The following is a 186,051-nucleotide window of genomic DNA, read 5'->3' as shown; positions in this document are numbered from 1 at the left end:
AGAAACAAGTCCGTATGGACTTACGTCGATAATCTGAAGATGGCACAACTTGGGCCAGCCTTCTAAGAAGGCTGGCTTCACAGCCCCCTTATAGGGGGCTAAAAGCAAGTCTGCGTTCTAAGAACGCAGATGTTTACTCGACCAAAAGCGGCGGAATGAATTCCGCCCTACAGGGGAAGCGCCAGTCCGGTGTAGGGTCGAATTCATTCGACCAAAAGCGGCGGAATGAATTCCGCCCTACAGGGGAAGCGCCAATCCGGTGTAGGGTCGAATTCATTCGACCAAAAGCGGCGGAATGAATTCCGCCCTACAGGGGAAGCGCCAGTCCGGTGTAGGGTCGAATTTATTCGACCAAAAGCGGCGGAATGAATTCCGCCCTACAGGGGGAGCGCCAATCCAGTGTAGGGTCGAATTTATTCGACCAAAAGCGGCGGAATGAATCCCGCCCCACAGGAACACGCCGCGAGGAACATGTAGGGTCGAATTCATTCGACCGCCCCTGAGGAAAACCCGCCGTCCCGATCCGGACGCAACCGCCAAGCCCGGTATCACGCACTATCCCGAAATTGCAACGAAGCCAGCCGCGCATACAGCGGACAGGAGCGCAGCACGCTTTCGTGAGTACCGGTCGCCACCAGCTCCCCGCGATCCATCACCGCGATCTGGTCCGCGTGCAGGATGGTCGACAGGCGGTGGGCGATGATCACCGTGGTGCGGTTGCGCATCAATTTCCGCAGGGCCTGCTGCACCTGGTATTCGCTCTCGGTGTCCAGGGCGCTGGTGGCCTCGTCCAGCAGCAGGATTTCCGGGTCGTTGAGGATCGCCCGGGCCAGGGCGAGGCGCTGGCGCTGGCCGCCGGACAGGCGCACGCCCTGTTCGCCCAGGTGGCTGGCGTAGCCCTCGGGCAGGGCCTCGATAAAGTCGTGGGCGTGGGCCGCCTTGGCGGCGGCGATGATTTCGGTGTCCGAGGCCTCGGGGCGGCCGTAGGCGATGTTGTAGCGCACGTCGGCGGTGAACAGCGCCGGCTGCTGCGGTACCAGGGCGATGTGCGAGCGCAACGCGTGCAGGGAGAGGTCGCGGATATCGCGGCCGTCGAGGCTGACGCGCCCGGACTGGGGATCGTAGAAGCGCTGCAGCAGTTCGAACACGGTGGACTTGCCGGCGCCGGAGGGGCCGACCAGCGCCAGGCTCTTGCCGGCCGGGATATCGAGGGAAAAGTCTTTCAGCGCCGGCTGCCGGGGTCGGGCGGGGTAGGTAAAACTCACTCTTTCGAGAGCCATGCGGGCCTCGCCCAGGGGAGTGTCGGGGGCGGTGCCGCCGGTGATGGCGCTGCGGGTGGCCAGCAGCTCCAGCAGGCGATCGGCGGCGCCGGCGGCGCGCTGCAACTCGCCCCAGACTTCGGAGATGGTGCCGAAGCCGGTGCCCACCATGATCGCGTAGAACACGAAGGCGCCCAGCTCGCCGGGGCTCATGCGGCCGGTGATCACGTCCTGGCCGCCGGTCCACAGCATTGCCGAGAGGCCGGTGAACATCAGCGTGATGGCGGCGCAAATCAGCAGTGCGCGCTGGCGGACGCGCTGGCGCGCGATGGCGAAGGCGCGCTCCACCTCGCCGCCGAAGGCCCGCGACTCGAAGGGCTCCTGGGTATGGCTCTGCACCACTTTGATGTGCTGGATAATCTCGCCGGCGTAGCTGCCCACGCTGGCGATACTGTCCTGGCTGCGGTTGGACAGGCGGCGTACCCGGCGGCCGTAGACCAGCATCGGCAGCAGCACCAGGGGCACGCTGGCGGTGATGATCAGGCTCAGCTTGAGGTTGGTGATAAACATCATCACCAGGGCTCCCGCCAGGGTCAGGCTGCTGCGCAGGGCCATGCTCAGGGATGAGCCGATGATGGTCTGCAGCAGGCTGGTGTCGGTGGTGAGGCGCGACATGATCTCGCCGGAACGGTTGGTCTCGAAGAAGCCGGGGTGCAGCGTGACGAGGTTGTCGAACACCGCCTTGCGCAAATCGGCGCTGACCCGCTCCCCGAGCCAGGACACCAGGTAGAAGCGCACGAAGGTGCCGACGGCCATGGCGCCGGCGATGGCCAGCAACAGGGTGATCGCCGCCTTGAGATCGGCGCTGGTGCCGCCGGCGAAGCCCCGGTCGATCATCACCTGGATGCCGCGGCCCAGCATCAATGTGGCGGCGGCGGTGAACACCAGGGCGCAGCCAGCGGCCGCCAGCCGCAGGCGGTAGGGCTTGAGAAAGGTGGCGATGGCCAGCAGTGGCGACAGGGCTCGGACCGGAGATGACATAATCGTCTTAGTCTTCGCTCTCGGGGACGTGCTGCACGGCGCTCTCTTCGATCTGCGCCACCTGCATCATTTGTCCCGGCCCGGTGAAGCGGCTGTCGGAGGCTTCTATGCAGTCCACGATCTGCAGGTTGAGCTCTTCCGCGACCGCAAGGAATTCCTGGAAGTCGGTGGTGGCGATGCCGGCGTCGATGCGCAGCACGGCGGTGGCGTCCTCGATGCGCGCGAAGCGCAGGCTCAGGGTGTCCGGCACGACCTTCTCATGCCGCTTGAAAATGTCGTTCATGCTCGCGAGCAGCGCCTCCATCGCCGGGCGCGAGATCAGTTGCAGGCGCAACTCGTTGTAGTAGCGAATGCGGTCCCGGGCGCTGATATTCTCGATCTCGGTGGAGGAGAACATGGAATTGGGCACCACCATGAGGCTGCGGTCGAGGGTGCGGATCGTGGTCGAGCGCAGGCCGATCTCCTCCACCCGCCCGACAATGTTGCCGAAGCGGCACAGGTCTCCCGGGTTGACCGGGCGCGCGGTATACAGCGTTACCGCGCCGATGATGTTCTCCATGGTTTTCTGGGCCGCCAGGGCCACCGCCAGGCTGCCCACGCCGAGGCCGGCGAGAATGGTGGTCATGTCGTAGCCCGCGTTCTCCGCCCAGACCAGGGCGATGATGACGACCGCGACCACCTTGAGCATGGTGGTCAGCGGCCGCAGCAGGGCGACGTACTGGGTGTGGCCGAGATGCTCGAGGCGGCGCATGTTGTAGTCGCGCACCAGCGACATCAGGCCCAGCAGCAGGACGGTAAAGGCGAAGTAATCCAGCCCGCTGGACTCCAGCATGATGCGCGCCGTGAGGGACAGTCCCAACTGGCCAATCAGCCAGCGGGTGATGAAGATAAACAGGAAAATGCGGAACGAGACCCGGAAAAACCGCTTGATGCCCAGGGGAAAGCGGTTGGGAATCAACAGCGCCACCCGGGACAGGAGGCCGCTGGCGAGGGTCGCCAGGGGCCAGGCCAGCAACACGATCAGTACGGTGGCGATCAGCTGCCAGTTGTCCATGCCCAGAAAGTGGAAGTCGGGCAAATGGGTGGCGAGGAATACGGCGACCGGGCTGTAGCCCAGCTCGTCCCAGAGCATGGGAATCTGCGCGACGCTCGCGTTGGATATTTTCCACACGCGCTTGCCACTGTCGTCGGGGACCCGCTGCAGGTAGATCGGTACGTCCCCGGTGGAGGTGGTCACATGGCCCAGCAGGTCGCGGTAGCGCGGCAGGCCGTCGTTGAGATTGCCCTCCGGCGAATCGCTGAGCGCGGACAGGTCGACAATGTTCTGTTGGCGCCACACGTTCGACAGGGCGCGGACCAGCGTGGCGGGCTCGTAGGCCTCGACCGCTTCCGGGAGATAGCGCATATCGAGAAACTGGCCCGCCCGCTGGAAGTCGTTGGCGAGCAGGGCTTCCCTGAGGCCGAGAATCGAATCCAGCGGCGTCGACATGGACTCCAGGCTGCCCGGCGCCTCGTCGGTTTTTTCCTCGGCGAGTTTTCGCGCCTGGTGCTCCGCCTCGATGATCTCCCGAATGTTTCTGTCTTCACCCTCCTGGGCGGCGGCGGGAAGGCAGGCCAGCAGGCTGGCGAGCAGCAGGTGGCGCAGGGCGGCGTGGAAAAGGCTCATGCGGCTGTCCGTGTCGTTGGGCACGGAGGGTAGTGTATTACCTGGCCCCGGGCGGGGGAAATAGGCGACTGTTCAGTCCTGTGCCTGCTCTGCGGCATCCCTGCGCCGCTGCACCAGGCGGCCGAAGAACACGCCGAATTCGAACAGAATCCACATCGGGATGGCCAGCAGCGATTGGGAGATGATATCCGGCGGTGTCAGCAGCATGCCGAAAACGAAGCAGCCCACGATAATGTAGGGGCGCTTGCGCACCAGGGCCTCGGGGGTGGTGATGCCGGCCCAGATCAACAGCACCGCGGCAATGGGGATTTCGAAGGCAATGCCGAAGGCGAAGAACAGCTTCAGCACGAAGTCGAGGTAGCGGTTGATGTCGGTCATGATGGTGATGCCCTCGGGACCGACGCTGGTGAAGAAGGCGAAGATCAGCGGGAACACCACGAAGTAGGCGAAGGCCGCTCCGGCGTAGAACAGCACCACGCTGGAGGCCAGCAGCGGGATCGCCAGGCGCTTCTCGTGGCGGTACATGCCCGGGGCGATAAAGCTCCAGACCTGGTACAGCACATAGGGAATCGCCAGGAAGATCGCGGCGACCAGGGTCAGCTTGAAGGGCGTGAGAAAGGGCGACGCCACCTCGGTGGCGATCATGCTGGCGCCTTCCGGGAGAATGGCCCGCAGGGGCTCGGAGACGTAGGCGTAAATCTCGTTGGCGAAGGGAAACAGCCCGATGAACACCACCAGCACCGCGAGCAGGGCCCGCAGCAGGCGGTCGCGGAGTTCGGTGAGGTGGGCCACCAGCGGCATCGGCTGGTCGGTGTGGTCGTCGGTCATTCCCGGGGTTTCTCTGGGGGCTCGGCAGGCGGCGGGGCGGGCGTGTCGTCCTCGAGGCGAAGGTCGCGCTCGAATTGCTCACCGGCCCGGCTGATGTCGTCGCGCCATTGACCGGTCTGGTCGCTGACCTGGTCGCGGGTCTTTTTCAGTTCCTGCATGACCGCATCGTTGTGCAGTTCCTGCTCCACTTCCTGGCGGATGTCGTTGAAACCGCGCTTGATGCGCCGAAAGTACAGCGCGCCCGTGCGCACCGCGCCGGGCAGTCGTTCCGGCCCGATCACCAGCAGCGCGACCGCGGCGATGATGACCAGCTCGAGGAAGCCGATGTCGAACACGCCCGGGCCCTACTGCTCTTTGTTGCGGTCCTGTTCGGGTTGCTCGCGCATGGCGGCGGGATCTTCCTCGCCGGCATCACCTTTCTTGGCGTTGTCGTCGCCCTCGTCCTGGATGCTCTTGCGAAAGCCCTTGACCGCGCTGCCCAGGTCGCTACCGAGGTTGCGCAGGCGCTTGGTGCCGAACAGCATGATCACGATTGCCAGAATGATCAGCAGTTGCCAGATACTGATACCGCCTAAACCCATGTTTGTCTCCCGCTATTAATCCGGCAAGCCGACAGGCATTGCCGCCTACCTGCTTGCGCGTCTGTTATCCATTGTCCGATTGCGCGCCCCCGCGGGCCGCTTTCTCCGCCAGTCCCGACAGGCCGAAGCGCTGCCGCAGGCATTCCAGCACCGCGTCGCTGTCCAGGTCGAGGTGCGAGAGCATGACCATGCAGTGGAACCACAGGTCGGCCACCTCGCCAACCAGTGCATCGCGCTCGCCGTCACCGCCCGCTGCGGCGTCCTTGGCGGCGAGTATGACCTCGGTCGCTTCCTCGCCCACCTTTTCGAGTATCTTATTCAGCCCCTTGTGGTGCAGGCTGGCGACATAGGAGTCCGCGGGGTCGGCCGCGCGGCGCGCGGCGAGTGTGGCATCCAATTGTTGCAGTAGTTCGTTCATGCCTTGCCCGGGTAAATGCTGTCGGGGTCCTTCAGCACCGGCTCCACCGCGCGCCACTCGCCCGCCTCCCGCCGCTGGTAAAAGCAGCTGCGGCGGCCGGTGTGGCAGGCGATATCGCCCACCTGCTCCACTTTCATCAACACGGTGTCGGCGTCGCAGTCCAGCCGCAGTTCCTTCAGGTGCTGAACGTGGCCGGAGGACTCGCCCTTGCGCCACAGCGCCCCGCGCGAGCGGGACCAGTAGACGGCGCGGCCCTCGCGCAGGGTGAGTTCCAGGGCTTCCCGGTTCATCCAGGCCAGCATCAGCACTTCGCCGCTGCGCCAGTCCTGGGCGATCGCCGGCACCAGACCCTGGTCGTTCCAGTTCACCTGTTCCACGGCTTTTGCAATGTCGTCAAATTCACTCATACAGGTCGCGCATTATGGCACAGGGCGGGCAGGCTGTCTTAGCCAGTTGGGCTGTTCAGTCACTGTGGGCAGGCCCTTTAGCTCTCCGGGTCCCGGGGCCACACCAAGACCAATGCCGCGCCACCGAGCACCCAGCTGAGAACCGGTGCCTGGGACAGCAGCGCCAGGCCGCCGGGGTAGGCCACCGCGGCGGCGCCCACGCAGGCCATCGCGGCGATCAGGTGGCGCTTGCGGCGCGCGGTTTCCCGTTGCTGTTGCCGCTGTAGTTCCACCACCCGCTGTCGTTGGTTGACCAGTTGGCGGTCGGCGTCCCGGGCGTGCTGCAGGTTCTCCAGCACCGCGTCCGGCAGCGCCGGCAGTTGCTCCAGCCAGGACGGGGCGTGGCGCTGCAGGCGGCGGAACAGGGACTGGGGCGAGTAGCGCTCCTGGATCCAGCGCTCCAGGTAGGGCTGGGCGGTGTCCCAGAGGTTGAGGTCGGGGTATAGCTGGCGGCCCAGGCCCTCGATATTGAGCAGGGTTTTCTGCAGCAGTACCAGGGAGGGCTGCACTTCCATGTCGAAGCGGCGCGCGGTGCGGAACAGGTAGATGAGCAGCTGGCCGAAGGAAATCTCGCTCAGGGGGCGCTCGAAGACCGGCTCGCACACCGCGCGCATGGCCGACTCGAAGTCCTGCACCCGGGTCTGGGGCGGCACCCAGCCGCACTCCACGTGCAGTTGCGCGCACTCGTGGTAGTCGCGGTGGAAAATGGCCAGCAGGTTGCGCGCCAGGTAGTACTGGTCGGAATCCGACAGGCTGCCGATGATGGCGCAGTCCACCGCGATGTAGGTGGGGTCGGAGGGCACGGTGGCGTCGACGAAGATGTTGCCCGGGTGCATGTCGGCGTGAAAGAAGCTGTCGCGGAATACCTGGGTGAAGAAAATCTCCACACCCCTTTCCGCCAGCAACTTGAGGTCGGTGCCGCGGGCCTTGAGGGCCTCGATATCGGTGACCGGAATGCCGCTGATGCGCTCCATGACGAAGACGTTGTGCCGGGTGTAATCCCAGTGCACCTGGGGAATGTACACCAGCGGGCTGTCCTCGAAGTTACGCCGCAGCTGGGAGGCATTGGCGGCTTCACGCGACAGGTCCAGTTCGTCGAGGATGGTGATCTCGTAGTCCGACACCACTTCCACCGGGCGCAGGCGGCGTCCGTCGGGCAGGTAGCGTTCAACCAGCCGCGCGAGGGTGTAGAGCAGGGCGAGGTCCTGGCGAATGATCGGCTCGATGCCCGGTCGCACCACCTTGACCACGACCTGCTCGCCGCTCTTCAGGGTGGCGCCGTGAACCTGGGCCACCGAGGCGGAAGCCAGCGGCTTGGCCTCGAAGCTGGCGAACAGCTCGGCCACCGGCTTGCCCAGCGCGCGCTCGATGATCGCCACCGATTCCTGCTCGGGGAAGGGCGGCACCTTGTCCTGCAGTTTGGCCAGCTCCTCGGCCAGTTCCGGGGGCAGCAGGTCGCGCCGGGTGGACAGGATTTGGCCGAATTTGATGAACACCGGCCCCAGTTCCTCCAGCGACATGCGCAGCCGCACCCCCGGGGACTGTGACGGCGCCGGGCCCAGGCGCCAGGGGGACAGGCGGAAGGCCAGCCGCAGCCAGCCGGGCAGCTGCTCGCTCTCGAAAAAGGTGTCCAGGCGGTGGCGGCCGGCCACCCGCAGGATTTTTACCGCCCGCCGGGCACGTGAAAACGAGAAGTTCATTGCGATAGGCGCCGGATGCGTGCCTTCAGGCGTTCGATGCGCGAGGCCAGGCGCTCGCTGCGTTCGGCCAGCGTGCCGACGTCGCGGTAGAAGTCCTCCAGCTCCAGCCGCGGCGGACTGAGTCGCGCCTCTTCGTGGATGAACTCCTCCAGCTGTCGTTCGAGGCTGGCGTGGGCCTGGCGGGAAAAGGAAAACAGCCCGCGGAAGGCCTCGGCCAGTTGGTGGCCGGCCACGTCGCCCAGGTTGTCCACCAGCGGCGCCTCCCAGTCGAGCTCCAGGCCGGCGAGCGCTTTCTGCAGCTCGATCAGCGGGGCGCTGTCACCCTCCAGGGTGAGATTGCCGTTGATCAGCGCGGCGGCGGGGTCCGTGGCGGTGGCCAGCTCGGCGAAATCGGCGGCTTCGCCGCGCACCCGCGTGGTGACCTCGCCCTCCCAGTGGCCCGCCAGCTGCAGGCCGTCGGTGGAAGGCAGCAGGTAGACCTGGAAATGCGGCGCGGTACAGTCCAGGGCAAACACGCGGCCATCCAGGGCGGCGAGGGCGCGGCCGCTTTCCGGGTCCAGGGCCAGGGCGCGGTTGAGCAGGCCCTCGAGGCCGGCGAGCGCCGCGGTATGCAGGGTCGGGGAGGGGCCCATGTCAGGCCTTGACGCCCCGGTGCAGGGCGACGATGCCGCCGGTCATGTTGTGGTATTCGACGCGCGCGAAGCCCGCGTCCTCCATCATCTGCTTGAGGGTTTCCTGATCCGGGTGCATGCGGATCGATTCCGCCAGGTACTGGTAGCTGTCGCTGTCGCCCACCACCAGCCGGCCCATCAGCGGCAGCACCCGGAAGGAGTAGCCGTCGTAGGCCCTGCCCAGCAGTTCGCTCTCGGGCTTGGAAAACTCCAGCACCAGCAGCCGGCCCCCGGGCTTGAGGACGCGCAGCATGGAGCGCAGGGCGCGGTCCTTGTCGGTGACGTTGCGCAGGCCGAAGGCGATGGTCACGCAGTCGAAGCTGTCGTCGGGGAAGGGCAGGTCCTGGGCGTCCGCCTGCACGAACTCGATGTTGCCCTGATGAGCGGTGTCGATGAGCTTGTCGCGTCCCACCCGCAGCATGGAGTCGTTGATGTCCGCCAGCACCACCCGGCCCTGGTCGCCGACAATGCGGCTGAAGCGCGCCGCGAGGTCGCCGGTGCCGCCGGCGATGTCCAGTACCGCATTGCCCTTGCGCACCCCCGACAGCTCGATGGCGAAGCGTTTCCAGATGCGGTGGATGCCCCCGGACATCAAATCGTTCATCAGGTCGTAGCGGGAGGCCACCGAGTGGAAGACGTTGGCCACCAGGTCCGCCTTGGCGTCGTTGTCGACTTCCCGATAGCCGAAATGGGTGCTTTGCTTGTCGCTCATGGGGCCTCCGCCCGGTTCGTCCGAGCGCGCATTGTAGCGCGTTGTAGGTGAGTGTCGTAATGGGCCGTGACCGGGCGGATGAATGACCTGTAAATAGGGGCTGCTGTATTCCGGAAAGAGGGGGGCTCCCGGCCCTGCGGGGGAGTGAAAATGGTCGCTTGGGGTTGGCCGAATGAATTCGGCCCTGCAGGGGGGATGCCGGGCGTTGGCCGAATGAATTCGGCCCTACAGAGAGTGGGCGCCGGGTGTTGGCCGAATGAATTCGGCCCTACAGCGGGGATGCCGGGTGTTGGGTGAATGAATTCGGTTCTACAGAGGGGGGGCGCCGGGTGTTGGCCGAATGAATTCGGTCCTACAGGGGGGATGCCGGGTGTTGGGCGAATGAATTCGGTTCTACAGAGGGGGCGCTGGGTGTTGGCCGAATGAATTCGGCCCTTGTATGTTGCATACCAACGAAGTGGTAGGGTTTTTCACCAGTTACCGGGGAGGCCGTTCGGCCCTGGAGGCAGCACTGACTGACCTCGTCTGTAGAGTGGCTCCCCGCCTCATTGCCTACCTCGAGGAGTATCAGGAAGCCGGCGAGGCCGGACTTCGCATCACAAGGATGAGGCAGCATCAAGTGCGAGGTCGGGGAACCGGTGGCTATTGTGAGCCAACATCAGCCGTGAGAGGAAGAGCATGAGCGTGTTTTCGGGGATCGATGTCGCCGCCCGAACCTTTGATCTGGTCAGCCGGCAAGCCGGCAAGACCAGCAAGGCGGAGCGTTTCCAGCAGACCCCTGAGGGGCATGCCAAGGCGGTGCAGCGGCTCCAGGCCCTCCAGCCCGCGCTGATTGTCCTGGAGGCAACCGGGATTTACTACCTGGACTTGGCGGTGGCCTTGGCCCAGGCCGGCTTGCCGGTTGCGGTAATCAACCCGAAGAGCTTCCACCACTTTGCGGAGCTGACCCTGTCAGGCAGCAAGACCGATCCTGTGGATGCTGCCCTGCTGGCGGAGTACGGCGAGCGGATGCAGCCCCGGCGCTGGACACCACCGGACGAGACGCGCCTGGCGTTGCGGGATATCGGGCGGCAGATCAACCGTCTGACCGGTACCCGAACACAAGCCAAGAACCGACTACATGCCCTGCGTTCCAAGCGTGCCACTCTGGCGCTGCTGATCGAGGACGAGCAGGATGGGATCGCCGTGCTGGAGCGGCGCATCGAACGGCTGAGCCAGGCGGCCTTGGCCCTGATTGCCGAGCATCAGTCCTTGTCACGGCAACTAACACACCTGCGTGCCGCCAAGGGCGTCGGAGAGGCAACGGCCATCGCTGTCCTGGCGGAGCTGAGCGTACTGCCCCAGGATCTCAAGGCCCCCCAGGTGAGCCGTTATGCCGGCTTGGATGTGCGACTGACGCAGTCGGGAACCAGCGTCAACCGGCCGGCGCGACTCAGCAAAGCTGGCAATGCCTACCTGCGGGCCGCCCTGTACATGCCAGCCCTGAGTGCGGTGCGTCACGATCCGAGGGCGAAGGCTTTCTACGAAGCCCTGGTGGCTCGGGGCAAAAAGAAGGTCCAGGCCCTGTGCGCGGTGATGCGGAAGTACCTCACCGGGCTGTGGGCCTGCCTGCAGACGGACACAGCCTTCGATTCGTCGCTGCTGTTCAGCGACAAGCACATGAAAGCTTGACTTGAAACAGAGTATCTACAGGGTGGTTCCGCCCGGCCTCTGTAGGGTCGAATTCATTCGACCAGATACCCCGAAATCACGACGGGTCGAATTTCACCACCTGCACCTCCGGGTCGCGGCTGGCGCCGGCCTCGCGCAGGCGCTCCAGGTAGGCCTGCCAGCGTTGCTCCTGCTCGGTGGCCAGCTGGTACAGGTAATCCCAGGCGTAGAGCCCGGTATCGTGACCGTCGTCGAAAATCAGCTGCAGGGCGTAGTGCCCCACCGGCTTGATGCCGGTGATGTTCACATTGAGCTTGCCGGTTTGCAGGACCTCCTCGCCGGGGCCGTGGCCGCGCACCTCGGCGGAGGGGGAATATACCCGCAGGTACTCGCAGGGCAGGCGGTAGCTGTCTCCACCGGGGTAGGCCAGCTCCAGTTCGCGTGAGCGGCGGTGGAGCTTGACGTCCCGGGGCCTAGGCGCTCTGTCGGTCATGCCGCGGCCCTAGAGGATGAACCTCGACAGGTCCTCATTGGAGGACAGGGCCTGCAGTTGCCGGTCGACGTACTCGGCGTCGATGGTCATGTCCTGGCCGCTGAGGCCGGTGTCGGCGGCGCTGTAGGAGGCTTCCTCCAGCAGTCGCTCCATGACCGTGTGCAGGCGGCGGGCGCCGATGTTCTCGGTTTTCTCGTTCACCTGCCAGGCGGTCTCCGCGATGCGGCGAATACCGTCCTCGGTAAAGCGGATCTGCAGGCCCTCGGTGGCCAGCAGCGCCTGGTACTGCTCGGTCAGGGACGCGCTGGGTTCGGTGAGGATGCGCTCGAAGTCCTCCGGGGTCAGGGCTTCCAGCTCCACGCGGATGGGCAGGCGCCCCTGCAGCTCGGGGATCAGGTCCGAGGGCTTGGACAGGTGGAAGGCGCCGGAGGCGATGAACAGGATGTGGTCGGTCTTGATCATGCCGTGCTTGGTGCTCACGGTGGAGCCCTCGATCAGCGGCAGCAGGTCGCGCTGCACGCCCTCGCGGGACACGTCGGCGCCGCCGCCCTCGGCGCGCTTGGCGACCTTGTCCAGCTCGTCGATGAATACAATGCCGTTCTGCTCCGCCGACTCGATGGCTTTCTGCTTGAGCTCCTCTTCATTGACCAGTTTGGCGGCCTCTTCCTCGGTCAGCGCCTCGAAGGCCGCTTTCACCGTCATCCGCCGGGTTTTGCTCTGCTGCCGGGACATGTTGGAGAACATGCTTTGCAGCTGGTTGGTCATCTCCTCCATGCCGGGGGGCGCCATGATTTCCACGCCGGGGGCGGCCGCCGACAGCTGTACCTCGATCTCCTTGTCGTCGAGATCGCCCTCGCGCAGCTTCTTGCGCAGCAGTTGGCGGGTATTGGCGCCGGAGGCCTCGGCCTCGCCGGTGTCCCGGGCCGGCGGCAGCAGAATGTCCAGTACCCGTTCCTCCGCCGCCTCTTCGGCACGGGAGCGGACCCGGGTCATGGCCTGTTCGCGGTACATCTTGATGGCCACGTCCGCGAGGTCGCGCACGATCGATTCCACGTCGCGGCCCACGTAGCCCACCTCGGTGAACTTGGTGGCCTCCACCTTGACGAAGGGCGCGTTGGCCAGTTTCGCCAGGCGGCGGGCGATCTCGGTTTTGCCCACGCCGGTGGGACCGATCATCAAAATGTTCTTGGGGGTGATCTCGGCGCGCAGGTCGTCCGCCAGTTGCATGCGGCGCCAGCGGTTGCGCAGGGCGATGGCCACCGCGCGCTTGGCTTCCTGCTGGCCGATGATGAAATTGTCGAGTTCGTGAACGATCTCGCGGGGTGTCATGTTGGACATTAGCTAGTGCTCCTGCAAGGCGATATTGTCATGTTCAGTCAGCCCCACGGCTGCCCAGTGTGAGGCATTTTCTCGAAGGCATAGTGGGTCTATGTCGAGAGGAAATAACGAAGCAATGGGCAGCCGTGGGGCTGACCCTTCGGGCGCCAAGCAGGCCGCCCTCTGCCGCGTTGCAGCGGCTTGACATGGCACCACCATGCCGGCGCCACTGCGCCTTGCAGAGAACGGCCTGCTTGGCGCTGAATACGACAATATCACCTTGAAGGAGCACTATAGTCGAGTTGTTCGATGGTCTGGTTGTGGTTGGTGTAGATGCAGATGTCGCCGGCGATGGACAGGCCTTTTTCCACGATCTCACGGGCGCCCAGGTCGGTGTTGTCGAGCAGGGCGCGGGCGGCGGACTGGGCGAAGGGGCCGCCGGAGCCGATGGCGATGAGGTTGTCCTCGGGCTCGATCACGTCGCCGTTGCCGGTGATGATCAGCGAGGTCTGTTTGTCGGCCACGGCGAGCAGGGCCTCGAGGCGGCGCAGCGCGCGCTCGGTGCGCCAGGCCTTGGCCAGCTCCACCGCGGCGCGCACCAGGTGTCCCTGGTGCTTGTCGAGCTGGGCCTCGAACAGCTCGAACAGGGTAAAGGCGTCCGCGGTACCACCGGCGAAGCCCGCCAGCACTTCGTTCTTGTACAGGCGGCGGACCTTGCGGGCATTGCCCTTCATGACGGTATTGCCCATCGATACCTGGCCGTCCCCGCCGATCACCACCGAGTTGCCCCGGCGCACCGAGAGGATGGTTGTGCCTCTGTATTGTTCCACGTTACTTCTCCTGCATGCGTGGGTGTGATGTGGGGGCGGGGCAGGGGATTTTCAACCGGCCTGTCATCCCTGATTCCCGCGATGGCGTTGTGCGTCACAGCGGGGATCACAAGGGAAAACCAGCCCTAGCCCTCGCGTTTGAGTAGGAGGGTGTCGATATCCTGCCCGGCGGTCAGGCTGCGGGCCTTGGCCATGCGCGAGCGGGAGTCGAAGGGGCCGAGGAAAACGCGGAACCAGCGGCCGTTGTCGCCGTTGGACTCCTCGACGCGGGGCTCCAGGCCCAGCAGCAGCAATTCCGCCCGGCGCCGGTCGGCGTCTTCTCTCTGGCGGAAGGAGCCCGCCTGCAGCAGGTAGACTTCGTTGCGCGTCGCCCTGGGCTTCGCCACCTCCGCGGGGTCGACCTCCACGTCAATGCTTTGCTCCGGCAGCATGGTGTAGAAGTCAAAGCGTGGCTTTGGCGGCTGCTTGGCCTCGGCTTTGGCCGCCTCGGGCGGGGCCTCGTCGCCGGGTTTGCCGGATTCGCCGGGCGCGGGCGGCAGGGTCACCAGGTACAGCGTCAGGCTGAGCAGGATACCGCTCAACAGACCCGAGGCGTACCAGCGCCATACCCGGGGGGCGGGCTTGCTGGCGGATTTGCGCGCGACGGTCTTCGCCGCGGGCTTGCGGGTGGCGGACTTGCGCGCGCCGCCCTTGCCCCCGCCGCGGCGACCGCCCTTGGCGTAGTCGCGTGCCACGTTTACATGCTCTCCGGCGCGGACACCCCGAGCAGGCCGAGGCCGTTGGCGATCACCTGCCGCACCGCGGCGCTGAGGGCCAGGCGGGCGTCGCGCAGGTCGGTGTCGTCCACCAGTACCTTGTGGGCGTTGTAGTAGGTGTGGAAGTCGCCGGCCAGTTCACGCAGGTAGGTGGCCACTGTGTGCGGCTCGCTGTTGCGGGCGGCATTGGCCACCACTTCCGGGTACTTGTCGAGCTGTTTCAGCAGCGCGGCCTCGTGGTCCTCGGTCAGGCGCTCGAGTTTGGCCAGGCCGCTTTCGGCGCGCCATTCGCCGCCGGCCTCCGCCAGCTTGCGCAATACGCTGCACACCCGGGCGTGGGCGTACTGGATGTAGTACACCGGATTGTCGTTGCTTTGCGACAGGGCCAGGTCGATGTCGAAGGTGAGCTGTGAGCTGGGCCCCCGGGCCACCAGGAAGTAGCGGGTGGCGTCCCGGCCCACCTCGTCGATCAAATCGCGCAGGGTGACATAGCTGCCGGCGCGCTTGGAGAGCTTCACCTCGGCGCCGTCGCGCATGACCGTCACCATCTGGTGCAGGACGTAGTCCGGCCAGCCCTCGGGAATATCCTGGTGCAGGGCCTGCAGGCCGGCGCGCACCCGGGTCACGGTGCTGTGGTGGTCGGCGCCCTGCTCGTTGATCACCCGCTCGAAGCCGCGCCGCCATTTGTTCAGGTGGTAGGCGACGTCCGGCAGGAAGTAGGTGTAACCCCCTTCCCGCTTGCGCATCACGCGATCCTTGTCGTCGCCGAAGTCGGTGGTGCGCAGCCACAGCGCGCCGTCCTGTTCATAGGTGTGGCCGTTGGCCACCAGGGCCTCGACGGTTTCCTCCACCGCGCCGGAGTCGTAGAGGGAGGACTCCAGGAAATACACGTCGAAGTGCACGGCGAAGGCCTTCAGGTCGAGGTCCTGCTCCCGGCGCAGGTAGGCCACGGCAAAGGCGCGGATCGACTCCAGGTTGTCGGCATCGGCGGCGCCGATCACGTGCTGGTCCTCGGCGTCGATTTTCTCGCCCGCCATGTAGGCCGCGGCGACGTCTTTTATATAGTCGCCGCGATAGCCGTCCTCCGGCCAGCCGGCGTCCTCGGGGCCGAGGTCCCGGCAGCGGGCCTGCACCGACAGTGCCAGGTTGGTGATCTGGGCGCCGGCGTCGTTGTAGTAGAACTCGCTGGTCACGTCCCAGCCGGTGGCGGCCAGCAGCCGGCACAGGCTATCGCCCACCGCGGCGCCGCGACCGTGACCCACGTGCAGCGGGCCGGTGGGATTGGCGGAGACAAACTCCACCTGCACCTTGCGGCCGGCCCCCTCGTCGCTGGCGCCGAAGCGCTCGCCCTGCTCCAGCACCCGGGCGACCACGGCCTGGCTGCTGCTGTCGGAGAGGAAGAAATTGATAAAGCCCGGGCCCGCCACCTCGGTGGCCTTGAGGAAGGGCGCCGCGGGCAGGGCGTCGCAGACCAGGCCGGCCAGTTCCCGCGGATTCTTGCCCGCGGGCTTGGCCAGGGTCAGGGCGATATTGCTGGCCAGGTCGCCGTGACTGGGGTCGCGGGTGCGATCGATCTGGATGCGCGGGGCGATATCGGCGGGCAGGACGCCCTGGTCGATCAGCGCGTTCAGCGCCTGTTGGATCAGCTCGGAGAGTGCTTGCTTCATGCGTCGAGGGTTAACTGCGTTGTCGGTTGAGGGCCGCGGCCGCGGCGAAAGGCGCCCATTATCCCTGCAACGGCGGGCGTTGGCCACCCGCTGTTGCAGGGATAACGGGCGGCAAACGTTCGCCGGCGCCGCTACATTTCCGTGGGATCCACATCCACGAACCAGTTGAGGTCGCGGGGGCGTCGCAGGTTCTCCGCCAGCTGCACCAGCCGGGCGGCCGCGGCGCGGGCGGCGGGCCGGCCGCGGGTGCTGACCAGCAGCTGGCTCCGGTAGCGGCCCTGGCGGCGCTGCATGGGCGAGGGCAGGGGGCCGATCAGCTGGCAGCCGGCGGCGCCACTGTCTTCAAATTGCCCGCGCAGCTGGTCGAGAAAAGCCTCCCCGGCGGCGGCGTCGGCGCTGTCGGCGCGTACCATCAGCAGTTGGCCCCAGGGGGGCAGGCCGGCGCCCCGGCGCTGGGCCAGCAGCCCCTCGGCCTGTTCCGCGTAGCTCTGGCACAGCATGGCCTGCAGCGCGGGGTGGTCGGGGTGGTGGGTCTGCAGGATAACCCGCCCCGGAGTTTCCGCCCGTCCCGCGCGTCCCGCCACCTGGGTCAGCAGCTGGGCCATGCGCTCCTCGCCGCGAAAATCGGCGCTGAACAGCAGGGCGTCGGCGTCCACCACGGCCACCAGGCTGACCGCGGGGAAGTGGTGCCCCTTGGTCAGCATCTGGGTGCCCAGCAGAATGCAGGGGTCGCCCCGGTTCACCTGTTGCGCCAGGGCCTGCATGGCGTGGCGGCCGCGCATCGAGTCGCTGTCCACGCGGTAGACGGGGTGCCGGGGGAATTCCTCCCGCAGCCGCTGCTCGGCCTGCTCGGTGCCCACGCCCGAGGTGAGTAATTGTCGGCTGTGGCATTGCGGGCACTGCGCGGGCAGTGCGGTGACCGCGCTGCAGTGGTGGCAGCGCAGCTGGCGCCGGCGCAGGTGCACGGTCAGCCGGGCGTCGCAGTGCTCGCATTCGCCCAGCCAGCCGCAATCGTGGCACTGCAGCGACGGCGCGTAGCCGCGGCGGTTGAGAAACAGCAACGCCTGGTTACCGGCCGCCAGGGTATCGCCCACGGCCTGCAACAGGGGCGGCGCGAAGCCCGCCTGCAGCGGTTGCTGGCGAATATCGAGGGCCTGCATCGCCGGCAGCCGGGCGCTGCCCGCGCGGCGCGGCAGCAGGTGGTGGTGGTAGCGGCCCTGGCGGGCGTTGTGTACCGATTCCAGCGCCGGGGTGGCGCTGCCCAGGACCACCGGGCAGCCTTCCAGCTGGGCCCGTTTCACCGCCACATCCCGCGCCGAATAGCGGAAGCCGTCCTGCTGTTTATAGGAGCCGTCGTGCTCCTCGTCGACCACGATCAGCCCGGGCCGCGCCAGCGGGGTGAACACCGCCGAGCGGGTGCCGATCACGATATGCGCCCGGCCCGCGGCGGCGGCTTCCCAGGCCCGGTAGCGCTCGCCCTCCGACAGGCCCGAGTGCAGCACCACGATCTCCGCGTCGAAGCGGGCCTTGAAGCGGTCCAGGGTCTGGGGGCTCAGGCCGATTTCCGGCACCAGCACCAGGGCCTGGCGTCCGGCTTCGAGTTCGCGCGCGATCAATTGCAGGTAGACCTCGGTCTTGCCGCTCCCGGTGACGCCCTCCAGCAGGTGGCAGGCAAATCCGCCGGCGGTGATTGCGATGCCGTCCAGGGCGAGCTGCTGGTCGGCGTTGAGGCCGAGGCCGGGGTGGCAGTGGGGGGCGGTGAAGCCGGGTTCGTCCAGGCAGCGCTCCGCCAGCCCTTTTTCTGCGAGGGCCCGCAGCGCGGCGGCGCCGATGTCGCGCGACTTGAGCGCATCGACGGGTACCGCCGCCTCGGTCTGCTGCAGCGCGGCCAGCGCCTCGGCCTGGCGCGGGGAGCGAGACAGCGCGCCCTCGGGCAGTCCCATGCCGCGCCGGGTCAGGCGCCAGCATTTGATGGTGCCCCGCTGCCGCGGATGGCCCTTGCGCAGGTGCTGGGGCAGGGCGGCGGACAGCACCTCGCCGATGGGATGCTGGTAGTAGTCGGCGGCCCAGTGACACAGCGCGAGGAGCTGTCCGGGCAGGATCGGCCGTTCATCGAGCAGTTCCTGCGCGGGTTTGAGCTGGCCGCGCGGCAGCTCGGAGTCGGCGGCGCGCTCCACCAGTACGGCGCTGACCCGCCGCCGGCCGAAGGGCACCTGCAGCCGCACGCCGGGCTCGAGCGCGGTGGCCTGGTCGGCGCTCATGTCGGCGGGTGGCAGGTAGTCGAAGAGGCGGCGCAGGGGGGTGGGAACGGCCAGGCGGAGTACGGTCATTGCGCCCCTTGACGGCGGGTGGGTTGGCGGCGAATCGGCGATTGTAGCAAATCCTGCCGGGGGCTTGCTTATCCAGGTGCGTCTGGTAAGATGCCCGCCTATTTTTTGACCGGTCCGTCCCCTGCGAGGGCGTCAATCGGCCAATTTCAGGTACGGTGCCCGGCGCGGGATCGGGTGGCGGTACCGTTATCCAGGAGAGAACGATGAAAGCAGATATCCATCCGAAGTACGAGTCGGTGACCGCAACCTGTAGCTGCGGCAACCAGATCCAGACACGCTCTACGCTGTGTGAGGATTTCCACGTGGACGTGTGCTCCAACTGCCACCCCTTCTTCACCGGCAAGCAGAAGATTGTAGACAGCGGCGGCCGTGTCGACCGCTTCAAGAAGCGCTTCGGCAGCCGCGGCGCGAACAAGCGCTAGGCCCGACCGGGTTCGTCAAAAAACGCTGGCCTCTTTTGGGGGCCGGCGTTTTTTTTGCCTGGCGGTTTTTCGCTTTTGGTTTGGGCTGGGTGATTTGCTGCTTGCGGGTTGGTTTGTTTCTCCTTGTGGCTTGGCTTTCGACCCTCGATCCTCGACCCTCCGGTTTCCGGTTTCCGGTTTCCGGTTTCCGGTTTCCGGTTCCTGCTTCGGGCTTTGAGGCGGCCTGCGGCCGCTGCGTCGCTCCGGCGCAGGCCAGGTGCTTTTTGGCCCTCTGCTACGGGGCATGCGGTGCGTTTGCCTTTTTGCTTCTTGCAGGGGGTGTTGCTTGGGGGGCGGTTGGTCGACCCGGGTGATACTGATGATTGGGCGCGGTTGTTTGGGGGGTGTCCGGGCGAGCGGGCTGTGGGGCTACTGCCACTAAGCGGATGTGGTGTTCGCACCGACCCCTGCGCGCCGGGCCAAAAAGACCTGACCTACCCCGGATCAACGCGGGGTGCCAATCGGTGGGTGAGGGTGCAAATGTCCGGCCTGGGGTTGGTCGAATGAATTCGACCCTACAGGGGGGCTGCCTGTCCTTGTAGGGCGGAATTCATTCCGCCGCTTTTTTGGTCGAATGAATTCGACCCTACAGGGGGGGGCTGCTTGTCCTTGTAGGGCGGAATTCATTCCGCCGCTTTTCGGTCGAATAAATTCGACCCTACAGGGGGGCTGCCTGCCCTTGTAGGGCGGACAGCGGGCCCCTCTTTTCGGGTCATTTATTCCGCCGCTTTTTGGTCGAATAAATTCGACCCTACACGAAAGGCAGCAACGATCGCACTGAACGGCTCGTCAACGTTCCCCGCGTTGGGACGCGGTGGGTGGTGCCTCTTTTGTGCAGCGCAGGGGAGTCGGTGCGAGTACCGCATCGGCTTAGTGGCAACGCGGCTGCAGCACCCTCCAGCGGACTACTGAAGTTACGAAGCCCTCCAGCCCTGGTCGGCAATCAGGCCATTCGAAGTTAGGAGCAACTCGCCACATTAAGAAGTAAGGAGGCAGACGCGCCGCATGCTCCCCGGAGCGGAACAAAAGAGGCACCGCCTGCCGGGGCACGACGCAGCGGCCGCAGGCCGCCTCCCTGGAAGATGACAACAACATAGCCTGGTCTTGTGCCGCATGCTCCCCGGAGCGGAATAAAAGAGGCGCCACCTGCCGGGGCGCGACGCAGCGGCCGTCAGGCCGCCTCTCCAAAAGAAGCCAAATACCCGGCCGTGTAAAGTCTGGAAACACACGCTAAATTGGCGGAGATACCGGTCAGGTGTGCCACGAGCACCGCTTGGGCCGGAAGGCCAGCTGGAAAATAGCCGCCTCGATACGTGCGGCGGCGGGGTGGGGTCGGCCGCTCGCCACGCCCCGCGGTTTCACCAATAAAAATCCAGTAAACAGGCAAAGTTGGTGAATTTCTCACCTTGTCGCTCATCGGGCTTTTCTATATTCTCTTGTGCCTTTTTCGAGCGCCACGAAATCGGGACCCCGCCATGACCCAAGACTTCCGCCAAGCTGCACTGGATTACCACGCCGAGCCCACCCCGGGCAAAATCAGTGTCGAACTTACCAAGCCCGCGGAAACCCAGCTCGACCTCTCCCTCGCCTACAGCCCCGGCGTCGCCGAGCCCTGCAGGGAGATCGCCGAGTCCGTGGACAATGCCTACCGCTACACCGGCAAGGGCAACCTCGTGGCGGTGATCAGCAACGGTACCGCGGTACTCGGCCTGGGCAACCTCGGCGCGCTGGCCAGCAAGCCGGTGATGGAGGGCAAGGCCCTGCTGTTCAAGCGTTTCGCCGGGATCAACGCCGTCGATATCGAAGTCGACACCGAAAACGCCGATGAATTCGTCGACACCGTGGCGCGCATTGCCGATACCTTTGGCGGTATCAACCTCGAGGACATCAAGGCGCCGGAGTGTTTCGAGATCGAGTCCCGCCTGATCGAGAGTTGTAATATCCCGGTCTTCCACGACGACCAGCACGGCACCGCCATCGTCACCGCGGCGGGCATGGTCAATGCGCTGGAGATCCAGGGCAAGCGGCTCGAAGACGCCGTAATCACCTGCCTGGGGGCGGGCGCCGCGGCCATCGCCTGCATGCGCCTGCTGGTCAGCCTGGGCGCGCGGCGCGAGAATATCTTCATGCTCGACCGGCGCGGCGTGATCTACGCCGGGCGCGAGGGCGTCAACGCCTACAAGCGGGAATTTGCCAACCACACCGACAAGCGCAGCCTCTCGGACGCCATCAGCGGCGCCGACGTGTTTGTGGGGCTGTCCGGCGCCAACCTGTTGAGCCGTGAAATGCTGCTGTCGATGGCCGACCGCCCGGTGGTTTTCGCCTGCTCCAACCCGGATCCGGAAATCAAGCCGGAAATGGCCCTGGAGGCCCGGGACGATCTGATTATCGCCACCGGCCGCTCCGACTATCCCAACCAGGTCAACAACGTGCTGGGTTTCCCCTTTATTTTCCGCGGCGCCCTGGACGTGCGTGCCAGCGAAATCAACGAGGAAATGAAAGTGGCGGCGGTGCGTGCCCTGTGTGAACTGGCCAAGGAGCCGGTGACCGAGGAAGTGTTGCGGGCCTGCGGCCTGGACAGCCTGTCATTCGGATCCCAGTACATCATTCCCAAGCCTATGGATTCCCGCCTGTTGACCCGCATCGCCCCCGCCGTGGCCCGCGCCGCGGTGGACACCGGCGTGGCCCGGTGCGAGTTGGCCGACGACTACGCGTCGCAGCTCGGGGCCTGACCCCGCTCTTGAGGCGGTCCGGGCCAGCCCGGCCCGGGCTCAGAAAATATCCTTGATCAGGTCGTCGGTGCCCAGGGTGCCGGGGCCCTGTTCGGTGCCCGAGGCTCCGCGCCGGGGCACGTGTTCCTCGCGGAAGTATTCGAAGATGGCGTTTTTCTGTCCCGGTTCGGCCAGCAGGCCGGAGTCCGGGTCGATGCGCACGCGCACGATGCCCGGCGGCAGGGGGCGGGGGACGTCGGGGCTGTCCCTGAGTGCCTCGCGCATATAGTCGATCCAGATGGGCAGGGCGGCGGTGCCGCCGAATTCGCGGCGCCCCAGTGGCGTGTACTCGTCAAAGCCCACCCAGGTGGTGGTCACCACATCGCGGTTGAAGCCGGAGAACCAGGCGTCCATCGGGCCGTTGGTGGTGCCGGTCTTGCCGCCGAGATCCTTGCGCTCCAGGACGAGTGCGCGGCGCCCGGTGCCGCGGGTGATCACATCCTGCAGGATGCTGTTGACGATGAAGTTCACGCGCTCGTCCATGACCCGCTCCGCCGGGGGCAGGGTGGGCTCGGCGGGTGATTCCTGGTTGAGGATTTCCTCCATGCTCAGCTCTTTGCCCGAGCCCGGCCGGTTTTCCCCGGGGGCGTTGCAGCCGCGGCACACGGTGGGTGGCCGGGCCTCGAATACGGTGTTGCCATCGATGTCGTCGATGCGCTGGATCAGGAAGGGTTCCACCCGGTAGCCGCCGTTGGCCAGCACCGCGTAGCCCGCCGCCACCTGCAGGGGGCTGGCGGTCTGGGTGCCCAGGGCCAGTGACAGGTTGGGGGTGTACTCGCTGGCGTCGAAACCGAAGCGGCCGATGTAGTTGAGCAATTGCTCCACCCCCAGCTGTTGCAGCAGGCGTATGGAGACCAGGTTGCGCGACTTGGTCAGGGCCCAGCGCAGGCGCGTGGGGCCGTAGAACCTGCCGCCGTCGTTCTCCGGGCGCCACATGCCCTCCAGGGAGCTGTCCTCCACCACCACGGGGGCGTCGTTGATCAGGCTGGCGGCGGTGAAGCCGCCGTCCAGGGCGGCGCTGTAAAGGAAGGGTTTGAAGTTGGAGCCGGGTTGGCGCTGGGCCTGGGTGGCGCGATTGAACTTGCTGTCCTCGAAGCCCATGCCCCCGACCATGCTGACGATGGCGCCGTTGTTCGGGTCGAGGGACACCAGTGCTCCCTGGACCGCGGGCACCTGTACCAGGTGCCACTGGTCCTGCTCGTCCCGGCGCACCCGGATCAGGTCGCCCACCGACAGCAGGCTGGCGGGGGATTCCGGACCGTGGCCGCGGGAGTTCTCGGTAAGGTAGGGGCTGGCCTGGCGCAGGCCGTTTTGCCACAGGACTTCCCCGGTGCCTCCCATGCCCAGCAGCAGGGCGACCCGGTCCTCGCCGACCTCGGTGACGATGGCCGGCGACATGCCCGCCACCACGGGGGTGTCCGCCAGGGCGGCGAGCCAGGCTTCGCGCATGGACGCGGGGTGCTGCCCCTCGGCGGGTGGTAGCTGGCGCTCCGGGCCGCGGTAGCCGTGGCGTTTGTCGTAGGTAACGAGGCCCTCGATCAGCGCCCGCTGGGCGACTTTCTGCAGGTCGGAGCTGACCGTGGTGTAAACCTGGTAGCCGTCGTTGTAGGCCGCCATGCCGTAGCGCTCCAGCATTTGCTGGCGCGCCATTTCCGCGGCGTAGTCCGCCGCGAAGGCCAGCTGGGCGCCGTGGTGGCGGGCGCTGACGGGGTCCTTGGTGGCGGCAGTATAGGTGGCGCTGTCGATATAGTTCAGGTCGCGCATGCGCCCCAGGATCCAGTTGCGCCGCTCCTTGCCTGCCTCGGGGCCGCTGATCGGGTTGTTGCGCGAGGGGGCCTTGGGAATGCCCGCCAGCATGGCGTGCTGGGCCAGGCTCAGCTCGGTGATGCTCTTGCCGTAGTACACCTGGGCCGCGGCCTCGAAGCCGTAGGCGCGGTGGCCGAGAAACACGCGGTTGAAGTAGAGCTCGAAGATCTCTTCTTTATTAAGGGTGCGTTCGATCTCGATGGCCAGGAGGATTTCGTTGAATTTGCGCAGGAAGGTGCGTTCGAGGCTGAGGAAGTAGTTGCGCGCCACCTGCATGGTCAGGGTGCTGCCGCCGGAGCCCTTTTCCCCGGTGAGCACCAACTCCGACACCGCCCGCAGCAGGCCCATGAAGTCGATACCCTGGTGGCGGAAAAAGTTGTCGTCCTCCGCCGCCAGTAGGGCGTGGATGAACTGCTCGGGGATGGCGTCGAAGGGCAGGGGGCTGCGCTTTTGCTCGCCAAACTGGCCGATCAGGTCGCCGTCGCGGGTGTAGACGCGCATGGGTGTTTGCAGCTGCACATCGCGCAGCGTTTCCACATCCGGCAGCTTGGGGCTCAGGTAGAGATAGACCCCCGCCAGCAGCCACATCGAGGCCAGTGAGGACAGCAGGGCCGCGCGCAATAAAAAACCGAGGAAATTCATTTATTCCTTTACAAAACAGTGCCGTGTATTACTGTAGACAAGGGTCGGGGGACGCCGTTTGGTAATTATAAGCTTTTTTTGGCTTTTGATTACACAAGGCGCTATGTTATACCTAAGTATTAATGTATCGGTGCATAAAAAAAAGCTAAGTTATTAATACTGATAGGAAAATAAATTGTTCGGTATTTTGGGGAAGAAGAAGGCAACGCCGGTTTTGGGGCTGGACATTAGTTCAACGACCGTCAAGTTGCTAGAGCTGAGCCACTCCGGGGGGCGTTACCGGGTGGAAAGCTATGCGGTGAGCTCCCTACCCCTTGATGCGGTTATCGAGAAGAACGTCAACGACGTCGACGGCGTGGCCAATGCCATCCGCAGTGTCGTCGCCCAGTCCCGTACCAAGCTCAAGACCGTGGCCGCCGCGGTGGCCGGGTCTTCGGTCATCACCAAGGTGATTGACATGCCGGATGGCCTGAGCGAGGACGACATGGAGACCCAGCTCACACTGGAGGCGGACCAGTACATTCCCTACCCCCTGGAAGAGGTCGCCATCGACTTCGAGGTGCAGGGGCCCTCGCCGGATCGTCCCAACCAGGTGGAAGTGCTGCTCGCGGCCTGTCGCCGCGAGACCATTGATTCGCGGGTGCAGGCCATCGAGGGCGCCGACCTCGGCGCCAAGATCATGGACGTGGAAGCATACGCCATGGAGCGCGCCTATTCGCTGATCCGCGACCAGCTCGAGCTGGACGAGGACAGCACCGTGGCGGTGGTGGATATCGGCGCCACCATGACCACCCTGAGCGTGCTCAATAGCGGCCAGACCATCTACACCCGCGAACAGCTGTTCGGCGGCAAGCAGCTCACCGACGAGATCATGCGCCGCTACGGCCTGCCCCTGGAAGAGGCCGGGCTGGCCAAGAAACAGGGCGGGCTGCCCGACGACTACGAGCCGGAAGTGCTGGAGCCCTTCAAGGACGCCGTGGTCCAGCAGGTCGCCCGCTCGCTGCAGTTCTTCTTTTCCTCGAGCCAGTACAACGACGTGGATCACATCATTCTCGCCGGTGGGGTCGCCTCGATGGAGGGGCTGGCGGAAGTGGTCCAGGACAAGCTCGGTACGCCGGCGTCGGTGGCCAATCCCTTCGCCGACATGACCATCTCCTCGCGGGTCAACGCGGTGGCGCTCAGTAGCGACGCGCCGGCGATGATGATCGCCTGCGGGCTGGCACTGCGGAGCTTTGACTGATGGCGCAGATCAACCTCCTGCCCTGGCGCGACGAGCGCCGCCAGGAGCTGAAAAAAGAGTTTCTCGTGGTACTGGGGGTGGTGCTTGCGATCGGTGTGGGCCTGCTGGTGCTGGGGGATCGCATTGTCAACGGGCAGATCGATGACCAGCGCGCGCGCAACAGCTACCTCGGCAAGCACATCAAGGAGCTCGACAAGCAGGTGGCCGAGATCAAGGAGCTGGAGCGCAAGAAGAACCAGCTCATCGAGCGCATGCGCGTGATCCAGGAGTTGCAGGGCAACCGGCCGATTATCGTGCGCATCCTCGACCAGCTGGTGCGCACGGTGCCGGACGGCGTGTTCTACAACCGGGTGGTATCGAAGGACAAAACCATCACCATTAGCGGCGTGGCGGAATCCAACAACCGTGTTTCCAGCCTGATGCGGCGACTGGATGCCTCCGACTGGCTGGCCAATCCGAACCTCGACGCGGTGCGCGCGGCGCCCAACTACGGCGAACAGGCGAACACCTTCGAGTTGAAGGTCCAGGTGCAATTGCCGGAAGCGGATCAGGGGAAGGGGGGCTAGGTCGTGGCGATGGAAGACAGCCTGCGCTCGCTGCGCGAATTCGATATCAATGACCTCGACTTCGACAATGTCGGCACCTGGCCGGGGCCGATCAAGGTCATCGTCTGTCTGCTGTTGCTGGTGCTGGTGCTGGTCGGCGGTTATTACTACCACATCAAGGACCTGCAGGCGCAGCTCGCCAGCGAGGAGTCCAAGGAAACCAAGCTCAAGCAGGAGTTCGAGGAAAAGGCCTTCAAGGCGGCCAATCTCGATGCCTATCGCAAGCAGATGGTCGAGATGGAAGAGTCCTTCGGCGCCCTGGTCAGCCAGTTGCCCAGCGATACCGAAGTCCCGGGGCTGTTGGAGGACATCACCAACAAGGGGCTGCAGAACGGCCTGGCGATCAACCAGATCGACCTGCAGAACGAGGTGGCCCGTGAGTTCTATGTGGAGCTGCCGATTTCCATTGTCGCCAGGGGCTCCTACCACGACCTGGGGGCTTTCGTCAGCGGCATGGCCGGCCTGCCGCGTATCGTAACCCTGCACGATTTCACCATCAGCGCCCCCTCCACCAACACCAACGAATTGTCGATGAGCATCACCGCCAAGACCTACCGGTATAAAGACGGGGGGGCCTAGGATGATTCGAGCGCTGGAGCTGGTCGCTGTGTCCCTGGGCTGCGCGGTATTGCTCGCGGGCTGCGGCGGCAACAATTATTCAGACCTCGACGCCTTCATGGAAGAAAAGCGCGCCCGCCCGGGCGGGGTCATCGCGCCGATACCGACCTTCAAGGCCTATGAGGCCTTTGCCTACAGCGCCACCGCCTTGCGCAGTCCCTTCGACCGGCCGATCGAGGTGCGCGATATCCAGCGGCTGCAGGCGATCAGCGCGGTAAAACCGGATGAGAGCCGGCCCAAGGAATTCCTGGAGCAGTTCACTTTCGACTCGCTGCAGATGGTGGGCACGCTGGAGCGCGGCGGGGACGAGTGGACCCTGATCAAGGATCCCGAGGGCGGCATACACCGGGTGAGTGTCGGCAACTACCTGGGGCGCAACCACGGCAAGGTCGTGGAAATGACCGATACCTACCTGGCGGTGGTGGAGATCGTCAGCGACGGCACCACCGACGGGTGGGTGGAGCGCCCCAGAACCATAGAACTAAGCGGCATATAATGTTGGGGCGATTGGTGATAGCCATGTGGATAACAACAGCGAATTTGGGGAAGAGCGCCGTGAAGAAGGGAAGTGACCGAACCGCCTTCGGATTGCGGGGCGTCCTCGCCACGCTCGTGCTGGGACTGCTGGCCCAGGCCGCGCAGGCCGCCCCGACCGTAACTGATATCGAGTTCAGCTCCCGTCCCGGCAGCAAGTTCGAAGTGCGGCTCGACTTCGACCAGGCGCCGCCGGAGATGAAGGCCTACACCATCGAGAAGCCCGCCCGCATCGCCATGGACTTTCCGGGCACCAAGAGCGCGCTCGACCGCAAGCGCTATACCCTGAATTACGGCAACGCCACCGGGGTGGTGGTGCTCGAGTCCAGCGATCGCACCCGCATGGTGCTCAATCTGGTGACGCTGGTCCCCTACCAGACCCGGGTCGAAGGCAACAGCCTCTACGTGGTCGTGGGCCAGGACGCCGGCGAGGAATACGTCAAGGCCGGCGCCGATCCGACCCAGGTGCCGACCGCGGTGGAGGCGGTGACCAAGGTGGCGTCGGAAATTACCGACCTGCAGTTCCGCCGCACCGAGGAGGGCGAGGGCCGCCTGACCCTGCAATTGACCAACCCGGGTGTGGACGTGAACGTGTTCAGCGAGCGCGGCGATATCAAGGTCGAGTTCCTCGACACCACCGTGCCCGACCGCCTGATCCGCCGCTACGATGTCACCGACTTCGCAACGCCGGTGAACAGCGTGGCGGTGAAAACCTCCGAGCGCGGCGCCAGCCTGACCCTGAAGACCCAGGGCGACTCGGATTACCTCGCCTACCAGACCGATAACGAGTACGTGCTCAGCGTGAAGCCCCTCTCCAAGAAAGAGCTGGAGGAGCGCCGCGACGAGTTCAACTACGTCGGTGAGCGCATCTCGCTGAACTTCCAGGACATCGAAGTGCGGGCGGTGCTGCAGCTGATCGCCGACTTCACCGAATTGAACCTGGTGGCCAGCGACACCGTGAGCGGCCGCATCACCCTGCGCCTGCAGAACGTGCCCTGGGACCAGGCCCTGGAGCTGGTGCTCAAAACCAAGGGCCTCGACAAGCGCCAGGTGGGCAACGTATTGATGGTGGCGCCGGCGGCGGAGATCGCCGAGCGCGAGCGCCAGGAAATCGAGGCCAACAAGCAGATTGCCGAGCTGGCGCCGCTGCAGAGCGAGTTCATCCGCATCCGCTACGCCGATGCCGCGCAAATCGTCAGCCTGTTCAAGGCGGGCACCGAGGAGGGCGGCACCCTGGTGTCCGAGCGCGGGTCGGTGGTGGTGGAGCCGCGCACCAACTCCCTGATCATTACCGAAACCGCCGCCAAGCTGGCGGAAATCCGCGACCTGATCGAACTGGTGGATATCCCCATCCGCCAGGTGATGATCGAGGCGCGCATCGTCATCGCCCAGTCCGACCTGCAGGAGGAGCTGGGTATCGAGTGGGGCGGGGCCTACCTGGACCCGGACCACAACGGCAACGTGATCTCCATCGCCGGCGACAGCTCCAATGTCATCGACCTCAACAACGCGGTGGCCAACGGCACCCAGCCGACGGTGACCTTCCCGCAGGCCCTCGCGGTGGATCTGGGCGTGGCCAGCCCCACCGGCAGCTTCGCCGTGGGCTTTACCAGCGAGGACCTGTTCCTGTCCGCGGAGCTGTCCGCCCTGGAATCCTCCGGCCGGGGCGAGGTGGTATCCCAGCCCAAGGTGATCACCGGCGACAAGCAGCAGGCGACGATCCTCTCGGGTACCGAAATCCCCTATCAGCAGGCCTCCGCCAGCGGCGCCACCAACGTGCAGTTCAAGGAGGCGGTGCTCAAGCTGGATGTCACCCCGAATATCACCCCGGACGACCGCGTCCTGCTGGACCTGGTGATCAACCAGGACTCCCTGGGAGAGCTGGTGCCGAGCGGCGAGTTTGGCGGGCAGATTCCCTCCATTGACACCACCGAGCTGACCAGCCAGGTGCTGGTGGGTAACGGTGAAACCGTGGTCCTTGGCGGTGTGTTCCGCACCGAGGACGTGGAAACCGTGAGCAAGGTGCCCTTCTTCGGCGACCTGCCCTATGTCGGCGCGCTGTTCCGCAACGAGTCCTCCACCCGGACCAAGACCGAAACCCTGATCTTTATTACGCCCCGCATCCTGGCGGATACTTTGCTGGATTGATCGATATGGGCACAGTTGTTTAATGCCGGTACCCCCACGCGTTTTCCTGGTCGGCCCCATGGGGGCCGGCAAATCCACCATAGGCAAGTACCTGGCCCAGCACCTCAAGCTGGGTTTTGCCGATACCGACAGCGAGATCGAGGCGCGCACCGGCGCCGACATCCCGTGGATTTTCGACGTGGAGGGCGAGGAGGGTTTTCGCGACCGCGAGCAGCAGGTGGTGGAGGAAATGACCCTGTGGGACAACATGGTGCTGGCCACTGGCGGCGGCGTGGTGAAACGCGCCGCGAACCGGCGCGCCCTGGGGGCGCGGGGCTTTGTCGTCTACCTGCACGCCACGGTGGATGAGCAGGTGCGGCGCACCCGCCGCGATCGCCGCCGGCCCCTGCTGCAGGCCGGCGATCCCGAGAAGGTGCTGCGCGACTTGATGGCCGAGCGCGACCCGTTGTACCGCGAGATCGCCGACTACATCATCGACACCGACGGCTGCAGTCCGCGCACCGTGGCCCAGCGCCTGGTCCGGGAGCTGCAGTAAAGACAAGCTCCCGCGGCGGCGCTATGATGGGCGCCCTTCGCCGTTTCGAGGAGTTTGCCCGTGATTGCCCATACCCTCCATGTCGACCTGGGAGAGAGAAGCTACCCGATCTATATCGGCCGTGGCCTGTTGGGCAACGCGGAGCTGCTGTGCCGCCATATCGGCGGCAAGCAGGTCGTGCTGGTCAGCAATGACACGGTGGCCCCCCTCTATGCCCAGCGGGTGCTGGACGCCCTGGGGCCGCGCGAGCGGGTGACCGAGGTGGTGCTGCCCGACGGCGAGCAGCACAAGACCCTGGATACCCTGGGGCGTATCTTCGACCGGGTGCTGGCCGACGGCCACAACCGCACTACCACCTTTGTCGCCCTGGGCGGCGGCGTGGTGGGCGATGTCACCGGCTTTGCCGCCGCCTGTTACCAGCGCGGTGTCGACTTCGTCCAGCTCCCCACCACCCTGCTGTCCCAGGTGGACTCCTCGGTCGGCGGCAAGACCGGCGTCAACCACGCCCTGGGCAAGAACATGATCGGCGCCTTCCACCAGCCCCGGGCGGTGCTGATCGACATCGACACCCTGCATACCCTGCCCGGGCGCGAACTCTCCGCGGGCCTGGCGGAGGTGATCAAATACGGCCTGATCTGCGACGCCGGTTTCCACGCCTGGTTGCTGGACAACCTGCCGCGCCTGATGGCGATGGAGGAGGCGGCGCTGGCGGAGGCCATCGAGCGCAGTTGTGCCAGTAAGGCCGCGGTAGTGGCGGCGGACGAACGCGAGGGCGGGGTGCGCGCCATCCTCAATCTGGGGCATACCTTCGGTCACGCCATCGAGACCCACCAGGGCTACGGCGAGTGGCTGCACGGCGAGGCGGTGGCGGCGGGCATGGTACTCGCGGCGCGGCTATCGGCCGCGCGCGGCTGGATCGCAGGGGATGATGTGGAGGCGCTGATCGCGCTGTTGCGGCAGGCGAAACTGCCGGTGGCGCCGCCGACCGGGATGAGCGTGGCGGACTTCCGCACCCTGATGGCCCGCGATAAAAAAGTGCTGGACGGCCGCTTGCGGTTGGTGTTGCTGCGTGAAATTGGCGCCGCGACGGTGGTCGACGATGTCAGTGACGACGAGCTGGCGCAGCTGTTCAGCGCCGCTTAGCGGCGCGCCGAAAACCCCTCTGTCAGGCTATTTGAGGCCGTTTTTGCGGCATATGTCCGCAAAAATTGGCCGGTGAAATCCCCGTCGGCATGCTAGATTTCGTCCTCGTTTTTTGGCGGGGCCATGGTCCAGACTGTTATTCAATGGCCCATTAAGGGCGTTTGTCGGCTACCGGGCATCTGTGTAAAATGGCTTCCCCCTTTTGCCCGAGCCCTGCGAAGGCGCTGGGCGCGCCACAGATAAGTATCTGTATTTATTCATTATTTTGGATCTAATATGAGCGCAGGCCTGTACAGACCTGAAGAATTCCGTGACAACTGCGGATTCGGATTGATCGCCCATACCTCGGGGGATGCGAGCCATCGCCTGCTGCAAACCGCGATTGAGTCCCTTACCTGCATGACGCACCGGGGCGGCATCGCCGCCGATGGCAAGACCGGTGACGGCTGTGGTCTGCTGATGCAGATGCCGGCGTCCTTCATGCGTACCCTGGCCGCGGAACAGTTCGGCCGCGAGCCGGGCGACCACTTCGCGGTGGGGCAGATTTTCCTCAGCACCGACAGTGACCGCGCCGCCGCCGCGCGCGCGGCGCTGGAGCAGGCTGTCACCGACCAGGGCCTGGTGGTCATGGGTTGGCGCGAGGTGCCCACCGACAGCAGCGTCTGCGGCGAGATCGCCCTGGACACCCTGCCGGTGATCGAGCAGATCTTCATCGACGCCCCCGGCCTGGCCGACGACGAACTGTCCACGCGCCTGTTCGTGGCCCGGCGCAAGGCGGAAATCGCCACCGCGGACGACCCGGATTTCTACATCTGCAGCCTGTCCGGACGGGTCATCGCCTACAAGGGCCTGGTGATGCCGGTGGACCTGCCGCGTTTCTACCGCGATCTCGACGACGAGCGCCTGGAAACCGCCATCTGCGTGTTCCACCAGCGTTTCTCCACCAACACCATGCCCCGGTGGCCGCTGGCCCAGCCCTTCCGCCTGCTGGCCCACAACGGCGAGATCAACACCATCGAGGGCAACCGCAACTGGGCCTACGCCCGCACTGCCCTGTTCGAAACCGAGAAGCTGCCCAATATCCGCGAGATCGCGCCGCTGGTGAACCGCAGCGGCTCCGACTCCTCCAGCCTCGACAACATGCTGGACGTGCTGCTCACCGGCGGCGTCGACATGGCCCGGGCCCTGCGCATGCTGATCCCGCCGGCCTGGCAGAACATCGAGTCCATGGATCCGGAGCTCAAGGCCTTCTATGAGTACCACTCCATGCACATGGAGCCCTGGGACGGCCCCGCCGGCATCGTACTGACCGACGGCCGCTACGCGGTGTGCCTGCTCGACCGCAACGGCCTGCGCCCGGCGCGCTGGGTCAAGACCGCGGACGGCTTCATCACCCTGGCCTCCGAAGTGGGCACCCACGACTACCGCAGCGAGGACGTGGTGGCCAAGGGCCGGGTCGGCCCCGGCCAGATCCTGATGGTCGATACCCACACCGGCGAGCTGCTGCAGTCGGATGAAATCGACAACCGGCTGAAGACCCGCGCGCCCTACAAGAAGTGGCTGAAGGAACACTCCTACCGCATCGAGGGCACCTTCGGCGGCGAGTTGACCCCGGGCATCGAGCCCGAGAAGCTCGACAGCTACATGAAGATGTTCCAGGTCAGCTTCGAGGAGCGCGACCAGGTGCTGCGGCCGCTGGCGGAGTCCGGCAACGAGGCGGTGGGCTCGATGGGCGACGACACCCCGATGGCGGTGCTGTCGCGCCAGCAGCGCTCGCTCTACGATTATTTCCGGCAGAAGTTCGCCCAGGTCACCAACCCGCCGATCGATCCCCTGCGCGAAGCCATCGTGATGTCCCTGGAGACCGACCTCGGCTCGGAGAAGAACATCTTCCACGAGGGCCCCGAGCACGCCGACCGCATCATCCTCTCCTCGCCGGTGCTGTCCCAGGGCAAGTTCAATACCGTGCTGAAGCTGGACCGCCCGGGCTTCGAGGTGGCGGATATCGACTGCACCTACAATCCCGGCGAGAAGAGCCTGGCGCAGGCGGTCACCGAGCTCAACGCCGCCGCCGAGCAGGCGGTGCGCGACGGCAAGACCGTGCTGATCCTCTCCGATCGCGGTATCGGCCCGGACCGGCTGCCCATTCACAGCCTGATGGCCACCGGCGCGGTGCACCACCACCTGATCGGCTGCGGCCTGCGCTGTGACGCCAACCTGGTGGTGGAAACCGCCAGCGCCCGGGACTCGCACCAGATCGCCTGCCTGCTGGGCTTCGGCGCCACCGCGGTCTACCCCTACATGGCCTACACCGTGCTGGAGGACTTGATCCGCAACGGCGAGCTGCTGGGCGAGCCCAGCGCCTGCTTCAAGAACTACCGCAAGGGCGTGAACAAGGGCCTGCTGAAGATCATGTCCAAGATGGGCATCTCGGCGGTCAGCTCCTACCGCGGCGCCCAGCTGTTCGAGGCCGTGGGCCTGGCCGGCGAGGTGGTGGACATGGCTTTCTGCGGCGTGGCCTCGCGCATCCAGGGCGCCGGCTTCGCCGAGCTGGAGGCGGACCAGGCGGCCCTGGCGAAACTGGCCTGGAACCAGCGCAAGCCCCTGAACCAGGGCGGCCTGCTCAAGTACGTGCACGGCCAGGAGTACCACGCCTTCAACCCGGACGTGGTGACCACCCTGCAGCAGGCGGTGGCCAGCGGCGATTACGCCACCTATCAACGCTACGCGCAGCTGGTCAACGAGCGCCCCGTGGCCACGATCCGCGACCTGCTCAAGCCGGTGGTCTCGGCCAGCCCGCTGACACTGGACGATGTGGAGCCGGTGGAGAGCATCCTGCCGCGCTTCGATTCGGCGGGTATGTCCCTGGGCGCCCTGAGCCCCGAGGCCCACGAGGCCCTGGCGGCGGCGATGAACCGCATCGGCGCCCGCTCCAACTCCGGCGAGGGTGGCGAAGACCCGGCCCGCTACGGCACCGAGCGCGTGTCCAAGATCAAGCAGATCGCCTCCGGCCGCTTCGGCGTCACGCCCCACTACCTGGTCAACGCCGAAGTGCTGCAAATCAAGGTGGCCCAGGGCGCCAAGCCCGGCGAGGGCGGCCAGCTGCCGGGCGGCAAGGTCAACGGCTTGATCGCGCGGCTGCGCTACTCGGTGCCCGGCGTGACCCTGATCTCGCCGCCGCCGCATCACGATATCTACTCCATCGAGGATTTGGCGCAGCTGATCTTTGACCTCAAGCAGGTCAATCCCCAGGCCCTGGTGTCGGTGAAGCTGGTGTCCGAGCCGGGGGTGGGCACCATCGCCGCCGGCGTGGCCAAGGCCTACGCCGACCTGATCACCATCAGCGGCTACGACGGCGGCACCGCGGCCAGCCCGCTGACCTCCATCCGCTACGCCGGTTCTCCCTGGGAGCTGGGCCTGGCGGAGGTGCAGCAGACCCTGCGCGGCAACAACCTGCGCGGCAACATCCGCCTGCAAACCGACGGCGGCCTGAAGACCGGCCTCGACGTGATCAAGGCGGCGATCCTGGGCGCCGAGAGTTTTGGTTTCGGCACCGCGCCGATGGTGGCCCTGGGCTGCAAATACCTGCGCATCTGCCACCTGAACAACTGCGCTACCGGCGTCGCCACCCAGAACGAAAAGCTGCGCGACGACCACTTTAACGGCACCGTGGACATGGTGGTGAACTTCTTCACCTTCATCGCCCTGGAAACCCGCGAGTGGCTGGCGAAGTTGGGCGTGCCCTCCCTGGAGGCCCTGATCGGCCGCACCGACCTGCTCGAGTGCCTGCCCGGCGAGACCGCCAAGCACGCGCGCCTGGACCTGTCGCCCATCCTGTACAAGGACCCGGGGGCCGACAGCCAGCCCGAGTTCTGCCGGGTCGCCTCCAACGACCCCTTCGACAAGGGCGAGAAGGCGGAGAAGATGGTCGCGGCCACCCTGGCCTCCATCGAGGCGAAGACCGGCGGCGAGTTCGAGTTCGAGGTCACCAACTGCGACCGCTCCATCGGCGCGCGCCTGTCGGGTGAGATCGCCCGGCGCTACGGCAACACCGAGATGGAAGCCAATCCCGTCGTGCTGCGCCTCAAGGGCACCGCGGGCCAGAGCTTCGGCGTGTGGAACGCCGGCGGCCTGCACATGTACCTGGAGGGGGACTCCAACGACTACGTGGGCAAGGGCATGGCCGGCGGCAAGCTGGTGGTCTACCCGCCCCGCGACGCGCGCTTCAAGTCCCAGGAGTCGGTGATCATCGGCAACACCTGCCTCTACGGCGCCACCGGCGGCAAGTTGTTCGCCGCGGGCATCGCCGGCGAGCGCTTCGCGGTGCGCAACAGCGGCGCCCACGCGGTGGTGGAAGGGGCCGGCGATCACTGCTGCGAGTACATGACCGGCGGCAACATCACCGTGCTCGGCACCACCGGCGTCAACTTTGGCGCGGGCATGACCGGCGGTTTTGCCTACGTGCTGGACATGGACCGCAGCTTCATCGACAAGTACAACAGCGAGCTGGTGGAAATCCACCGCGTCAACGGCGAGCACATGGAGGCCTACCGCTACCACCTGCGCGCCAATATCCAGGAATTCACCCGCGAGACCGGCTCCCTCTGGGGGGCGGAACTGGTGGAGAACTTCGAGGATTACGTGGGTAAGTTCTGGCTGGTCAAGCCCAAGGCGGCCGACCTGGATCGCCTGCTGTCGCGCCTGCGCAATACGGATTGAGTCTATGAGTAACCGATTGGCGAATAACTTCCAGTTCATCGATGTCGGGCGCAACGACCCGGACAAGAAAACCCTGGAAGCGCGCAAGACCGAGTACGTCGAGATCTACCAGCCCTTCACTGGCGAACAGGCGGCGGAGCAGTCCCACCGCTGCCTGGAGTGCGGTAACCCCTACTGCGAGTGGAAGTGCCCGGTACACAACTTCATTCCCAACTGGCTGAAGCTGGTGTCGGAGGGCAACCTGTTCGAGGCGGCGGAATTGAGCCACCAGACCAATACCCTGCCGGAGGTTTGCGGCCGGGTGTGCCCCCAGGACCGCCTCTGCGAGGGTGCCTGCACCCTGAACGACGGCTTTGGCGCGGTCACCATCGGCTCCTCCGAGAAGTACATCACCGACACCGCCCTGGCCATGGGCTGGCGCCCGGACCTGTCCGAGGTGGTGCCCACCGGCAAGAAGGTCGCGATCATCGGCGCCGGCCCGGCGGGCCTGGGCTGCGCCGACGTGCTGACCCGCGCCGGCGTCAAGGCGGTGGTCTACGACCGCTACCCGGAAATCGGCGGCCTGCTGACCTTCGGCATTCCCGAGTTCAAGCTGGAAAAACAGGTGATGACCCGGCGCCGCGAGGTGTTCGAGGGCATGGGCATTGAGTTCCGCCTGAACTGCGAGGTGGGCTCGGATGTCACCGTGGCGCAGCTGATGGACGAGTACGACGCGGTGTTCCTGGGCATGGGCACCTACACCTACATGCGCGGCGGCTTCCCCGGCGAAGACCTGCCCGGTGTCTACGAGGCCCTGCCCTACCTGGTGGGCAACGTAAACAACAACCTGGGTTTCGAGCAGGCCCCCGAGGCCTTTGTGAACCTCAAGGGCAAGCGCGTGGTGGTCCTCGGCGGTGGCGATACCGCGATGGACTGCGTGCGCACCGCGGTGCGCCAGCAGGCGGAGCACGTGATCTGCGCCTACCGCCGCGACGAGGACAACATGCCCGGCTCCCGCCGCGAGGTGAAGAACGCCCGCGAGGAGGGCGTGGAGTTCCTGTTCAACCGCCAGCCGATCGAGGTGGTGGAGTACTTCGGCCAGGCCTGCGGCGTGAAGATGGTGGAGACCCGCCTGGGCGAGCCCGACGAGGGCGGCCGCCGCCGTCCGGAGCCGATTCCGGGCAGCGAGCAGGTGCTGGAGGCGGACGCGGTGATCATCGCCTTCGGTTTCCAGCCGAGCCCGCCGGACTGGCTGGTGGAGCTGGGCGTGGAGCTCAATGACTGGCGCGGTGTGGTGGCGCCGGAAGAGCAGGAGTTCCGCTTCCAGACCACCAACCCGAAGGTCTTCGCCGGCGGCGACATGGTGCGCGGCTCCGACCTGGTGGTGACCGCCATTTGGGAGGGGCGGCAGGCGGCCGAGGGGATTCTCGACTTCCTGGAGGTCTGACAGCCTTTTGAGTTTCCGTTTATTGGCACGTTGTAGCTCGGTGCCGGTGAACGGAGGGGGCTTTCGCGACACGCCGTGAACCCATCCATGGGGGCTTGTGTTCGACATCCATGTCTCACACAGTCGCTACAGCCCCCTCCGTCCACCGGCACCTCAGTCTGTGCGTGGCGAATGGATAGCACCTTGTAGTACGCTCCAGCCCTGCTATGGGTGGTTGTATGTTCTCCAGCGGCGTAAATTACACGGTACCCGGTATTACGCTCGGGTAGAGGTGCAGCGTTCGGGGGGGCGCCATACGAGACCGTGGGCAGCATGGATGCTGCCGACGAGCCTACAGGGACGTATTCACGGCGAGTCTCGTATGGCGCCCCCCCGAATGCGGCGCCGGGCGACGAAGTCCCCGACCAAGCCAAAGCAAATCCAGACAAGACCAAACATAGCCAGCCAAATAGCAGTCCCGCAGGTTGGAAAGACAAAGGGAGTCCCCCGTGACCGAACTGAAAAACGACCGCTTCCTCCGCGCCCTGCAGCGTGAACCGGTGGACCGCACCCCCATCTGGATGATGCGCCAGGCCGGGCGCTACCTGCCCGAGTACCGCGCCACCCGCGAGCAGGCGGGCTCCTTCCTCGACTTGTGCAAAAACGCCGAGCTCGCCTGCGAAGTGACCCTGCAGCCCCTGCGCCGCTACCCCATGGACGCCGCGATCCTGTTTTCCGACATTCTCACCATTCCCGACGCCCTCGGCCTGGGCCTGTACTTCGAGGAGGGCGAGGGCCCGCGCTTCCGCAAGACCGTGCGCAGCGAGGCCGACCTCGCGGGGCTCAACAGCATCGCCGCCGCCGACGATCTCGGTTACGTGATGAACGCCGTCAGCACCATCCGCCGGGAACTGAACGGCAGCGTGCCGCTGATCGGCTTCTCCGGCAGCCCCTGGACCCTGGCCACCTACATGGTCGAGGGCGGTTCTTCCAAGGACTTCCGCCGGGTCAAGGCCATGGCCTACGACCAGCCCGAGCTGATGCACCAGCTGCTGTCGCTGCTGGCGGACGCGGTGGCCGACTACCTGTCCGAGCAGGTCAAGGCCGGCGCCCAGGCCCTGCAGATCTTCGATACCTGGGGCGGCGCCTTAAGTGCCGCGGGCTACAAGGAGTTCTCGCTCAAATACATGCAGCGGGTGATCGCGCGCCTGCCCCGGGAGGCCGACGGCCGGCCGGTGCCGGTGATCGTGTTCACCAAGGGCGGTGGCCAGTGGCTGCCCGCCATTGCCGGCTGCGGCGCCCAGGCGGTGGGTATCGACTGGACCACCGATATCGCCAGCGCCCGCGAACAGGTGGGTGACCGCGTCGCGCTGCAGGGCAATATGGACCCGGCGATGCTCTACGCCTCGCCGACGCGCATCCGAGAAGAGGTCGCGACGATCCTGGCGGGCTACGGCCACGGCTCGGGGCACGTCTTCAACCTGGGCCACGGCATCACCCCGGAGGTCAACCCCGACCACGTCACCGCCTTCGTCGACGCGGTACAGGAGCTCTCCCCCCAGTACCACCAGACCTAAAAAGGGGTCAGAGCCCTTTTTGCAGAGTTGGATTGATTCGATTTTAAAAGGGTTCTGACCCCTTTTTTCGGTTACACGGCCACCGACGAAATCGATTTCGAGTGGATGGACATCTCGGGTACCGGTACCAACCTGTTCCTGTCTGACGACAGCTACGGTCGCGCCAGTATCGGCTTCAATTTCTCCCTGTACGGTGAAACCGCCTCGGAAATCTCCGTCAGCTCCAATGGCAATCTGGCGTTCGCCGACGGCTACCTGGGCCTTAGTAACACGTCGATTCCGGCGGGCAACTCCTACGGCATCAACGACAGTTTCATTGCCGTTTACTGGGATGACCTCAATCCTGGTGCCGGGGGTGGTGTGTTTTACCAGACTTTCGGCAGTGCCGGGTCACGGTATTTTGTATCCCAGTGGAATCTGGTGCCCCATTTCGGTTCATCATCCAACCTTGTGAGCGCCCAGGCGATCCTATTTGAAGGCTCTAATGACATCCTGTTGCAGTACCTCTTTGCGAGCGGCGAGCAGGGTGGTGGTGCAACTGTCGGCATCCAGGACTCTCCGGGCCTGGGTTTGCAGTGGTCCTTCAACGAGGCAGTGATTACGGATGGCACGGCGATCTGCTTCTCCGCCGACGGTAATTACTGCAATGCCCAGTCCACGGCCGTGCCCGTACCGGGGTCGATGGCGCTGCTGGGACTGGGGTTGTTGGTTCTGCGCCGCTTCACTAAACGATAAGCAAAAGGGAAAAAGGGGTCAGAGCCCTTTCTCGCTAGCCAAGCCACCGCGGCGGAATAAATGACCCGAAAAGAAGGGCCCGCTGTGTCCGAAAAGAGGGGCAGGCCCTCCGCTCTACAGGGAGTTTTCCCGCGAATGGAGTAAGGGGCCTTCCGACCCTGTAGGGTCGAATTCATTCGACCGGTTTACCGCACAACCGTCCGAACAAACGACCCGTAAAGAAGGGGCCGCTGTCGGCCCTGCACGGGCCTACATTGGTTACCCCGCTTTCTTCTGCGGTTTGGCGACCTCCTCGTCGCAGCAGAAATCGTGGTCCATCTCCAGCGCGGGCGCCTCGGAGGAGGGGCGGCCGACGATTTTCGCCGGGACGCCGGCCACGGTGGTGTGGGGCGGCACCTCGTCCAGCACCACGCTGCCCGCGCCCACCTTGGCGCCGTCGCCCACCCGGATATTGCCCAGGATCTTGGCGCCGGCGCTGATCAGTACGCCGTTGCCGATCTTCGGGTGGCGATCGCCGTCTTCCTTGCCGGTACCGCCGAGGGTGACCGATTGCAGGATGGAGACGTTGTCGCCCACCACGGCAGTTTCGCCGATCACCAGGCCGGTGGCGTGGTCGAGCAGGAGGCCGTGGCCCAGTTTCGCCGCGGGGTGGATATCCACCCCGAACTCCGAGGACATGCGGTTCTGGAAGAACAGCGCCAGGGAGTGGCGGCCCTTGTTCCACAGCCAGTGTGCCACGCGGTGGGTCTGCAAGGCGTGGAAGCCCTTGAAGTACAGGAAGGGGATGTACAGCTCGTGGCAGGCGGAGTCGCGGTCCAGTACCGCCAGCAGGTCGGCGCGCACCGTTTTGCGCAGGCAGCAGTCGTCCCGCAGCGCCTCTTCCATGACCTCCCGCAGCAGCAGCGCCGAGGCCGCCGGGCTGTCGAGCTGGTTGGCCAGGTGGAAGCTCAGGGCGTGCTCCAGCTTGGCGTGATTGAGGATGGTGGCGTGCAGGTAGCTCGCCAGGATGGGCTCGATGGCGGCCTGCTTGCGGGTTTCCTCGCAGATTCGTTGCCAGACCGGATCTTCAACTTTTGGGGACATGGACAATACCTCGCATTGGACTTTTCACTGTAGCCGATTCGCCCCTTGGCGTCACGGCGCCGGCCGGGCGTTCTCGTCGTCGCTTTCGTAGTACCACAGGCTCTGTCCGCTGGACTGGTACTTGCGTTCGAACAGTGTCAGCGGCGTTGGTTCCATCGGGCGGCGGCCGATGCGTCCGCGCCTGCCGGCCAGCGACAGGGCCACGCCGAACTCCTCGGCGTACAGCTGCCAGTTGCTGCGCAGCTCGATACGTCCGCCCAATTGCAGCAGCAGCGGGAAACTGGCGTGCCCGTGGACCCGGCGCTGCAGGTGCGCCGCCTTGGGCCAGGGATTGGGGTAGAGGATGTAGTGGTAATCGACGATCCACCGCCGTGCCGCCACGAGCTGCCAGATATCCTCGCACTCCGCCCGGAGCAGCAGGTAGTTGCCCGCCCCGCTCCCCACATGGCGTTGCAGGCGGTGCGCGGACTTGTCGATACCCACCACCAGGTGGCCCGGATGGCGACCGGCGAGCGCGGCGGTGCTTTGGCCGGTGCCACAGAAAGAGTCCAGCACCAGCGGGCGCGGCTCATCCGCCATGCGCTGCGCCAATGCCGCGAAGGCCTCCCGGTTGTGGCGCGCGATCGGTTTGCGCGATGGCTGCTGTAAATGCCGCCGCACCACCTGCGAGAGTTTGGGGTGGACAAAACGCTGGTTGCTGCTGACCGCGCGGGAGTTGGCTTGCAAAACCCTGGGGCTCCTGTAACAGTGGGTGGAAGTAGGGGGACGGATACCGAATTCAATGCCGTGGGATTAGGTATCCGTCCCTTCTGGCAAATACGTAACGGTTGTAGGGCCGAATTTATTCGGCCATTGCTGCCGTGAGCAGCTCTTTTGGTCGAATAAATTCGACCCTACAGCGGTTGAATTACCCCGTATTTGACTGGAGAAAGTGTCATTCGTATCTTTCTCCCTTTTTCGACATAATAATCAGGCTTCACTTCCGGTTCCATCAGCAAAAGACCAAGCCCATGCGCAAGGACCTGCGTCCCTACTGGCTGAAGAAGGCCTACCTGTCGTTCCGCCGCTGGTACACCGATTACTTCCTGCGCCCCGAGTGCGCGTACCTCGGCCCCCATGAGACGGTGATGAAGCCCTGGTACGTGCACATCTCCGGCCCCAATATCCACATCGGCCACAGCTTCACCGCCATCGGCGAGCCCATGCACCGGGTACAGATCGGCGTATGGGGACGGGAAGACGGCGCCGGCCGCGTCGAGATTGGCGACTGCGTGCTGATGAGCCCCGGCTCGCGCATCAGCGCCTCCGACGAGGTGGTGGTGGGCGACGGCAGCATGTTCGCTCACGGCGCCTACGTTACCGACTCCGACTGGCACACGATCTATGACCGCACCGTCCGCGATGAACGCGTCACCCCGGTGCATATCGGCCGCAACGTATGGCTGGGGGACCACGCCACCGTACTCAAGGGCGTGACCATCGGCGACAATACGGTGGTGGCCGCCCGCGCCGTGGTCACCCGCGATGTGCCCGCCAACGTGGTGGTGGCGGGTAATCCGGCGAAAGTGGTGAAAGAGCTGGACCCCGAGCGGGGCTTCACCACCCGCATGGATTACTTCGCCGACCCGGAGGGGCTGGAGCGCTTCTTCGACGAGGTGGATCGGCAGGTGCTGGCGGGAAACAGTTTCTGGCGGTGGTTGTTGGGTCGGATCAACCCGTGTTTAAGGTCTCGGTAGTAGCGGGTTCCGCGTGCTCTAATTGCCTGTTCCAATTTTGGTGGGCGAAATTGAAAAGCTAGTCGTCAATGTGCTGAGCGACCGGAGATGGGGTGTGCCTCGACGGACTGTGAGAGGCAGGGATGCCGAACACAAGCCCCCATGGATGGGTTCACGGCGTGTCCGGCGAGGCACACCCCATCTGTGGGCGCGGCCCCAAGGGCAAAGTCGCCGGTATTGCCAGAAGACCTATAGCAACCGCAGCGGTTCTTCCTGAAGTGCCCCCAACTGCTCCCGCAACTCCAGCACATGGTCCGCCCAGTAGCGCTCGGTGTTGAACCAGGTGAAACTGCGGGGAAAGGCCGGGTCCTCCCAGCGCCGCGCGAGCCAGGCGGCGTAGTACACCAGGCGCATGCTGCGCAGGGCCTCCACCCAGCGCAGTTGGCGCGGGTGAAAGTCGCAGAATTCGCTGTAGCCCTCGATAAGCTCCGACAGCTGCAGCTCCCGCTCGTGGCGCTCGCCGCTGAGGAACATCCACAGGTCCTGAATCGCCGGCGCCGTGCAGCAGTCGTCGAGGTCGACAAAATGCGCCGTGTCGTCCCGCCACAGGATATTGCCCACGTGGCAGTCGCCGTGGACCCGGATCAGGTCCTCCTGTGCCACCTCGCCGAACAGCGTATCGACAATGCCCCCCAGGTCCGCAGTGATCGTCTCGTAGGCCGGTCGCAGCTCCCGCGGGATGAACTTCTCCAGCAGGAATTCGCGGTTGTCCCACAGCATGCCCTGCGCGGTCATCGTCGGCCGGTGCTCAAAATGGCTGGCGCGGCCCACATTGTGGATGCGGCCCAGGGTGCGGCCCAGTACCAGCAGGTTGTCGGGGTTGTCGAGCTCCGGCGGGTGGCCGCCGCGGCGTTCGAACAGGGCGAAGCGGAAGCCGGCGTGGCGGTGCAGGGTGGCGCCGTCGGCATCGGTTAACGGCGCCACCACCGAGATTTCCGCCTCCTGCAGTTCCAGGCTGAAGCTGTGTTCCTCCAGGATCTGCGCGTCGCTCCAGCGCTCGGGGCGGTAGAACTTGGCGATCAAGGGGGTGCCGTCCTCGATACCCACCTGGTAGACGCGGTTCTCGTAGCTGTTGAGAGCCAGCAGGCGGGCGTCGCTCAGGTAGCCGGCGGATTCCACCGCGTCGATCACGACATCCGGCGACAGGGCTTCGTAGGGGTGTTGGTTCATGCAATATCCGATAACAGCGCGGCGCTTTTGATCTGGGCGTAGATGGTATCACCCACAGCCAGTTCGAGGGCGGCGGCGGACTTGCGGGTGATGCGCGCCAGCAGGTACTGCTCGCCCAGGGCCAGGCGCAGCAGCACCCGGGTTTCGCCGGTGGCTTCGATCTCGGCCACGGTGACCGGCAGGATGTTGAGGATGCTGCTGTCCTCCGGGCGGCTGCGGCACACGCTCACATCCCGCGCCGGCACCCGGATGCGCCGAGCCGCGCCGGCCTCCCCCGGCAGGCGGTTGACCCACAGGCGGCCGCCGTCCACCGCCAGTTCGCTGAGGCCGAAGGCCTCGTCGTGGCCCACCACGTTGGCGCGCAGGATGGCGGCGGCCTGTTCCTCGTGGGCCAGGCGGGTGTCGATGCGGCTGCTGAGTTCCAGCATCGGGCCGCGGTCGCGCACCCGTCCCGCCTCCAGCACCAGCATGCGGTCGGCGAACTGGCTGACCTCCTCGATGTCGTGGCTTACGTAGATCATGGGGATGCCGGTGGCGGCGATCACCCGCCGCAGCGAGTCCAGGCACTGTTGGCGGCTGGCGCCGTCGAGGTTGGCCAGGGGTTCGTCCAGCAGCATTAGGCGCGGCGCGCTGAGCAGCGCCCGGGCGATGGCCACGCGCTGCTGCTGGCCCGCCGACAGGGTGTCGGGCCGGCGGTGTAGCAGCGTATCCAGGCCCAGCCAGCGGCTCACCCGCTCGGGCTCCAGGCCCTCGTGCCCGCCGCGCCGGCGGCGGCCGAAGTCGAGGTTGCCGGCCACGTCCAGGTGGGGAAACAGGCGCGCGTCCTGGAATACGTAGCCCACCCGGCGCTGCCAGGGCGGCAGGTGGCGGGCGCCGTCTTGCCAGGCCTCGCCGGCAAAGTGGATGCGGCTGCCGGCGTCGCCGCGGCGCAGGCCGGCGATGCATTCCAGCAGGGTGGTCTTGCCGCTGCCGCTGGCGCCGTAGATGGCGGTCACGCCAGACAGTGGCAGGCTTTCGTCGAGCCGCAGCCGGAAGTCGTCGGCGCCGCGGCAGTCCAGGTTCAGCGCCAGCTCGCTCACCGGCCCAGCTCCAGTGCCCGCCGGTCACCGCGGTACAGCAGGAACAGCAGCGCCAGGGAAAACACCACCAGCAGCGCGGCGAGGCGGTGGGCCTCGGCAAACTGCAGGGATTCCACGTGGTCGTACAGGGCCACCGACACCACCCGGGTCTCGCCCGGGATATTGCCGCCGATCATCAGGATCACCCCGAACTCCCCCACCGTGTGCGCGAAGCCCAGGCTCGCCGCCACCAGGAAGCTGCGCCGGGTCAGCGGCAGCACCACCGCGCGGAACTGGTCCAGGGGGCTGGCGCCGAGAGTGGCCGCGGCCTGCAGCAGGGTGCCGGGCACCCGGGAGAAGGCCGCCTGCAGGGGTTGCACCACGAAGGGCAGGGAATAGATGACCGAGCCGATCACCAGGGCCTCGAAACTGAAGGCCAGCTGGCTGCCTGTGAGCTGCTGCCACAGGCGGCCGACGGGGGTGTCCGGCGCCAGCAACAACAGGAGGTAGAAGCCCAGCACCGTGGGCGGCAGCACCAGGGGCATGGCCACCACCGCCTCCAGCAGCGCGGGAATCGTGCCGCGTCGCCGCGACAGCCACCAGGCCAGCGGCGTGCCCAGTAGCAACAGCAGCACGGTGGTGGTGCCGGCAAGCATCAGGGTGAGGGCGATGGCCTCGAGTTCCGCGTCGCTCATGGCGTCGCCGGCCCCCTGCCAGGTGCGTCCGTGTCCAACCCCGTCCCTTGCCCCACGTTGTTTCCTGTTCAGTCGGGTGGCGCCGGCGTGCGCGCCAGGCACCACAGGTGGACCTCGCGGGCGCCACCGGATTTCAGGCACCGGGCGACTTCGCCGGCGGTGGCCCCGGTGGTCATCACGTCGTCCACCAGGGCGATTCGCAAATTGTCACAGCGCTCCCGCAAAGTAAAGGCGCCGCGCAGGTTGCCGCGGCGCTGGCGCGCATCGAGCCCGGCCTGCACCGCGGTGGCGCGGCGCCGGCGCAGCAATCCCGGGCGCGGGGGCAGCCCGGCCAGGGCCGGGTGGCCGGCGCAGAGCCCCGCGCACAACTGCCCGGCCTGGTTGAAACCCCGTTGCAGCAGCTTGCGCCAGTGCAGGGGCACCGGCAGCACCAGGTCCACCTCGGGCAGGGGCCGTCGCGCCACCCCGTCCAGCCACAGCGCCGCCATCAGCCGGGCGAGCCGCGGGTCCGGGTGGTATTTCCAGCGCTGCACCAGCAGGGCCAGCTGTTCGTCGTAGAGGTAGGGGGCCAGCGCGCTGTCGAAGGGCGGCGGCGCGGCCAGGCAGCGGCCGCAGAGAACGCCCGCACCCCGGGGCAGCGCGCACTGTGGGCAGCAGAGCGTATTGCGCGGCAGTTCGTCCCGGCAGGGGCCGCACAGGGGCAGGCGGTGGTGGCTGGCCAGGCCGCAGAGCAGGCAGTATTGGGGGAAGAGCCCGTTAAGTACCTCGTTCATCCAGTTGTTAACCTGTAGCCTCATGAGCGGTTGACAGGGGTGGCGCCTGCACTATCATGGCGGCTCTCGCTGCCACGTTCACTGTCACAGTCACAAGGGATGCTCGATATGCCGGTTTCCGAATTCACGCCTTCTCCCGTTGAGCCCGCCGCCGAGCGGGGCGACATTCGCCACGACTGGAGCCGCGCTGAAGTCCAGGCGCTGTTCGACCTGCCCTTCAACGACCTGTTGTTCCGCGCCCACGGCCTGCACCGACAGTATTTTGACCCCAATCAGGTCCAGGTGAGCACACTGCTTTCCATCAAAACCGGCGCCTGCCCGGAGGACTGCGCCTACTGCCCCCAGAGCACCCGCTACGACACCGGCCTGGAGCCGGAAAAACTGATGGAGGTGGAGAAGGTGCTGGAACAGGCCCGGGCGGCCAAAACCAGCGGCGCCACCCGCTTTTGCATGGGCGCCGCCTGGCGCTCGCCGAAAAAACGCGACATGCCCTACGTGGTGGCCATGGTCAAAGGTGTGCGCGAGCTGGGCCTGGAAAGCTGCATGACCCTGGGTATGCTCAGCGAAGAGCAGGCCGCGGAGCTGGCCGAGGCCGGGCTGGACTACTACAACCACAACCTGGACACCTCGCCGGAGTACTACGGCGACATCATCACCACCCGCACCTACCAGGACCGCCTGGACACCCTGGGCCACGTGCGCAAGGCGGGCATGAAGGTCTGCAGCGGCGGCATCGTGGGCATGGGCGAGGCGGCGGGTGACCGCGCGGGCCTGTTGCAGCAACTGGCCAATATGCCCCAGCACCCGGAGAGTGTGCCCATCAATATGCTGGTACGGGTGGAGGGCACGCCCCTGGCGCAGGAGGCGGACATGGACCCCTTCGATTTCATCCGCACCATCGCCGTGGCCCGCATCCTGATGCCGGCCTCCCACGTGCGCCTGTCCGCCGGCCGCGAGGAGATGAACGAGCAGATGCACGCCCTGGCCTACTTCGCCGGCGCCAACTCCATCTTCTACGGCGAGAAGCTGCTGACCACCCCCAACCCCCAGGCCAACGAAGACATGGCCCTGTTCGCGCGGCTGGGCATCGCGCCGGAGCAGCGCACCGTGGAGGCGCCCCCGGCGGCCACCGACCCCCGCTTCTACGACGCGGCGGCCGGCGCCTGAGCCCGGCGCCGTGTCGGTATTTTCCCGGCGCCTGGCCGCGACCCTCGAGGAGCGCCGGGCCAGCGGCCTGTACCGCGAACGCCTGAACCTGGCGTCCGCCCAGGGCGCGCGGGTGCGCGTGGCGGGGCGCGAACTGCTCAACTTCTGCAGTAACGACTACCTGGGTCTGGCGGCCCACCCCAAGGTGGTGGAGAGCCTGCGCCGCGCCGCCGCCGAGTACGGCGTGGGCAGCGGCGCCTCGCACCTGGTGTGCGGCCACAGCGCGCCCCATCACGCCCTGGAAGAGGCCCTGGCGGACTTTACCGGCCGCCCGCGGGCGCTGCTGTTCGGCAGCGGCTTCGCCGCCAACACCGGCACCCTGGCGGCGCTGCTGCGGGCGGGGGACACCGTGCTGCAGGACCGCCTCAACCACGCCTCGCTGCTGGACGGCGGCCTGCACAGCGGCGCCCGCCTGCGGCGCTTCGCCCACAACGACCTGGACGACCTGGCGCGCAAGCTCGAGCGCGCCCCCGAACAGGCCGATGGCGCCACCCTGGTGGTGGTGGATGGCGTGTTCAGCATGGACGGCGACGTCGCTCCCCTCGCCGAGCTGGCCGCCCTCACCCGGGAGCGGGACGCCTGGCTGATGGTCGACGACGCCCACGGCTTCGGCGTGCTGGGCGCCACCGGCGCCGGCAGCACCGAGGCCGCGGGGCTCGGCGAGGCCGAGGTGCCGGTATTGATGGCCACCCTGGGCAAGGCCCTGGGCACCGCCGGGGCCTTCGTGGCCGGTAGCGAGGACCTGGTCGAGGCCCTGCTGCAACTGGCCCGCAATTACATCTATTCCACCGCCATGCCGCCGGCCATCGCCGCCGCGGCGCTCACCGCGCTGCAACTGCTGCGCGAGGAAGCCTGGCGCCGGGACCACCTGCGGGACCTGGTCGAGCGCTTCCGCCGGGGGGCGGCGCAGCTCGGCCTGCCCCTGGCGGAGGTGCACGGCCCCATCCAGCCGCTGCATGTCGGCGAGCCCGATGTGGCCATGGCCCTCAGCGCGGCCCTGCGCGAGCGCGGCGCCCTGGTCGGCGCCATTCGCCCGCCCACGGTGCCCGCCGGCACCGCCCGCCTGCGGGTGACCCTGAGCGCGGCCCACAGCGAGGCCGATGTCGACTGCCTGCTGGACACCCTGGGCGCGTGCTGGAGCCGCCATGCCGCCTGAAGCCCTCGCCTCCGAGCCTCCGGCCACCGGCAGGCTACCCGCCGAGCGCCTGCTGGCGAGCGGTGAAGCGCGCCAGGAGCTGGTGTTGTTACACGGCTGGGGCAGCAGTAGGGCCTGCTGGCGGGCGCTGCTGCCGGCCCTGCGGCCCTGGGCCAATGTCACCCTGGTGGACCTGCCCGGGCTGGGCGGGGCCGGGCCGCCGCTGGCCCTGGATGAGCTGCTGGCGGCGATCGTGGCGCGCGCACCGCAAGAGGCGGTGTATGTGGGCTGGTCCCTGGGCGGGCAGCTGGCGGCGCTGCTGGCCGCGCGCTACCCCCAGCGGGTCAACGGCCTGGTGACCCTGGCCAGCAACCCGCATTTCGCCGCCGCGGACGGCTGGCCGGGGGTGGTGCCGCGGCAGCTGGAGCTGGTGCGGGAGGGCTACATCGCCAACCCCGAGCGCGCCCTGAAACGTTTCGAGGCCCTGCAGGCCTTGCAACTGGATGGCGCGCCCGCCATTCGCCACGCCCTCTGCGCCTGCCGCGAGGCCGGCGCCGCCGGCATGGTGCGGGGCCTTAACTGGCTGTCGCAGCTCGATACCCGGCAGGTACTCGCCGCCTTGCCCGTACCCCAGCTGCACCTGCTGGGGGAGCGGGACCAGCTGGTGCCCCGGGGTCTGGTTCCGGCGCTGGAGAACCTGTTGCGCGAGCGCGCGCAGGCCGAGGTTTGCCTGTTGCCGGGTGCGGGCCACGCCCTGCCCTTGCAGGCCCCGGAGGCGGTGGCCGCGGCCCTGGCGGATTTCCTGGAACGCAGCGGGCTGCGGCGGCCAGTCGCCGCCGCAGCCCCGGCCCGCCTGGACAAGGCCGATATCGCCGGCTCGTTCAGCCGCGCCGCGCAGACCTACGACAGCGTGGCCAAGCTGCAGCGGGACGTGGGCGAGGGTTTGCTGCGGCGCCTGGGCCGGGTGCGCGGCGAGGTCCGCACCGTGCTCGATCTGGGCTGCGGCACCGGTTACTTCCAGCCGGCCCTGCACGAGCGCTTCCCCGACGCGCGCTACATCGGCCTGGATCTCGCCACCGGCATGCTCGATTACGCCCGCCGCGAGCGCGGTGTCGAGGGCTGCTGGGTGGCCGGCGACGCCGAGCAGTTGCCCCTGGCGACGGACTCGGTGGACCTGGTATTCAGCAGCCTGGCGATCCAGTGGTGCCAGCAGCCGGCGGCCCTGTTCGCGGAGCTGGCGCGGGTGCTGCGCCCCGGCGGCGCCTGCGTGTTCAGCACCCTGGGTCCGGCCACGCTCCACCAGCTGCGCAGCGCCTGGGCGGCGGTGGATGCGCACCCCCACGTCAATGAGTTCCTGCCCGCCAGTGCATTGGAGCGGGCCTGCGCCGGTACCGGCAGCCTGGCCCTCACGCTGGAGCGGGAGGACTTTTGCCTCCACTACGGACACGTGCGCGAACTGTTCGCCGAACTCAAGACCCTCGGCGCCCACAACATGCAGCGCGGGCGCCCCGCCGGGCTGGGCGGGCGCAAGGTGCTGGGCGGCATGATGCAGGCCTACGAGCAGTTCCGCGAAGCGGGCCGCCTGCCGGCCAGTTACGAGGTGCTCTACGGGCACGTTGTTAAGGATGAACAGGGTTAGGAATTGCAGCGGATATGAGTCGACTCAATGCGTTCGTCACCGGCACCGACACCGAGGTGGGCAAGACCGCCATCAGCTGCGCGCTGCTGCACGCCGCCGCCGCCCGCGGCCTGCGCACCGCGGCGGTGAAACCGCTGGCGGCGGGCTGCGATGCCGAGGGCCACAACGAGGACGCCCTGGCATTGCAGGCGGCGATGACCGAGGAGTTGCCCTACGCCCAGGTCAACCCGGTGGCCCTGGCGCCGTCGGTGGCGCCCCACATTGCCGCGCGGCAGGCGGGCAAGCGCCTGCAGGTGGGCCGCCTGGCCGGGCTGTGCCGGGGGGTGACCAGCGGTCCGGCGGATTTCGTGCTGATCGAGGGCGCCGGCGGCTGGCGGGTGCCGGTGAACGAGCGCGAGACCCTGGCGGACCTGGCCCGGGAGCTCGGTTTCGGCGTGATCCTGGTGGTGGGCATGCGCCTGGGCTGCATCAACCACGCCCTGCTCACCGCCGAGGCCATCCGCCGCGACGGCCTGCCCCTGCTGGGCTGGGTGGCCAACCAGGTGGGTGAACCCATGGCCTGCCACGCGGAAAACGTGGACACATTGCGGCGCTGGCTGCCGGCGCCGCTGTTGGGGGAGGTGCCCCGATTGACGCCTTTTGACCCGAAAAAGGCCTCCGACCTGCTTGATTTATCATTGATTTACGGTATGTAAGCGCTTACATCAAGCATTTCCGATCGCGCGCTTTATAACCGCGCTGCCCACGCGGCCACCCCGTTTCGCCTGAAAAAGATATTTGACTTCGGGTGTTTTTTCCGCAGAATGTGAACGCCGAACACATAGGCCCCTGCCCACGTCACGGCGCGCCACAAGTCACGCCCCGGTCACGCCAGAGCGGCCCAGCATTCAACCAGAGGTACCTACCATGCCCGAGTACAAAGCCCCCCTGCGGGACATGCAATTCGTGATGCACGAGCTGCTCGAATCCGAGAAGCTCTACCAGACCCTGCCCGGCTATGAAGACGCCACCGCCGACCTGATGAACGCCATCGTGGACGAGGGCGCCAAATTCGCCGAGAACGTGCTCTCGCCCCTGAACCAGAGCGGTGACGAAGAGGGCTGCACCTGGTCCCCCGAGGGCGTGAAGACCCCCGAGGGTTTCGCCGCCGCCTACCAGCAGTACGTGGAGGGCGGCTGGCCCGCGCTACCCGCCGACCCCACCTACGGCGGCCAGGGCATGCCCAGCTTCCTGGGCAGCATCATGAGCGAGATGATCGGCACCGCCAACTGGTCCTGGGGCATGTACCCGGGCCTGTCCCACGGCGCCGTCAACACCCTGGAGGCCCACGGCGACGAGGAGCAGAAACGCAAGTACCTCACCAAGCTGATTGAAGGCAGCTGGACCGGCACCATGTGCCTCACCGAGTCTCACTGCGGCTCCGACCTGGGCCTGCTGCGCACCAAGGCCGAGCCCCAGGCCGACGGCAGCTACGCCATCACCGGCAACAAGATCTTCATCAGCGCCGGCGAGCACGACATGGCGGAAAACATCGTGCACATCGTGCTGGCCCGCCTGCCCGACGCCCCCGAGGGCACCAAGGGCATCTCCCTGTTCATCGTGCCCAAGTTCAATGTGAACGACGACGGCAGCCTCGGCGAGCGCAACGCGGTGGACTGCGCTTCCATCGAGCACAAGATGGGCATCAAGGCCTCCGCCACCTGCGTGATGACCTTCGACGGCGCCAAAGGCTACCTGATCGGCCCGCCCAACAAGGGCCTGGCCTGCATGTTCACCTTTATGAACACCGCCCGTATCGGCACCGCCATCCAGGGCCTGGCCCACGGCGAGCTGTCCTACCAGGGCGCCCTGGCCTACGCCCGCGACCGCCTGGCCATGCGCAGCCTGAGCGGCCCCAAGAACCCCGACGGCCCCGCCGACCCGATCATCGTGCACGCCGACGTGCGCCGCATGCTGCTGACCCAGAAGGCCCTGGCCGAGGGCAGCCGCGCCTTTATCTACTTCCTGGCGCAGCAGGGCGATATCGTGCACGCCGGCGACGAGGAGCGCGCCAAAGCCGCCGACGACCTGCTGGCCTTCCTGACCCCGATCGCCAAGGCGTTTATCACCGAGACCGGCTTCGAGTCCGCCAACCTGGGCCTGCAGGTCTTCGGTGGCCACGGCTTCATCCGCGAGTGGGGCATGGAGCAGATCGTGCGCGACGCGCGCATCTCCACCCTCTACGAGGGCACCACCGGCATCCAGGCACTGGACCTGCTCGGCCGCAAGGTGCTGGGCTCCGGCGGCCAGTTGCTGATGAGCTTCACCGGCCTGATGGATGAATTCTGCGCCGCCCACACCGATGCCGCCGACGCGCCCTATATCGACGCGCTCAAGCAGTACAAGGACGAGTGGCTGGAGATGTCGATGAAGATCGGCGAGGCCGCGATGCAGAACCCCGACGAGGCCGGCGCCGCCGCGGTGGACTACCTGATGTACAGCGGCTACGTGACCCTGGCCTACTTCTGGGCGCGCATGGCCGTGCTGGCGCGGCAGAAGATCGCCGCCGCCGAGGGCGACACCTCGTTCTACGAGGCCAAGCTGATGACCGCGCGCTTCTACTTCGACCGCCTGCTGCCGCGCACCCAGGCCCACAAGCAGGTGCTGCTGTCCGGCGCCGACAACCTGATGCAGATGCCGGAGGAACTGTTCGCCATCTGACCGGGGCCGTCACCGCAGGTGACTTGCGAGCGCCGAAGGGGGACAATACCGGGGAGGTATTGTCCCTTTTTTTATCGCTATGGCAGAGAAACCCGTGAAAGCCGAAACCGCCAACGTCGATGTCGACGACGAAAACCGCCTCTACCCCGAGGACCAGGCCAAGGTAGATGCCTACCTCAAGCGCGGCGTGAACTCGGTGGAGCGCAAGCCCTTCAGGCCCCTGCGGCTGTTGATCATGCTGGTGGTGGTGGTCATGGGCCTGAGCCTGTTTAGCCAGGTGCTGGCCCGCTGGGCGGGAGTGTACTGAGTCGGGGTTCCGCCCGGGATTCCCGGGCGGACGCTGGCCATCAGGCCCGCCGCGCTAGGCGGCGGGTTTGGCGAAGCAGTACAGCCCACCGGTCAGCCACTCGCCGCGCTCCTTGCGCAGCTGGGTGGTTTCGAAGTGCAGCAGCTCCAGGCCCGCCGCGGTGGCCGCGGCGGCCACATAGTCGCGGCTGTGGGCGTAGCGCCCCGAGGGCAGCAGGTCGAAGTCGCCCTGCTCCAGGTGCTCCGTGGTGAGCAGCACGCGGCCGTTGGCCGCCATCCGCGGGGCGAGGTTGCGGAACAGGGGATGCAGGTCGCCGAGATACACCAGGGTGTCGCAACTCACGGCGAGGTCCCAGGACTCGTCGCGTTCCTTCAGCACCTTGAGAATGTCACCGGTCACCAACTCGGCGTATACGTCCTTTTTCTTAGCCTCGCGCAGCATGCGCGGCGAGAGGTCCACGCCGACAATGGACTCCGCCAGGTCGCCAAAGGCCTGGCCGGCCAGGCCGGTGCCACAACCGAGGTCGATTGCCCGCCCACCTGGTGCGGCGCCCATGTCGAGTTGCTCGCAGAGACGGCGTAATTGTGCGGGGGCCCCGTAGCCGAGACCCTCGGTGAGGTGCTGTTCAAAGCCGGCGGCGTAGTTGTCGAACATGCCGCGCACGTATTCCTCCGGCGCGCGGTCGCTGCGTTTGTGCCGCAGGGCATTGAAATGGTGGCGCGCCGTGGCGCAGCCGGGATCGAGCTCCAGTGCCCGTTTATAGTTTTCCGCCGCGGCGGTGACCTGGCCGATGGCATTCTCGGCGTTGGCCAGGCCGAGCAGGGCGTCGATGTCCCTGGGGTTGTCGTCCGCCAGGCGCTTGAAGCAGGCCGCGGCGCGGGTGTGGCGGCCCATGCTCAGGTAGGCGTTGCCCAGGCTGTGGCGGCAGCGGTGGAAGTCGTCGCGAATACCGAGGGCGTCCTGGTAGCACTCCAGCGCCTGGTCTGGCTGGCCCAGGTCGACATGGGTATTGCCCAGATTGTAGTGGGCCTCGGCGAAAAAGGGCCGCAGTTGCACGGCGTTGCGGTAGCTTTTGAGGGCGTTGTCGAACTGCCCCAGCTTGCGCTGGTTGTTGCCCAGGTTGTACCAGGCCTCGGGGTCCCGGGGGGTCATTTGCAGCAGGTGCTGGTAGCAGGCCTCGGCCTCGCGTGTGTGCCCCAGGTCGTTGTACACCGCCGCGAGATTGTTGAGCGCATCGCTAAAGTCCGGCTGCAACGCCAGGGCCCGGCGGTAGTGTTCCACCGCCTGCTCCGGCTTGCCCTGGCGCGTGCGCAGCACGCCCAGCAGGTTGAGCAGGGCCGGCTGGTCCGGGTGCCGCTTGGCGAGCTTGGTGGCCTCGGCGCAGGCGGCGTCCAGCTTGCCGCCGGAGGCCAGGCGCAGGACCCGTTCGAAATCCTGCCGGGTGAGCGCCGCGCCGTCGCGGGCCTGCAGGGCGCTGAGCGCCTTGCGAGCCTTTTTGTTCTGCGGGTAGCGGGCGATGATCTGCTCGTAGAGCCGTTTGGCGGTATCGACCTGCCCGCCCTTCGCCAATGCTTCCGCCCGCGCGAGGTCGCGATCGGCGGCGGGGTTGTGTTGTCTTGCCATGGGTACAGTTGCGCTGGGTAATTGGAACGCTACTGTACTTGCGAGCGCTCCACTAGTACAGCCCGAGGGGTGGGATGTGGCGGTCACCGCGCAGCGGTGACCGCCAGGGTCACGTGGTCGCTCAGAAATTGAAGCCCACGCCGAATACGTAGGCCCAGGCGCCGTCGTCGAAGGCGTCCTCGGCCTCGTCGCCGCTGTCGAAGAAGAACTGGTACTCCGCGCGGCCGAGGATGTAGGTGGAGTCGAGCACATAGTACTTCAGCCCGAATTCCAGGCCGGCAAAACCGCCGTCGTTCACCCCGTCGCCGTACACCGCGCCGAGGCTGCCGCCCACGAAGGGCCGCGCATTGCCGCCGCCGAAGTGGTAGTCCAGGTAGCCGCGAGTGCTGCCGTTCCAGAAGTCGTCGGACAGATCCTCCCCCGAGACGTCGGCGAAGGCCACGCTTTGCCGGATCCCCCACACCATATGGGATGAGGTGTACCAGCCCAGGTCGCCGGAGATGCCGAAGCTGCTGTTGTCGAAGTCTTTGTCGCTGGTGCCGGTGCCGGCGAGGGCAAATTCCCGGTCGCCGCTGTCTGGCTGTGCCAAACTCACGGGTGCCAGCAGGGCGGCACTCAGGCCCAGGGCGATGGTTCCTTGTTTGAGCTTCACCATGTTGTAACTCCTTACAACTGTCGGTTACATCGGCGTTGCGTACGGGAGTGCCGGGCCGGCACCCGCTTGGGTCGTGCTGGGGGAGGGAAGAGGGGGCGTTACCGATGTAACCGGAAAATTAGACGCATTTCCTCCTCCCCCTCAAGAACTGAGGTTAGCAGGCCCCCGGCGCTTCGCCAGCGCCATAATTCACACTGTCCGGACGGAATATCGACGCCGCTGGGACGTGCCAAAAGACCATAACAAAGCCCCGGCGCGGGGCGGGCTAGACGGGTATTTGTAAAACCGGGGCGGTCTGGTATAGTAGCGCCCCCTCGAAATCCTCGGTGTGTAGCGCAGCCTGGTAGCGCACTTCCTTCGGGAGGAAGGGGTCGGAGGTTCGAATCCTCTCACACCGACCAATAAAATCAATGACTTACGCCGCTTTGCGGTTTTCGGCGACAACCGGCGAAAACGTGGAATTCCAGCCGGGATTCCATGACGTACAGTGATTGTCTGTGCCCACCTCCCGGGTGGGCAGCAGGTTCCTCTTGCCCACTGCCGGCGTCTCCACACTCTAGCTCAAGCCAATTTCCCGATCTGCCTCACACCCTGCACCCGCAAGGCCCCAAATCGATCCCGTCATGGGATATAGTTCAGTCCACTTTTGTGAACGTAGAAAAGGCCGGCTGAGCGAGCGCATTGGCCGGAAACGTCAATACCAATGAGGGGTCGATGAACAACACCGAGCAACAATTCCTGAAGGCACTCGACGACAAACTCTGGAAGGCCGCCGACAAACTGCGCTCCAACCTGGACGCCGCCAACTACAAGCACGTGGTGCTAGGCCTGATTTTTCTCAAGTACGTCTCCGACGCCTTCGAGGAGCGCCAGGAAGCCCTCCTCGCCATGTTCCAGAGCGATAGCGACGACAATATCTACTACCTGCCCCGCGACGACTACGACAGCGACGAGGCTTACCAGCAGGCCCTGCAGGATGAGCTGGAAATCCTCGACTACTACCGCGAGGCCAATGTGTTCTGGGTGCCCAGGCCGGCCCGTTGGAACACCCTGAAGGAAAAGGCCGTCCTGCCGACGGGCACCGTGCTGTGGCAAGACGGTGCGGGCAATGAGGTCAAGCTGCGCTCGGTCTCCTGGCTGATCGACAACGCCCTGGAGGAAATCGAGAGAAGCAACGCCAAGCTCAAGGGCATCCTCAACCGCATCAGCCAGTACCAGCTCGACAACGACAAGCTGATCGGCCTGATCAACACCTTCTCCGATACGTCTTTTACCAGGCCTGTGTTTGATGGTGAGCCGCTGAACCTGCACAGCAAGGACATCCTCGGCCACGTGTACGAGTACTTCCTGGGTCAGTTCGCCCTGGCGGAAGGCAAACAGGGCGGCCAGTACTACACCCCCAAGAGCATCGTTACCCTGATCGTGGAGATGCTCGAACCCTATTCGGGCCGCGTGTACGACCCGGCCATGGGCTCCGGGGGCTTCTTCGTCTCCTCCGACAAGTTCATCGAGGAGCACGCGCGGGAGCAGCACTACGACGCCGCCGAACAAAAAAAGCACATCTCGGTCTACGGCCAGGAGTCTAACCCCACCACCTGGAAGCTGGCCGCCATGAACATGGCGATCCGCGGCATCGACTTTAATTTTGGCAAGAAGAACGCCGACACCTTCCTCAACGACCAACACCCGGACCTGCGCGCCGACTTCGTGATGGCCAACCCGCCCTTCAACATGAAGGACTGGTGGAGCGAATCCCTGGCCGACGATGCCCGCTGGCGCTACGGCACTCCGCCCAAGGGCAACGCCAACTTCGCCTGGATGCAGCACATGATCCACCACTTGGCGCCCACCGGCAGTATGGCCCTGCTGCTGGCCAACGGCTCCATGAGTTCCAACACTAACAATGAAGGCGAGATTCGCAGGCGCCTGGTGGAGGAGGACCTGGTGGAGTGCATGGTGGCCCTGCCCGGGCAGTTGTTTACCAATACTCAGATCCCGGCCTGTATCTGGTTCCTGACGAAAGACAAAGCCAACGGCGTGGTGCGCGACGCCAGGAAGCGCGATCGCCGCGGGGAGTTTCTGTTTATCGACGCCCGCAGCCTGGGCTATATGCGCGACCGGGTGCTGCGGGACTTCACCGACGAAGATATCGCTAGAATTGCAGATACGTTCCACACTTGGCAGGCATTATCTCGTCATTCCCACGAAAGCGGGAAATCAGCGTTTTATGAGGATATTTCCGGCTTCTGCAAGGCCGTTCATCTGGACGAAATCAAAAAACACGACTTTGTACTGACCCCGGGGCGCTATGTCGGTGCCGCTGAGCAGGAAGACGATGGCGAGCCCTTTGCCGAGAAAATGGCGCGGCTGACTGGACAATTGCGGGAGCAGTTTGCAGAGAGTAAGCGCCTAGAGGCAGAGATTAAGCGCAACCTTGGGGGGCTGGGATATGAGTGCTGACTGGCCCGTTGTTCGTCTTGGCGAATATTGCTTGAAGGTTGGTAGCGGAGCTACTCCAAAAGGTGGTAAGAGTGTTTATCTAGACTCCGGATGTATAGCGCTAATACGCAGCCAAAATATCTACAACGACGGATTTAAATCGAATGGGCTAGCTTATATCACAGCACAAGCGGCTGAAAAACTGAGTAATGTGGAAGTCCAATCAAATGATGTTCTCCTGAATATCACTGGCGACTCAGTAGCACGAGTTTGTTTGGCGCCTAACGAGCACTTACCGGCCAGAGTCAACCAACACGTTGCTATCATTCGTCCCGATCCTAAAGAGTTTGACGCAAGGTTCCTGCGCTACTTTCTCGCGTCCCCATATCAACAGGAGTTGCTACTGACCATCGCGAGTGCTGGTGCAACTCGGAACGCTCTCACAAAATCTCATATTGAGTCTCTGAAGGTTTGTAAGCCTGACCTACAAACTCAAAGACGCATCGCGGATCAGCTTCATGCACTAGAAAATAAGACTCAGCTAAATGGATCGATTAACCAAACCCTCGAAAAAATAGCCCAGGCTATCTTCAAAAGCTGGTTTGTCGATTTCGAGCCGGTCAAGGCCAAGATCGCGGCGCAGGAACGCTGGCTGGCCCTGCAACCCACGGCGGAATCTGCGTCCCCCGTCTGTGATGCCGGCGAAGCGGAACCGCTACCCGATCTGGATACCGCCATGAATCTGGCCGCCATGCAGGCCATTTCCGGCAAGGACGAAGCACAGCTTACCCGCTTTCAGATCGAACAGCCCGAGCAGTATGCGGAGCTTTTCGCAACCGCGGAGTTATTCCCCGCGGCGTTGCAGGATAGTGAGTTGGGAGAAATTCCAGAGGGATGGGTTGTTAGCCAAATCGGGGATGAAGTAGCGGTTGTCGGCGGTGGAACGCCATCCACGAAAAATGCAGCCTTCTGGGATGGTGGGAATATTCACTGGACGTCGCCCAAAGACTTGTCGGGCCTTGCAGATAAGGTTCTGATAGAAACTGAGCGCAAAATCACGGAAGCTGGATTGGCAAAAATCAGCTCTGGTCTATTGCCCATCGATACTGTCCTCATGTCATCTCGAGCACCCGTTGGATACCTCGCTTTGGCAAGGATTCCAGTTGCGGTTAATCAGGGATATATAGCAATGATATGCGGGAACACATTATCCCCTGAATTTGTCCTGCAGTGGTGCAATGCTTACATGGAAGAAATAAAGAGCCGTGCCAGTGGTACAACCTTTGCCGAAATCAGCAAAAAGAACTTCAGAATCATTCCTGTGGCGGTGCCTCCAGAAGAAATTGTCTTAAGCTATTCCAAAACAGCCTCTCAGTTGTATAAAAGTATTGAGAGTAATCTGCGGGAATCAGGTGCTCTCGAAGAAACTCGCGATATTTTGCTCCCCCGACTGCTTTCTGGTGAACTTTCCGTACCTGATTCTGAAACCCAAGTATCTGAGCCTGAAGCAGCCGCCCATGTTTAAAATCGACCCCACCACCAACCGCATCAACCCCCTGGAAGCCAAACGCTTCACCGACCTCGGCTTCAGCGAGCGCAAACACCTGCAGGAATGGTTGGAAAACTACCCCCAGGCCCTGGCCCAGGGCGACGGTGAGGAACTGCTGATCATCCAGAAGGAATTCGACGGCTTCGATGACACCCGCGAGCGGCTGGACCTGCTGGCCATCGACAAGGACGGCAACCTGGTCATCATCGAGAATAAGCTCGATGACACGGGCCGGGACGTGGTCTGGCAGGCGCTCAAGTACGCGGGTTACTGCGCGAATCTCAGCAAGTCCCAGGTGGTCGATATCTACCAGCGCTACCTCAATCAGAAGGCTCAGGAAAGCGGCGAGCCCGCCGCCAGCGCCGCCGACAACCTGGTGGAATTTCTGGAAGTGGACGGCCTGGAGGCGGCCCAGATCAATCGTATCAAGACCCAGCGCCTGATCTTCGTTGCTGCCCGCTACCGCAAGGAGGTGACCAACACCGTGCTCTGGCTCAGCCAGTTCGGCATCGCTTGCCAGTGCTTCAAGGTGACGCCTTACCAGGCAGGTGCGGAGCTGTTCCTGAATGTGGAGCAGATCATCCCCACCCCGGAATCCACCGAGTTCATGATCGGCATGGTGGCCAAGGAGAGCGAAGAGAAGAGCGCCGATACCGAGGAAAAGCACCGCCATACCCTGCGCCTGGCATTCTGGGAACAGGCGCTGGAGGCCTTCAGCCAGAGTGCCTGTAGCCTCTACAACAACATCAGCCCGGCCAAGGATCACTGGCTGAGTGCGGGCTCGGGGCTTCGGTCTATGCCCTACAACCTGATTTTCGGGAAAACAGAGGTGCGTGTGGAGTTTTCAATGCAGCGCTCTGAGGCAGAAGTGAACGCCTTTGTTTTTGAGCAGCTGCTGGCTGAGAAGGAGGTGATACAGGAAACGTTTGGGGCTGAACTGGTATGGCTTCCCCTTCCCAATAAAAAAGCGTGCCGCATCCAGTATTCCAAGCCTGTAGACGGATACGACAAGGCGAATTGGCCTGAGATTATCCAGTGGATGATCGTGCACATGACGAAGCTGGAACTGGCGCTGCGCGACCACCTGAAATCCATCAACCAGGGGCTCAAGCAGGCGTCACTCCCTGCCATCGAGGCCGCCAATGGTTGAACAGCAAGTCCACCTCTTCACCTCTCCCGATGGCGAGGCCCAGCTGGAGGTGGCGCTGGATGAGGATACGGCTTGGCTCAGCCTGGACCAGATGGCAGCCCTGTTTGGCCGTGATAAGTCCGTGGTTTCCCGCCATATCCGCAATGTGTTCAAAGAGGGGGAGCTTGTGCGAGATTCAGTTGTTGCAAAAAATGCAACAACTGCCGCCGACGGCAAAACCTACCAAGTCGACTACTTCAACCTGGACGTTATCATCTCCGTCGGCTACCGGGTCAAGTCCCAGCGCGGTGTCCAGTTTCGCCAGTGGGCCACACGAATTCTGAAAGATCACCTGGTTCAGGGCTATACCCTCAACCAGCGGCGTCTGGCCGAGCGCGGGGTCGAATTCGAGCAAGCAGTTAACCTGCTCAGCCGAACCCTTGCAAACCAGGGTCTGGTGTCCGCCGAGGGCGAGGCGGTGGCCGCGGTGATCAGTGAGTATGCCCGCTCCTGGAGCCTGTTGCAGGGCTACGACCAACAGAAGCTGGACGAAGTGGGAGCCAGGCAGGCAGACATGCTCGGCCTGGCGCTGGACGAGGCCCTGGAGGCCATCAGCGAGCTCAAGCAGGCCCTGATCGCCAAGGGTGAGGCCACGGCGCTGTTCGGCCAGTTGCGCGGCGAGGGGCTGGCGTCGGCCCTCGCCACCATCGAGCAGGGTTTCGGCGACGAGCTGTTCTACCCCAACGTCGCCAGCCGGGCCGCACACCTGCTGTACTTCGTGATCAAGAATCACCCGCTGGCAGATGGGAACAAGCGCTGCGGCTCCTTCCTGTTCCTGTGGTACCTGCGGCGCAACCAGGCCCTGCTGGCCAGGCCGGTGGAGCAGCTGATTAACGACAATACCCTGGTGGCGCTGGCCTTGCTGGTGGCGGAGAGCCTGCCAGAGCAGAAGGATCTGATGATCCGGCTGATTGAGCACTTCATCCTGCTCGAGGAGCCGGTGGCGGAAAAGGACTGAGGCATGACGGAAGACGAATTGGAGCAGCGCTGCCTGGCATGGTTTGCAGAGGGGGGCTGGGAAGTGGCCCACGGGCCAGACCTGGCGCCGGATGGGCCGGCACCGGAGCGTTCGGACTACCGTCAGGTGCTGCTGATCGCCGACCTGGAGGCCGCTGTCCGTCGCCTCAATCCGCACCTGCCAGAGGCTGCGATAGAGCAGGTGATCGCCCACGTGAGCAAGCCGGGAAGTCTGGATACGGTGGTCAGTAACCGTGCTTTCCACCACCTGCTGCTGGATGGCGTGCCGGTGGAGTACAAACGTGACGATAAGGTCGTCCACGATCATGCCCTGCTGGTCGACTTCAACCAGCTGGCGTCCAATCGCTTCCGCGCCATCAACCAGTTCACCCTCGAAGGCAGCAAGCAATTGCGCCGGCCCGATGTTGTCTGCTTTATCAACGGCTTGCCCCTGGCCGTCATCGAGTTGAAGAGCCCCACCGCCGAGAACGTCGATATCTGGGACGCTTTCAACCAGATCCAGACCTACAAGGACGAGGTGGCCGATCTGTTCGTCTACAACGAGGCCCTGGTGGTCAGTGACGGCTATAACGCCCGCGTCGGCTCCCTGACCGCCAACCAGGAGCGTTTCATGCCCTGGCGCACCCTCCGGCACGAGGATGACAAGCCACTGCTGGAGTGGCAGCTGGAAACCCTGGTGCGCGGCTTTTTCGACCGCGAGCTGCTGCTGGATTACATCCGTCACTTTGTGATCTTCGAAACGGATTCCGAGCAGTTGATCAAGAAGATCGCCGGCTACCACCAGTTCCACGCGGTGCGCGAGGCGGTGCGGGCGACAGTGATTGCCGCTGCGCCGCCAGCAGGTGTCGAAAACCAGCGTGCCACGTATGCCAACGAGATGGTGCCGGGCAGCAAGAAGGCCGGTGTGGTCTGGCACACCCAGGGCTCGGGCAAAAGTATTTCCATGTGCTGCTACGCGGGCAAATTGTTGCAGCAAGCGGAGATGAACAATCCCACGTTGATCGTGGTCACCGACCGCAACGACCTGGATGGCCAGCTGTTTACCACCTTCAGCGCCGCAAAAGACCTGTTAAAGCAGGAGCCTGTGCAGGCCAATGACCGGGACGCCCTGCGCCGCCTGCTGGCCGAACGGGCGTCTGGCGGCATCATCTTTACCACTGTGCAAAAATTCGCGCTGCTGGAGGGCGAGGGCGGGCACCCCGTCCTCAACAGCCGCCACAACTTGGTGGTGATTTCCGACGAAGCCCACCGCAGCCAATATGGCCTGAAAGCGACGCTCAAGCAGGACGGCACCTACAAATTCGGCTACGCCAAACACATGCGCGACGCGCTGCCCAACGCCGCTTTTATCGGTTTTACCGGCACGCCCATTGCCAATGAGGACAAGGATACCCGCGCCGTATTCGGCGACTACGTCTCTATCTATGACATCCAGGATGCCGTGGACGATGGCGCCACTGTACCCATTTACTACGAGTCCCGCCTGGCCAGGCTGGATATCAACCGGGAGGCCATCGAGGAGCTGTCCGACCAGGTGGAGGAAGTGGTCGAGGACGAGGAGGACGTCAACGCGCGGGAGAGAACCAAGGGGGAGTGGAGCCGGCTGGAAAAGCTGGTGGGTGCCAGCCCGCGCCTGAAACAGGTGGCGGAGGATCTGGTCGAGCACTTCGAATCGCGCACCGACGTGATGGAAGGCAAGGCCATGGTTGTGGCCATGAGCCGGGAGATCTGTGTCCACCTGTACAACGAAATCGTCGCCTTGCGGCCCGACTGGCACGACGCGGACCCGGAGAAGGGGGCCATTAAAATCGTGATGACGGGCTCGGCCTCCGATCGCCCCTTGCTGCAGCCGCACATCTACAACAAGAAAACCCGGAAGCGGCTGGAGAAGCGTTTCAAGGACGTGGCTGACCCCCTCAGGCTGGTGATCGTCCGCGATATGTGGCTAACCGGCTTCGACGCGCCCTGCTGCCACACCATGTATGTGGACAAGCCCATGAAGGGTCACAACCTGATGCAGGCTATCGCCCGCGTCAACCGGGTATTCAAGAACAAGCCGGGCGGCCTGGTGGTGGACTACATCGGTATCGCCAATGAACTGAAACAGGCCCTGAAAACCTACAGCGACGCCAAGGGCAGGGGGGAACCCACCCACAATGCCGAGGAGGCCTACGCCGTCCTGCTGGAGAAGCTGGATATCATCCACGGCCTGTTCGCCAAGGGAACGCTGGGGGCGGGTTTTGACTACTCGGGCTTCGAAGATAGCCCCAACGCCCTGTTGATCCCTTGCGCTAACTACATCCTCGGACTCCAGGACGGCAAGAAACGCTTCCTGGACACTGTGCTGGCCATGAACAAGGCCTACTCCCTGTGTAGCACGCTCGATCAGGCTCGGGCCTACCATAAGGAGCTTGCATTCCTGTCGGCGGTTAAGGCAGCCATCACCAAGCACACCAGCGTCGACAGGAAATTGACCCAGGAGGAGAAGAACTCCGCCCTGAAGCAGATACTGGACAATGCCCTGGTGGGCGAGGGGGTCACCGACGTCTTTGCCCTGTGCGGTCTCGACAAGCCCAACATCGGGCTGTTGTCCGACGAGTTCCTGGAAGACGTGCGTCAGATGCCCTACAAGAACTTCGCGGTGGAGCTGCTGGAGAAGCTGCTCAAGGACGATATCCGGTCAAGGACCCGCAACAACGTGGTGCAGGAGAAAAAGTACGCAGATCGCTTGCAGGAGACCCTGCGCAAGTACAACAACCGGGGCATCGAGACGGCCCAGGTCATCGAAGAGCTGATCGCGATGGCCAAGCAGTTCCAGGCCGAACTGGAGCGGGATGTTGCCTTGGGGCTCAGCCCGGATGAGATCGCGTTCTACGATGCCCTGGCCAACAACGAGAGCGCGGTCCGTGAGCTGGGTGACGAGACCCTGAAGAAGATCGCGGTGGAGATCACCGAAAAGCTTCGGAAGTCGACTACGGTGGACTGGCAGGTGCGGGAGAGCGTGCGGGCCAAGCTGCGGATTCTGGTGCGCAGGACGCTACGACGTTACAAGTACCCGCCTGATCAGGAACTAGCGGCTGTCGAGCTGGTGTTGCAGCAGGCGGAGGTGTTGTCCAGACAGTGGAGCATGTGAGCCTACGTTTATACACCCGTGTTGCCCTCTGATTTTTTGCCGCTGATTCTATTGTTTTGACGCAAAATAGCATAATATCCCTAAAAATCGCGCATATCACACGCTGGCAGCAATAAATAGGAAGTTTTTATGTTCGGCGCCAATTTTTATCCATCTACGTCCGTTTGCTGGATACAGAGCACCGATAGGGCCCCATGAGAGAGAAGGCAGGTTACAGCTGGCTCATTGAGCAATACCAGCTACCCGTGATCGGTCTGTGGCAGCACTGTTATATCGACAGTGCGACCAAGGGACGCCAGAGCCAGGACCTGGGCGAGCACCAGGTGCAACTGTTTGCCCCCAACTACCAGCCGCCCGCGGAAGCGTCTGCCCACCTACAGTTTGCCCTGCGGTACGAGGGCTTGAACCTGCAAGCGCTCAGCCTGTTGTTTGATCAGCTTCCACCCGGTGTGCTCTGTGATTGGATTCTCCAGAACCCCACTTCCGCCTACGCCCGGCGCGGTTGCTTCCTGTATGAATGGATAACAGGGCTGCTCCTCCCTGTCGATGATCCCGTCCCGCCAAAGGCAAAGTACGTCGACATTGTGGATCCAGAGCAGGAGTTTACGTCAGGTAGGGGGGCAAAGGTTCCTCGCTTCAGGGTGAATAACAACCTCCCCGGCACGCCCGCATTTTGCCCCATGGTTCGCAAGACCGATAAGTTGAAAACCATGGTGAACAAAGACCTGCGTCATCGAACCCGGAAAGCACTGGCGCGTTACGATCAGGACCTGCTGCGCCGTGCGGCTGCTTTCCTCTATCTGAAAGAGACGCAATCCTCCTTTGAGGTAGAGAGGGAAATGCCCTCCCCCGACCGGGCCCAGCGCTTCGCCGACTTGCTGCGCCAGGCCGACACCGGGGAGTCCCTGACCGAGCAGCGCCTGCTGGAATTGCAAAATGCCATCATCGATCCTCGCTTCCATGAGTTTGGTTGGCGCCATCAGCAGAACTGGATCGGTGAAGACCTGGGCTATCGCCAGCGAGTCGAGTTTGTGCCCGCAAGGCCTGAGGACCTGCAGGGCCTAATGCAGGGACTGTTGGATACCGCGGCCAAAGCCCGCGCAGCTGGCTTGGAAGACGACACAGGAGCGCTCCCTTTCGATCCGGTTGTGTATGCCGCGGTCATTGCCTTTGGTTTCGTATTTATTCATCCTTTTATGGATGGTAACGGCCGAATCCACCGATACCTGATCCACGAGGTACTGGCCAATGCGGGCTTCACCCCCAGGGGTATTGTCTTGCCGGTCTCGGCAGTAATACTGGCAAATCTGGATGAGTATGTGGCGGTGCTGCAGGCCTTCTCCGGACCACTGCGGGCCCGCACCCAATACACCCCGGCAACCCCGGAGCTGCCGGCCACTGGTAATGATGCCGTGTATTTCCGCTTCTTTGATGCCACTCCCCAGGCAGAATTCCTCTACCGGGCCCTGGAGCGCACCTTAGAGGAAGACTTACAGCAGGAAATTGACTTCCTGCTGGGCTTCGACAAGGCCAGGAAGGAGTTGAATAACCTGCTCGACTGGCCGCGTCACGATCTCGACCTGTTCATCCGGGTAGTCCATCAAAACGGCGGCGAGCTGTCCGCGAACAAGCGCAAAAGCCACTTCAACTGGATGCGGGAGGAGGAGATATCTGAAGCCCAAATCATCGTGGCCCAGGCCTTTGCCAATCTTCCAGGCCGCAAAACTGCAGATCCCGGGGATTCGAAAAGATGATTGCTGCGCTGCTCACAGCCTTTGTGGGAGAGCTCAATTTGACACTGTGCCGTGCTGCCGGATTAATTTAACGCTGTAGGTTCAGCATGTGCTCAAAGGTCGCGCCTGGCTGTAGGCGCCAAGGCGGTAGTAGTTCAGGTATTGAAGGTAGTGTCTGGCGCTGTCGGGATCGGCAACAGCCAAGCCCGCACTATCGGCGGTCCAGCTGTTCGTTGTAGGAGAAAGTGGGCGTCAAAGCGCATGCCTATGTTGCCAAAGAACTGGCGATCTCGAAAAAAGTAACCCCCCATGGTGCGCATCGTTGAGAGGCGTGGAGGGTGTTGTTTGGGGCAATTGTAGCGCTTGGCACTGCACTGTCCAGTGCAGTGAAAACGTTTAATTCTGTCTTCTTGGTGTCCACCAATCCATGTGGAACTAGTGTCATTGTGATTGCCGAAAGCTACAGAATATAGGTGGAGCTGCTACTCCATGTCTTGCTTCGGTGCGAGCACCAATAAATTGTTTTCGCCCGCCAACTCATTTAGCTGTGAAAGCTCGCCCTCCAATTCTGACGGTATAATCTCGTTATCTGCGTAGAATTTGTACTGAGTTTCGTAGCCTTCCAAAACATTTTTACGCTTCACCAGACTGTCCATCATCTCGACGAAGTGCTGCTGTTCAAACTTCTCTTGATTTGACCGGAAAGGCCAGGAAAATCTGTTTGTGGAGAGAGATTGCTTTCTCAGTTCATCCATGTGCTCCAGGCCGATGCTTGAATCTGTTGCAAAATCCATCCACTCGATGAGTTTTGCTGTAGGTATGTTCTCAGCGTATTCATTGCCGAGGAATCTCACTGCATCACCCCGCAAAATTTTTGAATTGGCAATCTCGCGACTGTTGCTAAGCCATTGCTCCTTGCCCTGGGTGAGCTCTGTGAGCGCGTTATCGAACATCCCCAGTTCGGCGCTGCACCTCGCCTTGAGTAAGAAAGCGGCGCAGTAAAAGTGTTGATGTGAAATTGAGTTCAGCAGGGAAGCGTCCTGGGTGTTTTCCCACTCGTGTAGATACTGCATGGCAATTTGGCCGACTTTCGTGCGGTGGTTATGCAGTATCTGATTCCGGTTTACAGGGTCTGAGGGTAGCGCCGCCAAGTCCTGCGCGGCATCCATTAGTGCCGCATGGCGCTCTGAGTCGAGGAATCGTTTAATCCACTCGACATCCCTACCCACCTGCTGGAGGCGCCGGTCCACTTTCTTGAGGCTACTGTGCAGTACTGCGAAGCTGGCCGTACTCACGGCAAGCGTTAAGCCCGACATAGCCATTGTCGCCGTGCTTACAGCGAGGATCTGTTCGCTTAGCTGTTTCAGGTTGTGAAGCTGGTAGGTATTGAAAATATCAAACGGCGCGCTCAACAGCCCGAGGGGGTCCAGCGGGATCGGGGATCCGGGTGCATTGACGAGGTGTCGCACTATTTGGCCGGCGGAATTGCGAATTACACCACCGTGGAGCGAGTATTCCTGTGTTGCGAGCCCGGCGAGTACTGAGCTTGGTATAGAGCGCTCTACAGTCAGTAACCCGCCTAGTATGTCCATCCCGGCTCTCCAGCCACCAACTATTTTTTATTGTCAGTTACTTTACAGCGCTACTTCACTTACGCCAAATTCCACTTCAAATCCAAATTCTGATCCAGCCACAACGACTCCAGCGCATACAAAATCCGCGTCAACTCCGACGGCGGATTCAGCCGCCCGTCGTCGCCGAAAATTTCGGGGAAGTGGAAAGCGAAGCGGGTGTTGTCGTCGTAGCGGCGCACCAGCACCGCGGGCAGGCTGACGCTGGTGTGCTCGAAGCCCAGGTGGATGGTGGCCTGCATGCCGGGTTCGCCGTCCAACTCTTCGGAGAAGACGCGGATGCCGGTGATGCTGAGGTCGGCGGGGGTGACGGGGATGCGCTCGCCCTCGGCTTCCACCACCACGCGGATCTGGGCGAAGTCGCCGGTTTTGAGCTGGCCCAGGTCGAGGCGGAAGCCGGTGCGGCGGTTGGACAGGGATTCCTTGTGGGCGCGGATGAACTCCATGATCACCGAGAAGTCCTCCACCGGCACTTCCGCCCGGGCGGGGCTGTCGCCGCCGATTTCGAACAGCAGTTTGTCTTCGGCGGCGTGGATGGCCAGGTTGCCTGATTGGATACGTTTCATAGTTTGCCGGGTGTCGGTGCTGCAGTTGAGCCCGACTTATAGAGCAATGGCGGAGCTATTGGAACAGGTTGGAGCGGGCGCTGCCCCAAATTGGGAAGCCAGTCACGCCAAAACTGCGACGCGGTTCACGGCTTCCGGTTCGGGGGATGTTTGGACGGCGTTTTTTTGGGGGGATGCGTCAGGGTTAACAGGCGCGATCAGTGCGGTCCCCGGGCGGGGGAGATCGGTGTCTTGGCGGGCTCGCCGGCGATCTCCCGCACCAGCTTCGGCACCAGGTAGCCGGGCAGTTCGGCGGTGATGGCGGCGTGCAGTTCGCGGGCTCGTTGCTCGGGCAGGTCGAAGTGGGCGGCGCCGCGCACCTTGTCCAGCAGGTGCAGGTAGTAGGGCAGGGCGCCGTGGGCGAACAGGGCCTCGCTGAGGGCCACCAGGGCCGCTACAGAGTCGTTGACGCCGGCCAGCAGCACCGACTGGTTGAGCAGGGTGATGCCGCGCTCGCGGATGTGGGCGAAGGCCCGGGCGACATCGGTGTCGAGCTCGTTGGCGTGGTTGCAGTGCACCACCATCACCGTTTGCAACCCGGCCGGCGACAGGGCGCTTAACAGTTCCGGTGTCACCCGGTCCGGCAACACGATGGGCAGCCGGCTGTGCACCCGCAGGCGGCGCACGTGGGGGATGGCGGCGATATGGCCGCACAGTTCCGCCAGGTAGTCGTCGTCGGCCACCAGGGGGTCGCCGCCGCTGAGGATCACCTCGGTGATGGAGGGGTCATTGGCCACATAGTCCAGGGCCTGGCGCCACTCGCGCCGGCTGTTCTGGTTGTCGCCGTAGGGGAAGTGCCGGCGGAAGCAGTAGCGGCAGTTGATGGCGCAGCCGCCGGTCACCACCAGCAGCAGCCGGCCGCGGTATTTGTGGATGATGCCGGCGCGGGCGATGGCGCCGCCGGTCTCGCCGGTGGGGTCCGGGCCGTAGCCGGCGGGGGAGGTCAACTCGTCGCCGATGGCCAGCACCTGGCGCAGCAGCGGGTCGTTGGGGTCCCCCGGGCGCATGCGGCGCACGAAGGCCCGCGGCACCCGCAGGCTGAAGTCCCGGCAGGCCTGTTCGCTGAAGCCCAGCGCGGCCGCGTCCAGGCCCAGCTCGGCGAGCAGGCTGGGGCCGTCGGTAATGACGTTGCGCAGTTGTTCCCGCCAGTCCGCCTCGAGGGGGACCGGCCGCAGGATATTGGCTTGAGGCATGCTGTGGTGGGGTTCAGCCCAGGCGATCGCGAAGGCTATAGAATAACATGCCCGCCACCAGTCCCGGCCAGCGCAGCCAGGTGCCGCCGGGGAACTGGCGCGAGGGCACGCTGGCCATCACGTCGAAGCGCTCGGCGCTGCCGCTGATCGCCTCCGCCAGCAGTTTGCCCGCCAGGGTGGCGGTGGGCACGCCGTGGCCGGAAAAACCGTGGGCGTAGAAGGTGTTGGCCGACAGGCGGCCGAAGTCGGGCATGCGGTTCAGGGTGATGGCCAGGGTGCCGCCCCAGCCGTAGTCGATGCGGGTGTCGGCCAGCTCCGGGTAGATGCGCAGCATGTGCTTGCGCACAAAGCCCTTGATATCGGCGGGGAAGCGGCGGCTGTAGGACTCGCCGCCGCCGAACAGCAGGCGGTTGTCGGCCGACAGTTTCCAGTAGTTAATCACGAACAGCGAATCCGACATCGAGGTGTCGTCGCGGATCAGCTGCCGCGCCAGGGCCTCGGGCAGGGGCTCGGTGGCCAGCATGTAGTTGTTGATGGGCATGATGCGCCCGGCGGTGCGCGGCTCCAGCTTCTCCAGGTAGCCGTTGCAGGCCAGCACCAGGTAGCGGGCCCGCACCTCGCCGCTGTCGGTTTTCACCCGCACCTGCCCGCCCTCGTGGTAGGACAGCACGCGGCTGCCCTCGTACAGTTGCGCGCCCAGTTGGCCGGCGGCGGCCGCCAGGCCCAGGGCGTAGTTGAGCGGGTGCAGGTGGCGGCAGCCGGTGTCCAGGGTGGCGCCGTGAAAGCCCTGCCCGGAGGTCATCTCCGCGAGCTCCGCTGCTTCCACGTAACGCATCTGTTGATAGCCGTAGGTGGCTGACAGATGCGCCACATGCTCGACCAGGTCCCGCGCGTGGGCCGGTTTGGAGGCCACGTGCAGGTTGCCCTGCTTGAGTTCGCAGTCGATGCCGTAGTCGTCGATCAGGCCGCAGACCGTGTCCACCGCTTCCAGGCCCAGGTCCCACAGGGCTTTTGCCTGCTCCAGCCCGACCCAGCGCTCCAGGTCCTGCTGGTCGGCGCGCTGGCCGGTGCCGACGTGGCCGCCGTTGCGCCCGGAGGCGCCCCAGCCGATTTTGTTGGCCTCCAGCAGGGCGACGCTGTAGCCCTGCTTTCGCAGGTGGATGGCGCTGGACAGGCCGGTGTAACCGCCGCCGATGATGCACACATCCGCCTCGATCTCGCCCGCCAGCGGCGGGAAGTCCAGTTGGCGGTTGGCGCTGGCGGCGTACCAGGAATCGACATGGGCTTGGTTTTGCATGGCGCCACTATACCGGTTGTGCGGTGAGTGTCCGCATACCACGTTAGGGTTAGCCCCCTTGCCGGCCCGTTTCGGCTGCTGCGATACTCATGGCTTTCCCACTGTGGAGTCCCCATGGACACCGACGTCGATAGCCATACCGAGAAAGCGACCCAGCACATCAAGGACTGGCTGCGCGAGCACCGTATCTCCGAAGTGGAGTGCCTGGTGCCGGACATGACCGGCAACGCCCGCGGCAAGTTCATTCCGGCCCAGCAGTTCCTGGGCCTGGGCCATCCCAAACTGCCCGAAAGCATCATGATCCAGACCGTCACCGGCGAGTACAGCGACGACCACTGGGACTTCGTCGAGCCCACCGACGCCGACATGATCCTCAAGCCCGACCCCACGACCCTGCGGGTGGTGCCCTGGGCCCGGGAACCCACCGCCCAGATCATTCACGACTGCTACAAGCCCAGCGGCGAGCTGCACCCCCTGTCCTCGCGCACGGTGTTGCGCAACATCCTCGATCTCTACGCGCGGGACGGCCTCAAGCCCGTGGTGGCGCCGGAGATGGAGTTCTACCTGGTGGCCAAGAACACCGACCCCGACTACGAGCTGATGCCCCCCAAGGGGCGCTCCGGGCGCCGCGAGTCGGCGCGGCTGTCCTACAGCATCGACGCGGTGGCGGAGTTCGAGGATTTCGTCGAGGACATGTACGAGTACGCCGACGCCCAGGAGCTGCAGGTGGATACCCTGATCCACGAGAACGGCGCCGCGCAGATGGAGATCAACTTCCTGCACGGCGACGCCATGAGCCTCGCCGACCAGGTCTTCGTGTTCAAGCGCACGGTGCGCGAGACCGCGCACAAATACGGCATGTACGCCACCTTCATGGCCAAGCCGATGCAGCGCGAGCCGGGCAGCGCGATGCACATCCACCAGAGCGTGGTGCGCAGCGACAACGGCGAGAACATCTTTGCCGATGGCGCGGGCAATTTCACCGAGGCCTTCATGGGCTACATCGGCGGCCTGCAGCGCTACACGCCCGAGCTGATCAGCCTGTACGCCCCCAATGTGAATTCCTACCGCCGCCTGGCGCCGGATATCTCCGCGCCGATCAACCTCAACTGGGGCTTCGACAACCGCACCACCGCCTTCCGCGTGCCCCACGACAAGCCCGCCGCCACGCGGGTGGAAAACCGCTTCCCCGGCGCCGACGCCAACCCCTACCTGGCCATCGCCGCCAGCCTGGCCAGCGGTTACCTGGGCATGAAGCAGGGCCTCAAGCCCACCGAACCCCACCAGGGCACCGCCAACGAGGACGAGGTGGAAGTGGCGCGCACCCTGGAGGAGGGGCTGCGCCTGCTGCACGACACGCCGGAGCTGCAGGACATGTTCGGCGAGCTGTTCCTGCGCGCCTACGCCGCGGTGAAGCTCGACGAGTTCGAGGAGTTCAACCGGGTGATCAGTTCCTGGGAGCGGGAGCACCTGCTACTGCAGGTGTAGCGCCCGGGGCGCCGGCATACCACGCAGACAAACAGTCGATAAGAGTCATAAGTGGAAGCGAAGCAGATGGTGGAACGAGAGACGTTTTTTGGCAGCGACCGGCGCTACCGGCTGTTTACCGCCGTCAAATACTTCACCTACGCCCTGCTGTGCGTCAATGTCTACCTGTTCCTGCAGGAGGAACTCTCCGCCCTGCAGCACACCTTTACCCACGGGGTGGCGCCGGCGCAGCTGATCCAGGTGTTCGCCGCCACCATCGACACCGCCGCCTGGGTGGTGCTGCTGTTGCTGTTCGAGCTGGAGACCTCGGTGCTGGACGACAGCAGGATCCGCGGCGGGGTGCGCCTCAGCCTGCACGGTATTCGCGGGGTGTGCTACGTCGCCATCGTCTACGCCTTCACCGGCTATTACGCCGAGCTGGTGACCCTGTACCAAAACAGCGCACTGGCCACCGGCGACGCCTGCAGCCTGCTGGGCCAGCCCTGGTCGGTGTTGGTCGACCTCGACGAATACGTGCCGCTGGACGCGGGCAATTGCGCCGGCCTGGGCGCCGAGCTCTATCGCATCGACGGCTTCGACATCCTCGCCGACGCCGGCCAGCTGTTCGACGCCCAGCTCCTGGCCTGGACCGACCTGATCAATTCCGGCGCCTGGATTCTGGTGGTCGTCGTGCTGGAGATCGAAGTGCGCATGCAGCTGCGCGGCGGCCTCTCCGAGCGCGCAATGCAGGTGAACAAGTACGTCAAGTTCGCGCTCTACTTCACGCTGTTCGCGGCCGCCGCCTACTGGGGGGTCGCCGGCGACTTCCTCGACTTCTGGGACGCGGCCCTGTGGCTGTTCGCCTTCATCTTCATCGAGCTCAACGTCTTCGAGTGGCAGTACGAAACCCGCGTGGGCGAGGGTGTCGAGGGCGCCTCGGCAACGGCCTGAATCGTGGGCGAAGCGGCGGCCGTGGCTACAGCTGCTCGTCCACGCCCACGTGCTCGATGCGCGGGTACTCCCGCCACTGGAACACCTGCTGGTGGTTGCAGATCAGGCAGCGGTGCTCGATGTCCCCGGATTGCGGATCCATGTCGCCGCTTTTGGACATCATCCCGGTACCGCAGGCATCGCAGACATAGTTGATCTCCACCGGGCGCACTTCGCGCTTGATTTCAGGCATGGTTGTTCGTCCTCTTGAATAAGTGCGCACATGCTAGCGTGACTTGCCGGTTGGCGGAAGTGGGTCGTGATGGCGCTTTCGTTGCCCGGCGGCGGCCGTTAAGCTGTGCCTGTCATCGACAGGACGCCCGCGCTTGGATACCGAACTGCTCCGCACATTCCTCGAGGTTCGCGCCACCCGCCATTTCGGCCGGGCGGCCGACAACCTGTGTATCACTCAGGCCGCGGTCAGCGCGCGCATCAAGCAGTTGGAGGAGATGCTCGGCGCGCCGCTGTTTTTGCGCACCCGCAACAACATCCGCCTCAGCAGCGAGGGCGAGCGCCTGGTGCCCCACGCCGAAACCGTGCTGCTGGCCCTGGCCCGCGCGCGGCAGGAGGTGCAGCTGGCCCAGGGCGACAGCCGCCGGGTGGTGATCGGCGTGCGCTCGGGTATCTGGAGCGCGCCCCTGCAGCAGCGGCTGCTGGCCCTGGGCGAGGCGCAGCCGGACCTGGCGCTCAACGTGGAGAGCCTGGACAGCGACGATTTGGTGCGCCGCCTGCTGGATCGCACCCTCGACCTCGCCATCCTCTACGAACCCCCCAGCCTGCCGGAGCTGGAAACCATCGCCATTGGCGAGCTGAACCTGAAGCTGTTCAGCTCCGCGAAACGCGGCTCGCCCCGGGGCGCGCTGGAAAACGGTTACGTGTTCCTGGACTGGGGCGACGGTTTCGCGCGCTTTCACGCGCGCCAGTTCGGCGACCTGGCGCTGCCCCGTCTGCGCACCAACCTCAAGGAAGTGGCGACCGCCTACCTGGCCGATCGCGGCGGGGCCTGCTACCTGCCCGCCAGCCTGAAGGCTTCGCTGGCGGCGGTGAATCTGGCGCCGGTGCGCGGCGCGCCGGTGTTCACGCGGCCCCTGAACATCGCCTATCACAGCGGCTCGCCGCAACAGGAGCTGGTCGAGGCGGTGGCGCGGCGGTTTACGGGGGTGAAAATCTAATATGCCGGGGGAGGCGGGTCTGTGGCCGCGGCCGGGGCAGCGGCGAAGGATCGGGGATGGGGCCCGCCGGCGGGCCCTTCCGGGGCTTTAGAAGTCGTCCAGTTCCAGGTCGTAGTAACCCAGTTCCTCGCGCAGGCGGCGCTGTTCCAGCCGCTGTTCGGCGCGGCGGCGTTTTTCCGCCAGACGCTGTTTTTCCGAGGTGACGGGAGTGAAGTCCTCGTCGACATCGGCCATGTCGCCCATCACGGGCTCGAAGAAGTCGTCCATGCTGTCGCTGCTGGCCACTTCCTGGTTGGTATCCCCCATTGCTCTACCTCCCGATGAGTTTTACCTGGTGATCTCGGCGCAAATATCACTCAGCCCCCGGGGCGAGTAAATCAATTTTTTGTTGATGCAACGATAAACAACGCTTGTCGAACGACGGGGCGGCGGATCGCCGCGGGGCGGGGTTGGGCGACCCGCGCCGGCGCACGCATCCCTGCGTATGGGCCGTGGGCGGGGGCCCGGTCATCCCTGACCAAGGACGCCGGGCGCGGGTCGCCCGGTAGTGATTTGCAAGGTGCGTGCCAGCCGGGGAGATCGCAGCCGGCGGCGATGGCCGTCCCTGCCGCCGTCCGCGATGGCGCCGTCTGACGGGTGCGGACGCGTCCGCTAGCGTGGCTTGCTCACCGCCGCAGGGCCTCGATCACCAGGGCGGCGACGTTGTCGGCGCTGCCGCAGGTGGCGTCCACGGTGACGTCGGCGTAGCGCTCGTACAGCGGCGTGCGTTCGGCGTAGATGTCGGCGAAGCTCTGCCCGCCCTCGCGGGAGATGCCGCGCAGGGGCGCCGCCGCCACCCGGGCTTCCAGGGTGGCGAGGTCCGCGTGCAGGTAGACCACCGGGCCCGCTTCCCGCAGGCGCTGCATCGCGGCTTCGCTGTACACCACGCTGCCGCCGGTGGAGATCACGGCGCGCTCCAGGTCGACTTCCAACAACACTTCTTCCTCGACGCGGCGGAAGGCGGCGTTGCCCCGGCTGTCGACGATCTCCTGCAGGGTGGCCTCTTCGCGCAACTGGATCGCCAGGTCGGTGTCGGTGAAGGCCAGTCCGGTGAGTTTGGCCAGGATCACCCCCACCGTGCTCTTGCCGGCGCCGGGCATGCCGATGAGGTTGATGGTGGTGGGCAATTGCGGGTCGAGGGTCACGTGATCTTCCGTCGGTTGTGTGCAGGGAGCGGGGTGAAGGGGGGAGCCATTATCCGGGTCGCCCGCCGGGGTGCAATACATGGGCGGATGCGAATCGGGGTAATTTGTCCCCGCCGCGGCCCGCTAGCGCCAGGGATTGATCCGGGGCAAGGCCGGCGCGCGCCAGCGCCGCCAGTGCTCCCCGGCGGCGCGCCACAGGCCGGCGGCCGCGGCCGCCAGCCGTCCCCGGGGCAGCAGGCGCCAGGCCGCCGCGACCAGCAGGAACAGGCCCAGGGCCGCGCCCGCCATCGCCCAGTGCCGGGGGGAAATCCGGGACAGGAAGCGACCGTCTTCATTGGCCGGCGTTCCGCTCACCGTCAGCGCCACCGGCTCCAGGGTCACGGTTTGCAGGCGCGCATTGCCGGTGTCCCACCAGCTGAACTGGTAGCCGGGCAGTTGGTACTCGCCGGGCCGCTCGGCGACATAGGTGATGGCCTGCACGCGCCGGGCCCGTATGCGGCCGCGGTTGCTGCTGCTGTCGAGCCGGGGCGGCTCGGGGTAGGCCGCCAGGCCCTCGAAGTCGCCGGGGGCGATCTCGGGCAACATTTTGTCCAGTACGTCCTCCGCTTCCAGGGTGACGGTGCGGGTGATGGCGTCCCCCGGGCGCAGCGCCGTGCCCGCGGGCTCCAGTGTCTGCCGCGCGGCGAAGGCCGGGGCGGCGACCCACTGGGCCGCGTCGAGGGCCGGCGGCACCGACGCCGTCACGGTCACCGAGGGCGCCTCGATGGTGCCGCGGGCCACCGCCTCCCCGGTGTGCACCTGCACCCGCAGGTCGATGGGGCCGGTGCGGAAGCGGCCCTCGTCGGTGGCGTACACGTCGAGGGTCCAGCGCTGGCTGACCCAGGTCTGCCCGTTTTGCGTGGTGCTGTTGTTGGCGGCAAAGGCATTGGTTTGCAGGATCACCAGGCCAGGCACTTCGGGGATGTCGATGCGGGTGCCGCCGGCGAACCAGCGGTCGGTGGATACCGTCAGGTACAGGCTGGCCCGCTGGCCCGGCACCAGGCCGGTGGCGGGTTGCAGTTCGCTGGTGACGGTCAGGCGCCCGGCGGCCACCAGGTCGGCCACCGTGGCGGCGCCGGCGGGCAGGGCGGCGAATCCCATCAACAGGGCCAGTATCGACCAGCGCCACGCGCTCACGGCGAGGCCTTCGCCGCGTTGGGTTCCCCCGGCTCCGGGCCCTGTTCCAGCTGCATGCTGAATTTGGTGGCCAGGAAGGCGGCGGGGTCGCGCTGCACGCCCCGCAGCCACATGTCGCGGGTGGCCTCGCTGCCCAGCACCTGCTCGGCGGTGAGCTGCTCGACCTCGGCCTTGCGCCACACCTGCTCGTCGGCGCCCTCGGCGGCGCGGGGATCGTCTTCGCCCAGCTCGGTGCTGTCCTCCCCGGGTTCGGCCTGCTGGCTCTCGCTCAGGCGGTTGATCTCGTCCACCAGCGCCTGCACCCGCGCGCGGTTGGCGCGGGCGCCGGGAAAGTCCGGGCTGCGCGCCAGCAGCCGGTCGTAACGGAGCAGGGCGCGCAGGTAGTCGCGGGCGTGGGCGCGGGCGTTGGCCTCGTTGAACAGGGCCGCGTCGCTGTCGCTGCGCGAGTACCAGGCCGCCGCCTGCATGAAGTCCTCGGCGTAGTACAGCGCCAGGGCCTTCCACATCGGGTCGCGAAAGCGGCGCGCGGCCTCGCGGTAGTCGCCGCGCTGCATCAGCAGCCGGCCCTGCTGGTCGGGGGTCAGCCACAGGTCGGCGAACCAGTGGCTGGCGGGGGACTCGGCGCTTTTCGTTGCCGTGGCGGGTTCGGTGGCGCCGTCCGCCAGCGCCGGTGCCGGCGCCCCGGCCGCCCCCAGCCACAGCAGGGCCGGCAGCAGGCCCCAGGTGAGGGTCCAGCCCCGGCGGAACCACAGCAACAACAGGGCCAGCGCCGGGAATACCAGGGGATAGCCGCCGTCCAGCCAGGGCAGGGCCGCGTCGTCGACCGGCACGTAGTAGCTGCCGATCTTGCGGTCGATGGCGCGCACGTCGTCGTCATCCACCGTGAGGTCGAGGTAGTCGCCGCCGGCGGCCGCAGCCAGCTCGCGCAGGGCCGGGCGGTCCAGGGGGATTTCGTCCTCGGTGACAATATCGCCGCCCACGCCCAGCACCAGCAGCTGGTGCGCGCGGCTGTCGAAGTAGTCGCCGAAGGCCGCCGCGCTGTCGGCGCCGGCGCCGTCGGCCAGCAGCACCAGGCTGGCGGGGCCGCCGTGCTCGCGCAGTACCGCGTCCACCCGGGGCAGGGCGTACTCGGGGAACTTGCCGCTGCGGGGCATGATCGCCGGTGCGACCGCATCCAGGTACTGGTGCAGGATGTCGCGGTCGCCGGTCAGGCTCAATACGGTGTGGGCGCTGCCGGCGTACACGATCAAGGCCGCCTTGCGGTCTGGGCTCAGGGCCAGCAGGTCGCTGACTTTTTGCTTGGCCCGCGCCAGCCGGCTGGGCTGCACGTCGCGCTGGCTCATCGATTCCGAGACGTCCAGCAGCACCACCAGGGCCGACTGGTCCTGTTGCAGGGGCGAGGCCTGCTGGCGCCAGCTCGGCCCCATCAGCACCAGGGTGAGCAGCGCCAGCAACAGGCAGGTGGCGCTGCGCGGGTTGAACCAGCGCGAGCGGAAGCGTTGCAGGCGCAGGTGCGCCAGCAGGTGCGGGGCGATGATGTGCTCGAAACGCTGCTGCGCCATGGGCTGGCGCCACAGGTACCACAGCAGCAGCGCCGTGGGCAGCATCAGCAGGCCCCAGGCGGGGCGCAGGAAGTGGAAGGCGGCGAACTCAGGCGGCACGGGCCGGCCCCCGCTGCCGCCGGTGCTGCCGCCACACCAGCAGCGCCGCCCAACCGTGGTAGCTGCCGTAGAGCAGCGACACCGCGGCCACCGGCAGCCAGTGCAGGCTGTGGCGGGGGCGGAAACTCACGGTCTCGTACAGGGCCGGCTCCAGCGCGGCGATGGTCCGCGAGGCGGCCTCCAGGGAGGCCCGGTCCAGCGCCTGAAAGGCCCGGCCGCCGGTGAGCTGGGCCACCCGCTCCAGGGTTTGCATGTCCAGGGCGTCCTCGCCCACCGCGGCGGGGTCGCCCACCGCGATGGGGTAGATGCGAATGCCCTCGGTGGCGGCCACCCGGGCGGCGTCCACCGGCGGCACGCGGCTGCCGGTGTCGTTGCCGTCGGTGAGTACCACCAGCACGCGGTGTTCGCTGCCGCTGTCCAGAAACAGCTTGATGGCCAGGCCGATGGCGTCGCCGAACACCGTGCTTTGGCCCGCCATGCCGATGCGGGTTTCCGCCAGCAGTTGCGACCACACGTTCTGGTCCGGGGTGAAGGGGGTCTGCAGGAAGGCCGCGCTGCCGAACACGATCAGGCCCAGGCGGTCGGAGTCGCGCTGGCGCGCCAGCCGGTCGAGCACGTACTTCACCGCTTCCAGGCGGTCGACCCGCTCGCCGTCCGGGAGGGTGAAGTCCCGGGTTTCCATGGAGCCGGACAGGTCCACCGCCACCATCAGGTCGCGGCCCTCGCGCTGTTGCTCGATGGGCTCGCCCACCCACTCCGGCTTGCTGGCCGCCGCCACCAGGGCCAGCCACATACTGGCGACCAGCAGCGTCTGCAGCCGTCGCCGGCGCAGTACCTGGGCGCCCTCGCGCGGACGCTCCCCCGACAGCGCCAGCAGGGTCTGGAAAAAGGGCACCTTGACCGAGTCGCGCTGCTCGCGGTGGGCCGGCAGCCAGCGCATCAGCAGCGGCAGGGGCAGCAGCGCCAGCGCCCAGGGGTGGACCAGCTCAAGCATCGGCCGGCCCGCGGTGCGTGAGAATCCATAACTGGCAGGCGTGAACCAGGGCCCGCCGCTGTGGTTCGCCGAGCGGCGCGCCCAGGTACTGGCCGCGGGCGATCAGCGCGGCGGCCTCGCCGTCGAAGGGCGCCGTGGCGCAGTGCGTGTTCAGGAAAGCCACCCAGGGTTCGCCGTGCAGCGGCGCCACCTCCCGCCGCGGGAAGGCCGCCAGTGCGGTGCGCTTGAGCAGTTCGCTCAGCGCGGCCGCGAATTGCTCTCCCCCGGCGGTGGCCGCCAGGTTTTGCAGTTCGGCGCGCGCCTCGCGGCGGTAGCGGTTGCGGTGCCAGCGGCGCAGGGCGCGGCCGGCCCGGTACAGCAGGTACAGGCCCAGTACCGCGCCGAGGGCGGCCCAGCCCGCGGTCTGCGGCCACCAGGCGATCCCGGCGGGCGGCAGCACCTCGGTAAAGGTCTCCCCCAGGGCGTAGTTGCCGAAGCTCTCGGGCAGCGCCGGGGCGCTCATCGCGACGCCTCCCGCTGGCCCAGCTGGCGGCGCACCTGGTCGGGTACCGGCGCCTCCGTGTCCAGCAGGATGACCGGGATGTCATGGCGGCGCAGGTCGGCCTGCACCCGCGCCAGGCCGCTGCTGAAATGGGCCTCGAACTTCTCGCCCAGCTGGTGTCGACGCGGGTCGACCTCCAGCTGGTACTGGCCATCGCTGACCACCAGCTTGTCCGCCTGGGTGATGTCGCGCTCCAGCGGGTCGTAGACCAGGCTGCAGACCACGTCGTTGTGGCGCCGGATGCGGCGCAGGGCGGCCAGGGTCCGCTCCGAGAAGCCGCTGAAGTCGGAGATCAGCATCAGCAGGTAGTCGTGGCCGATGCGGCGCTCGGCGGCCTGCAGGGCGCGGTCCAGGGCCCGCGGGTCGGGGTCCCGCGGCGCGTCCACCGACAGCCGCCGGTTCATCGCGACCAGCTGGCCCAGCCAGGCCAGGGTTTTCTTTTCGCTGCGGCTGGGGCCGACCTCGGTGGATTCGCTGTCGTTGAACAGCAGCGCCCCCACGCGGTCGCCGACCCCGAGCACCCGCCAGGCGGCGAGCGACGCGGCCTCCGCCGCGACCACCGACTTCATCTTGCGGCGGCTGCCGAAGAACATCGACAGGCGCTGGTCGACCAGCAGGATCGCCGGGCGGTCGCGCTCCTCGGTGTACACGCGCACGTGGGGCTTGCCGGTGCGGTTGGTGACCCGCCAGTCCATGTTGCGAATGTCGTCGCCGGGCCGGTAGTGGCGCAGTTCGTCGAAGTCCAGGCCGCGGCCGCGCAGGCGCGAGCGCTTGCGCCCGGTGAGCAGCGAGCCCAGCGGCTGCTTGGGCAAATAGCTGAAGCCGTGGGCGCTGTGGCGCAGCCGGGTCAGCGCGCGCAGGCTGGTGTAGACGTCGTCGTCCATCGGGGTCAGGCCACGGCGACCTGGGCCAGCAGTTCGTCGATCACCTGGTCGGGGCTCACCCGGTCGGCGAGGGCGTCGTAGCTGAGGATCATGCGGTGACGCAGGATCGGGTGGACCACGGCCCGCACGTCCTCCGGCAGCACGTGATCGCGGCCCTCCAGCCAGGCATGGGCGCGGCAACCGCGGTGCAGGGCGATGCTGGCGCGGGGGCTGGAGCCGGTGTCTATCCACTGCCCCAGCTGCTCACCGAGCGTTGCCGGCTGGCGTGTCGCCATCACCAGGTCGACGAGGTAGCGTTCCACGTTCGGCGCCACCGCCATGTTGTGGATCTCCTCGCGAGCGCCGAGGATGCAGCGCGGGGATACCGGTCGCCCGGCGTCCGCCGGCCCCTCCTCCTCGGCCTGCAGCAGGCGCACGATCTCCAGTTCGGCGCCGGCGTCCGGGTAGTCCACATTGATCTTCATCAGGAAGCGGTCCATCTGCGCTTCCGGCAGCGGGTAGGTGCCCTCTTGCTCGATCGGGTTCTGGGTCGCCAGCACCATGAACAGCTCCGGCAGGGGGTAGGTCTGGCCGGCCACCGTGACCTGGCGCTCCTCCATCGCCTCGAGCAGGGCGGACTGCACCTTGGCGGGGGCGCGGTTGATCTCGTCCGCCAGGATCAGCTCATTGAAGATGGGGCCGGGCTGGAAGCGCAGCTCCGATTTGCCCTGGTGCTCGTGGTAGATTTCGCTGCCGGTGACGTCCGAGGGCAGCAGGTCGGGGGTGAACTGGATGCGCCCCAGGCCGGCCTGCAGCACCCGCGCGAGGGTCTTGATCGACCGCGTCTTGGCGGTGCCCGGCAGGCCCTCGAGCAACACGTGCCCGTTGCACAACAGGGCCAGCGCCAGGCTGCGCACCACCGCTTCCTGCCCGATCACCGCCGCGGAGGTCTGGGACATCAGGGACTGTACGCCCTCGAGGTTTTCGCTGCTCAATGCCTGCTCCAACTTCTTATTGCCGAGGAGCGCAGTATAGCGATTCGCCCCGTCCGGGACAGGCCCCCGCGAGCCGGGGTCAATGCGCCCAGTCGCGCTCGGCGCAGAACTGGCGGGAGAGGTAGTCCATCTGGTCGGCCAGGATGCGCTCCTTGGCGAGGAAGTGCCACTCCCAGGTATTGGGCTTGAAGGGCACCGCCAGCAGGGGCATGCCGGCCTCCTCGGGGGTGCGGTTGTCCTTGACCCAGTTACAGCGCTTGCACGCGGCCACCACGTTCTCCCAGCGGTCGATGCCGCCGCGGGAGGTGGGCAGGACATGGTCGCGGGTCAATTCGGCGCGGGAGAACTTGCGCCCGCAGTAGAGGCAGCGGTGGTCGTCCCGGCGAAACAGCGTGCGGTTGCACAGCGGCAGGCTGAAGCCCTGTACGACGCGGCCCTGGATGGCCACGATGGGTTGGATATCGATGCGCGAGCGCTCGCCCGTCAGGCGTTGTACACCGCCGAATACCGGGGGCAGGGGGTCCCCGACGCCGTAGACGACATCGCCCTTCGCGTAGGCCGAGATGGCCTCGTGTGCGGTCATCCAACCGCGTGGTTGGCCCGCAATATCCAATCTCAGGATGTGTTGCATGGGCACGCCACTCTCGCAGGCTGTTGAAAAAGCCCCGCAAGGCTTTTTCACGCCATGTTCGCGACACATGTCCGCAAACATGGCCACTGAGGGCAGGCTGTTCCGCAACAACCTGCCTGTGGTATGCCCCAAAACTACTGCAAAACGATGACCGAGACAATCGCGATTTATGACAGCCAATTACCGTCGTTGGCCGTTGCGACACGCCTCGCCGGGGAGGGCGGTGGAGAGGGGCGCCGGTTCAGGCCGCGCGCGCCGTTTGCGCGTTCATCTCTGCCCTGGCATTGTCCAGGTAGGCCTGGAACTCGGGGCTGCTGTCGGCGGCCTTGTCCAGCAGGTCGCTGTAGGCCGAGCTGTCCAGCAGCGAGATGAACTGGCGCAGGAGGGCCTCGCCGCGGTAGGCCAGGAGATTGATGTTGCGCTGGCCGGCGATGTCCCAGGCCATCCGCGTCAGCCACACGGCCATGCCCGGGCGCAGGCCCAGGTTGTAGTTCAGGTGGTCCTCGAGTGAGGCCATGCGCAGCTTGTGCTTGAAGGTGTGGATCATAGGATTTACCTCAGGAGAGAATGGTTGGATGGATCAATTCCGGGGTGTTGGGTGTGGAGGCCGGTATTGCCGCGGGCGCCGTTGGCGTGACCGGGGCCGTTACCGGCCGGCAGCGTCCATGCCCTGCCTTTAGCGCGCCTGCCAGCTCGCCTCGACCAGGGGGCGTCCGCCGGCGACTACGCGCCCGGTGAAGGTCTCGCCGCGGCGCACCGGTCCCACGCCGGCGGGGGTGCCGGTCATCAGGATGTCGCCGTCCTCGAGGCGCATGAATCCGGCCAGTTGTTCGAGCACCACCCGCGGGGGGTAGAGCATCAGCGAGGTATCGCCGCGCTGGCGCGGCTGGCCGTCGACCTCGAGCTCCAGGCCCAGACCGTCGACACCCGCGGCGGGCAGCGGCACGAAGTCGCTGAACAGCGCTGCGCCGTCGAAGGCCTTGGCGCGCTCCCAGGGCAGGCCGGCGGCCTTCAGTTTGCCCTGCAGGTCGCGGCGGGTCAGGTCCAGGCCGAAGCCCACCGCGGCCAGCTCGCCAGCGGCCACGGCGAAGGCCAGCTCGCCTTCATAGTGCAGCGGTTCACCGCCGAATTCCGCGCGCAACTCCTCGCCGATGGCGGAGTTCGGCTTGAGGAAAACCACCATGTCGTCCGGCACCTCGTTGCCGAGTTCCTCGATGTGGGCGACGTAGTTGCGGCCCACGCAGACGATCTTGCTCGGCGCGAGGGGACGGTTGTTGACGGTAACGGTATTCACGGCTGGCAGGGAGTGGTGGTACTGGACGGGCGCATTCTAGCGCTTCCGCCCACTCGCCGACAAGCTGGCCGGGCATCGGCCCGCGCGGGCCCCGCCCGGCGGCAACGGGGCTCAGCGCGGAAAATGCAGGGCGACGCAGGCGCCGCCGAGGGGGCTGTCCTCGATCGCCATGTCGCCGCCGTAGCTGGCGGCGATGTCGTGCACCACCGCCAGCCCGATGCCCTGCCCCGGGGCGCGGGTGTCGGCGCGGGCGCCGCGCTGCAAGACCTGCCGCCGCAGTGCCGGCGCCACGCCGTCGCCGTCGTCGTGCACCTGGATGCGCAGGCCCTGATCGTCCCGTTTCGCGCGGACCTCGACCCGGGCGCGGCAGTGCTTGCAGGCGTTGTCCATCAGGTTGCCCAGCATTTCCAGCAGGTCGCGTTCGTCGCCGCGAAAGTGCGCCCCGTCCGCCACCCGGCAGGTGATGTCCAGGTCGCGGTCGGCGTAGACCTTGACCAGGCCGCGGCGCAGCCGCGCCACCACCGCGTGGATGTCCACCGGGCGCAGCAGTTTGTGCCGGCCGCCCACCGCCCGCTGCAGTTGGTAGGAGACAATCTCTTCCATGCGCCCGGCCTGCTCGCGGACCAGGCGCGGGTAGTCCTCCGCCTGGCTGTCGGCGCTGGCGATCACCGCCAGGGGCGTCTTCAGGCTGTGGGCGAGGTCCGCCAGGGTGCCGCGCACCCGGTCCCGGCGCTGCTGCTCGCTGTTGAGCAGGGCGTTGAGGTTGTCGGTCAGGGCCTGCACCTCCCGCGGGTAGGGGCCGCCGAGCCCCTCGGTTTCGCCGCGCTCCACGGCGGCGATATCCCGGGCCAGGTGGCGCAGCGGGCGCAGGCCCCAGGCCAATATGGCCAGCTGGCACAGCACCAGCATCGCGGCGGCGCCACTGAGCCAGGCCAGCAGGTGGCGGCGGTACAGCCGCAAATCGGCATCCACGGCCTCGGTGCTCTCCGTCACCTCGAACAGCAGCGGTACCTCGCGGCCGTCGGCGGTTTCCCACAGCACCTGGTAGGCGAGGTGGAACAGTGGGCCGTCGCGGCGGAAGCGGCGCTCTCCGGGGGTGAGTTCCCGCGGCGCTTCATCGCCAGCGGCGATGCCGGTGAGCTGCCGCGAGGGCGATTGCCACAGTTCGCGGCCGCGGGCATCGAGGATCCGGGCGTAGAGGCCCGACTGCGGGCGGGACAGGCGCGGCTCGATCAGCGCCGCCGGCAGCTCCAATTCGCGGTCGTATTCGGCCTGGGCCAGCAGGGTGAGGATCTGCAGCTGCAGGCGCTCGGCCTGCGCCGCCTCGATGCTCAGGCGGTGGCTGCGCTCCAGGTAGAGTCCGCTCACTCCCAGGAACAGGGGCAGCAACAGCAGGCTCGCCACCAGCACCCGGCCGGCGATGGAGTCGAGGGGGCGGGTCATCGGCGCCCGCTTTCAAGCGCGAAACGGTAGCCGGCGCCGCGCACCGTGCGAATGGGCCGCAGCGAGCCCGTGGGGTCGAGTTTCCTGCGCAGGCGGCCGATGAATACCTCGATCACGTTGCTGTCGCGGTCGAAGTCCTGGTCGTACAGGTGCTCGGTCAGTTCGGCCTTGGACACCACCTCGCCGGGCCGGTTGGCCAGGTACTCCAGGGTATTGAACTCGAAACTGGTGAGCTTGAGCAGTGCGCCGTCGAGGCGAACCTCGCGGGCACTGAAGTCGATGTTGAGCGGCCCGAAATCCGCCCGCGCCGCGGCGCGCCCCGCCGCGCGGCGCTGCAGGGCGCGCACCCGGGCCTCCACCTCGGCCAGGTGAAAGGGCTTGGTGACGTAGTCGTCGGCGCCGGATTCCAGACCCTCCACCTTGTCTTCCCAGTCGGCGCGGGCGGTGAGGATGAGCACCGGCAGCGCGCGCCCCGCGCGGCGCCAGTGGCGCAGCAGTTCGAGGCCGGGGATATCCGGCAGTCCCAGGTCGACAATCGCCGCGTCGTAGTCGTATTCCAGCCCCAGGAAGCGGCCTTCGGCGCCGTTTGCCGCCTCGTCCACGCTCCAGCCGGTACCGCGAAAGTGCTCCGCCAGGTGCCCCAGGAGTTGGTGGTCGTCCTCCACGATCAGCATGCGCATGGCTCATTCCCGAATGGTCACGGTCGTCACCCGACCCGAATCAAGCAGCAATTTGACGCGGTAGGCGCCGCCCTTGCGCGTGACTTTCAACACCTTGCCGCCGTGCCGGGACTGGGCTATCGCGGCCGCCTCGCGGGCCGACAGGCGGGGTTGCTCCTGCTGCGCGCGGTCCCGGTCCCGCTGATCGCCGCCCTGGCGTGGGTCGCCCTGGCGCTGCGCCAGGGCATCGCCGCACGGACCCAGGGCGAGCAGCAGGGCGGACAACAGGGCGGGCAGTGGCCCCGGGCGGCGGGATCGGCGCATAGCGTGTGGATACTCATGGTGGTCAGTGAACCGGTTGCAGGTCTACCCGCAGGCGAATGGTGTCGCCGGGCCGGTAGTCCATACGCGTGTGGTAGATACTATCGCCATAGCGGTAGGCGACGCGATACCCGCTCACTTCCCGCCGGTCGCGCAATTCGTAATCCACCTCGCAACGACGCTCGGTCAGGTAGCGCGCCCGGGCGTTGTGGCGGTGGGCCATGTCGGTGCCGATGGACGCGCCGACCAGGGCGCCCATGCCGGCGATCAGCGGCTGTTTCCGGCTGTTGTGACCGAGCGCTCCGGCGACACTGCCCCCGACCAGGGCGCCCACCAGCCCCGGGGTTGGTGAATGCGGGCCGGCATAGAGCAGTTTGACCCGCTCGTCGTAGCAGCGCTCATGGGGAATCCGGTCGGTGACCGTGCGCAGCAGCGGTTCGACCTCGACCACCGGCACATCGACGTAGTGGCTCTGGGCGTGGCCGGCAAGGGGCGCGGCGCCCAGCAGCAGGGCGATGCCAATACCGGCGGCGGTGTGTACTGGTGGGGGCATGGCCGTCTCCCGGGTCACGTCAAGAGCGCACAGGCTAGTCCGCCGCGGCTGAACCGCCGCTGAACGGCGCCGTTCAGCTTTCGTTCATCCGCGGCGCCGTAGGCTGGTTTCGGTAACGGCTAGAGACGAGGAATGGCATCATGAAGCGACTGAGTGTGTACGGCCTGGCGGCAATGGTCCTACTGGGGGCGGCCGCCGCCCAGGCGGATCGGGGAGACCACCGCGGCGGCAAGCACCACTGGAAGGGCGAGCACGGCAAGCACTATCGTGACAGGCACCACCGCCATCGCTACGTTCACCCCGGCAAGCGCCGCTATTACCGGGGCCGCTGGGTGCGCCCCTGGCGCGATTACGCGCCGCGCTATTATGGGCCGCGATACGACTATCCCGGTTACCTGGGTTCGGCGCTGATCGGCGGCGCGGTGGCCTATTCCCTGTTTCACAGCCACGGCGGCGCCACCTGTCACGACAGCCACCTGTCCAGCAGCGGCCAGCGCTACGAGGTGGTGGGTTGCCACCGTATCGAATACCTGCCGGACGGGACACAGCGGCGCGTGGAGGTGCCCTTGTCGGCCTGCGACTGATGCGCCCGCGAGGGTTGGGCGCCTTCGCCCCGGCGCCACCGTGATCCGCCAGCGTTCCACGGTGGCCTGGCGGGGGCTTGTCAATGTGTTGGGGCGCCGGCCGCGGCTTGCTATCATACGCCCCTGAACACGTTCCCGGAGGCGTCATGGACTCCCGAATCATTCGTCCGGTCGCGGAGCGGGATACCGCGGCTTGCGGCTACAACCCTTCCATTCGCTGTGGCGATTGCCGCCTGAGCGGCATTTGCCTGCCGCTGGCGCTGGAAACCGGGGATATCGACCAGCTGGACAACATTATCCAGCGCGGTCGCCCCCTGCAGCGCAACGCCCATCTGTACCGCGAGGGCGACGCCTTTAAAGCCGTCTACGCGGTGCGCTCCGGCGCGCTCAAGGCCTACCGCACCACTGACGCGGGCCGGGAGCAGGTCACCGGCTTCTACCTGCCGGGCGAGATCCTGGGCCTCGATGGCATTGCCGACGAGCGCCACGGCAGTTCGGCGGTGGCGCTGGAGACCTCCGCCATCTGCGAAATCCCCTTCGAGGCGCTGGAAAAGCTCAGCATTGCCATGCCCCGCCTGCAGCGCCATTTCCTGCAGCTGATGAGTCGCGAGATCAGTGACGACCAGCAACTGATCACCCTGCTGGGCAAGAACACCGCCGCCCAGCGGGTGATCGCCCTGTTGTTGAGTCTCTCCTCCCGCAACGCCAGGCAGCACCTCAGCGCCACCCGTATCCGCCTGCCGATGTCGCGCACCGACATCGGCAACTACCTCGGCCTTACCGTGGAGACCGTCAGCCGCACCCTCACCCGCCTGCAGCGCGATGGCTTGCTGCGGGTGGACAGTCGCGAGGTGGAGCTGTTGGACGCCACGGCGCTGGCGGAGCTGGTCAACGACGGCTAGAACCGCCAGGCGAGGCCGACGTTGTAGACCCAGGGGTCCACGTCGACGTCGAATTTCACCCGCCCGACATCGGTGCTGATGGTGGCCGTGGTGTCGATATCGAGGTACCACACTCCCAGGTTCAGGCCCAGGTTGTCCCCGAGGGGGATGTCCACGCCGACCTGGGCGGCGGGGCCGAAGGAGTTGTCGAGGCTGAGGTCGGCGCGCGAGGCCCCGAGCACCGCGGACAGGGCCGTTTTCAGCTCGCCGCTGACTTCCTCGTCGTAGATATAGGTGTAGTTGACGCCGATGCCGACATAGGGCTGCCAGCCGGACTGGCCGCCCCGCGGGTACCACTGCAGGCTCAGCGTGGGGGGCAGGTGGGTCAGCGAGCCGCCGTCGATGCCCAGGCCCTTGACCGTGAAATCGTGCTCGAAGGGCGTGGCCGCCAGCAGTTCGACGCCGAAGCGGTCACTGAACATCCAGGTGGCGGTGATGCCCAGCTGGGTGTCGTTGTCGATGCCGATACCGGGGAGTGTGATCGGCGGTTCGCTGGGTAGCCCGATGTTGTCGCTGTCCTCGTTGGGGGCCACGGTGGCGGCGCCCAGCCGCAGGATAATGTCCCCCTGTTCGTAGGCCGAGGCCCCGGCGGACAGGCCCGCGGCAAAACCCGCCGCGGCTGCCAGGGTAAGCAGTTTGCGCATGATGTACTCCAATGAATTCCCAGTGGGTTGATGGAGCACACTGTAAGGGCGCGCGCCGCGGGCCACCATGATCTCGATCAAGCGCAATCCGAATACCCGCCGTGGCGCGGCGGATCAGCGACGGCGGTGCCGCCGGCGCCAGTCCCAGGGCGCTTGTGGGTCATCGCCGGCCCACAGGCCCAGCCGCTGGCGGCGGGCCTGTCGCTCGGCCTGCTCCAGGGGGCGTTCGTGGGGGGCGTGGTAGCGGTACCACCAGGCGTGCCCCGCGGCGACCAGCGCCAGGTTGATATCGACCTCACCGGAATAGAGGGTGGCCACCTTGCGCTGGTAGTCATCGACCTCGATCACCACGGCGCCGACCTGCCGCTGGTACACCAGTTGCGACAGGGCCTCGCGGGCGGCGCGCCCGTGGGCCTGGTCCAGCTCCGGGGTGTCGATGGCGTAGAGGCGGATCTTGTGTTGTTGGCCCGTGGCATCGAGTAGCGACACGGTGTCGCCGTCGGCCACGCGCACGATCCGGCCGCGCAGGTCGAAGGAGGGCGGCGGGCTGCCCTCGCGGCGCTCGCCCTGTTTTTCCAGGGCCCCGCCGGCCTGTCGCCAACCCGCCTCGGGCCGGGTGAGTACCTCCTTGGCGCGTTCCAGCACGACCCCGGGCCAGGTTACCTCGCCGCTGCCGGCCAGCTGCAACAGGCTGGCCGCGACCGCGAGCACCAGCAGGTTGCGCAGGCCGCGCCACCAGGGGGAGCGTCGGTACCCGCCAGCGCGCTGGCCCTGACGGCGGTAGGGTGGTCGAGTCATGGTCGGTGGGTCGCGGGGTATGTTCGGGTCATGGCCCGCTAGTATATCCCAGCGGGTCGCGGCGTCGCGCCGGTTTCAGTTGGCGGGCAGCTCGATGGCGGCCAGGTCGATGTCGTAGGCCCCCGGTTGCAGACTCTTGCGAATCACCAGGGGGGGCTGCTGGTCGTTGCCGGCCGGGTTGAGCCCCAGGTCCACCATGCGCGGCTCGCCCAGGCGCCGTTTCTCGCTGTCCAGCAGCATCATGACCTTGGGCCGCAGGCGTCGGGTGCGACTCTCGGCGACCACCACGCCCACCTCGCCCGAGGACAACTCCACCAGACTGCCGGCGGGATAGACGCCGACGGCCTTGATGAAGGCCTCCACCAGTTCCGCCTGGAATTTGACGTCGCGCATCTCGTACAGGGTGCGGATCGCGCGGGATGGGGACTGGGCCCTGGCGTAGCTGCGATCGCTGGTGAGCGCGCTGTAGGTGTCGACGATGCCGGCGATGCGCGCCACCGCGGGAATGGCGTCCCGCTTCAGGCCGGTCGGGTAGCCGCTGCCGTCGAAGCGCTCGTGGTGGTAGGCGATCATGTCGACTACATCCTGGTTGTGGATGCCGCTCTCCGCCAGGATCTGCCGTCCGTGGACCACGTGTTCCCGCACCCGCTTTTTCTCCTCCCCGGTGAGCGGTCGCTCGGCGCGCAGCACCGCGGTCGGTACCCGCAGCTTGCCGATGTCCATCAACATGCCGCCCATGGCCAGGGAGCGCAGGTCGCGCCGGGGCAGGCCGAGCTCGCGGCCCAGGGAGACCGACCAGATCGCCACCGCCAGCGCCTTGTGGTAGCTGTACTCGTCGTGCTGCTTGAGCCGGGCCACCCACAGGCAGGCGTCGGGATTGCGGCTGATGCTGCCGATCAGGGGCTCCACCGAGCGCTTGAGCTGGATCTGGTCGATGTTGCCGCCGTGGCTGACCTTGTCGTAGACATCCAGCAGGTCGTCCACCAGTGATTCCAGCGCCGCCTCGGCCAGCGGTTGTTCCTGGAAGAAGTCGCTGTCGTCCCGGTAAATCCGCAGGTCGCGGCCCTGGAAGATGCGCTCCGCGGGCAGTCTGCGCCGCGTATTGCGCAGTTTGCTCTGCAGCGCCTGTTCGGGTTGGTAGCTTTTCAGGGTGTCCACCAGCACGTACTGGCAGTAATCCTGCAACTGTTCGATCTGGGCATGGGATTCCAGCCGGAAGCCCTGCACCGCAAAGGGGGTGTCCAGCCAGGACCGGTCCAGGCCGCTGACGAACATGCCCAGCTCGAGATCGGTGGTGTAGATTTTTATGGTTGATAGCATCGCCGGATTCGCACCCCGCCAGCCAGATTCCGTGATCTGCTTCGCAGTTTAGGGGGCGCGCCGCAGCGGTGCCGCTGTTTTCTGGCGAAAAGTCGAAAAACCTCTTGGGCGGCGCTACTCCTGGATTTCCCGGGCGATACGGAAGCCCACATCCGCCATGCGGGTTTTGCGGGGGGCCGAGGCGCGGGCGGTGGCGCGGATCGACCAGGCATCGGATTGCGCCGACCCGCCGCGCAGCTCCCGCAGCTCGCAATTGCCGAACAGCTGTGGCATGCCGTTGGCCGGCGGCGCGCTGTTGGCATCGATGCAGTCCTTGGTCCACTCCCAGACATTGCCGTGCATGTCGTACAGGCCCCAGCCGTTGGCCGCGAAACCGCCCACCGGCGCGACCTGGCCGTCGAGGGAGGTCCCGCAGTTCATGCAGTTCGCGCGTTTGTCCCCCGCCTCGTCGCCCCAGCTGTAGAGTTGTTGGGAGCCGGCGCGGGCGGCGTACTCCCACTCCGAGGAACTGGGCAGGCGGTAATAGTGGCCGGTTTCCCGGCTGAGCCAGGTGGCATAGGCCTCGGCGTCGTCCCAGCTGATGCCGGTGACGGGCAGGTCGTCGCCGCCCTCGGGGAAGGTGCGCAGCGCGGCGGACAGGGTGGCGGCGAGAAAATGGCGGTACTGGGCCCGGGTCGTCTCGGTCGTGGCCAGGGCGAGGGGGTAGTCGATGGTGATTTCGCCGGCGCCGTCGGGGCCGGCCTTGCCGCCCCCGATCACGAACTTGCCACGCGGCAAGACGATCATCGTGGGGCCGTCGCCGCCGGACTTGAGCTTTTCGGTAAATTCCTGGCCGCTGAAATACTCGTCGGCGCGAACCAGGCCGGTGCATATAGCGAAAATGAATAATATTGTGACGTGCACTTGTTTGAGCGTCATTACCACCACTCCTTCGCGATGGACCGCCTGCGGGGGCGCGGCCCCTATTCATCAGCATAGTTCAAGGGGGGCGACTTGCCGCCGAATCGCGACGCGCCAGGGGCGACTCTTTCCGGGCCTGTGATAGTCTGTGTCGCCAGGAGGACTGGCCCAGCGATGACACACAGCGACCCCGCCGCCGCAGCCGACAGCCCGGTGGCGACGCTGCCGCAAATGATCCGGCACCAGGCCGCCGCGCAACCCGCGGCCGCCGCCCTGTGGTGGCGGGGCGAGGCGATCAGCTACGGGTGGCTGCAGCGGCGTATCGAGCGGCTGGCTAGCCGTCTCGCCGCCGCGGGCCGCGCCGGGGAGCGGGTGGCGGTACTGGCCTGGAACTGCCCGGCCTTTGTCGAGTTGATCTACGCGGTCCCCGCCAGCGGCCGCGTCCTGGTGCCCCTCAACGTGCGCCTGGCGGCGAGCGAATGGTGTGACCAATTGCGCTCGGCGGGGGTGCGTACCCTGTTTGCCGGGGCGGACCTGCTGGCAACGCTTCGCGCCCACCCCGAGTGCCCGCCGGACCTGGAGCTGATCGCGCTCGACGGGGAATACGAGCGCTGGCTGGACACCGGGCCCCTGGCGCCGCCACCGGCGATACGGCCCGACGACCCGGTGTGGATTCTCTACACCTCCGGCTCGACCGGGCGCCCCAAGGGCGCGGTGCTGACTCACCGCTCCTTTCTCGCCGGTCTTGAATCGGCGGCCATCGGCCGACCGGTGTTGCCGGGGGACCGCTTTTTCTATCCCTTCCCCCTGTTCCACGTCGCCGCCCACAATGTCCTGTTGCAACACCGCCACGGGGCCGCGGTGGTGCTGGCGCCGCGCTTTGACGCCGGCGACACCCTGCGCGCCTGTCGCGAACTGGGGGTAACGACGATGTCGCTGGCGCCCACCATGATCGGCATGTTGCTGGACCATCCCGATTTCGCTCCCGGTGACCTGGCCGGTGTGCGCACCATCGGTTACGGCGCCTCCGCCATGCCCGAGACCCTGCTGCGGCGCCTGCTGGCGCAAACCCCGGTGGGCCTGTGCCAGAGCTACGGCATGACGGAGCTGTCGGGCAGCGTCAGTTTCCTGACCCCGGAGGATCACCGCCGGGCCGCGGAGAACTGTCCCGAGTTACTGCGGTCGGTCGGGCGGCCGCTGGCCAGCGTGGATATCCGGCTGCAAAACGCGCGCGGCGAGCGCTGCACAGCGGACGAGCCCGGGGAGGTGCTGGTGCGGGCGGCGCAGTGCATGGCCGGGTACTGGCGGGACCCGCTGGCCTCGGAAAAGGCGCTGGCGGACGGTTGGCTGCACACCGGCGACATCGGCCGCTTCGACACGGCGGGCTACCTCTACCTGGTGGATCGCAAGAAAGACATGATCATCAGCGGCGGCGAGAACGTCGCCTCGCGGGAAGTGGAGGAAACCCTGCGCCGCCACCGGGCGGTGCGGGACTGCGCGGTGATCGGCCTGCCCGATCCGCGCTGGGGCGAGGTGGTGGCGGCGGTGGTTCAACTGGCGCGGGAGGTGGCGGACGCCGAACTGGCCGATCACTGCCGGCGTTCACTGGCCGCCTACAAGACTCCGCGCCGCTGGCTGCGGGTGGAGGCCCTGCCGCTGAATGCCGCCGGCAAGGTGGATAAACCCGGCCTGCGCGGCCGGTATGCCGACGCCAATGCAGCGGGCCCGCGGGCATGACGACTATCTCCCCTGTGGGGCGGCATTCATTGCGCCGCTGTTTGGTCGAATGAATTCGACCCTACGCGCTGTGCGCTATCCCCTTGTAGGGCGGAATTCATTCCGCCGCTTTTGGTCGAATGAATTCGACCCTACGCGTTACGCGCGATCCCCTCGGTTGGGCGGCATTCATTGCGCCGCTGTTTGGTCGAATGAATTCGACCCTACACGTTACGCGCTATCCCCTCGGTCGGGCGGCATTCATTGCGCCGCTGTTTGGTCGAATGAATTCGACCCTACGCGTTACGCGCGATCCCCTCGGTCGGGCGGCATTCATTGCGCCGCTGTTTGGTCGAATGAATTCGACCCTACACGCTGTGCGCTATCCCCTTGTAGGGCGGAATTCATTCCGCCGCTTTTGGGGCGAATCAATTCGACCCTACACCGGGGGGCGCCCCGTGGGGTGCAATTCATGGCGTGGTTTTTTTGGTCGAATGAATTCGACCCTACGCCGGTGGAGGGGACGTCACCCTGTAGGGCGCAATTCATTGCGCCGCTTTTCAGGTCCGTTATTACGCCGATTCCTACACAAACAGGAGAACAACATGCCACAACGTCTTATTATCTCCCTGCTCATCGCCGTACTCGCGCCGCTGGCCGTGGCCGCGGATCCGGCGGGTCGTTGGCGCACCATCGACGATGACACCGGCGAGGCCCGCAGCATCGTGGAGATCTCGATGGCGGGGGGGACCCTCAGCGGCAAGGTGCTGCGCCTGTTCAATCCCACCGAACCCAACCCGCGCTGCACGCAATGCAGTGGCGAGCGCGAGGGCCAGCCGATCGAGGGCATGACCGTCCTCTGGGGCCTGGTGCCCGAGGATGGCGAGTGGGTGGACGGCCGGGTGCTGGACCCGGAGAGCGGCAAGGAGTACAACGCCAAAGTGAAGCTGGTCGACGATGGCGCCCGCCTGGAACTGCGCGGCTACCTGGGCATGCCCATGCTCGGCCGCACCCAGGTCTGGGAACGCGTCGAGTAATCCACGGTCAGAGCCGATTCACGCATATTCAATACGGAGCCGAAACCACGATGTCAGAGAATGCAACATATACCCCGCCCCGCGTGTGGCAGTGGGAGGGCCAGGAAGGCGGCCGTTTCACCAGTATCAACCGCCCCGTCGCCGGCCCCACCCACGACAAGGAGGTGCCGGTGGGCAAGCACCCGCTGCAGCTCTATTCGCTGGCCACGCCCAATGGCGTGAAGGTGACGATCATGCTCGAGGAGCTGCTGGCCCAGGGACACAGCGGCGCGGAGTACGACGCCTGGCTGGTCAATATCTCCGAGGGCGACCAGTTCGGCAGCGGTTTCGTGGCGGCCAACCCCAACTCCAAGATCCCCGCGATGGTGGATCGCAGCGGACCGGAACCCATCCGGATTTTCGAGTCCGGGGCCATCCTGATGCACCTGGCGGAGAAGTTCGGCGCCTTCCTGCCCGGACAGGCGGCGGCGCGGGCGGAGTGCCTGTCCTGGCTGTTCTGGCAGATGGGCAGCGCGCCTTTCCTGGGCGGTGGATTCGGCCATTTCTACGCCTACGCCCCGGAAAAACTGGAGTACCCCATCAACCGCTACACCATGGAGGTAAAGCGTCAGCTGGACGTGCTCGACCGCAATCTGGCGGAGCGTCGCTTCCTGGCTGGAGAGGACTACAGCATTGCCGATATGGCCACCTATCCCTGGTACGGGGTGTTGGTCACCGGCGATATCTACGAGGCCCAGGAGTTTCTCGACGTGCACGCCTATGCCAATGTATTGCGTTGGGCCAGGGAGATCGAGGCGCGCCCGGCGGTGCAGCGCGGCCGGCGGGTGAACCGCGTGTGGGGACCGGAGGAGGAGCAGGTGCCCGAGCGGCACGACGCCAGCGACCTCGATCTCTGAGCGCGTTTTCCGGCTTTTTTTGTGTGCAATATCACAGAATCCGCTACAGATGCATGCATCCGCGCCGAATACTTGCTATGGAAGACAGTGACAACTGCCGCACTGTAGGGGGTGCAGCATGGAAAAGGCGAGTGTGGGAACTCGCTCCGCTTCAGTAGTAGCGGAACAGGAGGCCTTCAGGGCGCGAATGGAAGACCAGTGCCGCCGGATCCGGGACTATCGCCGCAGCGTGATAGCGATGGAGCGGCGCTGGCTGACCCTGAACGAGGCCGCCGAGGAGTGGATCAAGCAATACGCGGGGGAGTACGCCGAGCGGCATCCGCTCGGCGCCGGCTGAACGAGTACCTGGGCCTAGCCCCATTTCTGGTTCGCCGCTTTGCTGCAGGGCGCGGTTTGAACCTGGCCGCCCTGCGCCTCGAGGCACAATCCACCTTTGTTGTGCAGGCGCCCGGCGCCGTCCAGCGACCACTTCTGGTCACCCGCTCCGCCGCAATTCTTCAGTACGGCGCTGGCGCCCGCCTCCTTGCCGTCACCGGCCAGGCCCACGCAGGCGCCGCCGTGACTGGCCAGGCGGCCCTGCTTGTCGAACTGCCATTTCTGGTTTTGGGCCTTGTCATTGCATTTGCGGCTCACCAGCTTCACGCCGGCCTTGCTGGGATTACCCGCGGCTTGCAGGCACTGGCCGTTGGGTAGCTTGAAGGCGCGAAAGGCTTTTTCTTCCTCCATGATTTTTTCGCCTTCCTCCTGCATTTTCTTAATGGCATCGGTGTTGAATTCGATGGCCGCCGCGCCGGCAACCCACAGGCCCAGCAGGCCGGCGAGGAGAGTTGCGTGTTTCATTGCTATCAACCTTTCAATAGTATGTCGGGTGCCTGTCTAAACTTAGATGTTGCCGGCTCGGGTGGCAACCTCCACTGGGCCGCGACCGGCCGGCTCTTTCTCTGACCACGCGGCGGGACGATTAGTTGCGTACAAAAACCCTCTTTTACGGTGTCTTGTTGATCCTGCTGTGCCTGCTGCTGGTGATTGGCACGCTGCTGGGCCTGGCCGCATCCAGCGCCGGCAGCCGCTGGCTGCTGGAGCGGGCGGGGGCGATAGCCGGCGGCGCCCTGGCCTGGGAGCGGGTCGAGGGCTCGCTGCTCGACACCCTCGAGCTGGAGGGGCTGCGCCTGGATCAGCCGGGGCTCAGTGTCACCGTGGAGCATCTGCGCTATGCCTGGCGGCCCGCCCGGCTGCTGACCGGCACGTTGTACGTGGACAGCCTGGCGGCGCGGGGTGTTGAGGTGGTGTTAGCGGACAGTGGCGAGCCCCCTAAGGACAGTGAGCCTTTCGATCCCGCCGCCCTCGAGCCGCCACTCGATATTGTACTGGGCTCCATCGCGCTGGATGCCATTGGCCTGCGTTCCGGCGAGGCCCCGCCCCAGCGGATTGACCGGGTGCGCCTCGCCGGCAGTGTGATCGACGGCCGGGTCGACCTGGCGCGCCTGGACGTGAGCGCGGCGGAAGGGGAGATCACCGGCGCGGGGCAACTGGCATTGGCCAGCGGCATGCCGGCCGGCCTGCAAATAGCCTGGCACTGGCGCCTGCCCGACGGCCGCCGCGCCGGTGGCGAGTTGAAGCTGGCGGGACACGCCGATCAATTGCGCGTCACCCACCGGGGCGATGGCGAGCTGCCGCTCGACCTGGACGGCACGCTGACTTCGCTGCTGAGCGAGCCGGGCTGGGACCTTGAGCTGAATTGGCCTGCGCTCGCTCTGGGAATTGGTGAGCAAAGCCCGCGCATCGGCCCCGGACAATTGCGTTCCAGCGGCACGCTCCAGCGCTACCAGCTGTCTTCAAGCGGGCAGTTGGCGGGGCCGGGCCATGATCCCCTGCAATGGGCTCTCGATGCCGCCGGTGATAGCGATGGAATCGAGATCGCAAACCTGGAGCTGGTCAGCGGGCCCTATCAGCTGGCGCTGGAGGGCGATGTCGGCTGGGCCGGGCCGATAAGCGCCGCGCTTGCCTACCGGGCCCGGGGCGAGGGTCTTGAGGCCTTCAACGCCGACCTGCCTTCCGAGTTACAGGCCGCGGGCCGCCTCGATCTGCACTTCGCCGGCGAGACCCTGGATCTGGAACGCCTGGATTTGGCCGTGGTCGATACACCGCTGCAAGTGATGCTGTCGGGTGCGGTGCAACTTCCCGCCGGGGGCGAGCCCGAGCTCGACCTGACCGTGAGCTGGAGCGATCTGCGCTGGCCGCTGCGGGGCGAGGCGATCGCCGGCAGCCCGGAGGGGCGGGCGGTCATTGGCGGAACGCCGACGCGCTGGCGTGGCAACCTCAGCGCCGATATGGCGGGCAGCCAGGTGCCGCCAGGGCACTGGCGGGCCGAGGTGAGCGGCAGTGACCGGGAATTGTGGCTGCAGGCGCTGCGCGGCGCCCTGTTGGCGGGCGACATTACCTTGCAAGGCCACGCGGCCTGGGTTCCGGCCCCGTCCTGGGAGATGCGGCTGGAGGGGCGGGGCCTGGAGCCGGGACGCTGGCGTCCCGAACTGCGGGGCCAACGGGCCCTGGACCTGGATTTGGACACCCGGGGGCGCATCGACAGTGAAACCGGGATCAGCGCCGAAGTGGTGCTCGAGCGCCTGGCGGGCGAGATCGCGGGGCGCGCGATCGATCTGCGCGCGCGGGGGCTGGTTGAAGGCGAGTTGATGGAACTGAAGAACCTGGCCCTGGACAGCGGTGGCAACCGCCTGCGGGCGGACGGGCGGGTCGACGGCGACCAGCTGGCGCTCGACTGGTCGCTGGAGGCGCCGGCCCCCGGGGAACTGCTAGCGGGAGCGGGCGGCGCCCTGTCCGCCCGCGGCCGTGTGTCCGGCAGTACGCAGCAACCCCGTGTCCAGGCCAGCCTGGAGGGCCGCGAGTTGCAATGGCAGGGACAGTCGCTGAGCTCGCTCGCTCTGGAAGTACAGGCGGGCCTGGCGGGGGACGCTCCACTGCGCCTGGATCTCGAACTCGGGGCGCTGTCCGCCGGTCCGGCGGCGGACCAGGCATTGCTGGAGTCCGCCGTCTTCAGGGCCCGCGGCAGTACCGGTAGCCACACGTTGAACCTCGATGTCCACGGGATCACCGAGCAGCTTCAGGCGCGGTTCGACGGTGGATACGATATTGCCGGCGGCAGTTGGCGGGGCGCGGTGGCCGCGCTTGCTCTCGACAGCGAAGCTGGCGGTCACTGGCAGCTGGACGCCACGGCCCCCTTGTCGCTGTCGGCCGCCCGGGTGACGCTCGCCGATACCTGCCTGCAGTCCCCCGGTGTCGACGAGCATCCTCCAGCCCGGTTCTGCGCCAGCGGTGATTGGCGGGCAACGGGGGGCGCCGATTTCGCCGCCAGCCTGGAATCCCTGTCGCTGGCGCGCCTGTTGCCCGACCTGAGCGGCGCGGTGAACGGGGAGTTGCGGGTGGCAATGGCCGCGGACGGGGCGCTCGAAGGACGCGGGGATTTTGCCGTCGAGCCCGGCGAGCTGCGGGTGGAAACCCCTGCGGGGGTACAGCGCTTGCACCACGGCGGCGGCCAGCTCGATCTGAATATTGACCGCGGCGGCCTGGTGGCGACCCTGGGCCTGAGGCCCCTGGAAACCGGGCAAGTGCGGGCCGAGCTGCAACTGCCCGCCATGAGCCGGCTACCGCTGGCTGATCCCCAGCCACTCACGGGCCGACTGGAGCTGGACTTGCCCGATCTCAGCGGCCTGCAGGGCTGGGTGCCGGAGCTGGAGGCGGTCCGCGGGCGCCTGCAGGGCGATTTGCGCCTGGGCGGCACCCTGGGCCAGCCGACGCTCGAGGGGCAGCTGGCGCTGGCGGAGGCGGCCGCGGATGTGCCGCTGGCCGGTTTGGAGCTGCGTGACCTCGACCTGCGCTTGCAGGCGGACCCGTCCCCGGCGGGCCAGCTACGCATTCGCGGTGGCCTGAGTTCGGGCGGGGGCCGCTTGACCCTGGCCGGGGACCTGGAGACAGAGACTGGCGTGTTGGCCATGACGCTGCGGGGCGACCGGGTGGAGGTCTACAACACCGCGGATGCGCGCGCCCTGTTGTCGCCCGACCTCGATATCCGTTTCGGCGACGACATCCTGCGGTTGCGCGGCAAGGTGGCCGTCGCGGAGGCGCGCATCACACCGAAACTGGGGCTCAGTCCCGGGGTCGCGCCGGAGGAGGTGGCCGTGGCGGAACCCGAAGCGGCCGCATCGCAGACCGAACCTGATCCGGGCCGCATCGTCGCGCCCTCCCCCGATGTGGTGATTCTCGGCGAACCGGCGGGGGGCGCGGTCACCGAGGCGCCGGCGTCGCCGCTGCGCATCGACAGCGAGGTGGAGCTGGTGCTGGGCGACAGGGTTCGGGTGAGCGCGCTGGGCTTTGCCGGGAGCATCACCGGCGGTGTCATTTTCCGCAACCACCCGCGCCAGGCTTCGTTGATGCCCACCGCAGACGGCCGCCTCAACATCGAGGGTGGCACCTTCCGCGCCTTCGGCCAGGACCTGGAGATCGAGACCGGGGAAGTGCTGTTCCGCGGCGGGCCGGTGACCGAGCCGGAGGTCAATTTGCGCGCGGTGCGCTGGATCGACAACGACCCCCTGGTCAGCGCCGCCGGGGTGCAGGTGACCGGCCCCCTCGCCACGCCGGCCATGGAGCTGTTTTCCCGGCCCCAACTCGACCCAACGGAGATCCAGTCCTACCTGCTCACCGGGCATTCCGCCGCCAGCCGGGAATCGGCCCTCAGCATCGGCACCTACCTGCACCCCAAACTCTATGTGGGTTACGGCTACAACCTGCTGGAGGAAACCAGCGAGTTCGACGCGCTCTATACCATCACGCCCCGTTACGGGGTGGAGGCCAATGTGGGCGAGGCGGACAATAACCTGGGGGTGACCATTACCTATGAGCACTGAGCTGGTCCGGCGCCTGGTTGCCGTCGCATTGCTGCTACTGCTGCTACCCCTGCAGGCCGGCGCGGCGCGCGATAACGGGCGTGTGGTCGTGGTGGTGGAGGGTGTCGAGGGTGAACTGCTGGATAACGTGCGCGCCTCGTTGAGCATCGCCCGCGACCGGAAGCGACTGACGGCGGTGTCGATACAGGAGCGACACGGAAAGGCGCAACGCGAGATTGAGCGCGCACTGCAGCCCTTCGGCTACTACCGGGTACAGGTGGAGGCGACGCTGGACGAGCCGGCGTCACCGGAACGCGCCTGGTGGGCCCGCTACCGCATCGACGCCGGACCGCCCCTGCCTGTCGGCGCCGTGGATATCCGCTTTGAGGGCCGCGGCGCCGATTTCCTGGACAAGGATGCCTTTGCCGGGGCATTCCCCCTCGCCGCGGGCGACATACTGGACCACCGGCGCTACGAGGCGGCCAAACGCAGCCTGCTCGAGGAGGTGCGGCGCCAGGGCTATCGCCGGGCCCACTACCGGGCGCACAGGGTGGAGGTGGATCTCGAGCGCTACAGCGCCCGGATCGAGTTGGTGGTGGCGCCCGGTCGACAGTCGGTGATCGGCCCCATTACCTTCGAGCAGGACCGCTTCGATACGGCGTACCTCGAGCGCTACCTGGTGCTCCAGCCCGGCGACCCCTACAACAGCGGCGCATTGTCGCGTCAGCGGCAGGCGCTGAGTCGCAGCGGCCACTTTAGCGAGGTGGAGATCGAGCCGCAGCCACCGGTTCCCGGTCAACCGGGTGTGGTGCCGCTGAAGATTCGCCTGCAAACGTTCCCCAACAACCGCTACCGCGGGCGCCTGGGCTGGGGCACCGATACCGGTGTAGGTACACAGCTGGACTGGACCCGCCGCTACGTCGGCGGCCGCGGCCAGCACTTCAACCTCGGCCTTGCCCTGGTGGAGGAGCGCCGCAAACTGGCGGGGGATCTCAATTATGTGATCCCGCTCGACCCGCTTGCCGGTAGCCGGCTTGTGTTGGGCGCACGTCACGAGAGCAAGGACCTGACCTACCAGGACGTGGGGCTGGCGCGAGGCGGTGAGACGCGTATCGCCACCAACCTGCTGTCCGCCACATGGCATCAGCCGCGGCGGCAGTGGGGTGCATTCGAACTGCGCTCCGAACTCGGTGTGAGTCTGGTGGGTGAAACCTACGATATGTTCGAAGTGTTGTTTGGCTACTTGTCGAAGGCTGATCAGGAGGGTTTTATCGACGCCATCGGCGAGGAGACTTACAACACGCTTACCCCCGACTTCGAGGCGGTGGTACCGCGCGCGCGCTTGGCCCTGCGTCGCAGTGACGACCGACTGTATATCCGCAGTGGCGACTATTTAGACCTGCAGCTACTGGGGGCGGACGAGGCGCTGGGCTCCAATATCAGCTTCTGGCAGGCGCGCCTGGATACCTGGCATATCCGCTCCCTGGGCGAGCGCAGCCGCCTGCTGCTGCGCACTGAAATGGGCTATAGCGAGGCGGAGAGCAAGGAAGCGCTGACGGTTAACTTCAACCAGATGCCGGAATATTACGAATTTCGCGCCGGTGGCGTGCGCAGTGTGCGCGGCTACGGCTTTGAGACGCTCTTTCCCATTGATACCATCACCGGCGGCAAGCACGAACTGGTCGCCAGCCTCGAATACGAATACGAGGTGATTCCCGACTGGAGCGTGGCGACCTTCGTCGACGGCGGTAACGCCTTCAACAGCTGGGAAGACTACGAACCCAAGGTCGGCGTGGGCCTGGGGCTGCGCTGGCGCTCGCCGGTGGGTCTGGCGCGCATCGACCTCGGCGTCCCCCTGGACGACGCCGACGACAGTTTTCAGGTTTACATCACGGTCGGACCGGAATTCTGACCCGTGGTATCCGTCTCGCGGCGCGGGTCGGGTGCGGTCGCCTCCTTGAGCTTGTCGAAACTCAGCAGTTTGTCGCGCAGGCGCAGGGAGTAGGTGACAAAGTTCGACAGCGCGCCCGCGTCGCGGCGGTCGGGATGCGCCATCAGGCTCAGTAACTCGCGGTTGCTGTCGTCGATGACCGCCTGGAGGCTGGTGGCTTTCTGCTTCACCTCGGCGGTTTCGTCCCGCAGCAGGGACTTGCGAATCTCATCGAACAGCCCCAGCGTGTGGCTGGAAATTTCCCGGACCATCAGCACCACGTCGCTCTTCAACTCGACATATTGGGTTTTCATCGTCTTTTTGGTGTTGAAGAGATCCTCGATCGAGTCGTGGACCTGGAACAGGTAGTCGTAGCGGGTGATCAGCGCCAGCAGCTCCCGCGATTCGCGCTCGTCGCCGATACTGGTCACCACGCGGGAGAAATAGGCCCGGTACTCCTGCTCCAGGAACTCGATGTACTGGATGCGCTTGTGCGAGGCCTCGAAAATACTGCGGTAGCCCGACTCGATGCTCAGGGTGACCAGGTTGTAGTTTTCCTGGAGGAAGCCCAGCAGCGGCGCCAGGTTCGCCCGCAGCCTGCCGCGTACCGCGTCGAAATCATCGCCTTCGCCGAGTTTCGGCAGTTCCAGGCGTTCGAAGTCCATCTTGCCCTCGCCGACAAGGGCATCGACAAGGCGGGTAAACGGGTTGACCAGGGCGATGAAAATCAGGCTGGTGACCAGGTTGAACACCAGGTGAATATTGGCGAGCGCGATGGCGGGTTCGGTGTCGATCTCGTTGAGCCGGTGACCGAACACCAGCAGCGCCGGCAGGAAAATCAGCACGCCGCTGACATTGAACAGGAAGTGACTCAAGGCGGTTTTCTTGGCCGCCAGGTCCATGTTGAAAATTGCGATCAGGGCGGTGGCGGTGGTGCCGATGTTGGCGCCCATGACGATCGGTACCGCGTTTTCGAGGCTGAGCAGGCCCTGTTGGGCGAAAATGATGGCCAGGCCGGTAGTGACCGAACTCGACTGCACCATGGCGGTGAACGCGCAGCCAACCAGAATCGCCAGCAGGGGGCTCTGTGGTTGAAGCAGGTATTTTACCAGTGCCGGTTCCTGTTGCAGTGGCTGCAGGGAGTCGGAGATCAGGTTGAGGCTGAAAAACACAAAACCGAAATAGAAGATCGACTTGCCGAACAGCGCGGCGCGCGAACGCACCAGCGACAGGATAAAACCGATAATGATAATGGCCGGGGCGAAGGCGGTGAGCTTGAATGCCACCAGCTGGGCGGTGACGGTGGTACCGACATTGGAGCCGAAAATAATACCGACGCTGTTCTTGAAAGAGAGGACGCCGGCGTTGACCAGACTGATGGTGATCACCGAGGTCGCCGAGCTGGACTGGATGACCGCGGTGACCAGCGCGCCGATCAGGAGTCCGACCAGCGGAATCCGGGTTGCACGGGACAGAAAGCGGCGAAAGCGCTCGCCGGACAGGCGTTCGATCTCCGAGGAAAAATTTTCCAGCCCGAAGATAAACAGTATGATGGCCGTCAACCCGGCCATTACCACGTGGAGATATTCCATCTCTGCGCGCGATCGTATCCTGTGGTGAGCAATTCAGGGGGCCTGCCCGACATGCGGCCGGGCAGGCCCCCGCCGCATCTTTAGCATAGAACCGGTGCGAAGTTTACGCTACCTCTACTTGCGTCAATGGCGGGCGCTTCACTTAATTCGAAGTACGGTCGGCTTGTTATGTAACAGGCCTTTATCTATGCTGGAAGCCCCGTTGTAGAACGTTGTCAGCCGTATGCCCTATTCCCGTATTCCCCCCGCACTCTGCCTGTGCCTGGTGTTGTCAGCCTGTGGCATTCAAGTTTCGCGCATTCCCGCCGATACGCTGGATCAACCGCGTGCCGAAGGACCCTTGCCGGCGGATATGATGGCGGCCATGGAGCGTGATATTCGCGACGTAGTCACCACTATTCATCGCAGTGGTACAGGCCAGGCGGTATATCGTGGTGAGAAGTTCGACGACTACCGGGTTGAGGGTCGCCTGCTGCATCGGGAGCCGACGTTGCGCGATCGCTATACCGGCGAGTCCTATCACTGTAGCCAGGTGCAAGTGATGGCGAAACTGAACTATCACCGCACTTACTATGATCGGGAGTCGCAGCGCGTGGGGGTGAGTAATCGCGAGCGCCTGCAGCGCACCGATCGGCTTTGTACCTACGACAGCGCCCGGGACGTCTACGAAGCGGGCGAGGTTGTCGTGACCGACGATTGACGCATTCGGAGATTCGAGATGGCGACGAGCGCCTGCGGGGCCTGTAATGAACCCATGACAACCGGGCTGTCCGCCTGCCCTCGCTGTGGCGCCGCCAGCGATGGCGGGGGCGCCCCCGGCGCGGTGCTGGACCACCGTGGCTTTAGTACAGCCGTCGAGGACGGCAGCTTGACATTCCGCGTGCGCGGCGCGGGCGTCGGCCCCGGTTACCTGGCGAGCCAGTTGTTCCTGGGCGCGGTGCTGGGCTTCATCCTGGACATGCTCGCCGGCAGCGGCGGTATCGCCACACTGTCTGGCATGCTGCTGTTTTTCCTGATTACGCTGGTCATCGCCGCGGTGCGTTTTCGCGATCAGACCTTTTCCCTCGAGGGTGGGGATATCGTCAAGGACGACCTGCGCATGCCGGTCGACGGTATTTCCGAAGTGTTGCTTTACAACAAGCATCTGGGCGGGGAAGTGACCGGGGCCAAGCGCCAGGGCAACGGCTTTTTTATCGTCGGCACCGGAGTCACGGGTGTCAGCCTGGTTGTGGGCGCGGCCCTGAGCAACGCCGCGTCGGCGCTGGGCTCGGATATGCGCCGCATTCGCAAGCGCAGCCTCGCCAAGCGCGGCAACCAGCTGTGCGTGCGCCTCGGCGCGAAACGGGTTCCACTGGCCAGTCACCTGCGCCAGGACCAGGCGGTCTCCCTGTTCGAATCGCTGACCGAGACCCTGGAAAAGCCCGCGGCCGCGGCGCGCTCGGCGGCTGCCGGAAGCTCGCCCGCCACCCCGGCTCCGCGGGGCTTTGCGCGGCGCATGCCGGCCTACAACGCGCTCGACGCCACCCGCTACCGATTGTTGGTCGCGGTCCTGGCCGTGGCCGTGGTGGATAGCCTGGCCGGGCTACTGAACAGCCTTGTCGGTGGTGCTGGCGCCGGATGGCTCGCCTCCGCCTTCGCCCTGGTGAACACGGTTTCCCATGTGGCCTGGATAGCCCTGGCGGGCTTGTTGATACTGCAGGCGAGGCACAAACGGCCCGAGTTCATGGGCCTGCTGGGACTGTGCGTCGCCATCAAGTCAGTGGTGCTGGTGGCGGGTGGGGGGCTTTGGCTGAGCGCGCTGTCGCCCTTTGCCCTGGTGGCGTTCTGGGCCGCGCTGGCGTCCGTGGAGCTGCGGCAGGGCCCCGGCGTTCGCCTGTTCAGTTACGGCGGCCTGTCGGTGCTGTGGCTGATCTGGTCGGTGTTGTTTGCGCGCATGTTGTATGCACTCGATAGCGGCGCGGGTCATGTCCCGGTACCTTTCGGCACGCAACTGGTGGTAGCCGGCTGCCTGTTGCAGATTGCCTGCCTGTACCAGCTGTGGCGGCAACTCGCTCCGCGCCCGGCTAGCTAGCAAGCCACGTAGTCCGGGGGGCGGCGGCCGGCGCCGCCCCCGCTCAATTGTTCAGCCAGTTCCCGCTCTCGTCCGCCACCACCCACAGGCGTGAAAACCAGTAGTACTCGCCGGTTTGGCCGGTGGGCGCCGTGCAGTTGATTTTGTTGCGCCCGGCGGCCAGCGCGGGCAGCTTCACCGCGATGGTCGATTCTTCGCGCTCCACGACAAGCCCCTCGCCGCTGGCGGCAAAGCAATTCACGGATTTCGAGAACGCCGGGCCGCCGGTTTGGATTTGCAGGAGTAATGCCTTCGGTAGAGGCTCTCCCGGTCGCAATACATGGGGTTGGTCTCCGGCCTCCCTGGCGGGCAGGGGCCTGGATTTCAGGGCCATTTCCAGCCGCTCCAGGCTGCCAAAGTTTTGCGACATGGCAAAGCGCGGCACCTGGTTGCGCGGGGTGCGGGGTCCCAGGGCGCCGGATTGCTGCGCCAGGCCGGCGAAGCCCAGTGATTGCACCAGGCCGAGACTGTCCCGGCTGTACTCGCCGAAGGGGTAGGCGAATATCATTGGCACGGTGGTGCCCAGGGCCTCCTCGATACGCTGGTGGCTATGCTGGATTTCGCCGCGCACGCGCGCTTTCCAGGCCGCCGGGGTTTCGCCCTCGCGGCGAGCCTCCAGGTGGTCGTGGCTGAGCGAGTGGGAGCCGAATGTCGCCAGGCCCGACCGCTGCATCTCCCGCGCCTGCGACCAGGTCATGAACTGGCCGAAGCCGGCGTCCAGCGATTGCGTGGCGACAAACACCGAAAAAGGCATGCCCCGGTCCCTCAGCGCCGGATACGCGGTGTCGTAAACCGAGGCGTAGGCGTCGTCGAAGGTGATCGCCACGGCGTTGTCGACGGTCTCGCCACGGGCCTCGATGTCCTCGAGCAGCCGCGCGAGGGGTACCACCTGAAAACCGTTGTCGTCGATCCAGTCGAGGTGGCGCTGGAATTGCTCCGGGGAGATGCGGGTACTGGCGGGGCCGGTGTCCGATACCCGGTGGTACAGCAGGATGACCGCATGATCCTCCGCGGCCGTCACCGCGGCTGTAAACAGCTGCAGACAGAGCAGCGCGATGCCCAGGCCGCGTTTCATGTGTCGGCCACCGCCTCGAGCAGGTCCGCATTCTGTCGCATCAGCGCCCGGATCTCCTCGACATAGGCGTCGCGTCGCTGGGAGTATTGGCTGAGCCCGGCCACCAGCGCCGGGCCGGTTACGGCCTTGTCGCGCGAGCGTAAGCCCGCGCGCAGGTCGCGAAACGGCCGGTAGCGGTCGTGGGTGTTCAGGTTGTTCATGTATTGGCGGATGCTCTCGGCGATCGAGTCGAAAGCCTGGATCTCGTGCCTTGCGCCGGCGGCGCGCCGGGCCGGCACGATACCGCAGCCGGGTTGGTAGCACCACTGGCCGAACAGGTTATTGGCCTGCACCGCAAAGCGCGAGCGGCCCCACCCCGATTCCTTGGCGGCCTGCGCCAGGGCCAGCGCCGGCGGCACGATGTCCACCCGGCGCAGCAGGGTATCGAGTACCGCCGGCAGTTGTTCCGGGTCGAAGGCGACCCCGTAGCTGCCGCAGAGGGCCTCCAGCCAGCGCCGGTCTTGCCAGGACGGCGCCTCGCCGGCGTCCTGGCGGCTGGCGATGGACCGCAGGCGCTCACGATCGCGCAGGATTGTGGCGTTGGCGTCGCGGACCAGGGGTAGCAGGTGGCCGTAGAAGGCCTGTTTGCGCGCGTCGACATCACCGATGGCGCGCATGTCGGGCATCGGCGGATACGCCGGCGGCCGCAGTGCCAGCCACATCAGCAATAGCAGCGCGAGCAAGGCCAGGGCGGCGAGTGTATAGCGCCGCGCGGGACTCCAGTGGCCGGTGGGCTCACTCAGCCGCATCGGCCCGCAGCGCGTTCAGTGTGGCGGCATCCGGGTAGCCATCGGCCGGCAGCCGCACCTCCAGCTGGAAAGCGCGTAGCGCCGCCCGGGTGCGGCTGCCCAGCACGCCGTCGAGCGGTCCGGGGTCCAGGCCCCGGTCCAGCAGGGCCTGTTGGGCGTGCTTCAGTTCGGCGATCGGCAGTGGTGGCGTCTCGGGATCGCCGTAATCGGCGGGCGGCGCGCCGGCCAGTCGATCCGCCAGCAGGCCCACCGACAGGGCGTAGCTCTGTGACTGGTTCCAGCGCATGATCACGTCGAAATTGTCATACACCAGAAACGCCGGCCCCGCGTGGCCCGCGGGAACCAGCAGCGCGGCTGTCACGTCGGTTCCGGGCAGGGGGCCGCCGTTGGCGCGCAAAACACCCCGGGAAGACCAGCTGGCGAGCGGGGCGGATTGGTCCCGCCCGGCCCAGCGGTAGTCGAAATCCGGCGGCAGGCGCACCAGCCTGCCCCAGCGCAGGCCCGGCTGCCAGCCCAGCGCCTTGAGGAAGTTGGCCCCCGAGGCGAGTGCGTCCCGTTCGCTGCGCCACAGGTCGATCTTCCCGTCGCCATCGCCATCGACGGCGTAGCGCAGGTAGGACGAGGGCATGAACTGGGTGTGCCCCACGGCCCCGGCCCAGGAGCCCACCATGTGTTCCGCCTCCAGGGATTCGCGGTCCATCAGGCGCAGGGCGTTGACGAATTCCCTGGTGAAAAAGGTCGCCCGGCGCGGGTCACAGGCGAGGGTGGCCAGGGAATCGAGGGTGGGCATGTTGCCGAGGTAGCCGCCGTAGTTGGTTTCCAGGCCCCAGAAGGCGACCAGGTAGCGCGCCGGGACGCCGTGGCGCCGTTGCAAGTCGGCCAGGAAGTCGCCGTGCTTGGCCAGCATCTGGCGGCCGCGGCTCACCCGCTCCGGGCTGACGCGGCGGTCGACATAGGCGGCGAAGGTCTGTATGAACTCAGGCTGCTGCTGGTCCAGCTCCAGCACCCGCTGTTGCTGTTCCAGCGCTGGCACGGTGGCCTCGACCAGGCCGGGGGGGATGCCCTGGGCGAGCGCGTGTGCCGCCAGGCGCTCGCGGCAGGCCGGGAACTCCTCCGCCGCCAGAGCGGGCAGGGCGAGGAGCAGGGACAGGCCGAGGGCGAAGCGGCCCCGCGGCCGCCCGCGGAGGTGTATTGACCGAGTAATGCTGTGCACCGGTGTCATGGACCCTGTTGTGGTGAATGGCGTATGCCGCCGCAGTCTACCATGTCGACGTGGCGGGATTGAGACCGTGCCGCGGGGTTGGCGGGGTCACGATCCGCGCCGCTGCGAGGCGACCCAATCCGCGACCACCTCCTCGAGAATGGCGATGGCCAGCGAGCCGTTGCCGACCACCACGTCGTGGAAGGCGCGCAGGTCGAAGTCCTCGCCCAGTGCCTGCTCGGCCTGCCGGCGCAGGGCCTGTATGCGCAATTCGCCCACCTTGTAGGCCAGGGCCTGCGCGGGCCAGGTGATGTAGCGGTCGACCTCCGCGGTGACCTCATCCGCGGTCAGCGCGGTATTGGACAGCAGGTAGTCGATGGCGCGCTGGCGGCTCCAGCCGTAGGCGTGCAGGCCGGTGTCCACCACCAGCCGGTTGGCTCGCCACATCTCGTAGGTGAGTCGGCCGAAATCGCTGTAGGGGTCGCGGTAGAAACCGGCCTCCTTGCCCAGGCTTTCCGCGTACAGCCCCCAGCCTTCGCCGAAGGCCGCGTGGTAGAGGGTGCGCCGGAAGGGGGGCAGATCCAGTTCCAGCGCCAGCGCCGACTGGTGGTGGTGGCCCGGCACCGCCTCGTGCAGGGTGAGGGCTTCCAGGTTGTACAGCGGTTTGCTGTGAAAGTTGTCCGCGTCAATGAAGTACACGCCCGGATTGCGGCCATCCGCCGTGCCGCCGACATAGAAGGCGCCGCGTCCGTTGACCTTGCGCACGGTGTAGGGCAGGCGTGGCAGCCGGCCGAAGTAGGTCGGCATCTGGCCGTCCATGCGCTTGGCGATCAACGATACCTTTTCCAGCAAATCCTCGGGGCTCTCGGCGTAGAACCGCGGGTCTTCGCGCAAATGGGCGAGGAAATCCTGGAAGGAACCGTCAAAGCCGGTGCGCCGGATGGTTGCCTCCATCTCCGCGCGAATGCGGCGGGTTTCATCCAGGCCCAACTGGTGAATCGCCTCGGGCGAGAGGTCGGTGGTGGTGAAGTAGCGAATCAGGTAGCGGTAGTAGGTATCGCCACCCTCCACGCTGGTGATGGCCGGCGCGGTGCGGCAGGCCGGCAGGTACTGTTCGGCGAAAAAGGCGTGGAACGCCCGGTAGGCGGGTATGACTTGTTCCGCGATCGCCTGGCGCGCCTCCCGGGCCAGGCGTTGCCGTTGGCTGGCATCGATTGCCGCGGGGAAACGGGTAAAGGGTTCGTAAAACGCGCTGGCGGCGGGGTCGTCGACGATGTAGCGGGCGATCGTTTCCCCGTAGTTCGCCATCGCCCCGCAATACTGGGTGAAGCCCCTGCGAACGCCCTCGCGCAGATTGTCCATCTGCTCGGCGTTGTAGCGCGGGTAGTCGTTGAAACTGGCGATCAGCCTGTCGTAGTCCGCCACCGAGGCGAAAGCCATATTGGCCAGCGCGTCGGCGAAGTACATGTGGTAGCCGAACAGCGAAGTAATGGGAAACAGATGATCCCACTGGGCGTAGCTCTCGCGTTCGGTTTCCCGCTCGTAGCGAAACAGCTGGTAGCTGATGCGCTGCTGTCCCCGCAGCGCGTCGCCATCGATGGTGTCCAGGCGCGCGAGCATATCGAGGTTAAAGGCCGCCCGCCGGTCCCGGGCCTCGCCGTCCATCCCGGGCAGCTTGCCATCGGGGCGGAAGGCGTCGGGGTCGGTGCGGAAAAACACTTTTTCCTGCTGCGCCCGCGCCCAGTGGTCGGCGAGCAGCCGGTTGAAATCGGCGCTAGTGTCGGCCAGGGCGCCTGTCGACGCCAGTGTCAGTAGGGCGGATGTCATCCATGCCTTCATAAGCTGTCTATCTCCTTAATGGGAATTGGGGGGCGGGTAGCCGTGGGGCCGTATTGAAGCGGGGCGCCTGGGCGCCCGGGCGAGACAGTGGGTCGCGCATCCACGGGCGCCGGATCCGGAGCACGTGGGCCGGATGGTTCGGGCCCTGTTTCAGTAAATCAGCAGCGTCACCCGTTCTCCGGTCATGTCTTCCAGGAGGGCGATCAGTTCCGCCTCCTCTTCCGCGTTCAAGACGCTGTCCTCCAGCACGCGAACAATGAGCTGGTGCAGCTCGCGGGCCGGCCAAATGTCCAGCCGGTCGGCGCGGTCGTCGAGCCAATCCAGGATAAACTCCGCCTCGGCCAGGTTGATGGTGCCGTCCGCCAGTATGCCCTTGCACAAACCGACCAATTCCGCGACGTCGGCGGAGTTGCGACGCGCCTGCTCCAGCTGTCCCGCGAGGTGTGTTTCACCGCTATTGAAGGGTTTCATATCGCATCCTCCAGTGCTGGACAGGGGCGTGGCATGCGCCGGGACGGCCGCGCTCGCAGGCGGCGCTATTACTGAATATAGCCCAATCCAGCCCACGGTTCCGCGCCGGCACGTCGTCGCCGTGCTGGCTGCTAGGGACGCTGCATGCTGTCGATAAAGGCGTTGGAGGCCGCGATCGACTTGCGCATTTCGGCAATCAACAGGTCGATATCCCGCGCGATGCCGGCAAATTCCGTTTTCAGGGAGGCCACTGCCTGGGCGTTCAAATTGTGTTTGAGAAACAACACGTTATCCCTGAGCGCCACCAGCACCGGGTCCATGCGCGCCTCGGCCTTGCGCATGGCCGCGTACATGTCGCCGTAGCGCTGCCGGGTCTCGCGCAACTGGCGCTGGCTCTGCGCTTTGAAGTTGGCGTTGCTGTACTCGGCGATCTCGGCTTCCCACTCCTCGAACAGCGCCTCGGCCACGGTGTCCACGGCGTCGATACGATCGCGGACTTCCTGAGCGGCGTCGGCGGAGTCCTCGTATTCATCGTTGAGATCTTCGTACACATCCTGCAGGTCGCCGCCGTCGAAGCCGACTACCGCCTGGAAATGGGCCAGCGCCGATTCGAACTGCTCCTCGGCGTCGGCCTGGGCATCGCGCGAGGCCTCCACACGGTCCACCAGGATATCCCGCTTGTGGATGCCCACCTGCTCGGCCGCGGAATAGTAGGCGGACTCGCACCCGGCGAGTAGAACGGCGAATGCGAGAGCGGTGAATATGCTGCGCATGGTGTCTCCCCCTTTTGGTAGTCATGCTGAAGCGCCGGGACAGTGTATCCGCAGTTTCACTTTTAATGCGAGTCCTTCGGTGTGTGACCGCCGTGCCGCGAACCCGCGGTCCCGGCCTACCTGTGACGTGCCCGGTATCGGGTCGGGGAGGCCCCCGCCAGGCGCTTGAAGGCGCGATTGAACGCACTGGAATCGGAATAGCCCAGGCGTTGCGCCAACTCCGTGATGCTCACGTTGGTGGCGCTCAGGCTCTCCTTGGCCACCTGGACCATCACTGTCTCGCGCAGCCGGGTCAGGCTGCTGCCGTGCTCCGCCAGGCGCCGGTGCAGGCTACGACGGCTGATGCCGAGCTGGCGGGCAATGCTCTCGGAGCAGCAGGATTCGGTGCCGATGTACGAGGAAATGAGGAAGGTAACGTTGCTCAGGAAGCCCGTGCTTTGCTGAAAACCCTGCAGGCTCTTCGCCACCTGCTGCTCGAGGATACTCAGCAACTGCGGGTCGGCGTTGCTGACCGGCGCGTTGAGAATGTCCTCGGGCACCAGTACGCCATTGCAGAAGTGGTCAAACCGGATCCGGGCCCGAAAGGCCTCGCTCAGTGGCGTTATGTCGGCCAGGCCGGCGTGCTGGAAATACACCTCCTCGGGGTACCACTCCTGCTGGGTCAATTCCTGAACCAGGCGGACCACCTGGCAGAGCGACATTTCCACCTCGTGCCGGCAGGCCTGTGGCGAGTAGCCTTCAACCTGGTAGGTCAGCATGTAATGTTCACCGACCTGGGATATCGACGAGCGGGCGCCGGGCGAGACAATGTCCATGTACTTCTCGACCATCTGGAAGCACTGCCTGACCGATGAGGCATTGCGCATTATGTAGCCCAGCACGCCGAAGTCGGCGACCTCCCGCACCAACGCAATTTCCAGCCCCAGGTAAGGCCGTTGGAACTTGTCCGAGGCCAGGTTGAGCAGTTCCAGATAGCGGGCTACCGCGATGCCGCTGTTGTCGTCCTCCAGGCTGCCGATCCTGATGTTCAGTTGCCGATACAGATCGCCGGGGTCAATGCCCAATAGCACCATGGCCTCGTGAATGCGGCGGAAATACAGCATCAACTTGGTCTGGGTACTGAACATTCCTCGCCTTGCCACCCCGTTACGCGTCGCGCGAATTGGTGCGTTTGGCACCCTCGATAGCCGTGCATTATGGCACAAAATGTCCGATTACGGGCACAAGCTGCCAATTCCTCTGCCCGCTGAATCCTTATATTGCCTCCACTCCAAGCCGGCGAAAAATGAAAACGCGGCAAGCGAAGTCACCTCATACCTATAACATTCAGGCATATGCATGGATAACCGTCACCGCAATATCGGTTTACTGGGCGCCGTAACCATTCTTGTCGGGTTTGTCACCAGCGCCTCGGTGTTTGTGCTGCCCGCCAGCCTGTCCGCCCTGGCAGGCCCCTCCATGATACTGGCCTTCGCCATCGCCGCCCTGCCAGCCTTGTTGAGCTGCCTGGTCGCGGCGCAGATCTCCAGCTTCTTTCCGGTTAGCGGCGCCAGCTACCTGGCTATCACGCGCCTGACCTCGCCGCTGCTGGGCTTTCTCAGTATGTGGTTGCTGATGGCCGGGGCCGCCATCGGCATGGCGCTGTTGAGTATCGGAGCCGCCAATTACGCCGCCACGCTCGTCGATGTCGACAGGCAAGCCATCGCCCTGGGGCTCGTCGCCAGTATCGGTCTGTTGAATATGTTCAGCACCAAACTGGCCGTTTCGGCCCAGGAGCTGCTGGTGCTGATTTTCTTGCTGGCGGTCGGGGTCTTCCTGTGGGGCGGCGCGGAAATGCTGGAGCGCGGCAACTTCGAACCCTTTATGCCCAAGGGGTTGTCCGGTGTTATGGCGGCGGCGGTGCTGGCCTATTTCGCCTACACCGGCTTTTTGGTCATCATCGATGTCGGTGGCGAGGTAAAGAAGCCACAGAGGAACATTCCCCTGGCCTTGCTGATCAGCTTCCTGACCGTGTTGGGCCTGTACTTCGCTATCAACGCGGTGCTGATTGGGGGCATACCCTGGCAACAATTGGCGACACTGGATGCGCCGGTGCAGTTTCTGGCCGAACAGACCCTGCCCGCGCCACTGGTGAAGTTCATCATTCTGGCGACGGTATTCGCCGCCGCCTCTACGGTCAACGGCATCCTGCTGGGGTATTCGCGCGACCTGAAAGTCATGGCCGACGAGGGCCGGCTGCCCGCATTTTTTGGTCGCACCCACTGGCGCCGGGCCGTGCCGGGATCCCCGGTGTCCAGTGCGGGGCAGCGGCTTGATGAGTCGCCGCGCGCGGCCATCGCCAGCCTGTGCCTGTTGGCTGGCGCGCTGATTGTGATCAGCGGCGAAATCCTGCAATACGCCGTATTCGTGGCGTTTGCCGCACTACTGGTGCAAATCGGGCTGGGCCTGTCACTGCTGCGGGCCAACTCGGTGGCGCCCGAGCTGTATCGCCAGGCCGCATTTAAACTGCCGCGAACCGCCAACACCTGTGCCGCGGCGGGGCTGATTGCCGTGTCCGGTTTCTTTCTGGTCGCCGGTGCGCTGGATAACCCCGGGGCCGCGCTGGCCGCGGGTCTGTATCTGGTCGCCGGCACGCTGTACTACGTCGGCCGCAACGGGCTCAAGGGTTCCCTTGCGTCCCGCGCGGTGCTGCGGGGTCACTAGAGCGATTGTCCGCGGTGGCGCCACGTTTTCCGCCTTGTAAAGAGTCTTTGAGAGGGAGCACTTATGTTTGATATACGACCCAAATTAACCTCGCGTATAGAGCTGGGCGGATCGGACGTTGTGGAGCAGATGTTCGCGGCGGCCCGGGACCCGGAGTTGATCTCCTTCGGCGCGGGGGTGCCCGCGCCGGACCTGTTGCCTGTCGAGGCCATGTCCAGGGCCACGGTGCGGGCTTTCCAAACCTTCGGCGCGACCATGCTGAATTACGATGGCTCCTATGGCCTGCAACCCTTGCGGCACTATATCGCCACGCAGCGCCTGGCCGGCCTGAACATACAGGCCAGCGCCGATGACATCTGTATCCTGAGCGGCTCGCAGCAGGGGCTCGACCTGATCGCCCGCCTGTTTCTCAATGACGGCGACAGCATTATCGTGGAGGCGCCCACCTATCCCGGCGCCATCAACACCTTTGCGCCTTTCCACCCACGCTACATAACCGTGGGCATGGACGCCGAGGGGATGAAGATGGATGAGCTGGAAGCCGCCCTGCGCGCCAACCCGGACACCAAGTTCATCTACACCGTTCCCGATTACCAGAACCCGTCCGGCATCACCATGAGCCTGGAGCGTCGCCGGAAGCTGGTCGCCCTGGCGCGGCAGTATGGCGTGCTGATCGTTGAAGACAGTCCCTACTGCGAGCTGGGCTTCGACAACGAGAAAATGCCGGCCATTCGAAGCCTGGACGACAATGGGCTGGTGATTCACCTGGGAAGCTTTTCCAAAATCCTGTCCCCCGGTGTGCGCATCGGCTGGGTCTGCGCGCAGGCGGATATCATAAAGCTATTCCGTCGCGCCAAGGAAGCGGCTGACTTTCAGTCCTGCACCACCACCCAGTACATGCTGTTGCAGTATCTGCAGGACAACGATCTCGATCAGCTGATCAAGAACAATAACCGGGTGTATCGGGAGCGCCGTGACGCCTGCGTCGACGCGCTCGCCGACAGCATGCCGGGCAATGTGCGTTTCACCCGTCCGGATGGCGGCTTTTTCTGCTGGCTGACCGTTGACGGCGTCAATACCTCGGAATTGCTGATGCGCGCCATCCAGACCGCCCGAATTGCCTACGTGCCGGGTGAGTCCGCGTTCGCCAATGGCGGCGACCACAACACCATTCGCCTGAGCTTTTCGCAAAAGGAACCGCATGAAATCAAGGACGGCATCCATCGGTTGGCCGAATTGCTGAAGTAATACCGCCTGCCGACACCAAAACAACACCCGAAATTCCGAGGAGTCATAAGTAGATGATGAGAAAACCTTTAATCACAGCCATTGCCGCCCAGGTCAGTGTCATGGCCCTGGCTGTCAGCGCCCCCGCGCTGGGCCAGAACCGCGGTTCAGGGGTCTCCGCCCTGATTGAAGAAGTCGTTATTACCGCTCGAAAGCGCGAAGAGAACATGCAGGATGTGCCGGTTGCCGTCAGTGCGGTATCGTCGGACCAGATGGCGGCGCTGAAAATTCGCACCCTGACCGATGTCTATCGCGGTATGCCGAATGTCGAGTTGAAGGAAAACGGCACCGTAAAGGGCACCGCCAATTACGTTATCCGCGGTATCGGGGCGCTGTCATCGGTGCCCGGCGTAGATCCGGCCGTGGGTGTCTTTTACGATGGGGTTTACCTGGGCCAGAACAACGGGCTGGTCAGCCAGGCTTTTGACCTCGAGAGCGTGCAGGTGCTTCGCGGCCCGCAGGGTCACCTGTTCGGGAAAAACACCACGGCAGGCGCGGTTCTGCTGACCACCCGCAAGCCGACCCCCGATTTCGAGGCGTCCGTCCGCACCTCGCTGGAGGGCAACCCGAACGGAAGCGGTGGCCTCAATCGCCACACCATGGGCATGGTCAATTTGCCTGTCTCCGACACACTGGCCAGCCGCTTTGTCGCCTATTACAACGACGATGAAGGCTATTTTGAGAACGCCTACAACGGCGAGAACATTGGCGAGAGTCGCACAAAGATGGTGCGGGGCTCGCTTATGTGGACGCCAACTGACAGCTTTGACGCCACGGTCACCTACGAGTACCAGGATTCAGACGGCGACGGCTCGGTGGGCCACACCTTCGATCCCGGCGACAGCCCAGTGGGGGGCGTCACCACTGGAGCGCCGCCATCGTTCATTCCCCTGGTCTGCGGCTTTACTCCGAGCTATGACGACAAGAAAATCTGCCAGAATGAACACGGTTTCGACCAGCGCATCGTCAACAACCTGAATATCACCGCCAAATGGGATGTGGGTTTCGGTGATGGAACCGTCACCAATATTTTCGGCTGGCGCGACATGGATCAGGACACGCTGATCGATTACGACTCACAGGCCGTGACGGACGAGCTGGCGGGGCAGCTGGTCGCCCCCGGGGTTCCCGGGGAACTGGTGAGTGTCAACGCCTACTCCTACAACCAGTATGAACAGCTCAGCAATGAAATTCGCTACGTTGGCAGCTTCGGCGATGTCAACCTGACCGCTGGACTCTACTACTTCACCAACGAAACCCGCTACACGGAGCGCCGCGACATACTCGGCGTGCCCGCCTCCGGCGGCGGCATTCACGAGGTGGAATCGATCTCCGGCTACAGTGAAGTCGAGTGGTACCTCGACGACAAATGGGCGCTGACCCTGGGCCTTAACATCAGCCACGACAGCAAGGAGGCGGATGTGGCCATTATTCAGGTCGCCAATGGCACTTGCGATGTGCGCCGCAACGAATGCGCCATCGACTATAGCGACAGCTATTCAAACACCAATTACTCGCCCAAGCTGGGCTTGAGCTATCAGTACCTCGAAAACACCTTGTTATACGCGCAAGTGGCCCAGTCCTATCGTTCAGGCCTGTATTCGCTGCGCAACACCTACAGCCCCGCCGAGCTAGGAAAACTGACCCCGGGGCCCACCGATGTTGAGCGCACAGATGGTTTTGAGCTTGGCTTTAAAAGCGGCCTGGGCGGCAGAGGCAAGCTAAACGGCGCTTTCTTCTACAACTACACCAAAAACCTGGCCCGCATCGTGGAAACCACCGTGCCGCCATTGGGGAACTACCCCCTGGCCCGCTCCGTGGGCAACACCCAATCCTGGGGCGTGGAACTGGATCTGAGCTGGTCGCTGACCAACAGCCTTGTGCTGCTGGCCTCCCTCGGCTATCTGGATACCGAGTACGACGAGGTGAACATCAATCTGGAAAATGCCCAGGGGCAGGACCCGGAGGCGGATATCGTGGATGATTTCGACCGCGGACTGACACCGGTGATGTCGCCGGAGTGGACCGGAAAGATCGGATTGAACCACTCGCTGGACCTGGGAGACTGGGGCACCATGGACAGTCGTCTGTCCTGGGCATACCGCAGCGAAGTGTTCGAGTACGAAAACAACTCGTTTGAAGTACCCTCCCAGGAGCAGGTCGACGCGGGCATTGATTTCAATTCCCATGACGGGCAGTGGAGCGTGGGTATCTACGGCAAGAACCTGCTTGATGAAACCTATCATGGCGGTATCAACGCCTTCCTTGCGCCCTTCAATGGCACCTATTCGCCGGCGGCCACGGGGCGTGTGCTTGGCGCGGAAGTTACGTACTACTTCTAGCGCTCCGACTAGCGGTGCGGCGGCGGGGCGCTTGTGGGCCGGCTTGATGAGCGGTGCATGCCAACCCCGCGGCTCGCGGCCTTGGCATCGAGCCGCCGCGTGGAAATGCGCCAGCGCCGATTCGAACTGCGAATCGGCGCTGGCCCGGGTGTCGCGCGAGGACTTTCCACGGTTGCGGCGCCGTCGATATGCGGCACGGGGGACTAGTCACTGTTCGGCTGCAATAGCTGCTGTATCGTGTCGACGAGCGCCCGCTCCTGGCTCAGGTAGACGCCGTTCGCCATGGCAATGGATGCCGCGATATAGGGCATTAGGGCACGCAGGAGCGGCAGCTGCCTGATCGTTGCCAACCGGTGTTCAAGGTCCGACTCTTGGTTCTCTTGTAAAACCAGGGCCGTCTTGAATTCCTCCTCGGCCAGATGGGTGTCGATATCGGAATTGGGTATGCCGGCCAGGTCGCTGCAGATGATCAGGTAAACGTCGGTTTCGGTTCTTGAAACAACTTCGTCGACGGCGGCCACCGCGGCGGCGATGCCCGCAACCGCCTTGACCAGCTCGTCGGGTTCGAGGCACCTGATCTCCTCGGCAAGGCCTTTCCTGTTCATTGCTATCAGGCGCGCCACGGCTTTTTCCGGCACTTTGGTGCGATTGATACTGAACCAGGTTGGCACCAGCCAGCCGACCACCGCGCCCACGGCGGTACCCTTGAAAACCAGCCACCAGAAGGAGGTTTTGCCGCGAAAGATTTCATCTCGCGTGGCATAGCCCTCGAACGGTCCGATGCCCTCCATCCAGCAATAGGTGAAAATGGAGGCGATCGCCAGGAGCGTGGCCGCCAGGGCCACGTCCACCAGGCGCCTCTTCACGGACAGGCGCTCGGTTACCTGCCCGCTCTCGTGAACATCCAGAATGATGGATATCGCCAGCGCCAGGGCGATGGACTGAAGGGCATAGGGATAGGACCAGCTGATGTCGGTCAGCACCTGCGACAGATTGAGCTCGCTGCTCTCCCCCTTGAGCATGCCCGGTATGTACCGGTAAGCCACCGACACGAACAGCCAGCTGGCGCCCGTGGCAAGGACAATCCACAGGTAGGCGAAAAGCGGCCTCTGCCTGGTCAGGCCGTTGTAGCCGCCGTGCACGCCGGCCTTGATTTGCAGGGCGACGATCAGTGACGCGCCATAGGTAAATACCATCAGGAAAGTCATGAAGGTGACGTTGCCGTATTTTCGGTACTGTGCGTCCTTGGATAGCTCCTGCAGCACCGAGATCATGAAAAATGTCAGGAGAATACACAGCACGGCTTCCGCGAGTTGGCGCGGTGACAGTTTATCGTCCCGCTGGCCGCCGCTCTCGAAGCCCAGCTGGGATATGCGGAAGCTACGCCCACTCTCGGTCAACTCCGAAATGCAGACGGCTCGCGCGACAAATACCGTGCTGCTGCGGAACAGTTCGGTTATGGACCTGTCGAGAAATCGCTCCATCTTTGCCAGGGCTTGAGGTTCGACTTGCTCGGTGCGTAATTCAACGAACTCACGATTGATTTCATCGCGCGCCGCCAACAATTGCGCCAGTTCTTCCCGGTAATCAAGCATGAAGCGCCTGAGCCTGCCTGTATCGCTTTCTTCCCAGGGTTCTATTCCGGCGAGTAGGACATTGATGCGCGCCCAGCGATGATCGAGCGATGCGCCGTTCAGGACATCGAGGGATTCAAAGTCAAGCTCGATGGAGTCGCAGAATCTGCGCAGCTCCTTTTTCTGCTGTGGCGAGAAGTTGAAAGGCGCCCTGCGCATGATGGCGGCCATTCTGTACACATGGTTGGGAATGTGGCCCTTGTCCCAAAAGAACTGCAACAACGCTTTTTCATACTTGGATAGCCAGGGAATGGACGGCAACAGGGTGGAGAGAAACAGCGCGGAGATCAGTGGAGCGCTGAGGCCGGTCAACTGCTCCGGTAGCGCGGCGCCGTCGTTGGTGGGCAGCTTGCCGGTGAAGAAAATGGAGATCGTTTCGGGTGAGCTGTCAAAGAGCGCGCCGAAAACAACATAGAGAATGAGTACGCTCAGCAGGTAGAGGAAAAAGTAGAGACTGAAGTGTTGGAAGGTGGTGGTCTCACGGTTGCTGCTTGGCGTGTTGTATCTTCCGTAGGCATTAAAACCCACGAACACCGCTCCGAGTATCCATTCAAACGAGATTGCGCCCATAGGTTCTACCCGTCAGGCAAGGACCCTTACCGCTATTTTAGCTTATATGCCTGCAATCGCGGTCCCTGCGCTTGTTTCTTCGTGCAATCGCGTGCCGCGCGCGTACCATTGCGATGACTACATTGCCGGTCGCGCGGTGGTCCGCGATTGCAGTGACTGGCCAGTGATCATTGCCAGCAGGCATACCAGCGAGCCCAGTAGAAAGGCGTGGTATCCCAGGGTGTCCCACAGCGCCGAGCCCAGCAGGGACATCAACACCGCGGCGAAATAGAAAAATGTCATGCCTGTGCCAATGTCGCCCACATAGTTGCTGTACTGGCCGGTGGTTCGCAGGAAACTGTCGGTTACCACGGACATGCCGAAAAGCAGGGAGTCGAGCAGGAATAATCCACAGAGTGTGATCAGTACGCTCTCCCGTGCCCAGCCCGATCGCGTGAGTAGGTACCAGAAACCGAGGAAGTTCAGCATCACCAGGGCGTAGAGGCCGACCACGACCGTCTTGTGCCGCAGGTATACCAGGGCGTGGCCAATACAGCGGTAGCCGATGAAGTTGCAGACGTTGCCGGCAAAGACAAGAACCGCGGTAGCGTGAATAGGCAGTTGGAAGTCCCGGATCATCACGAACAGGGCAAAGGCCTGAAAAATCGCGCTACGGCAGCCGGCGAGAAAGTTGAGGACATAATACGGAGCCAGCAGGCGCACGACTCGCAGCTGGCCGTAGGTGCCGGACTTTCCCCTCAGGCGGGGCATGCCCGCGAACAGGCCCGCCGCCAGCACCAGTGCCGCCGCCAGTACCAGCAGCAGCACGCGCAGTTTCGCGGGATCGAGGTCCGGTTGGCGCGAAAACAGGATCAGCGCGGTCGTCTGTTCCCTGAGCGAAGCGCCGATGTCGATGGTATCGACTATCTCCAAAATCAGCCCGGGTGAAAAGACGGCGACGATGGTTATTGCGGCGCATAGGCCCGATAGGGGGCCTAGGCTTTTCATCCTGCCGAGGGATACGGCGACGGTTTGCTCCTGCCCGCTGATCAGGCAGATCGCGTTGGCTGTGGCATAGAATACGGTAAAGCCCACCGCCACCATCAGCGTCGCCGTTGCCAGTACCGCAAAGCCGCCACTGAGCCCGGCGATGATAAACCCGGTGGAGAGCAGGGCGCAGCTCAGCGCAACCAGGCGGTAGAGTTGCAGGCGGGTCGCGGCCAGGCCAATCAGGAAGCAGAATACCCCGGGCAGGTAGTAGAGCGAGAACAGCAAGCCCACCTCTCCACCGTCGAGGCCGAAGTTTTCCACCGCGTTGGTGTGCAGCGTCGCCCTCCAGATAGCCTGTGAAAGAAACAGCAGGAAGTAGATGCTGCTCAGGCCTACCAGCGTACCCGTCGGAGCGTGGTAGGGCCCCACAGCTTCCCGGTCCTGGTTTTCCAACGCATTTCCCTTGTGCATGGCTACCGTTCTGGCGCGGCGTCATCTGCAAGACAGTGTAGCCAATACCTGGTGGATTGCGCCGGATGGCCGGGGGCCAGTCGGGATTGGAGTGTTCCCGGTCAATGGGCTAGAGCCGGATATACGTGGCGCGACGGTTTGGCGAGAGCCCCAAGTGAAGGAATGTCAGGAAGAATAGCGCTATTGCCGAAGTGGCCTGGTGACGGTGCGTCGTTGCGAGTTCACTGGCGGTAGCCGCGGGGATTAAAACCTGTGGTCACTGTCGAGATATTGGGCCCGGGGAGTCAATGCCGCGCCTTAGACAAGCGGCGGTACTAGGCATCGCTGTCCACCTGCCGCAGAAAATCCTGGCAGATGTCGATAAACGACTGCGCAGCCGGTGTGCGCGATCGTCCGTTCAGCTCGAGAACATGCAGGTCGATGAAAAAAGCCGGGTGGGTGACGTCCAGTTTGCTCAACTTGCCGGACCGCAGCTCTGCATCAAAGCTCATCCGGGGGGCGATCAGCCAGCAGTCACCTCGCAACAGGACTTCTGCCAGTGTGGCGTTGTCGCTACATACAATTTGCGGTGTTATTGTCCTGCTGGGAGCCGCTTCCTGCAGGGCGCTGAGCAAGGGATTGGAAAGATTGACCACGGTTGGCAATATCAACGGGTACTCCAGCATGTGGTGGAAGGTCAGGTTCTTGTAGTGTCGCAGGGGGTGCCCGGGGCGGGTGATGGCGACCAGCGGGATGGGCTTCATCGGTTCACCGCGAATGCCTTCAAACTCCCGGTAACTGCCCAGGCCCGCCAGGACGAAATCTATCTGCCGCTGCTTCAGTCGATAGATGAGTTCGCTGGGCGTACCCTCGCTGATGGTCATTGCAATCTGCGGGAAGCTTGCGTGAAACGCTGGAAGGGTATTGCGTGTCAGTAACTCCTTCACAGCCCTCCCGAAAGCAATATTCAACTCCCCTTTTTGCAGGTTGCGATAGAGGTTCGCTTCTCGCTTTATATCCTCGATATCCAGCAGCACATTCTGGCATCGCTCGGCGATCGACAGGCAGAACGCCGTCGGGGTCATGCCGCGCTTACTCCGATTGAATAGCTGAACCCCCAGGGTTTCCTCTAGGCTGTTGAGACTTCGGGTCAGCGCGGACTGCGTCAGGTGCAGGGACTCGGCGGCGCTGTGGACGGTGCCGTGCTGCATGATGGCTTTCAGGTGGCTGAGTTGCTTGAGGGTAACCATCTCGACGGCCTATGTATGATTAAAATGCATCGCAATCCAACAATTAATCATTATTAATCATTGATTGGCGAGTATAGCATGGCGCCCCAAATTGGAATCAGCACAATAACGAAATATCAATCGTGGAGAGTTCATGAAAGCCCGTAAACTGACCCCGGTAGCGGCGGCCATCTCGATGGCGGCAGGCAGCATCAGCCCCGCATTTGCCAACACCTTCGCCCTGGAAGAGGTTGTCGTGACAGCGACCAAGCGCGCGGAGAACATTCAGGATGTCCCCATATCCGTGTCCGCCTTCAGCGGTAATTTCCTGGAAAACTCCGGCATGGAGGACCTGCGAGACCTCGGTGCCATCGCTCCCAACCTCACCATCACCCAATCCAGTCAATCGGTTAACCAGCGTATCTCTATTCGCGGCGTCGGTACCGTGGGTAACAACGCCATGGACCCCAGTGTGGCTGTCTATGTAGACGGGGCGTACATTGCGCGTCCCGGCGCGGTGCTGGGAAACCTGAAAGATATTGAAGTGGCCGAGGTCTTGCGCGGCCCGCAGGGCACTCTGTTTGGGCGCAATGCCTCCATGGGCGCATTGAATATCCGCACCAGGACGCCGGAGATGGACGTCGACTCGCTGAAGGTTGATGCCGGGATGGGCGATTACGGCGCGTTTGACACCACCTTGGTCGGCAATAAAGCCCTGACTGGAAACCTGGTCGCGCGGGTGGTTGCCAGCTACGCCGAACACGATGGTTACGGTGAGAACCGCTACGATGGTAGCGACACGGTAGGTTCCCGCCAGTCCGAAAGCCTCAAGGCTGCGTTTCTGTTTGAGCCCAGCCATACGGTGTCAGCGCTGCTGCGCCTGGATTACCAGGAGCTGGCGGGCACGGGTAGTGTTATCGAAGTACTGCCCGAATCCGCCAACGGCAGCAACCTGCTGACCCTGGATGGTCTCGGCAACCTGCTGCACGGCCAGAGCGCGGCGCCCGACGTCTCCGGTCTCGACCACGAGATCTACCAGGTTCACGAAGACAAGCTGAGCGACCGCCAATGGGGCGCGACGCTGGACATCACCTGGGACGACGCCTTTGCCGGTCACAGCGTTCGCGCCGTTACCAGCTATCGCGACTGGCAAAACGATACCTCGGAGTTTTCGGTGTTTCGCCTCCCGCTGGACGATTTGCGTCGAATCACGGCTTTTTACAGCGACGCCTTTTCCCAGGAGGTCCAGCTGATTTCACCACAAGGTGAAAAGTTCGATTACGTCGCGGGCCTCTATTATTTCCGCGAGGATTACGACATTGATCAGGGCACGGACCTGGGCGCGGATTTCTGCCCACTCGTGAGTCTCGGACTGGGGCCCGCCCTGGGCAGCGTCTGCGCCGCCGGCGCGCAGACGAACGCGACTTTCGGCGAATTTTCGCAGCAGGCGCAGTCCATGGCCGGCTTCTTTCAGGGTACCTACCACATTAGCGATACGTTTTCCCTGACCGCTGGCGTCCGTTATTCCGAGGATGATAAAGACGGCAGTTTCGAGGTGACGTCCAACAACCTGGTCGCTTCCGCCGCGTTGGCGTGGCTGGAAAGCCATCCCGATCTGCGCTTTGTGGATGAGCAGGTCACCTGGCTGGCCAACGCCAAGTACTATCTGGCGGACGACATTATGCTCTATGCCACCTATTCCACCGGCTACAAATCGGGCGGGTTCAACTCGGTCGCCGTGCCGCGCGACCCGGCGACGGGAGCCGGGCTCACGGCAGAGCAGCGACTGTTCGACTCGGAAGAGGTGGAAAGCTATGAGCTGGGTGTGAAAAGCACCCTGCTGGAAGGCAGGATGACCGCCAATGCAACGCTCTACCGCACGGATGTGGAAAACTTCCAGGACCGGTCGCTTTCCGACCTGACCTTCATTACCACCAACGCCGGCGAGCTGCGGCAGCAGGGGCTGGAGCTGGATGTGCGGTACACGCCGGTCGAGGCCCTGATGGTATCCCTGGGCTACGCCTACCTGGATTCCGAATTCCTCGCCTACCGCAGCGCCAGCCCGCTTCCCGGCCAACCCGGTACCCAGGACCTGGCCGGCAGCCCCAACCGTTACTCGCCCGAGCACCAGGTCAACCTGGCCAGCCAGTGGACCCAGGCGCTGGGCAATACCGGCATGGACTGGTTTGTACGCGGCGAGGTGGTCTGGCAGGACGACAGCGATGTGGGGGCGACCACCAACAGCAATCCCCAGACCCTGCAGGACGCCTATGCCGTCGCCAACCTTCGCATTGGCCTTATGTCGCAGGATGCGCGCTGGTCCGTAAATGCGTTCGTCGAAAACGTGGATGACGAAGCTTACTGTGTCGGCATGTACGAGCAGCCCAATGGTGGCATGTTCGGTACTGTCGATGCGGTAAACGGAACGACCTTGATCCGTTGTGTGCAGGGTGACCCCCGCACGATCGGTATTCGCGGCACCTACTATTTTGACTGACCCCAAAGCACCAGGCCTTTCGCGGGTCGTGTGCTGGACTGCCCCCGCAGTGGGGCAGTCCTTCTGGAGACCCATGGGGAGACGAGTTGTGAAACATTGTTTCAAGCGTGGATTACTGCTGGGAGTCACCCTGGTTGCCCACCTAACGGCTTTCGCCGCGGCGGATAGCCGCGAGGCCGCCGCCTGGACCATTCGCCAGTCCATGGCGAATTTCAGCGCCAAAAACGACGCCGCACCCATTCACTACCGCCAGTTGCATACGCTCTATCCGGTCAGGACGTTGCAGCCCGGTGCAACGGTTGATATTCCGCTGGCTCAGGCGCAGCTTTCCCTGCGAGGCCGGGACTATGATTACCTGGGTGTTACCTCAACCATCGAAGGCTACCTGCAGCGTAAGCGGATAACGGGCCTGATGATGCTAGAGGATGGCAGCATTCGTCATCAAAGCCACTTTTTTGGCTATACCGCCGATGACCCGCGTATTCTGTTTTCCACAACCAAATCGATCGTCAGCCTGCTGGTGGGCATCGCCATTGACGATGGTTTGATCAAAAGCGTGGACGATCCGGTCACCGTTTACCTGCCCGAGCTCAAGGACAGCGGCTACGCCGGCGCCACCATCAAGCACGTCCTGCAAATGACGACCGCGGTTCATTACCCTGGCGAGGATAGCGGCGCGGCGGGCATGGGGCGTGACATTCGAGGCGTTTCCGCCAGGAGCCTGGCGTTTGGCGCGGGCGGCTTGCGGGAACACCCCCAACACGCCCGCGCCAAGCCCGGTGTCCGCCACGGCGACAGCTGGGAGTACCTGAACACCAACACCCAGACGCTCACCGTGCTTCTGGAGCGTGTCTCCGGTCGGACCGTATCGGCCTACGCCGAGGAAAAACTGTGGCGCAAGCTCGGCGCCGAACAGCCCGCCTACTGGCTGATTGACCGCTACCAGGATTCCGGGGCGATTGAGCACGGCTGGATGGGGTTGATTATGACCCTTCACGACATGGCGCGTATTGGCCTGATGGTGGAGAACGGGGGCTACTGGAACGGCCAGCAAATTGTCTCGAGTAGCTGGGTGAAGGCTTCAACCACGGCGGACAATGCGGCCGTGCGCTCGCTGGCGGGACACAGGAGTACCCATTACGGCTATCAGTGGTGGATGCCCGAGGGGGATGAGGGCGAGTTTATGTCGGTTGGTCATGCGGGGCAGATCATCTACGTCAACCCGGCCCACGATACGGTGATCGTGCAAACGGCAGCGGACCCCGCCTGGGGGCCCGGCACGAAAGAAGAGGCGGTAGCCGTTTTCCGGGCCATGCTGGCGCCCTGATATTGATTGCCCCTATAGGTAGGCGTATCCCAATGAAAAGCTTTCTGGCCTGTTTGGCCCTGCTGTCGGCAAGTGGCGCGAGCCTGGCCAAGACCGAGGACGTTGCGCCAGAGGCCGGTCGCGCGGTGGTCAAGGCAGCCGCCGCCGGGCACAGCCAGCCGATCGGTTGGCGCGAACACTGGATCGATGACCAGGCGTCCTCGGGCATCGCCCTTCGCGGCGGGGACGGGCTGGTCATGGCGGATCTCGATGGGGACGGTCACCCGGATATTGTCAGTGTGCACGAGGACAGTCATCACGTCCGCATCGCCTTTGGCGGCGCGTCACCGGATCTCTGGCGCTCGATAACCCTGGCGGAAGGCGAATCTGTCGCGGCGGTGGAAGACGCGGATATTGGCGACCTGGACGGTGACGGCGACCTGGACCTGGTCATCGCGATGGAAAGCGGCGCGCTGATGGCGTTCCTGAACCCCGGTGACAAGGTGCGCACACCCGGCAACTGGCGGGCTTACCGGCCACAAAATACCCTGGGCCGGGGCTCGTTCATCCGGGTGGCGCTGGCCGACGTTGATGGCGACGGGCGACTGGAGGTGATCGCCGCCAACAAAGGCGAGGCCCAGGCCGGCGCCGGCAAGAAAAGTAAGCCGGGCGTCATGGATTTACTGTACTTGTGGTTCGCCGAGCGTCGCCCGGTATCGATCTTCACCCCGATCCTGGACCGGAAGGACGATACGCCCTGGCCCGAGCAAGCGCTGGCGAACCTGCGTTTCCCGATCAACGCCGAACCCGTGGACCTGGACGGCGATGGCGATGTGGATATCGTCGCCGGCGGTCGCGGCCATCAGGGGTTGATGTGGCTGGAAAACCGCGACGGGGCGTTTCATCCGCGCTGGTTGAACCTGGACGGCTGGGCGTCGGTGTTGCGCCAAGGAATGCCGTTTGTCACCGGGCAAACGCTGGCTTTCGCGGACATGAATGGCGACGGCCGCCTGGACATCCTCACGCAATTGAACCTGGACCGCCTGGGCTGGCTGGAACAGCCCGCCGCCAGGGACCAGGCCTGGACGATCCATGCCATCGGCGCGCTGACCCCCGATCATATCGCGGCGATTCAGCCAGTGGACGTCGATGGTGACGGCAACCTGGACGTGTTTGTCGGCGGCTATAGCAAGGGCGCGCGGGATACTGACGACGTGGACGAAACCGACCAGCGACCCCTGGGACGACTGGCCTGGTTCCGTAACACCGGCAATGCCGAAGGCTGGGAGCGGAGAGATATCTCCCGCCGGGTGCGGGGCATGTACGACGAACTGATTCCCGTCGACCTGGATCGCGACGGAGACCTGGATATCGTGGGCACGCGCGGCAACAGCGGCGAGTTCGACGGAGTATTCTGGCTCGAGCAACGCCGCGGTGATGGCGAGGGCGCGGTGTTCGCCAGCAGCCGCAAAATCGACAGCCCGCAGGCCCCGCTGTCGGCGACTCGATGGCCGGATGCGTCGCGGTCAGTTCCCCAGGTCGAGCGCCTGCTAAACGAGCCCATTATCTCCCCGGCGCTCGATGCGAGCATCGGCGCCAACATTCAGGGGCCGTCTCTGATCCGGGTGCCAGACTGGGTGCAAAACCCGCTGGGTAAATACTACCTGTATTTCGCAGATCACAAAGGCCATTACATTCGCCTGGCTTATGCAGATGCGCTGACGGGGCCGTGGCGCATATACAGGCCCGGCACTTTGCAATTGCGCGACACCGACCTGCCGCAACAACCGGTGAGCTTCACCCCAAGCCAACTGGCGGAGCTACAGGCGCAAATGAAAGCCCTCGGCATTACTCGCGACAGCTTGCCGCACGACCCGCTCATCGAATTGACGACCCCGCATATTGCCTCCCCGGATGTGCATGTGGATGCCACAAACCAACGTATCGTAATGTATTTCCATGGTCTGAAATCCGCGGGTTACCAGGTGTCGCGTGTGGCCACGTCGCAGGACGGCCTCCGCTTCACCGCTGGGCGCGAAGACCTGGGTAAAACCTACATGCGCGCCTTTGAACACAAGGACTACACATACGCCCTGGCCATGCCGGGCCAGTTCTATCGCTCAAGGGACGGACTCACCGCATTCGAAAAAGGCCCGCTATTGTTCGGCCCTACAATGCGGCACGCCGCCTTGCTGAAACGCGGCGACGAGTTGCTCGTCTTCTGGACACGCGTGGGAGAGGCCCCGGAACGTATTCTGCTGAGCAGGATAGATCTCTCCGTTCCCTGGATGGATTGGACGGAGAGCGAAGCGGTGGAAGTCCTGCGCCCGGAAAAGCCCTGGGAGGGCGCGGACGCTCCGCTTGTGCCCTCGCAACGCAGCGTGGCCTATGGCCAGGTCAACCAGTTGCGCGACCCGGCTATCTTTGAGGAGGACGGCAAGGTCTATCTGCTCTATGCCGTGGCGGGTGAGAGCGGCATCGCTATTGCGCAGTTATTCTGGCCCTGGTAAGCAGCAAAACACTTCGAGTTGAGGGGGGCCTCAAGGCGCGGCTGTCGACAACTAGGCTGGAACGTTTCTCAAAGCCGCGATGGTTGGTGCTGGTTGCCGGTAGCTTGCCTTCATGAACTCAAAGGTTGTTAGATGAGATAAATTACTGAAAAAACCAGATTATGGTGTTGTTGAAAAACACGAGTGAGCAGACAGCATAGTTATTATGCTTCTATACCTGCGCCCGTCCAGGTTTCATACCTTCAGTGATCCGCCGGCCAATAGATTCTTACTAGCTGTATGAGCGCCCTGCCTTCGAGGTCGAATTGGTCATAATTTGCGATTACCAGATCGGCTAGTAGATCGATATCCATTAAAGTTACTGGGATATTGGAGCGGTCAGCCTCGTACTTTGCTTCCTTAGAGAAGCCGCCGGTGCTTAGAAAAATACCCCTGTCACCGGCTCGCAGTGCGCCGATAAAGCTTCTAATAGGCTGGGACCCAATAGTGCCGTTCCGGTGCTTTACCTCTGCTTTAATACGAGGTTCTTCCAAGCCGAGGCCGTCGGGTGATGCGAATACGTCAACTCCCCGATCCGGGCCAGTAGGCGAGACTCTGGTTCGGAAACCCATGGCGCGCAACAATGCTGCTAGTAGCTCTTCCATTTCGTCTGGATCAAGGGCGACCAACTTGTCCTTGATAAGCTCCTTACTTCTGCTCTCCGCAGCCTCGAGAGGGTCCTCAGGCGTTGTTGATTCGTTTTCTTCGAGAGCTTCAGGCGTGGATTCTCCCCGGCTCACTCGTTCTAAGTCATTAATGACGTCATCGCTCAGTGAAAAAAGCGTCATTATTGCGCCCAATGAGTTTTTTGATGCCGATGTAAGCTTGTCCCTGGCTGCTTTTCCGTGCCACTTTACCTCTCTAGAATGGGCTAGGGCGTCCTCCTGGTCGGCATGATGTTCGTATTCGCCGGTAATTCGTCCAATTAGGTACTCGCGTGACTGAGAATTATATGTAACTACCAGGTCGCCTATTGAGACCTGATTGACAAACTTGTCGATCATTCCTACTGCGAGATTGCGTTTTCCTGGCTTTGTACCCGGATAGGCTATTTCGTAAGCATGGAGAATCATCTCCTTTGTTTTGAGATTGCCCAAATCACCCATTGCGCCCCATCCGACAGTAACGAAACCGCTTTCGAAATGTTCTAGACATTTTCCGGAGCGTCCGGCTCTAATCATCCAAGCTTGTGTCATTCGTTTATCCTAAATGCGATATGGCCCGCGAAAAAAATGATCGCTAGGGATTGTACCTGTGAATTCCTGGAAAACGAGATTAATACATGGTCGTGATCTGCCAAATCAATTTCTATTCCAATGTGCAAGATTAGTGACAGTACCCCATTGATCAAGCCTGCCTGAACGCGGGAATCTGTAGCTGGAAATTCTTGGCCTCAGCGACTCAGCCAAAAGGGGGCTCGAAGATCAACTTGAGCGTCGTGATTGTCGGACTGTTTTTTGAGGTATTGGGTAAGGGAGATCGCTGATGGGTTTGGGCTTGCGGGGAGGTCGAACTCATCTATACGAACCCCTTTATTGGGGCAAGACCGTGCAATCCATGTGATTGTGTTCTGGCCCCCTAATTTTTTCGTGAAGTTGTACCCAAAGTTTGTCCCTTTTGGTAACTATTTGAAAAATATATATATTCTATCGATGGGTTGGGGGCGGCAGCCCGGAATGACAGCGGCTTAGGGGCGTCGTTTCAACGAAAACCGGAAATTTACATATTTACTGGGCAAATTGCCCGGGTTCTCTCGCTTTATACGTTTAGGGGCTTTCTGCCAGCGAATAGCAGGTCTTGCTGCGCCTCACAAATCGATTGGAAGGAGGGAATATTATGCGTCCTGTTATTTTAAGCGGCGCCCGCGGCGCCAGTAAACGATCCGTCCGCGTGACGGCGTCCGGGCTCCGGCCCTGGGCTGTTGGGCTGTTCACAATTCTGGCGTCCTGTTTGGCGAGTGCGGTAGGCGCCGAGGCTTTTCCACAACCAAGAATCTACGTCGAGGCCTACGACGAGAGTGGCGCTCCGGTTGTGGCTCAAATTTACCGACGTACCACTGGTATGCGGGCCAATGCCGTTCCAAATGGTCCGATCTATACCATCACCTACGGCACGGCTGGTATGAATGACGACACCTTATTCGGTGATTCGATGCCCTTCAGCGAACCTCTTCCAGGGCGAGGATGTTCGCACCAAGCGCTGCCAACCGATCGCGGACCCGGTGATTTCGACGGTATATACCAACACTCGCGTAATTCCGCCGGGTTGCCTGGGGGCGGTATTGGCGCCTGTTACGATACCTGGTACGGCGGACACCAGCTCGCCGGGGGTACATCTGGCCGGGTTGAGCATGCGCGCATCTTCTCGGGCTCGGCTACTGATGCCGACGGCACTCGACTGGTTTTCGACCGGATTGAAACACCCGACCTGCCGGCCTGTGCCGAGTGGGAGATTCGCGAGCGCCAGTTCGTGTTTCTCTGGAAAGGCTCACTCCCGGCCTATGACTACTACAGCCCGGAGCCGTGCGAGTACGATGTGGTCCTGAAAGGCGTCTATCGTACTGTGGCGGATGGCGAGGACAGCGACGGCGACGGCCTGCCCGATCACAGCGACAACTGCCCCGCGATCGCCAATGCATGGCAACGGGATGCCGATCTGGACGGCATCGGCGACGCCTGTGACAACGAGTATGTTTTCGACAGTGACCACGACGGCATCATGGATGCCGACGACAACTGCCGCTATCGCTCCAATCCCGACCAACACGACCTCGACAGCGACGGCCGGGGCGATCGCTGCGATGTCGATATCGATGGTGACGGCAGAGTCGGCCCACTGGTGGTGAACTTCAACAATGGCACCAGTAGCCTGGTGACTGCCGCGCAACAGATTTACCTCGACAGCGCCGGTTTGTCGGTTACGGATAATTGCCCCCGCACTTACAACCCGGACCAGATCGACAGTAATGGGGATCACTTCGGCGACGCCTGCCAGCTCGATCATGATGGCGATGGTGTGGAAAACGCCTTTGATAATTGCCCCAGCCACTACAATCCCGGGCAGCAGGATACGAACGACAATGGCACCGGCGACATCTGTGAGTACGACGCCGACGGCGACCATGTTTACACCACCCCGGGCACGGCATTCATGGATAATTGCCCCAGCACCTACAATATCGTCCACACCGATAGCGACCTGGACGGTGTAGGTGACGTCTGTGACCCGGACTACGACAGCGACGGCGATGGTATTCCAAACGTGCAGGACAACTGCCCCTCTGTTAGCAATCCGCAGCAGCAGGACATTGACGGCGATGGTATCGGCGATGCTTGTGACGCCGACAACGACAACGACGCCATTCCGGACGCTGATGACAACTGTCCGCTAACGCCTAACGTTGGCCAGGATGACACCGACGGTGACGGTCATGGGGATGCCTGTGACGCCGACGTCGACAATGACGGCATCGCCAACGCCGACGACAACTGCCCCGCGACCTACAATCCCGACCAGGCGGACTCCAATGGCAATGGGCTGGGTGATGCCTGTTTCGATGACGGGGATAGCGATGGCATTGAGGACCAGGTGGATAACTGTCCCGCGGTTTGGAATTCCGCGCAATCGGACTTCGACGGCGACGGTATCGGGGACGCCTGCGATGACGACCTGGACAATGACGGGGTGCCGGGGCAGTCCGACCAGTGTGAGTTCACCGCCCCCGGCGAGTTAGTGGACCCGCAGAACGGCTGCTCGCTGGAGCAGTCCTGCCCCTGCGATTCGCCGCGGGGCGAAAGCGTTCCCTGGCGCAACAAGGGTAAGTTTGTATCCTGTAGTGCCAGGGCGCTGAATAGCCTGCTTAAGCAACGGCTCATCACCGAGGAGGAGAAGGGTGCCCTGCAAAGCGTCGCGGCACAGAGCAACTGCGGCTCGAAAAAGAAAAACTAGCGGCCTTGGGGCCGCTCCTTAAATACGGCTTGATAACCAGGGGCGGAGGGAATATTCATTAATCCCTCCGCCCTTTTTCTAGTGAGCCGCGCTCCAACATTCATCCCATGGGAGTATCCCTCGTTTTCGCGGAACGACTTAACTCGTGGGTGATGGTGTAGGGCATTGCCTACAGTTGTACACTGGAGGAAGTAAATAGCTACCGCAAAAAAGACGTCTACAAGCAATGTCTTGCGGTTTGGCCTGGGGCTAATAGCGATCTGGGCGCGGGTCCGGCGGCCAAGGCGCAATTCGAGACGCTCTGGTTCGCTGTCTCGTCATTCCCTCGTCACGTTTTAAGTAAACGCTCAACTGGCAAGAGAGGTACCATAATGCGTTCCGCGATCAGATTTTTCTGCCTAGTGCTGCTGCAACCCCTGGCCCTGGCAGGGGACTACCCGGGCGCCGCGACCGGCCCGGCGGTTGCGGGCTACGGTCCCGTGTTCCCGGTGGCCGGGGATGCCTTCACCCTCAGCAACGACCGCCACTACAAGGTGAGCAAGGACGTTTCGGCCACGGCGGATTCCCCGGAGGCGCGCAACCCCAACATCGAGGCGCTCGCCCGCTTCCTGAATATGCAGGCTCGCGCGGGGACGAAACCGGAACAACTGGAAGTGGCGCTGGTGGTACACGGCGCGGCCTCACGTGACCTGCTGACTGATGCCGCCTACCGGGAGCGCTTCGGCACGGCGAACCCCAACACCGGGCTGCTCAAGGGTTTGGCGCAAGCGGGTGTCAGCATTTACCTCTGCGGTCAGACCGCCAGCTACCGGGGGTTCGGCCCCGAGCTGCTGAACCCGGCCGTGGACCTTGCGCTCTCGGCCATGTCGGCGCATGTGCAACTGCAAAGCGAAGGCTATACGCTCATTCCCTTCTAGCGTCGGCTTCAGGGCTAGGGCCGTACTAGTCATGCTTTCCGTCGATATAGCATGACTGCTTGTGCTTTCTTCGCGCAGTGAGCTCCTTGGAGGAAGCCTGACAGGCTATGGGCAGAAGAACGGTGGGGTGTGCATGAACCCATAGTTTGTCTGGAAATTAGTCCCAAAGTCTGTCCAATACCTAACAGGACTCTATGGCTATCCGAAGATCAAGGCCCGCCAGCGATGGAAGCAGAGGTTTAAAGTTCGATGCAACGCGACACTTAAGCGGCCTGCGATGCAGAGCGCGCCCGGTCCGCGAGGTATTCATCGTAGGTGCCCTGGAAGTCGATCAGCGTCTGGTGCTTGATTTCCACCACCCGGGTGGCCAGCGAAGAGACAAACTGGCGGTCGTGGCTCACGAAAATCAGGGTGCCATCGTAGTTGGCCAGCGCCTTGTTGAGCGCCTCGATGGATTCCATGTCCATGTGGTTGGTGGGCTCGTCCATGATCAACACATTGCTGTCCATCATCATCATTTTTCCGAACAGCAGGCGGTTCTTTTCGCCGCCGGAACAGACCCTGGCTTTCTTGTTGGCGTCGTCGGCGGTGAATAGCAGGCGGCCAAGCATGCCGCGTACCGCCAGGTCGTCGTGCCGGGGTAAGCGCCACTGGCTCATCCATTCGAAAATGGTGAGGTCGTTGTCGAAGTCGGCGGTACTGTCCTGCGGGCAGTAGCCGATGACAGCGTTTTCCGACCACTTGATGACGCCGCTACTGGCCTGGATCTCGTCAATCAGGCAGCGCAGGAAGGTGGTTTTACCGACGCCGTTTTCGCCGATCACGGCAAGGCGCGCGCCGGCTTCCAGGATCATCTCGCCGTTATTGAACAGCGGCAGATCGTCAAAGCCGTGGCACAGTCCTTCCAGGACCAGTGCCTGCCGGTGCAGCTTCTTGTGCTGCTGGAAGGTGATGTAAGGGGAAATGCGGCTGGAAGGCTTGATTTCGTCCAGCTTGATTTTCTCCATCTTCTTGGCGCGGGAACTGGCCTGTTTGGCCTTGGATGCATTGGCCGAAAAGCGGTTCACAAAGCTCTGCAGCTCTTCCAGTTCCGCGCTCTTCTTGGCATTGCTGGCGCGCAACTGGTCCTGGATCAGCGTTGATGCAGCGACAAAGGCTTCATAATTGCCGGGAAAAATACGCAGCTCGCCGTAGTCGATGTCCGCCATGTGGGTACACACGGCATTGAGAAAGTGGCGGTCGTGGGAAATGATGATCATGGTGCTTCTGCGCTGATTCAGCACGTCCGCCAGCCAGTTGATGGTATGGATATCAAGGTTGTTGGTCGGCTCGTCCAGCAGCAGGATGTCCGGATCGGAAAACAGGGCCTGGGCCAGCAGCACCCGCAGCTTCCAGCCGGGGGCGACCTGCTCCATCAGGCCAAAATGCAGGGATTCGTCGATTCCCGCTTCCAGCAGAATTTCGCCGGCGCGGCTTTCCGCAGTGTAGCCGTCCATCTCTGCAAACTGTACTTCCAGGTCTGCCACGCGCATGCCGTCGGCCTCGCTCATCTCGGCGAGGGCGTAGATGCGGTCGCGTTCCTGCTTGACCTGCCACAACTGCGCATCGCCCATGATCACGGTGTCAATCACGCTGTACTGCTCAAAGGCGAATTGATCCTGGCTGAGGATGCCGACAGTGCAACCCTGCTCAATAGACACATTGCCGGCCGTCGGAGCCAACGCGCCGCTCAGGATCTTCATGAAGGTGGACTTGCCACAGCCATTGGCGCCGATCAGGCCGTAGCGATTGCCGCTGCCAAATTTAGCGGAAATATTCTCGAACAGCGGCTGGGCACCGAATTGCATGGTGATGTTGGCGGTGGTGATCACGGAGGGAATCCTGGGGCCATAAGGAAATGGTGGGCCCAGAAGGACTTGAACCTTCGACCTGCCGATTATGAGTCGGATGCTCTAACCAACTGAGCTATGGGCCCCGGATGCCGCGGTAGCGGCGAGGAGGCGGGGATTATATCGGACAAAGCGGCACTTCGCACAGTCCGATTACCCCGCTCCGGTGATGGCTGGTTACCAGTTGATTTCGATCTCGATGCCCGACTCTCCGCTCTCGATCTCCACCTCAAGCTCCACTTCGACCTCGTCCGGGACCCGGATATGGAGTTTTTTGCCCTCCCGGAGGAAATCCACGCCGTTGTGGCGCGACAGGGCGTCGGCGAGCTCCCGCAGCAGGTCGGCGGCCTGTTCCCGGCGCATGGTGTGTTTTTCGGTGATTTCGAGCAGTTCCATGGTGGCTCCTGATGGTGTAATGGTCTTGGGTGGCCCGTGGCGGCGCTCACGGCGCCGGGCCTTGGTTCGCCCGGGGGGTGCCCCCATATACCCTGTTGAAGGCAAAAGAGGAAACAGCCATGAGCGAGACCTGCCATATTGTTTGCCCGCACTGCGACGCGGTCAACCGTTTGCCAACGGCGAAGCTGGGGGCGGGGCCGCGCTGCGGGCAATGCCGCAAGCCGGTGTTTGCCGGGGAGCCGGTGGAGCTGGATGACGGTAATTTCCACCGGCACATCGAGCGCAGTGATATCCCGGTCCTGGTGGACTTCTGGGCATCCTGGTGTGGTCCCTGCAAGATGATGGCGCCGGCCTTCCGGCAGGCCGCTGGCGCCCTTGAGCCGCGGGTGCGCCTGGCCAAGGTGAATACCGAGGTGGCTGCGGCCACTGCCTCCCGTTACAACATTCGCAGTATTCCCACCCTGATCGTGTTCCGCGGCGGCCGGGAGGTGGCGCGCCAGCCGGGCGCCATGAGCCAGGCGGATATCGTGCGCTGGACGGAATCCGTGCTCGGGGCGGGATGAGCGGCCGCGCCTTGGTCGCCATGGTTTAAGCCGGGAGCGGCAGGGAGAGGCGTCGCGCCTGCAGGCAACGTGTAGAGGAGGCGGCTATTGGTGCCGGGCCGTGGTCCTGGGGTTTCGCGTTCGGCTGTAAAGCGGTGTAGTGAATGACCCGAAAAGAGGGGCCCGCTGTACGCCCTACAGGGTGTGTCTGCCCCGGGGCTGTCGGGTCGAATTCATTCGACCGTAAAGCGGCGCAATGAATTGCGCCCTACAGGGGGTGGGGCTTCCCCGGGGTTGCTGGGTCGAATTCATTCGACCGAAAAGCGGCGCAATGAATTGCGCCCTACAGAGGGTGGGGCTGTCCCGGGGCTGTCGGGTCGAATTCATTCGACCGTAAAGCGGCGCAATGAATTGCGCCCTACAGGGGGGGGCTTCCCCGGGGTTGTAGGGTCGAATTCATTCGACCAATAAGCGGGTAGGAAACGCCGCCCCATCGGGCGGCGTTTTCGTCGGGATTACTCGTCGAGGAAGCTGCGCAGGTAGTCCGAGCGGGTCGGGTGGCGCAGTTTGCGCAGGGCCTTGGCCTCAATCTGCCGGATGCGCTCGCGGGTGACGTCGAACTGCTTGCCCACCTCTTCCAGGGTGTGGTCGGTGTTCATGTCGATGCCAAAGCGCATACGCAGCACCTTCGCTTCCCGGGCGGTGAGGCCGGCGAGCACTTCCTTGGTGGCTTCCTGCAGGCCCTGGCCGGTGGCGGCATCCACGGGTGAGTGGATGGTGTTGTCCTCGATGAAGTCGCCCAGGTGGGAGTCTTCGTCGTCGCCGATGGGCGTCTCCATGGAGATCGGCTCCTTGGCGATCTTGAGCACCTTGCGCACCTTGTCTTCCGGCATGTCCATGCGCTCGCCCAGCTCTTCCGGGGTGGGCTCGCGGCCCATCTCCTGCAGCATCTGGCGGGAGATGCGGTTGAGCTTGTTGATGGTCTCGATCATGTGCACCGGGATACGGATGGTGCGGGCCTGGTCCGCGATGGAGCGGGTGATGGCCTGGCGAATCCACCAGGTGGCGTAGGTCGAGAACTTGTAACCGCGACGGTACTCGAACTTGTCCACGGCCTTCATCAGGCCGATGTTGCCCTCCTGGATCAGGTCCAGGAACTGCAGGCCGCGGTTGGTGTATTTCTTGGCGATGGAGATCACCAGGCGCAGGTTGGCCTCCACCATTTCCTTCTTGGCGCGGCGCGCGCGCGCCTCGCCCATCGACATGCGGCGGTTGATTTCCTTGATTTCGCTCACGCTGAGGCCGCTTTGCTCCTCAATCTGGGCAATGCGGCGCTGCAGGCGCAGGATCTCGTCCTTGTGCGCGGCCAGCTTGGTGGCGAAGTCCTTCTTGCTGCGGGCCTGGCGGCTGAGCCATTTGGTGTCCGCCTCGGAGCCCTGGAAGGTCTGGATGAAGTCCTTGCGCGGCATGCCGCAGCCGCGCACGGCAATTTTCATGATCTCGCGTTCCTGGTCGCGCACGCCGGCCAGGATGTTGCGGGGGGAGTCACACAGCGGGTCGAAGACCCGGGGAGTGAGCTTGAGGTATTTGAACAGCTCGCCGAGCTTTTCCATCTCCTGCTGTGCTTCCGCGTGGTCGCGGCCCTTGGAGGAGATGGCTTTCTCGACCTTGTTGTACTGGCGCTTGAGGGCGGTGAAGCGCTTTTTGGCTTCCACCGGGTCGGGGCCGGACTCGCTGTCCTCGTCATCGTCGTTGTTGTTGTTGACCGCCTCGGCGGCGACTTCCGCCGCGGAGGGGACGTGTTCGGTGGGGTCCAGGTAGCCGACGATGAGGTCGCCCAGCCGGCGCTCCTCCTTGGTGACCAGCTCGTATTCGTCCAGCACCGATTGCACGGCGCCCGGGTAGTGGGCCAGAGCGGCCATGAGTTCGCGGATGCCTTCCTCGATCCGCTTGGCGATGACGATTTCGCCCTCGCGGGTGAGCAGCTCGACAGTGCCCATCTCGCGCATGTACATGCGCACCGGGTCGGTGGTGCGGCCGGCCTCGGTTTCCACCGCCGCCAGCGCCGCCGCGGCTTCCGCGGCCGCGATGTCATCCGCCGAGCCATCCCCCTCGGTCATCAACAGCTCATCGGCGTCCGGTGCCACTTCAAACACCTGGATGCCCATGTCGTTGATCATCTGTATGATGTCTTCCACCTGGTCCGGATCGGAAATATCCTCCGGCAAGTGGTCGTTAACCTCGGCGTAGGTCAGGTAGCCCTGCTCCTTGCCACGGGCGATAAGCTCCTTGAGGCGGGACTGTTGTTGCGCGACGTCAGTCATCAAGTGGATACCTATAAATAAAAAAAATTCAGCCCGCCATTATAGACGATCAGCCGCCTGTCTAGCCACCAGGTGGGCCGCTAAATTCAGCCCATTTTGGGCGAGATGCCCGCAAAATCGACGATTTCCCGGCCTGTTCCTGCCGGGGTGTTAATGGGGGCGTTTGCGGCAAATGCAATCCCGTCCCGGCTACGGGGTGTTTGACAGCGCGGATGGCCTGTGTATCCCTTGGGGGTGCATGATGACGGGCGCGCCGAATTGGCGGCGAATTGCATTGCGGTTCCCTGGCGCCCTGGCGCTGGTATGCCCCTGCTGTTTGACGGCGCGCGGAGAGGGTTATGGGCGCTCCTGCGTCAGTCTTTTGTTGTCGGTGCTTGTTGTTGCCATGTTTGTCGCTGCGTGTCCGCGCCAGCGCCTACTGGTTGCGCTTGCCGCGCTCGGCATTGAGCTTTTGCTTTTCCTGCAACAGTTCCCGCAGCCTTTGTTTCTCGCTTTCGCTCATCTCAGCGTAGTTGGTGGCCTTGAGTTTGTCGACCTGCGCCGCCAGGGCGGATTGGCGCGGCAAGTGGGACAGCGTTAACAGCGTGTCTGAAAATTGGTGCTCGATGCCCTCGGTGGGGATCAGGCGTTCCTGCCCCGCCAGGCGGTTGAGCAGGTCCCCCTCCGGAGTGCCGTACCAGTGCCCCAGCAGCATCGCGGTGGTGGACTCGGGCCGGCGCTGGAGCAGTTGCAGCATGTCGCTCAGCAGGCGGATGTCGTCCCCCTCGAGGTTGGCCAGCGACTCCGGTCGCGCCAGGTTGGCGACCGCGGGTTTGTGCAGCAGCAGGGCCAGCGCCGCCTGGGCGAGGTTTGAGTAGCCCCGGGGCTGGGGTTCGCTGGTGCTGCGTTGGCGCGGCTCCGGCGCGGGTTCTCCGGCGCTCTCTGTCGCCGGCTCCGCGGGCGCGGCCGTGGCCGGGGGTGGGGGCGCCTCCAGCTGCATCAGGCTGTCCAGTTCCAGGCCGGTGCGGCGGGCCAGGTCCTGGAACATCAGCTGTCGGAAAACGCCCTCGGGCAGCTGGCGCAGGTAGGGCATTACGCGCTTGCTCAGGCGGGCTCTGCCCTCCAGGCTGTCGCCGTCGATGCCCTCGGACAGGGCCTCGAACAGGAAGGTTTCCAGCGGCTGGGCGCCCTCCAGCAAGCGCTGGAAGCCCTCGGTGCCCGCGCCGCGCACCGCGGTGTCCGGGTCTTCCCCCTCGGGCAGGAACAGGAAGCGCGCCTGGCGGCCGTCCTCGAGGGTGGGCAGGGCCGCCTCCAGGGCGCGAAACGCCGCCTTGCGGCCCGCCTCGTCGCCGTCGAAGCAGAATACCACTTCGGGGCACAGGCGAAAAATGCGTTCCAGGTGGTTTTTGCTGGTGGCGGTGCCCAGGGTGGCGGTGGCGTAGCTGATGTCGTGCTGGGCCAGGGCGATCACGTCCATGTAGCCCTCCACCACCAGGACGCGCTCCAGTTTGCGGTTGTTGTGGCGCGCCTGGTAGAGGCCGTAGAGTTCCCGGCCCTTGTGGAATATCGCGGTTTCGGGGGAGTTGAGGTACTTGGGTTTGTCGTCCCCGAGCACCCGCCCGCCAAAGGCGATGACGCGGCCGCGCTGGTCGCGTATCGGGAACATGACCCGGTCGCGGAAGCGGTCGTAGACCTTGCCCGCCTCGTTCTGCACCAGCATACCCGCCTCCAGCAACAGCTTGCGCCCGGCCTCGTCGGCGCCGAACTGCCGCAGCAGGTTATCCCAGCCGGGGGGCGCGAAACCGAGGTCGAAATCCCGGGCGATCACTCCGGTGAGGCCGCGCTGCTTGAGGTAATCCACCACCCGCCCGGCCTGGGGGTGCTTGCGCAATTGGTGCTGGTAGAAGCGGGCCACCTGTTCCATCAGGTCGTACAGCGGTTTGTTGTTGCGCTCCGGGGTCGGGCTGCCGCCGGCGCTTTGTTCGCGGGGGACCTCCAGGCCCACGGTGCCCGCCAGGGACTCCACCGCCTGGGGGAAGTCCACGTTTTCGTAGTCCATGACGAAGCCGTAGGCATTGCCGCCGGCGCCGCAGCCAAAGCAGTAGTAGAACTGTTTGTCGGGGTTGACGCTGAAGGAGGGCGTCTTTTCATCGTGGAAGGGGCAGCGGGCGGTGTAGTTTTTGCCCGACTTCTTCAGTTTGACCCGGCGGTCGATGACCTCGACGATGTCCAGCCGCTCGAGCAGGTCATCGAGAAAGGATTGGGGTATCCGTCCGGCCATCGCTTATCAGGGGTCCGCTTTGCACGACTGCAAACAGGGTATTGAATCACGGCGCCGGGCGGATTGCAGCCCGGCAGTGGGTGGGGCTCAGTCCGCCAGGCGCGCCTTGACGATGCGGCTCACTTCCCCGATATCGGCGCGGCCCTGCAGGCGCGGCTTGAGCTGGCCCATGACCGTGCCCATGGCCTGCATGCCGGTAGCACCGGTTTCGACGATGGCGGTGTCGACCATGGCGAGGACTTCCTCCTCGGTCAGGGGCTGCGGCAGGAAGGTTTGCAGCACGGCGATTTCGCGCTCCTCCTGCTCGGCCAGCTCGGCGCGGCCGGCGTCGTGGTACTGGCTGGCGGAATCCCGGCGCTGCTTGACCATTTTGTCGAGCACGGCCAGGGCGCGGGCGTCACCGATTTCGATGCGCTCGTCCACCTCAATGCGTTTGAACTCGGCCTGAATCAGCCGGATGGTGGCCAGCCGCTCTTTGTCCCGGGCTTTCATGGCCGCCTTCATGGCGGCCTTGATGGACTCTACGAGGGATGGTTCACTCATAGGAAAAGAGGGCTGGGCCTCAGTACAGGCGTACGCGCTTGCGGTTTTCCCGGGAAAGCTTCTTCAGGTGACGCTTGACGGCAGCGGCAGCCGCGCGCTTGCGTACCGAGGTGGGCTTCTCGTAGTGCTCGCGCTTGCGCACCTCGGCGAGAACGCCGGCTTTCTCACAGGAGCGCTTGAAACGGCGCAGGGCGACGTCAAACGGCTCGTTTTCCTTGACCTTTACATGAGGCATTAACTCTTCACCTGTTTCCATATGTTGGGGCTTGCCTGCCGGGAAAAATCACGGTAGGGGGCAGACAACGCCTGAAAGGGCGCGCATTCTATACTTATCCCCGGAGTTTTGCAAAGTGCCTGGCGTGGAGTATTTGACGGAATGAATGACCCGACAGGAGCAGGCCCCGCGCCCGACGCGTAGGGTCGAATTCATTCGACCATTACCCCCACCCCCGGTCGCCGTCCAAACCGGGCCCATGACTCCCGGCTCCGGACGCCGTATCATGCGCCCCCTTAATACCGCCAAGTGCGTGAAGAGACGATATCGAGCCTGAAAGATGCTGATTCTGGGACTGGAAACCTCCTGTGACGAAACCGGGGTGGCGCTGTACGACACCGACCGGGGCCTGCTCGCGCACGCCCTGTTCAGCCAGGTGGATATCCACGTGGAATACGGCGGCGTGGTGCCGGAGCTGGCTTCCCGCGACCACGTGCGCAAGACCCTGCCCCTGCTGGAGCAGGTGTTGGCGGAGGCCGGCTGCAGCGCCGCCGACATTGACGGCGTCGCCTACACCGCCGGGCCGGGGCTGGTCGGCGCGCTGATGGTGGGCGCCACCCTGGCGCGGGCCCTGGCCTGGGGCTGGGGCGTGCCCGCGCTGGGCGTGCACCATATGGAGGGCCACCTGCTGGCGCCCATGCTGGAAGCCGAGCGCCCCGAGTTCCCCTTCGTGGCGTTGCTGGTGTCCGGCGGGCACACCCAGCTGGTGCGGGTCGACGGCATTGGCCAGTACCGCCTCCTGGGGGAGTCCCTGGATGACGCCGCCGGGGAGGCCTTCGACAAGGCCGCCAAGATGCTCGGCCTGCCCTACCCCGGGGGGCCCCACATCGCCCGGTTGGCGGAGCGCGGCGACCCGGCGCGTTTCGACTTCCCGCGGCCCATGGTCAACCGCCCGGGCCTGGACTTCAGCTTCAGCGGCCTCAAGACCTACACCCTCAACACCGTCAATGACTGCCGCGAGGCCGCCGCAGGCCTGACCGAACAGGATCGCTGCGACATCGCCCGCGCCTTCGAGGAGGCGGTGGTGGCCACGCTGGTCATCAAGTGCCGGCGCGCCCTGCGGCAGGAACACCTGGACACCCTGGTAATGGCCGGCGGGGTCAGCGCCAACCGCAACCTCCGCGCGACCCTGGAGCGGGCGCTGGCCAAGGAGCATGCCCGTGTGTTCTACCCGGCGCCGGAGTTTTGCACCGACAACGGCGCCATGATCGCCTACGCCGGCGCCCAGCGCCTGCTGGCGGGCCAGGTGGATGACGAGGAGAGCCGCGTGCGGCCGCGCTGGCCGATGGCGGAACTGCCGCCCCTGTCCCGTGCCGCCCACGGGGCTGGCGGCTGATGGATACTGTTTTTATCCGCGAGTTGGCGGTGGACACCGTGATCGGCGTGTACGGCTGGGAGCGTACCGTGCGCCAGACCCTGCTGCTTGACCTGGAGATGGCCTGGGACAACCGCCCGGCGGCCGCCGGTGATGAGCTGGCCCGGGCCCTGGATTACGCCGCCGTGGCGGAGCGAATCACCCGCTTTGCCGCCGGCAGTGAATTCCAGCTGATCGAGACCCTGGCCGAGCAGGTCGCGGCACTGGTGCGGGCGGAGTTCGCGGTGCCCTGGCTGCGCCTGCGGGTGTGCAAGCCCGGTGCCGTGGCCGCCGCCCGCGACGTGGGTGTGCTGATCGAGCGCGGGGAGCGCGGCTGATGGCCCAGGTATATCTCGGCCTCGGCAGCAATATCGAGCGGGAGCGCTACCTGGCGGCGGGCCTGGACGCGCTGTCCGCCCTCTACGGGGAGCTGTCCCTGTCCTCGGTGTACGATTGCGCCGCGGTCGGATTCGACGGCCAGCCTTTCCTGAATATGGTGGTGGGTTTGCGCACATCGGCCGCGGTGGCCGACCTGGCCCGTGACATGCGCCGCATCGAAATCGAGCACGGCCGTGCGCCGAACGCGGTGCGCTACAGCGCGCGCCAGCTGGATATCGATATCCTCACCTACGACGACGTGGTGGGCGAGGTGGATGGCGTGGTGTTGCCGCGTCCGGAAATCCTCGACAACGCCTTTGTGCTGCGCCCCCTGGCGGAACTGGCGCCCGCGACGCGTCACCCGGTCGCCGGCCGCAGCTACGCGGACCTCTGGCGCGACTACGACCAGGCCTCCCAGGCGGTGCGGCGGGTGGATTTCAGCTGGCGCGGGCGGCTGATTTCGACAGCGGAGTAGAACAAGCCGTGTAGGGCGGAATTCATTCTGCCAAGGCCGGTTGAAACCGGCCCTACAGGGAGTTCCACCGGATCGTGTAGGGCGGAATTCATTCCGCCAAGGCCGGTTGAAACCGGCCCTACAGGGAGTTCCACCGGGTCGTGTAGGGCGGAATTCATTCCGCCAAGGCCGATTGAAATCGGCCCTACAGGGGGGCGGCGCTCAGATCGACAGGCTCAGGCCACCGTCCACCGCCAGCACCTGGCCGGTGACAAAGTGCGCCTCCAGGGCGAAAAACGCCACCGTGCGGGCGATATCTTGCGGGTCTCCCAGGCGCTCCAGTGGCGTCGCTGCCAGGATGCGTTCCCTGGCCGCCGTGTCATAGCCTTCTTCATCTTCCGGCCACAGGATGGCCCCCGGGGCAATGCCGTTGACCCGCACTCGCGGCCCCAGCTCCACCGCCAGGTTGCGGGTGAGGGCGGCCAGGCCGGCCTTGGCGGCGCAGTAGGCGCTGAAGTGCCGCAGCGGCCGCTCGGCGTGGATGTCCACCAGGTTGACGATGCTGCCCCGCGCCGGTTGCAGGGCCGGGAGCAGGGCCTGGATCAGGAAATAGGGGCCCTTCAGGTTGGAGCCCAGCAGGGCGTCGAACTGCGCCTCGGTGGCGCCGGCGATGGGGGTCGGGGCAAAGCCCGAGGCGTTGTTCACCAGCAGGTCCAGGGTCGAATGTCGGTGCAGGAACTGCTTGCCCAGGCGCCCGATATCCTCCGCTTGCTCGAGATCGGCCTGCCACAGCGTGCAGGAATCGGCGCGCGCGGCATTGAGCGCATCCGCCAGTTGCCGGGCCGGCGCCTCGGAGCGCCGGTAGTGCAGGGCGATGTCGAAACCGCGCTGGTGCAGGTGGCGGCAGATGGCGGCCCCGATACGCTGGGCGCCGCCGGTGACCAGGGCCAGCGGGGCGCTCATGGCCGCGCTTGTCCCGCAATGCCTTCCCGGCGCAGGGCCTCCAATAGCCGGACCTGCTCCGCGGCGATCGCCTCGCCCAGCGCCTTGCCCTCGATGCCCTGCTTACGGAACGTCTCCGCGGAAACGCCCGCCGCCAGGGAGCGGGCCCGGCGCAGGTAGTCCGCCTGGGGGTAGGGGCTCTCCTCCTGCCCGCCGCGGCCCCGGGCATCCGCCTCGCAGGCCAGCAGGAAGGCCTCGAAATCATCGGGTTGGCGCAGGGCACCGGTGGCGCGCAGCAGCTTGAGCAGGGTCTTGCCGCGCAACTGGGCCGCCCGGTGGCTGTGCAGGTGGAACTCGCAGACGCGCAGCGCCAGGTCGCGGTGACGATTGGGTGTTTTCAGGCGCTCGCAGACGGCGCGGACCAGTGGGATGCCGCGGTGTTCGTGGGCGATATGCCGGGGCAGTTCCTGTGTCGGTGTGGTGCCCTTGCCCAGGTCGTGCACCAGGGCGGCAAAACGCACCGCGGTGTCCGCCGACAGCCTGGCCGCCTGTTCCAGCACCATCAGGGTGTGCAGGCCGGTGTCCACTTCCGGGTGGTGTTCCGGGGTCTGGGGCACGCCGAACAGGGCGTTCACTTCCGGCAGCAGGGCCGCCAGGGCGCCGCAGTCCCGCAGCGTCGCGATAAATACCCGGGGGCTGCGCTCGCCCAGGGCACGGTCCATCTCCACCCAGACGCGCTCGGCGGGCAGGTGGGCCAGCTCGCCCTGGCGCACGATTTCCGCCATCAGCTGCATCGTTTCCGGCGCCACGCCAAAGCCGAGGTGGGCGTAGCGGGCGGCGAAGCGCGCTACCCGCAGAACCCGCAGGGGGTCTTCCACGAAAGCCGGGGATACGTGGCGCAGCACGCGGGCCTCCAGGTCCCGTTGGCCGCCGTAGGGGTCGATGATCTCCCCGTCCGTGGTGCGCGCCATGGCGTTGATGGTCAGGTCCCGGCGCAGCAGGTCCTCCTCCAGGGTCACCGCCGGGTCGCAGTGCAGCGCGAAACCGGTGTAGCCGTGGCCCTGCTTGCGCTCGGTGCGGGCCAGGGCGTACTCCTCGCCGGTGTCCGGGTGCAGGAATACCGGGAAGTCCTTGCCCACCTGCCGGTAGCCCCGATCGAGCAGCTCCTGTGGCCGCGCACCCACCACCACCCAGTCGCGTTCGGTGACCGGGTAGTCGAGCAGGGCGTCGCGGACCGCGCCGCCGACCAGGTAGGTTTTCATGTGGGTGCCTTGCATCGTCGGTGAGCGGGCACTTTAACAGGGTGTTGGCGGGGCGTCGAAATAGCCGCCAAGGGCTCTGGGCTCACGCCGCGGCGCGCCCGTCCTTGCACCGGCACCGCGTCCACTGCTGCGTTTCCAGGCAGTACAGCGATAGCGACCCGCCCCAGACGCAGCCGGTATCCAGCCCGATCACGTTGTCGCCGTTGGTCTTGCCCTCCAGCGAGGCCCAGTGGCCGAAGAGGATGCGGTCGTTGCGGGCCTTGCGCCGCGGGTGGCTGAACCAGGGCGCCACGGCCTTGCCGGAACTGGGTTCGGGGCCCTTGCTGGTGAGATCCAGCTCGCCCTCGGGGGTACAAAAGCGCATGCGGGTAAAGTAGTTGGTGATGACCCGCAGGCGGGCGCCGCCGCCGAGGTCTTCGGACCAGATCGCGGGCTCGTTGCCGTACATGTTGTCGAAGAACGCACTGCTCGCCGGGCCTTGCAGCGCCGCCTCCACCTCCCGCGAGCGCGCCAGTGCATCCGCCACCGACCACATGGGGGGGATGCCGGCGTGGACCATGGTGTACTCGCCCTCGCGGTAGACCAGCGGGTGCCGCAGCAGCCAGTCGAGCAGCTTGTCGCGGTCCGGCGCGGCGAGGATCTCCTTCAGGGTGTCGGACTTTCCGGGGGCGCGGGCGCCCGCCGCCACCGCCAGCAGGTGCAGGTCGTGGTTGCCCAGCACGAGCTTGAGATTATCCCGCCGGTCGTAGAGAAAGCGTAGCGTTTTCAGGCACTTGGGGCCGCGATTCACAATATCCCCCACGGACCAGAGCTGGTCCCGGTCGGGGTTGAAACGCACCCGCTCCAGCAGGCGTTTGAGCGGCTGCAGGCAGCCCTGGATGTCGCCGACGGCGTAGGTACTCATGTCGGGCTCAGTGTAGCGCGTTGGGCGTGTGCAGGGTGAAGGGCGGGATGGGTACGTCGAAGGCCGGCATCTCGGTGGGGTCGACCTCGGCCTCCACCGGCGCGATCATGGTGTAGCTGCCTTCCATGCACCCTACCGGGGTGGGCAGGGTGGCGCCGCTGGTGTAGCGGAACTGCTCTCCGGGCCCGATCACTGGCTGCTCGCCCACCACGCCCTCGCCGCGCACCTCCTGCACCTCGTCGTTGGCGTCGGTAATGATCCAGTGCCGCGACAGCAATTGCACCGCCACCTCGCCCCGGTTCTGGATGGTGATGGTGTAGGCAAAGGTGTACTGGCCGCTCTCGGGGTCGGAGTGGCTCGGCAGGTAGGTGGTGAGGACGTGAACGCGTACCTGGCTGGGATCGATGGTGGTCACTGTGGGCTAGCCCTTCTCCGCATTGGTGCTGTCCGCCGTGGCGTTGGCGATATTGATGAAGTCGGCGAGTGCCAGTGTCTCCGAACGGCAGCCGGGGTCAAGCCCCAGGGCCTCGAGGCCGGCGTCGTCGATAACGCCCTTGAGGTTGTTGCGCAGGGTCTTGCGCCGCTGGGCAAAGGCCGCCTGCACCACCTGTTTGAGGCGGGATTCATCGCAGTCCGGCCACGGGCGTTCCCGGCGGGGCGCCAGGCGCACGATGGCCGACTGCACCTTGGGTGGCGGGTAAAAGGCCTCCGGCGGCACATCGAACAGCTGCTCCACCTCGCAGTGGTACTGGGTCATGATCCCCAGCCGCCCCCAGGCCTTGTTGCCGGGCTCCGCCGCCAGCCGCTGCACCACCTCCCGTTGCAGCATGAAGTGCATGTCCTGGATCAGCGGCGCGAAGCCCAGCAGGTGAAAGATCAGCGGGGTGGAAATGTTGTAGGGCAGGTTGCCCACGATCCGCAGGGGCGCCCCGTCGTCCGCCAGGGTGGCGAAGTCGAATTTGAGGGCGTCCGCGCTGTGCAGCTTGAACCCCGGGTGGATACTGAAAGCCGCCAGCAGGCCGGTAACCAGGTCCCGGTCCAGCTCCACCACGTCCAGCCGGCAGCCGCTGGTCACCAGCGCTTCGGTGAGCGCGCCCTGGCCGGGGCCGATCTCCACCAGGTGCTCGCCCTTTTGGGGGTGGATGGCGTCGGCGATGCGGCTGATTACCCCCTCGTCGCGGAGGAAGTTCTGGCCGAAGCGCTTGCGGGGGGTGTGGGTCATGATTGGTTGGTTCCTGTCGGTACTCGCTGGGCCGCGCTACCCGGCGGCCTGGCGTGAATCCAGCTCTTGCCGCTCGCGGCGATGTGCGAGGGTACTGGCGATCAATGCCGCCAATATGCCCAGCATGGCGCCGGACAGGGCGCTGACGGCCACAATCAGCGTTCGCCGGGGCTTGATTGGTGTCATCGGGGCGGTCGCGGCGTCGTCCATCTTCATCACGCGCACATTGGAGTAATCCTGATCCAGGTAGCCCCTGAGCTGGTTCAGCTCAGTGCGCATCTCGCGGATGTCCTCCACATAGGCGGAGTTGTTTTTCCGGGCCATGAGCAGCTCGATTTCCCGGTTGTGTTCCAGGCGTGCCAGCTGTTCCTGTAGGTTACGGATTTGCGGGCTGGTGAAGTCGTCTGACTGCCGGTTTTTGAGGGCGCTGATTTCGGCCTCCAGCATGCGTGTGCCGCGCAGGTACAGAGCGCTCCCCTTGTCGTCGAACCCGCCGCGGACGGCCAGCCCCCCGCCGAAGGCCTCGTCGCGCATTTGCGCCATGAGCACCGGGTCCTCAATGTTCAAGGTTCTGGCGATGGACAGGGCCTCCTCAAGGGCCTGGATTCTGTCCTGCCTAAGCTGCAGATTTTTGGCTCTCAGGGCGTCTATTTGGTCCTGCAACTCCAGCTTTCGCAGCTGATCGATCTCCTTCAGTTGCGCTGCGCGGTCGATGTTGGATTGTGCCTGCAGGTCGATCTCCTGCTGAATACCCTGCTCGAGCAGGCTGGCTCTGGCCTCGATGGAAGAGCGTAGCTCTTCCACCAGTGTGTCCGCGGCTTTTTGGTTCGCGATGGTCACCAGTGAATTCACGACTTCGGCGGCCAACTTGCCATCCCCGTGGTCGTAGGTCACGGTGACATAGTCCTTGGTGTCCAGGCTGCCATTGCCGGCCTGGGGCACTGATACAGTGATATTGTCAGTCATTGCTCGCAAGCTGCGCTTGTCACCTTCGGGAGACTCCAGTTTTCCGTCGGCAAGTAGTTGACTGAATGTCTGAATGCGTGAATGCCGGGATTCCAGTTCGTTAAGGCCCCGCCTGAATGCGTCGTTGGGGGTGACCAGCATCATTTCCGTTTCATTGATGAGGGCCAGGTCGGACAGGTCGGCGGGGCGAACCTGGGTGCTGGCCTGGTAGACGGGCGGTAGCAGCAATGCGGCAGCCAGGCCAATTATCGATGCCGCGCCGGTAACCGCCATGATCAGCCATTTCTGTGCCCATAGCTCCTCGAAGAGCTTGATCAGGTCGATCTCGTCCTCTGCGTTCGGGGTAGGGGGCGGGGCGTTGTCATTCATGCTGCGTCGCTATCCTTGTTCATGGTCCATCCATCCGGGGCGTACTATAGCAGTGAAAGTCGACGCATATCCCCCCAATCCTGAATTTGGTACACTCTCGCGGCCCATGGAAAGGTCCAGATACCGATAGCCGCGTTGCATGCCCCTTAGACACTACTTCCGCCTGATGGATACGCAGGCCCGTATGGCCCTTCGCGCCAGCGCCTCCCGCTATTACCTGGGATACCTTTGGTGGCTCTTGGAGCCGCTGCTCTGGGTGGGGGTGTTCTATGTCGTCTTCAATATGATCCTGGACTCCCGCCGCGCCGATTTCCTGGTATTCCTCATGTGCGGGAAACTGACCTTTATTTGGTTCTCCAAGGCTGTGACCCAGGCCTCCAATAGCATAGTGGCTAACCGGGGGTTAATCGCCAAAATAGATATACCCAAAAGCCTGTTTCCCATGGCAACGGTGCAGGAAAACCTGTACAAACAGCTCGCGGTATTTGCCCTGCTATTTGCCACGTTGTGGGTTTCGGGTTATGCCGTCTCCGCGGCGTGGGTCTGGTTGTTGCCGTTGATAGCGGTGAACTACCTGATGATCGTCGCCTGTGCCTTGATAGGCGCTTGCCTGGTCTGTATGGCGCGTGATTTCAGCATGTTTATCCCCCTGGGCATGACTTTTCTATTGTTTACCTCCGGCATATTCTGGGATGTGCGAGACCTGGGTGACCCCGCCAAAACGGACCTGGTGCTTGCAGTGAATCCCCTGGCTTTTGTTCTCGATGCCTACCGCCAGATTCTGATGTACCAGACCCCGCCCGACGCGGGTCATTTGCTGCTGATTGGCTTGGTGTCAGCGGTGATCGTGATCGGAATGGCGTGGGTAATGCGACGAGGCAGCCAGTTCCTCGCATTGAAGGCGCTCACCGCATGAGCGGGCAGAACCGTCCGGTGATGCTGGAGCTTGAGGGGGTCACGCATTGCTATCGCTCGGGCAAGGCGACCTTCGAGCATGGCGTTCACCGGGTGCTGGACAACGTGTCGCTCAAACTCTACGAGGGTGAGGTCCTGGGTGTGCTCGGTCGCAACGGCGCGGGCAAGACCACGACCTTGCAATTGATGGCTGGCATTCTGGCGCCAACCCGTGGTGTGATCAGGCGGCAGCCAGGAAAAACCGCTTCCCTGCTATCAATCGGGCTCGGGTTTCGGGCGGATCTTTCGGGACGCGACAACGCCCTGCTTTCCGCCATGCTGCAGGGCGCGACCCGCAGCGAGGCGCGCTCCTATCTTGAGGAAATCAAAGAGTTCTCCGAGCTCGGCGACTCCTTTGAGGAGCCGGTTAAAACCTACTCCACCGGCATGCGGGCCCGTCTCGGATTCACTGCCGCGCTCAAGACCCATGTCGATATCCTCCTGATCGACGAGGTACTCAGCGTTGGCGATGTGCGCTTTCGTAAAAAGGCCGAGTCGGCCATGAAGGAGCGCATTGCCGGGGAACAGACGGTGGTGTTTGTGTCCCACTCGGCGGGGCAGGTCAGGGCCCTGTGCGATCGGGCGATCTGGATCGACGCAGGGAGAGTCTGCGCCGAAGGCGAGGTGGCCAGTGTGCTTGATGAGTACGCTGGTGATGGGCGGGGTCGTGGGGAGGGCTAGGTTAGGCTTGCGGATAGTTATGTGTGGCCAGCCAAACTTATGATGCCTCTCTGTCAAGCGTATGGGGTTTTGTGTCTGCCAGCGTTTTGACCGACCGAGTTTTTGTGATCCTTGAGTTGCTGGTACTGCTCGGCGATTCGCCAAGCTTGGCTCATAAGTACGCAGTAGATAAAAAAGCAACCGATGAACATATAAAACTGGTAGTGAGAGGCGGCACCGGAGTTGTGTAGTATCAAACCCATAAAGGGGGGGGCTAATCCGATGGTGGTCAACACTGCCAGCGAACGATGTTGTCCAAATCCCAGAGCCTGCATAAGATGATGGATGTGCGTCCTGTCTCCACGAAAGGGTGATTTCCCGGCGAGGATTCTCCTCAAGATAGTAAAGGCCATGTCAAAAATGGGGAGCCCTACCAAATAGAGTGCGGTAACTGGCTGTATATATCTGGTTCCTCCGATCTGCGTCGAAGTCACGGCAAGGATAAGTGCCACGACAATAAAGCCCAGTAGCTTGCTTCCGGAATCACCGAGGAAGGATTTGGGAACGAAAGGAGCGACCTTAAGGTTGGAAACTAGAAAGGCCAAGAGCGACGCTGTGAGGGTGAGCGTAATAAGCCTTGGTTCTGTGCGAGTAAACAAGTGGAACGCAAATATGGTGATGAGCACCATAATGGCGAGCCATCCATCCATGCCGTCCAGCATATTGTAGGCGTTAATTACGCCAAAAATACAGATCACCGTAAAGGGGTATGCCAGCCAATCATTCAATTTTATGCTGCCAATCCCGATTAGGTCGCCCAATTGTGACACCTGGAGGTCTAGCCCCTCTATAACGAGTAGCGCCACGCCCACCTCGATCATTGAGCGGGTGAAGACGCTCACGTGCCGCCGGTCATCGATGAGGCCAAGCACCACCAGGATACCCGCGGCAAACAGAAAAATGGCTATTTCGCGGGTGTGCCCGCTTAAAATGCTTTGGTGGGTTTCGCCAAAAATAATAGTGGCCAATATTAAGGACAGGAAAATGGCGGGCCCACCGACTAAAGGGATATCTCCTGCATGTTTCTTTCGTTGATCGGGGATGTCAACCAGGCCGGCTTTGGCTGCTACTCGCGCCAGCACAATAATGAAGGCTAGTGTCGAAATAAAAGCAAGGAGGAACTGTTGCAGCGCTGGTGACATGGTGTAAGCCACAGAATGAGGAGAATTTAGGGGCGCAATGGTACTAGAAAAGTTCGGCAAGTAGAATTTTTCACAGAGCTGGTGGTGGTCTGGCTTGCCACATACGCGAAAGTAGCCCCGGTACCGAAAAATTGCCGATCCGACGGGGGCTTGCTGTGGCTTTCCCGTGCTTCCGTCGGAATTGTTTCTGCGGCTGGCGCGCCAAAACGAGGGCTTGTCTGGAGCGATGACGGCAGGCGTGCCGTTTGGGGGTGATTGCTGCATCCAAAAACCTGGGTGGCTCTTGTCCCCAGGGGGGCAGGCTGCTATGGTGTTCAGCCGCTGAACGCTGGTCAGCCTATGCGTTCTCTGCGGCTGCTTGGCCGAAAGTTAAAGTTATTGTGGCGGTTGTAAAGCCAGAGAAGCTGGCCTGGAGAGTGGTACAGGGCCAGGCCTGCTATTTCTTTCCACACAAAATGTGTAATCACAATGCCTATGAGGCCCTCGGAAACGCACTTACGGGTTATGCGCTTGGTGGAGGCGCAGCCGGACATTTCCCAACGACAAATTGCCCGCCAGCTTGGGCTCAGTGTGGGGCGGGCTAATTATTGCCTGCAGGCATTGATTGTAAAGGGTTGGTTGAAGATGGAAAATTTCCATCGAAGCGAAAACAAGGCGCGATATGCGTATTTACTGACTCCGGCGGGGATGGCAGCAAAAACCCGGCTAACTGCCCATTTCCTCAAGAGGAAGTTGCTTGAATATGAGGAGCTCAAATCTGAGATTTCTGAGCTCAAAAGTGAATTGTCGAGTATGCCAGACAACTGTGGTTAGGGCTGGTCGTTACAGATGACTGATAGAGTTTTTATTACGGGAACAGCCGGTTTTATCGGTTTCCATCTGGCGAAGTTGCTCCTTGCCGGGGGCAAGGCAGTGCACGGTCACGACGGCATCACAGATTACTACGATACCCGGTTGAAGTGTCACCGCCATACGATGCTCCATGAACAAGAGAGGTTTACTTCCACCGATTTGATTGCCGCCGTGCCGGGTGGGCCCGAGACCGCAGTAGGCGGTGATAGTTTGTCACCGGTGGCGCGGTTTCGTGTGGTAAACATTGGTAATTCTGACAAGGTGGGTTTTCTCGATTTTGTCGAGGCCATCAAGACCGAGTTAGGCGTGAAGTCAATTCACAATTACCCCTATGCAGACAGGTGACGTCCCTGCGACTTGGGTGGACGCAAGTTTGCTCCAGCGACTAACAAGCTACCGCCCGGCTGCTCCGTTTCGTGAAGGCGTGAGTGATTTCGTTAACTGGTATCGTGGTTACTACAGCTGTTGAGGATATTATGTTGAGCACATACGCTAGTACGGCGACTGCCGTCCGCGTCTTAAAGTATGCAATTCGATAGCCTCGGCTACAGTTCTTTCCTGCCGTGAGCTTCTCCATGCGTTTTCAGCAGAGTCGCGACCAGCTTTTAGGTAATGGTTTGCGTGCCCGGCTGGTTCGAGGCGGCCTTGGAAGCGCAGGTCTCCAGGCCGTCAACCGTTTGCTGGCTCTGGGATTGGCAATGCTGCTTGCTAGGATGCTTGGGCCAGACGGCTACGGTGTTTATGCCTATGCCTTTGCCATAATGAGCCTGCTGCTGGTTGCAGGCGAAGCGGGAGTTCCGACGTTACTCATGCGCGAGGTGGCGGCAAGCCAGGGGCGTTCTGAATGGGGGCTTTTGCGTGGCGCCTTGCGCAGAGGAATACAGTTTGTTGCGGTGGCAGGGCTGACGGTTTCCCTAATTGGACTGTTGGTGTTGTTCTTTTTCTCCGGCTCTCTAAGGTCGGAGGTGTTCTACACAATGGCTCTAATGTTGCTTGTACTGCCGGTTTCTGCCCTATGTAAGACTGTGGGTCATGCTATGAGGGGCCTGCATAAAGTGGTCATAGGTCAGGCTGTGGATATGGTTGTTCGGCCTCTCCTGGTCCTGGTTATTGTTGGTCTGATGTTTACGGTATGGCCTGCCCAGCGTGAGCCGCAGATCGCTATGGCTGCGCAACTGCTGGGCACGCTCTTGGTTCTGATTGTCGCGTCGATGGTGCTTCGGCGGTTCCTTCCCGAAAAAAGCCGTTCCGCGGTTCCGGAGTTCAAAAATCGGCAGTGGATAAAAAGCGCGTTGCCATTTGCACTCATCGGCGGAGCAATGATTATAAATACCCAGGCGGACGTTCTGATGCTGGGGCTGTTTGTGACCTCCGAAGACGTCGGGATATACAGGGTGGCCGCGCAAGCTTGCATACTCGTCATGTTCTTTTCCAGAGCAGCTAACAGCGTTCTCGCCCCCCATTTTTCCGCTATGCACTCGCAAAACAATTATGGGAATTTGCGAAAGTTGTATAAAAAATCTCAGGCATTGGTGTTCGTGGTAACTCTACCCATAACTCTAGTGTTGGTTTTTTGGGGGGAGGATCTTTTGGCGTTGCTTTTTGGTCAGGAGTATCGCGGTGGGGGAGTGGTTGTAGGAATTCTGGCGTTGGGATATATGTTGAACGTAGCTTTTGGGCCTGTAGGAAATATGTTGCAAATGATTGGCCAGGAGTCCGCTACCGCCAAAATGCTCTGGTTATTTTCAGTTGCTAACGTACTGTTAAATTTGGTGTTGATACCACTTTATGGAACGATTGGTGCGGCAACTGCAACGGCAGTAACTTTGGTCGGCTACCATGCTGCACTTCGAGTGATTCTGAGAAATGCACAAGGGATTTAGTCTTTCTGGACAGCCGTTTGATATATAGGAAGCTTTGTAATGCGTTTGTCTGAAAAAGAACAGTGGGAGAATCGCTGGCAGGCTGCTGGTAAGCCTCAATTTTTCATGCCAGTAAATAAACCGATTTTTCGAGAGCGCCATAGGCTGTTTCAAAAGTATCTTCCTCAGGGCAGCGGTAGACGCTGTCTAGAAGTGGGGGCATACCCTGGAACATACCTAAAATACTTTAACGAGTTCTATGACTATGAACCGTGGGGAGTTGAGTATGTTGAGGCATGCGCCCGCTCCGCTGAGTCAAATCTTCGAAACTTGGGAGTCCCTGCGACAATATTGGCCAAAGATTTTTTCGAGCTAGAAGTTTCGGAATCGCCGGATGAAAAAGGATGGGACCTGACCGTCAGCTTTGGATTCGTAGAGCACTTTGAGGACGCAAGGGTGCCTATTGCGAAGCATATTGAACTAACTAAGCTTGGCGGATATGTAGTTATTTCCATACCTAACCACTCATCTCTGAACGGCAATGTGCTTAAGCTGACAGATGCCGAGAAGTGGGCGCAGCATAATCTCATGTCACTCGAAGACTTGGTTTGTTCGGTTGAGCAAGTGGGTGGTGTGGACATACTTTTCTCTGGCTATGTGGGACATTTCGGATTGTGGAATGCCGGCTTCTATTCAAAAGTTAGGCGAGAATCCCCTGGCCTCTATAAAGCCGTGCGTGGTCCTCTTTGGGCGTTGGAGTGGGTGGGGCAAGTCCTGATCCCCAATAACCGGGTTACATCCCCCGATGCCGTTATAATCCTGCGTAAAAAAGGCTAAAAATGAAAGATCAGGTAAAAGTCTTATATGTCGTGGGAGTTGGTCGTAGCGGATCGACTATGCTCGACACTGTACTGGGCAATCACTCTGACGTCGAAAGCGTTGGAGAGCTAATAAATGCTAGTAGAGCGTGGTCGAACGAGGATGAACATTGTGCCTGTGGCTTGCCTGCAGCCAAGTGTGAGTTTTGGGGGGAGGTAAGGAAAGAGTGGGAAGCCTCGACTCCTCATCTTGCCCATGGTCCGGAATGGCGTGCTCTGCAGGCCTCTTTCGAGCGTCCCCGTCATATAGTGAATGTTTACAAGAGTGCGCGTAGAAAAAGCTCTGAATTTAAGCGGTACGCTGAGGGAATAGTGGCGTTGTACAGAGCAGTACAACAAGTTTCGGGAAAGTCAATTGTGCTTGATTCTTCGAAAAACCCTGTAAGGGCGTTGGCACTTACATACATTGATGAAATAGATCTTCGGCTAGTGCATCTGATTCGGGACGGTCGAGGAGTTGCGTGGTCACTTAAAAAGGCTCATTCAAAAGATCCCGCAAAAGGTGTGCAGAACGACCTCCCGAGCCGGCCCGTTATGCGTACCGCAGCCTCGTGGCTGCTGACAAATACACTCGCAGAGCTGGCGATGAGGCAGGTAGATTTTTCAAGAAAAGTTCGACTCCGCTACGAGGATTTTGTACTTGATCCGTCGCTAGCTTTGCAATCCATAAGTGGGGCTTTGGGTACCGATATTCAAGCGCTAAGTACCAAGCTCGATCGAGACGATGAGTTTGTGGTTGGTCACACCATTGCCGGAAACAGAATGCGCATGGGGGGAAGAGTTAGGATTAAGCCCGATGTCGAGTGGGTTTCGAGGCTAAGTAACATGGATAAGCGTCTATTCTGGCTGATGGCGGGCCCCCTAATGTGGCGTTACGGTTATAGCTACCGGACTTAGTGTGCATGCGGATTGTTTTTGTTATTGGTCAATTGTCGATCGGTGGGGCTGAGCGGCAGTTGGTGGTGCTTGCCCGTGTCCTCGCCGAACGTGGTCACGAAGTAACGGTTGCAACTTTTTTCCCGGGTGGGGAAAGTGGTCGAGTGCTGCTTGAAAACCCAAGGATTAATTGGGTGCCGGTGTGTGATAGCAGGAGGCAAAGTAAAGCAGCCCGGCTTTTACAGTTAATTGATATTCCGAGGCGGTTGCGAAGGCTGCTTTCGGAAGCTCAGCCTGACGTTGTTTACAGTATGCTGCATCTTAGCAATTTTTACGCTTGGTTGGCGACGCGAGGGAAGCGAAACAGTCAACTTGTGTGGGGCTTTAGAACGTCAAATATCCAGCTTAACTGGGAACGCCTGCTTCCCGAGCGGCTCTGTTCATGGTTGTCGCCCACCGTACCATTGATTATTGCCAACTCTTGGGTTGGCGCCGATTATGCAGTCAGTCAGCGCGGGTTTAGGCCGAAGCGATTCGAAGTGATAGTTAACGGTATCGATACGCATGTTTTCCAGCCAAAGCTGGAACCTGCAAAGCATTTGCGGACGAATTGGGGTGTGGGTAGCGATTCGCTGTTAGTGGGGATAGTTGGCCGATTCGATCCAATTAAAGGGCACGATGTTTTTCTGCGCGCGGCGGGCCTCGTCGCTCAGCGGAATGTTAATGTGCGTTTTGTGATCGTGGGAGGTGGTAACGACCACCATAATCAGAGCCTGCAAAGATTGGCGGATGAGTTAGGTGTTCAGGGCAAGGTGATCTGGGCGGGGCCCCGGAATGATATGCCCGCTGTTTATACCGCCCTGGACGTTCTTGTTTCGTGCTCCCATGGAGAAGGATTCACGAACGTGGTGGGTGAGGCAATGGCCTGCGGAACGCCATGTATTGTTACCAATGTGGGTGACAGTGCGAGTATTGTAGGTGGTTTGGGCCGAATAGTTCAGCCGGGAGATGTGAACTCACTTGCTCGAGAAATTAGTACGTATGAGGATTGGGCGGGGGAGTTTCCGGCTGAGGAGTTGCGTTCGCGAATAGTGCAGAATTTTTCAGTGGACGTTCTTTGCGATAAGACCGAGTCTGCTTTCAGAAAAGTTAGCAGTTTCGGATGAGTTACCGTCTAATTTTATTGTTGGTATGTTTGCCTGCGTTTCGGGGGAGGTTTCCTTCGGTAGAAAGTAGCCTGACTAATCGATTGCGCCCATCCGTTCAAAACGACACTAAAGACGACTAATGCGGCTTAGCCTCCATTCCAATTTTTTAGCCCTTCTGTTGATTGGCTTTTTTGTCTTCGAGATAGATGCTTATCTTTACTCGGTTGGGGCCATCTCTGTCAGGCCATGGCCCTTAACTCTCGTTGCTTTGTTGGTTGTCTGTTTTGTTCGGGCGCCGGCTTTACTTCGTCTAAGGGTAGATTCGCGAGCCCTGTTTCTTTTAATGCTATTCATTTTCTATGTTCTAAGTAGTATGCCTGTTGCGCTACTTGATGGTCATTGGAGCAAGCATTCAGTGATGTTTTTGTACAGTCTTGTCCTGATGGTTTTCGGTTACCAACTTAGAGGTTTTCTTGCTTTCGAAGTAAGCTCTGTCTCTTTAGTTCTACTTGCTCTCCTTGTGCTTCTATTGATCCTTGATGTTGGTTTCCTTCATGTGAGTGAAAGTTCAGCGTGGGGGCGCCCTTCATTCACTATAGGAAATCCGAACAACGCAAGTTTTATAGCCATAGTACTGATGGTTGCTGCGTTAAGGTTGCGGTGTGATGACAAGTCATCATACTGGAACGTTTTTGCTTTTCTCCTCTGCGGAGTCGCCATTTCAGCAACAAGATCTATGGGGGGCGCGATATCGTATATATTCGTTCTTTCCGCCGTGGTTCTGTTGTGGATTAATCGTTCCAATGATTTTACGGTCGCCATTTCCAGAGTGACTACTGTAGGCGTACTTTTTCCGCTTGCTATTGCGGCTTTCTTATGTGTCGTATGGGCCCTGAAAGCAGGTGCCAGACAGGATGGTTGGGATTTTTTTATCGATAAAATTTTTGGTGAGCGCTTAAGCGCTGTGAGCAATAGCTGGGAATTGATTCAGGAGGCCTGGCTATTTGGTCGCGGATATGGGTTCGTTTACAGAATGGAACCCGGGCCACACAATATGATGCTTCGTAGCCTAGTAGATGGTGGAATGGTTGGGTTGTTTTTTTTCACGATTCTCTTTGTGGTGGCACTGCTTCTAACGTGGAAAAGTAAAATGGAGAGATCGTTTGTTTTATTCTGTGGTCTGTTAGGCCTCTCTTTATCCTCGCATAATTTATTCGAGCTTAGAGGTATCATAATTTTGGTTGGTTTAGTTGTGGCCACAGATGTTAATAGGAATTCCAGCGGATTAAAGTATGGTTCAAATGTGAGCCAAAGTTCACGGCGTGACCTTCTAGATCATGGGTAAAGTTCTGCATGTTATTACTGGTCTCTCTCGTGGTGGCGCAGAACGTGTACTCGTAAACTTGCTCGGTGGTGGATTGGCCGGCTCGTCTGATTGCTCTGTTATATCACTTAGCAATGAAGGTAGTTATGGGGCTGTTATTCGTGCGTTGGGCGTGGAGGTTTATACGTTGGAGATGTCCCGGGGTTTGCCGGGCGCGGCAGCTCTATGGAAGCTTAGAAAAATAGTAAGAGAAGTAAAACCTGACGTAATCCAGGGCTGGATGTATCACGGAAACCTAGCGGCGAATGTAGCGGCTCGAATGGCGCCAGGGCCTCGACCTGCTGTTGTTTGGAATGTGCGACATAGCCTTTATTCGCTAGCGCCAGAGAAACCATTGACGCGGCAAGTTATTCGTAGCAACCGGTGGCTTTCGCCGAAGGTGAATACCATCGTATACAATTGTCAGCTATCGCGTCAGCAGCACGAGTCTTTTGGCTTTGCCTCTGCAAAAGGTCGAGTCATTCCAAATGGCTTCGACACTGAGCGATGGCGGCCAGCTACAGAGCGTAGCAGCGTAATTAGGGATGCCTTATCCATTTCGCAAGATGCGATAGTTGTTGGTCATGTGGCGCGCTTTCATCCCATGAAGGGGCATGCGGCTTTCCTCCGCTCTGTTGTTGATGTCATGCGCCACCGCGCCGACGTGGTGTGTCTGTTGGTCGGCCGTAACGTAAATTTGGAAAATCCCGCCTTGGCTGGAATTGTACCGCGCCAGCTGGAAGAGCGATTTCGCTTTATTGGAGAGCGTGAGGATATTCATGATTTGATGCAAGCCATGGATGTTTTCTGTCTTTCTTCTTGGAGTGAGGCGTTTCCGAATGTACTGGGAGAGGCGATGGCTTGCGGAGTTCCTTGCGTGACCACAGATGTAGGCGACAGCGCCGAAATTGTACAGAACACAGGTATTGTTGTTCCGCCTTCTGATAGCGAATCTCTAGCTCAGGGAATAAATGAGCTACTGCAAAAGACAGACGCAGAGCGTAAAGCGTTGGGTCGGGCGGCTCGGAATCGCGTTATAGCGAACTACAGTTTACAGGCAGTTGTCGCGGAGTACGCGGAGTTGTATCAGAATTTGTCGAATAGGGGGCCGGCGTGAGTGTTGGAAGCCCCGAGAGTTTGGGGGGTAAGCTTCAGTGTGCTCGTGATCTGAAAGTGACCGTTATTCCGAGCTCCAGGATGAGTCACTTCGATGGCTGCAGTGGCAGTAACGCGTGTTTTCTTTATACTGATTCGATGGATCGTTAGTCCATGTGCGGATTTGTGGGTTTCTGGAGTAACGAATTAGCCAAGGCTACTGTTGCGGAGCATATGGCTGGCAAAATTGCAGCTCGGGGTCCTGATGATGCGGGAGTCTGGGCCCATGAAGCCGCCGGGCTGGCATTGGCGCACCGTCGTCTTTCCATTCTGGACCTTTCTGCTGCCGGTCACCAGCCGATGCAATCGCCGTGTGGTCGGTACGTGCTGGCTTACAACGGCGAGCTCTACAATCACCAGGATTTGCGCAACCAGATGGTTCGTGAGGGTCTTGTTTTCGACTGGCGGGGGCATTCGGATACGGAAACCCTGCTCGCCGCCTTACGGTACTGGGGAGTGCAGAAGGCTCTGGAGCGAGTTAACGGAATGTTTGCTTTCGCTCTATGGGATACCGTTGAGCAGACCTTGATTCTGGCCAGGGATCGCATGGGTGAGAAGCCCCTCTACTACGGACGCAGCGGTGATACCTTTCTGTTTGGCTCTGAGCTTAAGGCCTTGGCCGCACACCCCAAGTGGCAAGGCTCTGTAGATCGAGATGCGTTGGCCCAGTTTATGCGGCATGGTTACGTTCCGTCACCCCGGAGTATTTACAAGGGAATTGCCAAGCTCCCAGCGGCTCACTTCGTGACCATCCGCGATAGGGGACGAGTCGTGAGCGGGCCGCAGTGTTACTGGAATCTGGGCCGGCTCGCCGAGCAGGGTAACGCCGCCTCCATCGTTGACGATCCCGAAGAACTTGTCGATGAACTCGATGTCCTCCTGCGCGATGCGGTAAAACGACGTATGGCGGCGGATGTGCCACTTGGGGCTTTTCTATCCGGTGGCTATGATTCCTCAACTGTTGTTGCAATGATGCAGTCGCAGACTGATCGGGCAGTAAAAACCTTCTCCATAGGTTTCCATGAGGAGGGCTACAACGAAGCTGTGCACGCCCGCGGCGTAGCCGAGTACCTCGGTACGGATCATACTGAACTGTATGTGACGCCTGAGCAGGCAATGGCGGTGATACCAAAATTGCCGTCCATATATGACGAGCCATTTTCAGATTCCTCGCAGATACCTACGTTTCTTGTCAGCCAGCTTGCCCGCCAGCACGTTACGGTTAGCCTTTCCGGTGACGGGGGGGATGAGTTGTTCTACGGCTATGGTCGCTATTTCAAGGCTGAGCAAGTGTGGCGAAAATTGAGCCGAATACCTCTGCCGGCGCGCAAGCTGGCGGCCTTCATTATGACACATTCGCCGGGGTACCCACTGGAGAAGGCCATGCAACTCCTGCCGAGTAGGTACCACATCAAGCATCTCGCCGATCGGCTCCCCAAGTTGGCTGAAATTCTGTCAAATTCCAGTGACACCTCCTTCTACCGCGATCTCGTGTCTCACGCCAAGCAGCCTGATCAACTGGTTATCGGCGCAACAGAGCCCGTTACGCTGCTAGGCCAGCCAAGCCGGTTACCGAACCTGCCTGGTCTTCGTGAGCGCATGATGTATCTAGATATGATGACGTATCTGCCTGACGATATTCTTACCAAGGTTGATCGGGCCAGTATGGCGGTGAGTCTGGAGGCGCGAGTGCCGCTGCTGGATCATCGGGTGGTGGAGTTTGCCTGGAGGGTGCCGACGGCGTACAAATTCCGCGACGGGCAGGGAAAGTGGCTGTTAAGACAGGTATTGAATCGCTATATTCCTTCCAAACTAATGGATCGGCCAAAAATGGGTTTCGGTGTACCGATTGAGCATTGGCTTCGCGGACCGCTGCGAGACTGGGCGGAAACGTTGTTGTGTGAGCGCCGGTTGCGAGAAGAGGGATACTTCAAGCCAATGCAAATCAGAACAATGTGGAACGAGCATATAAGTGGCGAGCGTCGTTGGCATGCCTATCTGTGGGATGTGCTAATGTTCCAGGCGTGGCTTGAGGAGTATGGCTAAATGTCCAGCTCGCAGGCAAATGAGCGTGCCCCTTGTGTGTTGTTTTCTGCGAATCGTGGGTATGCCCTAACGAGTTCACGATCTGGAATTATTCGGCATTTTTTGAGTCAAGGCTGGGAAGTAGTTATTGCCACTGCGGATGACGCAGAAAGCCGGTCTCTCGTTGAAGCTGGGGTAAAACTGGAGGTCGTGCATTTCAGTCGGGGAGGTTTCTCACCGCTTGTCGACTTTCTCGCCTGGTTGCGTTTTCGCAGAATTCTTCATACCTATCATCCGGTGCTGGTACACAATTTTCATGCTAAGCCGGTAATTCTTGGCACCTTGGTAGGAAAATCAAAGCGCAATGGTTCTCCTGCCGTGGTAAATACTATTACCGGATTGGGGCACGCTTTCATAAAGGGCGGCTGGTTGTCGAAGCTTGCCGGAATTGGCTATCGAATGGCAGTTCCTCGTTGTGATGCCACAATTTTTCAAAATCGTGACGACCGGGAGCTATTTATATCCAATGCATGGGTTAGAGAAGAAATAAGTCATTTGATCATTGGCTCCGGGGTGGATTTGTCGCGATTTCGCATGCAGCAAGAGAGTCTCGAAAACTGCCCTCTCGTTATTCTGATGGTGGGGCGATTAATATGGCAGAAGGGGGTCGCGGAATTTGCCGCAGTTGCGGAACGCATTACAAAATTAAACCCCGAAGTAAAATTTTACTGGGCCGGTGAGTTGGATAAAGTGCATCCCGATGCTGTGCCAGAATCTTGGGTTCAGAGCCAGACTAGTTTTACATTTCTTGGAAAAGTAACAGATATACCCGAGCGGCTTCAGCATGCTGATATCATGCTCTTTCCTTCCTACCGGGAAGGTGTTCCTCGGGCATTGCTTGAGGCGGCTGCTAGTGGAGTTCCGATAGCAGCGTTTGATGTCCCGGGTGTGAGGGAAGTTGTAAGCGATGGTGTGAATGGATATCTCGTCCCCTTGCATGATATTGACCGCTTGACTAAATCAGTTTCAAAGCTGATAGAAGACGCAAGTATTCGTCAACAATTCGGAGTTGCGGGCCGCAATATGGCTGAAGCCAGCTTCGACATATGTGCCATACAGAAGCAGCATCTAAGCTTGTATCGAGAACTCGGGGTAGAGATTTCGGATGAATAAATCTGATATGCAATATCTTCCGCTGGTGATAATTGGTGCCCCGAGATCCGGAACCAATATGCTTCGTGATATTCTTTGTCGTATGGATGGTGTCGCAACGTGGCCGTGCGACGAAATTAACTATATTTGGCGACATGGAAACCTGCGTCACCCTTCCGATGAATTTCCTGCCGACTTGGCGACGTCATTTGTCCGAGGCTATATTCGAAGCAAGTTCGATTGGGTTGCGAGAACACGATCAGCAGGGGTAGTAGTTGAAAAGACCTGCGCCAACAGCCTCAGAGTACCGTTTGTTGATCGGGTGCTTCCAGAAGCGAAGTATATATACATATATCGCGATGGTATTGATGCAACAGGATCAGCTCGTTTGAGATGGACTGCGGAGATGGACGTCCCATATCTACTCCAGAAACTGCGTTTTGTACCTCCGACGGATATTCCGTATTACGGAGTTCGCTACCTTGGAAGCCGCATTCACCGAGTATTTTCCAAGGAGAATCGCCTCGCCTTCTGGGGGCCGGCGACTAAAGACATGGATGAGTTGGTAAGTCAATTTTCTCTGAATGAGATTTGTGCCTTGCAGTGGCAGCGCTGCAACGAACTTGCCGAAAGAGCTTTTGAAGGCATTCGCGAAGACCGTGTAGTTAGGCTGCGATATGAGGACATAGTCACTGATCCAGCCAGGCAGCTTACTCGAATACTCAATTTTCTTGGTATGGTTGCGGAGCCAGAGGTAGTGGCTAAAGCGGTTAGCGACGTGTCTGCGTCCAGTCTAGGGAAGGGGCGCTCCGCATTTTCGTCAGACGAAGTCGCACATCTAGAAAATCTGGTTGGCGGCACTTTATCTAAGCTGGGTTACTTGAACAACTGATTGTTGGGTAACCGTAGACCTGACAAACCTATAGATTATAGCGATCCAAGACGGCAGATGCAGATTATGAACCACAGCGATGCGAGCTATCTGGAATTGATGCAGGAGATAAGGAGGCTGTATGGAGCTGGTCCCGTACCGTTGCACCGTCCGATTTTTGAGGGTAACGAACGTCAGTATCTTGTAGATTGTATTGATTCAAACTTTGTTTCTTCTGTCGGTGAGAAAGTCGCTGAGTTTGAGAGAAAGATTGCTGACTTTGTTGGGGCAGATCACGCGGTCGCCACGGTCAATGGGACAGCAGCCTTGCATGTTTCTTTACAGCTCGCCGGCGTCGAAGCTAATACTGATGTGATTACTCAGGCACTCACATTTGTGGCAACATGCAATGCCATTAAGTACCTTGGCGCCTCCCCAGTATTTATTGATGTGGATCGTGATACGTTGGGGCTAAGCGCGATAGCCTTGAGTACTTTTCTGGAAAAGCATGCCGAACGAAAGAACGGGCAGATAATCAATAAATTCAGCGGTCGGCGCCTGGCTGCATGTCTTCCCATGCACACGTTCGGTATTCCCTGTCGTATTGCCGATCTTAAAGAGGTGTGCGAAGAGTGGGGTATTCCCGTTGTTGAAGATGCTGCGGAGTCACTGGGGAGTACCTCACGGAATCAATCTGGGGGATGGCAGCATACTGGTACTTTTGGTGAGTTGGGAGTCCTTAGTTTTAACGGAAATAAGGTCATTACGACAGGTGGTGGAGGGATGATCATTACGAACGATGCTTCGTTGGCTGTTCGAGCCAAGCATCTAACCACGACCGCCAAATCCCCGCATGCTTACGAATTTGTGCATGATGAACTTGGATACAACTATCGTATGCCGAATCTCAATGCGGCGCTGGGTTGCGCGCAGGCTGAACGATTGCCGGAGATGCTGAAGCGAAAATCAGAAGTTGCAGATCGTTATAGAAAAATCCTCACTTCCTCGCCATTACAATTTATTGAGGCTCCCGAAGGAACGCGTAGAAATAACTGGTTGAATGCTGTTTTGCTAGAGTCGCGGGAAAAACGCGATGAGTTTCTCAATAACTGTAATGCAGAGGGGGTGATGGTCCGGCCGATTTGGACACTGATGAATCGTTTGAAAATGTATCGCCATTGCCAGCATGACGGTCTGGAGAACTCGCAGTGGCTCGAAGATCGGGTTGTGAACATCCCATCCAGTGTTCCAGAATCGTCGGCGGTCGCCAATAATATTCAGGAGTAGCTATGAACGTACTTGAATTGATCGGTCGCGAGAAGGAGCTGTTCGAAGACGATGTTAAGACGCACGCGAAAGAGCTGGATGAGCAGGTGTCTTCTGGTCGATTTCTGGTGATAGGAGGAGCGGGCTCAATCGGGCAGTCTGTTACTCGGGAGATTTTTAAGCGGAATCCACTTTCCCTGCACGTGGTAGATATCAGTGAAAACAATATGGTTGAGCTTGTGCGGGACATTCGCAGCACACTCGGCTACGTAGAAGGTGACTTTAGAACATTTGCGGTTGACTGCGGTTCACGAGAGTTTGAGGCTCTGATTGAAAGTGAGGGCCCTTATGACTACGTTTTCAATCTGTCTGCGCTAAAGCATGTTCGTAGTGAGAAAGACCCCTATACCCTTATGCGTATGATCGAAGTCAATATTCTCAATACGATCAGCTCTATCTGTTTGGCTCGTAATTCGGGGGCAAAGAAGTACTTTTGCGTTTCCACGGATAAAGCCGCTAATCCCGTCAATATGATGGGGGCGAGCAAGCTGATTATGGAAATGTTTCTTATGAGGGAGAGCCGAAGCCTGCCGATTTCTACAGCGCGGTTTGCCAACGTGGCTTTTTCTGACGGATCGCTTTTGCATGGATTCAATCAGCGTTTTGTAAAGCGGCAGCCGATCTCCGCTCCGAGTGATGTGCGAAGATATTTTGTCACGCCTCAGGAGTCAGGGGAGCTGTGCTTGATGTCAGGTATGTTAGGTGAGAATCGCGAAATTTTCTTCCCCAAGTTGAGCGAGAACTTGGACCTTGTCAGGTTTAGTGATATTGCTGAAAAGTTCCTCGATAAGCTCGGGTTTCAGGCTTATCGTTGCGAGAGTGAGGAAGAGGCAAGGCGGCGGGTGGGTGAGCTGATTCCCCGAAAACAATGGCCTGTGTATTTTTTTGCAAGTGATACTACCGGAGAAAAGGACTTTGAAGAGTTTTTTACCGGGAAGGAAAATCTCGATATGTCGAGGTTTAGCTCTATAGGTATTGTGCAGAATGAAGACTGGTCCAATGATAATTTGCTGGATGCTTTCTTGTGCGAAATAGACGCGATGCGCAGTCAGACAGTCAGGCGTAAGGCGGATATTGTGCGCCTGTTTAATAAGATGATTCCGGAGTTTCAGCATAAGGAAACCGGAAAGTATTTAGATGGCCGGATGTAGATGATGCAGAGATTGTTAGATATTTTATTGGCCGGTACGGCTATTGTCGTACTGTCTCCTGTGTTAATTCCGGTTGTTATAGCTCTTCGTTTTACTGGCGAAGGGGAAATATTCTATCTGCAAAAAAGGATTGGCTACGGGGGTAGGGCTTTTGGGGTTTTCAAGTTCGCCACGATGCTGAAAGATAGCCCTAATATGAATACTGGCACTATCACCGTTCGAGGTGATCCGAGGGTTTTGCCTTTGGGGCGGTTCTTGAGAAAAACAAAAATTAATGAACTACCTCAACTCGCGAATATTCTGATTGGAGACATGAGTTTGGTGGGGCCGCGGCCTCAAACTGAGCGGTGTTTTGAGGCTTTTCCTGAGCGCTCCAAAATGGAAGTCGTAAAGGTTCGGCCAGGACTTTCGGGAATCGGGTCCATTGTCTTCAGGGGTGAGGAGGATATGATTCACGAAAGTAATGATCCAGAGTGCTTTTATGATCAAGTAATCATGCCTTATAAGGGGCTGCTGGAGGAATGGTACGTAGCTAACCGCAGCCTTGAGAACTATCTGAAATGTATCTTTGTAACTGTGTGGGTTGTTATATTTCCCCGTTCAAGTTTGGTTTGGAGCGCATTCAAGGGGCTTCCCCGTCCGCCAAGTGAACTGGTGCGCTTCGTCAACTATCCTGGCTGATATGGTAGCGCGGAGCACGTTCTCTTTGTTGTTGGATGTCAGGAGACTGCTAGCAAATTGTCTGGGTTAAGGTGCGCCAGAAGGACACGTTTGTTTGTCCCGCGCCTCAAGTATTGCTCGATGATAAAGATAGATAGAGAGATATATACAGAGTGGCATCATGTAGAGCAGGCTTCTGGATAGACCTGTGTGGTTTTCTGCTGCCATTGGTGAAATGACGGAGAAGTAGATGCCTACGTAGATAAAGCCAGAGGCGATGGCAGCCAGGCTTATTTTGCTGATGTTATCTAATGTGCGATGTGTAATGGCGTATCCCACGGATAGTAGTAGCAGTACGATTGTTAGATGCCAACTTCCAAATTTAAATAGAGCCTCATACAGTGGTGTGATCGCCGAGATTTCATTGAAGCTGAAGTTTGCTATCCCGGGAATTTTCAGTTGGTCTGGTGTAAGGGAGACGCTGTTTCCTTCCGGCAAGGGAAGTGTGATTTCAGTTTTTCCCACGAATACCAATCCCCACAAGAACAGAAGACCAATGGTAATGGCTGAGCTCGATACTGCCAGCCACTTCTTGTTGTTGCAGGTTGAGACGAACAGGCAGAGCAGTATTATCAAACTCATGCCAAACCCTGCGCGCTTGGATTGCAAACAAATATAAGCGTAGATCAATGTCAGTATGATCAAGCGGAAACTTTTCGCTTGGCTCAGGTTTATTACGGTAATAATGCCGAGCGTGAAGGCTAGGGCCAACCATATATCTGCGTAGCCCGCCAGGGCCGCGTGGATGGATAAATAGGGAAGACTCATAACCGCGGCGCCCGCAATGGCCGATGCAATAAAAGAACAGTTGATTCTACATTGACCGTAAATTGCCAAGCCAATTGCTAGGAAGGCAAATAGCCAGGGTAGATGTGTTGATGGGGAAGTGCTTGAGTTGGCGCCGAGCATTGCCCAAAGGTGTATTTGAGGAGAAATTTCTCCGTAGTTGCCGATAGTGAACATTTCAGCGTAAAGGGACTGGCTGGTGAAATACTGTATGGTCTTGGGTTCCCAGCCTCGCCATGCGTCCCAAGGAAAGGTGGGGCGGAGTATTATTTCCTGTGCGATGGCGAATACTTGAATAAGTGTCAGGCCAAGCAGTATGGTTAATACGAACCAATGCCAGGCGAGAAGACGCACTGGTTCTGGCTTCAGAATTTGAGTGCTGTTGAAAGAGGGGCGTGATCGCAGGATACTCGTAGATAGTAGAGCGATTATCGAAAGTATTCCCAGTGATGCGCAAATACCCCAAAAGCTGAATTGCCACCCCAGTGCATCGCAAATACGTATTAGGACAATGGTCGCAAAGTTTCCCAGTAAGTATCCGTGGGCAAGTTTAAGCGTCAGGGGGCACTCTCCCCACAAGGCAAGCCTTGCCAGGAGAGTGCCTGTTAACCAAGGCAGGAGTATCGCGACGGTTAGGCCGATCGCGGAAAAGTCTTCTGTCATTCGTAGCCCTGATTGATCATGTTACGCCTGGTTACCAATGCGGGTTAAGTTTGTCTTTGGTGGCTATTTTTTTAGTTTTTCCAAGGTGATTAAAGCCCCTGCCGGGTCGTTGAGTACATCGGTTTTCTTCCAGTGGTGTTTGGCAAGGTGGTTGCGAAGTGTCTCCATTGACTTTGCCGGTTCGTTCGTTGGCGACCACAGTACAAGTATGTAGTTGTAATCCTTCGCTGATCTGTGTAGTGAACCTTTTTCCAAATGTCGAATGAAGCTGGCTCTAATTTCCGGAAGCAGGTGATAGCGAACCCGCTGGGGTACTGGCTCTTTCATATCCTCCCCCATGAAAAGAATAGCCAGCTTCTCTTCCTCGGGAATAGCCTCTTTTACCTTGCTGGCCAGGGCGAAATATTCGCCATCCCAGTCAGACAATTTACGTTCGTTAATGGTTTTACCGGCGAAGGCCAGGACAGTTTCCTTGCGCTGCTGCAAGAATTTTTCCAGCCAAAGGCCGTGGAGGAGTAGCCATGTAGTACCCACAATGATTGCCAGGTTCAGGTAGGTGGGCGGAAACTTGCCCAGGGTTAGTCTTGCGCCAAGCCTTCGAACACAGAGTTTGTAGGCTAAGAGGTACAGCGCAATTGATGCGACTATCCACAATGAACCGATGATGACCGGCGAGACAAGCGCTTGTTTTGGAATGCCCCGATATACGTTTATGGAGGACTGGTCCCATGTCGAAAATGCTGTCCACTCGCCCCATATTACTCTCAGGAGGGTTGAGGGGCTGTAGGGAAGATACTCCACTTTATTCAAGATAAAGGGTGACCCTCTCAGGTCGCCAAATACCCCGATTGAGCTCTCTACGATTTTTCCTTTCCAGTTAGCGTAGTGACTGAGGTCAATATAGTGAGAGCCGCCCTCATTCCCGTAAAGTTGGGCATAATGTAGGTGCTTCGGATTCTTCGCGGTGCGCCAGATGAAGAATACTTTTATTCCGGGGTGCGGTTCGCTGGTGTCTACATGCAAAAACGGATAGCGGCTGCTGTCAACTTGTTGGACCGAGACTAGTACGCCCTGACCGTTGGAAAGTTGTTTTAGTACGGCGCTGTTTCCTTCGTAACCGCCTTCGCCAAACACCACTGGTTTGAAACTTGTGCCGGACAGGGAAACTGGCGCCATCTCGCTAGCCTGAATGTGGGGAGCCAGGTGCGGGTGAATGGTAGGCGCTAGACCCAGGTAGACTGGAACAAGGACGGCCGCACTTAGTAGTAGCGTGGTAAGGGCTACCGCGCACGCGGCGAGAAACTGTTTATTGCTGGTGGAGGTCACGGATAGTCGAGCTACCGTTCCAGGTGGGCCGCACTACATGCCGCCCCTCCTACCTTTATGGCCTCAATAAGGCTTGAGTCCGATGCGTTTCCTGTTCCCGCCAGATCCAGTGCCACGCCGTGGTCTACCGATACTCGCGTAATGGGTAAGCCAAGAGTTATGTTCACGGCTTCACCAAAGCTGGAAAACTTGAGTACCGGTAGCCCTTGATCGTGATACATCGCCAAAAACGCATCTACACGCTGGCGATTTTCAGGATTAAAGGCGGTGTCGGCAGGTAGTGGACCAATCAAAGAAAACCCTTCGCGCCGAAGCTGCTGAATGAGGGGAGCTATAATGTCTATTTCTTCCCGGCCGAGATGCCCCCCTTCCCCGGCGTGGGGATTTAAACCCAGTACAGCGATGGTCGGATCGGCGATAGAAAAGGAGTCGACCAAAGCTTTCTGCAATATTCGCAGTGTGCGCTCAAGACTCTCGGGGGTTATGGCGGCGGGGACGTCCTTGAGTGGCAGGTGCGTTGTGGCGAGGCTGACTCGCAGCGAACCGCTTGCCAGCATCATTACAACGTGTTCAGTATCTGTTTTTTCGGCCAGATACTCGGTATGTCCACTAAAAGGGATGCCCGCGTCATTGATGATTGATTTCTGCACCGGCGCTGTCACCATCGCCTGAAACCGTTTCTTAAGGCAGCCATCAATCGCTTCGTCGAGCATCCGCAGTACGTAGCCAGCATTGGACGGGTTCAGCTGGCCGGGAATGGCAGGTTGTGCGAGAGGAATGTTTAATACCCGCAGCATGCCCGATGGCAGGGGTTCACTCTTGGGTTCGGGCTGGAATTCGATGAGCTGAACCTCTAGCCCGAGGAGCTTCGCTCGTTCTCGAAGCATGTCAATATCGCCAATGGCCACCAGCCGCGCATTCCACTCCCGCATCGCCGCCATCAGCGTGATGTCGGGCCCGATGCCGGCGGGCTCTCCGGTGGTGATGGCGATGGTGGGTATGGCCATTGGATTGGTCATCCTGGCGGAATGAATTCCGCCCTACATTGGAGCGTGCGTACGCGAGCGCTGCTATTTAATGTCGACAAATGCCTCGTCGCGAATCTTCCTCAGCCAGGCGTCCAGCTCCTCCTGGTACTTGCGCTGGTGCAGGTACTCGGCGGCTTTGTTGCGCATGGCCTGTTCGGTCATGTCCTGGTTGCGGCGGTCGATGACTTCCAGGATATGCCAGCCGAACTGGCTGCGCAGGGGCTCGGAGACTTCGCCGGCTTCGGTGCTGTTCATGACCGCCTCGAACTCGGGCACCATCTGCCCGGACTGGGTCCAGCCGAGGTCGCCGCCCTCCTGGGCGGAGCCGATGTCCTCGGAGTACTCCCGGGCCAGCTCGGCGAAATCCTCGCCGTTCTCGATGCGCTGTTTGAGTTCCGTCGCGAGAGCCTCGGCCTGGTCGTCGGTCATGATCTCGCTGGGCTGGATGAGGATGTGGCGGACTTTGGTCTGGTCGACGAATTGCTCGCCGCCGCGCTTGGCGTTCATGTTGATCAGGTGGATGCCGCTGGGGCTGCGAATCGGGTCGGAGGTTTGGCCCTCGGCCAGCGTGGGTGCGACATCGGCGAACAGGGAGGGCAGATCCCCCTGGCGGCGCCACCCCAGGTCGCCGCCGGTAAAGGCGTACTCGCCCTCGCTGGAGGCGATGATCTCGTCGAAGGATGCGCCATTGCGAATACGTTGCAGCAGTTTTTCCACATGGGCCTCGGCCGCTGCGACTTCGCTCTCGGCGGCGTCGGGTGACAGCGCCAGCAGGGCGTGAACGATGCGGTACTCCGGCTGGGTGAGGGCCTGGCCCTCCTCGGTGGCCAGGAAGTTGTCGATTTCCTGGTTGGTGATCTGGATCCGCTGGCTGACATTCCCGGCCTGGACGCGCTGCAGGACCATTTCCCGGCGCAGATTCTCGCGCATGGCGGCGTAGGACTGGCCCTCCTGTTCCAGGCGGGCGATGAACTGGTCCACGCTCATGCGGTTTTGGGCGGCGATGCGCTGCACCGCGGCATCGAGCTGGGCATCGGAGATGCGCACGCCCACCCGCTGGCCCATTTGCAGCTGGATGCTCTCCAGGATCAGGCGATCGAGGGTTTCGCGGATCAGTTCGTCCTCGGGGGGGATTTCCATGCCCCGTGAGCGGATGCTCTCGCTGACCGTTGCCAGCCGGTCGCGAAGCTCCGAGGCCATGATGACATCGTCGTCGACGATGGCGACCACCTGGTCGAGCATTTCGGTGGCGGCGCTCGCCATCGGCGCCAGGCCGGCGCCCAGGGCGAGCCCGATGCCGAGCGCAAGGCTCCTGGCGTAACCGCCGACACGCCGAATCGCTGAAGAACCGGCTGTTACACGGCGGATGGGGTTAACCTTAATACTCACGTTCTCTAAAACCTCGAATCATGTCATGCATCAGGCCGGTGACGCGGTTGCCCACGCCGCCCATGCCCTTGAGGACGAGCTGCACCTGTGTGGAGGACTCCCGCTCCAGATTGGGATCGCTGAAGTCCGGTGTCTGGCCGGGAACGGTATCAAAATAACGCAGGTGTAGCAGCCTGAGCTTCCAGCAGCAGGTATCATATTCCACCCCAATCATATCTTCCACGCTGGAGTCCGCCTCCACGCTGTAGTTGATGGCGCCAAACAGCGTCCAGCGGTTGCCCAGGGGGTAGTAGGCGGAAAAGTGGGCCTGTTCGGTGACTGGCTGGGTGGTGGTGGCGGTCAGCGGCCGGCGGTAGGAGTAGCCAACGTTGAACACACTGCCGTCGTCCTTGGTGTAGCCGGCCTGTACATAGCCGGCGTTCATGTTGGTGCTGTAGGGGTCCCACACCAGGCTGGAACGCACTGCCAGGCGCTCGTTGGGATAGAAGTTCACCTCGCCGGCCATTTCCGAGCCGGACTGCTCGATGGGTTCGGCGGTAGGCAGCAGGCGCACCTCGCGGTCGCGGAAGTAGAAGATCTGGCCGAGGCTGGCGTTGAGGTGCTCGCGCCCGTCCTCGTCACTGATGTAGCGGGTGGTCACGCCCACCGAGAGCTGGTTGGCGTCGTCCAGGCGGTCGCGGCCGGAGAAGCGGGTTTCCCGGAACAGCTGGTTGTAGCTGAAGGTCAGCTCGGCGCTATCGAAGTCGGGCTGGTCGCGCTGGTCCTCGTACTCGCTGTAGAGGTAGTACAGGCGCGGTTCCAGGGTCTGCAGCAGGCCCCTGTCGCCGAAGCGGGTGGGGCGCTCGAAATACAGGCCGCCGTCCAGGCTGGCCAGGGCGGCCCCGGCGCTGGGGCTGTCATTGGTCAACCGCGCGTTCAGGTCGTTGAGTTCGTATTCCAGGTAGCGGTATTTGGCGGTGGGCTTGAGAAAGCCCGACTGCCACAGCATGGGGTAGGTGAGGCCTGCCTCGGTATAGATGCGCTGGCCCTTGACCCGGTTGTCGTCCGAGTCAAAGTAGGAATACTGGCCCAGCAGGATTGGGTCCAGGGCGAAGGGGGTGTTGTCGCCCCGGTACTGGCCGGTGATTTGCGGCAGCTTCTTGTAGTCGTTGTTGATGTCGTCCGCCAGGGACTGGTACTGCTGGAAGTCCATGCTGGCCAGCAGGCGATCGCCCAGGTAGTCCAGGGAGCCGAGCTGCAACAGGTTGGTTTCGCGCCGGGTTTCCAGGCTGCTGGTTTGCAGGTCCTTGAGGTAGTCCACGTCGGAGGCCTTGCTGTAGTCCACCCGGGAGCGCCAGCGCTGGTCGAACAGGCCGTGGTGCTGGACCTTGGCCAGCCAGCGGTCGTGGTTGTTGAGGTCGGGGCGCTCGTCCTCGTAGCGCGTGTCGTCCGCCAGGTAGGCGCCGCCCACGGCCCAGCGCCCGACGTTGGGGTGCAGGTAGCGCAGCTCGACTTCGTGGTTGAACCCCCGCTCCTCGATATAGCGTGGTGTGTACAGGGCGTCGTAGTTGGGAGCCAGGTTGACGTACACCGGCGTGGCGATATCCAGGCCGCCGCGAGTACCGCTGCCGACTTCCGGCCACAGGAAGCCGGTGCGGCGACGGTCGTCGAGGGGGAAGCGCAGCCAGGGCAGGTAAATCACCGGCACCCCGCCGACCTCGACTTTCGCGCCCTTGGCGGTGCCCAGGCCCTCGTCCAGGTCCAGCTCCATGTGCTCGGCGCTGATGGCCCAGTCATTGTCCCCCGGGGCGCAGTAGCTGAGTTGGCCGTCCTCGACGAGAATGCGGCCCTTGGCATCCCGCCGCAGCCTGTCGGCGGCGCCGCGCATATGTTGCTGGTGCAGCACGAACTGGCTGTTGGTGATCTCGGCCTCGCCGGTGTCCGAGGAAAAGCTCGCTTCCTGGCCCCGCAGCAGAATACCCGGTTCGCGAAAGGTGATGCCACCGGTGAGCGTGCCCGTGCTGTCGCCGCGGTTGTAGTAGGCCTCCTGGCCCTCCAGCCGGCGGTAGCCCTGGCGCACGGCGACACCGCCGTGCAGGTACACGTCGTCCCCCTGCAGCTCGGTGCTGCTGGCGCTGGCGTTGAGGTCGGATTCCTCGGGAACGGCGTCGGTGTCGGAGCCGGCCAGCGGGTCGATATAGCGTCCGCCGCAGCTGCGGCACTCGCGGTCCCGCAGCCACTCCGGCACCTCGTATGCCGGGACCCAGTCGAGGGGGTAGCTGCGCAATTCAGCACCGTCGCCACTGTCTTCCGCCGCCGCTGCCAGCGGCAGGGCCAGGGAGATGGCCAGTGCCAGGCGTCGGGGGGAGGCGGGAAAGGTGGTGTGCGGGAGTCTCTGGCTGGCCGGGCTCATCAAGTCGGGTGCAATTTTTGATATAAACGCGGATGATAAAGCATCGATCCTGCATTGTCTGTGTTTCCAGCGAGGAGTTGTTGTTGTCCGCCCCCCCTAGCCAAGCCCCCAAGCCGCGTGCCGTTCCACCTGACCTGTTGCCCTGGGCGGTGGCGCAATTGGCGGAGCCCGACCCCGGCGCGAAGCTGGTCCCGGTGGCCGGCGATGCCAGCAATCGGCGCTATTTCCGCTTGCGTGTCCGGAGGGGCTCCGTGATTGTGCTCGAGGCGCCCCCCGCGACGGAGAAAAACACGGCCTTCCTGGCGGTTCAGCGGGCCTTGGAGGCGGGGGGCGTGCGCGTGCCGCGGGTGCTGGCGGCGGACCTCGATCGCGGCTACCTGTTGCTGGAAGACCTGGGCGACAGGCTGTTGCTGCCCGAGCTCGACACGCGTACGGCGGACGGCTGGTACGCGGCCGCCCTGGATGTGATGGCGCGCCTGGCGCGGGTGAGCCCGCAGGCGGCGCGGGTGCCCGATTACGATGCCGGCCTGCTGGAGGAGGAGCTCGGCAGGCTGCCGGAGTGGTTTTTGCAGCGATTGCTGGGGCTGGAGCTGACGGGGGCGGATCGCGCGCTGCTGGAATCGGTGTCGGAGGTGCTGGTTGGCAATGCCCTGGAGCAGCCCCGGGTGCTGGTTCACCGTGACTTTCACAGCCGCAACCTGATGCCGCAGGCGGACGGCGCTCTGGCTGTGATCGACTTCCAGGACACGGTCTACGGTCCCGTCACCTATGACCTGGTTTCGCTGTTGCGCGACTGCTACATCCGCTGGCCGGTGGCGCGGGTCGAGGGTTGGGCGCTGCGCTATCGCGCACAGTTGCAGGATGCGGGCCTGATGGCGCCGGTGAGCGAGGCCCGTTTCCTGTGCTGGTTTGACCTAATGGGCCTGCAGCGGCACCTGAAGGTCCTGGGCACGTTTGCCCGCCTGTCCCTGCGTGACGGCAAGGCGGATTACCTCGGGGACCTGCCGCTGGTCATGGCCTATGTGGAGGAGGTCGTCGAGCGCCGGGCCGGCGAAGTGCCGGCACTGGCCGCGCTGGGCGACTGGTGGCGCGAGCGGGTGCGGCCGCGACTGGCGCAGCAGGCCTGGGCCACGCGTTCATGAAGGCCATGATCCTGGCGGCGGGCCTGGGTACGCGCATGCGCCCGCTCACCGACCACACGCCCAAGCCGCTGTTGCCAGTGGGCGGTAAGCCGTTGCTGGGCTGGCACATCGAGCGCCTGGTGGCGGCGGGCATCCGCGAAATGGTGGTCAACACGGCCCATCTCGGCGAGCAAATTGCCGATTATTGTGGCGATGGTGGGGCCTGGGGCGCGGCCATTGCCCTTTCCCCGGAGCCCGAGCCCCTGGAGACCGCCGGCGGCATCGTGCGCGCGCTGCCCCTGCTGGGGGAAGAGCCTTTTCTGGTGGTGAATGGCGATGTGTGGACGGACTACCCGTTTGCCGGCCTCGCCGCCCGCCCGGTGGCGGCCGGCGGCGCCCACCTGGTGCTGGTGGACAATCCGGTGCAGCACCCGCTGGGGGATTTCCAGCTGGCGGGGGATGGCCGGTTGCGGGCGCGCCCCCCGCACTCGGCCGGCCTCACGTTCTCGGGCATCGCGGTCTACGATCCGGGCTTTTTTGACGGCGTACCCGACCGCAAGGCGCCGCTGCGGCCCCTGATGGATAGCGGCATCGCCGCCGGGCGGTTGAGCGGCGAGCACTACCGGGGGCAGTGGGACGACATTGGTACGCCTGAGCGTCTGGCGGCGCTTGATGCGCGCCTGGGAGCAGCATAGGCGTTCAGCGCGGGTTTCCGCGGCGGTGTCAGCCGGCCAGCAGGCTGTGCAGGGCGGGAATGGTGGTGCTGGCAATGATTACGGCCAGCATCCAGTACACGAGGCGGAACTTCCCTTCCACCTCGGCAAAGCGGGCATCAAGTCGGGCGTCGAGGTAGTCCTTGGTGACTAATTGGTCGACATTGTGAACGAACGCTTCCGCCATGATCTCCGCCAGTGCATCAGCCTGCTGCTCAGTAAGACCCGCTGCTTTCAGCTTGCGGCCACACTGCAGTGTATCAAATGCGAGGCGGCCATAAATTCCTCCCTCACCAGGCATTAGTATGGCCCTGCCAGAGCCTGCATGCCACATCACATCCGCCCATGATCCGGCGTGAAGTCCCGCCCGGCAGCCAGTAGAATACCGTCCCAACCGACCTTCACCGGAGCAAACCCATGGCCGACTACCTGATCGCCCCCTCCATCCTCTCCGCCGATTTTGCCCGCCTTGGCGAAGAGGTGGACACTGTGCTGGCCGCCGGCGCCGACGTGGTGCACTTCGACGTGATGGACAACCACTACGTGCCCAACCTGACCATCGGCCCGATGGTGTGCCAGGCCCTGCGCAAGCACGGGGTGACCGCGCCCATCGACGTGCACTTGATGGTGAGTCCGGTGGACCGGTTGATCGGCGATTTTGCCGAGGCGGGGGCGAGCTGGATCACCTTCCACCCGGACGCCTCCACCCATGTCGATCGCTCCTTGCAGATGATCCGCGACGCCGGTTGCAAGAGCGGCCTGGTGTTCAACCCCCACATGGGGCTCGACGTGTTGAAGTACGTGATGGACAAGGTGGATGTGGTGCTGCTGATGTCGGTGAACCCGGGCTTCGGCGGGCAGTCCTTCATCCCCGCCACCCTCGACAAGCTGCGCGAGGCCCGGGCCCTGATCGACGCCTCGGGTCGCGAGATCCGCCTGGAGATCGACGGCGGCGTGTCGGCGAAGAATATCGCCGAGATCGCCGCGGCGGGGGCGGACACCTTTGTCGCCGGCTCGGCCATCTTCAACCAGCCCGACTACGCCGCGGTGATTGCCGGGATGCGGGAGCAGCTCGCGACCGTTTGACGCCGTCCCGTTGGTGGGGTGGGGCTGCGTTTGGGACGCGCCCCGCGCCGGGGTCGGGGGCACCAATCGTGTGTGGTCGAATGAATTCGACCCTACAAGGGGGGGAGCCAATCGTGTGTGGTCGAATGAATTCGACCCTACAAGGGGGGGGGACGCCAATCGTGTGTGGTCGAATGAATTCGACCCTACAGGGGGGCGTGCCGCTGGTCGTGTAGGGTCGAATTCATTCGACCAAACCCCGGCGCGATCATTGCCCGAAGAGAGCGGCCGGCCTCGCGCCCGACAGGGAGGAATGCCCCTCTTGCCGCGGAGCCGGTTGCCATGCACCGGTCCCTATGTAAAATAGGGCCTTCTGTAAACCTCTGGAGAGCGCTGTGCAAACAGCCCCGGGCAACAGTATCGACCTGCTGTCGATGCGCGAAGTCACCTGCTGGCGATGGTAGCCAGGGACTGTTCGCGACCTGTTAACGCCCATTTCGTCTCCGAGGAACACCGATGACCCCCGAGGAATTTACTGCGCTCGCCGCGCAGGACTATAACCGTATTCCCGTCAGCACCGAGGTGCTGGCCGACCTGGAAACCCCCGTCAGTACCTACCGCAAACTGGCCGAGGGGCCCTATTCCTTCTTCTTCGAGTCCGTGCAGGGCGGTGAAAAGTGGGGCCGCTACTCGATTATCGGCTTGCCCTGCCGCACCCTGCTCAAGGTGTTCGGCCAGCGCGCGGAAGTGTGGGTGGACGGTGAGCTGGCCCAGAGCGAGGAGGTGGACGATCCGCTGGCCTTCGCCGAGGCCTTCCAGCAGCGCTATCGCAGCGCGCCGGTGGAGGCCCTGCCGGGTAAGGCACTCCCCGTGTTCCACGGCGGCCTGGTGGGCTATTTCGGTTACGACACCGTGCGCTATGTGGAGCCGCGCCTGCGCGAGGGTATGCCGCCGGACCGGCTGGGCACGCCCGATATCCTGTTGATGGTGTCGGAGGAAGTGCTGGTATTCGACAACCTGGCGGGCACCATTCGGCTGGTGGTCAATGCCGACCCCACCCGGGAGGGGGCGCTGGAAAGCGCCGAACGGCGCCTGGCGGAGCTGGTGGCAAAGCTGCCGGAACCCATGCCGCCGCTGCCGCCGGTCGAGCTGGGGGCCGCCCTGGACGAGGAGCTGGAGCGCCAGGCGAGCTCGGATTTCACCTACGATAGCTACGCGGCCGCGGTGGAGCGGGTCAAGGAGTACGTGCTCGCCGGCGATGTCATGCAGGTGGTGCCCTCCCAGCGCATGAGTGTCCCGTTCTCGGCGCCGCCGCTGAATCTCTATCGCGCCCTGCGCAACCTCAACCCCTCGCCCTACATGTACTACCTCGACCTCGGGGATTTCCACATCGTCGGCTCCTCGCCGGAGATCCTGGCCCGCCTGGAAGGGGGCGAGGTGACCGTGCGGCCGATCGCCGGGACCCGTCGCCGGGGCCACAGCGACGAGGAGGACGCGGCGATGGAGGCCGAGTTGCTGGCGGACCCCAAGGAGATCGCCGAGCACCTGATGTTGATCGACCTGGGGCGCAACGACGTGGGGCGCATCGCCGACACCGGCAGCGTGGAGCTGACCGACAAGATGGTGGTGGAGCGCTATTCCCACGTGATGCACATCGTGTCCAACGTCACCGGCCGCCTGCAGCCGGGGCGGTCCGCCATCGATGTGCTGCGGGCCACGCTGCCGGCCGGCACCCTGAGCGGCGCGCCCAAGATCCGCGCCATGGAGATCATCGACGAACTCGAGCCGGTCAAGCGCGGGGTCTACGGCGGCGCCGTGGGCTATATCTCCTGGGCCGGCGACATGGACACCGCCATCGCCATCCGCACTGCGGTGATCAAGGACGGCCGCCTCTACGTGCAGGCCGGCGGCGGCGTGGTGGCCGACTCGGTCCCGGCGCTGGAGTGGAAGGAGACCCACAACAAGGCCCGGGCGATGTTCCGCGCCGCTTCCATGGTGCTGGCGGGAGGCCTTTGACATGTTGCTGATGATCGACAACTACGACTCCTTCACCTACAACGTGGTGCAATACCTGGGCGAACTGGGCGCCGAGGTGCATGTGGTGCGCAACGACGAGATCACGGTGGACGACATCGCCGCGCTGAGGCCCGAGCGCATCGTGATATCCCCCGGGCCGTGCACGCCCAACGAGGCCGGGGTGTCCATGGACGTGATCCGCGCCTACGCCGGCAAGTTGCCGCTGCTGGGCATTTGCCTGGGCCACCAGTGCATTGGCCAGGTCTTCGGCGGCGAGGTGGTGCGCGCGCGACAGGTGATGCACGGCAAGACCTCGCCGATCCACCACCTCGGCCAGGGGGTGTTTGCCGGTCTGAGCGAGCCCTTCGAGGCCACCCGCTACCACAGCCTGGTGGTGGATCGGGAGAGCCTGCCCGAGTGCCTGGAAATTACCGCCTGGACCGAAACCGAAAACGGCGAGATGGACGAAATCATGGGGCTGCGCCACCGGGAGTTGGCTATCGAGGGGGTGCAATTCCACCCGGAATCCATTCTCACCGCGCATGGCCACGACCTGCTGCAGAATTTCCTGGAATCGGGAGCGAAAACATGAACATCGAACAGGCCCTGCCCCTCTGGGTGCAGCACAAGGACCTGGACGCGGAGCAAATGACATCGGTGATGCGCCAGGTGATGACCGGCGGCGCCACCGACGCGCAGATCGGCGGCATGCTGGTGGCGCTGCGCATGAAGGGCGAAAGTATCGATGAGATCGCCGCCGCCGCGCGGGTGATGCGCGAGCTGGCGCTGCCGGTGGAGGTCTCCACCGAGCACCTGGTGGACCTGGTCGGCACCGGCGGCGACGGCGCCAACCTGTTCAATGTCTCCACCGCCTCCACCTTCGTGGTGGCGGCGGCCGGGGCCCGGGTGGCCAAGCACGGCAATCGCTCGGTCTCCAGTACCTCGGGCAGTTCCGATGTGCTGGAGGAGCTGGGCGTGCCGCTGGACTTGAAGCCCGAACAGACCGCGCGCTGCATCGACGAGGTGGGCATGGGCTTTATGTTCGCGCCCAACCACCACAGCGCCATGCGCCACGCCGTGGGCCCGCGCAAGGAGCTGGGCATGCGCACCCTGTTCAATATTCTCGGCCCCCTGACCAACCCCGCCGGGGTGCGGCGCCAGGTGCTGGGGGTGTTCGACGCGGCCCTGTGCGAACCCCTGGCCCAGGTACTCAAGGCGCTGGGGCACGAGCACGCGCTGGTGGTGCACGCCGACGACGGCCTGGACGAGCTGTCCATTGCCACCACGACCGAGGTGGCGGAGCTGCGCAACGGCAATGTGGCGCTCTATCGCATCAACCCCGAGGATGTCGGGCTGGAACGGCAGAGCCTGGAGGGCCTCGCCGTGGAGAGTGCCGCGGAGTCGGCGGCGATCATTCGCGCGGCGCTGGGTGGCGATAGCAGTCCGCGGGCGCGCAAGGCCGCCGCGATGATCGCGCTCAACGCGGGGGCCACGATCTATGTATCGGGTCTCGCCGCGACCCTGGCCGATGGCGTGGCGATGGCCGAGGATCTGCTGGCCACCGGGCAGGCCATGGAAAAGCTGAAGTCCTTTATCGGCTTCACCCAGATGGTGAGGGACACCGCATGAGCAACCGGGCACCCACCATCCTGCGCCGGATCATTGACCGCAAGTGGCAGGAGGTCGCCGAGCGCCGGCGCCGCGACAGCCTGGCGCAGCTGGAGTCGCGGATCAGCGAACAGTCGCCCGCCCGGGGTTTTGCCGCCGCGCTGGCGGCGCGCGTGTCCCAGGCGCGGCCGGCGGTCATCGCCGAGGTCAAGAAGGCCTCTCCCAGCAAGGGGGTGATCCGCGAGGATTTCCGTCCCGCGGATATTGCCGCGAGCTACCAGGCCGGCGGCGCCACTTGCCTCTCGGTGCTCACCGATGTCGATTTTTTCCAGGGCGCGGACGCTTATTTACAGCAGGCGCGCGGAGCCTGTGAATTGCCGGTGATCCGCAAGGACTTTACCGTGGACCCCTACCAGGTGGTGGAGGCCCGGGCCATCGGTGCCGATGCGGTGCTGCTGATTGTCGCCGCCCTGGAGGACGACCAGATGCGCGAGCTGGCGGCGGCCGCGGCGGAGGTCGGTTTGGATGCGCTGGTGGAGGTCCACGACCGGGCGGAGCTGGAGCGTGCGCTGGAACTGCCGTCGCCCCTGATCGGCATTAACAACCGCGACCTGCACACCTTCGACATGCGGCTCGAAACCACCCTGGACCTGCTGGCGCACATCCCCGACGACCGGGTGGTGGTTACCGAAAGCGGTATTCACACGCCGCGGGACGTGGCGTTGATGCGCGAGCACGGCGTGCACGCTTTCCTGGTGGGGGAGGCTTTCATGCGCGCGGACGAGCCCGGGGAAAAACTGCAGGAGTTGTTTGGGCTGGAGTGAAAGGTCGAATGAATTCGACCCTACAGGGGAGAGGCTCCCAGCCCGTGTAGGGTCGAATTCATTCGACCAAAAGCGGCGCGATACATCGTGCCCTACAGGGCGTTTGATGTAGGGTCGAATTCATTCGACCAAAAGCGGCGCGATACATCGTGCCCTACAGGGCGTTTGATGTAGGGTCGAATTCATTCGACTACAATCCCCGGCTGGATGGATTGCCCTGACCCTCTGCTCTACCGCGTGCCGTAGACCACCATCGTCTTGCCCGACACGGCCACCAGGCCGTCCTCTTCCAGTGACTTCAATACCCGGCCAGCCATCTCCCGGGAGCAGCCGACGATTTTACCCAGTTCCTGGCGGGTCACCTTGATCTGCATGCCGTCGGGGTGGGTCATGGCGTCGGGTTGCTTGCACAGGTCGAGGAGGGTGTGGGCCACCCGGCCGGACACGTCGACGAAGGCGAGGTCCTTGAGTTTGCGGGTGGTCTTGCGCAGGCGCGAGGCCATCTGCACGGCGATGGCGAAGAGGATGTCGGGGTACTGGCTGCGAATCTGGTGAAAGCGTTCGTAGGAGATTTCCGCCACTTCGCACTGTGTCTTGGCCACCACCATGGCGCTGCGGACTTCCGGGGTGTCGCAGAACAGGCCCATCTCGCCGAAGAAGTCCCCGGGGTTGAGGTAGCTCACCACCATCAGGTGATCGGAGTCTTCCTCGTCCTGGACCTGGATCGACACCGACCCGTCGAGAATAAGGTGGATTGAATCGCTCTCGGCTCCCTCCTGGAGAATGATGCTCTTGGCCTTGTAATCGCGCCGCTGGCAATGGCGGAGAAAATTCTCCACATTGGGGATGGCGTTCACAATCTGCGGCTTCAACACTTGACTTGCTCCCTGCTTGTCGGCCTGCGGAAATCAGCACAATAGTACCCCACCGCAGCGAGAAGTAAAAAGCGTAATGCTGTGCTAAGCTCCTGCGCCCTCGATAGTCAGTACGTAGGAACAGGTTTTCACATGAAAGCAACTGTAAAATGGCTTGACGGCGCCATGTTTATCGGCGAATCCGGCAGTGGCCACAGTGTAGTGATGGACGGCCCCGAGGATCTCGGCGGTCGCAACATGGGTTTTCGGCCCATGGAGATGCTGCTGCTGGGCGTGGGCGGCTGCTCCACCTACGACGTGGTGGGCATGCTGAAAAAGGCGCGCCAGAAGGTGGTGGACTGCCGGGTGGAGCTGGAGGCCGAGCGCGCGGACGCGGTGCCGGCGGTGTTTACCGCGATCAACCTGCATTTCGTGGTCACCGGCGTGGGGCTGAAGGAATCGCAGGTCAAGCGTGCGGTGGAGCTGTCCGCGGAGAAGTATTGCTCGGCGTCCATCATGCTCGGGGCGGCCGGCGTGGCGATCACCCACAGCCATGAGATTGTGGAATTCGAAGCGGCGTAGCCGGTAGCGCCGATGGTCGAATGAATTCGACCCTACATGAAACACCCCTGCCCCCCATAGGGCCGAATTCATTCGACCAATCAGGACCAGGGCCAACCCCCCGTAGGGTCGAATTCATTCGACCAGTCAGGGCCAGGGCCAGCCCCCCGTAGGGTCGAATTCATTCGACCAATCAGGACCAGGGCCAACCCCCTGTAGGGTCGAATTCATTCGACCAGTCAAGGCCAGGGCCAGCCCCCCTGTAGGGTCGAATTCATTCGACCAGTCAGGGCCAGGGCCAGCCCCCCGTAGGGCCGAATTCATTCGACCAATCAGGGCCAGGGCCAACCCCCTGTAGGGTCGAATTCATTCGACCAGTCAAGGCCAGGGTCGGCCCCCCTGTAGGGTCGAATTCATTCGACCAATCAGGGCCAGGGCCAACCCCCTGTAGGGTCGAATTCATTCGACCAATCAGGGCCAGGGCCAACCCCCCGTAGGGCCGAATTCATTCGACCAATCAGGGTCAGGGCCAGCCCCCTGTAGGGTCGAATTCATTCGACCAATCAGGACCAGGGCCAGTCCCCCGTAGATACCATCTCCCTCACCCAACCTCAAACGGTCCCTTAGACCGCTTGAGGCTGGTACGGCGTCTGGTGTTTCAGGACGCCATAACACAGATGTACCAGCTTGCGCATGGCCGCCCC

The 186,051-nt window shown here is 63.3% G+C and carries 159 protein-coding genes and 2 tRNA genes; 77 read left to right on the top strand and 84 right to left on the bottom strand.

From position 1 onward, the window contains the following. Positions 1–548 precede the first annotated feature (548 nt). The 10 genes from JYP50_RS15015 to ubiE all read right to left on the bottom strand — a co-directional run bounded on the left by JYP50_RS15015 (position 549) and on the right by ubiE (position 9,322). Positions 549–2,300 carry an ABC transporter transmembrane domain-containing protein gene (locus JYP50_RS15015; protein ID WP_206561361.1) on the bottom strand — a complete coding sequence of 584 codons (1,752 nt, stop codon included), beginning with the start codon at positions 2,298–2,300 and terminating at the stop codon, positions 549–551. A gap of 7 nt (positions 2,301–2,307) precedes the next feature. Next, positions 2,308–3,966 (bottom strand): mechanosensitive ion channel family protein, encoded by a 1,659-nt coding sequence (locus JYP50_RS15010; RefSeq protein WP_206561360.1) that lies wholly within the window; start codon positions 3,964–3,966, stop codon positions 2,308–2,310. A 72-nt stretch (positions 3,967–4,038) separates the two neighbouring features. Further along, entirely contained in the window at positions 4,039–4,794 is a 756-nt protein-coding gene (gene tatC, locus JYP50_RS15005; RefSeq protein ID WP_206561359.1) for a twin-arginine translocase subunit TatC, read from the bottom strand. Then, positions 4,791–5,129, bottom strand: coding sequence for a Sec-independent protein translocase protein TatB (gene tatB, locus JYP50_RS15000; RefSeq protein WP_206561358.1), 339 nt, complete (start codon positions 5,127–5,129; stop codon positions 4,791–4,793). Before tatB ends, tatC begins: the two co-directional genes overlap by 4 nt. 9 nt (positions 5,130–5,138) lie before the next feature. Then, a complete protein-coding gene (tatA, locus tag JYP50_RS14995) occupies positions 5,139–5,375 on the bottom strand; it encodes a twin-arginine translocase TatA/TatE family subunit (RefSeq protein ID WP_206561357.1) in 237 nt (78 codons plus the stop codon). A 64-nt stretch (positions 5,376–5,439) separates the two neighbouring features. After that, complete coding sequence (locus JYP50_RS14990; protein ID WP_206561356.1) at positions 5,440–5,793, bottom strand: phosphoribosyl-ATP diphosphatase; 354 nt, start codon at positions 5,791–5,793, stop codon at positions 5,440–5,442. Further along, the gene (gene hisI, locus JYP50_RS14985) at positions 5,790–6,200 is read right to left on the bottom strand and encodes a phosphoribosyl-AMP cyclohydrolase (protein WP_241263171.1); all 411 of its coding nucleotides are present in this window, start codon (positions 6,198–6,200) and stop codon (positions 5,790–5,792) included. Before hisI ends, JYP50_RS14990 begins: the two co-directional genes overlap by 4 nt. A gap of 77 nt (positions 6,201–6,277) precedes the next feature. Then, complete coding sequence (gene ubiB, locus JYP50_RS14980; protein ID WP_206561355.1) at positions 6,278–7,939, bottom strand: ubiquinone biosynthesis regulatory protein kinase UbiB; 1,662 nt, start codon at positions 7,937–7,939, stop codon at positions 6,278–6,280. Further along, complete coding sequence (locus JYP50_RS14975) at positions 7,936–8,571, bottom strand: ubiquinone biosynthesis accessory factor UbiJ (RefSeq protein ID WP_206561354.1); 636 nt, start codon at positions 8,569–8,571, stop codon at positions 7,936–7,938. The genes ubiB and JYP50_RS14975 overlap by 4 nt, the downstream gene beginning before the upstream one ends. A 1-nt stretch (position 8,572) precedes the next feature. Beyond that, positions 8,573–9,322 (bottom strand): bifunctional demethylmenaquinone methyltransferase/2-methoxy-6-polyprenyl-1,4-benzoquinol methylase UbiE, encoded by a 750-nt coding sequence (gene ubiE, locus JYP50_RS14970; protein ID WP_206561353.1) that lies wholly within the window; start codon positions 9,320–9,322, stop codon positions 8,573–8,575. A 678-nt stretch (positions 9,323–10,000) separates the two neighbouring features. On the opposite strand from ubiE, the gene JYP50_RS14965 reads away from it, so the two are divergent. Then, positions 10,001–10,993 carry an IS110 family transposase gene (locus tag JYP50_RS14965; protein ID WP_206561352.1) on the top strand — a complete coding sequence of 331 codons (993 nt, stop codon included), beginning with the start codon at positions 10,001–10,003 and terminating at the stop codon, positions 10,991–10,993. Positions 10,994–11,069: 76 nt separating this feature from the next. On the opposite strand, the gene JYP50_RS14960 is transcribed toward JYP50_RS14965, so the two are convergent. The 6 genes from JYP50_RS14960 to JYP50_RS14935 all read right to left on the bottom strand — a co-directional run bounded on the left by JYP50_RS14960 (position 11,070) and on the right by JYP50_RS14935 (position 18,364). Beyond that, complete coding sequence (locus JYP50_RS14960) at positions 11,070–11,465, bottom strand: gamma-butyrobetaine hydroxylase-like domain-containing protein (RefSeq protein ID WP_206561351.1); 396 nt, start codon at positions 11,463–11,465, stop codon at positions 11,070–11,072. Positions 11,466–11,474: 9 nt separating this feature from the next. Then, positions 11,475–12,803 (bottom strand): ATP-dependent protease ATPase subunit HslU, encoded by a 1,329-nt coding sequence (gene hslU, locus JYP50_RS14955; protein ID WP_206561350.1) that lies wholly within the window; start codon positions 12,801–12,803, stop codon positions 11,475–11,477. Positions 12,804–13,057: 254 nt separating this feature from the next. Then, positions 13,058–13,612, bottom strand: coding sequence for an ATP-dependent protease subunit HslV (hslV, locus tag JYP50_RS14950; RefSeq protein WP_206561349.1), 555 nt, complete (start codon positions 13,610–13,612; stop codon positions 13,058–13,060). Between the two features lie 125 nt (positions 13,613–13,737). Then, positions 13,738–14,346, bottom strand: a complete 609-nt coding sequence (locus JYP50_RS14945) for an SPOR domain-containing protein (protein WP_347136804.1) — start codon at positions 14,344–14,346, stop codon at positions 13,738–13,740. A gap of 2 nt (positions 14,347–14,348) precedes the next feature. Continuing rightward, the gene (argS, locus tag JYP50_RS14940) at positions 14,349–16,034 is read right to left on the bottom strand and encodes an arginine--tRNA ligase (protein WP_206561348.1); all 1,686 of its coding nucleotides are present in this window, start codon (positions 16,032–16,034) and stop codon (positions 14,349–14,351) included. Positions 16,035–16,165: 131 nt separating this feature from the next. Beyond that, positions 16,166–18,364: a primosomal protein N' gene (locus tag JYP50_RS14935; protein WP_206561347.1), complete on the bottom strand. Its 2,199-nt coding sequence runs from the start codon at positions 18,362–18,364 to the stop codon at positions 16,166–16,168. Positions 18,365–18,567: 203 nt separating this feature from the next. Here JYP50_RS14935 and rpmE point away from each other — a divergent pair, with 203 nt between their 5' ends. Then, positions 18,568–18,786 (top strand): 50S ribosomal protein L31, encoded by a 219-nt coding sequence (gene rpmE, locus JYP50_RS14930; protein WP_206561346.1) that lies wholly within the window; start codon positions 18,568–18,570, stop codon positions 18,784–18,786. Between the two features lie 1,210 nt (positions 18,787–19,996). Here rpmE and JYP50_RS14925 read toward each other — a convergent pair. After that, on the bottom strand, positions 19,997–20,242 hold the full coding sequence (locus JYP50_RS14925; RefSeq protein WP_206561345.1) for a hypothetical protein: 246 nt from the start codon (positions 20,240–20,242) through the stop codon (positions 19,997–19,999). A 58-nt stretch (positions 20,243–20,300) separates the two neighbouring features. Here JYP50_RS14925 and JYP50_RS14920 point away from each other — a divergent pair, with 58 nt between their 5' ends. Then, entirely contained in the window at positions 20,301–21,557 is a 1,257-nt protein-coding gene (locus JYP50_RS14920) for a malic enzyme-like NAD(P)-binding protein (protein WP_206561344.1), read from the top strand. Between the two features lie 39 nt (positions 21,558–21,596). Here the strand turns inward: JYP50_RS14920 and JYP50_RS14915 are convergent, their stop codons facing one another. Next, positions 21,597–24,044 (bottom strand): penicillin-binding protein 1A, encoded by a 2,448-nt coding sequence (locus JYP50_RS14915; RefSeq protein WP_206561343.1) that lies wholly within the window; start codon positions 24,042–24,044, stop codon positions 21,597–21,599. Between the two features lie 175 nt (positions 24,045–24,219). On the opposite strand from JYP50_RS14915, the gene JYP50_RS14910 reads away from it, so the two are divergent. The 11 genes from JYP50_RS14910 to JYP50_RS14860 all read left to right on the top strand — a co-directional run bounded on the left by JYP50_RS14910 (position 24,220) and on the right by JYP50_RS14860 (position 39,303). Next, the gene (locus JYP50_RS14910) at positions 24,220–25,284 is read left to right on the top strand and encodes a pilus assembly protein PilM (RefSeq protein ID WP_206561342.1); all 1,065 of its coding nucleotides are present in this window, start codon (positions 24,220–24,222) and stop codon (positions 25,282–25,284) included. Next, on the top strand, positions 25,284–25,850 hold the full coding sequence (locus JYP50_RS14905; RefSeq protein WP_206561341.1) for a PilN domain-containing protein: 567 nt from the start codon (positions 25,284–25,286) through the stop codon (positions 25,848–25,850). The genes JYP50_RS14910 and JYP50_RS14905 overlap by 1 nt, the downstream gene beginning before the upstream one ends. Positions 25,851–25,853: 3 nt before the next feature. Beyond that, positions 25,854–26,468, top strand: a complete 615-nt coding sequence (locus JYP50_RS14900; RefSeq protein ID WP_206561340.1) for a type 4a pilus biogenesis protein PilO — start codon at positions 25,854–25,856, stop codon at positions 26,466–26,468. Position 26,469: 1 nt separating this feature from the next. Further along, positions 26,470–27,003 carry a pilus assembly protein PilP gene (locus JYP50_RS14895; RefSeq protein ID WP_206561339.1) on the top strand — a complete coding sequence of 178 codons (534 nt, stop codon included), beginning with the start codon at positions 26,470–26,472 and terminating at the stop codon, positions 27,001–27,003. Then, positions 27,003–29,189, top strand: coding sequence for a type IV pilus secretin PilQ (gene pilQ / locus JYP50_RS14890; protein ID WP_431311302.1), 2,187 nt, complete (start codon positions 27,003–27,005; stop codon positions 29,187–29,189). The genes JYP50_RS14895 and pilQ overlap by 1 nt, the downstream gene beginning before the upstream one ends. A gap of 22 nt (positions 29,190–29,211) precedes the next feature. Further along, positions 29,212–29,724: a shikimate kinase AroK gene (aroK, locus tag JYP50_RS14885; RefSeq protein WP_206561337.1), complete on the top strand. Its 513-nt coding sequence runs from the start codon at positions 29,212–29,214 to the stop codon at positions 29,722–29,724. A gap of 60 nt (positions 29,725–29,784) precedes the next feature. Beyond that, positions 29,785–30,867: a 3-dehydroquinate synthase gene (gene aroB / locus JYP50_RS14880; protein WP_206561336.1), complete on the top strand. Its 1,083-nt coding sequence runs from the start codon at positions 29,785–29,787 to the stop codon at positions 30,865–30,867. Between the two features lie 276 nt (positions 30,868–31,143). Further along, a complete protein-coding gene (gene gltB / locus JYP50_RS14875; protein WP_206561335.1) occupies positions 31,144–35,586 on the top strand; it encodes a glutamate synthase large subunit in 4,443 nt (1,480 codons plus the stop codon). Positions 35,587–35,590: 4 nt separating this feature from the next. Continuing rightward, the gene (locus JYP50_RS14870) at positions 35,591–37,012 is read left to right on the top strand and encodes an FAD-dependent oxidoreductase (RefSeq protein ID WP_206561334.1); all 1,422 of its coding nucleotides are present in this window, start codon (positions 35,591–35,593) and stop codon (positions 37,010–37,012) included. Positions 37,013–37,500: 488 nt separating this feature from the next. Continuing rightward, positions 37,501–38,568, top strand: a complete 1,068-nt coding sequence (gene hemE / locus JYP50_RS14865; protein WP_206561333.1) for a uroporphyrinogen decarboxylase — start codon at positions 37,501–37,503, stop codon at positions 38,566–38,568. A gap of 105 nt (positions 38,569–38,673) precedes the next feature. Beyond that, positions 38,674–39,303, top strand: coding sequence for a PEP-CTERM sorting domain-containing protein (locus tag JYP50_RS14860; protein ID WP_206561332.1), 630 nt, complete (start codon positions 38,674–38,676; stop codon positions 39,301–39,303). A gap of 258 nt (positions 39,304–39,561) precedes the next feature. On the opposite strand, the gene cysE is transcribed toward JYP50_RS14860, so the two are convergent. Both cysE and trmB read right to left on the bottom strand, forming a co-directional pair. Then, on the bottom strand, positions 39,562–40,386 hold the full coding sequence (gene cysE, locus JYP50_RS14855; RefSeq protein ID WP_206561331.1) for a serine O-acetyltransferase: 825 nt from the start codon (positions 40,384–40,386) through the stop codon (positions 39,562–39,564). Between the two features lie 51 nt (positions 40,387–40,437). Beyond that, the gene (gene trmB / locus JYP50_RS14850; RefSeq protein ID WP_206561330.1) at positions 40,438–41,112 is read right to left on the bottom strand and encodes a tRNA (guanine(46)-N(7))-methyltransferase TrmB; all 675 of its coding nucleotides are present in this window, start codon (positions 41,110–41,112) and stop codon (positions 40,438–40,440) included. A 284-nt stretch (positions 41,113–41,396) separates the two neighbouring features. Here trmB and JYP50_RS14845 point away from each other — a divergent pair, with 284 nt between their 5' ends. Further along, a complete protein-coding gene (locus JYP50_RS14845; RefSeq protein WP_206561329.1) occupies positions 41,397–42,122 on the top strand; it encodes an acyltransferase in 726 nt (241 codons plus the stop codon). A gap of 228 nt (positions 42,123–42,350) precedes the next feature. Here the strand turns inward: JYP50_RS14845 and JYP50_RS14840 are convergent, their stop codons facing one another. The 4 genes from JYP50_RS14840 to JYP50_RS14825 all read right to left on the bottom strand — a co-directional run bounded on the left by JYP50_RS14840 (position 42,351) and on the right by JYP50_RS14825 (position 45,857). Then, the gene (locus JYP50_RS14840; protein WP_206561328.1) at positions 42,351–43,331 is read right to left on the bottom strand and encodes a serine/threonine protein kinase; all 981 of its coding nucleotides are present in this window, start codon (positions 43,329–43,331) and stop codon (positions 42,351–42,353) included. Continuing rightward, positions 43,328–44,410 (bottom strand): molybdenum ABC transporter ATP-binding protein, encoded by a 1,083-nt coding sequence (modC, locus tag JYP50_RS14835; RefSeq protein WP_206561327.1) that lies wholly within the window; start codon positions 44,408–44,410, stop codon positions 43,328–43,330. Before modC ends, JYP50_RS14840 begins: the two co-directional genes overlap by 4 nt. Further along, positions 44,407–45,084, bottom strand: coding sequence for a molybdate ABC transporter permease subunit (modB, locus tag JYP50_RS14830; RefSeq protein ID WP_206561326.1), 678 nt, complete (start codon positions 45,082–45,084; stop codon positions 44,407–44,409). The genes modC and modB overlap by 4 nt, the downstream gene beginning before the upstream one ends. Positions 45,085–45,152: 68 nt before the next feature. Further along, the gene (locus JYP50_RS14825) at positions 45,153–45,857 is read right to left on the bottom strand and encodes a ComF family protein (protein WP_206561325.1); all 705 of its coding nucleotides are present in this window, start codon (positions 45,855–45,857) and stop codon (positions 45,153–45,155) included. Positions 45,858–45,965: 108 nt separating this feature from the next. On the opposite strand from JYP50_RS14825, the gene bioB reads away from it, so the two are divergent. The 6 genes from bioB to JYP50_RS14795 all read left to right on the top strand — a co-directional run bounded on the left by bioB (position 45,966) and on the right by JYP50_RS14795 (position 52,844). Beyond that, positions 45,966–47,024 (top strand): biotin synthase BioB, encoded by a 1,059-nt coding sequence (gene bioB, locus JYP50_RS14820; protein WP_206561324.1) that lies wholly within the window; start codon positions 45,966–45,968, stop codon positions 47,022–47,024. Positions 47,025–47,034: 10 nt separating this feature from the next. After that, positions 47,035–48,219, top strand: a complete 1,185-nt coding sequence (gene bioF / locus JYP50_RS14815) for an 8-amino-7-oxononanoate synthase (RefSeq protein WP_206561323.1) — start codon at positions 47,035–47,037, stop codon at positions 48,217–48,219. Further along, positions 48,209–49,837, top strand: coding sequence for a malonyl-ACP O-methyltransferase BioC (gene bioC, locus JYP50_RS14810; RefSeq protein WP_206561322.1), 1,629 nt, complete (start codon positions 48,209–48,211; stop codon positions 49,835–49,837). The genes bioF and bioC overlap by 11 nt, the downstream gene beginning before the upstream one ends. A gap of 14 nt (positions 49,838–49,851) precedes the next feature. Continuing rightward, positions 49,852–50,532: a dethiobiotin synthase gene (gene bioD / locus JYP50_RS14805; RefSeq protein WP_206561321.1), complete on the top strand. Its 681-nt coding sequence runs from the start codon at positions 49,852–49,854 to the stop codon at positions 50,530–50,532. Positions 50,533–50,743: 211 nt separating this feature from the next. Then, entirely contained in the window at positions 50,744–52,537 is a 1,794-nt protein-coding gene (locus JYP50_RS14800; protein WP_206561320.1) for an acyl-CoA dehydrogenase C-terminal domain-containing protein, read from the top strand. 79 nt (positions 52,538–52,616) lie between these two features. Next, positions 52,617–52,844 (top strand): DUF3094 family protein, encoded by a 228-nt coding sequence (locus JYP50_RS14795; RefSeq protein WP_206561319.1) that lies wholly within the window; start codon positions 52,617–52,619, stop codon positions 52,842–52,844. A gap of 54 nt (positions 52,845–52,898) precedes the next feature. On the opposite strand, the gene JYP50_RS14790 is transcribed toward JYP50_RS14795, so the two are convergent. Together JYP50_RS14790 and JYP50_RS14785 are read right to left on the bottom strand one after the other, a co-directional pair. Next, positions 52,899–54,467, bottom strand: coding sequence for a tetratricopeptide repeat protein (locus tag JYP50_RS14790; protein WP_206561318.1), 1,569 nt, complete (start codon positions 54,465–54,467; stop codon positions 52,899–52,901). A 121-nt stretch (positions 54,468–54,588) separates the two neighbouring features. Further along, a complete protein-coding gene (locus tag JYP50_RS14785) occupies positions 54,589–55,122 on the bottom strand; it encodes a hypothetical protein (protein WP_206561317.1) in 534 nt (177 codons plus the stop codon). A 324-nt stretch (positions 55,123–55,446) separates the two neighbouring features. On the opposite strand from JYP50_RS14785, the gene JYP50_RS14780 reads away from it, so the two are divergent. From JYP50_RS14780 to JYP50_RS14750, 7 genes are all read left to right on the top strand, one after another. Continuing rightward, a tRNA-Pro gene (locus tag JYP50_RS14780) sits at positions 55,447–55,523 on the top strand. A 313-nt stretch (positions 55,524–55,836) separates the two neighbouring features. After that, positions 55,837–57,582 (top strand): type I restriction-modification system subunit M, encoded by a 1,746-nt coding sequence (locus JYP50_RS14775; protein ID WP_206561316.1) that lies wholly within the window; start codon positions 55,837–55,839, stop codon positions 57,580–57,582. After that, positions 57,572–59,086, top strand: a complete 1,515-nt coding sequence (locus JYP50_RS14770) for a restriction endonuclease subunit S (protein ID WP_206561315.1) — start codon at positions 57,572–57,574, stop codon at positions 59,084–59,086. The genes JYP50_RS14775 and JYP50_RS14770 overlap by 11 nt, the downstream gene beginning before the upstream one ends. Beyond that, positions 59,079–60,260 carry a DUF4268 domain-containing protein gene (locus tag JYP50_RS14765; protein ID WP_206561314.1) on the top strand — a complete coding sequence of 394 codons (1,182 nt, stop codon included), beginning with the start codon at positions 59,079–59,081 and terminating at the stop codon, positions 60,258–60,260. The genes JYP50_RS14770 and JYP50_RS14765 overlap by 8 nt, the downstream gene beginning before the upstream one ends. Further along, positions 60,253–61,257, top strand: coding sequence for a RhuM family protein (gene rhuM, locus JYP50_RS14760; protein WP_206561313.1), 1,005 nt, complete (start codon positions 60,253–60,255; stop codon positions 61,255–61,257). Before JYP50_RS14765 ends, rhuM begins: the two co-directional genes overlap by 8 nt. A gap of 3 nt (positions 61,258–61,260) precedes the next feature. Continuing rightward, a complete protein-coding gene (locus JYP50_RS14755) occupies positions 61,261–64,410 on the top strand; it encodes a type I restriction endonuclease subunit R (RefSeq protein WP_206561312.1) in 3,150 nt (1,049 codons plus the stop codon). A gap of 194 nt (positions 64,411–64,604) precedes the next feature. Then, positions 64,605–66,164: a Fic family protein gene (locus JYP50_RS14750; RefSeq protein WP_206561311.1), complete on the top strand. Its 1,560-nt coding sequence runs from the start codon at positions 64,605–64,607 to the stop codon at positions 66,162–66,164. A gap of 461 nt (positions 66,165–66,625) precedes the next feature. Here the strand turns inward: JYP50_RS14750 and JYP50_RS14745 are convergent, their stop codons facing one another. From JYP50_RS14745 to JYP50_RS14730, 4 genes are all read right to left on the bottom strand, one after another. Next, positions 66,626–67,735 (bottom strand): hypothetical protein, encoded by a 1,110-nt coding sequence (locus JYP50_RS14745; RefSeq protein ID WP_206561310.1) that lies wholly within the window; start codon positions 67,733–67,735, stop codon positions 66,626–66,628. A 59-nt stretch (positions 67,736–67,794) separates the two neighbouring features. Continuing rightward, complete coding sequence (locus JYP50_RS14740; RefSeq protein WP_206561309.1) at positions 67,795–68,340, bottom strand: PilZ domain-containing protein; 546 nt, start codon at positions 68,338–68,340, stop codon at positions 67,795–67,797. 197 nt (positions 68,341–68,537) lie between these two features. Further along, the gene (gene epmB / locus JYP50_RS14735; RefSeq protein ID WP_206561308.1) at positions 68,538–69,572 is read right to left on the bottom strand and encodes an EF-P beta-lysylation protein EpmB; all 1,035 of its coding nucleotides are present in this window, start codon (positions 69,570–69,572) and stop codon (positions 68,538–68,540) included. A gap of 13 nt (positions 69,573–69,585) precedes the next feature. Next, entirely contained in the window at positions 69,586–70,869 is a 1,284-nt protein-coding gene (locus tag JYP50_RS14730; RefSeq protein WP_206561307.1) for an NAD(P)/FAD-dependent oxidoreductase, read from the bottom strand. A gap of 114 nt (positions 70,870–70,983) precedes the next feature. Between JYP50_RS14730 and JYP50_RS14725 the strand changes: the two genes are divergently transcribed. Beyond that, positions 70,984–72,357 carry a glutamine synthetase family protein gene (locus JYP50_RS14725; RefSeq protein ID WP_206561306.1) on the top strand — a complete coding sequence of 458 codons (1,374 nt, stop codon included), beginning with the start codon at positions 70,984–70,986 and terminating at the stop codon, positions 72,355–72,357. A 51-nt stretch (positions 72,358–72,408) separates the two neighbouring features. Continuing rightward, positions 72,409–73,287 carry a hypothetical protein gene (locus tag JYP50_RS14720; protein ID WP_347136802.1) on the top strand — a complete coding sequence of 293 codons (879 nt, stop codon included), beginning with the start codon at positions 72,409–72,411 and terminating at the stop codon, positions 73,285–73,287. 25 nt (positions 73,288–73,312) lie between these two features. On the opposite strand, the gene JYP50_RS14715 is transcribed toward JYP50_RS14720, so the two are convergent. Beyond that, positions 73,313–73,519 carry a type II citrate synthase gene (locus JYP50_RS14715; RefSeq protein ID WP_206561305.1) on the bottom strand — a complete coding sequence of 69 codons (207 nt, stop codon included), beginning with the start codon at positions 73,517–73,519 and terminating at the stop codon, positions 73,313–73,315. Between the two features lie 133 nt (positions 73,520–73,652). Here JYP50_RS14715 and JYP50_RS14710 point away from each other — a divergent pair, with 133 nt between their 5' ends. Beyond that, the gene (locus JYP50_RS14710) at positions 73,653–74,498 is read left to right on the top strand and encodes a LysR family transcriptional regulator (RefSeq protein ID WP_206561304.1); all 846 of its coding nucleotides are present in this window, start codon (positions 73,653–73,655) and stop codon (positions 74,496–74,498) included. Positions 74,499–74,585: 87 nt separating this feature from the next. Here the strand turns inward: JYP50_RS14710 and JYP50_RS14705 are convergent, their stop codons facing one another. The 15 genes from JYP50_RS14705 to JYP50_RS14635 all read right to left on the bottom strand — a co-directional run bounded on the left by JYP50_RS14705 (position 74,586) and on the right by JYP50_RS14635 (position 86,813). Next, on the bottom strand, positions 74,586–74,804 hold the full coding sequence (locus JYP50_RS14705; RefSeq protein WP_206561303.1) for a PA3496 family putative envelope integrity protein: 219 nt from the start codon (positions 74,802–74,804) through the stop codon (positions 74,586–74,588). A gap of 359 nt (positions 74,805–75,163) precedes the next feature. Then, entirely contained in the window at positions 75,164–75,682 is a 519-nt protein-coding gene (locus tag JYP50_RS14700; RefSeq protein ID WP_347136801.1) for a shikimate kinase, read from the bottom strand. 123 nt (positions 75,683–75,805) lie between these two features. Next, positions 75,806–76,858, bottom strand: coding sequence for a BatD family protein (locus tag JYP50_RS14695; RefSeq protein ID WP_206561301.1), 1,053 nt, complete (start codon positions 76,856–76,858; stop codon positions 75,806–75,808). Further along, complete coding sequence (locus tag JYP50_RS14690) at positions 76,855–78,519, bottom strand: VWA domain-containing protein (protein WP_206561300.1); 1,665 nt, start codon at positions 78,517–78,519, stop codon at positions 76,855–76,857. The genes JYP50_RS14695 and JYP50_RS14690 overlap by 4 nt, the downstream gene beginning before the upstream one ends. Continuing rightward, complete coding sequence (locus tag JYP50_RS14685; protein WP_206561299.1) at positions 78,509–79,513, bottom strand: vWA domain-containing protein; 1,005 nt, start codon at positions 79,511–79,513, stop codon at positions 78,509–78,511. Before JYP50_RS14685 ends, JYP50_RS14690 begins: the two co-directional genes overlap by 11 nt. Beyond that, positions 79,506–80,015 carry a DUF4381 domain-containing protein gene (locus JYP50_RS14680; protein ID WP_206561298.1) on the bottom strand — a complete coding sequence of 170 codons (510 nt, stop codon included), beginning with the start codon at positions 80,013–80,015 and terminating at the stop codon, positions 79,506–79,508. Before JYP50_RS14680 ends, JYP50_RS14685 begins: the two co-directional genes overlap by 8 nt. Continuing rightward, a complete protein-coding gene (locus JYP50_RS14675; RefSeq protein ID WP_206561297.1) occupies positions 80,012–80,938 on the bottom strand; it encodes a DUF58 domain-containing protein in 927 nt (308 codons plus the stop codon). Before JYP50_RS14675 ends, JYP50_RS14680 begins: the two co-directional genes overlap by 4 nt. A gap of 5 nt (positions 80,939–80,943) precedes the next feature. Further along, the gene (locus tag JYP50_RS14670; protein ID WP_206561368.1) at positions 80,944–81,876 is read right to left on the bottom strand and encodes an AAA family ATPase; all 933 of its coding nucleotides are present in this window, start codon (positions 81,874–81,876) and stop codon (positions 80,944–80,946) included. 115 nt (positions 81,877–81,991) lie between these two features. Continuing rightward, the gene (locus JYP50_RS14665) at positions 81,992–82,495 is read right to left on the bottom strand and encodes an HNH endonuclease (RefSeq protein ID WP_347136800.1); all 504 of its coding nucleotides are present in this window, start codon (positions 82,493–82,495) and stop codon (positions 81,992–81,994) included. A gap of 289 nt (positions 82,496–82,784) precedes the next feature. Continuing rightward, positions 82,785–83,090, bottom strand: coding sequence for a hypothetical protein (locus JYP50_RS14660; RefSeq protein WP_206561295.1), 306 nt, complete (start codon positions 83,088–83,090; stop codon positions 82,785–82,787). 129 nt (positions 83,091–83,219) lie between these two features. Beyond that, a complete protein-coding gene (locus JYP50_RS14655) occupies positions 83,220–83,837 on the bottom strand; it encodes a fumarylacetoacetate hydrolase family protein (RefSeq protein WP_206561294.1) in 618 nt (205 codons plus the stop codon). A 111-nt stretch (positions 83,838–83,948) separates the two neighbouring features. Further along, complete coding sequence (locus tag JYP50_RS14650) at positions 83,949–85,280, bottom strand: ATP-binding protein (RefSeq protein ID WP_206561293.1); 1,332 nt, start codon at positions 85,278–85,280, stop codon at positions 83,949–83,951. After that, on the bottom strand, positions 85,277–85,960 hold the full coding sequence (locus JYP50_RS14645) for a response regulator transcription factor (protein WP_206561292.1): 684 nt from the start codon (positions 85,958–85,960) through the stop codon (positions 85,277–85,279). The genes JYP50_RS14650 and JYP50_RS14645 overlap by 4 nt, the downstream gene beginning before the upstream one ends. Positions 85,961–85,963: 3 nt before the next feature. Beyond that, a complete protein-coding gene (locus JYP50_RS14640; RefSeq protein WP_206561291.1) occupies positions 85,964–86,263 on the bottom strand; it encodes a PepSY domain-containing protein in 300 nt (99 codons plus the stop codon). Between the two features lie 22 nt (positions 86,264–86,285). Further along, positions 86,286–86,813 (bottom strand): glycine zipper 2TM domain-containing protein, encoded by a 528-nt coding sequence (locus JYP50_RS14635; protein WP_206561290.1) that lies wholly within the window; start codon positions 86,811–86,813, stop codon positions 86,286–86,288. A 140-nt stretch (positions 86,814–86,953) separates the two neighbouring features. Between JYP50_RS14635 and JYP50_RS14630 the strand changes: the two genes are divergently transcribed. Continuing rightward, positions 86,954–87,397 carry a hypothetical protein gene (locus tag JYP50_RS14630; RefSeq protein WP_206561289.1) on the top strand — a complete coding sequence of 148 codons (444 nt, stop codon included), beginning with the start codon at positions 86,954–86,956 and terminating at the stop codon, positions 87,395–87,397. A gap of 146 nt (positions 87,398–87,543) precedes the next feature. Next, entirely contained in the window at positions 87,544–88,299 is a 756-nt protein-coding gene (gene fnr, locus JYP50_RS14625; protein WP_206561288.1) for a fumarate/nitrate reduction transcriptional regulator Fnr, read from the top strand. Here fnr and JYP50_RS14620 read toward each other — a convergent pair. The 4 genes from JYP50_RS14620 to JYP50_RS14605 all read right to left on the bottom strand — a co-directional run bounded on the left by JYP50_RS14620 (position 88,296) and on the right by JYP50_RS14605 (position 92,018). After that, positions 88,296–88,982: an OmpW/AlkL family protein gene (locus JYP50_RS14620; protein WP_206561287.1), complete on the bottom strand. Its 687-nt coding sequence runs from the start codon at positions 88,980–88,982 to the stop codon at positions 88,296–88,298. The two genes, fnr and JYP50_RS14620, sit on opposite strands and share 4 nt — an antisense overlap. A gap of 114 nt (positions 88,983–89,096) precedes the next feature. Then, on the bottom strand, positions 89,097–89,780 hold the full coding sequence (locus JYP50_RS14615; protein ID WP_206561286.1) for a thermonuclease family protein: 684 nt from the start codon (positions 89,778–89,780) through the stop codon (positions 89,097–89,099). 75 nt (positions 89,781–89,855) lie between these two features. Continuing rightward, complete coding sequence (locus tag JYP50_RS14610; protein ID WP_206561285.1) at positions 89,856–91,100, bottom strand: HD-GYP domain-containing protein; 1,245 nt, start codon at positions 91,098–91,100, stop codon at positions 89,856–89,858. A 114-nt stretch (positions 91,101–91,214) separates the two neighbouring features. Beyond that, positions 91,215–92,018 (bottom strand): formylglycine-generating enzyme family protein, encoded by an 804-nt coding sequence (locus tag JYP50_RS14605; RefSeq protein WP_206561284.1) that lies wholly within the window; start codon positions 92,016–92,018, stop codon positions 91,215–91,217. 156 nt (positions 92,019–92,174) lie between these two features. On the opposite strand from JYP50_RS14605, the gene JYP50_RS14600 reads away from it, so the two are divergent. From JYP50_RS14600 to JYP50_RS14585, 4 genes are all read left to right on the top strand, one after another. Further along, complete coding sequence (locus JYP50_RS14600; RefSeq protein WP_206561283.1) at positions 92,175–93,737, top strand: AMP-binding protein; 1,563 nt, start codon at positions 92,175–92,177, stop codon at positions 93,735–93,737. 584 nt (positions 93,738–94,321) lie between these two features. After that, positions 94,322–94,753 (top strand): DUF2147 domain-containing protein, encoded by a 432-nt coding sequence (locus JYP50_RS14595; RefSeq protein ID WP_206561282.1) that lies wholly within the window; start codon positions 94,322–94,324, stop codon positions 94,751–94,753. Between the two features lie 50 nt (positions 94,754–94,803). Next, positions 94,804–95,649 (top strand): glutathione-dependent disulfide-bond oxidoreductase, encoded by an 846-nt coding sequence (gene yghU, locus JYP50_RS14590; RefSeq protein WP_206561281.1) that lies wholly within the window; start codon positions 94,804–94,806, stop codon positions 95,647–95,649. A 118-nt stretch (positions 95,650–95,767) separates the two neighbouring features. Further along, positions 95,768–95,986 (top strand): hypothetical protein, encoded by a 219-nt coding sequence (locus JYP50_RS14585; protein ID WP_206561280.1) that lies wholly within the window; start codon positions 95,768–95,770, stop codon positions 95,984–95,986. Positions 95,987–96,000: 14 nt separating this feature from the next. Here the strand turns inward: JYP50_RS14585 and JYP50_RS14580 are convergent, their stop codons facing one another. Then, complete coding sequence (locus tag JYP50_RS14580; RefSeq protein ID WP_206561279.1) at positions 96,001–96,489, bottom strand: RICIN domain-containing protein; 489 nt, start codon at positions 96,487–96,489, stop codon at positions 96,001–96,003. 125 nt (positions 96,490–96,614) lie between these two features. On the opposite strand from JYP50_RS14580, the gene JYP50_RS14575 reads away from it, so the two are divergent. Both JYP50_RS14575 and JYP50_RS14570 read left to right on the top strand, forming a co-directional pair. Beyond that, positions 96,615–100,568, top strand: coding sequence for a translocation/assembly module TamB domain-containing protein (locus JYP50_RS14575; RefSeq protein ID WP_206561278.1), 3,954 nt, complete (start codon positions 96,615–96,617; stop codon positions 100,566–100,568). Further along, a complete protein-coding gene (locus JYP50_RS14570; RefSeq protein ID WP_206561277.1) occupies positions 100,558–102,459 on the top strand; it encodes an autotransporter assembly complex protein TamA in 1,902 nt (633 codons plus the stop codon). Before JYP50_RS14575 ends, JYP50_RS14570 begins: the two co-directional genes overlap by 11 nt. Here JYP50_RS14570 and JYP50_RS14565 read toward each other — a convergent pair. Continuing rightward, complete coding sequence (locus tag JYP50_RS14565) at positions 102,432–104,069, bottom strand: Na/Pi cotransporter family protein (protein WP_206561276.1); 1,638 nt, start codon at positions 104,067–104,069, stop codon at positions 102,432–102,434. The two genes, JYP50_RS14570 and JYP50_RS14565, sit on opposite strands and share 28 nt — an antisense overlap. Before the next feature lie 223 nt (positions 104,070–104,292). Between JYP50_RS14565 and JYP50_RS14560 the strand changes: the two genes are divergently transcribed. Together JYP50_RS14560 and JYP50_RS14555 are read left to right on the top strand one after the other, a co-directional pair. Further along, a complete protein-coding gene (locus tag JYP50_RS14560) occupies positions 104,293–104,769 on the top strand; it encodes a hypothetical protein (protein ID WP_206561275.1) in 477 nt (158 codons plus the stop codon). Between the two features lie 54 nt (positions 104,770–104,823). Continuing rightward, positions 104,824–106,140, top strand: a complete 1,317-nt coding sequence (locus tag JYP50_RS14555; RefSeq protein WP_206561274.1) for a hypothetical protein — start codon at positions 104,824–104,826, stop codon at positions 106,138–106,140. Positions 106,141–106,183: 43 nt separating this feature from the next. On the opposite strand, the gene JYP50_RS14550 is transcribed toward JYP50_RS14555, so the two are convergent. The 7 genes from JYP50_RS14550 to JYP50_RS14520 form a co-directional block, all read right to left on the bottom strand. Beyond that, the gene (locus JYP50_RS14550; RefSeq protein WP_206561273.1) at positions 106,184–107,254 is read right to left on the bottom strand and encodes a polysaccharide deacetylase family protein; all 1,071 of its coding nucleotides are present in this window, start codon (positions 107,252–107,254) and stop codon (positions 106,184–106,186) included. Continuing rightward, the gene (locus tag JYP50_RS14545) at positions 107,251–108,042 is read right to left on the bottom strand and encodes a glucosaminidase domain-containing protein (protein ID WP_206561272.1); all 792 of its coding nucleotides are present in this window, start codon (positions 108,040–108,042) and stop codon (positions 107,251–107,253) included. Before JYP50_RS14545 ends, JYP50_RS14550 begins: the two co-directional genes overlap by 4 nt. Next, positions 108,029–109,264, bottom strand: a complete 1,236-nt coding sequence (locus JYP50_RS14540) for a lytic murein transglycosylase (protein WP_206561271.1) — start codon at positions 109,262–109,264, stop codon at positions 108,029–108,031. The genes JYP50_RS14545 and JYP50_RS14540 overlap by 14 nt, the downstream gene beginning before the upstream one ends. A gap of 87 nt (positions 109,265–109,351) precedes the next feature. Further along, entirely contained in the window at positions 109,352–111,070 is a 1,719-nt protein-coding gene (locus JYP50_RS14535; protein WP_206561270.1) for a DUF885 domain-containing protein, read from the bottom strand. Between the two features lie 162 nt (positions 111,071–111,232). After that, positions 111,233–111,553: a hypothetical protein gene (locus tag JYP50_RS14530; protein WP_206561269.1), complete on the bottom strand. Its 321-nt coding sequence runs from the start codon at positions 111,551–111,553 to the stop codon at positions 111,233–111,235. Positions 111,554–111,684: 131 nt separating this feature from the next. Further along, positions 111,685–112,326: a DUF2959 domain-containing protein gene (locus tag JYP50_RS14525; protein WP_206561268.1), complete on the bottom strand. Its 642-nt coding sequence runs from the start codon at positions 112,324–112,326 to the stop codon at positions 111,685–111,687. A 116-nt stretch (positions 112,327–112,442) separates the two neighbouring features. Further along, a complete protein-coding gene (locus JYP50_RS14520; RefSeq protein WP_206561267.1) occupies positions 112,443–113,453 on the bottom strand; it encodes an AraC family transcriptional regulator in 1,011 nt (336 codons plus the stop codon). Positions 113,454–113,664: 211 nt separating this feature from the next. On the opposite strand from JYP50_RS14520, the gene JYP50_RS14515 reads away from it, so the two are divergent. The 3 genes from JYP50_RS14515 to JYP50_RS14505 all read left to right on the top strand — a co-directional run bounded on the left by JYP50_RS14515 (position 113,665) and on the right by JYP50_RS14505 (position 118,658). Next, the gene (locus JYP50_RS14515; protein WP_206561266.1) at positions 113,665–115,029 is read left to right on the top strand and encodes an APC family permease; all 1,365 of its coding nucleotides are present in this window, start codon (positions 113,665–113,667) and stop codon (positions 115,027–115,029) included. A 63-nt stretch (positions 115,030–115,092) separates the two neighbouring features. Continuing rightward, positions 115,093–116,277 (top strand): PLP-dependent aminotransferase family protein, encoded by a 1,185-nt coding sequence (locus JYP50_RS14510; RefSeq protein ID WP_206561265.1) that lies wholly within the window; start codon positions 115,093–115,095, stop codon positions 116,275–116,277. A 53-nt stretch (positions 116,278–116,330) separates the two neighbouring features. Continuing rightward, the gene (locus tag JYP50_RS14505; RefSeq protein WP_206561264.1) at positions 116,331–118,658 is read left to right on the top strand and encodes a TonB-dependent receptor; all 2,328 of its coding nucleotides are present in this window, start codon (positions 116,331–116,333) and stop codon (positions 118,656–118,658) included. A gap of 203 nt (positions 118,659–118,861) precedes the next feature. On the opposite strand, the gene JYP50_RS14500 is transcribed toward JYP50_RS14505, so the two are convergent. The 3 genes from JYP50_RS14500 to JYP50_RS14490 form a co-directional block, all read right to left on the bottom strand. After that, positions 118,862–120,862: a hypothetical protein gene (locus tag JYP50_RS14500; protein ID WP_206561263.1), complete on the bottom strand. Its 2,001-nt coding sequence runs from the start codon at positions 120,860–120,862 to the stop codon at positions 118,862–118,864. 117 nt (positions 120,863–120,979) lie between these two features. Continuing rightward, positions 120,980–122,302: a hypothetical protein gene (locus tag JYP50_RS14495; protein WP_206561262.1), complete on the bottom strand. Its 1,323-nt coding sequence runs from the start codon at positions 122,300–122,302 to the stop codon at positions 120,980–120,982. Positions 122,303–122,616: 314 nt separating this feature from the next. After that, a complete protein-coding gene (locus JYP50_RS14490; protein ID WP_206561261.1) occupies positions 122,617–123,531 on the bottom strand; it encodes a LysR family transcriptional regulator in 915 nt (304 codons plus the stop codon). Between the two features lie 133 nt (positions 123,532–123,664). Between JYP50_RS14490 and JYP50_RS14485 the strand changes: the two genes are divergently transcribed. From JYP50_RS14485 to JYP50_RS14475, 3 genes are all read left to right on the top strand, one after another. Continuing rightward, positions 123,665–126,007, top strand: coding sequence for a TonB-dependent receptor (locus tag JYP50_RS14485; RefSeq protein ID WP_206561260.1), 2,343 nt, complete (start codon positions 123,665–123,667; stop codon positions 126,005–126,007). Between the two features lie 88 nt (positions 126,008–126,095). Next, positions 126,096–127,334 carry a serine hydrolase gene (locus tag JYP50_RS14480; protein WP_206561259.1) on the top strand — a complete coding sequence of 413 codons (1,239 nt, stop codon included), beginning with the start codon at positions 126,096–126,098 and terminating at the stop codon, positions 127,332–127,334. 32 nt (positions 127,335–127,366) lie between these two features. Next, positions 127,367–129,823: an FG-GAP repeat domain-containing protein gene (locus JYP50_RS14475; protein WP_206561258.1), complete on the top strand. Its 2,457-nt coding sequence runs from the start codon at positions 127,367–127,369 to the stop codon at positions 129,821–129,823. A 242-nt stretch (positions 129,824–130,065) separates the two neighbouring features. On the opposite strand, the gene JYP50_RS14470 is transcribed toward JYP50_RS14475, so the two are convergent. Further along, positions 130,066–131,058: a restriction endonuclease gene (locus JYP50_RS14470; protein ID WP_206561257.1), complete on the bottom strand. Its 993-nt coding sequence runs from the start codon at positions 131,056–131,058 to the stop codon at positions 130,066–130,068. A 1,069-nt stretch (positions 131,059–132,127) separates the two neighbouring features. Here JYP50_RS14470 and JYP50_RS14465 point away from each other — a divergent pair. Then, a complete protein-coding gene (locus JYP50_RS14465; RefSeq protein ID WP_206561256.1) occupies positions 132,128–133,810 on the top strand; it encodes a thrombospondin type 3 repeat-containing protein in 1,683 nt (560 codons plus the stop codon). A 371-nt stretch (positions 133,811–134,181) separates the two neighbouring features. Then, positions 134,182–134,727 carry a DsrE family protein gene (locus JYP50_RS14460; protein ID WP_206561255.1) on the top strand — a complete coding sequence of 182 codons (546 nt, stop codon included), beginning with the start codon at positions 134,182–134,184 and terminating at the stop codon, positions 134,725–134,727. Between the two features lie 263 nt (positions 134,728–134,990). Here JYP50_RS14460 and JYP50_RS14455 read toward each other — a convergent pair whose 3' ends face one another. The 3 genes from JYP50_RS14455 to JYP50_RS14445 all read right to left on the bottom strand — a co-directional run bounded on the left by JYP50_RS14455 (position 134,991) and on the right by JYP50_RS14445 (position 137,012). After that, positions 134,991–136,598, bottom strand: coding sequence for an ABC-F family ATPase (locus JYP50_RS14455; RefSeq protein ID WP_206561254.1), 1,608 nt, complete (start codon positions 136,596–136,598; stop codon positions 134,991–134,993). Between the two features lie 27 nt (positions 136,599–136,625). After that, positions 136,626–136,702: transfer RNA gene (locus JYP50_RS14450), tRNA-Ile, on the bottom strand. A 91-nt stretch (positions 136,703–136,793) separates the two neighbouring features. Next, positions 136,794–137,012: an amphi-Trp domain-containing protein gene (locus JYP50_RS14445; protein WP_206561253.1), complete on the bottom strand. Its 219-nt coding sequence runs from the start codon at positions 137,010–137,012 to the stop codon at positions 136,794–136,796. Between the two features lie 119 nt (positions 137,013–137,131). On the opposite strand from JYP50_RS14445, the gene trxC reads away from it, so the two are divergent. Next, positions 137,132–137,575: a thioredoxin TrxC gene (gene trxC / locus JYP50_RS14440; protein ID WP_206561252.1), complete on the top strand. Its 444-nt coding sequence runs from the start codon at positions 137,132–137,134 to the stop codon at positions 137,573–137,575. Between the two features lie 494 nt (positions 137,576–138,069). Here the strand turns inward: trxC and rpoD are convergent, their stop codons facing one another. The 4 genes from rpoD to rpsU form a co-directional block, all read right to left on the bottom strand. Next, positions 138,070–139,878 (bottom strand): RNA polymerase sigma factor RpoD, encoded by a 1,809-nt coding sequence (rpoD, locus tag JYP50_RS14435; RefSeq protein ID WP_206561251.1) that lies wholly within the window; start codon positions 139,876–139,878, stop codon positions 138,070–138,072. 415 nt (positions 139,879–140,293) lie between these two features. Continuing rightward, complete coding sequence (gene dnaG / locus JYP50_RS14430; protein ID WP_206561250.1) at positions 140,294–142,138, bottom strand: DNA primase; 1,845 nt, start codon at positions 142,136–142,138, stop codon at positions 140,294–140,296. An 87-nt stretch (positions 142,139–142,225) separates the two neighbouring features. Continuing rightward, a complete protein-coding gene (locus JYP50_RS14425; protein WP_206561249.1) occupies positions 142,226–142,681 on the bottom strand; it encodes a GatB/YqeY domain-containing protein in 456 nt (151 codons plus the stop codon). 19 nt (positions 142,682–142,700) lie between these two features. Further along, complete coding sequence (rpsU, locus tag JYP50_RS14420; RefSeq protein WP_206561248.1) at positions 142,701–142,916, bottom strand: 30S ribosomal protein S21; 216 nt, start codon at positions 142,914–142,916, stop codon at positions 142,701–142,703. Positions 142,917–143,235: 319 nt separating this feature from the next. Here rpsU and tsaD point away from each other — a divergent pair, with 319 nt between their 5' ends. The 3 genes from tsaD to folK are packed head-to-tail and all read left to right on the top strand — an operon-like array spanning position 143,236 to position 145,162. Beyond that, positions 143,236–144,291, top strand: coding sequence for a tRNA (adenosine(37)-N6)-threonylcarbamoyltransferase complex transferase subunit TsaD (gene tsaD, locus JYP50_RS14415; RefSeq protein ID WP_206561247.1), 1,056 nt, complete (start codon positions 143,236–143,238; stop codon positions 144,289–144,291). Next, positions 144,291–144,647: a dihydroneopterin aldolase gene (gene folB, locus JYP50_RS14410; RefSeq protein WP_206561246.1), complete on the top strand. Its 357-nt coding sequence runs from the start codon at positions 144,291–144,293 to the stop codon at positions 144,645–144,647. The genes tsaD and folB overlap by 1 nt, the downstream gene beginning before the upstream one ends. Beyond that, positions 144,647–145,162, top strand: coding sequence for a 2-amino-4-hydroxy-6-hydroxymethyldihydropteridine diphosphokinase (gene folK, locus JYP50_RS14405; RefSeq protein ID WP_206561245.1), 516 nt, complete (start codon positions 144,647–144,649; stop codon positions 145,160–145,162). The genes folB and folK overlap by 1 nt, the downstream gene beginning before the upstream one ends. Positions 145,163–145,363: 201 nt before the next feature. Here the strand turns inward: folK and JYP50_RS14400 are convergent, their stop codons facing one another. From JYP50_RS14400 to JYP50_RS14375, 6 genes are all read right to left on the bottom strand, one after another. Further along, a complete protein-coding gene (locus JYP50_RS14400; RefSeq protein WP_206561244.1) occupies positions 145,364–146,104 on the bottom strand; it encodes a pteridine reductase in 741 nt (246 codons plus the stop codon). Further along, a complete protein-coding gene (locus JYP50_RS14395) occupies positions 146,101–147,345 on the bottom strand; it encodes a multifunctional CCA addition/repair protein (protein WP_206561243.1) in 1,245 nt (414 codons plus the stop codon). Before JYP50_RS14395 ends, JYP50_RS14400 begins: the two co-directional genes overlap by 4 nt. Positions 147,346–147,427: 82 nt before the next feature. Beyond that, positions 147,428–148,249, bottom strand: a complete 822-nt coding sequence (locus JYP50_RS14390) for a symmetrical bis(5'-nucleosyl)-tetraphosphatase (protein WP_206561242.1) — start codon at positions 148,247–148,249, stop codon at positions 147,428–147,430. A 7-nt stretch (positions 148,250–148,256) separates the two neighbouring features. Next, entirely contained in the window at positions 148,257–148,655 is a 399-nt protein-coding gene (gene apaG, locus JYP50_RS14385) for a Co2+/Mg2+ efflux protein ApaG (protein ID WP_206561367.1), read from the bottom strand. A gap of 15 nt (positions 148,656–148,670) precedes the next feature. Then, entirely contained in the window at positions 148,671–149,471 is an 801-nt protein-coding gene (rsmA, locus tag JYP50_RS14380; RefSeq protein WP_206561241.1) for a 16S rRNA (adenine(1518)-N(6)/adenine(1519)-N(6))-dimethyltransferase RsmA, read from the bottom strand. A 36-nt stretch (positions 149,472–149,507) separates the two neighbouring features. Continuing rightward, on the bottom strand, positions 149,508–150,806 hold the full coding sequence (locus JYP50_RS14375; protein ID WP_206561240.1) for a Wzz/FepE/Etk N-terminal domain-containing protein: 1,299 nt from the start codon (positions 150,804–150,806) through the stop codon (positions 149,508–149,510). Positions 150,807–150,990: 184 nt separating this feature from the next. On the opposite strand from JYP50_RS14375, the gene JYP50_RS14370 reads away from it, so the two are divergent. Then, complete coding sequence (locus JYP50_RS14370; protein WP_241263170.1) at positions 150,991–151,722, top strand: ABC transporter permease; 732 nt, start codon at positions 150,991–150,993, stop codon at positions 151,720–151,722. After that, positions 151,719–152,441 carry an ABC transporter ATP-binding protein gene (locus JYP50_RS14365; protein WP_241263169.1) on the top strand — a complete coding sequence of 241 codons (723 nt, stop codon included), beginning with the start codon at positions 151,719–151,721 and terminating at the stop codon, positions 152,439–152,441. The genes JYP50_RS14370 and JYP50_RS14365 overlap by 4 nt, the downstream gene beginning before the upstream one ends. A 53-nt stretch (positions 152,442–152,494) precedes the next feature. Here JYP50_RS14365 and JYP50_RS14360 read toward each other — a convergent pair whose 3' ends face one another. After that, positions 152,495–153,886, bottom strand: coding sequence for a hypothetical protein (locus JYP50_RS14360; protein WP_206561238.1), 1,392 nt, complete (start codon positions 153,884–153,886; stop codon positions 152,495–152,497). A gap of 204 nt (positions 153,887–154,090) precedes the next feature. On the opposite strand from JYP50_RS14360, the gene JYP50_RS14355 reads away from it, so the two are divergent. The 14 genes from JYP50_RS14355 (at position 154,091) to JYP50_RS14290 (ending at position 168,962) form a co-directional block, all read left to right on the top strand. Beyond that, positions 154,091–154,435, top strand: a complete 345-nt coding sequence (locus tag JYP50_RS14355; protein WP_347136798.1) for a MarR family EPS-associated transcriptional regulator — start codon at positions 154,091–154,093, stop codon at positions 154,433–154,435. Between the two features lie 15 nt (positions 154,436–154,450). Further along, on the top strand, positions 154,451–154,819 hold the full coding sequence (locus tag JYP50_RS14350; protein ID WP_206561236.1) for a hypothetical protein: 369 nt from the start codon (positions 154,451–154,453) through the stop codon (positions 154,817–154,819). A 230-nt stretch (positions 154,820–155,049) separates the two neighbouring features. Next, positions 155,050–156,357 carry a flippase gene (locus JYP50_RS14345; protein ID WP_206561235.1) on the top strand — a complete coding sequence of 436 codons (1,308 nt, stop codon included), beginning with the start codon at positions 155,050–155,052 and terminating at the stop codon, positions 156,355–156,357. A 39-nt stretch (positions 156,358–156,396) separates the two neighbouring features. Beyond that, on the top strand, positions 156,397–157,173 hold the full coding sequence (locus JYP50_RS14340) for a class I SAM-dependent methyltransferase (protein WP_206561234.1): 777 nt from the start codon (positions 156,397–156,399) through the stop codon (positions 157,171–157,173). A 2-nt stretch (positions 157,174–157,175) separates the two neighbouring features. After that, positions 157,176–158,111 (top strand): sulfotransferase, encoded by a 936-nt coding sequence (locus JYP50_RS14335; protein WP_206561233.1) that lies wholly within the window; start codon positions 157,176–157,178, stop codon positions 158,109–158,111. Positions 158,112–158,116: 5 nt separating this feature from the next. After that, positions 158,117–159,256: a glycosyltransferase gene (locus tag JYP50_RS14330; protein ID WP_206561232.1), complete on the top strand. Its 1,140-nt coding sequence runs from the start codon at positions 158,117–158,119 to the stop codon at positions 159,254–159,256. A gap of 121 nt (positions 159,257–159,377) precedes the next feature. After that, a complete protein-coding gene (locus JYP50_RS14325; protein WP_206561231.1) occupies positions 159,378–160,583 on the top strand; it encodes an O-antigen ligase family protein in 1,206 nt (401 codons plus the stop codon). After that, positions 160,576–161,718: a glycosyltransferase family 4 protein gene (locus JYP50_RS14320; RefSeq protein ID WP_206561230.1), complete on the top strand. Its 1,143-nt coding sequence runs from the start codon at positions 160,576–160,578 to the stop codon at positions 161,716–161,718. Before JYP50_RS14325 ends, JYP50_RS14320 begins: the two co-directional genes overlap by 8 nt. 152 nt (positions 161,719–161,870) lie before the next feature. Further along, positions 161,871–163,802, top strand: coding sequence for an asparagine synthase (glutamine-hydrolyzing) (asnB, locus tag JYP50_RS14315; protein ID WP_206561229.1), 1,932 nt, complete (start codon positions 161,871–161,873; stop codon positions 163,800–163,802). After that, complete coding sequence (locus tag JYP50_RS14310; protein ID WP_206561228.1) at positions 163,803–164,954, top strand: glycosyltransferase family 4 protein; 1,152 nt, start codon at positions 163,803–163,805, stop codon at positions 164,952–164,954. It begins immediately after the preceding gene. Then, positions 164,947–165,825, top strand: coding sequence for a sulfotransferase family protein (locus tag JYP50_RS14305; RefSeq protein ID WP_206561227.1), 879 nt, complete (start codon positions 164,947–164,949; stop codon positions 165,823–165,825). The genes JYP50_RS14310 and JYP50_RS14305 overlap by 8 nt, the downstream gene beginning before the upstream one ends. Positions 165,826–165,882: 57 nt before the next feature. After that, positions 165,883–167,091: a LegC family aminotransferase gene (locus tag JYP50_RS14300; protein WP_241263167.1), complete on the top strand. Its 1,209-nt coding sequence runs from the start codon at positions 165,883–165,885 to the stop codon at positions 167,089–167,091. A gap of 2 nt (positions 167,092–167,093) precedes the next feature. Then, the gene (locus tag JYP50_RS14295; protein WP_206561226.1) at positions 167,094–168,281 is read left to right on the top strand and encodes a UDP-N-acetylglucosamine 4,6-dehydratase; all 1,188 of its coding nucleotides are present in this window, start codon (positions 167,094–167,096) and stop codon (positions 168,279–168,281) included. Next, positions 168,282–168,962 carry a sugar transferase gene (locus JYP50_RS14290; protein WP_241263166.1) on the top strand — a complete coding sequence of 227 codons (681 nt, stop codon included), beginning with the start codon at positions 168,282–168,284 and terminating at the stop codon, positions 168,960–168,962. It abuts the gene before it with no gap. 66 nt (positions 168,963–169,028) lie between these two features. On the opposite strand, the gene JYP50_RS14285 is transcribed toward JYP50_RS14290, so the two are convergent. The 5 genes from JYP50_RS14285 to JYP50_RS14265 form a co-directional block, all read right to left on the bottom strand. Next, positions 169,029–170,450, bottom strand: coding sequence for a hypothetical protein (locus JYP50_RS14285; RefSeq protein WP_206561225.1), 1,422 nt, complete (start codon positions 170,448–170,450; stop codon positions 169,029–169,031). 63 nt (positions 170,451–170,513) lie between these two features. Further along, positions 170,514–171,626, bottom strand: a complete 1,113-nt coding sequence (locus JYP50_RS14280) for a hypothetical protein (protein WP_206561224.1) — start codon at positions 171,624–171,626, stop codon at positions 170,514–170,516. A 161-nt stretch (positions 171,627–171,787) separates the two neighbouring features. After that, complete coding sequence (pdxA, locus tag JYP50_RS14275) at positions 171,788–172,783, bottom strand: 4-hydroxythreonine-4-phosphate dehydrogenase PdxA (RefSeq protein WP_206561223.1); 996 nt, start codon at positions 172,781–172,783, stop codon at positions 171,788–171,790. Between the two features lie 63 nt (positions 172,784–172,846). Continuing rightward, positions 172,847–174,193 (bottom strand): peptidylprolyl isomerase, encoded by a 1,347-nt coding sequence (locus JYP50_RS14270; protein WP_347136796.1) that lies wholly within the window; start codon positions 174,191–174,193, stop codon positions 172,847–172,849. Continuing rightward, positions 174,183–176,585, bottom strand: a complete 2,403-nt coding sequence (locus JYP50_RS14265) for an LPS-assembly protein LptD (RefSeq protein WP_241263165.1) — start codon at positions 176,583–176,585, stop codon at positions 174,183–174,185. The genes JYP50_RS14270 and JYP50_RS14265 overlap by 11 nt, the downstream gene beginning before the upstream one ends. A gap of 83 nt (positions 176,586–176,668) precedes the next feature. Between JYP50_RS14265 and JYP50_RS14260 the strand changes: the two genes are divergently transcribed. Together JYP50_RS14260 and murU are read left to right on the top strand one after the other, a co-directional pair. Continuing rightward, on the top strand, positions 176,669–177,727 hold the full coding sequence (locus tag JYP50_RS14260; RefSeq protein ID WP_206561222.1) for an aminoglycoside phosphotransferase family protein: 1,059 nt from the start codon (positions 176,669–176,671) through the stop codon (positions 177,725–177,727). After that, complete coding sequence (gene murU, locus JYP50_RS14255; protein WP_206561221.1) at positions 177,724–178,401, top strand: N-acetylmuramate alpha-1-phosphate uridylyltransferase MurU; 678 nt, start codon at positions 177,724–177,726, stop codon at positions 178,399–178,401. The genes JYP50_RS14260 and murU overlap by 4 nt, the downstream gene beginning before the upstream one ends. 28 nt (positions 178,402–178,429) lie before the next feature. Here murU and JYP50_RS14250 read toward each other — a convergent pair whose 3' ends face one another. Continuing rightward, complete coding sequence (locus JYP50_RS14250) at positions 178,430–178,720, bottom strand: hypothetical protein (protein WP_206561220.1); 291 nt, start codon at positions 178,718–178,720, stop codon at positions 178,430–178,432. 116 nt (positions 178,721–178,836) lie between these two features. Here JYP50_RS14250 and rpe point away from each other — a divergent pair, with 116 nt between their 5' ends. The 5 genes from rpe to trpC all read left to right on the top strand — a co-directional run bounded on the left by rpe (position 178,837) and on the right by trpC (position 183,932). Further along, positions 178,837–179,505 (top strand): ribulose-phosphate 3-epimerase, encoded by a 669-nt coding sequence (gene rpe, locus JYP50_RS14245; RefSeq protein WP_206561219.1) that lies wholly within the window; start codon positions 178,837–178,839, stop codon positions 179,503–179,505. Between the two features lie 495 nt (positions 179,506–180,000). Further along, on the top strand, positions 180,001–181,500 hold the full coding sequence (gene trpE / locus JYP50_RS14240) for an anthranilate synthase component I (protein WP_206561218.1): 1,500 nt from the start codon (positions 180,001–180,003) through the stop codon (positions 181,498–181,500). 1 nt (position 181,501) lies between these two features. Beyond that, a complete protein-coding gene (locus JYP50_RS14235) occupies positions 181,502–182,092 on the top strand; it encodes an anthranilate synthase component II (RefSeq protein ID WP_206561217.1) in 591 nt (196 codons plus the stop codon). Then, positions 182,089–183,129, top strand: coding sequence for an anthranilate phosphoribosyltransferase (gene trpD / locus JYP50_RS14230; RefSeq protein WP_206561216.1), 1,041 nt, complete (start codon positions 182,089–182,091; stop codon positions 183,127–183,129). The genes JYP50_RS14235 and trpD overlap by 4 nt, the downstream gene beginning before the upstream one ends. Beyond that, on the top strand, positions 183,126–183,932 hold the full coding sequence (gene trpC, locus JYP50_RS14225) for an indole-3-glycerol phosphate synthase TrpC (protein WP_206561215.1): 807 nt from the start codon (positions 183,126–183,128) through the stop codon (positions 183,930–183,932). Before trpD ends, trpC begins: the two co-directional genes overlap by 4 nt. A 230-nt stretch (positions 183,933–184,162) precedes the next feature. Here trpC and crp read toward each other — a convergent pair whose 3' ends face one another. Next, positions 184,163–184,807 carry a cAMP-activated global transcriptional regulator CRP gene (gene crp / locus JYP50_RS14220; RefSeq protein WP_206561214.1) on the bottom strand — a complete coding sequence of 215 codons (645 nt, stop codon included), beginning with the start codon at positions 184,805–184,807 and terminating at the stop codon, positions 184,163–184,165. Between the two features lie 132 nt (positions 184,808–184,939). Here crp and JYP50_RS14215 point away from each other — a divergent pair, with 132 nt between their 5' ends. Beyond that, positions 184,940–185,368, top strand: coding sequence for an OsmC family protein (locus JYP50_RS14215; protein WP_206561213.1), 429 nt, complete (start codon positions 184,940–184,942; stop codon positions 185,366–185,368). Positions 185,369–186,051: the final 683 nt, after the last annotated feature.

The organism is Parahaliea mediterranea (assembly GCF_017255185.1).
Lineage (GTDB): Bacteria > Pseudomonadota > Gammaproteobacteria > Pseudomonadales > Halieaceae > JAFKCZ01.
The sequence above is the reverse complement of the archived record's forward strand: the minus strand, read 5'-3'. Positions and strand labels throughout refer to the sequence as shown.

What these genes read in the sequence shown, in the direction of transcription:
- JYP50_RS15015 (WP_206561361.1), bottom strand. Translation starts at nt 2,300, where the DNA reads ATGTCATCTCCGGTCCGAGCCCTGTCGCCACTGCTGGCCATCGCCACC.
- JYP50_RS15010 (WP_206561360.1), bottom strand. Translation starts at nt 3,966, where the DNA reads ATGAGCCTTTTCCACGCCGCCCTGCGCCACCTGCTGCTCGCCAGCCTG.
- tatC (WP_206561359.1), bottom strand. Translation starts at nt 4,794, where the DNA reads ATGACCGACGACCACACCGACCAGCCGATGCCGCTGGTGGCCCACCTC.
- tatA (WP_206561357.1), bottom strand. Translation starts at nt 5,375, where the DNA reads ATGGGTTTAGGCGGTATCAGTATCTGGCAACTGCTGATCATTCTGGCA.
- JYP50_RS14990 (WP_206561356.1), bottom strand. Translation starts at nt 5,793, where the DNA reads ATGAACGAACTACTGCAACAATTGGATGCCACACTCGCCGCGCGCCGC.
- hisI (WP_241263171.1), bottom strand. Translation starts at nt 6,200, where the DNA reads ATGAGTGAATTTGACGACATTGCAAAAGCCGTGGAACAGGTGAACTGG.
- ubiB (WP_206561355.1), bottom strand. Translation starts at nt 7,939, where the DNA reads ATGAACTTCTCGTTTTCACGTGCCCGGCGGGCGGTAAAAATCCTGCGG.
- JYP50_RS14975 (WP_206561354.1), bottom strand. Translation starts at nt 8,571, where the DNA reads ATGGGCCCCTCCCCGACCCTGCATACCGCGGCGCTCGCCGGCCTCGAG.
- ubiE (WP_206561353.1), bottom strand. Translation starts at nt 9,322, where the DNA reads ATGAGCGACAAGCAAAGCACCCATTTCGGCTATCGGGAAGTCGACAAC.
- JYP50_RS14965 (WP_206561352.1), top strand. Translation starts at nt 10,001, where the DNA reads ATGAGCGTGTTTTCGGGGATCGATGTCGCCGCCCGAACCTTTGATCTG.
- JYP50_RS14960 (WP_206561351.1), bottom strand. Translation starts at nt 11,465, where the DNA reads ATGACCGACAGAGCGCCTAGGCCCCGGGACGTCAAGCTCCACCGCCGC.
- hslU (WP_206561350.1), bottom strand. Translation starts at nt 12,803, where the DNA reads ATGTCCAACATGACACCCCGCGAGATCGTTCACGAACTCGACAATTTC.
- argS (WP_206561348.1), bottom strand. Translation starts at nt 16,034, where the DNA reads ATGAAGCAAGCACTCTCCGAGCTGATCCAACAGGCGCTGAACGCGCTG.
- JYP50_RS14935 (WP_206561347.1), bottom strand. Translation starts at nt 18,364, where the DNA reads ATGACCGTACTCCGCCTGGCCGTTCCCACCCCCCTGCGCCGCCTCTTC.
- rpmE (WP_206561346.1), top strand. Translation starts at nt 18,568, where the DNA reads ATGAAAGCAGATATCCATCCGAAGTACGAGTCGGTGACCGCAACCTGT.
- JYP50_RS14925 (WP_206561345.1), bottom strand. Translation starts at nt 20,242, where the DNA reads ATGAGCGACAAGGTGAGAAATTCACCAACTTTGCCTGTTTACTGGATT.
- JYP50_RS14920 (WP_206561344.1), top strand. Translation starts at nt 20,301, where the DNA reads ATGACCCAAGACTTCCGCCAAGCTGCACTGGATTACCACGCCGAGCCC.
- JYP50_RS14915 (WP_206561343.1), bottom strand. Translation starts at nt 24,044, where the DNA reads ATGAATTTCCTCGGTTTTTTATTGCGCGCGGCCCTGCTGTCCTCACTG.
- JYP50_RS14905 (WP_206561341.1), top strand. Translation starts at nt 25,284, where the DNA reads ATGGCGCAGATCAACCTCCTGCCCTGGCGCGACGAGCGCCGCCAGGAG.
- JYP50_RS14895 (WP_206561339.1), top strand. Translation starts at nt 26,470, where the DNA reads ATGATTCGAGCGCTGGAGCTGGTCGCTGTGTCCCTGGGCTGCGCGGTA.
- pilQ (WP_431311302.1), top strand. Translation starts at nt 27,003, where the DNA reads ATGTTGGGGCGATTGGTGATAGCCATGTGGATAACAACAGCGAATTTG.
- aroK (WP_206561337.1), top strand. Translation starts at nt 29,212, where the DNA reads ATGCCGGTACCCCCACGCGTTTTCCTGGTCGGCCCCATGGGGGCCGGC.
- gltB (WP_206561335.1), top strand. Translation starts at nt 31,144, where the DNA reads ATGAGCGCAGGCCTGTACAGACCTGAAGAATTCCGTGACAACTGCGGA.
- JYP50_RS14870 (WP_206561334.1), top strand. Translation starts at nt 35,591, where the DNA reads ATGAGTAACCGATTGGCGAATAACTTCCAGTTCATCGATGTCGGGCGC.
- JYP50_RS14860 (WP_206561332.1), top strand. Translation starts at nt 38,674, where the DNA reads ATGGACATCTCGGGTACCGGTACCAACCTGTTCCTGTCTGACGACAGC.
- cysE (WP_206561331.1), bottom strand. Translation starts at nt 40,386, where the DNA reads ATGTCCCCAAAAGTTGAAGATCCGGTCTGGCAACGAATCTGCGAGGAA.
- JYP50_RS14845 (WP_206561329.1), top strand. Translation starts at nt 41,397, where the DNA reads ATGCGCAAGGACCTGCGTCCCTACTGGCTGAAGAAGGCCTACCTGTCG.
- JYP50_RS14840 (WP_206561328.1), bottom strand. Translation starts at nt 43,331, where the DNA reads ATGAACCAACACCCCTACGAAGCCCTGTCGCCGGATGTCGTGATCGAC.
- modB (WP_206561326.1), bottom strand. Translation starts at nt 45,084, where the DNA reads ATGAGCGACGCGGAACTCGAGGCCATCGCCCTCACCCTGATGCTTGCC.
- JYP50_RS14825 (WP_206561325.1), bottom strand. Translation starts at nt 45,857, where the DNA reads ATGAACGAGGTACTTAACGGGCTCTTCCCCCAATACTGCCTGCTCTGC.
- bioB (WP_206561324.1), top strand. Translation starts at nt 45,966, where the DNA reads ATGCCGGTTTCCGAATTCACGCCTTCTCCCGTTGAGCCCGCCGCCGAG.
- bioC (WP_206561322.1), top strand. Translation starts at nt 48,209, where the DNA reads ATGCCGCCTGAAGCCCTCGCCTCCGAGCCTCCGGCCACCGGCAGGCTA.
- bioD (WP_206561321.1), top strand. Translation starts at nt 49,852, where the DNA reads ATGAGTCGACTCAATGCGTTCGTCACCGGCACCGACACCGAGGTGGGC.
- JYP50_RS14800 (WP_206561320.1), top strand. Translation starts at nt 50,744, where the DNA reads ATGCCCGAGTACAAAGCCCCCCTGCGGGACATGCAATTCGTGATGCAC.
- JYP50_RS14795 (WP_206561319.1), top strand. Translation starts at nt 52,617, where the DNA reads ATGGCAGAGAAACCCGTGAAAGCCGAAACCGCCAACGTCGATGTCGAC.
- JYP50_RS14790 (WP_206561318.1), bottom strand. Translation starts at nt 54,467, where the DNA reads ATGGCAAGACAACACAACCCCGCCGCCGATCGCGACCTCGCGCGGGCG.
- JYP50_RS14785 (WP_206561317.1), bottom strand. Translation starts at nt 55,122, where the DNA reads ATGGTGAAGCTCAAACAAGGAACCATCGCCCTGGGCCTGAGTGCCGCC.
- JYP50_RS14775 (WP_206561316.1), top strand. Translation starts at nt 55,837, where the DNA reads ATGAACAACACCGAGCAACAATTCCTGAAGGCACTCGACGACAAACTC.
- JYP50_RS14770 (WP_206561315.1), top strand. Translation starts at nt 57,572, where the DNA reads ATGAGTGCTGACTGGCCCGTTGTTCGTCTTGGCGAATATTGCTTGAAG.
- JYP50_RS14765 (WP_206561314.1), top strand. Translation starts at nt 59,079, where the DNA reads ATGTTTAAAATCGACCCCACCACCAACCGCATCAACCCCCTGGAAGCC.
- rhuM (WP_206561313.1), top strand. Translation starts at nt 60,253, where the DNA reads ATGGTTGAACAGCAAGTCCACCTCTTCACCTCTCCCGATGGCGAGGCC.
- JYP50_RS14755 (WP_206561312.1), top strand. Translation starts at nt 61,261, where the DNA reads ATGACGGAAGACGAATTGGAGCAGCGCTGCCTGGCATGGTTTGCAGAG.
- JYP50_RS14750 (WP_206561311.1), top strand. Translation starts at nt 64,605, where the DNA reads ATGAGAGAGAAGGCAGGTTACAGCTGGCTCATTGAGCAATACCAGCTA.
- JYP50_RS14745 (WP_206561310.1), bottom strand. Translation starts at nt 67,735, where the DNA reads ATGGACATACTAGGCGGGTTACTGACTGTAGAGCGCTCTATACCAAGC.
- JYP50_RS14740 (WP_206561309.1), bottom strand. Translation starts at nt 68,340, where the DNA reads ATGAAACGTATCCAATCAGGCAACCTGGCCATCCACGCCGCCGAAGAC.
- epmB (WP_206561308.1), bottom strand. Translation starts at nt 69,572, where the DNA reads ATGCCTCAAGCCAATATCCTGCGGCCGGTCCCCCTCGAGGCGGACTGG.
- JYP50_RS14730 (WP_206561307.1), bottom strand. Translation starts at nt 70,869, where the DNA reads ATGCAAAACCAAGCCCATGTCGATTCCTGGTACGCCGCCAGCGCCAAC.
- JYP50_RS14725 (WP_206561306.1), top strand. Translation starts at nt 70,984, where the DNA reads ATGGACACCGACGTCGATAGCCATACCGAGAAAGCGACCCAGCACATC.
- JYP50_RS14715 (WP_206561305.1), bottom strand. Translation starts at nt 73,519, where the DNA reads ATGCCTGAAATCAAGCGCGAAGTGCGCCCGGTGGAGATCAACTATGTC.
- JYP50_RS14705 (WP_206561303.1), bottom strand. Translation starts at nt 74,804, where the DNA reads ATGGGGGATACCAACCAGGAAGTGGCCAGCAGCGACAGCATGGACGAC.
- JYP50_RS14685 (WP_206561299.1), bottom strand. Translation starts at nt 79,513, where the DNA reads ATGCTTGAGCTGGTCCACCCCTGGGCGCTGGCGCTGCTGCCCCTGCCG.
- JYP50_RS14680 (WP_206561298.1), bottom strand. Translation starts at nt 80,015, where the DNA reads ATGAGCGCCCCGGCGCTGCCCGAGAGCTTCGGCAACTACGCCCTGGGG.
- JYP50_RS14675 (WP_206561297.1), bottom strand. Translation starts at nt 80,938, where the DNA reads ATGGACGACGACGTCTACACCAGCCTGCGCGCGCTGACCCGGCTGCGC.
- JYP50_RS14670 (WP_206561368.1), bottom strand. Translation starts at nt 81,876, where the DNA reads ATGTCCCAGACCTCCGCGGCGGTGATCGGGCAGGAAGCGGTGGTGCGC.
- JYP50_RS14665 (WP_347136800.1), bottom strand. Translation starts at nt 82,495, where the DNA reads ATGACCGCACACGAGGCCATCTCGGCCTACGCGAAGGGCGATGTCGTC.
- JYP50_RS14660 (WP_206561295.1), bottom strand. Translation starts at nt 83,090, where the DNA reads ATGATCCACACCTTCAAGCACAAGCTGCGCATGGCCTCACTCGAGGAC.
- JYP50_RS14650 (WP_206561293.1), bottom strand. Translation starts at nt 85,280, where the DNA reads ATGACCCGCCCCCTCGACTCCATCGCCGGCCGGGTGCTGGTGGCGAGC.
- JYP50_RS14645 (WP_206561292.1), bottom strand. Translation starts at nt 85,960, where the DNA reads ATGCGCATGCTGATCGTGGAGGACGACCACCAACTCCTGGGGCACCTG.
- JYP50_RS14640 (WP_206561291.1), bottom strand. Translation starts at nt 86,263, where the DNA reads ATGCGCCGATCCCGCCGCCCGGGGCCACTGCCCGCCCTGTTGTCCGCC.
- JYP50_RS14635 (WP_206561290.1), bottom strand. Translation starts at nt 86,813, where the DNA reads ATGCCCCCACCAGTACACACCGCCGCCGGTATTGGCATCGCCCTGCTG.
- JYP50_RS14630 (WP_206561289.1), top strand. Translation starts at nt 86,954, where the DNA reads ATGAAGCGACTGAGTGTGTACGGCCTGGCGGCAATGGTCCTACTGGGG.
- fnr (WP_206561288.1), top strand. Translation starts at nt 87,544, where the DNA reads ATGGACTCCCGAATCATTCGTCCGGTCGCGGAGCGGGATACCGCGGCT.
- JYP50_RS14620 (WP_206561287.1), bottom strand. Translation starts at nt 88,982, where the DNA reads ATGCGCAAACTGCTTACCCTGGCAGCCGCGGCGGGTTTTGCCGCGGGC.
- JYP50_RS14615 (WP_206561286.1), bottom strand. Translation starts at nt 89,780, where the DNA reads ATGACTCGACCACCCTACCGCCGTCAGGGCCAGCGCGCTGGCGGGTAC.
- JYP50_RS14610 (WP_206561285.1), bottom strand. Translation starts at nt 91,100, where the DNA reads ATGCTATCAACCATAAAAATCTACACCACCGATCTCGAGCTGGGCATG.
- JYP50_RS14605 (WP_206561284.1), bottom strand. Translation starts at nt 92,018, where the DNA reads ATGACGCTCAAACAAGTGCACGTCACAATATTATTCATTTTCGCTATA.
- JYP50_RS14600 (WP_206561283.1), top strand. Translation starts at nt 92,175, where the DNA reads ATGACACACAGCGACCCCGCCGCCGCAGCCGACAGCCCGGTGGCGACG.
- JYP50_RS14595 (WP_206561282.1), top strand. Translation starts at nt 94,322, where the DNA reads ATGCCACAACGTCTTATTATCTCCCTGCTCATCGCCGTACTCGCGCCG.
- yghU (WP_206561281.1), top strand. Translation starts at nt 94,804, where the DNA reads ATGTCAGAGAATGCAACATATACCCCGCCCCGCGTGTGGCAGTGGGAG.
- JYP50_RS14585 (WP_206561280.1), top strand. Translation starts at nt 95,768, where the DNA reads ATGGAAAAGGCGAGTGTGGGAACTCGCTCCGCTTCAGTAGTAGCGGAA.
- JYP50_RS14580 (WP_206561279.1), bottom strand. Translation starts at nt 96,489, where the DNA reads ATGAAACACGCAACTCTCCTCGCCGGCCTGCTGGGCCTGTGGGTTGCC.
- JYP50_RS14570 (WP_206561277.1), top strand. Translation starts at nt 100,558, where the DNA reads ATGAGCACTGAGCTGGTCCGGCGCCTGGTTGCCGTCGCATTGCTGCTA.
- JYP50_RS14565 (WP_206561276.1), bottom strand. Translation starts at nt 104,069, where the DNA reads ATGGAATATCTCCACGTGGTAATGGCCGGGTTGACGGCCATCATACTG.
- JYP50_RS14560 (WP_206561275.1), top strand. Translation starts at nt 104,293, where the DNA reads ATGCCCTATTCCCGTATTCCCCCCGCACTCTGCCTGTGCCTGGTGTTG.
- JYP50_RS14555 (WP_206561274.1), top strand. Translation starts at nt 104,824, where the DNA reads ATGACAACCGGGCTGTCCGCCTGCCCTCGCTGTGGCGCCGCCAGCGAT.
- JYP50_RS14550 (WP_206561273.1), bottom strand. Translation starts at nt 107,254, where the DNA reads ATGAAACGCGGCCTGGGCATCGCGCTGCTCTGTCTGCAGCTGTTTACA.
- JYP50_RS14545 (WP_206561272.1), bottom strand. Translation starts at nt 108,042, where the DNA reads ATGCGGCTGAGTGAGCCCACCGGCCACTGGAGTCCCGCGCGGCGCTAT.
- JYP50_RS14540 (WP_206561271.1), bottom strand. Translation starts at nt 109,264, where the DNA reads ATGACACCGGTGCACAGCATTACTCGGTCAATACACCTCCGCGGGCGG.
- JYP50_RS14535 (WP_206561270.1), bottom strand. Translation starts at nt 111,070, where the DNA reads ATGACATCCGCCCTACTGACACTGGCGTCGACAGGCGCCCTGGCCGAC.
- JYP50_RS14530 (WP_206561269.1), bottom strand. Translation starts at nt 111,553, where the DNA reads ATGAAACCCTTCAATAGCGGTGAAACACACCTCGCGGGACAGCTGGAG.
- JYP50_RS14525 (WP_206561268.1), bottom strand. Translation starts at nt 112,326, where the DNA reads ATGCGCAGCATATTCACCGCTCTCGCATTCGCCGTTCTACTCGCCGGG.
- JYP50_RS14520 (WP_206561267.1), bottom strand. Translation starts at nt 113,453, where the DNA reads ATGTTCAGTACCCAGACCAAGTTGATGCTGTATTTCCGCCGCATTCAC.
- JYP50_RS14515 (WP_206561266.1), top strand. Translation starts at nt 113,665, where the DNA reads ATGGATAACCGTCACCGCAATATCGGTTTACTGGGCGCCGTAACCATT.
- JYP50_RS14510 (WP_206561265.1), top strand. Translation starts at nt 115,093, where the DNA reads ATGTTTGATATACGACCCAAATTAACCTCGCGTATAGAGCTGGGCGGA.
- JYP50_RS14505 (WP_206561264.1), top strand. Translation starts at nt 116,331, where the DNA reads ATGATGAGAAAACCTTTAATCACAGCCATTGCCGCCCAGGTCAGTGTC.
- JYP50_RS14500 (WP_206561263.1), bottom strand. Translation starts at nt 120,862, where the DNA reads ATGGGCGCAATCTCGTTTGAATGGATACTCGGAGCGGTGTTCGTGGGT.
- JYP50_RS14495 (WP_206561262.1), bottom strand. Translation starts at nt 122,302, where the DNA reads ATGCACAAGGGAAATGCGTTGGAAAACCAGGACCGGGAAGCTGTGGGG.
- JYP50_RS14490 (WP_206561261.1), bottom strand. Translation starts at nt 123,531, where the DNA reads ATGGTTACCCTCAAGCAACTCAGCCACCTGAAAGCCATCATGCAGCAC.
- JYP50_RS14485 (WP_206561260.1), top strand. Translation starts at nt 123,665, where the DNA reads ATGAAAGCCCGTAAACTGACCCCGGTAGCGGCGGCCATCTCGATGGCG.
- JYP50_RS14475 (WP_206561258.1), top strand. Translation starts at nt 127,367, where the DNA reads ATGAAAAGCTTTCTGGCCTGTTTGGCCCTGCTGTCGGCAAGTGGCGCG.
- JYP50_RS14470 (WP_206561257.1), bottom strand. Translation starts at nt 131,058, where the DNA reads ATGACACAAGCTTGGATGATTAGAGCCGGACGCTCCGGAAAATGTCTA.
- JYP50_RS14460 (WP_206561255.1), top strand. Translation starts at nt 134,182, where the DNA reads ATGCGTTCCGCGATCAGATTTTTCTGCCTAGTGCTGCTGCAACCCCTG.
- JYP50_RS14445 (WP_206561253.1), bottom strand. Translation starts at nt 137,012, where the DNA reads ATGGAACTGCTCGAAATCACCGAAAAACACACCATGCGCCGGGAACAG.
- trxC (WP_206561252.1), top strand. Translation starts at nt 137,132, where the DNA reads ATGAGCGAGACCTGCCATATTGTTTGCCCGCACTGCGACGCGGTCAAC.
- rpoD (WP_206561251.1), bottom strand. Translation starts at nt 139,878, where the DNA reads ATGACTGACGTCGCGCAACAACAGTCCCGCCTCAAGGAGCTTATCGCC.
- dnaG (WP_206561250.1), bottom strand. Translation starts at nt 142,138, where the DNA reads ATGGCCGGACGGATACCCCAATCCTTTCTCGATGACCTGCTCGAGCGG.
- JYP50_RS14425 (WP_206561249.1), bottom strand. Translation starts at nt 142,681, where the DNA reads ATGAGTGAACCATCCCTCGTAGAGTCCATCAAGGCCGCCATGAAGGCG.
- rpsU (WP_206561248.1), bottom strand. Translation starts at nt 142,916, where the DNA reads ATGCCTCATGTAAAGGTCAAGGAAAACGAGCCGTTTGACGTCGCCCTG.
- tsaD (WP_206561247.1), top strand. Translation starts at nt 143,236, where the DNA reads ATGCTGATTCTGGGACTGGAAACCTCCTGTGACGAAACCGGGGTGGCG.
- folB (WP_206561246.1), top strand. Translation starts at nt 144,291, where the DNA reads ATGGATACTGTTTTTATCCGCGAGTTGGCGGTGGACACCGTGATCGGC.
- folK (WP_206561245.1), top strand. Translation starts at nt 144,647, where the DNA reads ATGGCCCAGGTATATCTCGGCCTCGGCAGCAATATCGAGCGGGAGCGC.
- JYP50_RS14400 (WP_206561244.1), bottom strand. Translation starts at nt 146,104, where the DNA reads ATGAGCGCCCCGCTGGCCCTGGTCACCGGCGGCGCCCAGCGTATCGGG.
- JYP50_RS14395 (WP_206561243.1), bottom strand. Translation starts at nt 147,345, where the DNA reads ATGAAAACCTACCTGGTCGGCGGCGCGGTCCGCGACGCCCTGCTCGAC.
- JYP50_RS14390 (WP_206561242.1), bottom strand. Translation starts at nt 148,249, where the DNA reads ATGAGTACCTACGCCGTCGGCGACATCCAGGGCTGCCTGCAGCCGCTC.
- rsmA (WP_206561241.1), bottom strand. Translation starts at nt 149,471, where the DNA reads ATGACCCACACCCCCCGCAAGCGCTTCGGCCAGAACTTCCTCCGCGAC.
- JYP50_RS14375 (WP_206561240.1), bottom strand. Translation starts at nt 150,806, where the DNA reads ATGAATGACAACGCCCCGCCCCCTACCCCGAACGCAGAGGACGAGATC.
- JYP50_RS14370 (WP_241263170.1), top strand. Translation starts at nt 150,991, where the DNA reads ATGGCCCTTCGCGCCAGCGCCTCCCGCTATTACCTGGGATACCTTTGG.
- JYP50_RS14365 (WP_241263169.1), top strand. Translation starts at nt 151,719, where the DNA reads ATGAGCGGGCAGAACCGTCCGGTGATGCTGGAGCTTGAGGGGGTCACG.
- JYP50_RS14360 (WP_206561238.1), bottom strand. Translation starts at nt 153,886, where the DNA reads ATGCAGCAATCACCCCCAAACGGCACGCCTGCCGTCATCGCTCCAGAC.
- JYP50_RS14355 (WP_347136798.1), top strand. Translation starts at nt 154,091, where the DNA reads ATGCCTATGAGGCCCTCGGAAACGCACTTACGGGTTATGCGCTTGGTG.
- JYP50_RS14350 (WP_206561236.1), top strand. Translation starts at nt 154,451, where the DNA reads ATGACTGATAGAGTTTTTATTACGGGAACAGCCGGTTTTATCGGTTTC.
- JYP50_RS14345 (WP_206561235.1), top strand. Translation starts at nt 155,050, where the DNA reads ATGCGTTTTCAGCAGAGTCGCGACCAGCTTTTAGGTAATGGTTTGCGT.
- JYP50_RS14340 (WP_206561234.1), top strand. Translation starts at nt 156,397, where the DNA reads ATGCGTTTGTCTGAAAAAGAACAGTGGGAGAATCGCTGGCAGGCTGCT.
- JYP50_RS14335 (WP_206561233.1), top strand. Translation starts at nt 157,176, where the DNA reads ATGAAAGATCAGGTAAAAGTCTTATATGTCGTGGGAGTTGGTCGTAGC.
- JYP50_RS14330 (WP_206561232.1), top strand. Translation starts at nt 158,117, where the DNA reads ATGCGGATTGTTTTTGTTATTGGTCAATTGTCGATCGGTGGGGCTGAG.
- JYP50_RS14325 (WP_206561231.1), top strand. Translation starts at nt 159,378, where the DNA reads ATGCGGCTTAGCCTCCATTCCAATTTTTTAGCCCTTCTGTTGATTGGC.
- JYP50_RS14320 (WP_206561230.1), top strand. Translation starts at nt 160,576, where the DNA reads ATGGGTAAAGTTCTGCATGTTATTACTGGTCTCTCTCGTGGTGGCGCA.
- asnB (WP_206561229.1), top strand. Translation starts at nt 161,871, where the DNA reads ATGTGCGGATTTGTGGGTTTCTGGAGTAACGAATTAGCCAAGGCTACT.
- JYP50_RS14310 (WP_206561228.1), top strand. Translation starts at nt 163,803, where the DNA reads ATGTCCAGCTCGCAGGCAAATGAGCGTGCCCCTTGTGTGTTGTTTTCT.
- JYP50_RS14305 (WP_206561227.1), top strand. Translation starts at nt 164,947, where the DNA reads ATGAATAAATCTGATATGCAATATCTTCCGCTGGTGATAATTGGTGCC.
- JYP50_RS14300 (WP_241263167.1), top strand. Translation starts at nt 165,883, where the DNA reads ATGCAGATTATGAACCACAGCGATGCGAGCTATCTGGAATTGATGCAG.
- JYP50_RS14295 (WP_206561226.1), top strand. Translation starts at nt 167,094, where the DNA reads ATGAACGTACTTGAATTGATCGGTCGCGAGAAGGAGCTGTTCGAAGAC.
- JYP50_RS14290 (WP_241263166.1), top strand. Translation starts at nt 168,282, where the DNA reads ATGATGCAGAGATTGTTAGATATTTTATTGGCCGGTACGGCTATTGTC.
- JYP50_RS14285 (WP_206561225.1), bottom strand. Translation starts at nt 170,450, where the DNA reads ATGACAGAAGACTTTTCCGCGATCGGCCTAACCGTCGCGATACTCCTG.
- JYP50_RS14280 (WP_206561224.1), bottom strand. Translation starts at nt 171,626, where the DNA reads ATGGCGCCAGTTTCCCTGTCCGGCACAAGTTTCAAACCAGTGGTGTTT.
- pdxA (WP_206561223.1), bottom strand. Translation starts at nt 172,783, where the DNA reads ATGGCCATACCCACCATCGCCATCACCACCGGAGAGCCCGCCGGCATC.
- JYP50_RS14265 (WP_241263165.1), bottom strand. Translation starts at nt 176,585, where the DNA reads ATGAGCCCGGCCAGCCAGAGACTCCCGCACACCACCTTTCCCGCCTCC.
- murU (WP_206561221.1), top strand. Translation starts at nt 177,724, where the DNA reads ATGAAGGCCATGATCCTGGCGGCGGGCCTGGGTACGCGCATGCGCCCG.
- JYP50_RS14250 (WP_206561220.1), bottom strand. Translation starts at nt 178,720, where the DNA reads ATGCCTGGTGAGGGAGGAATTTATGGCCGCCTCGCATTTGATACACTG.
- rpe (WP_206561219.1), top strand. Translation starts at nt 178,837, where the DNA reads ATGGCCGACTACCTGATCGCCCCCTCCATCCTCTCCGCCGATTTTGCC.
- trpE (WP_206561218.1), top strand. Translation starts at nt 180,001, where the DNA reads ATGACCCCCGAGGAATTTACTGCGCTCGCCGCGCAGGACTATAACCGT.
- JYP50_RS14235 (WP_206561217.1), top strand. Translation starts at nt 181,502, where the DNA reads ATGTTGCTGATGATCGACAACTACGACTCCTTCACCTACAACGTGGTG.
- trpD (WP_206561216.1), top strand. Translation starts at nt 182,089, where the DNA reads ATGAACATCGAACAGGCCCTGCCCCTCTGGGTGCAGCACAAGGACCTG.
- trpC (WP_206561215.1), top strand. Translation starts at nt 183,126, where the DNA reads ATGAGCAACCGGGCACCCACCATCCTGCGCCGGATCATTGACCGCAAG.
- JYP50_RS14215 (WP_206561213.1), top strand. Translation starts at nt 184,940, where the DNA reads ATGAAAGCAACTGTAAAATGGCTTGACGGCGCCATGTTTATCGGCGAA.